Annotated in this window: 202 protein-coding genes, 1 tRNA gene, 3 rRNA genes, 5 pseudogenes and 1 riboswitch (1 of these 212 cut by a window edge); of the genes and pseudogenes, 113 read left to right on the plus strand and 98 right to left on the minus strand. The window is 60.5% G+C overall.

Annotation, left to right across the window (positions count from 1 at the left end; translation table 11 throughout):
- Window positions 1-116: 116 nt before the first annotated feature.
- From U367_RS0127970 to mrdA, 4 genes are all read left to right on the plus strand, one after another.
- A 16S ribosomal RNA gene (locus tag U367_RS0127970) occupies window positions 117-1653 on the plus strand.
- Between the two features lie 278 nt (window positions 1654-1931).
- A 23S ribosomal RNA gene (locus U367_RS0127975) occupies window positions 1932-4823 on the plus strand.
- A gap of 370 nt (window positions 4824-5193) precedes the next feature.
- Window positions 5194-5309, plus strand: a 5S ribosomal RNA gene (gene rrf / locus U367_RS0127985).
- The 16S, 23S and 5S rRNA genes sit together here, the layout of an rRNA operon.
- Before the next feature lie 259 nt (window positions 5310-5568).
- The gene (gene mrdA, locus U367_RS0127990; protein WP_028619507.1) at window positions 5569-7461 is read left to right on the plus strand and encodes a penicillin-binding protein 2; all 1893 of its coding nucleotides are present in this window, start codon (window positions 5569-5571) and stop codon (window positions 7459-7461) included.
- 1 nt (window position 7462) lies between these two features.
- On the opposite strand, the gene U367_RS0127995 is transcribed toward mrdA, so the two are convergent.
- On the minus strand, window positions 7463-7864 hold the full coding sequence (locus U367_RS0127995; RefSeq protein ID WP_028619508.1) for a GFA family protein: 402 nt from the start codon (window positions 7862-7864) through the stop codon (window positions 7463-7465).
- Here U367_RS0127995 and U367_RS0128000 point away from each other — a divergent pair.
- On the plus strand, window positions 7847-8212 hold the full coding sequence (locus U367_RS0128000; protein WP_236639993.1) for a TonB-dependent receptor: 366 nt from the start codon (window positions 7847-7849) through the stop codon (window positions 8210-8212). The two genes, U367_RS0127995 and U367_RS0128000, sit on opposite strands and share 18 nt — an antisense overlap.
- A gap of 79 nt (window positions 8213-8291) precedes the next feature.
- Window positions 8292-8744, plus strand: a complete 453-nt coding sequence (locus U367_RS0128005; RefSeq protein WP_028619510.1) for an SRPBCC family protein — start codon at window positions 8292-8294, stop codon at window positions 8742-8744.
- A gap of 56 nt (window positions 8745-8800) precedes the next feature.
- Here U367_RS0128005 and U367_RS0128010 read toward each other — a convergent pair whose 3' ends face one another.
- Both U367_RS0128010 and U367_RS0128015 read right to left on the minus strand, forming a co-directional pair.
- The gene (locus U367_RS0128010; RefSeq protein WP_028619511.1) at window positions 8801-8989 is read right to left on the minus strand and encodes a hypothetical protein; all 189 of its coding nucleotides are present in this window, start codon (window positions 8987-8989) and stop codon (window positions 8801-8803) included.
- An 87-nt stretch (window positions 8990-9076) separates the two neighbouring features.
- Window positions 9077-11308 (minus strand): TonB-dependent receptor, encoded by a 2232-nt coding sequence (locus U367_RS0128015; RefSeq protein ID WP_028619512.1) that lies wholly within the window; start codon window positions 11306-11308, stop codon window positions 9077-9079.
- A gap of 197 nt (window positions 11309-11505) precedes the next feature.
- On the opposite strand from U367_RS0128015, the gene U367_RS0128020 reads away from it, so the two are divergent.
- The 7 genes from U367_RS0128020 to U367_RS0128050 all read left to right on the plus strand — a co-directional run bounded on the left by U367_RS0128020 (window position 11506) and on the right by U367_RS0128050 (window position 20000).
- Complete coding sequence (locus U367_RS0128020; RefSeq protein WP_028619513.1) at window positions 11506-13863, plus strand: DNA polymerase II; 2358 nt, start codon at window positions 11506-11508, stop codon at window positions 13861-13863.
- 71 nt (window positions 13864-13934) lie between these two features.
- Window positions 13935-14513, plus strand: a complete 579-nt coding sequence (locus tag U367_RS0128025; RefSeq protein WP_028619514.1) for a GNAT family N-acetyltransferase — start codon at window positions 13935-13937, stop codon at window positions 14511-14513.
- Between the two features lie 12 nt (window positions 14514-14525).
- Entirely contained in the window at window positions 14526-15158 is a 633-nt protein-coding gene (locus U367_RS0128030; protein WP_028619515.1) for a glutathione S-transferase N-terminal domain-containing protein, read from the plus strand.
- 164 nt (window positions 15159-15322) lie between these two features.
- Window positions 15323-15910, plus strand: coding sequence for a DUF4174 domain-containing protein (locus tag U367_RS0128035; protein WP_028619516.1), 588 nt, complete (start codon window positions 15323-15325; stop codon window positions 15908-15910).
- A 112-nt stretch (window positions 15911-16022) separates the two neighbouring features.
- Window positions 16023-16538 (plus strand): sigma-70 family RNA polymerase sigma factor, encoded by a 516-nt coding sequence (locus tag U367_RS0128040; RefSeq protein ID WP_028619517.1) that lies wholly within the window; start codon window positions 16023-16025, stop codon window positions 16536-16538.
- Entirely contained in the window at window positions 16508-17494 is a 987-nt protein-coding gene (locus tag U367_RS0128045) for a FecR domain-containing protein (RefSeq protein ID WP_236639994.1), read from the plus strand. The genes U367_RS0128040 and U367_RS0128045 overlap by 31 nt, the downstream gene beginning before the upstream one ends.
- Before the next feature lie 142 nt (window positions 17495-17636).
- Window positions 17637-20000 carry a TonB-dependent siderophore receptor gene (locus U367_RS0128050; RefSeq protein ID WP_032864589.1) on the plus strand — a complete coding sequence of 788 codons (2364 nt, stop codon included), beginning with the start codon at window positions 17637-17639 and terminating at the stop codon, window positions 19998-20000.
- A 21-nt stretch (window positions 20001-20021) separates the two neighbouring features.
- Here the strand turns inward: U367_RS0128050 and U367_RS0128055 are convergent, their stop codons facing one another.
- From U367_RS0128055 to U367_RS0128125, 15 genes are all read right to left on the minus strand, one after another.
- Window positions 20022-21077 (minus strand): acyltransferase family protein, encoded by a 1056-nt coding sequence (locus U367_RS0128055; protein ID WP_028619520.1) that lies wholly within the window; start codon window positions 21075-21077, stop codon window positions 20022-20024.
- A gap of 22 nt (window positions 21078-21099) precedes the next feature.
- On the minus strand, window positions 21100-22509 hold the full coding sequence (gene murJ / locus U367_RS0128060) for a murein biosynthesis integral membrane protein MurJ (RefSeq protein WP_028619521.1): 1410 nt from the start codon (window positions 22507-22509) through the stop codon (window positions 21100-21102).
- Window positions 22509-23936 (minus strand): O-antigen ligase family protein, encoded by a 1428-nt coding sequence (locus tag U367_RS0128065; protein WP_028619522.1) that lies wholly within the window; start codon window positions 23934-23936, stop codon window positions 22509-22511. Before U367_RS0128065 ends, murJ begins: the two co-directional genes overlap by 1 nt.
- A gap of 2 nt (window positions 23937-23938) precedes the next feature.
- Window positions 23939-25042 carry a glycosyltransferase family 4 protein gene (locus tag U367_RS0128070; protein WP_028619523.1) on the minus strand — a complete coding sequence of 368 codons (1104 nt, stop codon included), beginning with the start codon at window positions 25040-25042 and terminating at the stop codon, window positions 23939-23941.
- Window positions 25033-26250, minus strand: a complete 1218-nt coding sequence (locus U367_RS0128075; protein ID WP_028619524.1) for a glycosyltransferase family 4 protein — start codon at window positions 26248-26250, stop codon at window positions 25033-25035. Before U367_RS0128075 ends, U367_RS0128070 begins: the two co-directional genes overlap by 10 nt.
- Window positions 26251-26258: 8 nt before the next feature.
- Window positions 26259-27587, minus strand: coding sequence for a GH39 family glycosyl hydrolase (locus U367_RS0128080; protein WP_028619525.1), 1329 nt, complete (start codon window positions 27585-27587; stop codon window positions 26259-26261).
- Window positions 27577-28767 (minus strand): glycosyltransferase, encoded by a 1191-nt coding sequence (locus U367_RS0128085; protein WP_028619526.1) that lies wholly within the window; start codon window positions 28765-28767, stop codon window positions 27577-27579. The genes U367_RS0128080 and U367_RS0128085 overlap by 11 nt, the downstream gene beginning before the upstream one ends.
- A complete protein-coding gene (locus tag U367_RS0128090) occupies window positions 28767-30758 on the minus strand; it encodes a GumC family protein (protein WP_028619527.1) in 1992 nt (663 codons plus the stop codon). Before U367_RS0128090 ends, U367_RS0128085 begins: the two co-directional genes overlap by 1 nt.
- Window positions 30759-30772: 14 nt before the next feature.
- Complete coding sequence (locus U367_RS0128095; protein WP_028619528.1) at window positions 30773-31549, minus strand: polysaccharide biosynthesis/export family protein; 777 nt, start codon at window positions 31547-31549, stop codon at window positions 30773-30775.
- 29 nt (window positions 31550-31578) lie between these two features.
- Window positions 31579-32490 carry a glycosyltransferase family 2 protein gene (locus tag U367_RS0128100; RefSeq protein ID WP_028619529.1) on the minus strand — a complete coding sequence of 304 codons (912 nt, stop codon included), beginning with the start codon at window positions 32488-32490 and terminating at the stop codon, window positions 31579-31581.
- A gap of 1 nt (window position 32491) precedes the next feature.
- Window positions 32492-33952 (minus strand): mannose-1-phosphate guanylyltransferase/mannose-6-phosphate isomerase, encoded by a 1461-nt coding sequence (locus tag U367_RS0128105; protein ID WP_028619530.1) that lies wholly within the window; start codon window positions 33950-33952, stop codon window positions 32492-32494.
- Complete coding sequence (locus U367_RS0128110) at window positions 33952-35391, minus strand: undecaprenyl-phosphate glucose phosphotransferase (RefSeq protein WP_028619531.1); 1440 nt, start codon at window positions 35389-35391, stop codon at window positions 33952-33954. Before U367_RS0128110 ends, U367_RS0128105 begins: the two co-directional genes overlap by 1 nt.
- A 432-nt stretch (window positions 35392-35823) precedes the next feature.
- A complete protein-coding gene (locus U367_RS0128115) occupies window positions 35824-38307 on the minus strand; it encodes a TonB-dependent siderophore receptor (RefSeq protein WP_028619532.1) in 2484 nt (827 codons plus the stop codon).
- A gap of 106 nt (window positions 38308-38413) precedes the next feature.
- On the minus strand, window positions 38414-39364 hold the full coding sequence (locus U367_RS0128120; RefSeq protein WP_028619533.1) for a FecR domain-containing protein: 951 nt from the start codon (window positions 39362-39364) through the stop codon (window positions 38414-38416).
- Window positions 39351-39866, minus strand: a complete 516-nt coding sequence (locus U367_RS0128125; RefSeq protein ID WP_028619534.1) for a sigma-70 family RNA polymerase sigma factor — start codon at window positions 39864-39866, stop codon at window positions 39351-39353. The genes U367_RS0128120 and U367_RS0128125 overlap by 14 nt, the downstream gene beginning before the upstream one ends.
- Before the next feature lie 159 nt (window positions 39867-40025).
- Between U367_RS0128125 and U367_RS0128130 the strand changes: the two genes are divergently transcribed.
- Complete coding sequence (locus U367_RS0128130) at window positions 40026-40655, plus strand: LysE family translocator (RefSeq protein ID WP_028619535.1); 630 nt, start codon at window positions 40026-40028, stop codon at window positions 40653-40655.
- An 85-nt stretch (window positions 40656-40740) separates the two neighbouring features.
- On the opposite strand, the gene inhA is transcribed toward U367_RS0128130, so the two are convergent.
- Window positions 40741-41421 (minus strand): isonitrile hydratase, encoded by a 681-nt coding sequence (gene inhA / locus U367_RS0128135; protein WP_028619536.1) that lies wholly within the window; start codon window positions 41419-41421, stop codon window positions 40741-40743.
- A gap of 90 nt (window positions 41422-41511) precedes the next feature.
- Between inhA and U367_RS0128140 the strand changes: the two genes are divergently transcribed.
- Window positions 41512-42516 (plus strand): GlxA family transcriptional regulator, encoded by a 1005-nt coding sequence (locus tag U367_RS0128140; RefSeq protein WP_032864592.1) that lies wholly within the window; start codon window positions 41512-41514, stop codon window positions 42514-42516.
- On the opposite strand, the gene U367_RS0128145 is transcribed toward U367_RS0128140, so the two are convergent.
- From U367_RS0128145 to U367_RS0128160, 4 genes are all read right to left on the minus strand, one after another.
- Entirely contained in the window at window positions 42450-43364 is a 915-nt protein-coding gene (locus U367_RS0128145) for an alpha/beta fold hydrolase (RefSeq protein WP_028619538.1), read from the minus strand. The genes U367_RS0128140 and U367_RS0128145 overlap by 67 nt on opposite strands.
- 74 nt (window positions 43365-43438) lie before the next feature.
- The gene (locus tag U367_RS0128150) at window positions 43439-43912 is read right to left on the minus strand and encodes an isochorismatase family protein (protein ID WP_028619539.1); all 474 of its coding nucleotides are present in this window, start codon (window positions 43910-43912) and stop codon (window positions 43439-43441) included.
- A 48-nt stretch (window positions 43913-43960) separates the two neighbouring features.
- The gene (locus U367_RS0128155) at window positions 43961-45787 is read right to left on the minus strand and encodes a glycoside hydrolase family 15 protein (protein WP_028619540.1); all 1827 of its coding nucleotides are present in this window, start codon (window positions 45785-45787) and stop codon (window positions 43961-43963) included.
- Window positions 45780-46580 carry a glucose 1-dehydrogenase gene (locus U367_RS0128160; protein ID WP_028619541.1) on the minus strand — a complete coding sequence of 267 codons (801 nt, stop codon included), beginning with the start codon at window positions 46578-46580 and terminating at the stop codon, window positions 45780-45782. The genes U367_RS0128155 and U367_RS0128160 overlap by 8 nt, the downstream gene beginning before the upstream one ends.
- Before the next feature lie 253 nt (window positions 46581-46833).
- On the opposite strand from U367_RS0128160, the gene U367_RS0128165 reads away from it, so the two are divergent.
- The 14 genes from U367_RS0128165 to U367_RS01000000130380 all read left to right on the plus strand — a co-directional run bounded on the left by U367_RS0128165 (window position 46834) and on the right by U367_RS01000000130380 (window position 61519).
- The gene (locus U367_RS0128165; protein WP_028619542.1) at window positions 46834-47538 is read left to right on the plus strand and encodes an HAD family hydrolase; all 705 of its coding nucleotides are present in this window, start codon (window positions 46834-46836) and stop codon (window positions 47536-47538) included.
- 17 nt (window positions 47539-47555) lie between these two features.
- Window positions 47556-48779: a transaldolase family protein gene (locus U367_RS0128170; RefSeq protein ID WP_028619543.1), complete on the plus strand. Its 1224-nt coding sequence runs from the start codon at window positions 47556-47558 to the stop codon at window positions 48777-48779.
- Window positions 48776-49504, plus strand: coding sequence for a sulfotransferase-like domain-containing protein (locus U367_RS0128175; protein ID WP_028619544.1), 729 nt, complete (start codon window positions 48776-48778; stop codon window positions 49502-49504). Before U367_RS0128170 ends, U367_RS0128175 begins: the two co-directional genes overlap by 4 nt.
- A gap of 10 nt (window positions 49505-49514) precedes the next feature.
- Window positions 49515-50240 carry an SDR family oxidoreductase gene (locus U367_RS0128180; protein WP_028619545.1) on the plus strand — a complete coding sequence of 242 codons (726 nt, stop codon included), beginning with the start codon at window positions 49515-49517 and terminating at the stop codon, window positions 50238-50240.
- Window positions 50237-51373 (plus strand): Rossmann-fold NAD(P)-binding domain-containing protein, encoded by a 1137-nt coding sequence (locus tag U367_RS0128185; RefSeq protein WP_028619546.1) that lies wholly within the window; start codon window positions 50237-50239, stop codon window positions 51371-51373. The genes U367_RS0128180 and U367_RS0128185 overlap by 4 nt, the downstream gene beginning before the upstream one ends.
- A gap of 7 nt (window positions 51374-51380) precedes the next feature.
- Window positions 51381-52151, plus strand: coding sequence for a class I SAM-dependent methyltransferase (locus tag U367_RS0128190; RefSeq protein WP_028619547.1), 771 nt, complete (start codon window positions 51381-51383; stop codon window positions 52149-52151).
- 10 nt (window positions 52152-52161) lie between these two features.
- Entirely contained in the window at window positions 52162-53391 is a 1230-nt protein-coding gene (locus U367_RS0128195) for an MFS transporter (protein WP_032864593.1), read from the plus strand.
- Window positions 53388-53990, plus strand: a complete 603-nt coding sequence (cysC, locus tag U367_RS0128200) for an adenylyl-sulfate kinase (RefSeq protein WP_028619549.1) — start codon at window positions 53388-53390, stop codon at window positions 53988-53990. Before U367_RS0128195 ends, cysC begins: the two co-directional genes overlap by 4 nt.
- Window positions 53991-54086: 96 nt before the next feature.
- A complete protein-coding gene (locus tag U367_RS0128205) occupies window positions 54087-54731 on the plus strand; it encodes a CGNR zinc finger domain-containing protein (RefSeq protein WP_028619550.1) in 645 nt (214 codons plus the stop codon).
- 83 nt (window positions 54732-54814) lie between these two features.
- Window positions 54815-55315 (plus strand): sigma-70 family RNA polymerase sigma factor, encoded by a 501-nt coding sequence (locus U367_RS0128210; protein ID WP_028619551.1) that lies wholly within the window; start codon window positions 54815-54817, stop codon window positions 55313-55315.
- A gap of 26 nt (window positions 55316-55341) precedes the next feature.
- On the plus strand, window positions 55342-56295 hold the full coding sequence (locus tag U367_RS0128215) for a FecR family protein (protein ID WP_028619552.1): 954 nt from the start codon (window positions 55342-55344) through the stop codon (window positions 56293-56295).
- Window positions 56296-56392: 97 nt separating this feature from the next.
- Window positions 56393-58798, plus strand: coding sequence for a TonB-dependent siderophore receptor (locus U367_RS0128220; RefSeq protein WP_028619553.1), 2406 nt, complete (start codon window positions 56393-56395; stop codon window positions 58796-58798).
- Between the two features lie 224 nt (window positions 58799-59022).
- The gene (locus tag U367_RS1000000132500) at window positions 59023-59955 is read left to right on the plus strand and encodes a hypothetical protein (protein WP_236639995.1); all 933 of its coding nucleotides are present in this window, start codon (window positions 59023-59025) and stop codon (window positions 59953-59955) included.
- Window positions 59956-60607: 652 nt separating this feature from the next.
- On the plus strand, window positions 60608-61519 hold the full coding sequence (locus tag U367_RS01000000130380) for a hypothetical protein (protein WP_028619554.1): 912 nt from the start codon (window positions 60608-60610) through the stop codon (window positions 61517-61519).
- 58 nt (window positions 61520-61577) lie between these two features.
- On the opposite strand, the gene U367_RS0128235 is transcribed toward U367_RS01000000130380, so the two are convergent.
- The gene (locus U367_RS0128235; protein ID WP_028619555.1) at window positions 61578-62729 is read right to left on the minus strand and encodes an MFS transporter; all 1152 of its coding nucleotides are present in this window, start codon (window positions 62727-62729) and stop codon (window positions 61578-61580) included.
- Window positions 62730-63252: 523 nt separating this feature from the next.
- On the opposite strand from U367_RS0128235, the gene U367_RS0128240 reads away from it, so the two are divergent.
- The 5 genes from U367_RS0128240 (at window position 63253) to U367_RS0128260 (ending at window position 70321) form a co-directional block, all read left to right on the plus strand.
- On the plus strand, window positions 63253-64227 hold the full coding sequence (locus U367_RS0128240) for a diaminopimelate epimerase (RefSeq protein WP_028619556.1): 975 nt from the start codon (window positions 63253-63255) through the stop codon (window positions 64225-64227).
- Window positions 64228-64532: 305 nt separating this feature from the next.
- Window positions 64533-66551 carry a type VI secretion system tip protein TssI/VgrG gene (gene tssI / locus U367_RS0128245; protein WP_028619557.1) on the plus strand — a complete coding sequence of 673 codons (2019 nt, stop codon included), beginning with the start codon at window positions 64533-64535 and terminating at the stop codon, window positions 66549-66551.
- Window positions 66551-67387, plus strand: a complete 837-nt coding sequence (locus tag U367_RS0128250; protein ID WP_028619558.1) for a DUF4123 domain-containing protein — start codon at window positions 66551-66553, stop codon at window positions 67385-67387. Before tssI ends, U367_RS0128250 begins: the two co-directional genes overlap by 1 nt.
- Entirely contained in the window at window positions 67380-68156 is a 777-nt protein-coding gene (locus U367_RS0128255; protein ID WP_028619559.1) for a hypothetical protein, read from the plus strand. The genes U367_RS0128250 and U367_RS0128255 overlap by 8 nt, the downstream gene beginning before the upstream one ends.
- Before the next feature lie 14 nt (window positions 68157-68170).
- A complete protein-coding gene (locus U367_RS0128260; protein ID WP_028619560.1) occupies window positions 68171-70321 on the plus strand; it encodes a lipase family protein in 2151 nt (716 codons plus the stop codon).
- A gap of 9 nt (window positions 70322-70330) precedes the next feature.
- On the opposite strand, the gene codA is transcribed toward U367_RS0128260, so the two are convergent.
- The 7 genes from codA to U367_RS0128295 form a co-directional block, all read right to left on the minus strand.
- Complete coding sequence (gene codA, locus U367_RS0128265; protein WP_028619561.1) at window positions 70331-71566, minus strand: cytosine deaminase; 1236 nt, start codon at window positions 71564-71566, stop codon at window positions 70331-70333.
- A 27-nt stretch (window positions 71567-71593) separates the two neighbouring features.
- Window positions 71594-72799, minus strand: a complete 1206-nt coding sequence (locus U367_RS0128270) for a PucR family transcriptional regulator (protein ID WP_028619562.1) — start codon at window positions 72797-72799, stop codon at window positions 71594-71596.
- Entirely contained in the window at window positions 72796-74064 is a 1269-nt protein-coding gene (gene codB / locus U367_RS0128275) for a cytosine permease (RefSeq protein ID WP_028619563.1), read from the minus strand. The genes U367_RS0128270 and codB overlap by 4 nt, the downstream gene beginning before the upstream one ends.
- A 191-nt stretch (window positions 74065-74255) precedes the next feature.
- Window positions 74256-74879: an NUDIX hydrolase gene (locus U367_RS0128280; protein WP_028619564.1), complete on the minus strand. Its 624-nt coding sequence runs from the start codon at window positions 74877-74879 to the stop codon at window positions 74256-74258.
- Between the two features lie 3 nt (window positions 74880-74882).
- Window positions 74883-75329: a GNAT family N-acetyltransferase gene (locus U367_RS0128285; RefSeq protein ID WP_028619565.1), complete on the minus strand. Its 447-nt coding sequence runs from the start codon at window positions 75327-75329 to the stop codon at window positions 74883-74885.
- Window positions 75330-75421: 92 nt separating this feature from the next.
- Complete coding sequence (queD, locus tag U367_RS0128290; protein WP_003190259.1) at window positions 75422-75778, minus strand: 6-carboxytetrahydropterin synthase QueD; 357 nt, start codon at window positions 75776-75778, stop codon at window positions 75422-75424.
- Between the two features lie 590 nt (window positions 75779-76368).
- Window positions 76369-77448 (minus strand): patatin-like phospholipase domain-containing protein, encoded by a 1080-nt coding sequence (locus U367_RS0128295; protein WP_028619567.1) that lies wholly within the window; start codon window positions 77446-77448, stop codon window positions 76369-76371.
- Between the two features lie 157 nt (window positions 77449-77605).
- On the opposite strand from U367_RS0128295, the gene U367_RS0128300 reads away from it, so the two are divergent.
- Genes U367_RS0128300 through U367_RS0128315 form a run of 4 tightly spaced genes read left to right on the plus strand, consistent with a single transcriptional unit; the run spans window position 77606 to window position 80203 of the window.
- Complete coding sequence (locus tag U367_RS0128300) at window positions 77606-77908, plus strand: PepSY domain-containing protein (protein WP_028619568.1); 303 nt, start codon at window positions 77606-77608, stop codon at window positions 77906-77908.
- Entirely contained in the window at window positions 77908-78219 is a 312-nt protein-coding gene (locus tag U367_RS0128305; RefSeq protein ID WP_028619569.1) for a PepSY domain-containing protein, read from the plus strand. The genes U367_RS0128300 and U367_RS0128305 overlap by 1 nt, the downstream gene beginning before the upstream one ends.
- A complete protein-coding gene (locus U367_RS0128310) occupies window positions 78219-78887 on the plus strand; it encodes a response regulator transcription factor (protein WP_028619570.1) in 669 nt (222 codons plus the stop codon). The genes U367_RS0128305 and U367_RS0128310 overlap by 1 nt, the downstream gene beginning before the upstream one ends.
- Window positions 78884-80203, plus strand: a complete 1320-nt coding sequence (locus U367_RS0128315; RefSeq protein ID WP_028619571.1) for a sensor histidine kinase — start codon at window positions 78884-78886, stop codon at window positions 80201-80203. The genes U367_RS0128310 and U367_RS0128315 overlap by 4 nt, the downstream gene beginning before the upstream one ends.
- Window positions 80204-80228: 25 nt before the next feature.
- On the opposite strand, the gene U367_RS1000000132830 is transcribed toward U367_RS0128315, so the two are convergent.
- A complete protein-coding gene (locus tag U367_RS1000000132830; RefSeq protein ID WP_372514803.1) occupies window positions 80229-80984 on the minus strand; it encodes a methyl-accepting chemotaxis protein in 756 nt (251 codons plus the stop codon).
- Between the two features lie 102 nt (window positions 80985-81086).
- A pseudogene (locus tag U367_RS1000000132835) lies at window positions 81087-82376 on the minus strand (HAMP domain-containing protein); the annotation flags it as partial.
- A gap of 349 nt (window positions 82377-82725) precedes the next feature.
- Here U367_RS1000000132835 and U367_RS0128325 point away from each other — a divergent pair.
- The 3 genes and pseudogenes from U367_RS0128325 (at window position 82726) to U367_RS1000000132845 (ending at window position 85860) form a co-directional block, all read left to right on the plus strand.
- Entirely contained in the window at window positions 82726-84045 is a 1320-nt protein-coding gene (locus U367_RS0128325; protein ID WP_161634139.1) for a Na+/H+ antiporter family protein, read from the plus strand.
- A gap of 135 nt (window positions 84046-84180) precedes the next feature.
- Window positions 84181-85002, plus strand: a pseudogene (locus tag U367_RS1000000132840) (cache domain-containing protein); the annotation flags it as partial.
- A gap of 102 nt (window positions 85003-85104) precedes the next feature.
- The gene (locus U367_RS1000000132845; RefSeq protein ID WP_370468638.1) at window positions 85105-85860 is read left to right on the plus strand and encodes a methyl-accepting chemotaxis protein; all 756 of its coding nucleotides are present in this window, start codon (window positions 85105-85107) and stop codon (window positions 85858-85860) included.
- Between the two features lie 120 nt (window positions 85861-85980).
- Here the strand turns inward: U367_RS1000000132845 and trhP are convergent, their stop codons facing one another.
- A complete protein-coding gene (trhP, locus tag U367_RS0128335) occupies window positions 85981-87294 on the minus strand; it encodes a prephenate-dependent tRNA uridine(34) hydroxylase TrhP (RefSeq protein WP_028619574.1) in 1314 nt (437 codons plus the stop codon).
- 224 nt (window positions 87295-87518) lie between these two features.
- Between trhP and U367_RS0128340 the strand changes: the two genes are divergently transcribed.
- The 4 genes from U367_RS0128340 to U367_RS0128355 all read left to right on the plus strand — a co-directional run bounded on the left by U367_RS0128340 (window position 87519) and on the right by U367_RS0128355 (window position 90448).
- Entirely contained in the window at window positions 87519-87782 is a 264-nt protein-coding gene (locus tag U367_RS0128340; protein WP_028619575.1) for a DUF2790 domain-containing protein, read from the plus strand.
- 42 nt (window positions 87783-87824) lie between these two features.
- The gene (locus U367_RS0128345) at window positions 87825-88037 is read left to right on the plus strand and encodes a hypothetical protein (RefSeq protein WP_028619576.1); all 213 of its coding nucleotides are present in this window, start codon (window positions 87825-87827) and stop codon (window positions 88035-88037) included.
- Window positions 88038-88068: 31 nt separating this feature from the next.
- Window positions 88069-89277, plus strand: a complete 1209-nt coding sequence (locus U367_RS0128350; protein WP_028619577.1) for a cytochrome c biogenesis protein DipZ — start codon at window positions 88069-88071, stop codon at window positions 89275-89277.
- Window positions 89278-89380: 103 nt separating this feature from the next.
- The gene (locus U367_RS0128355; protein ID WP_028619578.1) at window positions 89381-90448 is read left to right on the plus strand and encodes an AI-2E family transporter; all 1068 of its coding nucleotides are present in this window, start codon (window positions 89381-89383) and stop codon (window positions 90446-90448) included.
- Window positions 90449-90457: 9 nt separating this feature from the next.
- Here the strand turns inward: U367_RS0128355 and U367_RS1000000132130 are convergent, their stop codons facing one another.
- The 3 genes from U367_RS1000000132130 to U367_RS0128370 form a co-directional block, all read right to left on the minus strand.
- Window positions 90458-90622 carry a hypothetical protein gene (locus U367_RS1000000132130; RefSeq protein ID WP_028619579.1) on the minus strand — a complete coding sequence of 55 codons (165 nt, stop codon included), beginning with the start codon at window positions 90620-90622 and terminating at the stop codon, window positions 90458-90460.
- 91 nt (window positions 90623-90713) lie between these two features.
- Window positions 90714-90908, minus strand: coding sequence for a hypothetical protein (locus U367_RS0128365; RefSeq protein WP_010211349.1), 195 nt, complete (start codon window positions 90906-90908; stop codon window positions 90714-90716).
- Window positions 90909-91133: 225 nt separating this feature from the next.
- On the minus strand, window positions 91134-91508 hold the full coding sequence (locus U367_RS0128370; RefSeq protein WP_028619580.1) for a hypothetical protein: 375 nt from the start codon (window positions 91506-91508) through the stop codon (window positions 91134-91136).
- A 156-nt stretch (window positions 91509-91664) separates the two neighbouring features.
- Between U367_RS0128370 and U367_RS0128375 the strand changes: the two genes are divergently transcribed.
- On the plus strand, window positions 91665-92483 hold the full coding sequence (locus U367_RS0128375) for a shikimate 5-dehydrogenase (RefSeq protein WP_028619581.1): 819 nt from the start codon (window positions 91665-91667) through the stop codon (window positions 92481-92483).
- 115 nt (window positions 92484-92598) lie between these two features.
- Here U367_RS0128375 and U367_RS0128385 read toward each other — a convergent pair whose 3' ends face one another.
- Entirely contained in the window at window positions 92599-93243 is a 645-nt protein-coding gene (locus tag U367_RS0128385; RefSeq protein WP_028619582.1) for a YceH family protein, read from the minus strand.
- A gap of 116 nt (window positions 93244-93359) precedes the next feature.
- Between U367_RS0128385 and U367_RS0128390 the strand changes: the two genes are divergently transcribed.
- Window positions 93360-93869: a DUF1993 domain-containing protein gene (locus U367_RS0128390; RefSeq protein WP_028619583.1), complete on the plus strand. Its 510-nt coding sequence runs from the start codon at window positions 93360-93362 to the stop codon at window positions 93867-93869.
- A 69-nt stretch (window positions 93870-93938) separates the two neighbouring features.
- On the opposite strand, the gene sstT is transcribed toward U367_RS0128390, so the two are convergent.
- A complete protein-coding gene (gene sstT / locus U367_RS0128395; protein ID WP_028619584.1) occupies window positions 93939-95159 on the minus strand; it encodes a serine/threonine transporter SstT in 1221 nt (406 codons plus the stop codon).
- 228 nt (window positions 95160-95387) lie between these two features.
- On the opposite strand from sstT, the gene U367_RS0128400 reads away from it, so the two are divergent.
- On the plus strand, window positions 95388-96545 hold the full coding sequence (locus tag U367_RS0128400) for an MFS transporter (RefSeq protein ID WP_028619585.1): 1158 nt from the start codon (window positions 95388-95390) through the stop codon (window positions 96543-96545).
- 4 nt (window positions 96546-96549) lie between these two features.
- Here the strand turns inward: U367_RS0128400 and nhaR are convergent, their stop codons facing one another.
- The gene (gene nhaR / locus U367_RS0128405; RefSeq protein WP_028619586.1) at window positions 96550-97452 is read right to left on the minus strand and encodes a transcriptional activator NhaR; all 903 of its coding nucleotides are present in this window, start codon (window positions 97450-97452) and stop codon (window positions 96550-96552) included.
- A 134-nt stretch (window positions 97453-97586) separates the two neighbouring features.
- On the opposite strand from nhaR, the gene U367_RS0128410 reads away from it, so the two are divergent.
- The 4 genes from U367_RS0128410 (at window position 97587) to mnmH (ending at window position 100865) form a co-directional block, all read left to right on the plus strand.
- Window positions 97587-97838, plus strand: a complete 252-nt coding sequence (locus U367_RS0128410) for a hypothetical protein (RefSeq protein WP_028619587.1) — start codon at window positions 97587-97589, stop codon at window positions 97836-97838.
- A gap of 42 nt (window positions 97839-97880) precedes the next feature.
- Entirely contained in the window at window positions 97881-98633 is a 753-nt protein-coding gene (locus U367_RS0128415) for a TerC family protein (RefSeq protein WP_010211333.1), read from the plus strand.
- Between the two features lie 94 nt (window positions 98634-98727).
- On the plus strand, window positions 98728-99762 hold the full coding sequence (selD, locus tag U367_RS0128420) for a selenide, water dikinase SelD (RefSeq protein WP_028619588.1): 1035 nt from the start codon (window positions 98728-98730) through the stop codon (window positions 99760-99762).
- Window positions 99762-100865 (plus strand): tRNA 2-selenouridine(34) synthase MnmH, encoded by a 1104-nt coding sequence (gene mnmH, locus U367_RS0128425; RefSeq protein ID WP_028619589.1) that lies wholly within the window; start codon window positions 99762-99764, stop codon window positions 100863-100865. The genes selD and mnmH overlap by 1 nt, the downstream gene beginning before the upstream one ends.
- On the opposite strand, the gene U367_RS0128430 is transcribed toward mnmH, so the two are convergent.
- Entirely contained in the window at window positions 100855-101910 is a 1056-nt protein-coding gene (locus U367_RS0128430; RefSeq protein ID WP_028619590.1) for a permease, read from the minus strand. The genes mnmH and U367_RS0128430 overlap by 11 nt on opposite strands.
- Before the next feature lie 44 nt (window positions 101911-101954).
- On the minus strand, window positions 101955-102656 hold the full coding sequence (locus U367_RS0128435) for a hypothetical protein (protein ID WP_028619591.1): 702 nt from the start codon (window positions 102654-102656) through the stop codon (window positions 101955-101957).
- Window positions 102657-102905: 249 nt separating this feature from the next.
- Here U367_RS0128435 and U367_RS0128440 point away from each other — a divergent pair, with 249 nt between their 5' ends.
- From U367_RS0128440 to hemB, 3 genes are all read left to right on the plus strand, one after another.
- The gene (locus U367_RS0128440; protein WP_028619592.1) at window positions 102906-103604 is read left to right on the plus strand and encodes a glutathione S-transferase N-terminal domain-containing protein; all 699 of its coding nucleotides are present in this window, start codon (window positions 102906-102908) and stop codon (window positions 103602-103604) included.
- Between the two features lie 3 nt (window positions 103605-103607).
- Complete coding sequence (locus tag U367_RS0128445; RefSeq protein WP_028619593.1) at window positions 103608-104450, plus strand: PhzF family phenazine biosynthesis protein; 843 nt, start codon at window positions 103608-103610, stop codon at window positions 104448-104450.
- A gap of 138 nt (window positions 104451-104588) precedes the next feature.
- Window positions 104589-105563: a porphobilinogen synthase gene (hemB, locus tag U367_RS0128450; protein ID WP_028619594.1), complete on the plus strand. Its 975-nt coding sequence runs from the start codon at window positions 104589-104591 to the stop codon at window positions 105561-105563.
- 112 nt (window positions 105564-105675) lie between these two features.
- On the opposite strand, the gene U367_RS0128455 is transcribed toward hemB, so the two are convergent.
- Window positions 105676-106290: a LysE family translocator gene (locus tag U367_RS0128455; RefSeq protein ID WP_028619595.1), complete on the minus strand. Its 615-nt coding sequence runs from the start codon at window positions 106288-106290 to the stop codon at window positions 105676-105678.
- A gap of 148 nt (window positions 106291-106438) precedes the next feature.
- On the opposite strand from U367_RS0128455, the gene U367_RS0128460 reads away from it, so the two are divergent.
- Window positions 106439-107524 (plus strand): DUF1615 domain-containing protein, encoded by a 1086-nt coding sequence (locus U367_RS0128460; protein WP_028619596.1) that lies wholly within the window; start codon window positions 106439-106441, stop codon window positions 107522-107524.
- Between the two features lie 72 nt (window positions 107525-107596).
- On the opposite strand, the gene U367_RS0128465 is transcribed toward U367_RS0128460, so the two are convergent.
- Window positions 107597-108460, minus strand: coding sequence for a DUF4349 domain-containing protein (locus U367_RS0128465; protein WP_028619597.1), 864 nt, complete (start codon window positions 108458-108460; stop codon window positions 107597-107599).
- 149 nt (window positions 108461-108609) lie between these two features.
- Here U367_RS0128465 and U367_RS0128470 point away from each other — a divergent pair, with 149 nt between their 5' ends.
- Entirely contained in the window at window positions 108610-109032 is a 423-nt protein-coding gene (locus tag U367_RS0128470) for a PaaI family thioesterase (protein WP_028619598.1), read from the plus strand.
- Between the two features lie 120 nt (window positions 109033-109152).
- On the opposite strand, the gene U367_RS0128475 is transcribed toward U367_RS0128470, so the two are convergent.
- From U367_RS0128475 to U367_RS0128485, 3 genes are read right to left on the minus strand one after another with little or no spacing between them, the layout of a single operon-like run.
- Window positions 109153-110334, minus strand: coding sequence for an acetyl-CoA C-acetyltransferase (locus U367_RS0128475; RefSeq protein WP_028619599.1), 1182 nt, complete (start codon window positions 110332-110334; stop codon window positions 109153-109155).
- 11 nt (window positions 110335-110345) lie between these two features.
- The gene (locus U367_RS0128480; RefSeq protein WP_003211625.1) at window positions 110346-111005 is read right to left on the minus strand and encodes a CoA transferase subunit B; all 660 of its coding nucleotides are present in this window, start codon (window positions 111003-111005) and stop codon (window positions 110346-110348) included.
- Window positions 111006-111040: 35 nt separating this feature from the next.
- Window positions 111041-111739, minus strand: a complete 699-nt coding sequence (locus tag U367_RS0128485) for a CoA transferase subunit A (protein WP_010211319.1) — start codon at window positions 111737-111739, stop codon at window positions 111041-111043.
- Window positions 111740-111872: 133 nt separating this feature from the next.
- Between U367_RS0128485 and U367_RS0128490 the strand changes: the two genes are divergently transcribed.
- The gene (locus U367_RS0128490) at window positions 111873-112772 is read left to right on the plus strand and encodes a LysR family transcriptional regulator (RefSeq protein ID WP_028619600.1); all 900 of its coding nucleotides are present in this window, start codon (window positions 111873-111875) and stop codon (window positions 112770-112772) included.
- Between the two features lie 156 nt (window positions 112773-112928).
- On the opposite strand, the gene U367_RS0128495 is transcribed toward U367_RS0128490, so the two are convergent.
- The 6 genes and pseudogenes from U367_RS0128495 to U367_RS0128520 form a co-directional block, all read right to left on the minus strand.
- Window positions 112929-113258, minus strand: a complete 330-nt coding sequence (locus U367_RS0128495) for a hypothetical protein (RefSeq protein WP_016977362.1) — start codon at window positions 113256-113258, stop codon at window positions 112929-112931.
- Window positions 113259-113729: 471 nt separating this feature from the next.
- Window positions 113730-114575 carry an NAD-dependent protein deacetylase gene (locus U367_RS0128500; RefSeq protein ID WP_028619601.1) on the minus strand — a complete coding sequence of 282 codons (846 nt, stop codon included), beginning with the start codon at window positions 114573-114575 and terminating at the stop codon, window positions 113730-113732.
- An 8-nt stretch (window positions 114576-114583) separates the two neighbouring features.
- A complete protein-coding gene (locus tag U367_RS0128505) occupies window positions 114584-115024 on the minus strand; it encodes a CBS domain-containing protein (protein WP_028619602.1) in 441 nt (146 codons plus the stop codon).
- A 129-nt stretch (window positions 115025-115153) separates the two neighbouring features.
- A pseudogene (locus U367_RS01000000130385) lies at window positions 115154-117107 on the minus strand (DNA topoisomerase III).
- Window positions 117108-117240: 133 nt separating this feature from the next.
- Entirely contained in the window at window positions 117241-118866 is a 1626-nt protein-coding gene (locus U367_RS0128515; protein WP_028619603.1) for an MFS transporter, read from the minus strand.
- 65 nt (window positions 118867-118931) lie between these two features.
- Window positions 118932-120578 carry a GMC family oxidoreductase gene (locus U367_RS0128520; protein WP_028619604.1) on the minus strand — a complete coding sequence of 549 codons (1647 nt, stop codon included), beginning with the start codon at window positions 120576-120578 and terminating at the stop codon, window positions 118932-118934.
- Window positions 120579-120886: 308 nt separating this feature from the next.
- On the opposite strand from U367_RS0128520, the gene U367_RS0128525 reads away from it, so the two are divergent.
- Window positions 120887-121777 (plus strand): LysR family transcriptional regulator, encoded by an 891-nt coding sequence (locus U367_RS0128525; protein ID WP_028619605.1) that lies wholly within the window; start codon window positions 120887-120889, stop codon window positions 121775-121777.
- Window positions 121778-121801: 24 nt separating this feature from the next.
- Here U367_RS0128525 and U367_RS0128530 read toward each other — a convergent pair whose 3' ends face one another.
- The 4 genes from U367_RS0128530 to U367_RS0128545 all read right to left on the minus strand — a co-directional run bounded on the left by U367_RS0128530 (window position 121802) and on the right by U367_RS0128545 (window position 126859).
- Window positions 121802-123661, minus strand: coding sequence for a DUF3857 domain-containing transglutaminase family protein (locus U367_RS0128530; protein ID WP_028619606.1), 1860 nt, complete (start codon window positions 123659-123661; stop codon window positions 121802-121804).
- Window positions 123662-123808: 147 nt separating this feature from the next.
- The gene (locus tag U367_RS0128535) at window positions 123809-124909 is read right to left on the minus strand and encodes a DNA alkylation repair protein (RefSeq protein WP_028619607.1); all 1101 of its coding nucleotides are present in this window, start codon (window positions 124907-124909) and stop codon (window positions 123809-123811) included.
- A 34-nt stretch (window positions 124910-124943) separates the two neighbouring features.
- A complete protein-coding gene (locus U367_RS0128540) occupies window positions 124944-126290 on the minus strand; it encodes a glutamine synthetase family protein (protein ID WP_028619608.1) in 1347 nt (448 codons plus the stop codon).
- Between the two features lie 11 nt (window positions 126291-126301).
- On the minus strand, window positions 126302-126859 hold the full coding sequence (locus U367_RS0128545) for a helix-turn-helix domain-containing protein (RefSeq protein ID WP_010211306.1): 558 nt from the start codon (window positions 126857-126859) through the stop codon (window positions 126302-126304).
- On the opposite strand from U367_RS0128545, the gene U367_RS0128550 reads away from it, so the two are divergent.
- The 3 genes from U367_RS0128550 to U367_RS0128560 all read left to right on the plus strand — a co-directional run bounded on the left by U367_RS0128550 (window position 126858) and on the right by U367_RS0128560 (window position 128993).
- Window positions 126858-127274 (plus strand): nuclear transport factor 2 family protein, encoded by a 417-nt coding sequence (locus U367_RS0128550; protein WP_236639997.1) that lies wholly within the window; start codon window positions 126858-126860, stop codon window positions 127272-127274. The genes U367_RS0128545 and U367_RS0128550 overlap by 2 nt on opposite strands.
- Window positions 127275-127414: 140 nt before the next feature.
- Window positions 127415-127723 carry an RcnB family protein gene (locus U367_RS0128555; RefSeq protein ID WP_028619610.1) on the plus strand — a complete coding sequence of 103 codons (309 nt, stop codon included), beginning with the start codon at window positions 127415-127417 and terminating at the stop codon, window positions 127721-127723.
- A 76-nt stretch (window positions 127724-127799) separates the two neighbouring features.
- Complete coding sequence (locus U367_RS0128560) at window positions 127800-128993, plus strand: MFS transporter (protein WP_028619611.1); 1194 nt, start codon at window positions 127800-127802, stop codon at window positions 128991-128993.
- Here the strand turns inward: U367_RS0128560 and U367_RS0128565 are convergent.
- Both U367_RS0128565 and U367_RS0128570 read right to left on the minus strand, forming a co-directional pair.
- On the minus strand, window positions 128956-129228 hold the full coding sequence (locus tag U367_RS0128565; protein ID WP_028619612.1) for a DUF1652 domain-containing protein: 273 nt from the start codon (window positions 129226-129228) through the stop codon (window positions 128956-128958). The two genes, U367_RS0128560 and U367_RS0128565, sit on opposite strands and share 38 nt — an antisense overlap.
- A 107-nt stretch (window positions 129229-129335) precedes the next feature.
- Window positions 129336-130826 carry a PAS domain S-box protein gene (locus U367_RS0128570; protein WP_028619613.1) on the minus strand — a complete coding sequence of 497 codons (1491 nt, stop codon included), beginning with the start codon at window positions 130824-130826 and terminating at the stop codon, window positions 129336-129338.
- Window positions 130827-130999: 173 nt separating this feature from the next.
- Between U367_RS0128570 and U367_RS0128575 the strand changes: the two genes are divergently transcribed.
- The 8 genes from U367_RS0128575 (at window position 131000) to U367_RS0128610 (ending at window position 138145) form a co-directional block, all read left to right on the plus strand.
- The gene (locus U367_RS0128575) at window positions 131000-131968 is read left to right on the plus strand and encodes a hypothetical protein (RefSeq protein ID WP_028619614.1); all 969 of its coding nucleotides are present in this window, start codon (window positions 131000-131002) and stop codon (window positions 131966-131968) included.
- 85 nt (window positions 131969-132053) lie between these two features.
- Window positions 132054-132857: an AraC family transcriptional regulator gene (locus tag U367_RS0128580; protein WP_028619615.1), complete on the plus strand. Its 804-nt coding sequence runs from the start codon at window positions 132054-132056 to the stop codon at window positions 132855-132857.
- A 613-nt stretch (window positions 132858-133470) separates the two neighbouring features.
- On the plus strand, window positions 133471-134289 hold the full coding sequence (locus tag U367_RS0128585) for an ABC transporter ATP-binding protein (RefSeq protein ID WP_028619616.1): 819 nt from the start codon (window positions 133471-133473) through the stop codon (window positions 134287-134289).
- The gene (locus U367_RS0128590) at window positions 134286-135050 is read left to right on the plus strand and encodes an ABC transporter permease (protein ID WP_028619617.1); all 765 of its coding nucleotides are present in this window, start codon (window positions 134286-134288) and stop codon (window positions 135048-135050) included. Before U367_RS0128585 ends, U367_RS0128590 begins: the two co-directional genes overlap by 4 nt.
- A 24-nt stretch (window positions 135051-135074) precedes the next feature.
- Window positions 135075-136115 (plus strand): ABC transporter substrate-binding protein, encoded by a 1041-nt coding sequence (locus U367_RS0128595; RefSeq protein WP_028619618.1) that lies wholly within the window; start codon window positions 135075-135077, stop codon window positions 136113-136115.
- On the plus strand, window positions 136112-136996 hold the full coding sequence (locus U367_RS0128600) for a PhzF family phenazine biosynthesis protein (protein ID WP_028619619.1): 885 nt from the start codon (window positions 136112-136114) through the stop codon (window positions 136994-136996). Before U367_RS0128595 ends, U367_RS0128600 begins: the two co-directional genes overlap by 4 nt.
- Complete coding sequence (locus tag U367_RS0128605) at window positions 136993-137454, plus strand: RidA family protein (protein ID WP_028619620.1); 462 nt, start codon at window positions 136993-136995, stop codon at window positions 137452-137454. Before U367_RS0128600 ends, U367_RS0128605 begins: the two co-directional genes overlap by 4 nt.
- A gap of 70 nt (window positions 137455-137524) precedes the next feature.
- A complete protein-coding gene (locus U367_RS0128610) occupies window positions 137525-138145 on the plus strand; it encodes a transglycosylase SLT domain-containing protein (RefSeq protein WP_028619621.1) in 621 nt (206 codons plus the stop codon).
- Between the two features lie 51 nt (window positions 138146-138196).
- On the opposite strand, the gene U367_RS0128615 is transcribed toward U367_RS0128610, so the two are convergent.
- The 4 genes from U367_RS0128615 to U367_RS0128630 all read right to left on the minus strand — a co-directional run bounded on the left by U367_RS0128615 (window position 138197) and on the right by U367_RS0128630 (window position 142750).
- On the minus strand, window positions 138197-139369 hold the full coding sequence (locus U367_RS0128615) for a hypothetical protein (protein WP_028619622.1): 1173 nt from the start codon (window positions 139367-139369) through the stop codon (window positions 138197-138199).
- A gap of 14 nt (window positions 139370-139383) precedes the next feature.
- A complete protein-coding gene (locus tag U367_RS0128620) occupies window positions 139384-140271 on the minus strand; it encodes a nitrilase family protein (RefSeq protein ID WP_028619623.1) in 888 nt (295 codons plus the stop codon).
- Window positions 140272-140383: 112 nt separating this feature from the next.
- Window positions 140384-142333 carry a flavin monoamine oxidase family protein gene (locus tag U367_RS0128625; protein ID WP_028619624.1) on the minus strand — a complete coding sequence of 650 codons (1950 nt, stop codon included), beginning with the start codon at window positions 142331-142333 and terminating at the stop codon, window positions 140384-140386.
- A 171-nt stretch (window positions 142334-142504) separates the two neighbouring features.
- The gene (locus tag U367_RS0128630) at window positions 142505-142750 is read right to left on the minus strand and encodes a DUF6124 family protein (RefSeq protein WP_016976709.1); all 246 of its coding nucleotides are present in this window, start codon (window positions 142748-142750) and stop codon (window positions 142505-142507) included.
- Between the two features lie 435 nt (window positions 142751-143185).
- Here U367_RS0128630 and U367_RS01000000130390 point away from each other — a divergent pair.
- From U367_RS01000000130390 to U367_RS0128670, 8 genes and pseudogenes are all read left to right on the plus strand, one after another.
- Window positions 143186-143482 (plus strand): annotated as a pseudogene (locus U367_RS01000000130390) (type II toxin-antitoxin system HicB family antitoxin); the annotation flags it as partial.
- An 11-nt stretch (window positions 143483-143493) separates the two neighbouring features.
- The gene (locus tag U367_RS0128640; protein WP_028619625.1) at window positions 143494-143838 is read left to right on the plus strand and encodes an FKBP-type peptidyl-prolyl cis-trans isomerase; all 345 of its coding nucleotides are present in this window, start codon (window positions 143494-143496) and stop codon (window positions 143836-143838) included.
- An 11-nt stretch (window positions 143839-143849) separates the two neighbouring features.
- Window positions 143850-144452, plus strand: a complete 603-nt coding sequence (locus U367_RS0128645) for a GNAT family N-acetyltransferase (RefSeq protein WP_028619626.1) — start codon at window positions 143850-143852, stop codon at window positions 144450-144452.
- Between the two features lie 420 nt (window positions 144453-144872).
- Window positions 144873-147578, plus strand: a complete 2706-nt coding sequence (gene mgtA / locus U367_RS0128650) for a magnesium-translocating P-type ATPase (RefSeq protein ID WP_028619627.1) — start codon at window positions 144873-144875, stop codon at window positions 147576-147578.
- Window positions 147579-147594: 16 nt separating this feature from the next.
- On the plus strand, window positions 147595-148311 hold the full coding sequence (locus tag U367_RS0128655) for an MgtC/SapB family protein (RefSeq protein WP_010211291.1): 717 nt from the start codon (window positions 147595-147597) through the stop codon (window positions 148309-148311).
- A 299-nt stretch (window positions 148312-148610) separates the two neighbouring features.
- Window positions 148611-149237 carry a response regulator transcription factor gene (locus U367_RS0128660; protein ID WP_028619628.1) on the plus strand — a complete coding sequence of 209 codons (627 nt, stop codon included), beginning with the start codon at window positions 148611-148613 and terminating at the stop codon, window positions 149235-149237.
- A 1-nt stretch (window position 149238) separates the two neighbouring features.
- Complete coding sequence (locus tag U367_RS0128665; RefSeq protein ID WP_028619629.1) at window positions 149239-152850, plus strand: transporter substrate-binding domain-containing protein; 3612 nt, start codon at window positions 149239-149241, stop codon at window positions 152848-152850.
- A gap of 134 nt (window positions 152851-152984) precedes the next feature.
- Window positions 152985-153404, plus strand: coding sequence for an ANTAR domain-containing protein (locus U367_RS0128670; protein ID WP_028619630.1), 420 nt, complete (start codon window positions 152985-152987; stop codon window positions 153402-153404).
- Here U367_RS0128670 and dkgB read toward each other — a convergent pair.
- The 4 genes from dkgB to U367_RS0128690 form a co-directional block, all read right to left on the minus strand.
- Window positions 153401-154219 carry a 2,5-didehydrogluconate reductase DkgB gene (gene dkgB, locus U367_RS0128675; RefSeq protein WP_028619631.1) on the minus strand — a complete coding sequence of 273 codons (819 nt, stop codon included), beginning with the start codon at window positions 154217-154219 and terminating at the stop codon, window positions 153401-153403. The two genes, U367_RS0128670 and dkgB, sit on opposite strands and share 4 nt — an antisense overlap.
- An 87-nt stretch (window positions 154220-154306) precedes the next feature.
- Window positions 154307-155239: an ABC transporter substrate-binding protein gene (locus U367_RS0128680; protein ID WP_028619632.1), complete on the minus strand. Its 933-nt coding sequence runs from the start codon at window positions 155237-155239 to the stop codon at window positions 154307-154309.
- The gene (locus tag U367_RS0128685) at window positions 155236-155595 is read right to left on the minus strand and encodes a (2Fe-2S) ferredoxin domain-containing protein (protein WP_028619633.1); all 360 of its coding nucleotides are present in this window, start codon (window positions 155593-155595) and stop codon (window positions 155236-155238) included. The genes U367_RS0128680 and U367_RS0128685 overlap by 4 nt, the downstream gene beginning before the upstream one ends.
- Window positions 155595-157523 carry a TonB-dependent receptor plug domain-containing protein gene (locus U367_RS0128690; RefSeq protein WP_028619634.1) on the minus strand — a complete coding sequence of 643 codons (1929 nt, stop codon included), beginning with the start codon at window positions 157521-157523 and terminating at the stop codon, window positions 155595-155597. Before U367_RS0128690 ends, U367_RS0128685 begins: the two co-directional genes overlap by 1 nt.
- A gap of 91 nt (window positions 157524-157614) precedes the next feature.
- Window positions 157615-157818: riboswitch (cobalamin riboswitch) on the minus strand.
- Window positions 157819-157872: 54 nt separating this feature from the next.
- Between U367_RS0128690 and U367_RS01000000130395 the strand changes: the two genes are divergently transcribed.
- A complete protein-coding gene (locus U367_RS01000000130395; protein WP_236639998.1) occupies window positions 157873-158322 on the plus strand; it encodes an outer membrane protein in 450 nt (149 codons plus the stop codon).
- Between the two features lie 10 nt (window positions 158323-158332).
- On the opposite strand, the gene U367_RS0128700 is transcribed toward U367_RS01000000130395, so the two are convergent.
- The 4 genes from U367_RS0128700 to U367_RS0128715 all read right to left on the minus strand — a co-directional run bounded on the left by U367_RS0128700 (window position 158333) and on the right by U367_RS0128715 (window position 161991).
- Window positions 158333-159160, minus strand: coding sequence for a hypothetical protein (locus tag U367_RS0128700; protein WP_028619635.1), 828 nt, complete (start codon window positions 159158-159160; stop codon window positions 158333-158335).
- On the minus strand, window positions 159148-159348 hold the full coding sequence (locus U367_RS0128705) for a hypothetical protein (protein WP_028619636.1): 201 nt from the start codon (window positions 159346-159348) through the stop codon (window positions 159148-159150). Before U367_RS0128705 ends, U367_RS0128700 begins: the two co-directional genes overlap by 13 nt.
- A gap of 121 nt (window positions 159349-159469) precedes the next feature.
- Window positions 159470-160048, minus strand: a complete 579-nt coding sequence (locus U367_RS0128710; protein WP_016977386.1) for a helix-turn-helix domain-containing protein — start codon at window positions 160046-160048, stop codon at window positions 159470-159472.
- Complete coding sequence (locus U367_RS0128715; RefSeq protein ID WP_028619637.1) at window positions 160036-161991, minus strand: oxidoreductase; 1956 nt, start codon at window positions 161989-161991, stop codon at window positions 160036-160038. Before U367_RS0128715 ends, U367_RS0128710 begins: the two co-directional genes overlap by 13 nt.
- Window positions 161992-162123: 132 nt before the next feature.
- Between U367_RS0128715 and U367_RS0128720 the strand changes: the two genes are divergently transcribed.
- From U367_RS0128720 to U367_RS0128770, 11 genes are all read left to right on the plus strand, one after another.
- A complete protein-coding gene (locus U367_RS0128720; protein WP_028619638.1) occupies window positions 162124-162882 on the plus strand; it encodes a class II aldolase/adducin family protein in 759 nt (252 codons plus the stop codon).
- Window positions 162883-162923: 41 nt separating this feature from the next.
- The gene (gene betI / locus U367_RS0128725; protein ID WP_028619639.1) at window positions 162924-163562 is read left to right on the plus strand and encodes a transcriptional regulator BetI; all 639 of its coding nucleotides are present in this window, start codon (window positions 162924-162926) and stop codon (window positions 163560-163562) included.
- Window positions 163563-163713: 151 nt separating this feature from the next.
- Window positions 163714-164505 (plus strand): enoyl-CoA hydratase/isomerase family protein, encoded by a 792-nt coding sequence (locus tag U367_RS0128730; RefSeq protein WP_028619640.1) that lies wholly within the window; start codon window positions 163714-163716, stop codon window positions 164503-164505.
- Window positions 164506-164531: 26 nt separating this feature from the next.
- Window positions 164532-165692 carry an acyl-CoA dehydrogenase family protein gene (locus tag U367_RS0128735; protein ID WP_028619641.1) on the plus strand — a complete coding sequence of 387 codons (1161 nt, stop codon included), beginning with the start codon at window positions 164532-164534 and terminating at the stop codon, window positions 165690-165692.
- Window positions 165693-165708: 16 nt separating this feature from the next.
- Window positions 165709-167817: an acetate--CoA ligase family protein gene (locus U367_RS0128740; RefSeq protein ID WP_028619642.1), complete on the plus strand. Its 2109-nt coding sequence runs from the start codon at window positions 165709-165711 to the stop codon at window positions 167815-167817.
- Window positions 167807-169414, plus strand: a complete 1608-nt coding sequence (locus U367_RS0128745; RefSeq protein WP_028619643.1) for a 5-guanidino-2-oxopentanoate decarboxylase — start codon at window positions 167807-167809, stop codon at window positions 169412-169414. Before U367_RS0128740 ends, U367_RS0128745 begins: the two co-directional genes overlap by 11 nt.
- A 19-nt stretch (window positions 169415-169433) precedes the next feature.
- Window positions 169434-171020, plus strand: a complete 1587-nt coding sequence (locus tag U367_RS0128750; RefSeq protein ID WP_028619644.1) for an ABC transporter substrate-binding protein — start codon at window positions 169434-169436, stop codon at window positions 171018-171020.
- A 136-nt stretch (window positions 171021-171156) separates the two neighbouring features.
- Entirely contained in the window at window positions 171157-172116 is a 960-nt protein-coding gene (locus U367_RS0128755) for an ABC transporter permease (RefSeq protein WP_028619645.1), read from the plus strand.
- Window positions 172117-172119: 3 nt separating this feature from the next.
- The gene (locus U367_RS0128760) at window positions 172120-172947 is read left to right on the plus strand and encodes an ABC transporter permease (protein ID WP_028619646.1); all 828 of its coding nucleotides are present in this window, start codon (window positions 172120-172122) and stop codon (window positions 172945-172947) included.
- Window positions 172948-172950: 3 nt separating this feature from the next.
- Window positions 172951-174570 (plus strand): ABC transporter ATP-binding protein, encoded by a 1620-nt coding sequence (locus tag U367_RS0128765; protein WP_028619647.1) that lies wholly within the window; start codon window positions 172951-172953, stop codon window positions 174568-174570.
- 9 nt (window positions 174571-174579) lie between these two features.
- Window positions 174580-175281 (plus strand): NAD(P)H-dependent oxidoreductase, encoded by a 702-nt coding sequence (locus U367_RS0128770; RefSeq protein ID WP_028619648.1) that lies wholly within the window; start codon window positions 174580-174582, stop codon window positions 175279-175281.
- A gap of 123 nt (window positions 175282-175404) precedes the next feature.
- Here U367_RS0128770 and U367_RS0128775 read toward each other — a convergent pair whose 3' ends face one another.
- Complete coding sequence (locus U367_RS0128775) at window positions 175405-176472, minus strand: 3-deoxy-7-phosphoheptulonate synthase (RefSeq protein WP_028619649.1); 1068 nt, start codon at window positions 176470-176472, stop codon at window positions 175405-175407.
- 613 nt (window positions 176473-177085) lie between these two features.
- On the opposite strand from U367_RS0128775, the gene U367_RS0128780 reads away from it, so the two are divergent.
- From U367_RS0128780 to U367_RS0128810, 7 genes and pseudogenes are all read left to right on the plus strand, one after another.
- Window positions 177086-177835 carry a carbon-nitrogen hydrolase family protein gene (locus U367_RS0128780; protein WP_028619650.1) on the plus strand — a complete coding sequence of 250 codons (750 nt, stop codon included), beginning with the start codon at window positions 177086-177088 and terminating at the stop codon, window positions 177833-177835.
- A gap of 1 nt (window position 177836) precedes the next feature.
- Window positions 177837-178268, plus strand: coding sequence for a GNAT family N-acetyltransferase (locus U367_RS0128785; RefSeq protein ID WP_028619651.1), 432 nt, complete (start codon window positions 177837-177839; stop codon window positions 178266-178268).
- A 134-nt stretch (window positions 178269-178402) separates the two neighbouring features.
- Window positions 178403-178772 (plus strand): annotated as a pseudogene (locus U367_RS0128790) (helix-turn-helix domain-containing protein).
- A gap of 151 nt (window positions 178773-178923) precedes the next feature.
- Entirely contained in the window at window positions 178924-179565 is a 642-nt protein-coding gene (gacA, locus tag U367_RS0128795) for a response regulator transcription factor GacA (protein WP_016977368.1), read from the plus strand.
- A 1-nt stretch (window position 179566) separates the two neighbouring features.
- On the plus strand, window positions 179567-181390 hold the full coding sequence (gene uvrC / locus U367_RS0128800; protein WP_028619653.1) for an excinuclease ABC subunit UvrC: 1824 nt from the start codon (window positions 179567-179569) through the stop codon (window positions 181388-181390).
- A gap of 32 nt (window positions 181391-181422) precedes the next feature.
- A complete protein-coding gene (gene pgsA / locus U367_RS0128805) occupies window positions 181423-181983 on the plus strand; it encodes a CDP-diacylglycerol--glycerol-3-phosphate 3-phosphatidyltransferase (protein WP_003232771.1) in 561 nt (186 codons plus the stop codon).
- A gap of 63 nt (window positions 181984-182046) precedes the next feature.
- A tRNA-Gly gene (locus tag U367_RS0128810) sits at window positions 182047-182122 on the plus strand.
- A 140-nt stretch (window positions 182123-182262) separates the two neighbouring features.
- On the opposite strand, the gene U367_RS0128815 is transcribed toward U367_RS0128810, so the two are convergent.
- A complete protein-coding gene (locus U367_RS0128815) occupies window positions 182263-183174 on the minus strand; it encodes a LysR family transcriptional regulator (protein ID WP_028619654.1) in 912 nt (303 codons plus the stop codon).
- 112 nt (window positions 183175-183286) lie between these two features.
- Between U367_RS0128815 and U367_RS0128820 the strand changes: the two genes are divergently transcribed.
- From U367_RS0128820 to U367_RS0128855, 8 genes are all read left to right on the plus strand, one after another.
- Window positions 183287-184477, plus strand: a complete 1191-nt coding sequence (locus tag U367_RS0128820) for a CaiB/BaiF CoA transferase family protein (protein ID WP_028619655.1) — start codon at window positions 183287-183289, stop codon at window positions 184475-184477.
- 16 nt (window positions 184478-184493) lie between these two features.
- A complete protein-coding gene (locus tag U367_RS0128825; protein ID WP_028619656.1) occupies window positions 184494-185444 on the plus strand; it encodes a hydroxymethylglutaryl-CoA lyase in 951 nt (316 codons plus the stop codon).
- Window positions 185437-185820 carry a VOC family protein gene (locus U367_RS0128830; protein WP_028619657.1) on the plus strand — a complete coding sequence of 128 codons (384 nt, stop codon included), beginning with the start codon at window positions 185437-185439 and terminating at the stop codon, window positions 185818-185820. The genes U367_RS0128825 and U367_RS0128830 overlap by 8 nt, the downstream gene beginning before the upstream one ends.
- Window positions 185817-186758: a D-2-hydroxyacid dehydrogenase gene (locus U367_RS0128835; RefSeq protein ID WP_028619658.1), complete on the plus strand. Its 942-nt coding sequence runs from the start codon at window positions 185817-185819 to the stop codon at window positions 186756-186758. Before U367_RS0128830 ends, U367_RS0128835 begins: the two co-directional genes overlap by 4 nt.
- A 40-nt stretch (window positions 186759-186798) precedes the next feature.
- Window positions 186799-188085: a C4-dicarboxylate transporter DctA gene (gene dctA, locus U367_RS0128840; RefSeq protein ID WP_028619659.1), complete on the plus strand. Its 1287-nt coding sequence runs from the start codon at window positions 186799-186801 to the stop codon at window positions 188083-188085.
- Between the two features lie 380 nt (window positions 188086-188465).
- The gene (locus U367_RS0128845) at window positions 188466-189236 is read left to right on the plus strand and encodes an APH(3') family aminoglycoside O-phosphotransferase (RefSeq protein ID WP_028619660.1); all 771 of its coding nucleotides are present in this window, start codon (window positions 188466-188468) and stop codon (window positions 189234-189236) included.
- Between the two features lie 62 nt (window positions 189237-189298).
- On the plus strand, window positions 189299-190366 hold the full coding sequence (locus U367_RS0128850; protein ID WP_028619661.1) for an alpha/beta hydrolase family protein: 1068 nt from the start codon (window positions 189299-189301) through the stop codon (window positions 190364-190366).
- Window positions 190367-190452: 86 nt separating this feature from the next.
- Window positions 190453-191124, plus strand: coding sequence for a TetR/AcrR family transcriptional regulator (locus tag U367_RS0128855; protein ID WP_028619662.1), 672 nt, complete (start codon window positions 190453-190455; stop codon window positions 191122-191124).
- Here U367_RS0128855 and U367_RS0128860 read toward each other — a convergent pair.
- Window positions 191121-193157: an NADH:flavin oxidoreductase gene (locus tag U367_RS0128860; protein WP_028619663.1), complete on the minus strand. Its 2037-nt coding sequence runs from the start codon at window positions 193155-193157 to the stop codon at window positions 191121-191123. The two genes, U367_RS0128855 and U367_RS0128860, sit on opposite strands and share 4 nt — an antisense overlap.
- 156 nt (window positions 193158-193313) lie before the next feature.
- Here U367_RS0128860 and U367_RS0128865 point away from each other — a divergent pair, with 156 nt between their 5' ends.
- Complete coding sequence (locus U367_RS0128865) at window positions 193314-194207, plus strand: glycine betaine ABC transporter substrate-binding protein (RefSeq protein ID WP_028619664.1); 894 nt, start codon at window positions 193314-193316, stop codon at window positions 194205-194207.
- 84 nt (window positions 194208-194291) lie between these two features.
- On the opposite strand, the gene U367_RS0128870 is transcribed toward U367_RS0128865, so the two are convergent.
- From U367_RS0128870 to U367_RS0128900, 6 genes are all read right to left on the minus strand, one after another.
- Complete coding sequence (locus tag U367_RS0128870; RefSeq protein WP_028619665.1) at window positions 194292-194600, minus strand: hypothetical protein; 309 nt, start codon at window positions 194598-194600, stop codon at window positions 194292-194294.
- A 220-nt stretch (window positions 194601-194820) separates the two neighbouring features.
- A complete protein-coding gene (locus U367_RS0128875; protein WP_028619666.1) occupies window positions 194821-195882 on the minus strand; it encodes an ATP-binding protein in 1062 nt (353 codons plus the stop codon).
- Window positions 195879-196628 (minus strand): response regulator, encoded by a 750-nt coding sequence (locus tag U367_RS0128880; RefSeq protein ID WP_028619667.1) that lies wholly within the window; start codon window positions 196626-196628, stop codon window positions 195879-195881. Before U367_RS0128880 ends, U367_RS0128875 begins: the two co-directional genes overlap by 4 nt.
- 64 nt (window positions 196629-196692) lie before the next feature.
- Window positions 196693-197478: a flagellar basal-body rod protein FlgG gene (flgG, locus tag U367_RS0128885; RefSeq protein ID WP_028619668.1), complete on the minus strand. Its 786-nt coding sequence runs from the start codon at window positions 197476-197478 to the stop codon at window positions 196693-196695.
- 70 nt (window positions 197479-197548) lie between these two features.
- Window positions 197549-198706 (minus strand): serine hydrolase domain-containing protein, encoded by a 1158-nt coding sequence (locus U367_RS0128890; RefSeq protein ID WP_028619669.1) that lies wholly within the window; start codon window positions 198704-198706, stop codon window positions 197549-197551.
- Between the two features lie 110 nt (window positions 198707-198816).
- A complete protein-coding gene (locus tag U367_RS0128900) occupies window positions 198817-199272 on the minus strand; it encodes a GNAT family N-acetyltransferase (RefSeq protein WP_028619670.1) in 456 nt (151 codons plus the stop codon).
- A gap of 259 nt (window positions 199273-199531) precedes the next feature.
- On the opposite strand from U367_RS0128900, the gene gabP reads away from it, so the two are divergent.
- Entirely contained in the window at window positions 199532-200941 is a 1410-nt protein-coding gene (gene gabP / locus U367_RS0128905) for a GABA permease (RefSeq protein WP_028619671.1), read from the plus strand.
- Window positions 200938-202014: a choline metabolism transcriptional regulator GbdR gene (gbdR, locus tag U367_RS0128910; protein WP_016978374.1), complete on the plus strand. Its 1077-nt coding sequence runs from the start codon at window positions 200938-200940 to the stop codon at window positions 202012-202014. Before gabP ends, gbdR begins: the two co-directional genes overlap by 4 nt.
- 2 nt (window positions 202015-202016) lie before the next feature.
- Here the strand turns inward: gbdR and U367_RS0128915 are convergent, their stop codons facing one another.
- From U367_RS0128915 to U367_RS0128960, 10 genes are all read right to left on the minus strand, one after another.
- Window positions 202017-203360 (minus strand): c-type cytochrome, encoded by a 1344-nt coding sequence (locus U367_RS0128915; protein ID WP_028619672.1) that lies wholly within the window; start codon window positions 203358-203360, stop codon window positions 202017-202019.
- Between the two features lie 16 nt (window positions 203361-203376).
- On the minus strand, window positions 203377-205596 hold the full coding sequence (locus U367_RS0128920; protein ID WP_028619673.1) for a xanthine dehydrogenase family protein molybdopterin-binding subunit: 2220 nt from the start codon (window positions 205594-205596) through the stop codon (window positions 203377-203379).
- Window positions 205596-206051, minus strand: a complete 456-nt coding sequence (locus tag U367_RS0128925; protein ID WP_028619674.1) for a (2Fe-2S)-binding protein — start codon at window positions 206049-206051, stop codon at window positions 205596-205598. Before U367_RS0128925 ends, U367_RS0128920 begins: the two co-directional genes overlap by 1 nt.
- A 151-nt stretch (window positions 206052-206202) precedes the next feature.
- Window positions 206203-206958: an ABC transporter ATP-binding protein gene (locus tag U367_RS0128930; RefSeq protein WP_028619675.1), complete on the minus strand. Its 756-nt coding sequence runs from the start codon at window positions 206956-206958 to the stop codon at window positions 206203-206205.
- Window positions 206952-207980 (minus strand): FecCD family ABC transporter permease, encoded by a 1029-nt coding sequence (locus U367_RS0128935; RefSeq protein WP_028619676.1) that lies wholly within the window; start codon window positions 207978-207980, stop codon window positions 206952-206954. The genes U367_RS0128930 and U367_RS0128935 overlap by 7 nt, the downstream gene beginning before the upstream one ends.
- Window positions 207977-209110 (minus strand): ABC transporter substrate-binding protein, encoded by a 1134-nt coding sequence (locus U367_RS0128940; RefSeq protein WP_028619677.1) that lies wholly within the window; start codon window positions 209108-209110, stop codon window positions 207977-207979. The genes U367_RS0128935 and U367_RS0128940 overlap by 4 nt, the downstream gene beginning before the upstream one ends.
- A gap of 20 nt (window positions 209111-209130) precedes the next feature.
- Complete coding sequence (locus U367_RS0128945) at window positions 209131-211485, minus strand: TonB-dependent receptor (RefSeq protein ID WP_028619678.1); 2355 nt, start codon at window positions 211483-211485, stop codon at window positions 209131-209133.
- Between the two features lie 102 nt (window positions 211486-211587).
- Window positions 211588-212556 (minus strand): FecR domain-containing protein, encoded by a 969-nt coding sequence (locus U367_RS0128950; protein ID WP_028619679.1) that lies wholly within the window; start codon window positions 212554-212556, stop codon window positions 211588-211590.
- Complete coding sequence (locus tag U367_RS0128955; protein WP_028619680.1) at window positions 212557-213072, minus strand: sigma-70 family RNA polymerase sigma factor; 516 nt, start codon at window positions 213070-213072, stop codon at window positions 212557-212559.
- A 36-nt stretch (window positions 213073-213108) separates the two neighbouring features.
- A complete protein-coding gene (locus U367_RS0128960; RefSeq protein WP_028619681.1) occupies window positions 213109-214281 on the minus strand; it encodes an MFS transporter in 1173 nt (390 codons plus the stop codon).
- A 104-nt stretch (window positions 214282-214385) separates the two neighbouring features.
- Here U367_RS0128960 and U367_RS0128965 point away from each other — a divergent pair, with 104 nt between their 5' ends.
- Window positions 214386-216551, plus strand: a complete 2166-nt coding sequence (locus tag U367_RS0128965; RefSeq protein WP_028619682.1) for a TonB-dependent receptor — start codon at window positions 214386-214388, stop codon at window positions 216549-216551.
- A 4-nt stretch (window positions 216552-216555) separates the two neighbouring features.
- Here the strand turns inward: U367_RS0128965 and U367_RS0128970 are convergent, their stop codons facing one another.
- On the minus strand, window positions 216556-218238 hold the full coding sequence (locus U367_RS0128970) for an AMP-binding protein (RefSeq protein WP_028619683.1): 1683 nt from the start codon (window positions 218236-218238) through the stop codon (window positions 216556-216558).
- 260 nt (window positions 218239-218498) lie between these two features.
- Here U367_RS0128970 and U367_RS0128975 point away from each other — a divergent pair, with 260 nt between their 5' ends.
- A complete protein-coding gene (locus U367_RS0128975; protein ID WP_028619684.1) occupies window positions 218499-219275 on the plus strand; it encodes an ABC transporter substrate-binding protein in 777 nt (258 codons plus the stop codon).
- A 121-nt stretch (window positions 219276-219396) separates the two neighbouring features.
- On the opposite strand, the gene U367_RS0128980 is transcribed toward U367_RS0128975, so the two are convergent.
- The 5 genes from U367_RS0128980 to U367_RS0129000 all read right to left on the minus strand — a co-directional run bounded on the left by U367_RS0128980 (window position 219397) and on the right by U367_RS0129000 (window position 223520).
- Window positions 219397-220023: a helix-turn-helix transcriptional regulator gene (locus tag U367_RS0128980; protein ID WP_010211240.1), complete on the minus strand. Its 627-nt coding sequence runs from the start codon at window positions 220021-220023 to the stop codon at window positions 219397-219399.
- Window positions 220023-221156: an NAD(P)/FAD-dependent oxidoreductase gene (locus U367_RS0128985; protein WP_028619685.1), complete on the minus strand. Its 1134-nt coding sequence runs from the start codon at window positions 221154-221156 to the stop codon at window positions 220023-220025. Before U367_RS0128985 ends, U367_RS0128980 begins: the two co-directional genes overlap by 1 nt.
- The gene (locus U367_RS0128990; protein ID WP_028619686.1) at window positions 221153-222097 is read right to left on the minus strand and encodes an ornithine cyclodeaminase family protein; all 945 of its coding nucleotides are present in this window, start codon (window positions 222095-222097) and stop codon (window positions 221153-221155) included. The genes U367_RS0128985 and U367_RS0128990 overlap by 4 nt, the downstream gene beginning before the upstream one ends.
- An 84-nt stretch (window positions 222098-222181) precedes the next feature.
- Complete coding sequence (locus tag U367_RS0128995) at window positions 222182-222445, minus strand: hypothetical protein (RefSeq protein ID WP_032864608.1); 264 nt, start codon at window positions 222443-222445, stop codon at window positions 222182-222184.
- 133 nt (window positions 222446-222578) lie between these two features.
- A complete protein-coding gene (locus U367_RS0129000; RefSeq protein WP_028619688.1) occupies window positions 222579-223520 on the minus strand; it encodes a LysR family transcriptional regulator in 942 nt (313 codons plus the stop codon).
- 109 nt (window positions 223521-223629) lie between these two features.
- Between U367_RS0129000 and U367_RS0129005 the strand changes: the two genes are divergently transcribed.
- The 3 genes from U367_RS0129005 (at window position 223630) to U367_RS0129015 (ending at window position 227810) form a co-directional block, all read left to right on the plus strand.
- Window positions 223630-225129 carry a CoA-acylating methylmalonate-semialdehyde dehydrogenase gene (locus U367_RS0129005; RefSeq protein WP_028619689.1) on the plus strand — a complete coding sequence of 500 codons (1500 nt, stop codon included), beginning with the start codon at window positions 223630-223632 and terminating at the stop codon, window positions 225127-225129.
- A 240-nt stretch (window positions 225130-225369) separates the two neighbouring features.
- Window positions 225370-226308 carry a pectate lyase family protein gene (locus U367_RS0129010; RefSeq protein WP_028619690.1) on the plus strand — a complete coding sequence of 313 codons (939 nt, stop codon included), beginning with the start codon at window positions 225370-225372 and terminating at the stop codon, window positions 226306-226308.
- Window positions 226309-226559: 251 nt separating this feature from the next.
- Window positions 226560-227810: a glycoside hydrolase family 68 protein gene (locus tag U367_RS0129015; protein WP_028619691.1), complete on the plus strand. Its 1251-nt coding sequence runs from the start codon at window positions 226560-226562 to the stop codon at window positions 227808-227810.
- A gap of 250 nt (window positions 227811-228060) precedes the next feature.
- Here U367_RS0129015 and U367_RS0129020 read toward each other — a convergent pair whose 3' ends face one another.
- Together U367_RS0129020 and xylG are read right to left on the minus strand one after the other, a co-directional pair.
- Window positions 228061-229197 carry a sugar ABC transporter permease gene (locus U367_RS0129020; RefSeq protein WP_028619692.1) on the minus strand — a complete coding sequence of 379 codons (1137 nt, stop codon included), beginning with the start codon at window positions 229195-229197 and terminating at the stop codon, window positions 228061-228063.
- A protein-coding gene (gene xylG / locus U367_RS0129025) for a D-xylose ABC transporter ATP-binding protein (RefSeq protein ID WP_174890981.1) crosses the window boundary here: on the minus strand, window positions 229198-230686 show its 3' portion. 56 nt of this gene lie beyond the right edge of the window; 1489 of the gene's 1545 nt are visible here — the last part of the coding sequence; the start codon falls outside the window, past its right edge; it ends in the stop codon at window positions 229198-229200. It abuts the gene before it with no gap.

Raw genomic sequence — 230686 nt, forward strand, 5'->3', positions numbered from 1 at the left:
GTCAGACTGATAGTCAACAAGATTATCAGCATCACAAGTTACTCCGCGAGAAATCAAAGATGTAACCAACGATTGCTGAGCCAAGTTTAGGGTTTCTTAAAAACCCAAAGATGTTTGAACTGAAGAGTTTGATCATGGCTCAGATTGAACGCTGGCGGCAGGCCTAACACATGCAAGTCGAGCGGTAGAGAGAAGCTTGCTTCTCTTGAGAGCGGCGGACGGGTGAGTAATGCCTAGGAATCTGCCTGGTAGTGGGGGATAACGTTCGGAAACGAACGCTAATACCGCATACGTCCTACGGGAGAAAGCAGGGGACCTTCGGGCCTTGCGCTATCAGATGAGCCTAGGTCGGATTAGCTAGTTGGTGAGGTAATGGCTCACCAAGGCGACGATCCGTAACTGGTCTGAGAGGATGATCAGTCACACTGGAACTGAGACACGGTCCAGACTCCTACGGGAGGCAGCAGTGGGGAATATTGGACAATGGGCGAAAGCCTGATCCAGCCATGCCGCGTGTGTGAAGAAGGTCTTCGGATTGTAAAGCACTTTAAGTTGGGAGGAAGGGCATTAACCTAATACGTTAGTGTTTTGACGTTACCGACAGAATAAGCACCGGCTAACTCTGTGCCAGCAGCCGCGGTAATACAGAGGGTGCAAGCGTTAATCGGAATTACTGGGCGTAAAGCGCGCGTAGGTGGTTTGTTAAGTTGGATGTGAAATCCCCGGGCTCAACCTGGGAACTGCATTCAAAACTGACTGACTAGAGTATGGTAGAGGGTGGTGGAATTTCCTGTGTAGCGGTGAAATGCGTAGATATAGGAAGGAACACCAGTGGCGAAGGCGACCACCTGGACTAATACTGACACTGAGGTGCGAAAGCGTGGGGAGCAAACAGGATTAGATACCCTGGTAGTCCACGCCGTAAACGATGTCAACTAGCCGTTGGAAGCCTTGAGCTTTTAGTGGCGCAGCTAACGCATTAAGTTGACCGCCTGGGGAGTACGGCCGCAAGGTTAAAACTCAAATGAATTGACGGGGGCCCGCACAAGCGGTGGAGCATGTGGTTTAATTCGAAGCAACGCGAAGAACCTTACCAGGCCTTGACATCCAATGAACTTTCTAGAGATAGATTGGTGCCTTCGGGAACATTGAGACAGGTGCTGCATGGCTGTCGTCAGCTCGTGTCGTGAGATGTTGGGTTAAGTCCCGTAACGAGCGCAACCCTTGTCCTTAGTTACCAGCACGTAATGGTGGGCACTCTAAGGAGACTGCCGGTGACAAACCGGAGGAAGGTGGGGATGACGTCAAGTCATCATGGCCCTTACGGCCTGGGCTACACACGTGCTACAATGGTCGGTACAGAGGGTTGCCAAGCCGCGAGGTGGAGCTAATCCCATAAAACCGATCGTAGTCCGGATCGCAGTCTGCAACTCGACTGCGTGAAGTCGGAATCGCTAGTAATCGCGAATCAGAATGTCGCGGTGAATACGTTCCCGGGCCTTGTACACACCGCCCGTCACACCATGGGAGTGGGTTGCACCAGAAGTAGCTAGTCTAACCTTCGGGAGGACGGTTACCACGGTGTGATTCATGACTGGGGTGAAGTCGTAACAAGGTAGCCGTAGGGGAACCTGCGGCTGGATCACCTCCTTAATCGACGACATCAGCTGCTCCATAAGTTCCCACACGAATTGCTTGATTCATGCGTTTGTAAAAGTGCAGAGCTAACTATTCGAATCGAATAATTAGCTCTGATCTTTTTCAGAACCGTTCTTTAAAAATTTGGGTATGTGATAGAAAGATAGACTGAACGTTACTTTCACTGGTAACGGATCAGGCTAAGGTAAAATTTGTGAGTTCTCTTAACTGAGAAATTCGAATTTTCGGCGAATGTCGTCTTCACAGTATAACCAGATTGCTTGGGGTTATATGGTCAAGTGAAGAAGCGCATACGGTGGATGCCTTGGCAGTCAGAGGCGATGAAAGACGTGGTAGCCTGCGAAAAGCTTCGGGGAGTCGGCAAACAGACTTTGATCCGGAGATGTCTGAATGGGGGAACCCAGCCATCATAAGATGGTTATCTTGTACTGAATACATAGGTGCAAGAGGCGAACCAGGGGAACTGAAACATCTAAGTACCCTGAGGAAAAGAAATCAACCGAGATTCCCTTAGTAGTGGCGAGCGAACGGGGACTAGCCCTTAAGTGGCTTTGAGATTAGCGGAACGCTCTGGAAAGTGCGGCCATAGTGGGTGATAGCCCTGTACGCGAAAATCTCTTAGTCATGAAATCGAGTAGGACGGAGCACGAGAAACTTTGTCTGAATATGGGGGGACCATCCTCCAAGGCTAAATACTACTGACTGACCGATAGTGAACTAGTACCGTGAGGGAAAGGCGAAAAGAACCCCGGAGAGGGGAGTGAAATAGATCCTGAAACCGTATGCGTACAAGCAGTGGGAGCCCACTTTGTTGGGTGACTGCGTACCTTTTGTATAATGGGTCAGCGACTTATTTTCAGTGGCGAGCTTAACCGAATAGGGGAGGCGTAGCGAAAGCGAGTCTTAATAGGGCGTCTAGTCGCTGGGAATAGACCCGAAACCGGGCGATCTATCCATGGGCAGGTTGAAGGTTGGGTAACACTAACTGGAGGACCGAACCGACTACCGTTGAAAAGTTAGCGGATGACCTGTGGATCGGAGTGAAAGGCTAATCAAGCTCGGAGATAGCTGGTTCTCCTCGAAAGCTATTTAGGTAGCGCCTCATGTATCACTGTAGGGGGTAGAGCACTGTTTCGGCTAGGGGGTCATCCCGACTTACCAAACCGATGCAAACTCCGAATACCTACAAGTGCCGAGCATGGGAGACACACGGCGGGTGCTAACGTCCGTCGTGAAAAGGGAAACAACCCAGACCGTCAGCTAAGGTCCCAAAGTTATGGTTAAGTGGGAAACGATGTGGGAAGGCTTAGACAGCTAGGAGGTTGGCTTAGAAGCAGCCACCCTTTAAAGAAAGCGTAATAGCTCACTAGTCGAGTCGGCCTGCGCGGAAGATGTAACGGGGCTCAAACCATACACCGAAGCTACGGGTATCACGTAAGTGATGCGGTAGAGGAGCGTTCTGTAAGCCTGTGAAGGTGAGTTGAGAAGCTTGCTGGAGGTATCAGAAGTGCGAATGCTGACATGAGTAACGACAATGGGTGTGAAAAACACCCACGCCGAAAGACCAAGGTTTCCTGCGCAACGTTAATCGACGCAGGGTTAGTCGGTCCCTAAGGCGAGGCTGAAAAGCGTAGTCGATGGAAAACAGGTTAATATTCCTGTACTTCTGGTTATTGCGATGGAGGGACGGAGAAGGCTAGGCCAGCTTGGCGTTGGTTGTCCAAGTTTAAGGTGGTAGGCTGGAATCTTAGGTAAATCCGGGATTCTAAGGCCGAGAGCTGATGACGAGTTAACTTTTAGTTAACGAAGTGGTTGATGCCATGCTTCCAAGAAAAGCTTCTAAGCTTCAGGTAACCAGGAACCGTACCCCAAACCGACACAGGTGGTTGGGTAGAGAATACCAAGGCGCTTGAGAGAACTCGGGTGAAGGAACTAGGCAAAATGGCACCGTAACTTCGGGAGAAGGTGCGCCGGTGAGGGTGAAGGACTTGCTCCGTAAGCTCATGCCGGTCGAAGATACCAGGCCGCTGCGACTGTTTATTAAAAACACAGCACTCTGCAAACACGAAAGTGGACGTATAGGGTGTGACGCCTGCCCGGTGCCGGAAGGTTAATTGATGGGGTTAGCTAACGCGAAGCTCTTGATCGAAGCCCCGGTAAACGGCGGCCGTAACTATAACGGTCCTAAGGTAGCGAAATTCCTTGTCGGGTAAGTTCCGACCTGCACGAATGGCGTAACGATGGCGGCGCTGTCTCCACCCGAGACTCAGTGAAATTGAAATCGCTGTGAAGATGCAGTGTATCCGCGGCTAGACGGAAAGACCCCGTGAACCTTTACTATAGCTTTGCACTGGACTTTGAATTTGCTTGTGTAGGATAGGTGGGAGGCTTTGAAGCGTGGACGCCAGTCTGCGTGGAGCCAACCTTGAAATACCACCCTGGCAACTTTGAGGTTCTAACTCAGGTCCGTTATCCGGATCGAGGACAGTGTATGGTGGGTAGTTTGACTGGGGCGGTCTCCTCCTAAAGAGTAACGGAGGAGTACGAAGGTGCGCTCAGACCGGTCGGAAATCGGTCGTAGAGTATAAAGGCAAAAGCGCGCTTGACTGCGAGACAGACACGTCGAGCAGGTACGAAAGTAGGTCTTAGTGATCCGGTGGTTCTGTATGGAAGGGCCATCGCTCAACGGATAAAAGGTACTCCGGGGATAACAGGCTGATACCGCCCAAGAGTTCATATCGACGGCGGTGTTTGGCACCTCGATGTCGGCTCATCACATCCTGGGGCTGAAGCCGGTCCCAAGGGTATGGCTGTTCGCCATTTAAAGTGGTACGCGAGCTGGGTTTAGAACGTCGTGAGACAGTTCGGTCCCTATCTGCCGTGGACGTTTGAGATTTGAGAGGGGCTGCTCCTAGTACGAGAGGACCGGAGTGGACGAACCTCTGGTGTTCCGGTTGTCACGCCAGTGGCATTGCCGGGTAGCTATGTTCGGAATAGATAACCGCTGAAAGCATCTAAGCGGGAAACTAGCCTCAAGATGAGATCTCACTGGAACCTTGAGTTCCCTGAAGGGCCGTCGAAGACTACGACGTTGATAGGTTGGGTGTGTAAGCGCTGTGAGGCGTTGAGCTAACCAATACTAATTGCCCGTGAGGCTTGACCATATAACACCCAAGCAATTTGACTACTCTAACGAGCATCAGATTGCGGTGTGTGAAGACGAAAATGAACCGAAAGTTCGACGCTCACAAAACACCGAAAGCTGTCACATACCCAATTTGCTGAAGCGAGGCATAAGCCACGATTCAGTACCCGAATTTCTTGACGACCATAGAGCATTGGAACCACCTGATCCCATCCCGAACTCAGNTTGACCATATAACACCCAAGCAATTTGACTACTCTAACGAGCATCAGATTGCGGTGTGTGAAGACGAAAATGAACCGAAAGTTCGACGCTCACAAAACACCGAAAGCTGTCACATACCCAATTTGCTGAAGCGAGGCATAAGCCACGACTCAGTACCCGAATTTCTTGACGACCATAGAGCATTGGAACCACCTGATCCCATCCCGAACTCAGTAGTGAAACGATGCATCGCCGATGGTAGTGTGGGGTTTCCCCATGTGAGAGTAGGTCATCGTCAAGATTAAATTCCGAAACCCCATTTGCGAAAGCAGATGGGGTTTTGTTTTGGGCGGTCGAAAAGTCAGTCATCGCAAATCAATTCGACAACCCTGTGACTCCTCTGCGCAATTCCTCTCATAAAAACGGCTCATCAGCATGCCGTTCGGGAATTCGATACAAAGTGTTTCCGCATTTTTGGTATGGTGCAGCACATTTTCACAGGGATTGATCTTTCATCCGCAGGACGCGGCGTCGACCTTATTCAACGAGATGCTGTAGAAATGCCTGAACCCATACCGATCAAAGATCACGAAAAAGAGAACCGCCTAGTCAACAAGCGCCTGCTCGCCTGCGCGCTGTTGGTGATCGGCATCACCTGCGCGCTAGTGGGGCGCATGTACTTCCTGCAGGTCGTACAGTTCGACTATCACTCCACGATTTCCGAGAACAACCGTGTCCACGTATTGCCGATCACCCCGACGCGTGGGTTGATCTATGACCGTAACGGCGTGGTACTGGCCGACAACCGCCCCAGCTACAACCTGACCATCACCCGCGAACGCACTACCGACCTCAAGGGGGAGTTGGACGCTATCGTCAGCTTGCTGCACCTGCCTACCGAAGACCGCGCTGTCTTCGACAAGGCGCTGAAACAGGCGCGCCATCCTTTCGTCCCTGTGACCTTGTTTTACGAACTGACCGAAGAGCAGATCGCGCTGCTGGCCGTGAACGAGTTCCGCCTCCCAGGCGTAGACGTAGAACCGCAGTTCGTCCGCCATTACCCGTTGGGCGCTCACTTTGCGCACTCTATCGGTTACGTAGGCCGGATCAACGAGAAGGAATCCAAAGCCCTCGACTCCGTGGAGTACCGCGGTACGCAGTCCATCGGCAAGACCGGTATCGAGCGCTTCTACGAATCCGAGTTGCATGGCCACGTCGGCTATGAAGAGGTCGAGACCAATGCTCAGGGCCGCGTACTGCGCGTACTCAAGCACACCGACCCGATCCCCGGCAAAAACATCGTGCTGAGCCTCGACGTGCACCTTCAGGAAGCGGCAGAAGAAGCCTTGGGTGATCGCCGTGGTTCGGTGGTTGCACTGGACCCGCAAACCGGTGAAGTACTGGCCATGGTCAGCAAGCCAAGTTTCGATCCGAACTTGTTTGTTACCGGTATCAGCTTCAAGGAATACGCCGCGCTGCACGACTCCATCGACCGTCCGCTGTTCAACCGTGTATTACGCGGGCTCTACGCGCCAGGTTCGACCATCAAGCCGGAAGTCGCCATCGCCGGCCTGGACAGTGGTGTTGTCACTGCTCAAACCCGAGTATTCGATCCTGGCTACTACCAGTTGCCGGACTTTGACCACAAATACCGCAACTGGAACCACAGCGGCGACGGTTGGGTGGACATGGACGCGGCCATCATGCGTTCCAACGACACCTACTTTTACGACTTGGCCCACAAGCTGGGCATCGATCGCCTGCACGACTACCTGGCTGAGTTCGGCCTGGGCCAGAAAGTCTCATTGGACATGTTCGAAGAGTCCGCCGGCCTGATGCCTTCCCAGGCCTGGAAGCGCGCCACGCGCCGGCAACCCTGGTTCCCGGGCGAAACCGTGATCCTCGGCATTGGTCAGGGCTACATGCAGGTCACGCCACTGCAACTGGCCCAGGCTACCGCACTGATCGCCAATAAAGGCGTGTGGCACCGACCGCACCTGGCCAAGACCATTAATGGTGTGCCACCCGTGGATGAAAACCCCATGCCCAACGTGGTCCTCAAGGACCCGCGTGACTGGGAACAGGTCAATCACGGCATGCAACTGGTGATGCACGATCCGCGTGGCATCGCCCGCGCTGCCGCACAAGGCGCGCAATACCGCATTGCCGGCAAGAGTGGTACGGCGCAAGTGGTGGCGATCAAGCAAGGTGAGCGCTACAACCGGGAGAAGACCCTGGAACGCCATCGCGACAACGCCCTGTTCGTTGGCTTCGCGCCGGCCGAACACCCGAAGATCGTGATTTCGGTGATGATCGAAAACGGCGAGGCCGGTGGCCGCGTGGCAGGCCCGGTGGTGCGCCAAATCATGGACGCCTGGCTGCTCGACCAGGAAGGCCATCTGAAACCGCAATATGCGACTCCGGCAAAAGCGCCCGGCGACCCCAAGGTGTGATTCAGGCTTTCCACTCGTCCCATTGGTCTACGTCTTCGTAGACCAGCCAAGGCACATCATGGGCGGTCCAGATGTGCGCGGTGGGCCTGACGCCCGGATCGTCATCCAGCGTCGCCACCCGCACAATGACGTGGGGTTGATGCCCTCGCTCCGCCATCAGGTGTGAACCACAGCGCGAGCAGAAATGCCGCAGTTTACCCGGCGACGATTCGAAGGACGCCAGCAACTCCTGGCCCTGTGTCCAGCGAAAGTGTTCACGCATCACGCCTGCCGTCGCCACAAATGCCGCCGCATGCACCTTGCGGCAGCTGTCGCAATGGCAGTGGCTGATGGGCATATCCAGGCTGTCGAGTTGATAGTGCACGGCCTTGCAGAAGCAACTTCCATGGAGCTGTTGAGTCATCGTGATCACCTCGAGGGGAGGGGGACAATTTACCTTTCGCCGACACGCTGCGCATCCGAGATTTCCGGTGAAGTGGCTGCCGGTTGGAACGTATTCGGCGGCTACACCTACCGCGAGTCGTATGCCACCACGCAGATCAACTACACCGGGCCGTGCTACAAGGCGGTCCAGGATTCCTTCGCTGTGGCGGGCCTGTTGGCGAACTACCAGGTGGATGAGCACTTGTCCGTAGGACTGAACGTCAACAATCTGTTCGACAAGAAGTATTACGACGGCATGGGCACGTTCAACTCAGGTTCCTACGGCGAGCTGCGTAACGCGATGGTCAACGCCAAGTGGAAGTTCTGAAGTAAGTCGCAACACCAATGCGTGGCCGAAAGGCTGCGCATTGTTCGATGTCGCCTACTGTCAATGGAGGAGGTGACTTATGCACGTATTGGATCGAATCGAACGAAAAGCCCTGCTCAACGCGTCACGTAGGCAGGTCTGGGAGGCCATCACCGATGCCGAGCAATTCGGCCAATGGTTTGGTATCGCCCTTACAGGCAAAACCTTCGTTGCCGGGCAAAGAATCGAGGCGCCGATCACTTATCCGGGCTACGAACATGTGATCTGGAAGGCCAGGATCGAACGCATCCTGCCGCAAACACTGTTTTCTTTCTGGTGGCATCCCTATGCGGTAGATGAGGATGTCGACTACTACCAGGAAACCCCAACGTTGGTGGAATTCACGATTGAGGATCGGGCGCCGGGTATTCTGCTGCGGGTGGTCGAATCCGGGTTTGATGCCGTGCCTGAGGCACGACGGCAGAAGGCCTTCAAAATGAATTCCCGTGGCTGGGACGAACAGATGGGCAATATCGAAAACTACCTGAGCTAGGCCCGCCAGGCTTGAGGGTAACGGGCATCCTCAATGATGCCCGTCTTTGATTAGTCTCAGCCTTCGTGAGCGGTGGTGATCTCCAGGGTGTCGGTGTAAGTCACCACCACACTCTGCCCGACCTTGAGGTCTTTGAGGCCGGCACGGATTTCCGGTGTCTCAACGTTCAACACCTTCGTCGCACCGGCTGGATTCTGCAGGGTGGCCAGGGCGATTGCCTGGCGCAGGGAACGAGATAACTTCATTCTCAGGACTTCCGTGTGAGAGAAGCCCTGAGTCTAGTGGTGAGCCGGCGATGCGCAAATCTGCCGGCTCACGTTGTTGCCGCCCTGTTAGAAGTCCACGCTGGCCGACAGCTTGGCAACACGTGGATCGCCTTGGCTCAGGAAACCGCCCTGCGCCGATTCCCAGTACTTTTCGTTGGCGACGTTTTCCACGGTGGCGCCGAGGGTGACGTCACGCTGGGCCACCTTGAAGTTGTAGCGCGCGCCTACGTCGAAGCGGTTCCATGCCGGCAGACTCAGGTTGTTCGCGGCGTCGGCGTACTGCCCACCGGTGCGCAACATGCGGCCGTTGAGGGTCACGCCTTGCAGGCCAGGCACATCCCAATCCACGCCGGCATTGAGCTGGAACGAAGGCACGCCGATTGCGCGGTTACCGTCGTTGGCGCCGTTTTGCGTGTCCTTGAGTTCGGTCTTCATGACGGTCACGCCGCCCAGCAAGCGCAGGCCGCTGATCGGTTCGCCGAAGACGTTCAGTTCCACGCCTTTGTTGATTTGCAGGCCTTCGCGGACATAACGCGCTGTCGTTGCATCGATGACTTGAACGTAACCAGCCCCAGGTTGTTCGATACGGTAAACGCCCAGTGTTGCCCCATAGGTGCCCATATCAACCTTGACGCCTGCTTCGATTTGCTTGGAGCGGGCCGGTGCAAAGGGTTGGCCGCCGCCAATCACCGTCCTGCCCCCGGAGTTGACAGGCGACGTCGGGCCTTGGGCCAAACCTTCGATGCGGTTGGCATAGAAGGACACATGCTCCCAAGGCTTGAAGACCAGGCCGTAGACCGGCGTGGTGATCGATTCGTCATAGTTGGCGGTACGCGTGCCGCTCATGTAGTTGTAACCCTGCACCACGATTTGCTGGCGGCGTGCACCGACCGTCACCAACAGGCGGTCATCGAAGAACCCCAGCGTGTCGGACACCGCCGTACTGCGCACAAAGGTCTTGGCGGTGATGGTCGGGTCGCTGAAGTCGGTGCCCGGTGTATTGCGTGGGTTGTTCAGGGCCGGTGGGGCACCGGTCACCGGGTTGTAGATATTGGTTGGGGTGCGTGGGCTGGCGAACACATAAGCGTTGCGCGCCTGGGTCCAGATGCCGGCCAAGCCGAAGTTGAGTCGATGGCTTACAGGGCCGGTCTGGAACTTGCCGTTCAGGCCGCCCATGACGCTGCTGTTGTCTTCTTCATGGGCGATGGTCGAACCGCTGGCGGTGGCATTGCCCAGGTTATCGGTCAGGGTCACCGACGAGTAGCGCCCCATTTCGCGGGTGTGCTTGGCGCCTGCCGCCGCATAGGCCGTCCAGTTATCGTTCAAGTCATACTCGGCGCGCAGCATTCCCAGGGTGTCTTCAAGGTTGGTGCTGCTCCAGCTCGGCGCGTAGTTGGTGTCGGCCGACGGTGCATCCGGGACATGGGTGGCGGTGCCCAGGAAGACCGAATTGCGCCCGCCGTTGATACGCTGCTTCTGGTACACAAAGTCACTCGACAAGCGCAACGCATCGCCACGGTAGTCCAGGCCGACGGCAAACAGCTTCGAGCGCTGGCTTTCATCATCGATACCGGTGTCGCCTTCGCGCTGGGACAGGTTCACCCGTGCGCCAAAACGGTTGTCTTCACCGAAACGCTGGCCAATATCCAAGTGTTCGCCCACCCGCCCATCACTGCTGATATCAGTGCTGAATCGACGCAACGGCACATCATCGGCCCGCTTGGGTTGCAGGTTCACACCGCCGCCGATCCCCGAGCCGCCGGGCGTCACGCCGTTGATGAAGGCATTGGGGCCCTTGAACACTTCCACGCGCTCCAAGGCGTCAGTGGAGATGATCTGTCGCGGCAGGATGCCGTACAAGCCGTTGAAGGAAATGTCGTCGCCATTCAGTGGCAGGCCACGGATCATGAAGGTCTGCGCCTGATTGGCAAACCCCGACGCCTGGCGCACGGACGAGTCGTTGAGTAGCACATCACCGACGGTCTCGGCCTGCTGGTCGCGAATCAGTTTCTCGGTGTAGGAGGCCATGCTGAATGGCACGTCCATGATGTCCTGGTTGCCCAACACACCCAATTGACCTCCGCGTGCCACTTGGCCGCCGGCGTACACCGGGGGTAGGGCGCTTGGTGCGGGGGCGTCGGCATTGATGTTGGTAGCGCCCAGTTCCAGCGTGTTGCCCTCCTGACCGGTGTTCGCATCCTGCGGGGTGGCTGGGGTGGCAGCATGAGCGCTGAGGCTCAGGGAGCAGCACAGGGCGAGCAGGGTCGGGCGAAACGGCACGGCGAATGGGGCGGGCATGGGCGATCCTGACGGCTAACCGTCATGTGTGAGGAAAAGGGCAACGGCGTTGCGCGTCCTCACTGCGCGGATACGACTCCGGTGCAAATGATAGTAATTATTATTAGCGCGATGCAACAAATTTTTACCAACACGGTCTGCGCGCGCGGATGCCGAGTAGAATCACGCCCTGAAAGCGATTCCTGAGGTGCGGTACGGTGGATTTACAGCAGGGTTTTGTCCTGACCCGGCATTGGCGCGATACCCCGGCGGGCACGGAGGTCAGCTTCTGGCTGGCCACCGACCAGGGCCCGAGGTTTATCCGCCTACCCGTGCAGACCTCGGTGATGTTCATCCCCGAGGCCCATCGCAAGCCGCTGGATTGGCTGCTCAAGGGCGAGCGCGATATCGAGTTGCGCCCGTTGCAGCTGTGCGATTTCCATCACCGCCCCGTCCTTGGCCTGTATACCCGCCAGCACCGCCAGGCGATGGATGTGGAAAAACGTCTGCGCGCGGCGGGTGTCGACGTCTACGAAGGCGACGTGCGCCCGCCCGAGCGCTACATGATGGAGCGTTTCATCACGGCGCCGGTGTGGTTTGGCGGCACACCCGACGCCAGCGGTGTGCTCTGCGACGCGCAGATGAAACCCGCGCCCGACTACCGTCCGCCGCTGAAACTGGTGTCCCTCGACATCGAAACCACTGCCCAGGGCGATCTCTACTCTATCGCCCTCGAAGGCTGCGGCGAGCGCCAGGTGTACATGCTTGGCCCGCCGAACAACACCGACGCGGTGGACTTCAAGCTCGACTACTGCGATACCCGTGCCCAACTGCTCGAACGCCTCAACCAATGGCTGGCGCTGCACGACCCCGATGCGATCATCGGCTGGAACGTGGTGCAGTTCGACCTGCGCGTGCTCCACGAACATGCCCAGCGCCTCAACGTGCCGCTCATGCTTGGCCGTGGTGAAGAACCGATGGCCTGGCGCGAACACGGCAGCCGCAACCATTACTTCGCGGCGGCGGCGGGGCGCTTGATCATCGATGGCATCGAAGCCCTGCGTTCGGCCACCTGGAATTTCGAATCCTTCAGCCTGGAAAATGTCGCGCAAACCTTGCTGGGTGAAGGTAAGGACATCTCCACGCCGTACCAGCGCATGGACGAGATCAACCGTATGTTCGCCGAGGACAAGCCCGCCCTGGCGCGCTACAACCTCAAGGACTGCGAGTTGGTCACGCGGATTTTCGAGAAGACCGAACTGCTCAAGTTCCTGCTGGAGCGCGCCAGCGTCACTGGGCTGCCGGCTGACCGCAAAGGTGGCTCCGTCGCCGCGTTCACCCATTTGTACATGCCGCTGATGCACCGCCAGGGCTTCGTCGCGCCGAACCTGGGCGACAAGCCGCCCCAGGCCAGCCCCGGCGGATTTGTCATGGACTCGCGCCCTGGCCTTTACGAATCGGTGTTGGTGCTCGACTACAAAAGCCTCTACCCGTCGATCATCCGCAGTTTCCTGATCGACCCGGTTGGCTTGATCGAAGGCCTCAAACATCCTAACGACAGTGATTCGGTGGAAGGCTTTCGTGGCGCACGGTTTTCCCGCACCCGGCATTGTCTGCCATCCATCGTCGCACGGGTTTCCGAAGGCCGCGAAGTGGCCAAGCGCGAACATAACGCGCCGCTGTCCCAGGCGCTGAAAATCATCATGAACGCCTTCTACGGCGTACTCGGCTCCAGCGGCTGCCGCTTCTTCGATACACGCCTGGCCTCGTCGATCACGATGCGTGGCCACCAGATCATGCGCCAGACCCGCGAACTGGTCGAAGCCCAAGGCTATGAGGTGATCTACGGCGACACCGACTCGACCTTCGTGTGGCTCGGCAGTGCGCATTCCCAAGAGGACGCCAGTCGTATCGGCCAAGCCTTGGTGCAGCACGTCAACGATTGGTGGCGCGAGCACCTGCTCACCGCGCTCGGCCTGCAAAGCGCCCTGGAATTGCAGTACGAAACCCACTTCACCCGCTTCCTCATGCCGACCATCCGTGGTGCGGAAGAGGGCAGCAAGAAGCGCTACGCCGGCCTGGTGGTACGCAGCGATGGCAGCGAGGAAATGGTCTACAAAGGCCTGGAAACCGTGCGCAGCGACTGGTCGCCCCTGGCTCGCAGGTTCCAGCAGGAACTCTACCAGCGCATCTTCCATCGCCAGCCCCACCAGGACTACATCCGCGACTACGTGCGCCGTACCCTCAGCGGCGAGTTCGATGAGTTGCTGATCTACCGCAAACGCCTGCGCCGCCGACTGGACGATTACGAACGCAACGTGCCGCCCCATGTGCGCGCCGCGCGCCTGGCCGATGAGTACAACGATCGCCTGAACCGCCCGCGCCAATACCAGCGCGGCGGCTGGATCAGCTACGTGATCAGCGTCAACGGCCCGGAACCCTTGGAAGTGCGGCAGGCGCCCATCGACTACGACCACTACGTCACCCGGCAATTGCAGCCGGTCGCCGATGCGATCCTGCCGTTCGTGAATGACGATTTCAGCACCCTGGTCGGTGGGCAAATGGGCCTGTTTTAAAACGCTTGATTCGTCAGGGCGCGAGCCTGCACTCTCTGTCTCTGATGACCACCCAGACGGCGCAGCCCCTCATGACCCAACTTACCCTGACCGGCACGACGGTCGAACTCCTGCCCCTGCAAAGGGAACACAAGGCCGCCTTGCTCGAGGCCGCGGCCGATGGCGAACTGTGGAACCTCAAGGTCACCAACGTACCGGGCCCGGACACTGTTGATAAATACATCGACACCGCCCTGGCGGGGCGCGACGCCGGCAGCGTGATCCCCTTCACCCTGGTGCGCCGCGATACCGGCCAAGTGGTCGGCAGCACGCGGTTCTGGAAGGTCGACCGGGTCAATCGCAAGCTGGAGATCGGCCATACCTGGCTGGCGCTGTCCACGCAGAAAAGCGGCATCAATACCGAAGCCAAGCTGCTGTTGCTGACCTACGCTTTCGAAGTGCTCGACTGCGTGCGCGTGCAATTCACCACCGACGAACTCAACGAAAAATCCCGCGCGGCGATCCTGCGGCTCGGCGCCGTGCAGGAAGGCATCGTGCGCCACGAACGCATCATGCCCGATGGCCGCAAGCGCAACTCGGTGCGCTTCAGCATCATCGATTCGGAATGGCCGCAAGTGAAGGCCACCTTGCAGGCCAAACTGCAACGCTAGGAGGAAAAGCCCATGTACACGCTCTATGGCATCGACGAATCCGGCTCCTGCATGATCGAAATTGCCCTGCAGCGCTGTGGGGTGCCGTGGCGACGGGTAGACGCAGCCTCCTGGGCGGAGGGCGAGGGCAGTGACGAATTGGCCCGCATCAACCCGCTCAAACAGGTGCCCACCCTGGTGACCCCGGACGGCCAGGTGCTGACGGAAAGCGCTGCGATCCTGATCCACCTGGGCCTGGAATTTCCCGCCTCCCAGCTCTTGGGCGGCAACCGCGCGCAGATCATTCGCGGGCTGGTGTACATCGCCGCCAATTGCTACTCGGCCATCGGCATCATCGACTACCCGCAACGCTGGCTCGGTAACGTCAACGAAACCGTGCAGGCGCAGCTTGTCACTGGCACCCGCCGCTACCTGCACCAGGCCTGGGTGGTGTTTGCCGATCAGTTTGCCGACCAGTTGTTTGCCGCCAACAATACGCCTAACGCGCTGGGCTTGATGGCGGCTGCAGTGTCGCGCTGGGACGAGGCACGGGAGGCGTTGAACGGCCTGGCGCCGGGCTTTTCCCAGTCACTGGCGCACGTGGATGCCGACCCCCTTGTGGCACCCGTATTTGCTCGGCATTGGCCGCAGTGGAAGGTCTCATGATGTTTCCGCAATCAGTGGAAACAATGACAGTCGCGGCCACCAAACCCTTGCGTAGCGGGCGTCCTGACCTACGCTTTCTTAAAGTGGTGTAGGAATCATCCTTGAATTTGACTGTCGCAGACATGAAACTCAAGAACCCTGCATGGAATTCAAAGGAGGTGCGCATGCTCATCCGGTCGCTGACCCTGGCTACCTTGATGGCTTTTACGGGGCCGCTGTTGGCTGCTGATGATATCAACCCGCTCAAGCAGGACTTGGGCAAGGCCCGGCCGCTGGTGGTGGTGGAGCTTGATGCCGGCAACGACACCTTGGCCAAGGTCAAAAATCAGCTGGACGAGCCTGCGACCAAGCAGTCCTTTGAAGAACGCAGCATGGTGTTCTACACCGTGAAGTTCGGCAGCATCGGTGCTGAAGGCGAGAAATTCGCCAAGGACCCCAAGGACAGCAGGAAACTCACCCCGCCGGAAACCAACGCGCTGATCCGTGCCCTCAAGCTGGGCGCCGGCAGCGGCACCAAAGTGATCCTGGTGGGCAAGGACGGCGAGAAAAAACTCGAGAAGACCGTACCGCCGGATACCCTCGACCTGAAGGCATTCTTCAGCGCCATCGACCAGATGCCGATGGCCGAGAAAGAAGCCGCTGCACCGGCCGAGCCTGAACCCGCTGCCGCACCAGCGGAGAAGCAGGGTGCCAAGGCTGGCGCCAAACCTGGCAAGCCCGCCAAGCATGCAGCGCAGCCATTGGATGACTGACCCTGTACGGGAGCCGGGCAGCCGGCTCCCGTAGCAGAAACTTGCAGTAACAGCTCTGCGAAGAATATGATAACCGTTATCATTTACGCCTTATTCTTCGCGCGCGGCCTCCATGTCTTCGACTCCTGCGGTAAGCCCCACTGAACTGGCCACCTTGTACCGCCAGCAACACCGTTGGTTGCAGCAATGGCTGTGGCGTCGCTTGAACTGCCCGCAGAGCGCCGCCGACCTGGCCCAGGACACATTCCTGCGGCTGCTGGCGAAGAACCAGCCCCTTGAAATCCACGCGCCGCGCAGCTTCCTGGCGAAAGTGGCGCAAAGCGTGCTGTCCAACCACTTCCGTCGGCAGAAACTCGAAAAAGCCTACTTGCAGGCCTTGGCCCTGTTGCCGGAAGACGCCGCGCCCAACGCCGAAACCCAGTGGATCCTCCTCGAAACCCTGATGGCCCTCGATGAAGTGCTCAGCCGCCTGGCCTTGCCCGTGCGCCAGGCGTTCCTGTGGTCGCAGCTCGATGGCCTGAGCCACGGCGAGATCGCCGAGCGCCTCGGTACCAGCATCACCACGGTCAAACGCTACATCGTCAAGGCGGGTGCACAATGCATCTTGCTGGACAGCCAGCGGTCATGAATCCGGTGCCGTTATCGATCGAGGTCGCCGAGCAAGCGATGCACTGGCAACTGGAGCTGCAGGTGCCGAACGTCAGCGAGCAGACCCGCGCCGAATGGCAGCGCTGGCGTGAGCAGGACCCGGCCCATGAACAGGCCTGGCAACATTCCCAGCGATTTTTCCAGCGTTTGCAGGATGTGCGCACACCGACCCATCAAGCCTTGGCCCGCGCGACGCTGTTGCCGGCGTTGTCACGTCGCCAGGTCGTCAAGCACCTCGCCGTGTTGCTGGCGTCAGGCACCGCCGCTTGGAGCATCAAAGACGCGGCGCTGCTGCAACACTGGACCAGCGACTTCAGCACCACCGTCGGCGAGCAGTGGCGCATCGGTTTGGCGGACAACACCCAAGTGCAGCTCAATACCGACACCGCCATCGACGTCAAATACACCGCGGATGTACGCCAGATCCATGTGCTGCGTGGTGAAATCCTGGTGGACCCCAACCCCACGGATATCCGCCCGCTGTGGGTGAAAACCGCCGAAGGCCTGACCCGTGCGGTCAGTGGTCGCTTCAGTGTGCGCCAGCGCGATGGCTTTACCCAATTGGGCGCAGACCAGGGCGCGCTGTCGGCACAGATCCCGTCGCGCAGCCTGCTGCTGCAGGCGGGCGAACTCATCAGTTTTGATGCCCACACCTTGCTCGCCCGGCGCCCGCAACGGGACGGTGAACTGGCGTGGAGTCGTGGAATGATCGTCGCTCAGGGCATGCGCCTGGAGGACTTCCTCGAAGAGCTGAGCCGCTACCGTCGCGGGCGCCTGGCGTGTGATCCCGCGGTGCGCGGCTTGCGCGTATCCGGCACCTATCCGCTGTCCGACACCGACCGGATTATCGCGGCGCTGGCGCAAACCCTGAAGCTGGACGTGCAGCATTTCACCCGTTTCTGGGTCGCCCTCAAGCCGCGCCAGAAGCTTGTGTGAATTTATTTCGCGCTTGGGTGGTCCGTTTGCGAATCTCACGAGACTTGTATCCCCAGACACTACCTTCACTGGGGAATAGGGCATGCAGCCGCACACACCGAAGAAAAACATACGCTTGAAGACATCATTGGCCCTTGCCGTCATGCAGGGCATTGCCAGCGTCACTGTGGTCACGCCGCTGTTGCTGGCGTCGGCCTGGGTGCACGCAGCACCGCAAGTGGAATTCGACATCCCGCCAGGTTCGCTGGCGGAGGCGCTCAACCAGTTCGGCCAGGCCAGCCAGATCCTGCTGTCCTATCCGGCCGCGCTCACCGACGGCCAGACCAGCCCAGGCCTGCGCGGGCGGCATGACCTGGATACCGGCCTGGCGATCCTGCTCAGTACCAGCAACTTGCAAGCCGTGCATGGCAGCGGCAACACTTACTCACTGGCGCGGCGCCCGAGCGATGGCGCATTGCAGCTGGGCACCGTGTCCATTTCGGGCAAGGCACCCGGCTCGACCACCGAGGGCACTGGCTCTTACACCACGCAGTCCTCCAGCAGTTCGACGCGCCTGAACCTGACGCCTCGGGAAACCCCGCAGTCGCTCACCGTAATGACCCGCCAGCGCCTGGATGACCAACGTCTCACCAATCTCAGTGACACCCTCGATGCCACTCCCGGCATCATCGTGTTGCGCGATGGCCTTGGGGCGGAGAGTGACGGTTATTTCTCGCGCGGCTTCCAGATCCAGAACTTCGAAATCGACGGCGTGCCCACCGCCACACGCATGGACAACTACACCCAGAGCATGGCCATGTATGACCGCGTTGAAATCGTACGCGGCGCCACCGGCCTTATCAGCGGCATGGGCAACCCGGCGGCGACCATCAACTTGATTCGCAAGCGCCCGACGACCGAGACGCGCGCCAGTGTCACGGCGGAAGGCGGCACCTGGGACCGCTATGGCACCGGCCTGGACGTCTCCGGCCCGCTGACCGAAACCGGCAATGTGCGCGGGCGCCTGGTCGCGGACTACAAGACCGAACACGCCTGGATCGATCGCTACAAGCAGGAAACGCAGCTGCTTTATGGCATCACCGAGTTCGACCTCAGCGAAGACACGCTGCTGACACTGGGCTTCAGCTACCTGCGCACCGACGTCGATTCGCCGGCGCGTTCCGGTTTGCCCACACGCTTTACCGACGATTCGCGCAGTAACCTTAGCCGCTCGCTAAACACCGCGCCGGCGTGGTCCTACAACGATCATGAGCAGACGAGCTTTTTCACCGCCATTGAGCAGACGTTCGACAGCGGCTGGAGCGCCAAGGCCGAATTCACCCACACTGAAAACCAGTTCGATGAAGTCTTCAACTACGTCAACGGTTCGCTCAACGCGAACGGCAGTGGTACCACTCAATTGCCGGTGCGTTTCTCCGGTACGCCGCGCCAGGACAACATCGACCTCTACGCCACCGGCCCCTTTGACCTGCTCGGGCGTGAGCACGAGCTGATCGCGGGCGTCACCTTGTCCAAATACAATGAAAGCGTGCCGAGTTACGGCGGCTGGCATTACGACTATTCCGGCTCGCCGGCCGGTGCCATCGACAACCTGTTCAATTGGGGTGGCCAGTCGGTCAAGCCCGCGTTCAATGTCACCGGTAAATCCTCGGTGGATGAGAGCCAATATGCTGCTTACTTGAGCACGCGACTGCGAGTGACCGATGACTTGAGCGTGATCCTCGGCAGCCGGGTGATCGACTGGAAGCGCGAGACCGAAGATCGACCCTACGGCGGCACGGCGACCCGCACTGACGAATCGGAAACTGGCGTCTACATCCCTTACGCCGGCGTGGTATATGACCTCACCGACAACTGGTCGGCCTACGCCAGCTACACCAAGATCTTCAATCCCCAGGCCAGTTGGGTGCGCGACATCAATAACAAGGCGCTGCCGCCGATGGAGGGCAAAGGGTATGAGGTCGGCCTCAAAGGCAGCTTCTTCGACGAGCGGCTGAACACCAGCTTGGCGCTGTTCAAGCTGGAGCAGGACAACCTGGCCATCTGGATCGACACCCCGGGCGGCAACACCTATCGCAACGAGCAAGGCACCACCACCGAAGGCGTGGAGCTGGAGCTCAACGGCGAACTGGCTGACGGCTGGCAAGCCTCCGCTGGCTATGCCTATGCGGTGAGCACCGATGCCGACGACAAACGCATCGTCACGACGTTGCCGCGCCAGAGCCTGAAGACCTTCACTTCCTACCGTTTGCCCGGCGCGTTCAACAAGCTTACCGTGGGCGGCGGAGTGAACTGGCAGAGCAAGGTCGGCGAAGACCTGCACACCTTCAGCCAGGGCAGCTACGCCATCACCAACTTGCTGGTGCGCTATGACCTGACGTCCAAGCTGAGCGCCTCGGTCAACGTCAATAACCTGTTCGATCGCGAGTACTTCAGCTACGCCGGCAACCACGGCATGTACGGAGCGCCGCGCAACCTGATGACCAGTGTCAAATACGCTTTCTGACGCAATGATTGAACGGCGCCCTCAAGGCGCCGTTTTTGCGACAGGCGCCTTGCGCACCGGAAACGGAAAGTAGAAAAACCGCAGGAACGCCACCCGCTTGATCACTTCCCCGATCAACAACGGCACCACCACCGCCACCACAAACCCCACGCAGGCCGCGACAAACGCGGGCAGCCCCAGGCGCTCCAGCAGGTCGACCGTCTTGTGCTGGATCTCGCCGTGGAAGATCAGCAGGATCAAGGTGTTCTGACCGATATAGGTCATGGCCCGCGTGACCCAGGTCGACACCATTAATACGCGCGCCAGCGCCCAGCAGGCGTACACGCCGATCACGGCCGGCAGGGTGGTCCAGAACCAGTGGTCGTAGCGTCGCTGCGCCAGGTCCATGGTGTCCCAGGTGAAGGTGAATACCACAACGAACAATGCAATCGAAATCAACAGGGTCAGCCAGGAGCCCGCGTGGGTGCGCAGCCAATCACGCAGCAGGTAGCCGACAATGAAATAAGTGCTGCTGATCAAGGTGATATCCAGGCTGAACGGCAGGCCCGGCAGCACCCAGGTATGCCCGCCGAACGCGACTGGCAACTGCCAGAACCACGGCAGCATCCAGACGCCCACAATCAACTGCAGCGTTACCAGCGCGCAACTGAGCAACAGTGACAGCTTCAGGCGCTGGATCAGGCGCAGCATCACCCAACTGAACAGGATCGCCACCCAGAAATGCGGCAGGAACCACAGCGCCTGCCACGGAATGGTATCCACCGAGGCGTACAGCACACCGCCGATATCCGGCAAAAGCGGCTGGCCACGCAGAATGCTGCGCACGATCACATAGGTGAGCATGGTGAAGAAAAACGGTTTGAGCAGGCCATCGGCCTTGCGTATCGCCATCTCCACGAACGGCTGCTCGGGCTTGAAGAACACGCCCGACAGAAAAAAGAACAGCGGCAAGATGAACGACGCCAGCACCGGGTACAGCAAGTCCGGCGAAGTGGCGACGAACCAACTGTGGGCAAACACGATCACCAGGATGCCGATGCCTTTGGCGATATCCATTTGAATCCAGCGATGTTTCATATGAGTTGTCCTGATCGATCATTCATGCCTTGCGCCACGGTCTCAGCCAGAGTGCCATGCCCAGCAATACCACCGCGCCAGCCAGGGTGCTTAGCCCCAGTTGCAGCCACATGCCTTCAATCCGAAACAGCGCCAACGCCGCCACGCCCATCAGCACCGCGCTGAGCAGCCAGCTCCGAGCCCAGGGCAGGGCGCCGAGCAAGGCCTGGCGTTGCATCAACAACAACGCGGTGCAGAGCACGCCGGCCAGCGCAGCCAGCGGAATCCCGGCCAGGCCGAACACAAACGGCAGCACGCCCAGCAACAGCACATTGGCCAGGCTACCGAGCAGTTCACAACGCAATGGCTGGCGCGTATCGCCTGCAGCGTAGGCGTAGCGCGCGAGCAGGGCGTTCCAGGCGCCGAACACCAGTGGTACGGCAAACCAGGCGAGCAGCAGCGGCAACGGCGAGTCCAGCGATTGCTTGGGCAGCAGCAACGCCACCAGGCTCGGCGCCGCCGCCACCAGGCCGACTCCGGCGGGCAGGGTCAGCACGCTGGCGGTTTCCAGGCCACGCTTGAGCAGGGCCAGGCGCGCGTCGCCCTGGCGCCGACTCATCATGCCCAGCAACACCTGGTTGAGGCTCATCAGCGCAATCAGCGGCAGGTTCATCAGCTTGCGCGCCAGGTTGACCCAGGTCACCGCACCTTCGCCCAGCAAGGACGCCACCAGCCGTTCGATCAAGGCCAGGCCCTGGCTGGCGCCGTTGCTCAACAGCAGCGGGCCGATGCGTTGGCCCAGCTCCCGCAGTGGTGCCCACGACCGCTGCCAATGCCACGGCCGCCAGCCCTGGCGCCACATCGACGGCAGCAACGCCAACGGCATCAACAGGCTGCCGGCCAGGCAGGCCAGGGCCAATGAGTGAGGTTGAGTGGCGGTGCCGGCGAAGGCGAGGTAGGCCACGGGGGGCAGGTTGAACAGCAACGAGCCCAGGCCCGCCAGTACAAAGCGCTCGCTGGCTTGTAACGGAATGCTGAACAGCGCATGCAGCATCAGCCCCGGCACACACCAGGCGACAATCTGCAAGTTGCTGCTGGCGAGCGCCGTGGCACTGGCCGCCAGGCCGGGCCCGAGCAGTTGCACCAGCCACGGCGCCAATACAGTCAGCAGCAGGCTGGTGACCAGCGCGATCGACAGCAACGCCGGGAACAACACCGCCAGCCAGCCCAGCCGCTCGTCGTCCTGGCGCGCCAGGTACAGCGGCAGCGCCGCGGCACTCAGCACGCCGCCGGCCAGTGACATGCGCAGCGCTTCCGGCAAAAACAGCGCGATCAGGAATGCGTCACTGCGCTCGCCTGCGCCCCAGGCCGCCACCAGCAGCCATTCGCGGGCAAAACCCAGGCACAGGCCCAGCAGTGTCGCCAGCGTCAGCCAGACGGCGGAGCCCAGCATCAGGGCTTGGCGCCATCAAGCACGGGTTTGCGAAAGACCACCGGTTTCACCTGCGGCAGGCGTGCCGGAAATAGCCGGCGTGCCTCCAACACGTTGATGCCGACCATCAGCCAGAACAGCGCGACCATCACCACCGCAAAGCTGAAGTAGTGGTCGAACAGGCCACTGACCAGTGCCGAGAGAATCCCCGCCGTGGTACCCAACCAAATGGCGTTGTCCTTGGTCAGGCGGATCGGACCGTTTTCCGGCCGCGCTTCACGCCACCAGCGTACGGTCACCGCGATAAAGAACAGCATGCCGACGATGCCGGTTTTGTAGATGTAGTTCAGCCACAGGTTGGAGATGCCCAGCAAGTGAGTGTCCGGCACCGGTGGATCGACCTTGAAGCCGATGCCGAACGGGTACGACGCTACCGCCTGCGGGAACATGCGGTATTCGTCGAAACGTACTTCGGTACTGGCGTTGCTCGAAGAAAAGATCGTCGCCAGGCGTTCCTGCAACGGTGGATAGGCCATCACCAACACGACGGTCAGCGCCGCGCCGATCATCAGCAGGCGGCCGGTATACGGCACCCGGCGCGTGGCCATCCACAGCAGCACCAACGCGAGGCTGACCATCGCGCCACGGCTACTCGCCAACAGCAAGGCCGCCGCGCCCAGGCATGCCACGACCAGGCCCAGCGCGCGTTTCCAGCCTTGCTCGGTCATACCGAAACAGAAGGCCAGGGGCAGCAACAGCGCCATGATCCCGCCGATGGCATTCGGGTGCATCCACGGCGAGCCCATGCGTGAAGACATGGCTTCCAGGCCGAATTTGAGCATGTCGAAGTTGCCGTAGTTGAACAGTGCTAGCACCGGCGCAATGCCGGCCCCGGAGCGCGTGCGCACGAACACCGCAATCGACAGCACCAGCATGGCCAGGCTGCCCAGCAGCAGGGCGATCACCAGGGATTCGCGGTGCTTGTGGTCCACCAGCAACTTGGCGCAGAGGAACACCCCCGACAAGTTCAGCAACCAACGCAGCCAGTTGGCCACGCCGCTGCTGTCGGCGTGGATGGTGACTTGGCCGACAATGAAGGGAAACACGCTGAACACCATCAGCCACAACAGCATTTGGTCGGTCGGGCGTCGAGTGAGGCTCGGTGTATCCGGCCAGCGTGCCAGGAAGCTGTTCCACAGCACCGCGCCCCAGGTCAGCGCCAAGATGGCTTCGCTGACGGTACTGCGAATGCCCAGGTTGATCGTGGAATACGGCATGAACGTAGCCACCAGGGCGAACAGCAACAGGCCCCAGAATGGAAAGCGCAGGATGGTCACCGCACCGGCCACGCCGACCACGGCGAGGAACGCCTTGGCCGGCGACAGCAGCAGGGCGACGGCGCCAAACAACAGGCCTAGGAGGATGGCGACGAGGCTGGGCAGGTTCACTCTCACTTCAATTCCTCGATCAATTCGGCCAGGCGTCGGCGGTAGGCGTGATGGTTGAAGCGTTGTGCCCATTGCCGGTTTTGCTCGGGTGATTCGTCTTCAGTGCGCTCGCCGAGGCTGAGCATCAACTGCGTCAATGCCGGGCCGTCGGTGGGCGAAAAACGCGGCGCCGATGGCGGGGTGATTTCATCCAGCGAGGTGCCGCTGGCTACCGCCACGGGGGTGCCGACGCTCAAGGCTTCGATCACCGGCAGGCCGAAACCTTCGGCATAGGACGGCTGCCACAGGCGCGAGGCCTGGCGGTACAGCGCGTGCAATTCGGCGTCCGACACGCCACTGAGCGCACGAATCCCTGGCAGGGTACGCTGAACCTCGGGTAAATGCTCAAGGCTGCCCACCAGCACCAACTCCGGCACGGCGGGGGATTGCTGTCGCGCCTGCCGCCAGGCGTCGACCAGGAACGGCACGTTCTTGCGCAGCTCACGCGTGCCCACCAGCAGCCAATAGCGCTTTGGCAATTGGCGCGCACTGAGGTCCGCCGCCAGTTCGCAAAAGCCATCGACCTGATTGGGCAGTACGCGAATCTTGCCGGCAGCCTTGGGAAACAACCGCGCGGTTTCATCGGCGCTGTAGTGCGACGGCGTCCACACCCGGTCAGCGCTGTGCACCGCGTAGGCAATCGACAGGCGATCGCTGGTCTTGTAGATCAGCGCCTTCAGACGGTTGGCGTGGTAGTTGTTCAGCGTGATTTGAAACAGATCATGCAACAGCACGACCGTGCGCAGTCCCTTCGGCTTGGGCGGCAATGGCAGGCCCATATTGAAGGTGCTGATGTACAGGTCGATCTGCTGTTCACGCAATGCGCGCGGCAGAAAACCGGCCTCGAACCGCAGGCGATTCTGCGGCTGGTGCATCGCGGTCTTGGCGCAGCCCCACACCGGGCAATGGGCCTGCAAACGGGTTTCATCGCCCAGGGGCGCCACGGTAAATCGCTCAAGCTCGATGCCCGGCAGACCGTGCAGGGCGCTTTCCAGCGCATACACCTGGCGGCTGATGCCCGATTGCGGCGAGGTGCCGACGGTGCGGTAATCCAGGCCTACACGCATGCGGGCTCCTTTTGATTCACGGGCGAAAGGTTGGCGTACACCTTTTCCAACTGGCTGGCGGCGACGCTCCAGTCATGGGCGCGCCGCACATAGGCCCGGCCGGCTTCGCCCATGGGCGCGGCGGCGTCGGGAAATTGCAGCAGGCGCACCACGGCGTCGGCCAGGCTCGCGGCGGTCTGCCCGCCGAGGTAGTCCAGGCCTTCCACCAGGTCCAACCCCGACACGCCTTGCTCGGTACTTGCCAACGGCAGGCCGGCAGCCAGTGCTTCCAGCACCTTGAGCTTGGAACCGCCGCCGTGACGCAATGGCGCCAGAAACACCGAACAGCTCGACTGCAGTTTCAGCAGGTTGGGTACGAACCCTTGCCACTCGATACGCGGGTCCGGCCAGCGTTCACGCCAACTGTCCGGCATGCCGAAGCCGCACACACTCATGCGCGCATCCGGGCAACGCTCCCAGACCTTGGGCAGGATTTCATCCAGGGCCCACTCGATGGCGTCGACGTTGGGCGCGTATTCATAGTTGCCCAGGAACAGCACGCGGCGGGTCGACGGGTCGGGTCGGGCGGCGGCGAAGTGATCGCAATCCACGCCATTGACCACCACCGACACGGGTTTGCCGGCGATTTTTTCCAGGGTCTTGGCATCGCTGTCGGTGACCGCCACCACGTGCGTGGCCTGGCGCATCACCCGGCGTTCCCAGCGGGTATAGCGCCATTGGTCATAGCGAATGAAGGGCAGCGACCAACCTGGCAAGCGGTCATAAGTGGCCGCACCAAGGGCTGATTCGACATTGTGTTCGGTCAGCACGAACGGCTGGGATTTACGCGCCAGTGCCTCTTCATAGGGTTGAAAACTGTAGCTGTGTTCGATCTGCACCACATCCCAATGTTCACCCAGTAACCAGTTGAAGGTGTCCTGCAATCCACCCGACAGGCCATTCACACTGGCGAGCAACGGGTAAGGCGCGAACAGCCCGGCGAGCAGCGTCGTGACGCTGCGCAACGGGCGACGCGGCAGGATGATCAACTGTTCGAGAAAGGCCTCCAGCACCTGGCGGTCGGTAAGCGACACCGGGTGTTTGTCATGCAGCAGCAAGGTGATCCGGTGCCCACGCGCGGCCAGGCTGCGCAGCAGGTGGAACTGGCGCGTCTTGCCACCGCTGGTGGCGGGCCAGGGCGAGTAGGGCAGGATCCATAAAATGCGCATGGCAGGCCTCACTCCCATAACAGAATTTGCAGGTTCGACTTGACCGGAACGGTCAGGCCATCGGTGCCGCTCACCGGGGTTTGTGTGCCGCGCAGCGGGTCGTACAGAGTGGCGCTGGCCAAGCCCGGCAAGTGCGCGTTGCCGCCTAGGGCCGACCAGAAAAACCACAGCTTGCGCCCGTCGGTGCGGGTCCAGCCAATGCTGAACAAGCCGTCGGGCAGCGCGTCGGCGGCTGGCGGATCGCCCGGTGTGAGCTTCGGTCCGCTGATATCGAGGAAGTTCTTCAGCGCGGTGTAGACCGGCTTGGGATTGGTGTCGATGTCCAGCAAGCCATAGGAGCGATCACGCACGCTGGCGCGCTGGTCGAGGTCGCTCAGGGTGAACAGGAAAATCTTGTCGTAATCCATCGCGCTCATCAGCGCCAGGCGGCGCACCACGTAGTCGGCCTGCGCCTGTGGCGTGATGATGTCCTGGGCGTCTTTGGGCCCCTTGTAGGTCGACCAGCCCCACTCGGTACTCCACAAGGTTTGCACGCCGCCGTTGCGCAGGGCCTGGTTGAGCTGGGTGGTCTTGGCGATGAAATCCAGGTTGGCCGGGTCGTTGCCTTCGGGCAGTTGGGTGTAGGGGTGGTAGGAGATGATCGTGTTCAGGCTGGCCAAACCCAGTGCGCCCAAGGCGTCAAACATGGTCTGGCCGTTGGGCATTTCACTGAAGAACGCCATGCCGGCGGCGACCACTGGTTTGTTCGGGTTCACGGCACGCAAGGCGTTGGTGGTGACGGTCAACAGATTCGCGTAGCCGGCCGGGTCCGCCACCGGACGCCAGAAGCCGATCAGATTCGGTTCGTTCCAGACTTGCCAGGCATCGACGCTGGGGTAGCGCTGGGAGAGCAGCGCCATGCGGTTGGCGAACACGTTGGGGTCTTTTGGTGGGTACTGGTCCGGGTACAGCGACAGCGGTGGCGCGCTGGTGATAAAGCGTGCCGAACCCACCAGGTAAAACACTGACTTGATCTGGTTCTGTTGCAGCTTGCCCACCAGTTCATCGAGGGTGGCGAGCTTGTATTGGTTTTGCGCGGTTTCCAACTGGTCCCAGTGCAAATCCAGTCGCACCCACTCCAGTCCCAGTGCCTTGAGGCGGTCGATCTGCTTTTGATAACGCTCGGGGCTGAACCACAGGAACTGCGCATTCACCCCCAGAAAATCCTTCCACACCACTTCTTTGGAGCCCTTGAGCACATGGCTTTCGGCATCCGCCTGGCGCCCCCATAAGAATGCGGTCAGGCCCAGGGCGGCAACCAGCGCAAAGGTGGCGAGATAGGTGCGTTTACGCGCCATAAGGGGCTCCGCTGATGGCTTGCTCGAAGAGCTGTTTGAATTTTTGCGCGGTCAACGGCCACAGGCGCTCGCGGCCGATTTCCCCGGCGCGTTCGGCCCAATCCCGCGCCAGCGATGGCGTGCGGGCCAGGCGCAGCAGTTGTTCGCCCAGCGCGGCGACATCCCCTTCGGGGTAGATCGCGCCGTTGCCGCTGGCGACTTCCTCGGCGAATGCGCGCGCGTCGGAAGTGATCGCGCCGCGCCCGCAGGCGGCGGCCCAGGATAACGCGCCACTGGTGCCGCGCTGGCGCCCGAGCAGGCCGAGTTTTTTCGATTCACGGTAGGGCAGCACCATTACATGGTGGGCCTGGATGGTCTGGGCGATCTGATCGGCCGGCAGGTTCAGTTGCCAGTCGATGGCGTCGGTCAGGCCCAATGCCGCGATCTGCGCGTTCAGCTGTTCCAGGTAGTTGCCGCCCGCGCCAAACGCCATTTCGGCGGCGGTGCCGCCGGCCAGGGTCAAGCGCACGCGGTCGCGCAATTCGGGGGCTTGCTTGAAGACATCCGCCAAGGCTTGCACCAGGTCTTCGATGCCTTTGCCCCGGTAGATAAAGCCGAAATACAGCAGCCGCAGGGTATCCAGCGACGGCAATGCAGCCGGTGCAATCGCCAGGTTGGCGTGGTTGATCACTGCGACTTTGCTGGCCGGCAGTTGCATGCGCTGGGTCAAGCAGTCGGCACCCAGGCGGGTGAGGGTCACCAGCCGGGTCAGCCCCTTGGCGACCTGGCGTTCTTCGCGCAGGGTCAGCGGGTCGGCCAGCACCACCGCCGCTTGGGGCAATGGGCTGGGTAGGCGTTCCAACAGATTCAAGGGGAAGGGCAGGTGCTCACGCCGCCACACGATGCGCTCCGGGTCATGCACGGTGGCAGTCAACGGCAACTGCGGATAAGCCTTGCGCAGTTCACGCAAGGCCAGGAATTCCCCGAGCCGCCCGCCGCCCAGTTCGGCGTGCACCACATCGACGCTTTGCCAGTCGAAACCGCCGATGGCTTGCTTGATCGCCTCGCAATTGCCCGCCACGCCGGCCAACGGTGTCAGCACCGTCACACCGAGTTGTTCCAGTGCCGTACGGAAATGCTTCGCGTAGTCGGCGATCCCGTTCTTTTCCGGCGGCAAGGGCGCGAGCAAGGCAATGCGCATCAGAATGCACCCCGGTATTTGCCGATGGTGTGCAGCACTTTGCTTGGCACTTCGAACTTGCGACGGTTGATGATGATGCCGTCCACCTTGCCAAACGCGGTGTTGAGGATCGACAGCGCGTGCTCCACCACCGGCACGGTACTTTTGCGCGCTTCCACCACCAGGCCGATCAGGTCGGCGCGGCGCAGGTTGACGAACGCTTCGCGGTTGTCCAGCAGTGCCGAGGCGTCGAGCAGCACCACTTCGCCCGGCGCGGCGGTTTCCAGCCCACCGACCCGCACGTTGATGCCGTTCTCATGCAGCAATTGGCGCAGTTGCTCCACCACGAAGGTCACCCCTTCGCCATGGCGCGCCGAGGTCAGGCCCAGGGTCAGGCCTTGCTCGGCAATGCGGTCGGGCTGCAGCAGGCTGTACAAACGGTAGATGCTCGCATTGAACGCGTTGGTACTTTGCGCGGTGGAGGTGTCCAGCTCCGGCAGGGTGGTCCACAGGGGCAGGCCGAACTTGCGCTCCACCAGGCCGCCGTCGTGAATGCGCTGGTCGAGCAGGTAGCACAGGTAGATCACCAGCAGGCCGACCACGATGGCAAACGGGATCGCCAACACCAGCATCACCAGGGTTTTCGGGAAAATGCGGCCCGGGTTCAGGGTGGCTTCTTCAATCACGGCGATGTTGCTTATCTGGCTGTTGTCCAGCTCACGGTCGATGCGCGATTTTTCCAGGTTATCCACGTACAGCGCGTAGTTGCGCTCGGTGGTGTTCAGCTCCCGGGAGAGGCGGGCCAGCTCCGGTTCAATCTCCAGGGCCTCCTTGCGCTGCGCTTCCAGGTTCACCAGTTGTTTCTGCTGTTGAACCAGTTGGGTGCGCAGCGCCAGGTTGTTGCTGGTTTCATCCAGCAACACGCGCTGCAAGTGGATTTCCAAGGTGTTTGGCGCACGGTTTTCCGAGGCTTGCACCGTGTTGCTCTCGTTGTTGACCTGCACCTGCATGGCCCGAATTGACGCGTCCAGGGCTTTGACCGGCGGCGCGTTGTCGGTGTAGGTGCGCATCATGTCGGCCTTTTCCAGCAGCTTCTGGTTGAGTAGGCGACGCAAATCCTGCTGCTGCGGGTTCAGTGCGATCTGGCGCACCGTGGTGACTTCCTTGGGCTGGCCCTTGAGCTGGGTGCGCGTGCTCGCAATGGCACTATCGGAGGACGCGATCAGCCGCGTGGTATTGAAGGTCTCGCCGCGCAGTACGTTGATGCGCTCGGACAGATCCTCCAGACGGTCGGTGATGCTCGCCGCGCCGATCTGGTTCAGGTGCGTGAGGATCTGCTCCTTATAGCTCTTGATCTCGGTCGCGCTGTTGGCCACCTGGCCTTCATAGAAGGCATACAGGCTCTTGCGGCCCAAGGCCTCGGTGCGCTCGTTGATGTAGGTCTCGACCCAATCCTTGACCACCGCCTGGGCGATTTCCGGGTCGCTCCACTTGAACGTGATGTCCATCACCGTGGAGCCGGCGGCGTGGCTCACCTCGAAGTTCTTCTCCAGGCTGGCGGCCAGGCGTTCGACTGCCGTGGTTTTTTCGACGATGCCCACGGTTTCCATGACCACGCGCACGCCGTCGAACACCGCCCCCACGCCGCTCTTGACGTAGTACTTGGTGCGTTTCCAGAAACCTTCCGGAGGTGGTGCGTTTTCGATCACTTCCAGGTAATGCTCGGCCACCGCACGCACGATGGGCCGGCCGGTGAGCAGGCGCTCCTCGTCGACAATCGGGTCACGCTGGGTGCTGGGCATCACCAGCGCCTGGCGGTTGCTGATCTCGATGGGCAAGGTCGAATCACGCCCCGGCTTCACCAACAGCCGCGCGGTGGATTCGTACTTGGCCGGCAGCAGGAACGCCCCCAGCAGGATGATCACCAGCGCGGCAATCGCCGCCAGTTTGAACTCGTGCCGGAAGATGAAGAACAAGCGCAGAAGATCACGAAAAGAACGGATCTCGATCATGGGATGTCGCTCCTTTAGTTATTGCCGCCGCTGGTTCGGGTGTAGTTGTAGCCCACCCCAATGGACTTGGTGAATGGGATCAGTTGGTTCATGTAGGTATCCACCCCTTGGATGCGCTCGCCCACGTTGGATTTGGGCACGAACACCACATCGCCGCGTTGCAGATGCACGGGTTTGCGGCCGTTGGGGCCGGTCTTGAGTAACTGGCTGAAGTCCAGGAAGTACGCGCGATACGCGCCCTGGGCGTCTTCGCGCAGCAGGGCGACCATGCTCGCGTTACCCGCCGGGCTGACGCCGCCGGCACCGATAATGGCTTGTTCCAGGGTGTTGGCCGTGCCGAGCTGCACCGCCGTCGGGTTGTTCACCGCGCCGCCGACGATGATCGAGCTGCCCGGCGCCTGGTTGATGTTTACCGTTACGCGCGGTTCGCGGTAAATGGGCGCCAGTTTGGTAGTCAACTCCGTGGCCAGCTCCGAAGGCGGGCGACCGGCGACCTGCACCGGGCCCAGGAACGGGTAGTTGATCTTGCCGTCGGTCTGCACCGTGTACAGCGTCAGCTCATAAATGGTGCTGACGTTGAACGCCGACAGTGTCGGCATTTCGCCGGCATCGCGCACGATGCGCAACTGGTCGCCGATGCGGATGCGTTCCACCGCCGGCGGCAGTTGGGCAAGCTGGTCGAGGGCGCGTTTGCCTTCCTCGACCGTATCGCCGTCGGGCGGGACGATGCGTGCCGGCGTATTGCAGGCGGCCAGGGCCAACATGGCCACGACGAGCAGGGTTCGTTTCATCAAGGGGGACTTCCTGTGGGTCATGATGCTCACCTCCAATAACCGGGAAACATGCTGATGCGCCGCTTGAGGGCGAGGGGGAGGCGACGCTCCAGATGGCCCAGCCGGTAGCCGAGCAGTTTGAACGCACTGCGCACCAGCACTTCGGGGGCGCGGTGCAAGGCTCCGGCTTTGCGCAAGGCCGCGAGTTCGGCCAGCACATAGCGCTTGCCTTCGCCACCCGCGTCGCCAAAGGCCTGTTTGATCCACGGTTCGCGACCGTAGAACACGCCGATATCGAAGTAGCGGTGAAATTCATCCAAGAGTTTGTAATCGTGGGAATGATGCACCAGCGCCGTGGCGGCGTAGCGCACTTTGTAGCCTTCGAGCAGCATGCGCGCCGCGACATAGGCGTCTTCGCTGCCGATCACATCCGCCGGAAAACCGCCCACCGCTTCCAGCACACTGCGCCGGTACACGGAAAACGAGTCGGAACTGAAGCAGGTCTTGATGCCCAGCTCCGGCGCATCGGCCAGGCTCTTGCTGCGGCTCTGCTCGGGGTAATTGAAGTGCCGCGATTGCGCACCCAGCACACCCGCATCCGGATGCGGCAGCTGGCGGCCGTAGGCCACGCCGTAGAGCGGGTCCTGCTGCAATTCGGCGAGCAGGTTGGCGAAGGTCTCCGGGGTGGCGGGGATCGCGTCCTGGGTCATCACGATCAGCGCGTCGCCGGCCACTTGTTCGCTGGCCCAGCGCCGCGTGCCGCCGTGGTTGAAGTCGCGTGCGTCGATCACTTCGACCCGTGCGCCGAATGCGCGAAAGCGCGCCACGGTGTCATCACTGGAGGCGCTGTCCACCACCAGCATCTCGTCAGGTTGCAGGGTCTGCATCTTCAGTGCCGGCAACAGGCGCGCCAGGTGGCTGGAAGCGTTACGGGTCGGGATGATCAGTGACGTACGCATATCATTTTTTCACTTCAGCCGGGGCGCGCCCGTAGATGTCGTCGAAGCGCACGATGTCGTCCTCGCCCAGGTACTCGCCGCTCTGCACCTCGATCATCACCAGGTCGATGATGCCGGGGTTGGTCAGGCGGTGTTTGTGCCCGGCGGGGATGTAGGTGGACTCGTTGGCGTTGATCAGGAACTCGCGCTCGCCGTTGGTGATCTGCGCCGCGCCGCTAACCACTACCCAGTGCTCGCTGCGGTGGTGGTGCATCTGTAACGACAGCGACGCTTGCGGCTTGACCACGATGCGCTTGATCTTGAAGCGGCTGCTTTCTTCCAGCACGGTGTAGGTACCCCACGGCCGGGTGACCGTGCGGTGCAGGCTGTACGCCGGATGGTTCTGGCGCTTGAGCTCGGCGACGATGTAGCGCACATCCTGGCTGCGGTGGGCGTCGGCGATCAGCAGGGCATCCGGGGTGTCGACGATGATCAGGTCACGCACACCCACGGCGCCAAGGATGCGCTTGGGCGAGTCGATGTAGCAGTTGTGCACGTCATGCAGAATCGCCTCGCCATTGACCTGGTTGCCATGAGCGTCGCTGGGGGTGAGTTGGCGCAGGGCTTCCCAGGAACCGATATCGCTCCAGCCGATGTCGCAGGGCACCACGGCGACTTGCTTGGACTTCTCCAGCAGCGCCACGTCGATGGAAATATCCGGCGCACGGCCGAAGGCGTCCGAGTCCAGTTCGCGCTGGTGCGAGGTCTTGTTTTGCAGGCTCATGCTGTGCTCGAGCGCGGCGCGCGCCGCTTCCAGCACGTCAGGGGCATGGGTGGCGAGCTCGTCCACCAAGGTGCTGGCCTTGAAGCAGAACATGCCGCCGTTCCACAGGTGCTTGCCGCCGTCGAGGTAGGCTTGGGCGGTGGCCTGGTCGGGCTTTTCGACAAAGCGTTTGACCCGATGGCCTGTGCTTAACGGCTCGCCTTGTTCGATGTAGCCAAAGCCGGTTTCCGGGTGGTCTGGCTGGATGCCGAAGGTCACCAGGTAGCCGGCTTCGGCCAGCTCGCGGGCCCGGGTCACGGCTTCGGCGAACGCCACTTCATCGAGGATCAAATGGTCGGCGGGCATCACCAGCAACTGCGCGTCGCCGCCGTAGTGTTCCTGCACATGCAGCGCCGCCACGGCGATCGCGGCCGCCGTGTTGCGGCCAAACGGCTCCAACAACAGGTCGAGGGGCAGGTGGGCTTTGTTGACCGGGCGATAATCATCCAGGGTGCGGAACAGCAGGTCGCGGTTGGTCACCGTCAATACGCTTTCTACGCCGGGCAATTTGGCGGCGCGCTGGAAGGTTTTTTGCAGCAGGCTCTGGCCGTCGCGCATGCGCATGAACGGCTTGGGCATGTTCTGCCGAGACACCGGCCACAGCCGCGTGCCCGAACCACCGGAAATGATGCAGGGAATTAATCCGTTGAGTGTGTTCATCAATAGACTTCCTTGGTGGAAAGGACGGCCGGGACCGTCATGAAGACGATGTACAAATCAAACCACACCGACCACTTGGAGATGTACTCCAGGTCGTACTCGACCCGTTTCTGGATCTTGAACAGGGTGTCGGTCTCCCCCCGGTAACCGTTGATCTGCGCCCAGCCGGTGATGCCCGGCTTCACCCGATGCCGCGAGCTGTATTCGCTCACCGCCACTTCGAAGGGAACGCCCGCCGCTTTGGTTGCCGTGGCATGCGGGCGCGGGCCGACCATGGACATGTTGCCCAGCAGCACGTTGAACAGTTGCGGCAGCTCGTCGATGCTGGTCTTGCGGATGATGCGGCCCACACGGGTGATGCGCGGGTCTTCGCGGGTGGTCTGGCGTTCGGCAGTGAAGTCGCTCTGATCGGTGAACATCGAGCGGAACTTGAACACGCGGATTTCATTGTCGTTGTAGCCGTAGCGGTTCTGGCGAAACAGCACCGGGCCTTTGGAGTCGAGCTTGATCGCAATCGCCGTTGCCAGCATCACCGGCGACAGGCACACCAGCGCGAGGCTGGCCAGCAGGAAGTCCTCACAGCGCTTGATCACCGGCGACCAGCCGCGCAATGGCAATTGCGAGGTGTTGAACATCAGGATGCCGCCCACATCGGTGATCTTGCTGTGGCCGTAGCGCAGGGCGGCCATGTCCGGCACCAGCATCACGTTCACCGATAACTGCCGCAGGCGGTTGACCAAGCCGTGGATGCGCTGCTCGGCGGCCCAGGGCAGGCAGATCATCACTTGGTTGACCTGCTCGGCGCGGATCAGTTTTTCCAGGTCGCGGGTGTTGCCCAGCAGGGGCAGGTTGCTTAGCTCCTTGGGAATGCGCTCGGTGCGGTCGTCGATGAAACCGATCAGGCCGGAACGGATATCTCCGTTGCGCTGCAGGTGATCGGCGACGTGCACGGCGGTGTCGGTAAAACCCAGGATCACCGTGCGTTGCAGGTATTTTCCGGCACGCATCAGCCGACGGTACAGCCGCAGCATCACCAAGCGCTCTAAGCAGAACAACGCCAGGCTGGCCACGTACCATGTCACCAGATTGCGTGGGGTCAATTGCGGGAACATCTGCAGGATCTGGTACATGAACAACAGGAAACAGAAGGCCGCCGACCAGGCCTTGATCTTGGTTTTCAGGCGCAGCCGGTTGCTGAACAATTCTTCGGAATAGATGCCCAGAGCCTGGAACAGAATGATGGTCAGTACCGCGAAAAACACCAGCAGGCCCAGGAAGTGGGCACGCATCTCTGGGTCCATCGGGTCCAGGAACAGCACCAGGACCAGTGGGGGCAAAATGGCCGTCAGGCCATGGATCAATTTGACGAAAACAACAAAAAACTCAACAAACCCGGCGCGCGTTAAAAACAAACTGTCGACGGACGACTTCTCTCGCATAAAAACATCCCTCATTGCACTCCAGGCTTCGCTGTTTGATTGTTTGTTCAATAAAGCAGCAGGCTGCTTTAGAGCGCTGGTCAAACTGGCTACTCTGGGTAATACGCAACTTTCCATCCAAAATGTAGCTATCCATTTGAAGGGGGTTTGCGGGGGTAGTGACTAAAGGAGTGTTCCCTTACTGTGCTCAGTCAATGAATTGACTATGGTGCGGAGGTGGCATGCTAGACAGGTTAATGAGTCTTTTATTCGGCATTTTATTGACGTTCCTTGTCTGGACACTCGGTCATCAGGGCTGATTTTGAGTGTAGGAACAAATGTGAGATTTTTCCTGCTTAATGGAAAAACCTTTTTCGAAGCGACGTAGGAAAGGGGGACAAAGAGGGAGTTGCAGGGCGCACTAAGCGCCCTGCTTGCGGGGCTTTCGCCGGATCAGAAGTCGCCTTTCAAACTCACGGTGAAATTACGCGGTTCACCGTAGAAGTTGCCCCAGGAGGCTGTGCCGACGGTGTTGAAGTAGCTTTTATCAAACAAGTTATTTCCGTTGAGTGCGACGGTCCAAGTGTCGTCGATACGGTACGCCACGCGGGCGTTCCAGGTCGCATAACCGGCCTGTTCGAGCTTGATGCCCTGCACGCGGTAGTTGCTGCTTTGCGCATTGACTCCGGTGCCTACGCTCCATTTCGACAACGCACCGTCGAGGTGATAGTCACCCCACAGCCGTAGCATGTGCCGAGGCACGTAGGTGTTGGATACGCCACCTTCTTTACGGGTGTCGATGTTGTTCAGGGACTTGGTCTGGGTGTAGGTGTAGCCGCCGAATACCTGCAGGCGCTCGAGCACTTCACCGCTGATTTCGGCCTCTACGCCCTGGGCGCGCACCTTGCCTTTGTCGGTGTAGCAATAGCCATCGGCGGAGGTCGGGCAGAAACTGGCGTAGTCGGTTTCGGCACCATTTTTCTCGATGGAGCGGAACAGGGCCAGGGAGCTGTTGAGGCGACCGTCGAACCATTCGCCCTTGATGCCCAGCTCATAGTTGTCACCGATCTTGGGCTTGAGCGCTGCGCCGTCGGCGGTGGCGTAGGAACTTTGCGGCTGGAAGATATCCGCGTAGCTGGCGTACACCGACAGGTGCTCGTCAAGGTCGTAGATCAGTGCGGCAAACGGCGTGACTTCGCCGGTTTCCTTGGTTCGTGCGTCCTGCACAGCCCATTCGCCCCAGGCCAGGTTGTTGGACTGGCGACGGTTTTCGTACCAGCTCACACGGCTGCCGACGATAAACATCAAGGGCTCGGCCAGGCGCAGGCGCAAGGTGGCGTAGGTGCCGTATTGCGTGGCGGTTTCCTTGACCGTGCCGCCACGGTACATGTTCGGCCAGAAGGTGTTGTCGGCCGGTTCCGGGAAGTGGTGGTCGGGCTGGTAGATGCTCTGGCGCTTGGGCAGGTTCTGGATCGCGTATACGTCGTCCTGGGTGCCACGGCTGCCGTTGGCGCCGAGGATCAGTTCGTGTTGCAGGCCGAAGGCTTCGAACTTGCCGTCTATATAGGCGTCGAGGCCGTAGTCCTTGTGGTCGTAGTCCATCAACGCCGCATAGGAGTTGGCCGTGGGCGCCGGGTCACCGTAGTTGATGGTGCCTTCGCTGGCGGCATATTTTGTGTCTTGCAGGTTGCGGCTGTGTACCGCCGCGACCTTGAGTTTCCAATCATCGTTGAAGTGGTGGGTCACGTCAGCGAAGAACGTGGTGCGCCGGCTTTGCCAGTCGTTCCAGGATTGGCCGAGGCAGGTCGAGCGGCTCAGGTTGGCGCTTTTGCCGTCGGCGTAGCGCGGCAGCCCGCCCCAGCACGGGGTGGCGTCGACATCTTCGTAGCTCGCGCCGACACCCAGGGTTGTGTCTGGCGTGATGTCGAAATCCAGCGCGCCGTAGAACGCCTGGTCCTGGCGCTTGGCGATGTCCATGTAGGAGCCGCGAGTCTGTTGGCTCACCGCCGCACGACCACGCAGGGTGCCGCTGTCATTCAGCGGGCCGCCGGTGTCGACATCGGCGCGGTAGTTGTCCCAGGTGCCGGCGGACAACGACAGGCTGGTGGTGGGCTTGGCCTGGGGCCGCTTGCGCACGAAGTTCACCGCACCGCTGGCGGTGCCGGCCCCCTTGAGCATGCCGGCGGCGCCCTTGAGCACTTCCACACGGTCGTAGATCGCCATGTTCGCACTGAAACTGTCGGCCTGGACGTAGTCCTTGCCCATGTCCAGGGGCACGCCGTCGTATTGGTATTGGCCGAGCATTTTGAAGCCTCGGGAGTAGAAATACTTGCCGCCCATGGGTGATTCGTAGGAGGTGATGCCGGGCGTGCGTTCCATCACGTCATCGATGGTGGTGACGTTCTGGTCGTCCATGAATTGGCGGGTCATCACACTCACCGATTGCGGGGTTTCCCGCAGGCTGTGTTCGCCCTTGCCGATGGTGACCGCGCCGGTAGTGTAGGAACCGGTGCCGTCGGTGGTGGCGCCCAAACGTTCGCCGTTGATCAATGTGGCGCCCAGGTTCAGTGTGCTGGCATCGCCTGCTTGCGGCAGCAGCATCCAGGTGCTGTTGCCTTGGCGTTGGGCTTGCAGGCCCTGGCCGCGCAGCAGTTGTTCGAGCGCTTGCTGAGGATCAAAGCGTCCATTGAGGCCCGAGCTGGTTTTGCCGGCGACGCTGGTGGCGTCGTACGACAGGCTGATGCCGGCCTGACGGGCGAACTGGTCCAGCGCACTGGCCAGGGCGCCGGAGGCGATATTCCAGTCGCGGGCCTGGGTGTCGTTGGCCGGTGTTTCGGCCATCACGGCCAGTGGCAGGGCGCCGCTCAGGCAGACGCCAAGCAAGGCGGCCTGGACCGCGCGCTTGAGGGGGGAACGTGGGGAGGGGAACGCTTGCATGACCGCGGGATGCTCCTGAAGGAAGTGGACAGAACCGGCCTGTTGATCGGCCTTTCCTTACAGGTCGAGCGGCAATGAGAATTCACCTCATTTATTTTTTGAAAAATTACACGCGCGGTGAAACGGTCACCCAATAGCGGCTGCGGTAAGTGACATCGAGCTTGAGCGATTGCGCCACCAGGCCCAGCACCTGGTCGGTGTCGTCCAACTGATAAGTCCCCGACACCCGCAGCCCGGCCACTGCCTCACTGCAGCGCAACACGCCGTTGCGATAGCGGCCCAGCTCGGTGAGAAAGTCGTCCAGGCGCATATTGTGGGCGCTGATTACCCCGTCGCTCCAGGCCCAGGGATCAAGTCCGTTGGCGACCGCCGGGCGAATGCCGCTGCGGTTGAACACCATGGGGTCGCCGGGCGTGAGGACCTGGCGTGCGCTGGCCGCCTGGCTGTTGGCAAACACCGCCAGCGTGCCTTGCTGCACGACAAGCAGGGTGCCTTGGGCTTCTTCGCGCACCAGGAATCGCGTGCCGAGGGCGCGCAGGTAACCGTCGCGGGTCTGGACCCAGAACGGGCGGTTGTCGGTCCCGGTATTCACCACGATTTCCCCTTGGCGCAACTGCACCAGGCGCCGCTCTGCGTTGAACGACGCATCGATCGCGCTGGCGCTGTTGAGTTGGATCCGGCTGCCGTCGTTCAATGCTACCCAGCGCCGTTCGCCGGTGGCGGTACGGTAGTCCGCCATCAAGGCGGGCAGGGGCGTGTAGTCGCGACCGAGCCAGGTCAAACCGGCGGCGCCGGCCACCAGGCCCAGCAGTTTCAAGCCTTCACGGCGGCTGATGCGTTGGCGCGCCCCACGCAGGGCATGCCGACCGACTTGGGCCGGCAGTTGGGTGAAATCGTCATTCATCGTCACCACCCGCTGCCACACCCGCTGGTGTTCGGCGCTGGTGTGCAGCCAGCGTTCGAACGCGGCCGTGGCGGCGTCGTCGGCGACATTGAAGCGCAGGGTGATCATCCACTGGATGGCCTGGTCGACCAGTTGCGCGTCAGCCTTCGACATAACGCAACCGGTAACACGCGTGCAGGGCCTTGGACAGGTCACGCTCCACCGTGGCCTTCGACACACCCAGGCGCAGGGCGATCTGCGCACAGGTCAGGCCGTCCAGTTGCGCCAGCAAAAAGGCCTCGCGCACGCGCGGCTTGAGCTGGTCGAGCAGGCGGTCGATGCGCTCCAGGCTATCGAGGATCAACAGGCGGGTTTCTTCCGATGGCACCTCGACTTGCGGGAAATGCGCGAGGCTTTCGAGGTAGGCGCGTTCCAGTTCACGGCGCCGGTATTGGTCGATCATCAGGCTGCGGGCGATGCTGCTCAAGTACGCGCGCGGTTGTTGCAAGGTTTGCTGGCGGCGCGCATTGAGCAGGCGCACGAAGGTTTCCTGGGCCAGGTCGGCGGCGTGTTCACGGCAGCCGGTGCGGCGGCTCAACCAGCCGCGCAGCCAGGCATGATGGGCATGGTAAAGCTGGCCGATGGCGGCATGGTCCAGTGGGTGATCGCTCGACATGGGCATCCTGGCGCAGCTGTCTTAATTGATAATGTTTCGCATTCTAGACGTTGGTCGTAGCGATTCGCAATTACTGGAGAAGAATGTATCCAGCACAATTTTTTGTTCGCTTAACGTGCACGGACTAATCTGCGGGCTTTCCCGGTGGAGGGCTTGAGCATGATCGACCTTGCGACCCTGGCGGTATTTTCCGGTGCTGTGCTGTTGTTGCTGTTGTCGCCGGGGCCGAACATGGCCTTTGTGATCAGCCATGGCGTGACCCATGGTTGGCGCGGTGGGATGGCGTCGGCCCTCGGCATCGGCGTGGCGGACCTGCTGCTGACCGCCTTGACCGCCACTGGGGTGACGGCGCTGGTTGCCAGTTGGCCGCCGTCCTTTGACCTGATTCGGTATGCGGGGGTGGTTTACCTGTTGTGGTTGGTGTTCAAGACGTTGCAGAAAAATGCTGGAGGCGACGCCGTGCATGTCAGTCGTGTGCCCTTGGGGCGGGTGTTCCTGCAAGCCATGCTCAACAGTTTGCTCAATCCCAAGGCTTTGCTGTTTTTTCTGGTGTTCTTGCCGCAGTTTGTACGGCCGGAGGTGGGGTCTATTGCGGTGCAGTTGATGGTGCTGGGGGGCGTGCTGACTTTGATTGCAGCGGTGTTTCATGTGCTGCTGGGGGTGTTTGGTGGAGTGCTCAGTCGGTTTTTTGCCAGGCGCTCGAAGGGTGCCTGGCTGCAGAAGTGGGGGTTGGCGACGGTGCTGACGGTGCTGGCTGTGCGTTTGGCGGTGATGTCTCGGCCAGGCTGAGTACATATCCGTTGTTTGGGTAACGGATATGTCCCCCGCCCGACCCAAACATCGCTTTTGCAGTATCCCCAGAAGCTATGCAGAATCACCCCAACCGAGCCGCCGCCCGCGCAACGATCTCCCCACGCACCCTGCGCGATTCAGCCGTGCGTTTGTTGGCTTCCTCCAACACATGCTTGGGCGCCGTATCCGGACGCCCGGATTCAAACGGCGGTGCCGGCGCATATTCAATCTGCAATTGCACCAGTTGCGCCGCCGCTTCGCTGTACAACTCGGCAGCCAACGTCAGCGCGAAGTCAATGCCGGCAGTGATGCCGCCACCGGTCAGCAGGTTGCCGTCACGCACCACGCGTTCTTGCACTGCAATTGCACCGAGCGGGGCGAGCAGGTCGTGGTAGGCCCAGTGTGTGGTCGCCTTGCGCCCGCGCAACAAACCGGCGGCACCGAGCACTAGCGAGCCGGTGCACACCGACGTCACGTAGCGGGCGGTCTGAGCTTGGACCTTGAGGAAGTCCAGGGTCTGCAGGTCTTCCATCAACGCGCCAACACCGGAGCCGCCAGGCACGCAAATCACATCCAGGCGCGGGCAGTCGGTATAGGTCATGGTCGGTGTGAACACCAGGCCAGTGCTGGAAGTGATCGGTTCCAGGTCTTTCCACACCAAGTGCAACTGCACATCCGGCAGCGAACCCAGTACGTCATAAGGACCGGTGAGGTCCAGTTGCTGGATACCGGGGAACAATACAAAGCCAATCTGCAGGGTCATTAATAGCGCTCCGTCAAAGGGGTGGACGGCTTCACTCTAGAGGCCTAGGCTTTGGCGAATACGCCATTGATCCCACGAATCACGCCAATCATGTCCAGAATCGTCCACGTCCTCGCTTTCGATAACGCGCAGGTGCTTGATGTCACCGGACCGTTGCAGGTGTTCGCCTCCACCAATGACCTGGCGCGTCAGCGCGGCCTGCCGTTGCCTTACGCCGTGTCGGTGATTGCTGCCCAAGCGGAGCCGGTGATGACGTCGGCTGGCTTGGCACTGCTGGCCGAGCCGCTGCCCGCCGTCGATGCGCCGTGCGATACGTTGGTGATTGCCGGCGGCTGGGGCGTATACGGCGCCGCCGAAGACCCGGCGCTGGTGGAGTGGGTGCGCGAGAAAGCCCGTCACACCCGGCGCATGACGTCAGTGTGCACCGGCGCGTTCCTGCTCGCCGCCAGTGGCATGCTCGATGGCTGTCGCGTGGCCACCCATTGGACACGTTGCGAAGAATTGGCGCGCAAATTCCCGGCGTTGACGGTGGAGTCCAACCCGATCTTCATCCAGCAAGGCGCCGTATGGACGTCCGCCGGCGTCACTGCTGGCATCGACTTGTGTCTGGCGCTGGTGGAAGAAGACCTGGGCCGCGCTGTGGCCCTGGAAGTGGCGCGGCACCTGGTGGTGTTCCTCAAGCGCCCCGGCGGCCAGTCCCAATTCAGCGTGACCCTGTCCCTGCAAAAAGACGACAGCCGCTTCGCCGAACTTCACGCCTGGATCGCCGAAAACCTCACCTTGGACCTGAACATCGCCACCCTGGCCGTCCAAGCCGGCATGAGCGAACGCAGCTTTGTACGCCACTACCGCGCCGAAACCGGTCAGACCCCGGCACGTGCCGTCGAATTGATCCGCGTCGAATCCGCGCGTCGGCAATTGGCTGACAGCGCGGCGTCGATCAAACGCATCGCCGTGCAGTGTGGTTTTGGCTGTGAAGAAACCCTGCGCCGCAGCTTCCTTCGCGCCTTGTCGGTGACGCCCCAGGCTTACCGCGAACGCTTTTCGCCCAGCAACTCCAGCAGCGCATCCAGCGTGGCTTGCGGTGCTTCCTGAGGGATGTTGTGACCCACGCCGGGCAGCACCTGACGCCGGTAAAACCCGCTGAAATGCTCGACATCATCATCCACTTCAGGCGGTGGCCCCACTCCATCATCGGCGCCGCACAGCGAAATGCTCGGCACCGAGATCGGCGGCTGCAAAGTCAGCGCCTGCTCGATGGTTTCCAACGTCGGGTCGCCGGGCGCATACATGAAGCGGTGGCGATAGGAGTGAATCACCACCTCGACAAAATCCGGGTTATCGAACGACGGCGCGGTCTGCTCATACAGCCCCGGCCCCTCGGCCCAGGACGGCGACCATAACGACCACAGCAACTTGCACAGTTCGCCACGGTTGGCGGTCAAGCCGTCCACACCGCGCTGGGTGTGAAAGTAGAACTGATACCACAAGCGATGCTCCGTCACCGGCGCCCTGGGCTTCAGTGACTTGGCGATGTCCTGGATGTTGTAGCCATCGCCGGTCACCAACCCGCGCACGCGCTGTGGCCACAACGCCGCGACGATACACGCGGCTCGCCCACCCCAGTCGTACCCGGCGAGGGTGGCTTGCGGGATCGCCAGCGCATCCATGAAGTCCAGTAGGTCCTTGGCCAATGCGGCCTGCTGCCCGGAACGCATCACCTGCTCGTTGATAAACCGCGTCGGGCCGTAACCGCGCAGGTACGGCACCAGTACCCGGTAGCCACGCTCGGCCAGTACCGGCGCAATCGCGTCATAGCCGCGCGGGTCATAGGGAAAACCGTGTAGCAGGATCACCGGCTCACCGTCGAGGGGGCCGTGGGCTTCGTAGGCGATATCGAGCATGGGCGTGCGTGCGTACAGCAGCGAGGTGGCGATCGTCATCGGAGGCTCCTGTTAGATGCTGGAACTCTAGTCCAAAGGTATGACGCAATGGCGTGCAGATAAACGCAGTGGTGTTACTTGTCTAGACTCAGCTCGGTGCTGTTCAGCACATGCTTGAAATGATGCCGCCACAGATCCACCCCCAACTGCCCCGACCGATCCAGCGACGAACCCACCGTCAGGTCGCTGATCAAGGTCGGCTGCAATCCCGCGTCGAACAGCGCGAACCCCGCCGCCAGCACGCAGGTGTCGGTCTGGATACCACACACCAGTACACGTTGCGGCGCGAGGCTTTTCAGGTAGGAAACGGTCTCGGGGGTTGGCGCATAGCCGTGTTTGATAAAGATGCGATCAGCGGCCACCAGGCTTTGGTCGTTCGGCGCCGGTTGCCAGCCGAGTTGCCGGGCGAAGGGCGTGACGCTCTCGTCGTGGCGCTCCACGGTGGCGACTGACGGCATGCGCCCCAGCAGGGTGTTGATGCCGTCCACCAGCCACGTGGGCGGGTTGAAGGAAGGTTGCACGTCGATGATCAGCAGTACCTGGCGCATGGCGTTCCTGTCCGTGGTCGAGTGGCCGCCCATTGTGCACAGGCCACTTCAGGGTTGCCAGGTGGTTTTCTCCCCGCTGAGCTTGCGATCCAGGAACGTCGCCGCGCTGATCAACGCCAGGTGGCTCAAGGCCTGGGGTGTATTGCCTAGGTGGCGGGCCTGGGTGTCGAACTCTTCGGCGTACAGGCCCAGCGGGTTGGCGTAGCGCAGCAATTGCTCGAATTCCAGGTGGGCCTTTTCAACTTGCCCGGCGCGGGCCAGGCATTCGACGTACCAGAACGAGCAGGCCGCAAACGCGCCTTCAGTGCCTTGCAGGCCGTCGATCTGGCTGTCGTCGTTACGATAGCGGTAGACCATGCCGTCGCGCACCAGGCTTTTCTGGATAGCTTCCAGGGTCGAGAGCCAGCGTGGATCGGTGGCCGCGACAAACCTCACCAACGGCATCAATAACATCGAACCGTCGAGCGCGGTGGTGTCGGTATGCTGCACGAAATGCCCGCGCTCTTCGTTCCAGAAATTGCTCCAGATGTCGGCGTAGATCGCCTGGCGGGTCTGGTCCCAGCGTGCAAACGGCGCCGGCAACGAACGCTTGGAGGCCAGACGGATGGCGCGGTCCAGCGCTACCCAGCACATGAGTCGTGAGTGCAGGAAGTGATGCTGCTCGCCGCGCATTTCCCAGATGCCCACGTCTTTGGTGTTCCAGATTTCACAGACCTGGTCGGCAACTTCTACTGTATGTTTCCAGCCCTCATGGGAGATGGCTTCGCCGTACTTGTTGACCAGATACACCGCGTCCATCAGCTCGCCATAAATGTCCAGCTGGATCTGGTCAAACGCCTCGTTGCCGATACGCACCGGTTTGGCGCCGCCGTGGCCTTGGAAGTGCTCAAGCTCGGCCTCGGGTAATTCCTGGCGACCGTCGATGCCATACAAAATGTTGATCTTGGTCGGCTGGTCGCAGCAGTCGCTCACGCGGCCTTTGAGCCAGCGCATATAAGCGTTGGCTTCCTCGACAAACCCCAGGCGCATGAAAGCATACACGGTGAACGATGCGTCGCGGATCCAGGTGTAGCGATAGTCCCAGTTGCGTTCGCCGCCGGGGGTTTCCGGCAGGCCGAAGGTGGCGGCGGCGATGATCGCGCCGTGTTTACGCGAGGTCAGCAGTTTGAGCGCCAGGGCCGAACGGTTGACCATTTCGCGCCAGCGCCCACGGTAGTTCGATTGCGCGATCCAGCCGCGCCAGAACTGCAAGGTATGGGCCAATGCCAGGTCCGTGCAGCTGTTGCCCACCCGTTCATCCTCCTGGCCGCCAAGGACGAATTCGGCACCTTCTTCCTGGCCCAGGGTAAAGCTGGCCACGGCGGCGCCGTCTTTGATCTGCAACGGGTGGCTGCCGGACAAACGCAGGCCGGGTTGGCCTTCGGCGCTGAAGCACACCGTGCCGTTGTCAAGGGTGGCTTGGGTGAGCGTGCGCGCGTAGTCATGGCGCACCGCACAGCGCAGATGAATGTCGGCCTTGCCGCTGACCACACGTACGCGGCGGATCAGCAGCGGCAGGTCATCGATTTCTTCGCTGATGGCCAGCAGGTCGGTGATCTCCACTACGGCCTCATCGCTGAGCCAGCGGGTTTGTAGCACGTTGGTGTCGGGCAGGTAGATCTGTTCGCGGCGCGCGTTGGGCAGGTCCGGGGTGAGCTGGAAAATGCCGGCATCGGGGCTGTCCAGCAGCGAGCAGAAGATCGACGGGCTGTCGAACTCCGGCCAGCAGAAGAAGTCGATGCTGCCTCTATCGTTCACCAATGCGGCACTGCGCATATCGCCGATGATGCCGTGGGCATCGATGGCGCTCTGTTGTTCGTTCTTCAAATCAACCATTGCCACGGAACTCCGGATATAGGCTCATGCCGCCGTCAATAAAAAGCGTGCTGCCAACGACATAGTCGGACGCATCACTGGCCAGCCACACAACGGCGTTGGCCACATCTTCCACATCGCCGATCCGCCCATAGGGAATCAACTTGAGCAATTCTTGTGCTGCCGCGCCTTCGGTGGCGGCTCGATTGATCGCGGTACGGATCGCCCCCGGCGCAATCCCGTTGATGCGGATGCGCTGTTCACTGACTTCCTGGGCGAGGGTGCGCATCAACATCTCCACGCCACCCTTGGACGCTGCGTAGTTCACATGCCCGGCCCACGGGATCAGTTGGTGCACCGAACTCATGTGGATGATTTTGCCCGCCGCCCGCGACACGCCTTCGCGTACGCCCTGGCGGTTGAAGATGCGCACCGCTGCGCGGGCACACAGGAACTGGCCGGTAAGGTTGACGCCGATCACCGCATTCCAGTCATCCAGGCTCATGTCCACCAGGTTGGCGTCCTTCTGCATCCCGGAGTTGGCCACCAGGATGTCCAGGTGGCCGAAGGCATCGAGGGTCTGGGCAAAAAGCCTTTCCACCTCTTCTTCTATAGAAACGTTGGCGCCGATGGCAATCGCCCGGCCGCCCTCGGCATTGATCTGCTCTGCCAGTGCCTTGGCCGGTGCGGCCTGGCTGTTGTAGTTCAGCACCACGGCTGCTCCGGCTTGCGCCAGAGCCTTGGCCGCGCCGGCGCCGATTCCGGAACTGGCACCGGTCACCAGCGCCACTTGTTGCTCCAACGAGATATGCATTGCTCACCGACCTTAAATTCGTGAGTTCAAGTAGCTGACTGATCGCGCGCAAGGGAAGTTCACCCGTGTGAAATTAGCGACTACAACCATGGTGAAAAATGGAATAACAGAACTATAAAAAATAACCATAAGATACTAAAAAACCGCTCAAAAGCGTTTGACAGGCTTTTTCGCCCCGTGTCTTATAGGCACACATCAACCCGCTCCGTTGGTAGTTCGGAAGTCATCGCGGGGCCACCTATAAGAGATTTCTATGTGCCTTTCGGCCGATATAGGGGAACTACCAGTTCAGGTAAAAGCAGCGGCCTTAGTTGGCGTGCCTAAGTTAGTTATCTTCGATTGCGACGGTGTTCTCGTCCAAAGTGAAGAAATAACCCTGTCTGTATTGATCTCCATGCTTAATGCCCTTGTTCAGGGCGACCCGCTGCTTGATGTCACCTGTTTTATCGAGCGCTTCCGTGGGCGGAAGATTGCCGAGTGTTTGCGCGAAGCTGAGCAGATATTAAATGTCAGTTTGGATGCGGAGTTTGAACAGCACTTTCGCGAGCGAGCGCTGCAAGCACTGACCCTCAGTTTGAAAGCCTCGGATGGGGTGCTGGAAGTATTACAAAAGTTGGAAGTTCCTTATTGCGTAGCCTCAAGTGCACCCCGCAGCAAGATAGAGCATTGCTTACGCCTGGCAGGGCTGTTTTCTTATTTTGAAGGGCGAATATTCAGTTGTTACGAGTTGGGTAGTTGGAAGCCTGATCCCCTGGTATTTCTGACGGCCTGCCGAACTTACCGCATCGACGTGAGTGATGCGCTGGTGGTGGAAGACAGTGTGACGGGTATCCAGGCGGCTGTAGCGGCCAATATAAAAGTGTTGGGCTTTGGTCCCGCGCATCGGCATGCGCAATTGGCCGCGGCCGGAGCATTGCCGATTGCTGACATGCGTGAAGTATTGACCATTTTTAATTGACTCAGGGAGGAGGCGTCGTGAACACACTTGGTTACCTGGAACGGCTCAAACGCAACGATCAATCTTCAGAAGTGTGGTGGGACTCATCGCCTGCCGTATACCTACCGTATAAAAAACACCTGCTGGAAAAATACCCAGCCGCTGTGACTTATATAGAAGCGTTGATGCCGGATGAATTCTCCCAGCCCTGGGGCTTGTGCAGTGCGACCACCAACCCTCGGTTAGTGACGGCCGTCATCCTCGAAAAGCGCGAGTATTGGTCCTCACGTTTCAACTTGGGCAAGCTGTCTCCCAGCGAGTTGCGCAAGCAGCTGTACAACGAAGTCATCGTCGAAGGGGCCGCCACGCTCAAGCCGCGTTGGATTCAGTCGGCGCAGGCCGAAGGGTGGATTTCCGCCCAGGTCGACCCGGTTGACGTGCGCTGCACTGAACGCATGAGCGCCCGGGGATTGGAACTGCAGCGCCTGGCGCCGAACGTGATGGTCAAGGTGCCGGGTAGCCTGGAAGGGCTGGTAACGGTTGAACACCTGGTGGCCCAGGGCGGCTCGGTGAATATCACGTTCTGCTTCACGGTTGCGCAATTCCAGGCCGGTATCCAGGCCATCGAGCGCGGTAGGGCGACTGCCCGCAGCAAGGGTATCGACACTGCCCGCTGCAAGTACGTCATTACGTTCATGATCGGGCGTTTCGCCTGCCAGCCCGAGTTTACGCTGCAGGCCGCCGAGCGTGGTCTGGCGTTGAGTGCCGAGGAGCTGCGCTGGGCTGAGTTGATGATCTACGAGCAGATCCAGGCGCTGGTGGCGTCCTCGAAGACGCCGGTCAAGACCCTGCTGTCCAGCATAAAGGTCGATGTGGACGAGCGTGGCAACAAACATTGCTGGCACCTGGAGAAGACCGGGCATACGGCGACCTGCTACACGCTGACACCGGAGGTGGTGGAGTTCCTGATCGAGCGCGAAAGCCATGGCAAACCCGTCGTGCCTGCGCTGGAACCTCAGAAACCGCCGGCGTCGACCTTCGCAAAGCTGATCCGCATTCCGTATTTCTACGAAGCCTACTTTGTCGACAGCATCGAACCCTACGACTTCGGTAACCATGAAGCCTTCATCAACGCCTGCAATGAAGCCAACAGCGCGCATCGGCGCCTGGCGGATTACTGCGTTCGGCTCTGCCCAGTGACGACGCCGTTCAAGCGCGCGCTCAACGCGTTGCTCGCCGCTGAATTTGGGGTGATCGCATGAACAGGATGATCGGGTTGTGGGCACACCCACGTTCGCGCTCCACGGTGCTCGAACGTGTGTTTATCGAGCGGGGCGATTTCGAGGTTTTCCATGAGCCGTTTGCGCATATGGCGTTTTCCGAGGACTCGGCGATTCCCTCGGATGAGTGGGATCACAGTTTGCCCACCACTTACCCAGGCATAAAAGAGCATCTGCTTAATGCCCGTGAGCGTGCGAACGTTTTTCATAAAGACATGTGTTATCACTGTTTGGATGACTTGAAAGTGGATGTTGGCTTTCTCGCGCAACAGGACAATATCTTTCTTATTCGTGAACCCGCCAGCAGCATTATTTCCCATCATCGGGTGCATCCCGATATGCCATTACAGGCTATTGGGCATAAAGCGCTATACGACATATTTTGCGTGGTCACCAAGCTGACCGGCAAAGTGCCTTATGTGATCAATGCGGATGACCTGGCCGCAGAGCCGGAACGGGTGATCCGTAAACTCTGTGATCATTTGAATATAGAGTTTATGCCACACGCGATGACGTGGAAGCGTGAGTGCCCACAACAATGGAAAACGTGGCGACGTTGGCATGTCGACGCGGAAAACAGTGAGCGGATTGTTTCTCCAGATACTCCGCACGTTGATATCAACGCATTTGATCAATATCCGAATTTAAAGGCGATGTACGAATATCACCGTACGTTTTACGCGCGCATGAATGAATTTTGCCAATAGGGATTGTTGCATGAAGAAGTTGATTATTACCGGAGCGGCCAACGGGATTGGCCGGGCCACTGTGGAACTGGCGATTCTACAGGGTTATTTTGTTATCGGCGCGGATAAGGATGCCGAGGGCTTGAAAGTACTGCAAGGTCTCTATGGCGCTGATGTGTTCGAGGCGCACATTGCCGACTTTTCGGATATGACCGTTATCAAGGGGTTCATTCCACGACTCTATGAGCGCCATGCAAGTATTTATGGTTTGGTGAATAACGCCGGTATTTATCACGGTAAAAGTGTCTATGCCTACTCCGATGAGCAGATAGACGAGATCCTCACCGTCAACCTCAAGGCGCTGGTCTATCTCTCCAAAGACTTCGCCGAACGGGAAATGCCGCACGAAGCCCAGCGCAGCATTGTCAACATCGCTTCGGTGGCCGGTGAAGTGGGCAGTTGCGACGCGCTCTACGGCGCCACGAAGGCGGCAGTGATCGGCCTGAGCAAGGCCAACGCCTGGAACTTCGCGCCGTTCGTGCGGGTAAATGTGGTGTCCCCGGCGCTGATCCATGAAACCGCCATCTACGGCACCATCCCCGAATACCGACGTGCCGAGTACGCCCGCCAGGAAGTCCTCAAGGACCCCATCCTGCCTGGTGGCGTGGCTGAGGTTATCTTGCTGTTGTTGGGCGATGCGATGCGTCACATCACCGGAAGGGTCATCCCGGTGGACAACGGAGCCTACCCGCGATGAGTCTTCCGGTGCGCAAGAAAAAGCTGTTGCTGGTGGGCGCCGGCAACCTGTGCCTGCAGATACTCAAGATTCTGGGACCGAAAAACGCGTTCGACTTTGTGGTGCTGGGGCGCAATGAAGAAGCCACGATCCGCTTGTGCAATCTGGTGGCGTTGTCGTGTGCGCAGTTGGGCCAGTTTATCGACATCAAGCCCGTCGTTGCCGACCTGACGGATGTCGGCAAGGTCACGCAGCTGCTGCGTGAAGAAGCCCCGGATATGCTGGTGAACTGTGCGTCGCTGCAGTCATGGCGGGTGATCACCGGGCTGCCCAAGCTGTCGTTCGAAAAGCTCGACCAGGCCCAGTTCGGCCCCTGGCTGCCCATGCACCTGACGTTGATGCATTGCCTGATGCAGGCGGTAAAAGCCTCCGGCATCAGCACCAAAACCGTGAATGCGGCGTTCCCCGATGCGGTCAACCCGATCCTGGCGCGCATCGGCCTGGCGCCGGACATTGGCGTCGGTAATGTGGCCAACCTGATTCCGGCTGTACGTTTTTCCATTGCACGGTTGCTCGAATGTGCACCCGCTGATGTGCACGTGCAGCTGTATGCCCAGCATTACTTCAGCCACTACGTGCCGCGCGGTGGTTTACCGCCGCGTGCCAATTACCGCTTGTTGTATGAAGTGCGCGATCGACCGGAAGTGGGGCGCCTGCCGGCCGAGGCGATTTTCTCGACGGTGAAATCCGAGTTCCGTCGCCTGGGCGGGGTGGATGGGCAGTTCCTCACCGCGTGCTCTGCGGTCACAGTCATCGAAGGGCTGTTTTCGCCCGTGCCGGTCCTGGTGCATGCGCCGGGGCCTCTTGGGCTTCCGGGCGGGTATCCGGTGTGGCTGCACGATGGGCGGATCCAGGTGCAGTTCTCCAACGCGTGCCCACAGGACGAGGCGGTACGCATCAATAGCATCTGCCAAAGCCAGGATGGCATTGATGAAATCCATTGCGATGGTTCGGTCACTTACAACCCGCAGTGCATGGCCGTCATGCAATCGATGCTGGGGTATTCCAAGAACACCATGGCCATCGAGCAGTCCGCCGAATTTGCCCGCGAGCTGGCGAGCAAATACCTGTCCTTCAAGAATTCAACCTGGTAGGTGTGTGATGAATCAAGTTTTCAGAAACAAGCACAGCGAAGTTGCCAGTTATGCCACGCAGTACTCTCCGGATTTCGTCGAGCGTTGGGATGAGTTGATCGATTGGAATAAACGCAAGGCCGGGGAGGACGGGTTCTTCGAAAACCTGCTGCGTAGCCACGGTGTGCACTCGGTGATCGACGTGTCGACGGGCAGCGGTTTCCATGCCGTCCAGCTTAAGCAGGCGGGGTTCGAAGTGGTGGCCACGGACGGCAGTAGCACCATGTTGACCAAGGCGCGGGCGAACTTTCGCAAGCATGGCCTGGACATTCAGTCCCATTACCGAGACTGGCATTCACTGGACTCCCAGGAGCTTGGCCAGTTCGATGCTGTGGTGTGCCTGGGCAGCTCGTTGTGTCATGTCTTTGCCGCCCACGATCGGTTGCGGGTGCTGGCGAAATTCCGCTCCTTGCTCAAGCCGGGTGGCTTGCTGATTGTGGATCAGCGTAATTTTTTCGCCATTCGTGCCGGCAAGTACAAGGCCAGCGGAAATTACTACTACTGCGGTACGAATGCGTCGGTCAGTCTGGGGGAGGTCAATGAGCGTCTGTGTGAGTTCATCTATTCCTTTGATAACGCAGAACAGTACCGGTTGCAGGTCTATCCCCTGTTGCCGGGTGAATTGAAGGGAGAAGTGCTCAAGTCCGGGTTCACTGACCATGAGAGTTACGGCGACTTCAAGGATGACTACGACATGATGGATTGTGATTTCGTCATCCACACGGCGCGCGCCGAATAAGGAGGGCTTGATGAGCACACTCGTACAGAGCAATGCCCGGCCCTTGGACAGCGTCGTATTGGCGGTGGTCCTTACCGGGTTCGTGGCCAGCACTTATGGCTTTGGCGTCTACCTGTTCGCCAACCTGGTGGTGGACATGCGCCGCGACATCGGTTTCGACTACACCACGGTGGGCCTGATCACCGGCGGCGCGCAGATTGGCTTCCTGCTGTTTTCATCGGTTACAAGCTATATCAGCCGGTTTTTCGAGGGCTGGAAGATCAGCCTGGTATCGACGGTGATGACGTCCCTGGCACTGCTGGGGTTGAGCGTCAGTCACAGCGTCTGGTTGTCGGGGGCGTTGTTGATCCTGCTCGGTGGCTGTTCCGCCTCGGTGTACATCCCGTTGGCGGAGATCGTCACCAAAGGCTTCAGCCCGGGAAATCGCTCCCGCGTCATGGGGCTGATTTCCAGCGGCACCAGCTACGGCGTATTCATCAACGGTTTGCTGGTGTCGTTCCTGACATTGAATGGTGGCTGGCGCTCGATCTGGCTCACCGCGGGCCTGATCTCGGTGGTCCTGTGCGTGGTGGCCTGGTTTCTGTTACGCAACCTCGCAGCGAGCCAGGACACCGGGTTTTCCGGGGAGCGCGCCACCGCCTTCGACAGTCGGCAGCCCTGGCTCAGTCGTTCGTTGTACCTGACCTGGGCCATCGCCTTTCTCAATGGCATGGCGTTGTTGCCGTTCCAGACTTACCTGGCGCCGTTCCTGCGTGATGAGTTGGGTGTGTCGGTACAGGACACCGGGTTTATCTGGACCACCATCGGTGCGGTGGGCATGGCGTCGGGCTTCCTGGTGGGGTGGATTGCCGACAAGGTGGGCGTACGTGCGTCGTTGGCGATGTGTTTCCTGAGCGCGGGGCTGGCTGCCACCTTGGTGTTCAGTTTCAACAGCCTGCCGTTGTTCTACCTGGCGGCGTTTCTGTTTGCGCTGGCGTTTTATCCTATCTTCGGGCTCGTCCCCAGTTACATCGGGCAAATCGTGCCTGTCAGCCGCCTGACCCAGGCCTTCGGTATTGCCAACGTGCTGATCGGCTTGGGCGGCGTGTGCGGTAATTTCCTGGGCGGGTTCTCCAAGGATTTGACCGGGTCCTTCTCGACGGTCTACTGGGTGGTGGCACTGTTGCTGTTCGTGCAATGCGTGATGGTGTTCCTGTTGGGTAAACAGCCTGTTTCGGTGAAGGAGAGCGAGCAGCCATGAGTTATTTTCCAGACACGCCGCACCGGAACCTGCACGCGTTTGCGTTCAGTCACCGCTCTGGCATGAAACACAACCCCGTGGTCATCTGGATGACCGGGCTCTCCGCGTCCGGCAAGTCGACCATTGCCGATGCGTTGGACAATGCCCTGCAGGAACAGGGCCGGATCACTGCGATCATCGACGGCGACTCGGTACGTGGCGGGCTGTGCCGAGACCTGGGTTTTACCGACAGCGACCGCGACGAGAATATCCGGCGTGTCGCCGAGGTGGCGCGGCTGATGCTGGAGGCGGGGCTGATCGTGATCGTGGCGCTGATTTCACCCTCGTCGGCGAGCCGGCACTACGCGCGCTCGATCATCGGCAATGAGTGCTTTGTTGAAGTGCATGTGGACGCGCCGTTGGAAACCGCCGAGCAACGTGATCCAAAGGGCCTTTATAAAAAAGCCCGAGCGGGCTTGATCAAGAACTTTACCGGTATCGACTCCAATTACGATGTACCGGTATTTCCGGAAGTGCACTTGGACACCCAGGCGCTTTCAGTGGAACAGTCGGTTGCGACGATTCTTGATTGGCTTGCGCATAACGACGTTCGCACTTAGCCGTCTGTCTTTGCGCGGGGATGACACGCTTTGCACGCTGAAAAAACAAGGTAATCTGCGCCATCGCAGGGAGAACGCGTTTTTTCAGGAGTAGGCATGACACATTTCACGGGCACTGCAAAATCGATCCGTCTGATTGGTGGAGCCTGTGTGTTGGACTTTATCAATACCACCAATGGGCGTCGCCCTGGCACTTCGCTCAAGGTCATAGAGGAGCGACTCACCAGCTTTCAGTTCTTCTTCGAGTGGGCATTACATGCGTCGTTGATCTCGGCCCGAGAGTTTGACGACTATAAACCGATGGTGTTTGCGTCATCCATGGCCTACCAGCCGGACCTGGACGCGATCATTGCATTCAGGGAGTGCCTGTACGCGGTGTTTTATCCCTTGTCGTTACAGGAGCCCGCGCCCGATGACGCTTTGCAGCATGTAAACCAGATGTTCCAGCAGGGCGTTGCCTGGCGGGTGCTCCGTTCCGTGGAGGGCAAACCTGCCTGGGCGTGGAAACCCTGCACCACGGCGCAGGAGCTGACCGCCATGGTGCTCGGGCGCTTGGCCATCGAGGCCACGCAGTTACTGGTCTCTGGTGATCTGCACGCATTGCGCATTTGCGGCGCAGCTGACTGCGATTGGGTGTTCTTCGATATCTCCAAGAACAAGCAGCGCAAATGGTGCCAGATGAGCGTGTGCGGCAGTCGAGAAAAGCTCAGCCGACTCAAGCAGGTGACCAGCACTCATTAGTTCGAGGTCATCCGGCGGGTAGCAATTGCCCCGCTTAATAGGAAGCATTACTATTCACGCCCCGCCTCTCCAGTGCACCCGCGATGATCCCTCAGCCGCCCCGCAGAACAGGCTTTTTCGAACATTACGAAGAGTTGATCGGAACCTGGACGCGCCGCCTGAGAAACCGTCAGCAGGCCGAAGACCTGGCCCATGACACCTTTTTGCGGGTGCTGGAGTCAACCTCCTCCGAGGTTGAGCAACCGCGCGCCTATCTGCATCAGACTGCGCGCAATATCGCAGTGGATGCCTATCGACGCGAAGACCGTCGCGAGGCCATCACGCTGGAAGCCTTTGATCAGCGCTCGCCCCACAGCGGCGACCCGGAGCATTTCATGCACGCGATCCAGTTGGCGGACTCAATCGAGCGGGCCTTGGCTGAGCTGCCGCTCAACTGCCGCAATATTTTCATCTGGCAAAAGATCGAAGGCCTGACGCAGCAGGAAATCGCCGAACGCCTGGGGCTGTCTAAAAACATGGTGGAAAAGTATATGATCCGCACCCTGCGGCATCTGCGCGACCGCCTGGACGCGATGGCGCCATGACTGCCCGCTTTGAAACAGGATCTTCCATGATGGATAACCGTGCCCGAGACGAAGCCGCGCAATGGTTTGTGCGCCTGCAAGACGCCCAATTGAGCGCTGCCGATCGCCAACGCTTTGATGCATGGTGCAACGAGCATCCCGATCACCGTTATGAATTCGATGTGTTGCAAGGCCTGTGGAGCGCCACCGACTTGCTACCCAAGGCGCGTTTGCAGGCGTTGTGTGAGACCCCGGTGGAGCGGCCCAAGCGCCGCGCCGTGTTGCGTTATGCGGTCGCCGCCAGTGTGGTCGCCGTCGCTGTGGGTTTGGGCCTGTTCAGCGGGCTCGATCATCCCAAACCCTACAGTGCCGAGTTCAGCACGCGCCTGGGTGAACATCGCCAGGTGGCCTTGCCCGACGGTTCGGTGATGGACCTCAACAGCCGCAGCGTGGTCGCGGTGCATTTTGAAAAAGGCCGGCGTGGCGTGGAACTCAAGCAGGGCGAGGCGATGTTCAGCGTCGAGCATGACACCAGTCGACCCTTTGTGGTGGCCGCCGGGGCAGGGCAGGTGACGGTGACCGGCACGCGCTTTGATGTGCGTCGTGATGAAGACCAGACTCGCGTGATGGTCGAGGCCGGGACCGTAAAGGTGCAAGGGCACTCAGCGGACACGGTGGTGACGCTGACGGCAGGCCTGGGTACCCACGTCGACAACAAAGGGTCGGTGGCAGCGGCCTACGCCGTGAACACCGAGGAATTGACCGCCTGGCGCACGGGCAAGCTGGTCTTCAACAACGCTTCGCTTGGCGAAGTGGCGCGCGAGGTTTCGCGTTATCGCGAGCAACCGCTGCGGGTCAGTACGCCTGCGGTGGGTAGCCTGCGCCTGACCAGCGTGTTCAAGGCCAACGACACCGACGCCTTGCTCAAGGCCTTGCCGCATATACTGCCGGTGGCCTTGCGTACCTTGCCGGACGGCAGCCAGGAAATTATTTCACGCTGACATTCAGGTTATTTTCGAGTTCTTCGTCTTCTCCTGCATCTGCAACTGGTTTGCATTAACAGCCGCATACTCTTGCGATCACAGGACTAGGTTCGACGTGAAAAAACTCGCCGTTAACAACAATAAAATCTCCCGCTGGGCGCCGCTGGCCCTGGCGCTCGCGGTCAGTGCCGCGCTCCCTACGGCCTATGCGGCCGACGCCATTCATATCCAGGCCCAGCCCCTCGGCGCGGCGCTGAGCCAGTTGGGCCAGCAGACTTCCTTGCAAGTGTTCTTCAGCCCCGAGCTGGTCGCGGGCAAGCAGGCGCCGGCAGTAGACGGCAACCTTTCCCCTGAACAAGCCCTGCGCCAGTTGCTGCAAGGCAGCGGCCTGGACTACCAGATCGACGCCGGTTCCGTCACCTTGCGCCCGCTGAACAGCGGCACCGGTGAAGCCGGCTCGCCCCTCGAGCTGGGCGCAACCGACATCAAGGTGGTCGGCGACTGGCTCGGCGACGCCAACGCTGAAGTCGTACAGAACCATCCCGGCGCCCGCACGGTGATTCGCCGCGAAGCCATGGCAGAGCAGGGCGCAATGAATGTCGGCGACGTGTTGCGTCGTGTGCCAGGCGTGCAGGTGCAGGAATCCAACGGCACCGGCGGCAGTGATATTTCCCTCAACGTCGGCGTACGTGGTCTGACGTCGCGCCTGTCGCCACGTTCTACCGTTCTGATCGACGGCGTGCCAGCCGCATTTGCACCTTATGGCCAGCCGCAATTGTCGATGGCGCCGATTTCAGCGGGTAACCTAGACAGCATCGACGTGGTGCGCGGTGCCGGTTCCGTGCGTTATGGGCCACAAAACGTCGGCGGCGTGATCAACTTCGTGACCCGTGCCATTCCCGAGAAATTCTCCGGCGAAGTCGGCACCACCCTGCAAACCTCCGCCCACGGCGGCTGGAAGCACGTGGACAACGCTTTTATCGGCGGCACCGCCGACAACGGTATCGGCGCCGCTTTGCTGTACTCCGGGGTCAATGGCAACGGTTACCGCAATAGCAACAATTCCAACGACATCGACGACGTGATCTTCAAGACCCATTGGGCGCCGACCGATCAAGACGACTTCTCGCTGAACTTCCACTACTACGACGCCAGCGCCGACATGCCCGGCGGCCTGACCCAGAAGCAGTTCGATGCCAACCCGTACCAATCGGTGCGTGACTGGGACAACTTCAGCGGTCGCCGCAAGGACGTGTCCTTCAAGTACATCCGACAGATCGACGACCGCACTCAGGCCGAAGTGCTGACTTACTATTCCGACAGTTTCCGCGGCAGCAACATCGCCAACCGCGACCTCAAGACGATCGGCTCCTACCCGCGCACCTACTACACCTTTGGCATCGAGCCGCGGGTGTCCCATGTGTTCGACGTGGGCCCGAGTACCCAGGAAGTCAGCCTGGGCTATCGCTACCTCAAGGAAGGTATGCATGAGCAGGCCACCAGCCTGAACCTGGTCAACAATGTGCCGACGCCGGGTGGGCAGAGCGATGGTCACGTCTACCAGGACCGCACCGGGGGGACCGAGGCCAACGCGTTCTATATCGATAACAAAGTCGATATCGGCAAGTGGACCATTACGCCCGGTATCCGCTTCGAGGACATCCGTACCGAATGGCACGACCGCCCGGTGGTTGCCTTGAACGGCACGCGTACCCAGGAAAAACGCCGTGAAGTCCACAACAACGAACCGCTGCCGGCCTTGAGCGTGATGTACCACGTCTCCGACGCCTGGAAACTGTTCGCCAACTACGAGACTTCGTTTGGCAGCCTGCAATACTTCCAACTGGGCCAGGGCGGCACAGGCGATCAGACTGCCAATGGCCTGAACCCGGAAAAGGCCAAGACCTACGAAGTGGGTACGCGTTACAACGACAATGTGTGGGGCGGCGAACTGACGTTCTTCTACATCGACTTCTCGGATGAGCTGCAATACGTCAGTAACGACGTGGGCTGGACCAACCTCGGTGCGACCAAGCACACCGGCATCGAAGCCTCGGCCCATTACGACTTGTCGAACCTGGACCCACGCCTGGATGGCCTGACTGCGAATGCCGGCTTCACCTACACCAAGGCCACCTCGGAGGGCGACGTACCGTTCAAGGGCCGTGACCTGCCGTTGTATTCACGTGAAGTGGCCACCTTGGGCCTGCGCTACGACGTCAACCGCTGGACCCATAACCTGGATGTGTACGCCCAGTCCGGCCAGCGCGCACCAGGCACGACAAGCACCTACGTCACTCAGGGCACAGCTGACGGTCAGTACGGTGATATCCCCGGTTACGTCTCAGTCAACGTACGCAGCGGTTATGACTTTGGCGAGCAGTTGTCCAACCTGAAGCTGGGTGTGGGCGTAAAAAATGTCTTCGATCAACAGCACTACACCCGTTCCAGCGACAACAATGCCGGGTTGTACCTGGGCGAGCCGCGTACGTTCTTCGTACAGGCCAGCGTCGGGTTCTGATTGAAAAAGTGCCGCTCTTCCTGATCCAGGAGAGCGGCAAGTCCTGCCGATAGAGTGGGTTGTCTCTCACTCGTCCAGATGCTCTTCCTACTTCAATTCTGGAAAATTTCAGCGCTCTCAGGAACCGGCTCCTACCGTTCTGCCACTCAGCAAATGCCTGCCTTCGCTGGCTTCCTTGGCGATTCAAGGTCAGGCACTTGAATACACCGAACTGGAGAACTGGAATGTCGGTATCAGCATACAATCAGAGCGTCGCTCCTAATTTTGATAAAACTTCCCCCGGAGCGGAAAAACCCAGTAACGAACGGTCTGCCACCGCAACACGTGCTCAGGTCTCGGCAGGCATCCATTTCACCTCGCATTCCAGTCATTGCGGCCCGATATTCGGCGGCCCACCGCTGCGCCCACTCCCAGAAAATGTGCGCCCGAACCCCGGCCCACCGCCGCGCCCACTCCCAGAAAATGTGCGCCCGAACCCCGGCCCACCGCCGCGCCCACTCCCAGAAAATGTGCGCCCGAACCCCGGCCCACCGCCGCGCCCACTCCCAGAAAATGTACGCCCGAACCCCGGCCCACCTCCGCGTCCGACCCCGGTGTTGCCGGACCCTCATTATTCAAAGCAGAGCAACGAGCAATTGGCCCAGGCGCTTTTGAACAATTATGACGCGTTCAGGGGGCGCTGGCCTTCGCGCTCCGTCACGCAACAGAGTTTGGAAAAAATGGCCAATCGACCGTTGACCGGTAACCCTTCAACGGACGCGAATATTCGGCTGGCGAACGAACTGCTGCGTCGTCCTGGGCTGCTGCAATCGCTCGATCGAAATGGCAGCACCGGTGGACTGGACGGGCGTTTGTCCAAGGGCGATATCAGGAGCTTTATTCAGTCAGACAACCCGTTGAAGTCGAAAGACGACAAGCAACTCGTTCAGGAAATGCTGAATCATTTCAATGAATTGAAAGGTGGATTCTGCAGCGGCACGATCAAGCTTCGTGACCTCCATGCGCTTGCGATGCGCCATCCATGCAGCGATCATCTCGTCCAGTTGGCGCGGGAGGTCATGGCGCGTTCGAACCTGATGTCGGCTATGGACAACGTTCACAGTTGGCAGCGCGATGGAAAGATCTCTCGACAGGAATTGGACGCACTGCTTCGTTAGACCTGGGGCCCCCTGCTGTGCACTACACGGCAGGGGGGCGGCAAGCGCTTGGCGCAGCCATACCCTCCAATCAGGTGGAGCTGGTTGCAAAGAGCTACCACCAAGAAAATATCCACCGGTTATTGAATGCCGATGGGGGCCTTCATCTACCGGATTAGGTCTGGACCATGAACTCGACAACATTTGAATCCCGATACTCTCAGTACAACGCCCCGAACTTGGCTGCACTTGCACAAGAGGTAAAAAATCCAAGAGAGCCAAAGGGGCTCAACCTCACATCCTCGCCGAAGTTCAGCTTCAAGGCGCCCACCGCCGAAGATTTTGACAAAGGTTCTCGGGTGTTGACGGAGGAGTCGGCGCCCAGTTCTGTAATTTCCATGTTAGCCAGTTTTTGGAGCAAGTTGTCCCGGCGCTAGATGTCGTTGTTTTTGAGCAGTGGGATTTTCCAGGGTGGGGATGCGCGGCAGGGGATCTGGTTACAAGCGCTTAACATTCCCTGAGGCATATCCAGTGTTTTGGATGACTGTCTTCGGAACCGTTGTTTTCTGGGGACCACTCAATCGCTGCTTGTGCCATCTTGATTTCGATGCCTTTTCGAAGATCAGGCAATCAAGGCCCAGGCTACGAAATCTAGATAGGGTGGAGGTGAATCATGATTGGTCGTGTCAATAATCTGAGCTATACGCAAACGGCTGGGTCCAACACACCTGGGCCAACGGGGAGCGGTCAGTCTCGCTTTGAGGTCGATGCGCGTGCGCTGGGTAAGCCGCTGCCGGCGGCGCAGCCATTCAACACCCGTTTCGCGAACGGCGCCGACCGGCACTTCGACGGCCAGAATATGTATGGAGGCATGACAAAAGTTGGCAACCCCTTCGTCAGCTCGGATGACCATCTGCTGGCGACTGATTTGAAGAACAACCTGCCATTGCTGGACGCCTTCAAGAAAGATGGCCGGCTGACCCAGAACTCCTTACAAGAGATAGCCAAAGAGGAGCCCAGCAGCAGCAAGGTCTCAGAGCGCACCATTATGTTGGCGCGAGAGATACTTAACCGGCCCCGATTGAACGATGCGATTACTGCCAAGGGTGGCGAAATCACTCATGACAGCCTGACCAAGGCTGGCGACTCACAGATCGGCAATACCAACCCCAATACACAAAGCGCGGACCCGTTCCATGCGAAAACCGACGCTCAGGTCGTCCAGGCATTCAGAGGTATGTTTGATGATTTCAGGGATAAGTCCGAAGACCGCACATTCTTTTTCGAAAAACACCGGTACGTCAAAAAAGACACACTCATCGAGATCAGCAAGGATCCGAACCAGACTGATAAGAACGGCGAGCCTTTACGCGATGTGCGCACCGGGTTTCCCTTGAAAATGTACAGCGAACAACAGGTCTACCTGGCCAAGAATTTGATGGAACGACCAGGATTGATAGCCTCTCTGGACAGTCATAAAGCCAACGGCTACAACATCTTCGGCAGTCATAACGACGATGGTTGGTTGAAGAACTACAGCATTGACCGCTGGCTGGAGAACGACAAGGCAGAGAAGGGGAAGTAAGGTATGCAGGCGCGCATCTGCGGCTTGAAAGCCTCAAGCCGACGATGCCGCCCTACGTTCAGACCCGCAAGACTTTTCCACTGACAGCCACCGCCACAAGTAACCCTCCAATTAACAGGAAGGCGGTGGCCAGGCTGCTGCCATGGGCGATGAATCCGATTACCGCCGGCCCAGCCAATATCCCTGCATAGCCCAGGGTGGTGATGGCCGGCACGGCGATATGTTCTGGCATGACGGTCTGCTTGCCAACAGCGGTATAGAGCACCGGCACGATATTGGAGCAACCGGCACCTATCAGTGCATAACCCAGCAAGGCCATTTCCCAGGCCGGAGACAATGTGGCAAGGAATGTACCTGCCGCCGCCAGTGCGCCGCCGGCTACGATCACCCGCGTAGCGCCCAGTCGGCGCACGATGGCATCGCCGGTCAATCGCCCGGCCGTCATGGTCAAGGCAAAGGCCGCGTAACCCAAACCTGCATAGGCTTCGTCCACGCCGCGTTCGGCACTGAGGAACACTGCGCTCCAGTCGAGTACCGCACCCTCGGCCAGGAACACGATAAAACACAGGCAACCGATGAACAGCACCACGCCGTGGGGCACGGCAAACGCCGGGCCCGAACTCTCGCTGCCGTAGGGCAGCAAGTGCGGCGCGGCCTTGAGCAGTGCCGCCAGCGTGATGACGATCACTACCAGGGTCGCCTGCAGTGGCGACAGTCCTAGCCCCAGTAACGCCGAAACGCCCGCCGCACCGACAATCCCACCCAGGCTGAACAGCCCGTGAAAGCCCGACATCATGGTCTTGCCGCTGGCTCTCTCGACGATCACCGCCTGCAGGTTGACCGTGGAGTCCACGGTGCCGAGGCCGGCACCGAACAGGAACAGCCCCGCCATCAATAACGGAATTGAGCTGACCGTCGCCAGCATCGGCAATGCCAGGCAGATCATGATCGTCCCGGCGCTGAGCACGCGACGGCAGCCAAAACGCGATGCCAACGCACCGGCGGCCGGCATGGCAATGATCGAGCCGACACCCAGGCACAGCAACAACAGGCCCAGTGTGCCTTCGCTCAAATCCGCACGGGCCTTGGCATAGGGCACCAGCGGCGCCCAGGCTGCGATGCCGAATCCGGCAATGAAGAAAGCGATACGGGTCGACATTTGCTCCAGCCGTCCGGGAACCACGGGCGCTGAGGTGGGGATGGCAGTCATGAAAAATCCTTGGTTTTGCGTTCTACGAACGATGTCCGGCGTGACATCCTTGCACATCAGGCCGTGGCACGCGAGCCGGGTTCCCTTGGGATTGCGGCGGTCGGGAATTTTATTTTTACACATCTGGAACGTCAGTACGGCTCGCCGCCACACAAGCAGCATTGAGTGTGTAGGAGGCGGTCTGGAAGGTGCGTAATCCCTGCGGGGGCTTTTGAACCCCAGGGTTCTCTCGGTGGATTACCACCTTCCAGGCCGCCTTCGGCACCTGGTCAGGCAGACGTTGGCCCATAGACGTTGACCTCAACCACCTCGGCGCTACCCTTGTAACTCTCGATCACTACCCTATCCGCCGCTGTGGCGTGCAGTGACAGGCGGCGAGGATGGCGCAGGAGTTTGCGGGCATCGGCCTGATGAAAACGTCCATCCAGGGGAACTGAGCGTGTAGTGCTTGCAGGATGGTGTATAGCGTCGAGATCCCACACAATCTGCTCCTCCTTCAGCACATGCCCAAGTGGACGACCTCATGGCACTGTTCTACGACGCCCGCGGCAATATCTACGGCGTGGTCAGCCCGGCCTCATTGAGAGACGCGGGCATTGCTGTACCCGAGAGCGCTGCGCGGGCTGCGCGTACCCGCAGCAACTGGACATCGTCGGCTATCGCCGCCGAATGCAGTTGGGGCTCGCTACCACGTCCGGCCGGTGCCAAGGCTCATCGCTGTGATGGCTTGCTGGTCGGGCCGTTCCAGGCCGAGCCGCCGTTTGACCTGCTGATCGTCAACACCGACGGCTCCCTGGCCGAACGCAGTGGCAACGGCTTGACGATTTTCGCCCAGGCACTCACCGACCAGGCCCTGATGAGTGAGGCCTGTGAGTTGCGGGTGCACCACGACAAATCGGACGCGGCATCACCCGTGTCGACACGGGTTGAACCGGCAATCCTTGAACAGGTGGCGGGGTTCTGGCTTGAGTTGGGGAGGCCGGGTTTCGGGCCCGAGGCGGTGGGCGCGCAGAGGGATGTGGATGAAACTGGACTGAGTCATGTGAGCGAGTTGGCGGCGATCGACCCACAGTGGGCAACCAGCCAATTTGTGCGGGTGGGTAACCCCCATTGCGTGACGCTGGTCGAGCAGGTGTCGGCGTTGCCGGACAACACACAGATGCGGCAACCCGCCCTGTTCGAACCCTTGAAGGCCATTGCGTTTGCACCGCCTGCGGGTAGTGGCCGGCCCTGTGCGGCAGGGGTGAACCTGCAATGGGCGGCGCGCCAGCCCGGCAATCGAGTCATCGCACGGGTATTCGAGCGGGGAGAGGGGCCCACCGCGTCTTCCGGAACCAGCGCCAGTGCGGTGGCGTGTGCCGCCTGGCGGGCGGGCTGGGTCGAGAGTGGCGAGGTGTCGGTGGTGATGCCAGGTGGCATTGCGCCGGTTCGCTTGCTCACTCAGGGCGAGACGTTGCTGAGCGTCAGTCTGTTCGGCACTGCGCTGCTGCAGGCATGAAGTTTTTTAACGGCTGACGCTGTAAATCAGTGTCGGCCGTTTCTATGTTAGTTAGTTATGCTGGTGCAAGTTTGCGTAGGACATTTCTTGTTGTTAAGGGATGGCACGCTGGCTCGTTTTATTATTTTGTAAAAGATACTTCCAACTTCGCCGTACGAAACTTCTTTTTTATTTTTAAGCGGCCGATTCCTGTCTGAAATGACTAAGCTTTGGGGCGTTCCAGCACTTTTTCTCGGCCACTAATTTCACATTTGGCACGAGGGAATATCTCAGGGTTTTCATTCATTAACGACGGGTAACAACGGATGGTTAACGCGTTTGTTTCTTCACGTTTCAATCTGGTTCTTCCACCCATCAACATCGATTCGCAAGTCCTGGCATTTAAAGGCAGTGAAACCCTCGATCAACCGTATTTCATCCACATACAGGTGGTCAGCGAAAACCCTTGTCTTGATCTGGAGGCGCTGCTCCACCAACCCGCCTACCTGGATTTCGGCGAAACAAACGGGGGCCTGCACGGGTTGATCTACGCCATTGGCCGTGATGACCCCGGTCGGCGCACCACGCGCTACCACCTGACCCTGGCACCCCGGCTGGCTTACCTTGCGCACCGACGTGACCAGAGGATTTTCCAGCAGCGCAGCGTGCCACAGATCATCGCAGAGGTCCTTGAGCAACATGGCATCCTGGCGGACGCATACGTTTTCGAGCTTGGCCCCGTGGTTTATCCGCCGCGCGAGTTCTGTGTGCAGTACGCAGAGTGTGATCTTCACTTCATCCAGCGGTTGTGTGAAGAGGAGGGAATTCACTACCATTTTCGTCACAGCGTGGACACTCATCTGCTGGTGTTTGGCGATGACCAGACCGTGTTTCGGCGTTTACCCGTGCAACGCTATAGCGCTCCTGGCGGGCCACAAGCAGATGCGCCGGTTATCCAGCGTTTCGACGTACGCCTGGGCATTCGCAGCCAAAAAACGGTGCTTCGTGATTACGACTTCGAACATCCCTCCTTGCATCTGCACGACAGCGCGGGTGTAGCGTCGACACTCCCCCTTGAGGACTATCAGTATCCCGCGGGATTCACCGGTCATACCCGTGGCAAGCAATTGGCATGTCGGAGCCTGGAGCGTCACCAGCGCGACCGGCATCGGGCATTGGGCAAGAGTGATCAGCCAATTCTGCGCAGCGGGCACTTCCTTGAGATACGAGACCACCCCGACCCATCCTGCAACGACCTGTGGTTGATTACGTCAGTGCGTCATGAGGGTTATCAACCCCAGGTGCTGGAGGAAGCAACGCCCACAACCGACCTGTTCCAGGGCTATCGCAATCGTTTTACCGCAACGCCTTGGCAGGCTGTGCATCGACCGCCCCTCAGGCATCCCAAGTCGACCATCAATGGCAGCCAGACCGCAACCGTGACCGGGCCTGCCGGTGAGGACGTGCATTGCGATGCCCATGGTCGGGTGAAGGTGCGCTTTCACTGGGACCGCCTAGACAACACGGATGATAAAAGCAGTTGTTGGGTGCGCGTGGCGTCCGGGTGGGCCGGTGACGGGTTTGGTGCAACGATGATCCCGCGGGTCGGTATGGAAGTGCTGGTGACCTTCCTGGACGGGGATCCCGACCGCCCTTTGATCAACGGCTGCCTGCCGAATGCGTTGCACCGGCCGGCCTATTCCTTGCCGCAGCACAAGACCCGCAGCGTTTTGCGTAGCCGCAGTTCCCGTGGTGGTGAAGGTGCCAACGAGGTGTACCTGGAAGACCGTCGTGGCGAGGAGCTTGTCTACCTGCGTGCGCAGCGGGACCTGGAGCAACGGGTCGGTCATGACAGCCGGTTGGAGGTCGTGGGAGAGCGGCGAGAAGTCATCCATGGGCTAAGCACGGTTTACTTGGAAAGCGAAGAGCATCGTCAGGTCACCGGCGATCGCAAAGTGCTGCTCAAGGCGAGCGACTACCTTGATGTGCAGGGCGATAGCCGGACCCACGTGGCGCAGACCTTGGTCATTGAGGCTGGTCAGCAACTCCACCTTAAATCCGGTGCCAGCCTGGTAATCGATGCCGGGGCGCAACTGAGCCTCAAGGCAGGTGGAGAGCATCTGGTCATCCAGGCGGGAGGCATCTTCAGCAGTCGTCCCATCGCCCTTGGCGGTTTACCGTCTGCGACCCAATTGGCGAGCGCCTTGAGTGTGGCCGATGCGCCAGAGGTCTCCAAGGTACAAGGCGCGATCATGACCCTGGCCAGGCAATTGGGGGCGGACTACTGCCCGGTGTGCGAGCGCTGCCGTGAAGGCCTGTGTGATTTGCCGGGGAGGGCTGCCTGATGCAGGACATGCCAGGCCACTGGATGGCCCAACAACAGCAGGTCGGGCGGCACCTGTGTTTGATTCTCGACGGGCAGAGCGCCGCGCGCGCGCCGCTGCTGGCGGTGCGCAGCTTGTCGGACTATTGCAGCGTCTATGGTGAGACGGTACTGGCGGAACTCGCGATGGAAGGCCCTGTGATCCTGCGGCTGAAGCAGATGAACGAGCCTGCATTAAGAGACCTCCTGCAACAGCCCGAGAGTAACTGGGGTTGGCTGGGCAGCTTGCCGAGCGATGACCTGACGGCCGTGACTCGACATTGGCGCGATCGTTTGCTGACGGGACCGGAAGAAGCGCAATCGCTGTACCGCTTTCACGACAACCGCACCCTGGCGCGTGCGCTGGCCTATATGTCCGCAGAGCACTGGCCGGCATTCCTCGGCCCGTTGATCAGCGTCTGTTATTGGCACCAAGACCGCTGGCGCATCGCTGACAACTCGGCCCCTGGCGAGAACTCGCTGCCCGACCCGGTCCCTTGGCTGAACACACCCAACCCAAACGCCGAAGCCATCCTGCACGCCAATATCCTGCGTTACCTGTTGGCCGAACACAGCGAAGACCTGGTTGCATTGGTGGAATTCCAAGACCCGAGAATCTGGCTGAGCCAGGTGTTGGAGCAGGCGCGCGTCTGGCAATGGCGGGGGGCCGAGCGATTGGAGTTTCTGGTGGTGCGACGGTTGGAGGAGGCCATACGGGAGAGTGTTATTCGGTGGCAACCGCTGGCTGGGGAGGCACCGGCGGATCACTTTGAGCGGGTAGTGGAGCAGTGGAGACTGATGGGGAAAAAAGATGAGTAGGCGAAGGCTAGGTGTGTGGGGTGTGGTGGGGATGCTGGGGCTGACAGGGTGTGCGGGCAAGCCGGTTGATAGCTTTACGCTGGAGGTGGATCTGCCGCCGGAGTTTGAGCTTAAAACGGCCGCAAATTATTTGCCCGCTACGGGTGAATTCTGCACTTTGCCGCGACGTCGAGGAAAGAGGCCTGAGCGGAAAGTCTTTTTTACGGACTACAAACCTCTGGCAAGTCGGGTGAGTTATGAGTTGCCGCTGAACGAAAAAATCGAGGGCTGCCCTTCGGTACTGCGAAGTCTGGAGTTTGAGTTTTATGCGAAGTGGGGAAAGCGTGATACGGACGTAGGTGGAGATCGTGCAGGCATCGCCATACGAGATAGCGGGGATGATCAATCTGGAATGCCTGAGTCGGGTGTCCAGGAAATGGTTGGGCAATGTCATTGGCGGTTCAGGACGGTGGGGCCGTTTCATGCGATCAGGAAGCTTCTGCAATGTCGCTCGATAAATGAACAGGGACAGTTGCAGAAGTCTGTGGCGGGTGGTGTTGCTCACCGTGATCAATTAGCGGGAAAAACGCTCAGGTTGACGTTGACCGTCACTGATAAGGAAGAACCGGCTGTTGGTGATAACTGGGTAGTCGTTCCGGGCGGCTGGAAGCGTTGTAGAGGTAAAAGCTTTGAAGATATGGATGCGTTTTGTAACGGCAATACCACCGACTTTAAGCCTATAAAAATGCCGGATGGTCGCGTTTGTGATGTCTATCCGTCATGCAATTAACAAGGAGTAAGTCCATGATGCAGGATGCACAGAGGCAATCATTTTTCAATGAAAGCAAGCCGGCCTGTCCAGTGCGCGGACACTGGGTGAGCTTTAGTCTGGTCAATGAGTTGGGCGAGGGCACGGCGTACGGTGGACTGCCTTACACCGTCTACGATAGCGCTGGGCAGGAGTACAAAGGCAGGTTGAATGCAGAGGGGGTTGCCAAGCTACACAATCTTTTTTGCGGGCCTGTGGTGCTTGTTTTCGACGATATGTACTCAGGAACAGAACAGCCGTATCAGCGGCTCATGTTGCGCTCCACCTACAAGCTCCCTATCACTGAGCTTCAAGTTCGGGCTGAGCAGACTCGCTTTACTGTCGCTGATGGTCGGCGCTCCGAAAGTAATCCTGCTCAGCAAAAGGCCAACCGGTTCTACCAGGTCGAAGTGCGTGATTTAGTCCGCCATGTCGCCCACTTGCCACCGATTGCGCAGCGGAGTCATCAACCCCAGCGGCATGCATTAAAAATGATGGGCGACTTGGGGTTTGGACCGCCCCAATCAAACTTGGCAGGAGTCGTGTTGTTTCCCAACAACCACACTGCTTTGGAGGTCCGGCCACTGCGAGCCTTCCGTCCGATGCTTTCAATCGAAGACGATTTCTGCGCCTTGAACCTTTATCAGTTGGCATTGATGGCCACCTTGAGTTATTGCAACTTCGGCCAAGAGCCACCTAAAAAACCCCAGGACCAAGTGCGGTTCCCCCTTAATCCCAGCGTCGGACATCTGTTCGCCGAACAGCTTTCGGGTTTCCACGAGGCGTGGCGTTTCGATGCAGAACAAGTGCAGCGTTTTTACCCCCTTTACGAAGAGGTCCCTTACTCCCAGCGCTTTGAGATCCTTCCCTTCGATCCTGAACTGTATCCACAAAACCAACCCGAGCTGGGGGATAAACAGGAACATCCGGCGAATCTGCATTTCTTCGATGATGAAAAGCTCGGTACGGATACCCAGGCGTTTATCACCCATCACGATGAGGTAATCCTGATCGCGGTGCGTGGAACCGCCAGCGCCGCAGATGGGATGCGTGATGCAAACGCCCATCAGGTAGCTTTTGTGGAAGGTGTCGGCAAGGCACATGAAGGTTTCTACCAAGCGTACTGCGCAATGCGCAATTTCGTGCTGCGCTACCTCGACCAATTCTACACAGGCCAACGAATTATCATCTGCGGCCACAGCCTGGGCGGCGCAATCGCGTTGCTCCTGGCGGAAGGATTACGCCGAGCGCCCGAGGGCAACTACAACATCCTACTCTACACCTACGGCTCCCCCCGCGCCGCCGACGCCGAGTTCACTGAGGGCGCTTCAACCCTGGTCCACCACCGCATCGTCAATCACAACGACCCGGTCCCCAGCGTGCCGGCACCGTGGATGAACACCACCGCCAAACTCTGGATCCCTGGCGCCATCACACTGTTCAGCGCCCCTGCGCCGGGCGGCCTGTTGTTCGCCGCCGGTTTGGTGCGTTTGGGTGGAAACCCTTACCGACACCACGGCGAACAACACCATTTCATGCCGATCATGTTGCCGGACGGCACGCAGTCTTCGGTGTTGTGGAAGCCCGGTTGTGAGTCCATCCAGGAGGCCGGTTGCAACCGAGCCTTGCAACTCCATGGCGACATGCCCGAGCGGGATAACTTGCTGAAACAGCTGTTCCAGGCCAACCAGCACTTCATGACCGCCAGCTACATTCCGGCGGCGTGGGCGACGCTGCGTCGCTGGCAACAAACCCAGGAAAACAACGGCCCGCTGATCACACCAAGAGAGTTCGAGTTACTCGACCTGGCGCTTGAGACCATGCGCCAGCAACTGCGCAACAAGCGCCGGGAACTGGCGCGTCTAAGGCCTGCCAACGACCGAAGTTATGAACACAGCGAAGCTCTGAATACCGAAATAGACCGCTTGCACATTAGTCGAGAGCGCCTTGCGACCCTGCGCTGGCGACGCCTGGAGGCCCGTGATGTCTACGGCAGTCAAGCCCATAGCGCCCACTTGCAACCCAGCCTCAAGCGCTGGTTCAGCCACCGTGAAAACCATGAGCTGTCGCAGGTCGCCCGCATTCCTCCTGTGCTTCATCACGAATGGGGGAGGGCGCAAACACTGGATATCGATTCGATCGTCTGAGCCAGGCGTTCACGCAAACTCAACCTGCGCCGGCTGGCGCTTCATCAACACCTTGCCGTTGCGAATCGAGTAAAGCGGCAAGCCTTGGCTGCGGATGACCTCGTAGTCGCTGTCCGCCGAAAGGATCAACACGTTGGCTGGCCGTCCGGGCTCCAGGCCGTAGCGGTCACCGAGGGCCATCGCCTTGGCGCTGTTGTCAGTGACCAGGTCCAGGGCGGTTTGCAGGTTGCGGTAGCCGAGCATGTGGCAAATGTGCAAACCCGCTTCCAGTACCCGCAGGATGTTGCCGTTGCCCAGGGGATACCAGGGATCGACGATGGAGTCTTGGCCGAAACACACGTTCATGCCGGCCTCCAGCAGCTCATTGACCCGGGTGACGCCGCGACGTTTCGGGAAGCTGTCGAAGCGGCCTTGCAGGTGGATACTCTCGGTTGGGCAAGAGACGAAGCTGATTCCCGAGTGCCCCAGCAGGCGGAAGAGCTTGGCGCAGTAAGCGTTGTCGTAGGAACCCATGGCCGTGGTGTGGCTGGCAGTGACGCGGGCACCCATGTCGCGGCTGCGGGCTTCTTCGGCCAGCACTTCGAGAAAGCGTGAGTGCGGGTCGTCGGTTTCGTCGCAGTGTACGTCCACCAGGCAGCCGGTACGTTCAGCCAGGTCCATGAGGAACTTCACCGAACTCACGCCCTGGTCGCGGGTGTATTCAAAGTGCGGGATACCCCCGATCACGTCGGCGCCCATTCGGATGGCTTCTTCCATCAACTCGCGGCCATTGCGATAAGACTCGATGCCTTCCTGGGGGAAAGCGACGATCTGCAGGTCGATCAGGTGTGTGCTTTCCTGGCGCACTTCCAACATGGCCTTTAGCGCCGTGAGGTCCGGGTCGGTGACGTCGACGTGGGTACGCACATGCTGGATCCCGTGGGCAGCGAGGGCCTGGATTGTCTTTTTGGCGCGGGTCTTGGTGTCTTCCTGGGTGATGGTAGCTTTACGCTCACCCCAGCACTCGATGCCTTCGAACAGGGTACCGCTCATGTTCCAGCGCGGTTCGCCGGCCGTCAGGGTGGCGTCGAGGTGGATATGCGGCTCGACGAAGGGGGGAATCACCAGGTTGCCGGCGGCGTCCAGGTCGTCGGCCGCCGCAGTCGGTGTCCCCGATTGCCGCGTGATACTGGCGATCCGGCCATGTTCCAGGTGCAGATCATGCAGGCCTTCACGGTTGCGCAGGCGGGCGTTGATGATGTGCATGGGCAAGTTCCTCTTGGCTAAAAACAATCAGGCAGACAGCCGCCAGATCATCAGCGCAATGCCGATGTCCAGGCGATCATAAGCATTATCCAGCGTCAGGCCGCACAGGGCTTCGATGCGCTGGACGCGGTGCGTCAGGGTGTTGCGATGCACGGCCAGCCGCTGAGCGGCGGCTACAAGGTTACCATTCTCGTGGAACCAGGCTTCCAGGGTGGGCATCAGGCTGGGGCCATGGTGCAGGTCATGGCGCAGTAGCGGGCCCAGGCGCTCATTGAGGAACTGGTCGAGCAGGGCGCGATCACGTACGCCGCTGAGCAACTTGAGTACGCCCAGTTCGTCGTACACGCACAACCCGGCGCGCTCGCTGAAGCGTCGCGCAGCGGCCAGCGCCTGGCGGGCTTCATCCTGCGCCTGGGCCAGGTGTGCCGGTGGGTGAGCGGCGGCGCTCAGGCCGATAAACAGTTTGAGTGGTGCCAGGCGCAGGTTCAGCGGCTTGAGCCAGTTGGCCAATTGCTGGCGGTTAGCCAATGCTGCGACAGCATCCGGAGCAGGGAGCAGCATCGTCCATTGCCCGGCACGGCCCAATACCGGCAAGCCGGCCGAGAGTTGACGCAATCGACGGCTGATTCTGTCATGTTGGCGAGCCAGCTGCGCCTCCACAGAAGCCGCATCACCTTGGGCAAAGAGCAACTCACTGCCTTCCAGTTGCAATTGAACCACCTGCCAATGCCCGGCCACTGCCATGCCCAGTTGTGAGGCCCGGTGCAACAAAAGATCCAGGGATTGGTAATCGCCTGTCAGCAATCGCTCCATTACATCATGCCGCGAGCGCCCCAACTGCTCGGACTGGATCAGTGCTGAACCAATGGCCTGGGTCACCAACACCATTTTCAGTGAGTAAGGCTGTTCGATCAGCGGCATGCCCGCGGCTTCGGCGGCGTCGAGCAAACGCGGGGGAATCGCCTGGATATATGCGGGCCCCGTCAGGACCACCAGTCCGGCCACCTGACGTTCGCAGGCTTCCTCTAGTAGTTGCAGCAGGTTGGCCTCGTCGCGTGGGTGATTGATCCCGGTCACGAACACCAGTTCGCCGCCCAATACCCATTCGGCGATCCCGCTGTTTTCCGCCACATACGGCCAACGCACGGCATTATCCAGGCCGGCCGCGCCGGCGCGCAGGCGCATGGGTTCGAGGCCCGGCAACGCCAGCACGTCGGCAATAGTCAGGCTCATGCCTGGACGTCAACCAAAGGCGCACGCACGCGTAGTACGGCGGTAAGCACGATGTAGGTCAACGACGCGGCGACGATACCCACCAACGGTGCGACCCAAGGCGAGTTGAACGCCAGCACGGTACCCATCCCATAGGCCACCAGCCCCGGCCAGTTGAATGCCGGCAGACGCGCATCTGCCAAGCGCGGGTACTGGCCGCGATAGCGATAGAAGAAGTCCGCCATGATCACCCCGCCAATCGGCGGGATCACCGTGCCCAGCAGAATCAAGTACGGCACCAGCATGTCGTACATGCCGAGCAACGCCAGCAGCGTGCCGATCACCGCGCCTGCCAGTGTCACGGTCTTGCGACGCTGGGTGCGCAGCAGATTGCAGCCGGCCACCGCGAAGTTGTAGATGGTGTTGTCTTGGGTGCTCCAGATGTTGAGCAGCAACATGGCCATTGCTGCCATGGCAAAACCTTGCAGCAGCAACACTTCGACCACATCCGGTTGTTGATAGACGATGGCACCGTAGGCGCCGATCAGCACCATCAAGCCGTTACCGATAAAGAAACCGATCAGGCTGGCCAGCACCGCCACCCTGGCCGAGCGCGAAAAACGTGTCCAGTTGGTGGCCTGGGTCGCACCGCTGACAAAGGTGCCGAACACCAGGGTGATCGCCGTGGACAAGTCCAGTTCACCGGTCGGCACCACCGCCAATAGCCCATCCAGCCCGCCGACTTTGGCCGTGGCCACCCACATCGACAGAAACAACAGGATGCCCATCGCCGGTACTGCGATGTAGGACAGAATCTCCAGCCCGCGATAACCAACGTACGCCGTGGCGCAGAACACCAGGCCGAACAGCACCATCAACGCCAGCACGCTGCCCTGGTTCAGTTCGAAATACTTGCCCAGCACCACGGCGGCCGTGGCGGTGCCCCAGGCATACCAGCCGATCTGGGTGAAGCCGAGGATCAAGTCACTGAGCTTGCTGCCCACTTCGCCAAAGCAGAAGCGCCCCATCAACACCGAATTCAGCCCGCTCTTGAAGGCGATGTAACCCAGACCTGCGGCGTAGATACCCAGCAGCAGGTTACCCAGGGCCACGACGCCGAGCATCTCGGTAAAGCTGAACGCCACCCCCAGCTTGCCGCCAGCAAACATGGTCGCGGTAAAAAAGGTAAAGCCCAGCAGCACCATGGCGGTAGACGCCAGGCCTTTGCGCGCATGCATCGGGACTTCGCTGAGGGGGTAATCGTTGCCCGGTTCTTGCTGCGTCATGTGCTTTGCTCCCTGAATGAGTGACGCAGGCCTATTGCACCGCGCGTGCCAAACCGGCAGCAGTGACGAGCGCACGACGGGTGCTGTGCACCGTGCACAGTATTTATAGCTAAACAGGGGGACAACGCAGGCAGGAATGTTCGCCGTGCCCAATTGGGCACGAAAGCGGTGCAGCAGTGATACAAATTGGATCAGTCGAACAGCGTCTGGGTGGTCTCGCCACGGTGGAAGGCGAATGCGGCCTCCAGATCACTTTCAATAGTGCGCCCCCGTGACAGCGGTGGCAGCTCGTCCAGACGGAAAAAGCCCACTTCGGTGGTCTCGAACCCCGCCATCGGTGCCGACTGATCCACCGGTTCACACAGGAAGTACAGTTTGTAGAAGTCGCGCACATCCGGTCGATACAGACCCTTGGCCTTGTGCGTCACGCTGTACAGGGCCCGCGCCGTTACCGTCAGCCCGGCTTCCTCGCGAATCTCCTTGACGATGTTTTCCGCCGCCGACAAACCGATATCCGCATAACCGCCCGGTAACGCCCAGCAGCCATCGGTCAATTCGCGAACCAGCAGAATCCGCTCGCCTTGGATGACCGCCCCGCGCACGTCGATCATCGGCGTCGAGTAGCGTTTGGCAAAATCCGTGACCAACCCGGTGATGCGCTCCAAGGGCACATTGCCCAATTGCGCGAGCATGTTGTGGGCAATCTCGGCGATTTCTTCCAGGCGCTCGCGCTCGAAATCATCGGTGCAAAAGTGCAGCCCGGTGGACGCCAACGCCTGCAAGCGTTTGGCCTGGGCCAGCCAAGTGTTTTCCATGGGTTACTCCCGGAGTTGCTTGGTCATGTACACACGCCGCAGGCCATGTTCTTCGGCCCGGTGGGTCTCGACATAGCCCCGACGGGTGTACAGCGTGATGTTCTCGTTCATGGCTTCGTTGGTGTACAGGCGGATGGCGGCGCAGTTAGCGCCGAGCGCCTGTTGTTCGGCGAAATCCATCAGCAACCGCCCGAAGCCCAGGCCCTGGGCGTCCGGGGAGACGGCGAGGTTATCCAGCAACAGCGCGCCGTCTGTGTCCCGCAGGACAATAACCCCCCGGACCCGCCCGGCATGCTCCAGCACATGCACGCCACCGGCTTCCACTTGCTGGTGATAATCCTCCAGCATCGGCCCGGGCTTGCGGCCGATCCGTTCGATGTATGGCGCGTAGGCTGCCTGGACGATAGCCTCGATAGCAGCGACATCATGACTCGTTGCGGGGCGCATCATTGCAGCGGGCTCCTTGTGGGTAGGGAGCCATGACTGTAAGGGAGCCAGGCACAAAAAAACCACCGCAAGGGTGGTTTTTTCATCGCGCCGGCTTATTCGCCGCGATAGATGCAACCGCTGGTGCAGGTCTCGTGGATACGAATCGCACTGAGCTCAGGCAGCAGGGGTTTCAATTCATTCCAGATCCACTTGGCCAGCACTTCGCTGGTGGGGTTTTCCAGGCCTGGGATGTCATTGAGGTAGTTGTGGTCGAGACGTTCATAGAGCGGCTTGAAAATCGCCTTGATCTCCGAGAAGTCGCGAATCCAGCCGGTATGGGGGTCCAGGTCGCCGCTCAGGTGGATCGCCACCTTGAACGAATGCCCATGCAGGCGCCCGCATTTGTGGCCTTCCGGTACGTGGGGCAGGCGGTGGGCGGATTCGAAGGTAAATTCTTTGAAGATTTCCACAGTGTTTTCAGCTCGGTCGATGTCTGGCAGGCGGCGAGTTTAACAGCTTGATTCGTTGCTGCGCATACCGTCCCTCTGTAGGGGGCGGCTTGCGGGTGAAATGTTGATGGCAGGTGGCGAGGGGGCTTGCTGCCGCTGGCGGTTTGACAGCCGACCACACTCTAACTGTCACCCCGCGATCCAACTGTAGGAGCTGGCTTGCCAGCGATGGCGGCCTGACAGCTGACCTGGATGTTGGATCTGACCGGGTACATATCCGTTATTTAGGTAACGGCTGCTATGGGTTCCGCCCTTACGGCGGCTCACTTTTGAAAAGCCCAAAAGTAAGCAAAAGGCTCTTGCCCCAACACTCGGCACCTCGCTTAGGCTCGGTGTGCCCGTAATCCGACAGGTATTTGGGGGGCCGCCGCCACGCGCCATCCATGGCGCGGGGCGGCTAAACCGGCATCCCTGCCGGTTTACCCCCCCAAATCCCTGTCGAATTCCGGCCAGCGTGTTTGACGGGGCACCTGAGATCAAAAGCGAGATCAAGATCAAAAGCTAGATCACGAGCGGCTCGCTTCGCATCGTGGTTAGTGGGGAGGTGGCGGCTACAGGGGCTGTAGGCGCTCGCCCAAGCGGCCGTTATCGGCCAATGCCAGGAATTCGTCTCCCAGCCGTTGGCTTTCGCTCATCGCGGTCTGCCAGTATTTGTTGCGGCTGGGGTCGTCGCCCATGAAGCGCTTGAAGTCGCTGCGGTCTGGGAGTTTGCCGTGAGGCAGGCGGGCCAGGTAGTCCTTGGACGGCGCCAGCAGTAACACGTCCTGCAGGCCCTGTTGGTTGCTGCGCCGCCACGGCAGGCCTTTGTCGAACCAGCCGGGGATGACTCGGTCGGTGAAGTGGGGGTACAGCACGATGTCATCGCCGTGGTAGGGCAGGTCGAGGTGGTAATCCAGCAGGCCGCCATCGCGGTAGGTACCGGCACCGGCGCCCGGCAGGTCGCGCACGCCTTGCATGACCATGGGGATCGAGCCCGAGGCCAGCAGGGCCTGGCGCAGGTTGCCCAATTCCAGGGCCAGGAAGCGCGACGGGAAGTCCTTCAGTGGATGTACCGGTGGCGCCTGGCGGGGGTCGTGGATGATCAGGCGTTCGAAATGCCGCGACAGCCGCGCGCGGCCTCGCAGGTTGTCGGCGATCACCGACGACAGGCCCAGCCCGAGGCGTCCACGGTGGTCATCGGCAAGCAGGCCATGACTCTTGACCACCATGATATTGAGGCGGTAGTCCGGGTTGTCCAGCACCCGTGCATCGCGGCCGGCCAGCAGGTCGTCGAGCATGCGCTGGCAACTCTGGCTGACCTCGGCCATGGTCACGCCTTTGGCAAAGCGTTGCTCATTGTACAGGCGACCGAGGTCCAGCAGGCCTTGCACCGGGTCGGGCAGGCACGCGCTGGCAAACCGCCAGGAGCCGATGGATGCACCGACCAATGCCCGCTCCCGTGGCGAGCGGGGTAACCAGTCGCCGAACAGCGCCAGGTCCAATCCCTGGATACCCAGTGCCTTGGGGCCGCCGGCTGCGCCGGGCAGGATGCCGACGTCGGCCGGCGTGAGGCCTTGCTCGCGAATGCGGGCAAAGGCGCGTTTGCCGGCCTTGAGCGTCAGCGCGGGAAACTTGATGTGGATGGCTGTCATACCGGTCTCTGTTCGAGCGAGCGGGGCATTATAGAAAATCTCGCGGAATGTGTGAAAAGGCCTTGCAGGGAATTGCCATGGTGGCAATTCAGTTTCAGTTAAGTTGCAGCGCGTACGGTGACCGGCGTAGGAAAACATCCTGTAACGGAGACTTATCATGAAGCGCCTCACCGCGCTGTTTGCTGCCGGTATCATCGCCCTCACGGCGACCCAGGCCCAAGCCGTGGACCCCGACAAGCCACTGAAAGTGCCGGCCACTGTTACTATTGTCGCCTTCGATCAACTGGAAGCCACGGCCCTGGCCCTGCACCCCGGTTCGACACTGCTGGACACCGACCTGGACGAGGCCTACGGCAAGTACGTCTACGAGGTCGAATTGGAAGATGCCCATGGCATCGAATGGGACGTTGAATTGGACGCGCTCACCGGGCGGGTTCTCAAGAATCATCAGGATACGTAATGAAGGTAAATCTATGCGCCAGCAGTCGTGTCGCGCTGGTGCTCATGGCATTCTGCTCCAGCCTGGCGGCCCGCGACCTCAATCAGGATGAGGCCTTGGCGCTGCGTCAGCAGGGGGTGATCCTGCCGCTGGAGCAACTGTTGCAGCAGGCCATGGCGCGCTACCCCGGCTCACGCCTGCTGGAGGCTGAGCTGGAAAAGAAACACGGCCAATATGCCTATGAAGTGGAGCTGGTGACCACCGAAGGCGTGGTGCGCGAGATCAAGCTGGACGCCAGCACCGGTGTGCTGATCAAAGACGAGGAAGACTGATGCGCCTGCTGTTGGTAGAAGACAACGTGCCTCTGGTCGATGAACTGCTGGCCGGCCTGCAACGCCAGGGTTATGCCGTCGACTGGCTGGCGGACGGGCGTGATGCGGTGTACCAGGGCCGAAGCGAGCCCTACGACCTGATCATTCTTGACCTCGGCCTGCCGGGCCTGCCAGGCCTTGAGGTGCTGGCGCAATGGCGCGCTGCTGCGCTGACCACGCCGGTCCTGGTGCTTACCGCCCGCGACTCCTGGGCTGAGCGCATCGAAGGACTCAAGGCGGGCGCCGATGATTACCTGAGCAAACCCTTTCACCCCGAGGAACTGCACCTGCGCATTCAGGCGCTGTTGCGCCGCTCCCATGGCCAGGCCAACCAACCCACCCTGCAAGCGGCTGGCCTGCACCTGGACGAAGGCCGTCAGTGCGTGCTGCGCGATGGCGCGGAGATCCAACTGACCGCCGCCGAGTTTCGCCTGTTGCGCTACTTCATGCTGCACCCCGAACAGATCCTGTCCAAAAGCCACTTGGCCGAACATTTGTACGACGGTGAGACCGAGCGCGACTCCAATGTGCTGGAAGTTCACGTCAACCACCTGCGCCGCAAATTGGGCCGCAGCGTGATTGAAACCCGGCGCGGCCAGGGTTACCGGTTTGGCGCCAGCCCTGCATGAAGTCCATCCAACGACGCCTGAGCCTGGGGCTGATCAGTGTGATGGTGATCGTCGGCGTGGTGCTGGCACAAACCAGCTTGTGGTTGTTTGAAGCCGGTTTGCAGCGTTACCTGGAGGCCGGCTTGCGCAACGACGCCGAAAACCTGTTGGTGGCGCTGGTGCGTGGACCGAACGGCGTTCAGCTGGATGAACAACGCCTGTCGCCAGCCTACCAGCGTCCGTTTTCCGGGCATTACTTCCGCATCGACTTTGCCGATACCCACTGGCGCTCGCGCTCGCTGTGGGATCAGGAACTGCCGCGCCTGCCCGAAGCCGGGATCAAGGGCAATCTGCAACTAGGGCCGGAAGGCCAGCAACTGCTGGTGCTGCGTTCGGACTACAAACGCTTCGGCCAGTCGATTTCCATCAGCGTGGCCCAGGACTACACCCCGGTGCGGGAAAGCTTCCGTCTCATGCGTCAGATCGGTCTGGTGCTCGGGCTGGCGGCGCTGCTACTGGTGCTGATCCTGCAACGGGTCACCGTGCGCCGGGCCTTGCGTCCGCTGGAAACCGCACGCAACCAGATCGCCCAACTGCAACAGGGCCAGCGTTCACAGCTCGACACCCAGGTGCCGCTGGAACTGGAGCCGTTGGTGGCGCAGATCAACCACCTGCTGGCGCACACCGAAGACAGCCTCAAGCGTTCACGCAATGCCTTGGGCAACCTCGGCCATGCCCTCAAGACTCCGCTGGCGGTACTGTTGAGCGCCGCATCGAGCGAGGCGCTGAAGGATCGTCCCGAACTGAGCAAGCTGTTGCGCGATCAGTTGGAGCAGGTGCAACAACGCCTCAACCGTGAGCTCAACCGTGCGCGCCTGGCTGGGGAAACCCTGCCGGGCGCGCTGTTTGATTGCGAAAAAGAACTGCCCGGCCTGCTCGCCACCCTCAACATGATCCACGGCGAACACCTGGACCTGAGCTACCACGCTGCGTCAGGCCTGCAACTGCCTTGGGACCGTGAAGACCTGTTGGAGCTGCTCGGCAATCTCTTGGATAACGCCTGCAAATGGGCGGATGCGGAGGTGCGCTTGACCGTCACCGAGGCTGAGCACAGCTACCGGTTGGCGGTGGAAGATGATGGTCCCGGTATTCCTGAAACCCAACGCGACCAGGTGTTCAGTCGAGGCACGCGCCTGGATGAACAGATCGATGGCCATGGCCTGGGGTTGGGGATCGTGCGGGACATCGTTGATGTGTGGGGTGGGGTGCTGCAGTTGCAGGAAAGCGAGTTGGGCGGGCTGAAAGTGCTGATCGAATTGCCGAAGCGTCAGGGATAAGCCTGTCGCTTCGACAAGGGTCTGATCAGACCCTGAACTGATCCATCAACCCCTGCTGCTGATTCGCCAGGCTGTTCAGCGCCTGGCTCACCCTTGCCGATTCATTCGCCTGTTCCGACAGCGACTCAGTCACATCGCGAATCGTCGCCACATTGCTGTTGATCTCCTCGGCCACGGCGCTTTGTTCTTCGGCGGCGCTGGCGATTTGCAGGTTCATGTCGCTGATCACCGTCACGGCGTCGCCAATCTGGCGCAAGGCCGTCACGGCTTGCCCAACCTGCTCGACACTGCCCTGGGCCTGGCGATAGCTGTTGCCCATGGCGCCGACCACCTCTTCGGTGCCGCTTTGCAGGTGCTCGATGACCACGCGGGTTTCTTCAACCGATTCCTGAGTGCGCTGCGCCAGGTTGCGCACTTCGTCCGCCACCACCGCAAAGCCACGGCCGGCCTCACCGGCGCGGGCGGCTTCGATGGCGGCGTTAAGGGCTAGCAAGTTGGTCTGCTCGGCAATGCCGCGAATCACTTCGAGCACCGAACCGATTTTTTCGCTATTGGCGGCCAGGCCTTCGACCTGGGTCATGGCCGTGCTCATGTCCGCCGCCAACTCCCCGATATTACGCGTGGTGTGGTCGATCACCTTCAAGCCATCACGGGTGGCCTGGTCGGCGTCGCGGGCGGCTTGTGCCGCCTGGGCAGCGCTGCGCGCCACGTCTTGGGCCGTGGCACTCATCTCATGGGACGCGGTGGCCACCTGGTCGACCTGGCGGTATTGCTGTTCCATGCCGGCGCTGGTTTCAGTGGCAATCGCAGCGGATTGATCCGCAGTGCCACGGGCGTCCTGCACCGAGCGTTTTACCTCGGCAATGATCGGTTGCAGCTTGTCGAGGAAACGATTGAACCAGCCGGCCAACTGGCCCAGCTCGTCCTGTTTGTCGTAGGCCAGGCGGCGGGTGAGGTCGCCTTCACCGCTGGCGATGTCTTCCAGCATGCGGGCCACGCCGAGGATCGGGCGGGTCACGCTGCGTGCCATCAACCACACCAGGATCAAGCCGACCACCGCAGCCAGCAGGCCCAGGCCCAGTTCCAGCAAGGTGCCACGGGTGTTATCGGCGTCCATCTGTGCTTTCAGCGCTTCAGCAGGGCCGACCAGGACTTTCTCCGGCACATCGAGCAACACGCCCCAGGACTTGCCGTCCGGGATTGGCGCGAACGGTGCCAGTACCTTCAGTTGGTGGTCAGTCCGCAGGCTACGGATTTGCGTGCTGCTGGCCAGGGCGCCGATCAGTTGCGCACCGTTGGCGGTATCGACCTGGTCCAAGCGTTGGCTGAGTTTACTCGCGTCCGGGCTGTAGCCGGCGAGCAACCCGGTGGGGCTGAGGATGCTCACCTGGGTCTGGCCGTCGTACAGCTTGTGGCTGGCCTGTTGGCTCACGGCCTGCAGGCTGTTGAGGTTGATGTCCACCGACAGCGAGGCGATGACTTTGCCGTTGACCATCAACGGGAAGACGATGCTGGTCATCAGCACGTTTTGCCCGTTGATTCTGTAGAAATACGGTTCGATCACGCACGGCTTGAGCGTGGTGCGTGGGCAGGTGAACCAGGCGTTGGCCTTTTCACCGCTGGGACCGACGCTGGTGTCGGACATGTCGCTTTCCGGCAGCGCCATCGACTCTAGCTTGCCGGGTGTAGGCTGCGACCAGTAGAGGGCGAAGCGGCCTTTGTCGTTACTGCCCAACTCGGCCTGGCCGGCGAACAGCTCATCCTTGCCGTCCAGGGCGTTGGCTTCGAACACCAGAGACAGACCGAGCAAATCCGGGTTGGCCTGCAACGCAGCCTTGACCTGGCGGGTCAGGTCTTCACGGGTGTCGAAAGCGTCGAGAAAGCGCTTTTCGGCCTGCTCACGCAAGAACAGCACCTGGCGGGAAAAACCATGGCCGTATTGATAGGCGTCCATGAATTGGCGACGAATGCCCAATGCCTGCACTTCGCCTTGGGCCTCGATGCGCGCCTGGGCGGCCTCATCCAGCATCTGCATGCTGGATGCCTTGACCTGCTGCGAACTCTGCTCCATGCGATACAACGACAGACCCACCAGCAGGGTCACGATTCCCAGCAGGCAGAGGCCGGCGAGCAGGGTGATTTTCCATTGAATGGAGAGCTGTCTAAGCGACATCGGTACATCCTTACCTGAAAACACATAGAGGCTCTATATCGGCGGTTTTGGAGTTTTCTTTATTCAAACAGTCAATTTAAACCTGCTTTTGTGGAGAGGGCGTTTATGTGGTGAGCGAGCTTGCTCGCGCTGGAGTGCGTAGCGCTCCCGCCCTTTTTGTTTGGGGCCGCTGCGCAGCCCAGCGCGAGCAAGCTCGCTCACCACAGGTTTTTGACATGAGCGTCCGCCTGCTGCAAAGTGCGCGCCCTCTAATAAGACCTCCTTCAAGCCTGCACGCTGGCTGCCACGCTATGGCCGCCTGGGCGCGGGCATGCCTGTTTTTTAAGTTTTTCTGCTTGAGGTAACCATGATTAACGCAGTCATTGCCGCGGTCGGCACCATGCTGGTGCTCAGTTTGTCTCGCGTGCATGTGGTCATCGCCATCATCGTCGGCGCCCTGGTGGGTGGCTTGACCGGTGGCCTGGGCATCGACGCCACGCTCAAGGCCTTCAACGGCGGCTTGGGCGGTGGTGCAACCGTGGCATTGTCCTACGCCTTGCTCGGCGCTTTCGCCGTGGCGATTGCCAAATCCGGCCTGGCCCACGCCTTGGCTGACAAGGCGCTGCTGCTGGTGGACCGCCAGGAAGCCAACGGCGGTAGCCATGTCAAATGGCTGCTAATCGGCCTGTTGTGGGTGGTGGCGATTGCGTCGCAGAACATCCTGCCGATTCATATCGCGTTTATTCCGCTGCTGGTGCCGCCCTTGTTGTACGTGCTGACCAAGCTGCAACTGGACCGCCGCCTGATCGCCTGCGTGATGACCTTCGGCCTGATCACGCCCTACATGTTCTTGCCGGTGGGCTTTGGCAATATCTTCCTCAACCAAATCCTGCTGGCCAACGTGGCCAAGAGCGGTGTGGACATCAGCCAGGTCAACGTTACCCACGCCATGAGTTTGCCGGCGCTGGGCATGGTGGTGGGCCTGCTGGTGGCGGTGTTTATCAGTTACCGCAAGAAGCGCGTGTACGACCTGGAAAAAATCGAGCGGGTCGAGCAGGTGGCGGTGCACTACAACCCGCTGACCCTGCTGGTGGCCGGCCTGGCGATTGCCTCGGCGTTCATTATCCAACTGTGGCTGGACTCGATGATCATCGGCGCCCTGGCCGGCTTCCTGATCTTCTCGGTGTCGGGCATCGTGCGCTGGCGCGATACCGACGACCTGTTCACCGAAGGCATGAAGATGATGGCGATGATCGGCTTCATCATGATCGCCTCGTCAGGCTTTGCCGAAGTACTCAAGGCCACCGGCGACGTGCGCTCGTTGGTGGAAACTTCGGCGGCATTCATCGGCCACAACCGTGGTGTCGGCGCGTTGTTGATGTTGCTGGTGGGCCTGCTGGTGACCATGGGCATCGGTTCGTCGTTTTCCACGGTGCCGATCCTGGCCGCGATCTTTGTGCCGCTGTGCGTGCAACTGGGCTTCAGCCCGGTGGCCATCGTGTGCATCGTCGGCACGGCCGGTGCACTGGGTGATGCCGGTTCGCCCGCTTCGGATTCCACCCTCGGTCCGACCTCCGGCCTGAATGTCGACGGTCAGCACCACCATATCTGGGACACGGTGGTGCCGACGTTTCTGCACTACAACATTCCGTTGCTGGCGTTCGGCTGGCTGGCCGCCATGACCCTCTGACACCCCCCAACCTGTAGGAGCCGGCTTGCCGGCGATGGCGTCCGCGAGACCGCTATCGCCGGCAAGCCGGCTTCTACAGGTATTTCGCAACCGGCCGATAAACTCTCAAGTCGCCACGAATAAGAGAGAAAAGCCATGCGTCTGAGCCTCAAGGCCAAAGTCCTGTCCCTCGCCATAGTGCCGGTGTTGCTGTTTGCCGTGGTCATCAGCCTGACCACCGTGTGGATCCTGCAGGGGCAGGCGCGCAACGAGGTGGATGAAACCCGCCAGCGCCTGCTCAACGACGCCAAGGCCACGCTGCAAAGTTATGTCGAAGTGGCCATGACCACGATCAAACCGCTCTACGACGCGGCGGCCCCCGGCGATACCGCCGCCCGTGCCCAAGTGGTCAAGCTCCTGTCGAACACCCGCTACGGCAAGGACGGTTACTTCTTCGGCTACGACTCCGAGACCATCCGCCTGTTCAAGGGCAACAGCCCCGACGGCGTGGGCAAGAGCTTCAAGGACAACCGCGACCCCAATGGCGTGTACGTCAACCGTGACCTGGTCAAGGTCGGCAAGGACGGCACCCACTACCTGCAATACAGCTCGACCCAGCCGGGCCAGACCGAACTGGTGCCCAAGCTCGGCTACACCGAATACCTGCCGAAATGGGACATGGTCATCGGTACGTCGGTGAACCTGGACGGCATTGAGGCCCAGGTCGCGGTGGTCGAAGCCAAGGTGCACAAGCGCATGGAGGGCGTGCTGCTGAGCATTCTCGGCGTGGCTGTGGTGGTGTTGTTGGTGATCGCTGCCGTGGGCATGCTGCTGGCCAACACCATCCTGCGCCCGCTGAACCTGATGAAAGCCAACCTCGACGACATCGCGGCCGGCGAAGGCGACTTGACCCGCCGCCTGGCCATCACCAGCCAGGACGAACTGGGCGACCTGGCGGGCGCGTTCAACCGGTTTGTCGACAAGATCCACGGCCTGGTTCGCCAGATCACTGAGATGACCAGCCAACTCACTGGCCTGGTCAGCCAAGTCTCTGATCAGGCCCAGCGCTCCGAACAGGCCATGGAACGCCAGCGCCACGAGACCGATCAGGTCGCCACTGCGATCAACCAGATGTCTTCGGCTGCGCAAGAAGTGGCGCGCAGTGCCCAGGGCGCCTCGGTCGCGGCCCAGCAGACCGATGCCGAAGGTCAGGCCGCCAAGCGTGTGGTGGACGGCAGCATTGCGCAGATCCACGCGCTGGTGAGCGATATCCGCACCAGCGGCGTGTCCCTCGACAGCCTGCAGCAGGACGTGTCCTCCATCGTCAGCGTGCTCAGCGTGATCCGCTCCATCGCCGAACAAACCAACCTGCTGGCGCTCAACGCCGCCATCGAAGCAGCGCGGGCAGGGGAGGCCGGACGTGGTTTTGCGGTAGTCGCCGACGAAGTACGCGCCCTGGCCAGCCGCACCCAGACCAGCACCCAGGAAATCCAGGGCATGATCGACCGCCTGCAAAAAGGCACCGAGGCCGCGGTGGAGGCCATGCGCCGCTCCAGCGATGCCGGCGACGGCACCTCGGCACAGGCCAACGAGGCCGGGGCGTCTTTGGACACCATGGCCCAGTTGATCGGCACCATCAATTCGATGAACGCCCAGATTGCCAGCGCCGCCGAAGAGCAGACCGCCGTGGCCGAAGAGATCAACCGCAGTGTGCATCAGATTGCCGTGGCGGTGGACAGCGTCGCCGATGAGACTCAGCTGGGCGCCCAGACGTCCCGCAGCCTGGCGGAGCTGGGCCAGCGGTTGGGGCAGTTGGTCGGTCAGTTCAGGATCTGAGGCCTGTGGCGAGGGCGCTTGTCGAACCGTCCCGTTCGACAGCGCAGATGGCGCCGGCTTTTAGGGCCGCTTCGCGCCCCAGCGGGAGCGAGCGCCCTCGCCACAAAGGTTGGGCAACATTTAAACATCACGCATCAGCAAGCCGAAGCGCACATCCATCTCCGCCGGGACCGGCACATACACCGTGTGCCCATCCCCCGGCGCGACCTCGACAGCCTCGCCCTGGCTGTTGTGCATCCTCTCCAGGTCAAAGTGGAAGTTGCCGGCGGGGGTCATCAATTCCAGGTGATTGCCCACAGCGAAGTGGTTCTTCACCTTGACCTCGGCCAGCTCGCCCCGGCGTTCGCCGGTCAGCTCGCCGACGAACTGCTGGCGTTCCGACACGGAGCTACCGTTCTGGTAATTCTGGTATTCATCGTGCACATGGCGACGCAGGAAACCTTCGGTGTAGCCGCGCTGTGCCAGGGATTCGAGGTCGGTCATCAGGGTGCGGTCGAAGGCGCGACCGGCCACCGCATCATCGATGGCCTGGCGATACACCTGAGTGGTGCGCGCGCAGTAGAAGTGCGACTTGGTGCGGCCTTCGATCTTCAGTGAGTGCACGCCCATCCGGGTCAGGCGCTCCACGTGCTGCACGGCGCGCAGGTCCTTGGCGTTCATGATGTAGGTGCCGTGCTCGTCTTCGAAGGCGGGCATCTGTTCATCGGGGCGATTGGCTTCCTGGAGCAGGAACACCTGGTCGGTGGGCGCGCCAATGCCCAGGGTGGGCTGATATTGCTGGACGATATCCCCCGTGGCGTTTTCCACCGCGGGGGTGGCCTGGTATTTCCAGCGACAAGCATTGGTGCAGGTGCCCTGGTTGGCGTCGCGCTTGTTCATGTAACCCGAGAGCAGGCAGCGCCCGGAATAGGCCATGCACAAGGCACCGTGCACAAACACTTCCAGCTCCATGGCCGGTACCTGCTGGCGGATCTCATCGATCTCTTCCAGCGACAATTCCCGCGACAGGATGACCCGGCCGATTCCTTGCTGCTGCCAGAACTCCACGCTGGCCCAGTTCACCGTGTTGGCTTGCACCGACAAGTGGATCGGCATCTGTGGAAAGTGCCGGCGCACCAGCATGATCAGCCCAGGGTCGGACATGATCAGCGCGTCCGGGCCCATGGCGATCACCGGGGCCAGGTCCTTGAGGAAGGTCTTCAACTTGGCGTTGTGCGGCGCGATGTTCACCACCACGTAGAAACGCTTGCCCAGGGTGTGCGCTTCCTGGATGCCGAGGGCCAGGTTGGCGTGGTCGAACTCGTTGTTGCGCACCCGCAGGCTGTAGCGCGGCTGGCCGGCGTAGACCGCATCGGCGCCGTAGGCAAAGGCGTAGCGCATGTTTTTCAGGGTGCCGGCGGGGGCGAGCAGTTCGGGAGCGAGGATGGGAGGCATGGGCACGGGTCGCAAAAGGTCGCGAAGGTAGCCGAGCGGTGAGGGCGGTTTATTGATCCAGGTCGTCCTTTGGGCTTTTTGTATCGCTGTGTATCGGCAGGGGCTGTGGATACGTATCGATTTATCCGCGCGGTTTTCCGACACAGGCGCGATACCTCAGGGGCTTTTAATTGATTCCAACGAGGCACACCGCCTCCAACCCTGAGAACCTGGAGTCAACCACCATGAACACTAAAGCCATCTACGCCGCCTGCCTGTTTGCCGCCCTGAACATCTGCACCTTGTCGGCCCGCGCCGAAGCCGCCGTTACCGCTCAGACCTACAACTACGGCACGCACCTGGACATCAAGCAAGTGGTATCGATGAGCCAGGACTCCAAGCCCACCTGCGGCGTGGTGAATGCGCGCATGACCTACCTGGACTCCCACGACAAGACCCAGGTGCTGGATTACCTCAAGTTCGGCGACGGTTGCGTCGGCGATAACTGAGTCCCGCTGTCCCCTCCCATTGTTTACCACAGGAAGACCGCCATGAACCCGCTGACCCGCTTTTTGACCGCCACCGCCTTTGCCTTTGCCGGCACTGCCGTGCACGCCAACGCCGCCGTGGAGAAAAGCAGCTGCGCCGCCAGCACCTGCTTCCAACTGACGCCGGTGCAACACGCCGCCCGCCATGACCTGCTGGTAGAGGACGGCAGCCGCCGCACACCGCTCGGCCAGGCGCTGGACCACCAGACAGCGTGACGCCGTCTCCCCACTCGATAAGGTGAACACCATGCTACTCATCGCATTCCTGGGCGGTATCCTGACCGTCCTCAGCCCCTGTATCCTGCCGGTGGTGCCGTTTCTGTTCGCCGGCGTCGACCGCACCCGCCGTTCGATCCTGTTGACCCTCGGCGGCATGGTCCTGACCTTCGCGCTGGTGTCCAGCCTGGCGGTGGTCAGCACGGAGTGGGTGATACAGGCCAATAACACCGGCCGTTACGTGGCGCTGATCGTGATGGGGCTGTTTGCGCTTTCGCTGATCTCGGCGCGGGTCGGTGGCTGGCTGGCGCGCCCCTTCGTGTTGTTGGGCAACCGTATCGATCCTGACAGCCGCACGCTGTCCGGTCCGCTGAAGTCAGTGATGATCGGCGTCGCCACAGGCCTGCTGTGGGCGCCCTGCGCCGGGCCGATCCTGGGTGTGATCCTGACCAGCGCAATGCTGCAAGGCGCCAATGCGCAGACCAGCCTGTTGCTGGTGGCCTACGGCCTGGGCAGCGCCTTGTCCCTGGGTGCGCTGATTTTTGCCGGGCGTGGCCTGGTCAATCGACTCAAGGCCTCTATTCCAGTGACCGGTTGGCTGCGCCGTGGTGCCGGGGTGGCGGTACTGGCGGCGGCGGTGGTGATTTCCACCGGAGCGGACAAGACCCTGCTCGCCGGCACATCGTCCGAAGGGGTCAGCAGCCTGGAAAAAGGCGTGCTGGAAAACGTGCCCAAAGTGGTGGATTACGTGGTGAGCAAGGTCAAGGCCGACCCGGCGCGGGACAATACCAAGGGCACCATGCCATCGCTGGCCGGTGCGGTCGAGTGGCTCAACTCACCCGAACTCACCCGCGAATCCTTGAAAGGTAAAGTGGTGCTGGTGGATTTTTGGACCTACGACTGCATCAACTGTCAGCACACCCTGCCGTATGTGAAGCAATGGGTGAAGAAATACGAGAAGGACGGTTTGGTGGTGATCGGCGTCCACACCCCGGAATACGGTTATGAGCGCATCATCGGCAACGTCAAGGACCAGGTGCGCAAGCTGGGTATCACCTACCCGGTGGCCATCGACAACAACTATGCGATCTGGCGCAATTTCGACAACCAGTACTGGCCCGCCCATTACCTGATCGACGCCAAGGGGCAGGTGCGTTACACCCATTTTGGCGAAGGTCGTTATGACGCGCAGGAGCAGATGATCCAGACGCTGTTGAACGAGGCGAAGGGGATTCAGTGAGGCGGTCTATGCTTGTTCAATAACCGAGGGCACTCCCAGGTTTCGCTGCGGACTAAGCAACAGGGCCTACATGGGCCCTCTGCTTTTCTGACATGGACCGGACATGAATCAAACCAACCTGCAATTCAAAACCCTGCTGTTGCTGCTGGGCCTGGTGACCGTCGCCTTTATCTGGATACTGCTGCCGTTCTATGGCGCGGTGTTCTGGGCGGTGATCCTCGGCATCATCTTTGCCCCGATGCAGCGTCGCCTGCAGCTGCGCTTTGGCTGGAACCGCAACTTCACCTCCCTGGCCACCTTGAGCGCCTGCCTGGTCATTGCGATCCTGCCGGTGATCATCACCAGCGCCTTGCTGGTGCAAGAGGGCGCGACGCTTTATAAGAACGTGGAAAGCGGCAAGCTGGACGTGGCGGGGTATATCGAGCAGTTCAAGAATGTGTTGCCGCCGTACTTCCAGCACCTGCTGGACCGCTTTGGCATGGGCAACCTGGAAGGTTTGCGCGAGAAAATCGTCAAGAGCGCGATGCAGGGCAGCCAGTTCTTTGCAACCCAGGCGTTCAGCTTCGGGCAGGGCACGTTTGATTTCCTGGTGAGCTTTTTCATCATGCTGTATTTGCTGTTCTTCTTGCTGCGCGATGGCCCGGAACTGGTGCGCAAGGTGCGCACGGCGGTGCCGTTGGCCGAGCCGCAGAAGCGCCGGTTGCAGCTCAAGTTCAACCGGGTGGTGCGTGCCACGGTCAAGGGCAATGTGCTGGTGGCCGTGACCCAGGGTGCGCTCGGCGGGCTTATCTTCTGGTTCCTGGATATTCCCAGTGCATTGCTCTGGGCGGTACTGATGGCGTTTCTGTCGCTGTTGCCGGCGGTGGGCGCGGGGATTGTGTGGGGGCCGGTGGCTGCCTACTTCCTGTTGAGCGGCGCCATCTGGCAAGGCGTGGTGCTGGCGTTGTTTGGCGTATTCGTGATCGGCCTGGTAGACAACGTGCTGCGTCCGATCCTGGTGGGCAAGGACACCAAGATGCCGGATTACCTGATCCTGATCTCGACCCTGGGCGGTTTGTCGGTGTTTGGCTTGAACGGCTTTGTGATCGGGCCGCTGGTGGCGGCGTTGTTCATGTCCAGCTGGGCGTTGTTTGTGGAAAGCAAGCCGCGAGTCAAGCTGCCATTGCCCTAAAAAGCAGCTTCAAGCTTCAAGCTTCAAGCTTGCAGCTGCTTCCACGCTGCTTTTAAAAGGACCGCTGATGGCTTCGCCGTCGCGTACCAGGTACCAGCAGGCAAGCAAACCCAGCTTGCGAAGCGGGGCGGGGACGGCGCTGCCGATGACGGACATGATCTGAATAGTGGGCATAAGGACCTCCAATCGCTATGGGGGTCACTTTACGGGGCAGGCTGGCGTAGCAAAAATCAACCGTCTCGATAGTCGACATCGACGTGAGGCGTCAGTCCACCACTTGATCAAGCATGTTCACTACTTCCTGCTCGCTGAGCAAACCCTTGCGCACCAGGTTTTCTGCCAGCAGCGCGAGGAATTTGGCGCTGCGGTGGCCTTCCAGGTGCTTGAGTTCGGTGAGGGCGCTGTAGACCTTGCTGGACGTACACAGGCCAGCGGTGCGGTGCGGGTTTTGCGTGGGCATGGTCAGTCGTCCTTGTTGTTATTGGGTGGACAGGATGGATAGTGGAAGTAAGTTGTGACACAAACATGACAGCGCGAGGCCCGATTGGGCAAGTAAACATTGGCTTCGATGATGTGCGATTTCGCGCCGGGCATTGTCCTCAGAGCGACCTTGACGCCCTGAATCCGGACTTTTCACACAAAAAAAGGCCCCGCAATCCTGCGAGGCCTGTTTCAGACGGTTCGGTTACCAGCCGCGGCCGTAGTAGCCGTGAGGAGGGCCGTAGTAGCCGCGCGGTGGACCGTAATAACCACGCGGAGGGCCGTAGTAGACCGGTGCCGGGCGATAATAAACCTGCTGTTGCACATACACCGGTGGCGGCGGTGCGTAGTAGACCGGCGGCGGCGGGGCATACACCGGCTGCGGTTGCACATACACCGGCTGCTGCACATAGACCTCACGCGGCTGGCTGGCAACCACGGAGCCCACGACTGCGGCGCCGACTAAAGCACCCAATACGGCCGGGCCACCCCAACCACCACCGTGGGCTGAGGCTTGGCCTGCCATAGCGAGTGCGCCAACAAGCAAGGCGATCTTGGGGATTGTACGAATCATGGTCATTCCTCGGTTAGCCCCAGCGCTTGTGGTCTGTCATCAATAGACTCAAGTAATGTCGCGGGGATACTTTTAAGACAACGTATTTCTGAAAAACAGCACAGCCGCTAGGTAAAGGTTGTGTAAGGTCTGTACCCATTTGCTTACTCAAAGGAGTTACCCATGCAGATGCACCCCAACAAGGACACCCAACTGTGCATGTCTCTGTCGGCGCGCCCCGGGAATTTCGGCCTGCGGTTTCATAACCACCTGTACGAACAGCTGGGTCTGAATTTCTACTATAAAGCCTTCAGCAGCCAGGACTTGCCCGGCGCGATCGGTGGTATCCGCGCGCTGGGCGTCCGTGGTTGCGGGGTTTCCATGCCGTTCAAGGAAGCTGCCATTGCCTTAGTGGACGAACTCGACGATTCGGTTCAAGCCATCGACTCCCTCAACACCATCGTCAACACCGACGGGCACCTCAAGGCCTATAACACCGACTACATCGCCATCGAACAGTTGCTGAAAAAGCACGCGGTGCCCAAGGAATCGACCTTCGCCCTGCGTGGCAGCGGCGGCATGGCCAAGGCGGTGGCCAGTGCCTTGCGTGACGGTGGTTACGCCAATGGCGTGATCGTCGCCCGCAATGAAGTAGCAGGCCGGGCGCTGGCGCAGAACCTGGGGTATGACTGGCTGGCCGAGTTGGGTGACCTGCGCCCGCAGATGCTGATCAACGTGACACCCATCGGCATGACCGGCGGCGCTGAGGCAGACGCGTTGGCGTTTGACGTCGAGGCGGTGGACGTTGCAGAAACTGTGTTCGATGTGGTGGCGATCCCCGCCGAAACGCCGTTGATTGTGCGTGGAAGGGCTCAAGGCAAGCGAGTGATTACCGGACTGGAAGTGATCGCGATCCAGGCGTTGGAGCAGTTTGTGCTTTATACCGGGGTGCGACCGACGCACGAACAGTTTGAAAAAGCCGTGGCATTCGCCCGAACCTGACTCAAAAACGCCGCTCCTCCTGTAGGAGCTGCTTGCCAGCGAAAAACGCCCAGACGCTGCATGCATCCACAATGCCCGCGTCACCGTTAACGACCATCGCCGGCAAGCCGGGCTCCTACAGGTTAGCCAGCCGTTCTTCCAGCGCCGCAATCCGCGCTTCCAGCTCCTCGATGCGCTCGACCGATACGCCGCTGACAGCCCCGCGTTCTACCGGGCTTCCCCGCGCGGCCATAATCACTTCGATATCCGCCGGATCACCCAGTGCATGGGTATACCGGTCTTCGCGCTGCCCCGCCTGGCGCGGCACGAGCAACGCCAGACCTCGGGCAATCAGGCGTTCCAGCTGATGGACCACCTGCTCGGCATCTTCGAAATCATGCATACGCCCGCTGCGGGTCAGCAGCTCATTGACGGTCTGCGGCCCGCGCAAAAACAGCAGCCCGATCAGGATCACCTGGGCCGGCACCAACTCCAGCGCCTTGTCCACGCGGTGTTCCCAACGGTCGGCACGGCTGCCCATCACCAGGCGGGTGAAGCCTTGGCCTTCCAGCGTGCGCAGGCTCTGGCCGACCTGGCCCTGGCTGAGGTTCATGACCGGTTCACGGCTGGTCTTCTGGTTACAGGCGAGTACCAGAGCATTGAGGGTCAGGGGATAGGTTTCCGGGTTGGTCGCCTGTTTTTCGATCAGGCAGCCCAGGAGCCGGATTTCCGTGCTGTTCAGGCGCGGCTCAGGGGTCTCGGTGTCGTGCTCGGCGGTCATCGCGCTTTCCCTATGCAGTGAAGGCCCTTAGCCTAATCCTGAAAAAATAAAAGACAAGCGATAGGCATGGCTATAATCGCCGCTGGTTCAAACCGTGACATTACCCAGAGACTGCCATGACTATTTCCCTGTACGCCGCTTCCATTCCTGTCTTCAAGCAAATGCTCACCGCCCTGAGCGGCGTGTTGACCAAGGCCGAAGCCCACGCCACCGCCAAGAACATCGAGCCGAACGCCTTGCTGCAAGCGCGTCTGTTCCCGGACATGTTCCAACTGGTGCGCCAGGTGCAGATCGCCGTCGACTTCGCCAAGGGTGTTTCCGCACGCCTGGCTGAGATCGAAGTGCCGAAATACGAAGATACCGAAGTCACCTTCGCCGACCTGCAAGCGCTGATCGCCAAGGTGTTGGCCTTTGTCGACACCATCAAGCCCGAGCAGATCGACGGCAAGGAAGGCATCGAGATCGTCACTCGCCCAGGCACGCCGAAAGAGAAGCGCTTCAGCGGCCAATCCTACCTGCTGACCTACGGCCTGCCGCAGTTCTTCTTCCACGTCACCACCGCTTACGCTTTGCTGCGCCACAACGGCGTAGAAGTGGGCAAGCGTGATTACATGGGCGCGTTCTAAGCATCCAGCCACAAAAAAGCCCGGGGTCGTTCACTGAAGAACGACCCCGGGCTTTTTTGTGGCCGGCGGTCAAGCCGGCTGTTCTTCCTTGCCCAGGCAGGCGGCGGCGGTGAACAGTACGTCGGTGGACGAATTCAGCGCGGTTTCCGCCGAATCCTGCAGCACCCCGATGATGAACCCCACAGCAACGACTTGCATGGCAATCTCGCTGGGAATGCCAAACAGGCTGCACGCCAGCGGGATCAGCAGCAGCGAACCGCCCGCCACGCCGGAAGCTCCGCAGGCGCAGACGGCCGCGACCACGCTGAGCAGCACGGCGGTGGGCAGGTCGACGGCGATGCCCAGGGTGTGCACGGCGGCCAGGGTCAGCACGGTGATGGTGATCGCGGCGCCGGCCATGTTGATGGTGGCACCGAGCGGGATCGACACCGAGTACGTGTCTTCATGCAGGCCCAGGCGTTTGCTCAACGCCAGGTTGACCGGGATGTTCGCCGCCGAACTGCGGGTGAAGAACGCGGTGATCCCGCTTTCCCGCAGGCACAACAGCACCAACGGGTAAGGATTGCGACGCAGTTTCCAGAAGACGATGGCCGGGTTGACCACCAGCGCCACGAACAGCATGCAGCCGATCAGCACCACCAGCAGGTGGGCGTAGCCGAGCAGGGCGCCGAAGCCGGAAGTGGCCAGGGTCGAGGCCACCAGGCCGAAAATACCCAGCGGCGCAAAGCGGATCACCACCCGCACGATCAGTGTGACGCCATTGGACAGGTCGTCGAGCACGGTGCGGGTGGTCTCGCCGGCATGGCGAATGGCTACGCCCATGCCGATAGCCCAGGCCAGGATGCCGATGAAGTTGGCATTCATCAGTGCGCTGACCGGGTTGTCCACCACGCTCAACAACAGGCTTTGCAGCACTTCACCGATGCCGCCGGGCGCGGTCACGGTTGCGTCGTGGGTTGCCAGCACTAGCGAGGAGGGGAACCACATGCTCGCAATCACCGCGACCACGGCGGCGGCAAAGGTGCCCAGCAGGTAGAGGAACAGGATCGGTTTTATATGGGTTTCTTGGCCGTGCTTATGGTTGGCGATCGACGCCATCACCAGCACAAACACCAGGATCGGTGCCACGGCCTTGAGCGCCGCGACGAATACTTTGCCGATGAATCCGGTGGCCTTGGCTGCCTCGGGCAACAGTAAGGCCAGCAGGATGCCGGCGATCAGGCCGATGACGATTTGCGTGACCAGGCTGACGCGCGCCAGTCGTTGCAGGAGGGAAGGGGCAGCAGTCATAAACACTTGTCTCTAGTTTTTGGAGGCACGGCGGCACAGGCAGAAAAGGCTGTAGGACGCGGATCGCGAAGTCTAGCATGCTGTAGGAAATGTCCCCGTCGGTGCGGCATTGCGTCACCCGCCCGCCCCAGCCTTTGCAAAACCCTGTTAAGATTCCGTCCTCTCATCTTTCCTATCCTTCAGCGCGCCCTTCGGGCTGTCGTTGATGTCGTCGTTTCTGGAGTTTTCATGTTGTTTCCCATCCTGCTGCTGTCGGCCGCCGGCTTTACCGTGCTGACCACGGAATTCGTCATCGTCGGCCTGCTGCCCTCCATCGCCCGGGACCTGAATGTGAGTGTGTCCCAAGCCGGGCTGCTGGTGACCTTGTTTGCGTTTACCGTGGCGGCCTTTGGGCCGTTTCTGACGGCCTACTGCGCGCGTTTCCCACGCAAGCGGCTGTTTATCAGCATTCTGATCCTGTTCGGCGTGGCCAATACCGTGGCGGCGCTGGCACCGAATATCTGGGTGATGGCAGTGGCGCGGCTGATCCCGGCACTGGGTTTGCCGGTGTTCTGGGCGTTGGCCAGCGAAACGGCGGTGGACATCGTCGGCCCCGAATTCGCCGGGCGCGCTATTGAGAAGATCGGCTTCGGCATCGTCTGCGCCACGGTGTTCGGCATTCCGGTGGGCACGCTGATTTCCGATATGTTCGGCTGGCGCAGCGCGTTTGCCATCCTTGCGGTGGTGGCATTGGCCAAGGCCTTGTTGCTGTTTATCTACCTGCCGGTGACCCAGCCGAAGAACGATCAAGTGACGCTGCGCTCGCAGTTCAAGATCCTGCGTAACCCGCTGATGCAGGGCCATATCCTGCTGTCGATCCTGGTGTTCAGCGGCATGTTCACGGCGTACACCTATTTGGCGGATATTCTCGAGCGACTGGCCGGTTTCGACGGTACGTTGGTGGGCTGGTGCCTGATGGGCTTCGGTGCGGTCGGGCTGATTGGCAATTCGTTGGGCGGGCGTGCGGTGGATCGCCACCCGTTGATCGCGTCGATGGTGTTCTGCGGCTTCATGATTGCGGGCATGGTGGCGTTGGTACCGGCGATCCATTCCACCATTGGCCTGGCGGCGGCGATGGCCGTGTGGGGCGTGACCCAGGCGGCGATGTTTCTGGTCAGCCATGTGCGCTTGATGAAAGCCGCGCCCCATGCGCCGGCATTTGGCGCGTCGCTGAACATCGCCGGGGCCAACCTGGGCATCGGCCTGGGCGCCCTGGTAGGTGGCCATGTGATCGACACCCTCGGCCTGGGCAGCCTGGGCTTTGCTGCGTCCGGGTTTATCCTGGTGTCGATCCTGCTGGCGTTGTGGTTGATGACTGCCAAGCACCCGGTCGCCTCCCAGGCTTGAACCGTCAGGGCAGGGTGGTAAACAACTCCCGTCGAGCGCCTTCGGTAATCGCCACGATGCCGGGGTGCTTGACCTTGCGTTCCACCGAGATCGCGTAGAACGACTCGGTCACCGCCACAGTCTGGCCAATCAGCGCCACGCCGTACTGGCGCACCACCTCATCGGCAATCACGCTGGGGGCGATAAAAATCCCGCTGCCGGATTGGCCGAAGGCCTGCATCAAGGCGCTGTCATCGAACTCACCGATGATCTTCGGCTGGATCTGCTGTTCGGCGAACCAGCGCTGCAAACGGCTGCGGACCACGGTTTCCGCCCCTGGGATCAATAGCGGCGCGCCGTGCAGGCACTGCGGGAAATCCCCGCCATATGCGTCGGCCAGCGCTTGGGTGGCGAAAAAGCTGATACCGCATTCTCCCAACTTCTGGCTGTAGCCCCTGATGTCCAGGTGCGTTGGCATGGGGCTGTCAGAAATCACCAGGTCCAGGCGCTGGATGGCCAGGTCTGCCAGCAGGCGTTCGAGCTTGTCTTCGCGGCAGGTGATGCGGATCGGTTCGCTCAACTCCATGGTCGGTGCGATCAGTCGGTAAACGATGGATTTGGGCACCACATCCGCCACGCCGACACGGAACAGAATCTGCTGTTCATCGGGCTGCGCGCGCAGCATGGCCTCCAATTCATTGCCGGTCTGGAACATCTGCTCGGCGTAGGGCAGGGCCTGGCGCCCGGCTTCAGTCAACTCCAACTGACGGCCGACACGCTGAAACAGCGCGATACCAAAGGTTTGCTCCAACAGGCTGATCTGCCCGCTGATGGTCTGGGGCGTGAGGTTAAGCTGCTCACACGCACGCACGATGCTGCCAGTCTTGGCCACCACCCAGAAGTAGTGCAGTTGTCGGTAATTGAGCATGACGACCATAACTTCGTAAAAGCCGAAGTATACTCGAGAAAAATACGAATTTTCCTGAACTGTTCACCTGCATAGAATGCCTCGCTATCGCGGGGCCACTATTTGGACCCAATGGTTCTAACGAGGAAGACATCATGAAACTCAATTCCCTGGGCAAGGCATCGTTGCTTGCGCTTACATTGGTAGTGATCAGCGGCTGCGATCAGGTCGAGAAAAGCGCGCAGCAGGTGCTGGGCAAGGCCACCGAATCGGCCAAGCAAGCCATCGATGACACGCACAAGGCGGCCGAGCAGGCATTGAGTGAAGCGACAAACGGCCTGATCAACCCGCAGAACAAGGATGATCAGGAAGACAAAGAAAGCGAATCGAACAGCAAAGAAGCCTAATTTCCCGCCCTTTATATTTACGAAGAACGTCAGGACTGACCTATGGATTACCTTTTACAACTGGCCGCCAGCCCCACCGCCTGGGTTGCCCTGGCGACCTTGATCGTCATGGAGATCGTGCTGGGCATCGATAACCTGATCTTCATTTCGATCCTCACCAACAAGCTGCCGGAGCAGCATCGGGCCAAGGCACGACGCATCGGTATCAGCATGGCGTTGGTGTTGCGTCTGGGCCTGCTGAGCACCATCGCGTTCATCGTGCAGTTGACCGCACCGGTATTCGAAGTGTTTGGCCAGGCGTTTTCGTGGAAGGACATGATCCTGATCGCCGGTGGTCTGTTCCTGGTGTGGAAGGCAACCACCGAGATCCATCACAGCATGGACCCGGAGCCGGAAGAGAAGGAAACCAGCGCCGGCAACGTCGTGGCCATCGGTTTTGCCGCGGCCATCGGCCAGATCCTGTTGCTTGACCTAGTGTTCTCCATCGACAGCATCATCACCGCTGTGGGCATGACTGAGCACTTGCCGATCATGATCATTGCCGTAGTGACTTCGGTGATCGTGATGCTGGTGGCGGCCGAACCGCTGGCCAAGTTCATCAACGACAACCCGACCGTGGTGATGTTGGCCCTGGGCTTCCTGATCATGATCGGCATGACGTTGATCGCCGAAGGCTTCGGCGCCCATGTGCCTAAAGGCTACGTGTATGCGGCCATGGCGTTCTCGGCGGCGATCGAATGTTTGAACATTGCCCGTCGTAACCGTCACAAGCGTTTGCTTGCTGCCCGGCAATAACGGCTGAAACCAAAAGGCCGGCTGTGCTCACAAGAGTCCAGCCGGCCTTTTGCTGTCTGTTAGAATTCGCGCACTTGATAGCGTGAGGTCCTACATGAACGAGCCGATTCGTCTTACCCAGTACAGTCACGGCGCGGGGTGTGGCTGCAAGATATCGCCCCAGGTATTGGAGGTGATCCTTGCCGGTAGCGGCGCACAGCACCTCGACCCCAAGCTGTGGGTGGGCAACGCTTCACGCGACGATGCGGCGGTGTACGCCATTGACGATGAGCGCGGCGTGGTCTCCACCACCGACTTTTTCATGCCGATTGTCGATGACCCCTTCGATTTCGGCCGGATTGCCGCCACCAACGCCATCAGTGACATCTACGCCATGGGCGGCGATCCGTTGATGGCCATCGCCATTCTGGGTTGGCCGGTGAATGTGCTGGCGCCGGAGATTGCCCGCGAGGTGATCCGTGGCGGCCGTTCCGTGTGCGACGAAGCCGGTATTCCCCTGGCGGGCGGCCACTCGATCGATGCCCCGGAGCCCATCTTCGGGCTGGCAGTGACCGGCCTCGTGCAAAAGCGCCATATGAAGCGCAACGACACGGCCAGCGCCGGTTGCCGGCTGTACCTGACCAAGCCTCTGGGCATCGGCATCCTCACAACCGCCGAGAAGAAGGGCAAATTGCGCGAAGCAGATATCGGCCTGGCCCGGGACTGGATGTGCACCCTGAACAAGCCCGGCAGTCGTTTCGGCAAGTTGGCGGGGGTGACGGCGATGACCGATGTCACCGGTTTCGGGCTGTTGGGCCACTTGGTGGAAATGGCCGATGGCAGCGGCCTGACGGCGCGCATCGAGTACAACAATGTCCCTCGCTTAGCCGGGATCGAAGATTATCTGGATCAGGGCTGCATGCCCGGCGGTACGTTGCGCAACTTCGACAGCTATTCAAGCAAACTCGGACGTCTTCAGGAGCTGCACAAGCGTGTGCTGTGCGACCCGCAGACCAGCGGCGGCCTGTTGATCGCCGTCACGCCCGAGGGCGATGCCGAATTCCACACTGTGGCGGCTGAACTGGGCCTGGTCCTGAAACCTATCGGCGAACTGGTCGAGCGACAGACCCACGCGGTTGAGGTGATTTGATGGCGACTGATATCACCGACTACCGCGACATCTTTCTCAACGACCGGCCGATGATGGATACCCGCGCGCCGGTCGAGTTCGTCAAAGGCGCCTTTCCAGGTGTAGTCAATCTACCGCTGATGACCGATGACGAGCGCCAGCGGGTCGGCACCTGCTACAAACAGCAAGGCCAGCAGGCGGCCATCGTGCTCGGACATGAACTGGTGTCCGGCGCAATCAAGGCCGAGCGCATCGAACACTGGGCGCGTTTCGCCCAGGCCAACCCCGATGGCTACCTCTACTGTTTCCGTGGAGGGCTGCGTTCGCAGATCGTGCAGCAGTGGCTAAAGACCGAGGCGGGTATCGAGTACCCGCGTGTGGGCGGTGGCTATAAGGCCATGCGCAGCTTTTTGCTGGAGACCGTTGAGCAGGCTGCGGCCCAGTGTGATTTTGTATTGCTGGGCGGCATGACCGGCACCGGCAAGACCGAGGTGCTCGGTCAATTGCGCAATGCCCTGGACCTGGAAGGCCACGCCAACCATCGTGGTTCCAGCTTCGGCAAGCGCGCCACGGCGCAGCCGTCCAACATCGATTTCGAAAACCGCCTGGCGGTGGACCTGCTGAAGAAACGCGCCGCCGGTATCGAGCAGTTTGTGGTCGAGGACGAAAGCCGCATGATCGGCAGTTGCGCGTTGCCACTGCCGTTGCACAAGGGTATGCAGTCGTTCCCGATGGTGTGGTTGGAAGACAGCGTGGCAGGCCGGGTCGAACGGATCCTGCAAGCTTACGTCGTGGACTTGTGTGCGGAATTCGTCGAGGTGTTTGGCGAGCGCGGCCAGGCGTTGTTCGCCGAGCGCCTGACCCAGAGCCTGGCCAATATCCACAAGCGCCTGGGCGGTGAGCGTTACCAGCGGTTGCAGGCGATCCTGCAGGACGCCCTGGTAGAACAGGCCCACAGCGGCGCCGTAGACCTGCACCGGGCCTGGATCGAAGGGCTTTTGCGGGAATATTACGACCCGATGTACGCCTTCCAACGTGAAAGCAAAGGCGCACGTATCGAGTTTGCCGGCGAGCAGGGCGCCGTGGTGGCGTATCTGCGCGAGCGCGCCCAGGCTAAAGGATAGCGGCGCCGATCAAGCCGCAGGCCACCCCCACCAGGATTGTCAGCCCGGCCACCGTCACCAGCACCCGCGTATCGAAATCCTTGCGCAGCATCAGCAGTGACGGCAGGCTCACGCTGGGTAAGGTCATCAGCAGCGCCACCGCTGGGCCAGTGCCCATGCCCAGGGCCATCATGGTTTGTACGATAGGGATCTCTGCGGCGGTGGGAATCACGAACAACGTGCCGACAATCGCCAGCGGCACCAGCCACACCAGGCTGTTGGTCATGGCGCCGTCCACATGGGGAAACAGCCAGACCCGCGCCGCGCCCAGTATCAATACCGCCAGGATGTAGATCGGAATCGTGCTCCAGAACAGCTGCCACAAAGTGCGCAGCCAACGACTCAAGAACGGCTGCGACTCGCCAATGCTGGCTTCGGCCACCGCATCCAGCGCCGCTTCCGGTACCTGCTCCGGACCGGCAATACGCTGTGCCACCAGCGACACTCCGACGACAAGCACAATGCCCGCCACCAGCCTGAGTGCGGTGAAGCCCCAGCCCAGCACAAAGCCCATGAACACCAGGGTCGCCGGATTCAGTACCGGGTTGGCGATCCAGAACGCCAACGCCGCGCCCACCGATACCCGCTGGCGGCGCATGCCCGCCGCGACCGGTGCCGCGCAGCAGCTGCACATCATGCCCGGCAACGCGAACAGCCCGCCGCGCAACGTCGAGGCAAGCCCGGCACGTCCAAACAGACGCAGCAGCCAATCCCGTGGAATCAGCACTTGCAGGAGCGAGCCGAGGATCACCGCCAGCACGGCGGCTTTCCAGATCGCCAGGAAATACACCTGGGCGTAGGCGAGTGCCGCTGCCAAAGGCGCGCTTTGTTGATCGTTGAGGATCGAGGTGCCGATACTGTGGTTGTCGGCGGCAACGAAAGCCTTGAGGTAGTAGGGCGACCACTTCACATAGTAAAGGCCGACGCAGGCAACCAGCAGGAACAGCGCAGGTTTCCACCAGAAGGACCAGCCCCGATTGGGTTGGGAGGACGTGAGGTCAGGCATGGTGATGATCCGCAGGTGAGTCGATAGCGGCGCATCATACGCTGTCAGCTATCGGCACTCACCTGCGTCGGTTCGGGGCAGCTTTTGTCGCCGTCGTTCAAGCCTTGCTTGTAGTTGCGGCTCAGCAGCGAGGCCTTGCCGTTATGCCAGGTCAGGGTCAGCACGTAGAGCGTGTCGTAGTCGCTGCCGGACCAGTCATCGGTGATGGTGTGCTTTTCGCCCGACGCTTCGCTCGCCACCCTGTTGATCAGCTCCGGCAGATAGCCGTGGGACCAGGCGGTGTAGATGATGGAGTTGTGGTACTTGTCCTCCACCAACTCGTCAGCGAGGTCGTGGGTATCGTTCGCCGAAAACTTGATGTTCACCGGCAGGCCCAATTTGATGGCGCTGGGGGTGATGGTCATCAACGGGCGAATGTAGCTGTAGGAATTGTCCAGTTCGCCTTCTTCCACATTCCGTGTCGGGTTGGCGGCGAACACGAAGTTGGCCTTGCCGAATTTTTCCGGGAGCAGGGTGGCCAGGTTCATCGCTCGGTTGAGGCCCTGGCAGTTGAGCTGGCCCAAGCCGCCGGCGGGTTTTTCGCCATGGCGCAGGAACACCAGGGTTTGTACGCCGTCCACCGGCTCGGCGCTGCTGACGCGCGACTCCAGGGTCAGGCCGATAGCACCGCCTACGAGCAGCAGCGGCAACATGATGTATGAATATCGTTTCAGGCGTAGCGCAAGGCACAGAGGCTTGATAATCATTAGTGTCGAGTCTTCAGTGCATCGGATTAAGGCGGACAAGCCCGGCCCAGTGACGCATCCAGCGTCCTGCGGTGTTCCCTGTCAATAAAACGTGTTGCCTCCATTCACCGTTTGAGTGCACTTAAGAGTGCCCTCGGGCCTATTGGTTCGCCCATGCGGGATAATAGCCAGCGGTTGTTGCGTATTGATGACCCATGCAGGGCACCGTAGTGATAGCTATGATGGGGACTTTCTGAACAGGGACTTACGATGAACCCACTCGCCGCTTTCCCGATCAACAGCAAATGGCCCGCGCAGCACCCCGAACGCTTGCAGCTTTACTCGCTGCCGACGCCCAATGGGGTAAAAGTCTCGATCATGCTCGAAGAGCTGGGGCTGCCCTATGAAGCCCACAAAGTCAGCTTCGAGACCCAGGACCAGTTGTCGCCCGAGTTCCTGTCCCTGAATCCCAACAACAAGATCCCCGCGATCATCGACCCCAATGGCCCTGGCGGTTCGCCACTGGCGCTGTTCGAGTCCGGCGCGATCCTGATCTATCTGGCGGAGAAAACCAGCCAGTTGCTCTCCGAAGATCCGGCCACCCGCTATGAAACGATCCAGTGGCTGATGTTCCAGATGGGCGGCATCGGGCCGATGTTTGGCCAGTTGGGGTTCTTCAATAAATTCGCCGGCAAGGCCTACGAAGACAAGCGTCCCCGTGACCGCTACGCCGCCGAATCCCGGCGCTTGCTCGACGTGCTGGAGAAACGCCTGCTGGGCCGCACATGGATCATGGGCGACGAGTACAGCATCGCCGACATCGCGACCTTCCCGTGGATCCGCAACCTGATCGGCTTCTACGAGTCCGGTGACCTGGTGGGCATCGCCGACTTCCCTAATGTGCTGCGCGCGCTGGACGGTTTCGTCGCCCGGCCGGCAGTGATCCGTGGCCTTAATATTCCGAGTTGAAGCATGCCGACTTTTGATTTCAAGCAACTGGACGTCTTCAGCAGCGTGCCGCTTAAAGGCAACCCGCTGGCGGTGGTGTTCGGTGCTGACAGCCTGACGGATCAGCAGATGGCGGACTTCGCCAACTGGACCAACCTCAGCGAAACCACGTTTTTGCTGACGCCGCGTGATCCCAGGGCCGACTACCGGGTGCGAATCTTTACCACCTTGACGGAGCTGCCGTTCGCCGGGCACCCGACGCTGGGCAGTTGCCACGCGTGGCTGAAGGCCGGCGGGATTGCGCAAGGCGAGGAGATCATCCAGGAGTGCGAAATCGGCCTGGTGCGTATCCGTCGCCAGGGCGATGAGCTGGCATTTATCGCGCCGCCGTTATTGCGCTCCGGGCCGGTGGAGGCCTTGTTGATCGAGCGCGTGCGTCTGGCGCTGGGTTTGGCGCCTGAAGCCATTGTGCGCAGCCAATGGGTCGACAACGGCGCGGGCTGGCTGGCAGTGATGCTGTCGGATCGCAATCAAGTGCTGGCTCTACAACCGGACTATTCGCAACTGCTGGGTTTGGCGGTGGGCGTGATCGCCCCCTGCGATCCCACGCAGGATGATGTGGACGCACAGTTTGAAGTCCGCGCCTTCATCGCGGGCGATGGCGCCCAAGAAGACCCGGCCACCGGCAGCCTGAACGCTGGCGTTGCCCAATGGCTGCTGGCCGAAGGCCTGGCGCCTGAGTGCTATGTGGTTAGCCAGGGCACGGCCATCGGACGGGCAGGGCGGATTCGTGTTGAGCGTGAGGGCGATGAAATCTGGGTCGGTGGCGCTGTTGCGGTGTGTATCGAAGGGCGATTGCAGCTCTAGATCAATGCATTGTTACGGGCGGCGCAATACACTATTGGCCCCTTGGCGTTTGTGCTGCCGGGGCCAAGGGGCATAAGCTTTCGCCCCAAAGATTTCTGCCTTCTGCCCCAAAGATTTCTGCCTTCTGATAGGAAAGCCATGACCAGCCAGTTCCCCCAAACCCGCCCACGCCGCCTGCGCCGCTCCCCGGAGCTGCGTGGTTTGTTCCAGGAAAGCGAATTCACCCTCAACGATCTGGTACTGCCGATCTTCGTCGAAGAAGAAATCGACGATTTCGTGCCCATCACCAGCATGCCCGGTGTGTTGCGTATCCCTGAGAAGAAACTGGCCGGCGAGATCGAGCGCTATGCCCGCGCCGGCATCAAGTCGGTGATGACTTTTGGCGTGTCCCACCACTTGGACGCCAGCGGTAGCGACACTTGGAAGGAACGTGGCCTGGTCTCGCGCATGTCCTCGATCATCAAGGACGCCGTGCCGGAAATGATCGTGATGTCCGACACCTGCTTCTGCGAATACACCGATCATGGCCACTGTGGCGTGATGCACGGTGCCCATGTCGACAACGACGCGACCCTGGTCAACCTCGGCAAGCAAGCCGTGGCCGCTGCCCGAGCGGGTGCCGATGTCATCGCACCCTCGGCGGCGATGGACGGCCAGGTTCAGGCGATTCGCCGCGCCCTGGATGATGCCGGTTTCACTCATATCCCGATCATGGCGTACTCGACCAAATTCGCCTCGGCCCTCTACGGCCCGTTCCGTGAAGCCGGCGGCAGCGCGCTCAAGGGCGACCGTAAAAGCTACCAGATGAACCCGATGAACCGCCGCGAAGCGGTGCGCGAATCGTTGCTGGACGAACAGGAAGGCGCGGATGCGCTGATGGTCAAGCCTGCCGGTGCCTACCTCGACATCATCCGCGACATCCGCGAAGCCTCGCGCCTGCCGGTGGCGGCGTACCAGGTCAGCGGCGAATACGCGATGATCAAATTCGGTGCCCAGGCGGGTGCGATTGATGAGGACCGTGTGGTGCGCGAGGCATTGGGCTCGATCAAGCGCGCGGGGGCGGACTTGATCTTCACCTACTTTGCGATGGATTTGGCGTTGGCTGGGATCTAAACCTGCCTCCACTGGAGGAGCTGGCTTGCCGGCGATACAGGCACCTCGGTCTTTCAGTAAAACCGAGGTGATGCTATCGCTGGCAAGCCAGCTCCTACAGTTTTGTGTGGTGTCAGCGTTGCGCAAACGCCAGGTTCAACCCCAGCCCCGCAAAGGCTGCCGCAAAGCTGCGGCGCAGCCAGTTCTGTACCCGTGGTGATTCGATCACCGCGCGGCGAAATACGTTGGCCAGCAGGCCATACACCACGAACACCGCAAATGTCATTGCCATGAATACAGCGCTCAGCACCAGCATTTGCAGGGCTGGCGCCGTGCTACCAGGCGTGACGAACTGGGGCAGGAAGGCCAGGAAGAAAATGGTCAGCTTCGGGTTGAGAATGTTCATCAACAAGCCGCGCGACATCAGGGTCCATGCGCTGGAGAGCGTCGGTGTTTCGCTGACCGCAAAGGCCGAACGATCGCGCCAGGTGGCATACGCTACGTACAGCAGGTAGGCGACGCCTGCGTACTTGAGCATGTCGAATGCCAATGCGCTGGTGTGAAGCAGGGCGGACAGGCCGAGAACAGACGCCAGCAAATGCGGGATGATCCCGGCGGTACAGCCCAACGCTGCGAATACACTGGCGCGCTTGCCGGCGGTGAGGCCGGTGGACACCGTGAATATCACGCCGGTGCCGGGAATCAATACGACAATCAGGCAGGTAATCAGGAAGTTCAGGCTGAGCATGGCATTCAAACTCCGTGTACGAATGGTCGATGACCGATCCTGTCACATTTTTCGGGTCACTGGCGAGCGCGCAAGGTGGGCGAACCCTGGTTAGACTTACCGGTCGATATCTGCAATGCCCCGGCCCGCCGCCACCCAAGGAAGCTCCATGTACCCAAGCCGCCTGATCCTGTGCTTTACCACTTTACTGGTACTGGCCGGTTGCTCCACCACACGCAACCCGCAACAGCCGGAGCGCGGCGAAGCCGAGGTGAAGGCGCAGATCGTGCAGTTGCTACCGGCCCAGGTGTCTGATCGCAAGGGGTGGGCCCAGGACATCTACACCGCCTTCGATACCCAGAAAATCTACCCCAGCACGGAAAACATCTGCGCGGTGCTGGCGGTGACCGAGCAGGAGTCCACTTACCAAGTGGACCCACCCGTGCCGAACATGGGCAAGATCGCCCAGGATGAAATCCTGCGGCGCGCCGGAAAAGTCCATGTGCCGGCGTTTGTGGTCCGCAGCGCACTGCAACTGCGTTCGCCCACCGGCAAGACTTACGCCGATCGCCTGGGCGCTGCACGTACGGAGAAAGACCTGAGTGGCATCTTCGATGACTTCATCAGCATGGTGCCCCTAGGCAAGACCCTGTTTGGTGGCTTCAACCCGGTGCATACCGCAGGGCCGATGCAGGTGAGTATCGACTTTGCGCAGAAACAAGCGCGAGGTTATCCCTACACGGTGGACGGCAGCATTCGCCGCGAAGTGTTCACCCGCCGGGGCGGCATGTACTTCGGTATCGCGCATTTGCTCGGTTATCCGGTTAACTATGACCAGCCGTTGTACCGGTTTGCCGACTTCAATGCCGGCTGGTACGCCAGCCGCAATGCCGCGTTCCAGGCTGCCGTCAGCCGTGCCTCGGGCACCGACCTGGCCTTGGATGGAGATCTGATTCGCTACGGTTCACTGCTGCCGGGCACTACCGAGCTGGCGGTGCGGTCATTGGGTGCGAAGCTGGACATGCGCAACCCCAGCATCCGCAGCCAGTTGGAGCAAGGCGAGCAACTGGACTTTGAAGACACCACCCTCTACAAGCGCGTGTTTGCCCTGGCCGACAAGGCCGCGGGCAAACCGATGCCACGGGCGATCCTGCCGGGCATCGTGCTCAAGAGCCCCAAAATCACCCGCAATCTCACTACCGCCTGGTTCGCCAAGCGGGTGAATGAACGTTATCAGCGGTGCATGAAGCGCTGATCAGCTTTGTGGTGAGCGGGCTTGTCCCGCGCTGGGGTGCGTAGCAGCCCCAATCAAAGACACTGAGGACTTTCAGGTGTCACTCTGCGGCTCATTCTGGGGGTGCTTCGCACCTAAGCGCGGGACAAGCCCGCTCACCACAGGGCGGCTCTTCACAACAAAGCGGCGCCACAGCCACACCCACAACCACACCACCGGAAACGCCAGGATCACGAACGGCAGTACATAGGCCGACCGCTCCAGGGCGTCGGCAGTGCCGTCCACCAGGTTGTCGCCCAAGCTGCTGAGCATGCGGCTGAACCTCGACTGCTGGTTTGCACCGTCGGAGGAGCGGAAGTTCAGGGTCACACGGTTGGTATCGACGCGGCGTTGCTGGCCGGCGGCAACCTGTGCCAGTTCCTGCAGCTCGTTTTCAATGCCCGCCTGTTCCTTGCTTAAGGCAATCAGGTCACTGACGGTGATGTCCTTGCGTTTGGCCAGTTCGTCGAGGCGTAGCTGCTGGGCTTGCAGACGGTCCTGGCGACGGCGCACATCGGCAACGGCATCGGCCAGGTCTTCAGCGGTGGTGATGCGCTGGCCGAGTTTGCCACCTTCAGCAGCCATCGTGACCATCGGTTCCACGCCGGTCGGCGCGATGCGCAGGATGATCTGGCCGCCGCTGTCGTTTTCGGTGATGCCGAGGATATTGCAGGCGCCAAAACGCGCGGTTTCGCAGGCTTCGCGAGTGGCCTGCATGCGCGGTGAAAGCAAAGCGCCGGGAAGGGCCAGACTCAGTTCGTGTTCGTAGGCCAATTGCGCGCCGGCACGGCTTTGTTCGCCGTTGATCACCCGTGCGCGCGAGTGGTCACTGGGCGAGCAGCCAACCAGGGCCAAGCCGGCGAGCAGTGTCAAAAGAGGGGCACGAAGTGCGAGGGATTTGCCGTCCGGGTGGCGCATTGCAGTTCCTTGAGGGAGTGGATGCGGCGATTAAAGCGGGTCTGGTGGATTAACGCAAAGCATCGCGGGGGATTTGCGCGGTAGATGGTAATGGCCGCTGCTTGCGGCCAGGCGTACATCTCAACCTTCACTCCAGGGAAGAATCCGCCATGATCACTCACGCCGTACCTGAAGGTTTTGTGTCATTGCCCCGCAGCAGTCCATTGCTGGATCTGCTCGGCCCGGCCTATTGCCGAGGGGAGGGCCTGCAACTGGAGATCGGCCTGCGTGCCGACAATCGCCACGCCAATGGACGCGGCACCGTGCATGGGGGCGTGCTGGCGACCCTGGCGGACATCGGCATGGGTTACGCGATGGCCTTTTCCAGCGAGCCGCCACTGCCGTTGATTACTGCGAGCATGACCTTGGATTACCTGGGGGCGGTGCAGGTCGGGGAGTGGATTGTGGTGCGGTTGGAGCATCACAAGCGGGGGCGGCAGATGGCGTTTGCCACGGTGAGCTTGCAGGTGGGGGAGAAGGTGGTGGCGCGGGCGAATGCGGTGTTTGCGGTGCCCCAATCCGACAGGCAATAAAGATCAAATGTGGGAGCGAGCAAGCCCGCTCCCACATTTGAACTGCGTTTTTCAGATAGAACGCATTAAGAAAAGGCCTGGTTTTCGTGGAACCAGGCCTTTTCCGTGTTGCTCTTTGAATCAGTTGCGTTCGAGCGTCAGCGCGACACCCTGGCCGCCACCGATGCACAGCGTTGCCAAACCTTTCTTGGCATCACGCTTGATCATTTCATGCAGAAGCGTCACCAGCACGCGGCAGCCTGACGCGCCGATTGGGTGGCCGATGGCGATGGCGCCGCCGTTGACGTTGACCTTCTCTGCATCCCATTCCAGCTCTTTGCCCACCGCCAGGGATTGTGCGGCGAAGGCTTCGTTGGCTTCGATCAGGTCCAGGTCGCCCAGGCTCCAGCCGGCTTTGTCCAGGCAGCGGCGGGTGGCCGAGACCGGGCCAATGCCCATGATGGCTGGGTCGACGCCCGCGTTGGCGTAGCTGGCAATACGCGCCAGTACCGGCAGCCCAAGGGCCTTGGCCTTGTCGGCGCTCATCAGCAGCACGGCGGCGGCACCGTCGTTGAGGCTGGAGGCGTTGCCGGCGGTGACGCTGCCGTCTTTCTTGAACGCCGGTTTCAGTTTGGCCAGGGACTCGGCAGTGGTGCCGGCGCGAGGCTGTTCATCTACGGCGAAGGGCACTGGATCGCCTTTACGCTGGGGAATCAGGATCGGGGTGATCTCATCGACAAAGCGGCCTGCTTCAATAGCAGCAGCGGCTTTTTGCTGAGACGCCGCAGCGAACGCGTCCTGGGCTTCACGGCTGATGCCGTACTTGTCCACCAGGTTCTCGGCGGTGATGCCCATATGGTAGTCGTTGAACGCATCCCACAAACCGTCGGTGATCATGCTGTCGATCATCTTCGCGTGGCCCATGCGCAAACCGGTGCGTGCGGCGGGCAGTACATACGGGGCCAGGCTCATGTTTTCCATGCCGCCGGCGATGATCACTTCGGCGTCGCCGCAACGGATGGCCTGGGCGCCCAGGTGCAGGGCCTTGAGGCCGGAGCCGCAGACCTTGTTCAAGGTCAGGCTGGGCACCGCGTGAGGCAGGCCGGCGAGGATCGAGGCCTGGCGCGCCGGGTTTTGGCCGCTGCCTGCGGTGAGTACCTGGCCGAGGATCACTTCATCCACTTGGGCCGGGTCGAGGCCAGTCTGTTCCAACAGGCGACGGATCACGGCAGCGCCCAGTTCCGGTGCCGGAATGTTCGCCAGCGAACCCTGGAAGCTGCCCACGGCGGTGCGGGTGGCAGCAACAATCACGACGTCTTGCATGGAATCTGTCCTCACTGGAAGTGCATTTCTGGAACGTGGTCCGGGACGATCAGTTTACCGGCGGTCTTGCTCACAATCTCCTCAACGCTGACGCCAGGTGCGCGTTCCTTGAGGACAAAAGCGCCATTTTCGATTTCCAGGTAGGCCAGGTCGGTCAATACACGCTTGATGCAGTTGGCGCCGGTCAGCGGCAGGCTGCACTGGCTGAGCAACTTGGACTCACCGTCCTTGGACGCGTGGGTCATGATCACGATGATGTTTTCCGCACCGGCCACCAGGTCCATGGCGCCGCCCATGCCTTTGACCAGCTTGCCGGGGATCATCCATGAGGCGATATTGCCTTGTACGTCCACCTCAAACGCGCCAAGCACGGTGAGGTCGACGTGGCCGCCACGGATCATCGCGAAGGACTCGGCGGAGGAGAAGATCGACGCGCCGATGCGCGCGGTGACTGTTTGTTTGCCGGCGTTGATCATGTCGGCATCAATGGTTTCTTCGGTAGGAAAAGGGCCCATGCCCAGCAGGCCGTTTTCCGATTGCAGCATCACTTCCATGCCTTCGGGGATGTAGTTGGCCACCAGGGTCGGAATGCCGATGCCGAGGTTGACGTAGAAGCCGTCCTGCATTTCGCGGGCGACGCGTTGAGCCATTTGTTCGCGGGTAAGAGCCATTTTTATGTGTCCTTATTGTTCGGGCTGGGGGCGGATTATTTGCGCACGGTGCGCTGTTCGATGCGCTTCTCGAACGTGCCGCAGATGATCCGGTCGACGTAGATGCCAGGGGTGTGGATCTGCGCCGGGTCCAGCTCGCCCGGTTCGACGATTTCTTCCACTTCGACCACGGTAATCTTGCCGGCGGTGGCGGCCAACGGGTTGAAGTTCTGGGCGGTGTGGCGATAGATGACGTTGCCGAAGTGGTCGGCTTTCCAGCCTTTGACGATGGCGAAGTCGCCGGTGATGGATTCTTCCATCAGGTACGGACGACCGTTGAATTCGCGGGTTTCCTTGCCTTCGGCCACCGGGGTGCCGACGCCGGTCGCGGTGAAGAACGCAGGGATGCCGGCGCCGCCAGCGCGCATTTTTTCGGCCAGGGTGCCTTGAGGGGTCAGCACCACTTCGATTTCGCCGCTGAGCAATTGCTTCTCGAACAGGGCGTTTTCACCGACGTAGGAAGCGATTACCTTGCTGATCTGTTTTTCTTCCAGCAACACGCCCAGGCCGAAACCGTCGACGCCACAGTTGTTGGAAACCACGGTCAGGTCGCGGGTGCCTTTGCGCTTGATCTCGGCGATGAGGTTTTCCGGAATGCCGCACAGGCCAAAACCGCCGGAGAGTACGGTCATGCCGTCTTCCAGGCCTGCCAGTGCTTCCTCGTAGGACGCCACGCGTTTATCGAAACCTGCCATATGCACCTCTTTTATTGTTTGTGGGCCAGCCAATGAGTCGAGTGTTGCTCCGGCTGATTGATTTGTTAAGTTGTTTTTTAAGGTTGATTGATTTAAAAAACAGCATAGTCGCCCGGCCATTTGGAGTAGCGTCATGACAGTTAAACAGATGCGCGCGTTTCTCGCCGTGGCCCAGAGCCTGAGTTTTGCCGCCGCCTGCGAGCGCCTGCACCTTTCCCAATCGGCGCTGAGCCTGACCATAAAGGGGCTGGAGGAAGGCCTGGGTGGGCGCCTGTTCAGCCGCAATACACGCAACGTTGCCCTGACGCCTGAGGGCGAATCCCTGCTGCCCCTGGCGCGCCGGCTGATTGCCGACTGGGACAACGCCGAAGACGAACTGCGCCAGCGTTTCACCCTGCAACGCGGGCGAGTCACGGTCGCGGCGATGCCATCGTTTGCGGGCAATTTGCTGCCACCGATCCTGAAGATATTCCGCGCGCGTTACCCGCAGGTGAATGTGACCGTGCATGACTTGATCAATGAGCAAGTGCTGGAGATGGTGCGCGACCGGCAGGTGGAGCTGGGCGTGGCGTTTGAGCCTGCTGAAGGCTCATCACTGGCGTTTACGCCGTTGTACCTCGATCGCTTCATCGCCGTGGTGCCGGGTGATTCGCCCTTGGCTGCCTGCGCCGAAATCGATTGGATAACCTTGCTGGAGCAGCCGTTTATCACGTTGCAACGGCCGTCGACGGTACGGGTGATGCTGGAAGAACACTTGGGCGCTTTACAGATGAAGTTGCCGGTCGCCCTGGAAAGCCATCAACTGGCGACAGTGGGCAAGATGGTCGCGAGTGGTTTGGGTGTCAGCGCGGTGCCAGCGTTGTGCGCACGGCAAATGGAGGAGGCGGGCGCCCATTGCATTACCTTGAGCGATCCGGTGATCGAACGGCCGATTGGTGTGCTGACCAAGCCAGGACATGAGCTCTCGGCAGCGGCGCAAGTATTGTTTGATATTTTCCGGGATGAAGCGGCAAAAGGCCGCTTCCCACGTTGACCCTGTAGGAACCGGCTTGCCGACGATAGCGGTCTTGGGCACGGCGGTGTCCTAAGGAATGCGTCGCCGGCAAATTTGCGTCGATAAAAAAGAATAATGGCAATAAAAAAGCCCGCTCGGCTAACCGAGCGGACTTAATAAGCTAATTAGTATTTATCAGCAGTATCTATCAATCACTTTAACGTGCGATTGGCCTTTGAGGTTCTGCCATTCGGTATTAAGTGTGTGGAAGACCTGCTCGATAAAGTTGCGATCGGCCGCCGCTTTCTTGCCGACATAACCCTGGCCGCGACGGTACATCTTCAGGCGCGCCGCCAATTCACGGTTATTGCGGTCGAACTCGGCTTCTTCGGTGTGGGGCGCCAGGCAGTCGATTTGGACTTCGCCCGATTTGCCAATCCACAGGATATGGTCGTCGAGTGTGTCTTTCTGCGCTGCGAACATCTCAGCCAATTCATCGATAGTTGGTTGGTTGTTCAGATTCATGTGTAAGCCCCTTGACCAGTTGGCGATCTATCAGTTAGTTCGTTAAAACATCTTTAGTTGTCTCCGGTTGCGAAAACCGGGCGTCGGCGACTGTCTGCCGAATACGGGCAGGGTCTTGAACCTGATGCATGTAGTCTTGCTGATGAACTGCTACGCAATGCTTTCATAACGAAGACAAGCCGCATTTGAGCGTCTTGTACCGAGCCCTGCGGGCCGGTCAGCTTCATCAATCCGCCTTGTGGGCAGTGCACATCCGGAAAAAACAGCTCGGCGGTCAGACGAGCTTGTTCAAAACGCTTGTTGCCAACGCTCCCGATCCGGGAGACGTCTCGATAATGCAAGGACAAAAAGGTTACGTCAACGGTTATGTAGTGATTATTTTTGATCACTACATAAATCGCCGTGGTGAAGGGAGAATGCGGGAAAACGTGACTTGGGCGTCATTTTCTGGAGGTGCAAGTCAGGCGGATATCAGGCTAATCGCTCAGCCAGCAAGGGCAACAAGCGCTCGCATTCAGCTTCGATCTTCACCTGTAACAGATCATCCCCCCGGGTCTTGCCCAAGTTGATGGCAATGACGGGTTTGCCCTGTTCGACCACGGCCTTGCACAGGCGGAACGCCGAATAAGCCATCAGCGACGAGCCCACCACCAGCAAACCCTCGGCATGCTCTACCGCAGCCATCGCCCTGGCTGCTGTTGCTGGCGCTACGTTCTCGCCAAAAAACACGACATCCGGCTTCAAGCGTTCGCCATCGCAATGGGGGCAGCGGGGGACCTGGAAGTGTTCTTCCAAAGCAGGGTCGAGCAACGTGTCGCCATCCGGCGCCTGCACCGCGTGGACCTGCGCCAAATAGGGGTTGTCGATTTCCATCTGTCGCTGGATTGCGTCACGCTGGCTGCGCAATTGGCAATCCAGGCACAGCACCCGGTGCAGGCTGCCGTGCAGTTCGATCACGTCATGGCTGCCGGCCTGATCATGCAGGGTGTCGACGTTCTGGGTGATCAACCCACTGATGCGCTCGCGCTGTTGTAGCGTCGCCAGGGCCAGGTGCGCCTTGTTCGGTTGTGCAATGCGGACCCTTGGCCACCCCAGCATCGCCCGCGCCCAATAACGGCGCCGCGCTTGCGGGGTGGCGAGGAATTCCTGGTACATCATTGGCGCCTTGCCCCGACGCACGCCTTCGCTGTCGCGATAATCGGGAATGCCCGACGACGTGCTGATCCCGGCACCGGTCAACACCAGAAAACGCCGGTCTGCCATGGCCCGGTACAGGGTGTCGAGGTGGTCCTCTTGATGTTCCAGCATGTCGAGCATGGGTTCCCCTATTCGCCGCGGATGTACTGCTCCAGCTGTTTGATCAGGTCAGCCTGGTCGGCAATGGCTTCTTTTACCAAGTCACCGATGGAGAGCAGGCCCAACAGTTTGCCGTCTTCGACCACCGGCAGGTGGCGCAGGTGACTGTCGGTCATGATGTTCATGCACTCATCCACCTTTTTATGGGTGTCGACGGTGATCACCGGAGAGCTCATCACCTCATGCACCTTTGTGGTGACCGACGATAGCCCCTTGAGCATGATTTTGCGGGCGTAATCACGCTCGCTGATGATGCCTACCACCACGTCATCCTGGACGACCGGCAAGGCCCCGACGTTTTTCTCCGACATCCTGACCAGTGCTTCAAACACGGTGTGGTCGTGTTTGATGACATGGACTTCCTGGTTTTTCTTGTCCTTGGCTTTGAGCACTTCTGCAACGGTTTTCATGGCGGCCACTCCGGTTTTTGTTGGTTAGTCAGGCTCCCCTTACAGAATCCTAGACGGCCCGCGCGGCGGCAAGGTCCAAAGCGGCGTTAAACCCGTCGAAAAACGTCATTCGCCGGTTTTTTTCGCGATTTACCCCGCAGTTGTCGGCTTTTTCGTCCGTTTAGGGCTGGCTGCAGTCTTGCGTGGCGCGCTCTTGCGTTTCTTTTTCCACGGCGCGGCGCCTCGGCCTGCCTGCCGGGCTGGCCGGGCCGGTGATGGTCATGCGCATGCCATTGCAACGTGCCACTTGCTTGCTCATCCAGGCCGCCTGTTTGGCCACGAATTCCTCCAGGCTCATTTCACCGCTTTGCACCATATCCAGCGCCTGCTCCCAGATTGCCGTGGTGCCGGGGTCTGCGATAGCGCGAGGCACGGCGTCGATCAGGCTGAACGCTGCCGGGGTGGCCGACAGCGCCTTACCGTTCTTCACCAGGTAGCCACGGTCCAACAGGCCCTGGATGATGCCGGCGCGGGTGGCTTCGGTGCCGATGCCGGTGGTGTCCTTGAGCTTTTGCTTGAGCAGCGGGTCTTCCACCAGCTTGGCGACGTTTTTCATCGCCTTGATCAGGTCGCCTTCGGTAAAGGGCTTGGGCGGTTGGGTCCACAGGTCCTTGAGGTTGACCTTGGCCACGGCATAGTCCTGGTCCTGTACCAATGCCGGCAACGCTTGTGGGGCTGGCGCTTCACGCCCTTTGGCTGGCACCAAGGCTTCGGGCAAGGCGCGTTTCCAGCCCGGGTCGATCACCACTTTGCCCACCGTGCGCAACGCTTGCCCCGCGCAGTCGAAATCCGCCTGGGTGCGGTCGTATTCATGGTTGGGCAGGAACTGCGCCAGGTAGCGTGCACGAATCAAGGTGTAGACCGCACGGTGCTTGCCGGTGAGTTGCCCGACATCCTTGCCGGCGCCGGTCGGGATGATGCCGTGGTGGGCGCTGACCTTGGCATCGTTCCACGCCCGTGAGCGGCGTTGCGGGTCGATATGTGGCATCAGCTCGTTTACGGCTGCATCAGCGCGCCCCAGCGCAGCAAGAATCTTCGGCGCGTCACTGTGCTGGCTCAGTGGCAGGTAGCCGCAATCGCTGCGCGGGTAGGTGATGGCTTTGTGGGTTTCATACAGCGATTGGGCGATATCCAGGGTTTCCTGCGCGCCGAGCCCCAGTTTCTTCGAGCAGATTTCCTGCAGGGTGCCCAGGTCAAAGGGCAGGGGAGCGACTTCGCGCATGCGCTCGGTACGCAGTTTCACCAGCCGTGCGATGGCGGCATTGGCCATGGCATCGGCTGCGTCTCGTGCCAGTTGCGGGTTGAGGCACCGGCCCTGGTCATCACAGGCATCCTCGGCCGCACGCCACTGGGCGGTGAACGTCATGCGTTCGTGGCGCAGATCGACATCGATCGCCCAGTACGCCACCGGCACAAAATCGGCAATGCTGCGGTCGCGGTCCACCACCAGGCGCAAGGTCGGCGTTTGCACCCGTCCCACGGGCAAGACGCCTTGGTAACCGGATTGGCGCCCCAACAAGGTAAACAAACGACTCATGTTCATGCCGATAAGCCAGTCGGCGCGGGAACGGCCCAGGGCCGAGTGGTACAGGCTGAAGGTCTCGGCGCCGGGCTTGAGTGCCGCCAGGGCCTTGCGAATGGAGGCATCGTCGAGGGCCGACAGCCACAGACGCTGGATCGGCCCGCGATAGCGGCAATGTTCCACCAGCTCGCGGGCGATCATCTCGCCTTCGCGATCGGCGTCGGTGGCGATCACCAGTTCTTGGGCTTCTCCCAGCAAACGCTTGACCGCCTTGAACTGGCTGGCGGTCTTGGGCTTGACGCGCATCTTCCATTTTTCCGGGACGATGGGCAGGTCGGCCAGCACCCAGCGTTTGTACTTGGCGTCGTAGGCGTCGGGTGGGGCGGTTTCGAGCAGATGGCCGATGCACCAGGTGACCGTGACCCCATTGCCCAGCCAGCACCCGTCGCCACGGCGGCTGGCGCCGAGCACGGCCGCGATATCTTTGGCCTGGGAGGGTTTTTCACAGAGGTACAGCCGCATGCTCAGCCCGTTCGTTACGCTATTGAATGAAGAGCAGAATGGGCAAAAGAAGGGATTTGATCAACTATTATGTGTATGGATATACAGCAATTTGTGTGCGCCCCCGTCCGGCAAGGGAAAGGGGCGCCTTCAGTCAGTTGTTATCAATATCCACGTGCCGTGTTTCTTTCAGGCAGAACAGCCCCACGATCAGGCTCACCCCGGTCACCACCACCGGATACCACAGGCCGTAGAAGATATCGCCGGTGTACACCACCAGCGCGAACGACACGGTCGGCAAGAACCCGCCAAACCAGCCGTTACCGATGTGGTAGGGCAGGGACATCGAGGTGTAGCGGATGCGGGTCGGGAACAACTCCACCATCAACGCAGCCAGGGGGCCATAGCACATGGCGGCAATCAGGATCAGCGCCACGATCAGCACCACCACCATGGTCTTGTTGACCTGCGCCACATCCGCCGAAGACGGGTAACCGGCCAGGGTCACGGCGCCACGCAGGGCTTTTTCGTCAAACCCGTCGATGCGTACGTCACCTACGCTCACCTGCACCGGGCTGCCGGCCGGTGCGGCGGCGCTGCTGTAGGGCAGGCCCTGCTTGACCAGGAAGGTCTTGACCTTGTCGCACGGGCTGTCGAATTTGGCCTTGCCCACCGGATCGAACTGGAAGGTGCAAGTGGCCGGGTCGGCCAGCACGGTGATCGGGGCCTGGTGACTGGCCTGGTCCATCGCCGGGTTGGTGTAGTGCGCCAGGCTCTTGAAGATCGGGAAGTACAGCGCGGTCGCCAGCAGCAGGCCGAGCATCAGCACCGGCTTGCGGCCCACCTTGTCCGACAGCCAGCCAAAGAAGATAAAGAACGGCGCGCCGATCACCACGCTGATGATCAGCAGCATGTTGGCCAGGGCCGGGTCCATTTTCAGGAACTGGGTGAGGAAGAACAGCACATAGAACTGCGCCGCGTAGAAGGTCACCGCCTGGCCGCCGTTGATGCTGAACAGGGCGATAAGCACGATCTTGAGGTTTTCCCATTTACCAAACGAATCGCGGATCGGCGACTTGCTGGACTTGCCTTCCTCTTTCATTTTCAGGAACGCCGGCGACTCATGCAGGCTCATGCGAATCCAGGTGGAAATACCCAGCAGCACGATGGAGAACAGGAACGGAATGCGCCAGCCCCACACTTCGAACTGGTCACCGGTGAAGTAACGGCAGGCCAGCACCACCAGCAGTGACAGCAGCAGGCCGAGGGTCGCGGTGGATTGAATCCAGCTGGTGTGGAAGCCGCGTTTGCCGGCGGGCGCATGTTCCGCCACGTAGGTCGCTGCGCCGCCGTATTCACCGCCCAGCGCCAGGCCTTGCAGCATGCGCAGCACGATCAGGATGATCGGTGCCGCAATGCCGATGCTGGCGTAGGTCGGCAATAGCCCGACACAGAAAGTCGCCACGCCCATCAAGATGATAGTGACGAGGAAGGTGTATTTGCGCCCGATCATGTCGCCCAAGCGTCCAAACACCAGCGCGCCGAACGGTCGCACCACAAAGCCGGCCGCAAAGGCCATCAAGGCAAAGATGAACGCCGTGGTGTCGTTGACCCCAGCAAAGAACTGCTTGCTGATCACCGCCGCGAGGGCGCCGTAGAGGAAGAAGTCATACCATTCGAACACCGTCCCCAGGGACGAGGCGAAGATGACCTTCTTTGAGTCGTTGCGGGTGATGACGGTGTTGACCGCCGAACCCAGGGGTTGAGCATGTTCTGACATCGGGTAGCCCTCACAGTGATTATTTATTGTTGTTCCACTGTCGGCGCCAGGTCTGGCGCCGCTATTCAGATTGCATGAACCAGTTCTTTCTCCGGGGCGAGACTCCTTGTATTCGGCGAAAGGATCAGCTGCGCGGCCTTCTCCGCGATCATCAGCGTAGGTGAACAGGTGTTGCCGGACGTGATGCGCGGCATGACCGATGCATCGGCAATGCGCAAGCCAGGCACGCCATGCACCCGCAGTTGCGCATCCACCACCGCGTCTTTATCGCTGCCCATGCGGCATGTGCCAACCGGATGAAAGATAGTAGTACCGATACGCGCGGCGGCTTCATGCAATTCGTCTTCGGTTTGCAGCGAATCGCCTGGCAGGTATTCCACTGGCTTGAACTGGCTCAGCGCCGGGGCGGCGACGATACGGCGTGTCAGGCGGATCGCATCAGCGGCCACCCGCAAATCTTCCGGATGGCTGAGGTAATTGGGGCGGATCAGCGGTGCATCCGCTGGGTTGGCCGAGCGAATGTCGATGCGTCCGCGACTTTGCGGGCGCAAGTCGCAGACCGATGCGGTAAACGCCGGGAATGCGTGCAGCGGTTCGCCGAAACGCTCAAGTGACAGCGGCTGCACGTGGTATTCGAGGTTGGCCGAGGTCTGTTCCGGACCCGAGCGGGCAAATGCGCCGAGCTGGCTGGGCGCCATCGACAATGGGCCGCTGCGGTCATACAGGTAGCGCAGGCCCATGCCCATCTTGCCCCATAGCGTGCCGGCGATCTGGTTGAGGGTGCGGGCGTTTTCCAGTTTGTAGATCAGCCGCAGTTGCAGGTGGTCCTGCAAGTTGCCACCAACGCCCGGCAGTTCGTGCAGTACGTCGATGCCCAGGGGGTTGAGCACACTGGATGGACCGATTCCCGAACGCTGCAAGATGCCTGGCGACCCCACGGAGCCGGCGCACAGGACGATCTCCTTGCGTGCCTTCCAACTCAGTTGCTGGCCCTGCTGGCGTCCGATTACCTGGGAGGCGCGGCCGTTTTCCAGCAGTACGCGGTCGACCTCCACTTCGGTCAATACTGTCAGGTTGGGGCGTTGACGGACCGGCTTGAGGAACGCCTTGGCCGCATTCCAGCGCACGCCGGCCTTCTGGTTGACCTGGAAGTAGCCGCAGCCTTCATTGTCGCCCTGGTTGAAGTCATTGATGTTGGCAATACCACTTTGCGCGGCCGCATCACGGAAGGCATCGAGGATCGGCCAGTGCAGGCGTTGCTGTTCGACGCGCCATTCACCGCCATCGCTGTGGAATTCCGAGCCGCCGGCAAAATGGTTTTCACTCTGCTTGAACAGCGGCAGCACGTCTTTCCAGGCCCAACCCGCATTGCCTTCTGCGGCCCAGCCGTCGTAATCCTGAGCCTGGCCGCGCATGTAGATCATGCCGTTGATGGAGGAGCAACCGCCCAGCACCTTGCCCCGTGGGTAACTCAGCGCACGGCCTTGCAGGCCTTCCTGGGCTTCGGTCTTGAAACACCAGTCGGTGCGTGGGTTGCCGATGCAGAACAGGTAGCCGACGGGAATGTGGATCCAGGGGTAGTTGTCACGGCCGCCGGCTTCAAGCAGCAGCACGCGGTGGGCAGGGTTGGCGGACAGTCGATTGGCCAGTAGGCAGCCCGCGGGGCCGGCGCCTACGACGATGTAATCGTATTCAGCAGTTGCAATGGGCATCTGAGGCCTCGCTTGTTTTTCTTATTGGCTCCATCCTAGTTGTTAGTTTTCGTCTTAAAAATGTTAGTTTTTACCCAGCTGCTGTGCGTTTTTAAACAGCATGACCCTTGGGGCTTTGCTCAATGTAGTGAGCGAGCTTGCTCGCGCTGGGGCGCGAAGCGGCCCCTCCTGCATGCAAACGCGGTTTTTCAGATGCAACGAGGCTTCCGGTTTTGGGGCTGCTGCGCAGCCCAGCGCGAGCAAGCTCGCTCACCACAGGTACCGGGTACAGCTTTAGACAGTATTTATGTCCAAGTGAGGGAGGCGTCATGTTCGACTGGAACGACCTGCGGTATTTTCTGGAGCTGCAGCGCAGCGGCCGCTTGCTCACCGCCGCGCAACGTCTGAAAACCACGCATGCCACCGTGGCCCGGCATATCGAGGCGATCGAGAAAAGCCTTGGCACCGCTCTGTTCGTGCAGCATGCCCAGGGCTACGAACTGACGCCGGCCGGCGAAGCGCTGCTCAAGCACGCCGAAGCCATGGAAAACGTCGCGCTGTTGGCCGAAGACGAACTGACCCACTCCGCCGCGCCCTTGGGCAAGATCCGCCTCGGCGTGGCCGAAGGCTTGGGCGTGATGTTCCTGGCCAGTCGGATGGGTGGGCTATTTGATCGCTACCCCGGGCTGGAAGTGGAATTGGTGGCGGTGCCACGCTTTGTCAGCATTCTCAACCGCGAAGCGGAGATCAGCATCCACCTCGAACGCCCCAGCGTCGATCAACTGGTCACCCGCAAACTCACCGACTACCGCCTGGCCCTCTACGCCAGCCGTGCCTATCTGGACCGCAACCCACCGATCGAAAAGCGCGAAGACCTCGCCGCGCACGCGTGGATCGATTACGTGGACGACTTGCTGTTCAGCCAGGAACTCAAATTCCTCAGCAGCTTCTGCCGCAACCCCAAGGTGGTGTTCCACAGCACCAGCGTGATTGCCCAGCACCAAGCCGCGCGCTCCGGGTTGGGGATCGCGGTGTTGCCGTGCTTCATGGCGGCCGGCGACCCGGAACTGGTGCCGTTGCTGCCGGGGGAGGGGATCCAGCGCAGTTACTGGATCAGCTCGCGCCGGGAGTTGCACAAATCGGTGCGGCTGCGGGTGTTGTGGGATTACGTGGTGGAGTTGTGCGCGCGGGAGCAGGGGTTGTTGTTGGGCGAGGCCTGATGCCAGGCCTGCCCAACAGAGGGGTTAGAGTTTCACCACCTGATGCACCTGCTCCGCGCAAGCCCGTGCATCCTCGATCATTTTCCCGAACGCCTTGCTGACAATCTCATCACGGCTCAACCAACGCACCTTCTGGCTCAGGCGATAGTGATAACGCAGCCCACCATTCTCCTGCGAACCCTGCAGGTCCAAGTCATACCACGGCGACCGCACCTGGCAACCCGGGATGGTTTTTTCCATCCGCCCGCCGCTCAGGGTGATGCTGTAGTCATGGGTTTGCGGGTTGCCCAGATCAAGCTCGGCCTGCTGCCCTTGGCGGCGGTAGTTGATAAAACCATCCCAACGACCCTTGAGCGATTCATCGCTATATACGTAGTCATTCGCCAGCTTTTCCAGCGCACGCTGATCAGTCATTTTGGCCGTGACGGTATAGCCGTCATGCACCACAAAGCCGGTGGCAGGGCGAGTGATCTGGCAGTCGCTGATCTCGTTGCCGAAGTTGGCGCAGATGTCCTGGTCGGTGGCGGTGCTGCCTTGCTGGCGGTCGGCGACGCTCAGCTGCATCAGCGGCAGGCGACTGAAGGTGATCGTGGCCTGGGTCGCGCCGTCGCCTTGTTTGTCGTAGTGCACCTGTTTGTCCAGGCGCAGGGTGGTTTCGGGGCGTTCCAGCGGGATATGTTCCTCGCGCACCTGACCCTGGGCGTCGTTGACCAGCACCCAGCGGTCCTGGATATCGGGCATGACCTGGCCGGGGGCGAACACCGGGTTGGTCGGGTCGAGCCACCACACCTGGCCGTCCACTTCGGCGCGCACGATGGCGTGGTTCGGCGCCTGGGTGCCGGGGATCAGTAGCGACTCGACCACATCGCCCCGGCTGACCCAGGCGGTCTCGGCCTTGATGCCACTGGCCTTGAGCAAGGCGGTCAGCAGGATTGCCAGGTCCTTGCAGTCGCCATAACCGTGTTGTTCGATTTCAGCGAGGTTGAAGGGCACGTAGCCGCGCTCTGTCGCCCGCCAATCACCCAGGTAGCGATAGTGATCGTTGATGTGCTGCATCAATGCCGCGACCTGTTCGGCCGGCGCCAAACCGCGCACGGCAACCACGGCAGCAGCACCTTGTGGCGGCAGGTTGGCACCGAGGATCTGGTTGTAGCGCTGCGCGAACGCACCGAAGTACGCTTGGCGCTCCAGGGCGCTGCCTATCTCGATACGCGGGATGCGCAGCAACGCGGCGTTGGAGGCTTCGTTGATGTAGTTGAGGTAGGTCGGGGCCTTTTGCACCACGTCCAGGGTCTTGCCATTCTGCGACGGCGTTACGCTGAAACCCTCGAACAGTTCGCTGCGCCACTGGATGGGGCGCTCGGCAGTAAAACGCGCCTTGAACCGGTCGCGCCGCGCCGGGCTGGCGCCGAATTTGAGCACGTAGTGAAACTGGGTCATCAAGGGTTTGGCGGCGTGGTGCTCGCTTACGGTGTAGCGAATCTGCGTGCCGACGCGCAGGTTGGGGAAGGCCAGCGAGGTCTGTTTGTTGCGGCTGAAGCCCTGGTCCGGATTGGGCGCGGTGCGGGTGTCGATCTGCGTCGCATCCAGCGCCACTGGCTTGGCGCCGGGCTGGGTGGACTGCGCGCTGATCACTTCAAAGGTGTCGCCTTCGGAATAATCGAAGTCGATACGCGAGAGCATTTCGCGGCCGCTCGGCTTGAGGATCGTATAGCGGTAGGTGGTGGTGCAGTCGGTACTGGCGTCGCGGTTGAAGTGGCAGTGCAGCTCGGTGTCGCTGGCCAGTGGTGCTTCGGCCAGGGGTTGCAGCGCGGCAAACACGCCAGGAGCAACAAGCCCCAGGCTGATGGCAATCAGGGGACGGTGAAACGAAAAACGGTACATGGGCGCCTCGGGTGACACATTGAAACAGCTACCCGGTGGGTAGCGAGAAGGCGCTGGATGATAATGGATCGCAACTGAGAAAGCCAGGATTGTTCGACAATTTATGTGGCTGAAAGGCCCGTTCTAGAGCCTTTTCTTTGATTTGTGTCAGTCGTTTCGCAGTTCGAAGTCGGCGCTGGCAAGCCTCTCGCCGTTGATCAACACATGGACGACATGCTTGCCGGGGTAATGCTTACGCGTGGTCAACTCGCGGATATGTTGCTCACGTCGGATGCTGTGAAGTTCGCCAGCGCCGAGAGTAAACGCCTTGAGCTTGAACACCTTTGCGGCACTGTGGCCGGCGCTTTTCACGTAGTCGATGGCGTAGTCCACCACCAGTTTCTGCGGGGTAGTGGCGGTGGACTCCAGGCTGAACGACAGGTTGATGCGGTCGCCCAGGTTGATCACCGCCGGCGTGACCTGTAGGTGGTGGATCTTCACCTCGGCCTTGGCGCCCGCACCCATGATCGTCAGCGCGCGGGTGTTGCCTTGCTTGATCAGGCTGCGCAGGGCGTGGCGGGCGATCCACGCGGTGTGCGGGTTATCCAGGTTCCAACCTTCGATCAGACTGAGCACCCATTCCGGGTGGTCCTTGGTGATGTCATTGAGGTGGTTGGCCACGGACTTGCGTACGTAGAGGCTGTTATCGGCCTTGAGGTTGTCGAGGATCGACGCACACAGCTCGGGGTTGGCCTGCACTTCGGCCAAACGGAATGACCAAGGCAGGCGCGGACGTGAACCTTCGCTGGCCAGGCGGCGCACGTGTTCGTTGTCATCCAGCGACCAGGTTTGCATCACCGCCAGCGTGCGCGGGAAGTCGTGCAGCAGAAAGTGGCGGATGGCGAATTCGGCGGAACCAAAGGTGGTGAAGTATTTAAGAGCTGCCATGGAGCGCTTGAAGTCGTGCAACCCGTAACTTGCCACGAAATGCGGCAGGAACAGGCTGACAAACGCGCTGTTCAGGCGCGGCGCCAGTGCATGCAGCAGCTTGAGGGTCTGCGGATAATCCAGCGGGATCACCGCGTGCAGGCTTTCGCTGACCCGCGCCATGCGCTGCATCACCGACAACTCGGCCAACCCGGCCTTGGCGTGCTTGAGGAAGCCCTTGGCGTCGAACGCCGGGTACACCGCTGTCATTTCATCGGCGATGTGTTGCAGGCGTTCGACGTTGAAGATTTCCTTAAGGGCCGGGGCGCTTTGGTCGGTCATCGGTGATTCCGGTGGCGGTTAGAGAAAGTGGCGGTTAGAGAAACCAGCGGTATTCCCGCGCGTTGATCTCTTGTTGGAAGGCCAGGTGGTCCTGGCGTTTGTTTTCGCAGTACACGTCGACAAATTCGGCGCCCAGCTTATCGCGCAATACCGGTTGATGCTGCATGGCACGTACCGCGTCGAGCATTTCCAGGGGGAAGTCGGTGCCGCTGCTGCGGTCCTCGTTCAGCGGGGCGATGGGTTCGCGCTTGGCTTCAAGGCCGTGTTCCAGGCCGACGAGGATCGCCGCCAGCACCAGGTACGGGTTGGCATCGGCACTGGCCAGCCGGTGCTCGATGCGCAGGTTGCGTGGGTCGGACTCGGGAATGCGCACGCACGCGTCACGGTCTTCAAAGCCCCAACTGGCACGGGTAGCGGCGTTGACCGTACCGCCCAGGCGGCGGAAGGCGTTGTGGTTGGGCGAGAAGATCGGCATGCAATGGGGCAACAATTCCAGGCAGCCGGCCACAGCGTGCCGCAGCGGTTGCTGCTGGTGCGCCGCCAGCAGGTTATTGCCAGCGCCGTCGTACAGGCTGACATGCACATGCATGCCGCTGCCGGGGTATTGCAGGTACGGCTTGGCCATGAAGCTGGCGCGGTAACCGTGCTTGAGCGCCACGCCACGGGTGCTGCGGCAGAACAGGGCGGCCCAGTCGGCGGCGCGCATGCCATCGTCGAGGTGGCCGAAGTTGATCTCGAACTGGCCGGGGCCGATCTCGGCAGTGATCACCGTGATGTCGATGCCCAGGTCCTTGGCGGTTTGCGCCATATCGTCGAGCACTTCGCCGAAGCGCGAAAGCCGTTCGATATGCAAGTTGGGCTGGTCGTCGGCGTCATCGCTCAGTGGGTCACGGGCGAATTGTGGCAGGCCGTTGTCGAGCTTTTTGTCGAACAGGTAGAACTCCAGTTCAAACGCCACCACCGGGTGGATGCCCTTGTGCTGGAGGCGCTCGAGCACCTTGGCCAGCACTTCGCGGGGTTCGAATTCGATGGGCGCTTCGGTGCCGTCCGAGGTGATCAGCATCTGGCCGAGGGGCTGCGACTCCCAGCTCACCGGCTTGAGCGTGCCTGGCACCAGACGACGGTTGGCATCCGGGTCACCGTCGTTGAAGCAGTAATCACCAATCTTGAACAACCCGCCCTGAACCCCCAGCAGCACGGCGTTCTGCGGTAGCTTCAGCGGGCTGCCGGCGGCGACTTTTTCCAGCATCTCGATGGGGTAGCGCTTGCCGTAGAAGTGCCCGGGAATGTCCAGGGCGATCAGGTCGACGTAGCGCACATCGGGATGGTTCTGGCGAAAGGTCCGTACTTCGGCCAGTAACGTGGAGGCATGGCTTTTCACGGGTGCAACTCCTAGTTGTAAACCCACAACACGCGGGCGGGCAGGTCGGTCAGGTTGGCGTAGCGGCAATGGGCGAAGCTGGCCAGGTGGAAACTGTCGCCTGGGCCGAGGGTGACCGAGTCGGCCTCACCTTCAACCCACAAAGTCAACTCGCCTTCCAGCACAAAACCGGCTTGTTCGGCGCGATCGCTCATGGTTTGTTCACCGCTGTTGGCACCAGGGGCCAACAGGCTGTCGAGCATCGAAAAGGCGCCATTCATGCTCGGTGAGACGAGGATGTCGGTGATGCCATTGGCGTAATACACCGTGCGCCGCTCGTTGGGGCGGGTGATCCAGTCCACGGCCTTGGGTTTGGGCTGGCTGTAGAAATAGGTGGTGGGCACGTCGAGGGCGTGGCTGATGGCGGTCAAATCCGCCACGGTCGGGCGGGACAAACCGCGCTCGACCTGGGACAGGAAACCCACCGAGCGCTCGATTTTTTGCGCCAACTGCGCGAGGGTGAGCTTCTTGTGCTTGCGCAGGTCGTGGATGAGTGCGGCGAGGGTGGCGAGTTCTTCTTGTGGGGTCATGAAATTTATTTCGATAAATTTCATGAAAAATTACAGGATTTATTTCATGGAGGCAATGAGCATGGATTTACACGCGCACTTGTTCGGGCTGGAACAGGCACTACAGCAAAGCGCGACCCGTTCGGATACAAGGCGGTTGGCACGATTGCTGGCCGATGATTTTGTTGAGTTCGGCGCCAGCGGCCATGTGTGGGGCAGCAAGGCCGAGGTGATCGACGGGCTGCAGGATGAGGTGTTTTCTGCGCGCAGCATGACCGAGTTCGTGGTGAAAATGCTGAGCGAGCATGTAGCGTTGGTCACCTATCGCTGTCACCGGAACGGAGTCGGGACCTCGTTGCGCAGCTCGGTATGGCGGGCAGAAGAAGGGCAGTGGCAGATGGTGTTCCATCAAGGCACACCCTTGGCAGTTGATTAGCCATTGCGGTGGCGAGGTGGCTTGTTCCCGCTGGGCCGCGAAGCGGCCCCAACCCATTGGGGCAGTGAGAGGCCCGATGGAATGATCACGCATCGCAGCGGTCCGAACCTGGGTACGCATCATTCATTGAAGGAGCACCCATGAAAGCCAAATCCCTGATTGCCAGCCTGCTGGTCGCCACAAGCTTGTCCACCGCCAGCTTTATCGTGCAGGCCGGTGACACCCCCCAGGAAACCGTGCAACCTTCGAACATCAACACCCGTGACCTGAAAGAGGGTGACCGTGCGCCGGACATGCTGATGCGCAAGGAATCGGCGGTCAGCGACTGGAAAAAGCGCGGCCTCAAGCAGCCTGAGGAAGACAGCCAATGGACGCGGGTAGGCGATAAATTCGTGCTGCTCAAGACCACCAACGGCACCATTCTCGAGATCACCCCCGTCAAGAAATGACCGTGTCGGTAGTGCCTGCCCTGGGTTAAGGTAACCGGCCATAGACGCCGCGTTACCTTCAACGATCGAGAGCAGGATGCTTGCCACAATAAGAAACTACCCCCGCACCGTAAACCTGCTGCTTTCGGCCACGCTCATGCTGACGCTGGCCAAGGCCATCACCTTTCCCTACCTGGTGATTTACCTTACCCACCGCTTTGCCCTCGACATCACCCAGGTTGGCCTGGTCATCGGCAGCTCGCTGATCGTCGGCTCGTTGCTCAGCGTGTATGGCGGTTTCCTTGTCGACCGCATCAACAGCTACCGGTTGTTGCTGGGGCTGAGTGCGCTGTTTGTACTGGGCTTTATCGGCACGGTGCTGGTGCAGCATTTCTGGGTGTTCTATGCCTGCCTGATCCTGATCAACCTCGCGTACGCGGTGATCGATATCGCCGTCAAAGCCGGCTTTGCCAGCCTGTTGCCCGAAGAGGCGCGCAGCGAAGTGTTTTCCATCAAGTACACCCTGACCAATGTCGGTTATGCCGTGGGGCCTTTTTTCGGGGCGATGATTGCCAAGTTGGATATCAGCTTGCCGTTCATCCTCTCGGCGCTGTTGGGGGTGGGCTTTTTCCTGCTGTATTGGCGCTGGGGCGACCGCACCCTGACCACCGTGGATGCCACGCAAAAGCCGGTGCCATTCCTCGCCGTCGGGCGGGTGCTCTTAAGGGATCACCGCCTGGTCTGCTTCACCCTCGGCGGCGTGCTCAGTGCGGTGGTCTTCGGCCAGTTCACCGCGTGGCTGTCGCAATACCTGGTGACCACCACCACAGCCGAATACACCTACACCGTGGTCAGCGCCGTGCTGACCACCAACGCGGTGCTGGTGATTGCCTTGCAGTACGTGATCGGGCGGCGTATTTCGCATCGCTACCTGGGCCAATGGCTGATCGCGGGGCTGGGCATGTTCATGCTGGGAATCGTCGGGTTCGCGCTGTCCACCAGCGTGTTGTGGTGGGTGCTGGCGATGGTGGTGTTCACGGTGGGGGAGATCATCGTGTTTCCGGCCGAGTACATGTTTATCGACCGCATCGCCCCGGACCACCTGCGCGGCATGTACTACGGGGCGCAGAACCTGTCCAACCTGGGTGCCGCGTTGGGGCCGGTGTTGTGTGGGCTGGTACTGGCCAGCCTGCCGGCCTACTACATGTTCTACATGCTGGGGGCGTTCATCGTCGCAGGCGGGATATTCTATTTCATTGGTGCGTCGTTGAAGGCAAGTCATCCAGCGTGAGCTTGCCCATGGTGTTGCTCTGCAGTTCGTAGCGCAATTCTTCCACCATCTTTTCGACTTCTTGCGGGGTCTGCAGTCGGTTGGTGCTGATCCCGGTCACCACCAGATCCACACGGCCGGTCTCGGCGTCGTAGACCTTGAGGGTCAGGGACGCGTCCCGGCACAGGGTGAATTCACACGTCAGCGGCGACAGGCCTTCTTCGATGCAATTTCGCAGTTGAGAGAGGGTAAACATGCGGGTTCCTTCAGGCCTAAGTTCGATGCTTGAAGGTTATGGCGTGCTGCCCGCTGCAATAAGGCGAATTCGCACTAAGTGCACTAGTGCATTTGTACTTCCACGGTCTATTTCTTGAGGCGCAATTCCCCGGCAAACAGCCCGCGTTCACGGGCCCAGACGATGGCCGCACTGCGGCTGTGCACTCCCAGTTTCGAGTACACCGTGGCCACATGGTTACGCACCGTGTTGGGCGCCAGTTTCAAGCGCGAAGCGATCTCCTTGTCAGCCAAGCCTTCGCAGATCAGCCCCAGCACATCGCGCTCCCGGGCGGTGAGGTCGGTGAAGGCGACATTGGGTTGGCTGGGGCTGTTGACGCTCTTGGCGTTGGCCAGTTTTTCGATAAGGGTCTGGCTGAACCAGGAGGCGTCCTGCATCACTTCTTCGATGGCCGCCACCAGTTCCAGCTCCGAGCGTTTGCGTTCGGTGATGTTCATCATCACCAGCAGATAGCAGGGCACATCCTGGATGATCACCGTGTCGGCGGAGACCACGCAGTCGATCACCTCGTTGCCTTTCTTGCGCACTTTGAGGTCCTGGCCGTCGAGGTTGCCGGCTTTTTCCAGGTTGGCGAACAATTGCGCGGCCGCCTGCGGGCTGTCGATAAAGTCGATGTCTTCGATGGACTTGCCGATCAGCTCCTCGCTGGTATAGCCGGTGATGCTCATGAAGGCTTCGTTGATGTCCACCACCTGGCGGTTGGCGGCGCTACACACCAGGGTTGGCACGGGCGTCAGGCGGAACGATTTGGCGAAGCGCTCCTCACTCTGGCGCAGGGCGATTTCCGCCTTTCGGCGCGGCTCCAGGTCCATGAAGGAGAACAGCATGCAGTCCTCTTCGTTCATGTCCAGCGGTTGTCCCGCGACGATCACCAGTTTGCTGCCGCCCTCAGGCAGGCGCAGCTCGGCCTGCATCTGCGGGATGGTCGCACCTTCGCCCAGGCGCTGGATGGCCAGGTCCTTGCGCTCGGCCTGTTCCAGCACGTCCAGCTCATAGACGGATTTACCGATGACCTGGTCGCGGTTGTAGCCGGTCATCTCCAGAAAGCCCTGGTTCACCTTGATGTAACGCAAGTCACTCAGGCGACAGATCACCGCCGGCGCCGGGTTGGCGTTGAAGGTTCTTTCGAAGCGTTGTTCGGCGCTGGCCCATTCGGTGGCGTCGCTGAGGATCAGCACCAGCAATTCCGGCTCACCGTGGGAGTCACTGATCACCAGGCTGCGCAGGCGATGGACCCAGGTTCTGTCGGCGTCCTCGGTGGGGGAAACTTCCACCACCACGTCACTGAACTCTTCGCCAGCGGCGACGCGGGCGAGGGGGTAGTTCTCCAACAGCACCGGGTGGTTGTTGCGATAGCGCAGGGCAAATCGTTCGGCGTAGGCCTGGGTATTGGCACCCAGTGCAGCGACGTCATCGATGCCGTGCATGTTCAGCGCAGCTTCGTTGGCCCAGAGGATGGTTTGGTCGACTTCCGCTAGGATGATGCCGTCGGATACCCCGGAGACAATCTGCTGCAGTTGGCGGCGGTTGGTTTCTTTGGCGAGGACATCCTGGGTCATGGTTTCTCCGGGTTTTAGACGCGTGGAATTACGACACCGGGGCTTCAGGATAGTGCAGACCAATTGCCTGGGGTGGGGTGCAAATGCACTATTCATCCCGGTGCATTTGCGCGGGGACGAGCGGTACTTGGCTCGCCAGACTGAGGCGGTCAATAACGCAAAAAGGATCAATCATGACCCCTGTCTATGAAACCAACCGTTCGCCGTTTCGCGTGTCCTGGAGTGCGGTACTGGCCGGGAGTGCAATTGCCCTGGTGAGTTACCTGGTGCTGAGTGTGTTGGGCACCGCCATCGGCGCCAGCGCCGTCGACCCCATGCAAGCCGGCAACCCTTTGAGTGGGTTCGGCACGGGCGCCGGGATCTGGCTGTTTGTCTCGACCCTGGTCTCTGTTGGCCTCGGCGCCTTTGTGGCCGGCCGCACGGCCCCTGATCGCGGCGGCCTGCACGGCGTACTGACCTGGACCCTCACCACGCTGCTCACCACCTGGCTGCTGGCGGGCTTGGCCGCCAGTGTCGTCGGCACCGCCGGCAATGTGGTAGGTAAAGGCCTGTCGGCTGCCGGCAGCGGCATTGCCGCGGTAGCACCGGGCATTGGCGACAGCGTCAAGCAGCAGTTGAACGAGCAGGGCATCCAACTGGACTGGAACAGCCTGCAAGGCGAGCTGGACACCTTGCTCAAGCAAAGTGGCAAGCCTGAACTGGACCCGGCCAACGTCGAACAGAAAACCGACCAGGCCGCTGCCGATGGCAAGCAGTCGGCGACCGCCGCAGCCAGCAACCCTGCCCAGGCTGGCGATGCGTTGAAGCAATGGTTCGAACGCGTCAAGGCTTCCGGTGAGCCCGCGCTGAATGCAGCGGACAAAGACGCGTTGGTCAATATCGTTGCGGCCCGCACCGGCAAGAGCAAGGAAGAAGCTACCCAGATCGTCGACAACTACGCCCAGGCCTATCAGCAGGCCATGCAGAAGGTTGATGAACTAAAGCAACAGGCCGAGCAGAAAGCCCGTGAAGCCGGCGAAGTCGCGGCCAAACAGCTCTCCCGTGCGGCCTGGAGCACCTTGGCCATGCTGTTGTTGGGCGCGGCCTTGAGCTTCCTGGTAGGGCGGATGGCCCTGACCACGCGCCGAGTGCCGTTGGCTTAACAATGCTTGCAGCAGGGACGCTGCTTTTCACTGGCATCAAACATGCTAGTGTCAGCATTTCAATACCCACCGGCAGTGCCTGGCGATGCGTGATATCTACAGCGTCTTCAATTCCAATGGCGCCTATGAAACCGGTGCCCATGCCCATGACGAGTTCATGCTCATGGTGCCCGAGCATGGCTTGCTGCGCTTCAAGGACGAAGACAGCGGGCGCAGCACCTCGGTGATCGACCGCCAGTTCGTGCTGGTGCCGCCGCAATGCAGCCATTCTTCCTCATCACTCACGGCGAGCCAGGGCCACCTGGCGTTCTACGTCGACCCTGACTACATGCGCTACGCCCTGCGTGACCTGTCCGGTGACGCCAACCGCCTGCTGCGCGTGCCCACCCTGGGCATCTGGCAAACCTCCGCGCCGCTGCACCATTTATTGCTGGCGAAAAAAGCCTTCAGCCAACCCGACCCCTACGTAGATCGCCGCCGCCAACTGGCCCAGGCCGATCACCTGTTGTTGCTCGAATGCCTGGCGATCTCCCTCAGTCAGCCGAGCCTGCAACGCTCTTCCACCGAGCGCCATGGCGCCATGTTGGTGCGCGATGTGAAAGCCTACGTGGAAGGCAATCTCGAGCATGCGCCAGGGCTGGATGACATTGCGGCAGTGTTCCATCTGTCCCGCCGACACCTGACCCGGCTGTTTGCGCAGCACACCGGTGAGACGGTGTTGGCCTATGTGCAACGGCTGCGCCTGGAACGGGCGCAGACCCTGCTTCGGCATACACGCCTGTCAGTGCTGGAGATCGCCAACAACGTCGGCTACGAATCGCCATCGCACCTGGCCCATGTGTTCCGCCGGGTGTTGGGCATCTCCCCGGATGAATGGCGCCGTAGCTGACACCAGCACAAACCACAATGCGAAGCGAGCCGTTCTTGATCGTGATCGTGATTTTGATCTGGCTTTTGATCTCAGGCGGCCCCCCAAATCCCTGTCGGATTACGGGCATACCGAGCCTAGGCGAGATACCGAGTGTTGGGGCAAGAGCCCTTTTGGTTACTTTTGGCTGGGCCGGCATTCCGGGCTCGTTTCCAAAAGTGACCCGCCGTAAGGGCGGAACCATAAGTGGCCGTTACCTAAATAACGGATATGTGCCCGATCAGATCCAACATCCAGGTCGGCTGTCAGGCCGCCTTCGCAGGCAAGCCAGCTCCCACATTTGGATTGCGGTGTGACAATTAGATTGTGGTCGGCTGTCAGGCCGCTATCGCTGGCAAGCCAGCTCCTACAGTTAGATTGCGGTGTGACAGTTAGGTAGTGGTTGTCTGGTAGGCCGCCTTCGCAGGCAAGCCAGCTCCCACATTCGAGTCGGTTCCTCCTGGCGCAACCCCAATCACCGGTGTCCCGATCCCGCGCATGATCCGGCCCGATCCCGTGCGCCACAAATCTGTCATCCCTTCATCCTCTGCTCACCAACAACAGACAAGTCCGGCGTACCGGACGAGGAGGGGCGGTGAGCGCAAAACCCTTTATCCGATTTTCAGGCGTGCAAAAAAGCTTCAACGTCGAGGGCCGCCAATTTGTGGCCGTGCGCAATGTGTCGCTGGAGGTCCAGCGCGGCGAAATCATCACCCTAGTCGGCCCGTCGGGCTGCGGCAAGTCCACCTTGCTCAACATGACCGCCGGGCTGTTCGGCCCCACGGTCGGCGAAGTGCACTACGACGGCGTTGAAGTCAAAGGCGTGAACACCCGGGTCGGCTACATGACCCAGGCCGATCACTTGCTGCCTTGGCGCACGGTGGCGGGCAACATCGCGGTGCCGCTGCAGATTCGCCGCGTGCCCAAGGCCGAGATCGAAGCACGGGTCGAAGAGCTGATGGCGCTGGTAGGCCTCACCGGTTTCGGCGAAAGCTACCCCAACCAGCTTTCCGGCGGCATGCGCAAACGCGCGGCCATGGCGCGCTTGATGGCCAGCGACCCGGAAACCCTGCTGATGGACGAGCCCTTCGGCGCCCTCGATGCGCAAATGCGTCTGACGCTGCAGACCGAACTGCTGCGCCTGTGCCGCAAGCTCAACAAGACCGTGCTGTTCGTCACCCATGACGTCGACGAAGCCATTGCGCTCGCCGACCGCTGCGTGGTGTTCGCCGGTCGCCCCGGCACCATCGACCATGTGCTCGATATCCCGCTGAGCGGTGAACGCAACCTGGTGCAACTGCGCTCGGACGCACGCTACGTGGAACTCTGCGCCGAACTGTGGAAACGCCTGGCGCCCGACGTTGCCTGCGCCGCTGACCCTTCTTCATTGGCTCACTCGCTGGAGGTCGTATGATTCGGGTTTATCGCTTGCTGTTCCTGGTGTTCCTCATGCTGTTGTGGGAAGGCGTGTCGCGCTGGTTTGGCGCGGAATTCTTCATCAGCCGCCCTTCGGCCGTGGGCCAGAGCCTGTGGAAAATCCTGCTCAATGGCGTATTTTTCTACCATGCCGGCATCACCACCCTGGAGGCGGTGCTGGGCTTTTTCATCGGCTCTCTCGCAGGTTTGATCGCAGGCCTTGTACTGGGTCGCGCCAAGTTGCTGGCCGACATCCTCGATCCGTTTTTGACGGCCTTCTACAGCCTGCCGAAAGTGGCGCTGGCGCCGCTGTTCATCCTCTGGTTCGGTATCGGTTTGCCGATGAAAGTCATCCTCACCGCCGCGGTGGTGTTCTTCCTGGTGTTCCTCAACACCTACAGCGGCGTGCGCAACGTGTCCCGCGAGCAACTGACCATCCTGCGCTTGATGGGCGCCAAGGAACGTGACCTGCTGACCATGGTGGTGATCCCCTCGGCCTTCACCTGGGTGTTCACCGGCCTGCGGTTGTCGGTGCCTTATGCGCTGATCGGCGCGCTGGTGGGCGAGATCATCGCGGCCAACCGTGGGCTGGGTTATCTGCTATCGGATGCGGCCTCGCAGTTCGACACCGCCGGCGTGTTTGCCGCTTTGGTTGGGATCATTGTTTTGGCGCTGATCCTGAACACGGCGGTGAAGGTGGCCGAAAGCAAGCTGATGCCGTGGAAAGCCAATGAAGCGGAACGTGAAGTCGCGGTTTAACCCCCTCTGGTTTGGAGCTTGATCATGCATAAGCGTCTTGTGATTGTCGGTCTGTTGTGCGCTGCCTTCCTGCCCGCCGCCCAGGCCCAGGACTTCACCAAGGTCACCCTGGCGTTCCCCAGCGAAGGCTTCCTGTATGTGCCGATCTACGTCGCGCAGAAACAGGGCTACTTCGCCGAAGAAGGCCTGAATGTTGAAGTGATCGTGTTTCAAAAAGGTGGCTCGGCGGCGTTGACGGCCGTGCTCGGTCGCGATGCCGATGCCTATGTTGGTTTGCCTGCGGTCGCAGTGCGCGCGCGGTCCAAAGGCCAGAACGTGCAGGCGTTTGCCGCCGTGCAGACCCAGTTCGGCAGCACCGTGGTGATCGACGGCGAGTCGGCGCGCAAAGCCGGTGTGTCGGCCGCGTCGCCCATCTCGGCGCGTGCCGAGGCCCTCAAGGGCTTGAAGATCGGCGTTACTGGCCCCGGCAGCACCACCGACATGTTGGTGCGCTACCTGGCCAAGGACGCCGGCCTGAACCCGGATAAGGACTTCACCATCATGCCCATCGGCGGTGCGCCGAACATGCTGGCGGCGTTTTCCCAGGGCAGCATCAACGGTTTCTCGCTGTCGCCGCCCACCGTCACCACGGCGGCGCAGCAGGGCGGGTTTGTGCTGATGGACCTGGCCAAGGGCGAATACAGACCCTTGGACGGCTTCCTGTTCACCGCGATGATCGCCCGCGAGGACTGGTTGAGCAGCAACAAGGCCACCGCCGAGAAACTGGTGCGCGCTATCTGGAAAGCCGAACACCTGATCGCCAGCGAACCGGACAAGGCCCGCGAGTCGGTGCGTCCGTACTTCGCCCACACCGATGCGGCGATCTTCGACGCCGCCTGGACGGCTTCGTTGCCGTCCTATCCGGCCACGCCGCGTATCGAAAAAGACGGCGTCGAGAAGAACATCAGTTTCATGAACGCCGTCGAGAATGACCCGGTGACACTCGACCCGCAGCAGGTCTACACCAACACCATCGTCGACGCGGTGGCGCCAACTGTTTCCACCCTCAAGGGAGAGGCGAAATGACGCCCGAGGTTCATCTGGTCAATGTCTTTCCCGCCACCGCGCGTGGCGGCAACCCGGCGCCCACCGTGGCGCTGGCCGACGGCATGAGTGATGCCGATATGCAGCAAGTCGCCCGCGATTACGGTCATGAATGCGGCTTTGTGTTTGCCGCACCGGCCGGCAGCGATTTCGATTTTGCCCTGCGTTTCTGGGTGCCCAACCATGAGATGGAAATGTGCGGCCATGCCACCGTCGGCGCCATTTGGCTGCTGGATCAATTGGGCATGCTGCACAAGGAGCGCCTGGCGCTGTGGACGTTGAGCGGGCGGGTTGATGCACGGATTACCAATGCCGGCACGCCGCACGTTCAAGTCGAAATCAGCCAACCCAAAGGGCAGGTTGAAACCTTGAGCGACCCGCAGGTGGAGGCCGAAATTCTGTCGGTGTTGGGCATCACGTCCAATGAACTGGCGCCGTTGCCGATCCAGAACGCCCGCACCAGCCGGGTCAAGACCCTGATCGCGCTGAAGAGCGTGGCCGTGCTGGACAGCCTCAAGCCGGACTTCCGCCGCATGGAGCAACTGTGCGAGCGCATTGGTTCCACGGGGTTGTATCCCTACGCGCCGTCGGACCTTGAAGGTCGCCAGTTTGATGCGCGACAGTTCCCGAAGTCTTCGGGTTACCCGGAAGACGCCGCCACCGGCATCGCCGCCGCGGCCTTGTCTTTTGGCCTGCTGGAAACTGGCTTGGTGGCCGCTGACGATCGTCCGGTGTACATCCGCCAGGGCCGCGCAATGGGCCGGCCTTCGCAGATTTCCCTGCGCTTTCGTCACGATGCGGCAGGGCAGGTGCAGGGGTGCTGGTTGGGCGGGCATGTGGCGTTTGTCGAGGAGCCCGCATGAGTATTCGCGAGCGTATCGCCGCCTTGGGCTTGCAACTGCCCGAGGCGCCAGGCCCCAAGGGTGACTATGTGCCGGTGACGATTCATGCGGGTGTGGCCTATGTGAGTGGACAAGTGTGCCGGCTGGGCGATGGCGTGATCAGCGGACCGGTGACGGACCAGACCTCGCCAGCGCGGGTGACACAGGCCGGTCAAACCTGCGCGTTGCGCACGTTGAGCGTGCTGGATCAGGTGGTAGGGTTGGAGAACGTCGAGCGCATTCTGTTTGTACGAGGGTTTGTGTTTGGCGGCGAGGGTTTCCAGCGCTTTTCCAACGTGGTCGACGGCGCTTCCCAGGTGTTGATTGATGTGTTTGGCGAGCAGGGCCGGCATGCACGTTCGGCGGTCGGCGTGGCGGGGTTGCCCAGCGGCGGAATGCTGGAATTGGAGGTCACCGCCGTTATCAAAACAACTGGATGACACATCGGCACTCACCTCAATGAACGCGTAAAATGCCGGTCTTTTTACGCGTATCTCGCAAAGGTGCCCCTTGAGCGCAGCCAAAGCCGTCGGACTTTTACTACTCACCTCCCTGTTGGCGGCGTGCGGCACCTCGCCGCCACGCACGCCCAATGACCTCTGCGGTATCTTCCGCGAAAAGGACGACTGGTACGACGCCGCCAACGTCACGCAAAAACGCTGGGGCGTGCCGATTCAGGTGCCGTTCGCCATCATGTACCAGGAGTCCGGCTTCCGCCAGGACGCCCTGGCCCCCCGCAAATACCTGCTGTGGATCATCCCCTGGGGCCGCGTTTCCACCGCCGCCGGCTACGCCCAGGCCAAGGACGAAGTGTGGAACGACTACCGCAAGAGCACCGGCCGCAGCGGCGCCAGTCGCCAGGACTTCGACGACGCCATCGACTTTGTCGGTTGGTACATGGACAAGACCTACACCGTCAACGGCGTCTACAAATACGACGCCTACGGCCAGTACCTGAACTACCACGAAGGCTGGGGCGGCTACCGCCAACGCACCTACGCCGCCAAGGCCTGGCTGCCGCCGGTGGCGAGCAAGGTGCAGGCGCGTTCACAGCTGTATGCGGCGCAGTATGCGCGGTGCAAGGATGATTTGGGGCGGGGGTTTTGGAGTCGGTTTTGGCATTGGCTGTAAGGGGGAAAAGCTGTTCCCACGCTGCATAAGGAATACAGCGTGGGGCAAGGGCTACATCTCGATCAACCAACCCACCAAAGGCACTATCATCAACGTACTCAACGCCATTGAGGTGACATTGCCAATGTACGGGTGAAAGTGTGCGGGCAAGCGGCCCGCAATCGCACAGGCTAGTGGCGGCGCGACCAGAGCCCCAAGCAGAGCACTTGAACCGATGACTGTCCAACTACCACCATGGGTTAATACAGCTGCTGGCACTGCAGAGACCAGTGGAACGTAGGTCGGAAACCATCCTCGTTTCATCCACTGTTTTCGCCAGATCACGACGCCCAGAGCCGATGTTAGCGCCTGGGCCGCGAGCAGGTGCAAAACCAGGCCAGATCCATACGCCGGGCTGATCGGGTTCAGTGCATAGGCCACCAACACACCTGCCAGCAACCCGAGACTCGCGAGTTCGTTTCCGAAAAATGGCGCTTCGGAGAAATCTGCCAACACCCGACGCAGGCCCCAGGCGATACCGTAAGTGGGCGGCTTCGCGGGTGCCGGCTTGGCGGGGGCTGTGTAATCAGAACTCACCAGCGACGGCACTCGACGACACGCTACAAATGCAATGACACTGCCGATCGCCATGCCCACCACATTGCCGATCACTACTGGAAGACCCAGTGGAACGCACACGAAGTTCACGATCAGCAGGCAAATGGGGGTCACCAGCAATGCGCCCAACACTGCACCGTTTACGGCAACTTTCCAGCCGCCGCCGAACATCAGCACCATGGCTGCTGGTAACGAGACGAATGCCGCAAACGTTGGTTGCCACGTCTGTGCGGTGACGCTCCAGCCCCACAGTAGATTGCTCAGCATTAACCCCAGCAGTGAACTGGTTACCAACCAAGGCCATAACCCTGTTCCGTAGGAAATAGAAAATCCCTGCCAGGCTTTACCGTGCTTGCTTGCCCACCATGCCAGGTAGGCGCCGCCCAACAAACCGAGCGATGCCAGTTCGTGCTTGTAGAAGGCTACTTCACTGATATCCCCGACTATCCACCGTAGCCAGGCAACAGGGTGGGGAAGGCTTGCGACCATCTCGGCGTAGCCTGGCCAGGACCATTGGTTGCTGAGCGCCACCCACAGCACCAGTAGCACACTGGCTAACCCCAGTATCAGGACGGTGAGATCTGCCCTGGACCGGTTGGACCTTGTTTCGGTAATGAGTGTTTTCATAGCACACCCTCTGATCAGCGCGGAAGGGCAGGGTGTTGGGAGTAGCCGAGCATTTGATCGTAGAGATCATTGCGTCGATCACGCTGCAGGTCATTGAGGCTGTTCCAGATCGGAGCACTGCGGGCGCTGGTGATATCAATGTCGGCGAACAGGATTTCCTGACGATTGGCTGAAGCTACCGCGCCAATCGGCCAGCCGTTGGTTCCGGCAATCAACGAGCATCCGAGGTAACGCGCTTCCCGCTCTTCGCCAATGCGGCTGGCGGCAGCGATAAACACGTTATTGACGTGGGCGGCGGTCATCGTCAGGTACGACGCCATGCATTTGCCTGCCTCATCGAACAGCGGCGGTGGCGTCCACACCCAATTGTTCAGGCTGCAAATAATATCGGCGCCCTGCTGGCTGAGGATACGTGGCACCTCCGGGAACCAGATATCCCAACAAATCAGCAGGCCAATACGGCCTATCGGGGTTTCAAATACTGGAAATCCGGTATCACCAGGTGTGAACCAGAGCTTTTCCAGGTTCCATAGATGCGCCTTGCGGTATTTGCCGATAAACCCGTCGGGGCCTAGCAGCACCGCTGTATTGAACAACTGCATACCGTCTATTTCACACAGGCCTGCCACCAGGTACACCTGGTGCTTACAGGCAAAATCTATCCACGCCTGCACACTTTCGCCGCCTGGAACCAGTTCGGCATGATCAAAGGCGTCCTGGCGACTGCTGAAGAAATACCCACAATTGGTAAGCTCGGGCAGTACGATCAGGTTCGCTCCACCGTTTGCCGCTTCTGTCGCCAGTGCAAGACTTTGACGCAGATTGTTGGCTCGGTTGTTCACGCCAACCTGAGGGTCCAGTTGGATGACGGCTACGCGTGCGGGGCTTGCTGGTTCGCTCATGGCGGTGACCTCTTATTGTTATACAACCGTGATTCGGTTGGGCGTTTATAAGAGGCGAGCAAGTGTTCAATTAAAAGTCAGGTGATTCCCGTTACGTTGTAGTCTTTTTCTTTTATGGTTCGGCTTTATAGGTTGGGTAGTCGTCCATAGTGAAACCTCCGTTGAAAGCGGCTTGCGTTCTATTACAAATGTTTATCACGGTATCGATTGCTCCCCTGAAGCAGGGCTCCGTCCAGCCCGCATCGACAGAGAAGGATTCACCACAGAGGTACAAGCCTGACTTGTGAGAAAAGTCTCGATTGTATTTCAGTAGTTTCATGGCGTCGTAATAAGTACCTGCACGATAAAGCTTTGCGCAGCCAAGCGAGTTTTTATCATTCATCCATCGTTGAACTACCGCGTGATTACGACCGATGTAGGGTGATATTTTTTCTTTGATATTGGTAGATTTCAAAAGGATTCTGTCGAGGTCTTCGATGCACCTATCAACGAGTTCTTCATCGGTGAATACCGATAGCTTTGTGGCGTCGTCTTCCCATGTGTAGCTGAGAAGAATGCAGTCGTAGGTATTGTTAGGGTTGTAGCGGTAGGTATATACATCATGAACCAAGCTATCCGTCACGATGGCTTGAGGGATTTTTTTATTGTGAGAGAGAAACGTTTTTTTAAGTGGCGCGTACACTTTGCAGCTGGTTTCCCAATGAGCTGTTTTGTAGGCGTCTATGATTTCAAAGGGGAGCATTTCCGGGTTGAAGTTTTCAATTGATATTTGCGTTTCGATCAGCCATGAAGGTAGTGTCATCACTACGGAGTCATAATCGATGAATTCTTTTTTTACGTTTTCTTTTTGTGTGATGTTCCAGTCGAAATAGACTCGTGTTTTCCCGTTTTTCTGTTTCTTGATCTTTGTTACTGCACAATGGGTCATGAGCCCGGAGTGAGTTTTTATGAGGTGCTCGTATAAAGAGTCATGTGTGTCTTCGGGCTTGATAAAGAGTATGGATTCGGCCAGGGATCCAAGTCCGATGTAGTTGGGTTTGTTAAAAGCTAGACCTCTCGAATCCAAGGGCTCGGGATGGTCTAAGTAAGGCGACACCATCGGTGTGCCGTCCGCGTTCACACGCCCGTGGATTAATTGCAGATGACTGCTGAATCCAAATATCGCCGTGCGCAGAGGGTAAAGTGAACACACGTCATAGAAGGCTCCCCAACTGCCATCACCAATGCCGATGGCGTAGAAAACCGCGGATTCCTGTGCAGTCATGCCCATGCCACCGAAGTTTCCAGGGTCACTTGATTGCCAGCTACCGATGCTTGGCATTTGGACCAAGTCGCGGAAGGAAACACTTTCGTATTTTTTGACTATTAAATTCCACATGTTCTCCCAGCCTTCAGTACCGTAATGTTCGGAGACGATCAACGTCATGCGCTCGGCGAAGGCTTTCCATTTTGCGAAAACATTGCCCAGTGTTTGACCTGGAGGCGGCGTTTTTCCATCCGTGTTTTTCCAGATAAGCATGGTGGGTTCTGCGCTGTCATCGACGCTTCCTTCTCGTAGAAATATACCTGTGGATCGCACCGCAGGGCTGCCTGGATTGGGGAAGTCTGTGTGGCGCAGTTCGAATTCGTTAGCGTAATAGGCCATGAGTGAACGCCCATCTTTAGGCGGTTCGTCTGATGTGTTGAAGAACGGCATTCTCATTGCGCCCATCTCGAAAGGCGGTCTGCCTACGGTGTTGGTATTGTGATTCCCAAGAGCGGTGAGGTGCCTGCCGCCAATACGCTTTGACTTTTCAATTAACGTAATATCTGTGAAGCCGCACCGGTGAAGTTCACGTGCCGTTGTTAAGCCCGTAATGCCAGCGCCAATAATGCATATTTTATGGTGGGGTTCAGTAGCCTGGGCAATTCCATTGACCTGCTCCACGAGCGCGCGGTAGTCGAAACATAAATCAGGTGGATTAGGGAACCTGGCTGCCCATTTGCTCTTGTTGGATCGCTTTTTTCGATGGGGGTGTTGGGCTGTGTCTGCGGGGTAATTGAAGTTGGAACCGATGGTCATTCTGATATTCCCAGTTCAGAGTAAATGGACTCGGAGCAGGATGACCGTGAGTGTTGCTAGCCAGAAATAGGCTAGCGTTGGATTTTGGCACAGTAAATTCGTATTTTTTCGTAGGGGCAGTGCAAGCGATTAAAGTGGGGAGCATGCTCCCTCACTCTGAGCGACATTGTATTAGCTCGGCTGCATACACTCCAGCGACCGATCCACCATCACACTGGCCATGTCCACCAGGTGCATGACCGACAGCACCAACGTGCGTGAAGTCCCTTCCAGTTGATCCCCGGCCGTTTGCGCCGCAACGGCGGCACAACGCAACACGCTGCTGGCATGGGCCAGGGCGTCTTCGAAGCTGAGGTCTGGGGTGGTGGTGAAGAATTGCAGTTCTGAAGCGGGTGGCGCGGGGACAGGTTTGTCCATGGGTTCAACTCCTAATCAACGTTAGAGAGCCGATACCTGCGCTACTAAACAGGGTGGCGGTCGTACGCAGGTTAGTAGACCGGTGATTAGGACCCGGCGCACCCGAAGGTGCCCTGCGCACGGCCACCATAACGCAGGGCCGAAAAAAGGCGCCTTGCATAAGGGGGCGCTTGGCGCCTAATCACATCGTGGGTTACTAAACCCGGTCACTGAATGGGCAGTGACCGACGACGACTAGCCACGTGATTTGAGCGGCGCAAGCGGTTGGGATTCTCTCGGAAACGTCCTGCGAGATAAAGGGAAATGTCACTGCTCTTTTCTTGCTTGCGCACCCACATTCTGTGCGGAGGTGATTAGCACGCTGGTAAAAAAACAGTAAGGCTCAAATAATGATTCGGCTGAATGACCCTCAAGGGCTTATCCAGAGGAGGAAAAATGAAGTTTCCTGTGGTAGTACACAAGGACGCGGACTCGGACTACGGCGTGACCATTCCTGACGTGCCGGGGTGTTTCTCTGCGGGAAGGTCTTTTTCCGAAGCGCTGCATAATGTCCGCGAGGCCTTGGCGTTGCACCTTGAAGGGGTGATTGCCGATCAAGAACAGCTTCCGCAAGTTTTAGCGATTGATGTCCACCTGAATAATCCTGATTTTTCCGGTGGATTCTGGGCGATTGTCGACTTGGATTTAATGCCCTATCTGCGAAACACAACTCAAGCAAACACTATCTATCCAACGGATTCCCCATGAGCCCCGAAGAACTCCAAATCACCGACATCCGCCCCGGCACCGGCAAAGCCGTGGTTAAAGGCGCGCTGATCACCACCCAATACACCGGCACCCTGGAAGACGGCACGGTGTTCGACTCCTCTTGGGAGCGCGGCAAGCCGTTCCAGTGTGTGATTGGCACCGGGCGTGTGATCAAGGGCTGGGATAAGGGCTTGATGGGCATGCAGGTAGGCGGTGTGCGCAGCCTGTTCGTGCCGGCGCATCTGGCCTATGGCGAGCGGTCGATGGGCGCGCATATCAAGCCCAACAGCAACCTGCGTTTTGAGATTGAGTTGCTGGAAGTGCTGACGCGGGACGATTGAGAACGATGGACATGGAAGTTGATTCACACGGGTTGCCGGCGTGTTCTGTCGTGGGCATTCAGGTCGTTGAACTGGGTAATCGCGATGAGGTCGAGTTGCAGCGGTTTTTTGAGCGGGCGCCGGATTACTTCATCGCGGTCAACGGCGAACCGGCCACTGCGACCGAAGCGCATGAGGAATTGCAGGGACAGTTGCCCGCAGGGTGGGCGTGCAGTCGGATGTATTGGCTGGGTTACCGCGATCTGGAACACCAGCTGGTGGCGGTGGTGAACATTGCGGCGGACTTGCTGGCTGTTGGTGTTTGGCACATCGGGCTGTTGCTGGTGGATGCACGCTTGCATGGCACTGGGTTGGCGCAGCGGCTGCACGCGGATCTTGAGGCTTGGGCTGCGGGCAGCGGCGCTCAATGGCTGCGTTTGACGGTAGTCATCGGCAATGCCAAGGCCGAACGTTTCTGGCCTAAGCTTGGCTATGTGCAGGTACGCACCCGCGAAGGGATCACGATGGGGCGTCAGGTGAACAGCGTATCGATTCAGGTCAAGGCCCTGGCAGGTGGGCAGGTGGGTGATTACCTGACGTTGGTGCCGCGAGATCAAGTGGATGCACCTTCCTGAACCCATCCTGAAGAATCTTCTTATTCCCCATACGGAAACTTTCCTACGGTTTACTCTCTCATCATCGGGGCGTAAGCTTCGCGCGTTTTCATCAATAGCGGAGACCCTCAGTGGGTACTTGTTCGAGTGACAGTAGTCGGCCGGTTTCGGTAACCGGCACAGGCTTGGCAAGGTAACGCGCATTTTTCCGATGCCGTTGTCTCGCCACTAAAAGCGAGAAGCGGCATCCCGGCAGCGCCAGTCCTGGCACCTGCCCGAATCCCTCTCATCGACGCTGACCAGCACCCGCCTCACCTCGGGATGCTACGGACGCGCCTGTCTTTTACGACAGGCGGGCCAAGCTGGCTGTGCCTATAAAACGGGCGCGGTGCAGACGGCGGTACCTGCACGACGGTTTTTTCCTCGCGCAGGAGTAACACCATGAACCTGACTCTGTTGAAAGAGTTCTTTGCCGGCTTCCTGCGGACCCGGCACATCGCCCGGCATTTCCGCCGCCTGGCGATGCTCGACACCGTGACCGACGCCAGCGTCAGCCGCGAAGTGCCGCCGACCCTGGCGCAAACCCTGGTGGTCTCGGCCAACAGCAGTGCGGTGCAATTGCTCGGCACCCTGGGCAGCCATTCCGAAGGTTTGACGACTCAGGAAGCCGATGCCCTGCGCGTGCAATATGGCCTCAACGAAGTCGAGCATGAGCAACCGCTGCCATGGTGGGTGCACCTGTGGCACTGCTACAAAAACCCGTTCAACCTGCTGCTGACCTTGCTGGCGGTGATCTCCTGGCTGACCGAAGACATGAAGGCCGCCACGGTGATTTTCTCCATGGTGGTGCTGTCGACGCTGCTGCGTTTCTGGCAGGAGGCCAAGTCCAACAAGGCGGCCGATGCGCTGAAAGCCATGGTGAGCAACACCGCTACGGTGCTGCGCCGCGATGAAGCCAAGCGCATCGAACTGCCAATCAAACAACTGGTGCCGGGCGACCTGATCGTACTGTCCGCTGGGGACATGATCCCCGCCGATTGCCGCGTACTCAGCGCTAAGGACCTGTTTGTCAGCCAGGCGGCAATGACCGGTGAATCGATGCCGGTGGAGAAGTTCGCCCAGCAGCAGGACGCCAAGACCCGCAACCCGCTGGACCTGGAGAACATCCTGTTCATGGGCACCAACGTGGTGTCCGGCGCGGCGACGGCGGTGATCCTGACCACCGGCAACAGCACCTATTTCGGCGCCTTGGCCCAGCGCGTGACCGCGACTGATCGCGCCACCACCTCTTTCCAGCATGGCGTCAACAAGGTCAGCTGGTTGCTGATCCGCTTCATGTTCGTGATGGCGCCGCTGGTGCTGTTCATCAACGGTTTCACCAAGGGCGACTGGACCGAGGCACTGCTGTTCGCGCTGTCGATTGCCGTGGGCCTGACCCCGGAAATGTTGCCGATGATTGTCACGTCCACCCTGGCCAAGGGCGCGGTGTTTCTGTCGCGTAAAAAAGTCATCGTCAAGCGCCTGGACGCGATCCAGAACTTCGGCGCCATGGACGTGCTGTGCACCGACAAGACCGGCACCCTGACGCAGGACAAGATTTTCCTGGCGCGTCATGTGGACGTATGGGGTGAAGAGTCCGATGACGTGCTGGAAATGGCCTACCTCAACAGCTACTACCAGACCGGCCTGAAAAACCTGCTGGACGTGGCGGTACTGGAGCATGTGGAGGTACATCGCGAGCTGAAAGTCGGCACGGCGTTCCAGAAGGTCGATGAGATCCCGTTCGACTTCAACCGCCGCCGCATGTCCGTGGTGGTCGCCGAGCAGGGCCAGCCGCACCTGTTGATCTGCAAGGGTGCCGTGGAGGAGATTCTGTCGGTGTGCAACAACGTGCGCCATGGCGACGTCAATGAAGCACTGACCGATGACCTGTTGGCACGTATCCGTCAGGTCACCGCCGCGTTCAATGAAGAAGGCCTGCGCGTGGTCGCCGTGGCCGCGCAACCGATGGCGCCGGGGCGTGACACCTACAGCCTGGCGGATGAGAATAACCTCACGCTGATCGGTTACGTCGCGTTCCTCGACCCACCCAAGGAAAGCACCGCGCCTGCGCTCAAAGCCCTCAAGGCCCATGGCGTGGCAGTGAAAGTGCTGACCGGCGACAACGAACTGGTCACCGCCAAGATCTGCCGCGAAGTGGGCCTGGAGCAACAGGGTCTGCTGATGGGCAACGACATTGAGGACATGACCGACGCCGAACTGGCCAAGGCCGTGGAAACTACCAATGTGTTCGCCAAGCTGACGCCAAGCCACAAGGAACGCATCGTGCGCTTGCTCAAGGCCAATGGGCATGTGGTCGGCTTCATGGGCGATGGTATCAACGATGCGCCGGCGCTACGGACCGCCGATATCGGTATTTCGGTAGACAGCGCGGTGGATATCGCCAAGGAAGCTGCCGACATCATCCTGCTGGAAAAGAGCCTGATGATTCTGGAGGAGGGTGTGCTGGAAGGCCGTCGCACCTTCGCCAACATGCTCAAGTACATCAAAATGACTGCCAGCTCCAACTTCGGCAACGTGTTCTCGGTGCTGGTGGCCAGCGCGTTCATTCCGTTCCTGCCGATGCTGCCAATGCATCTGCTGGTGCAAAACCTGCTGTATGACATTTCGCAGATTGCGATCCCGTTCGATAACGTCGACGACGAGATGCTGAGTAAACCCCAGCGCTGGCAGCCAGGAGATGTCGGTCGTTTCATGCTGTTTTTCGGGCCGATCAGTTCGATCTTTGACATCACCACGTTCGCACTCATGTGGTACGTCTTTGACGCCAATACTCCCGACCACCAGACCCTGTTCCAGTCTGGCTGGTTCGTGGTGGGGTTGCTGACCCAGACGCTGATCGTGCACATGATCCGCACCCCGAAAATCCCGTTCCTGCAAAGCCGTGCGGCGATGCCGTTGATGGTGATGACCGGCGTGATCATGGCCGTGGGGATTTTCCTGCCGATGGGGCCGCTGGCGCATTACTTCAAGTTGCAGGCGCTGCCGTCGCTGTACTTCGTGTTCCTGCCGGTGATTCTGCTGGCGTATATGGCGCTGACCCAGGCGGTGAAGGGCTACTACATCCGTAAGTTTGGCTGGCAATGAACAGGGAAGATTTCCTATGCAAGCAATCAACAACATCAACCTTGAATCTCTGGTCGACACTCTGGTCAGCCTCACTGCGGCCTTTGTCCTCGGCGGCTTGATCGGTTTCGAACGTCAATACCGCCAGCGTACGGCGGGCCTGCGCACCAACGTGCTGGTGGCAGTGGGCGCGGCGATTTTCGTCGACATGGCTAGCCGACTCGGCGGCGCGGAAGGCGCGGTGCGGGTGGTGGCCTATGTGGTCTCGGGCATCGGCTTTCTCGGTGCCGGTGTGATCATGCGTGAAGAGGGCAACGTGCGTGGGCTCAATACGGCGGCCACCCTCTGGGCATCGGCGGCGGTGGGCGCCTGCGCGGGGGCCGACCTAGTGCTCGAAGCGCTGCTTGGCACGCTGTTTGTGCTTGCGGCAAACACCTTGCTGCGACCGATTGTCAACAACATCAACCGTCAGCCGTTGGACGTGGTGTCGGCAGAGGTCACCAACATCTTGTATGTGATCGCCCGGCGTACCCAGCAGAAAGCCGTACTGGCTTTGCTGGAAGCGGAGCTGGCACGTTGCAACTACCCGGCCAGCGATGTGGACGTGCGTCCCTTTGGCACGGAAGAAGTGGAGATCGAAGCCACCTTGGCCGTGACGTCGGTGGACGGTGACGAACTGGACGCGCTGGTGGCGCGAATTTCGATGTCGACCCTGGTGGTGCAAGCGTTCTGGAGCCCAAGTACTACCGAGTAATCCCCGGCTGTCTGGGATTGTCCCGCGCAAAGCTGACTATGCTGTTACGAGGAAAAGTCCTACAAGCAATCGAGACTATCCCTTCATTTGATAAGCCACACCGTTGTTAAGGTTGCGCCCTTGCGCCTTAGAAACCAAGGCGCAGCTCAACGTATTGACAGTGTTCTATCAAAAGGAGGGGTCTGTCCTACCTGAAGTGTCATGCAGAGTAATCAGTACCGTTTGTCGGAACTGTTACTTTTCACAGGTAGATGGGTCCCGTGTGATATGTAAGCGTACTGATCCCTCGGGGGAGTCTTATGAGCAAAGCTTTAATTGTGGATGATCACCCTTTTATCCGTGCCACCGTGAAGTACCTGTTGAAGCAAGAAGGCTTTGGTGAAATCTATGAAGCGGGCAACGGCGCCGACGCCATGCAGTGCGCGCGTGAGCAGCGCCCGGACCTGATCATCCTCGACCTGGCCATGCCCAAGCTTGGCGGGCTGGAGGTGATCAGCCGGATCAAGGCGTTGGAGCTGCCATGCAAGATCCTTGTGCTGACCTCCTACCTGGCGGTGTTCTTCTCCACCCGCTGCATGCGCGCCGGGGCCATGGGCTTCGTGGCCAAGACGGGTGAACTGGACGAGTTGCAAAAGGCGATCAGGGCGATCCGCTCCGGCTACAGCTGCTTCCCCAGCGTGGCCAACAGTTCAGTGCGCCGTGACGATTTGCAGACCACCGAGCAAGAACTGGTCGAAGCGCTGTCGGACCGCGAATTGACGGTGCTGCAAAAGCTGGCTCTGGGCCTGAGCAATAAGGAAATCGCCGAGGATATGCTGCTGAGCCACAAAACCATCAGCACCTACAAGACGCGACTCAAGGAGAAGCTGCGTATGTCTTCGGTAGTGCACCTGTCCAAGTTCGCCCAGCGCAATCATCTGATCTGAAATGACCACCTCCCGGCTGTTGAGATTCACGGCTGTCCTGCTGATCGGGTTGTTTTCCCATGCAGCGATGGCCCTGGATGAGCCGCACTCCCTACGACTCCTCGGTCACGCCACTCTTGAGAACCCAGGCGTGGCGCTTGATGAAAGCGACTGGCGCTGGTTACGCCAGCGGCGCACGTTGGTGATGGGGGTGTCGGCGCCGGACTACGCGCCTTTCGACCTTAGCAACAACAATGATTTTGAAGGTATCACCGCTGACTACGCGTGGTTGATCAGCCTTATCTTAAGCGTGCCCATTGAAGTTCGACGCTATGACACCCGCGATGAGGTGATCGAGGCACTCAAGCTGGGAGAAGTGGATTTAGTCGGGTCGGCCAATGGCTACGAAGCCGCCGACAAGGGCCTGATACTGTCTCGTTCCTACGCCAATGATCAACCTGTGCTGGTAACCCGCGCGGGTGACAGTCATTTACTGAGCCCCGACCTGGCCGGCAAACGCGTGGCGATGCTCTACCACTACATGCAGCCTGACGCGGTGCAAGCCTATTACCCAGCGGCGCAACTGATGTTGTACGGTTCGACCCACCAAGCCATCGGCGCCGTCGCGTTTGGCCAGGCGGATGTGTACCTGGGCGACGTCATCAGTACCCGTTATCTGATCCAAAAGAATCACCTCAATAATGTGCGCGTGGCCGATTTTTCCGGGCTGGAGGTCAACCCGTTCGGGTTCGCTTTCTCCGGAGATAACATCCGCCTGCTGAATATCATCAACGCAGCGCTGGCCGTGATCCCGGCCAACCAGCAAATGAGCATCCTGCGCCGCTGGAGTGCCGGAGACAGTGGCTTCCTGGAGGCCGACCGGTTGCGCCTGAGCGACGGTGAGCAGCGTTGGCTGGAGAAGCATCCTCGGGTAAAGGTCGCGGTGCTCGACAAGTTCATGCCGCTGTCATTCCTGAATGAGCAGGGGCAATTCGCGGGGCTGAGCGATGAGGTGTTGTCGCGGATCAGCTTGCGCACGGGTTTGAAGTTCGAGATGGTCCACAGCAATTCTTTACCTCGGCAAATTGATGAGGTCAGCAGCGGGCAAGTGGACATGCTTGCGGTCATTACGCCTAGCGTCGAGCGTGCCGAAAAAGTCCGTTTCACCCGACCTTACCTGTCCAACCCCTACGTGCTGGTGGCGCGTGCCAGTGATGAACGGCTGCTCACCCTGGAAGACATGCCCGGAAAACGGCTGGCGTTCATTGGCGGCAACAGCCTCGGTGCACAGATAGCCCGGGATTATCCAGGTATCAAGTTTGTCGACGTCGAGAACCCTGAGGCCGCCATGGACCTGGTCGCCAAGGGGAGTGTCGATGCGACTATTGTTTCGTTGATCAGCGCACGCTACATGATTGCGCGCAATTATCGAGACCGTCTGCGTATCACCACCACGATCGGCACGGAACCGGCGCGCATTGCCTTCGGTGTCAACCGCAGCCAACTGGAGCTGTATTCAATTCTCGAGAAGGCGTTGTTGAGTATCACGCCTGAAGAAATGGACGAACTGACCAACCGTTGGCGCAGCGAGATCATCATCGAAGACAGCTATTGGAGCAGCCACCGCAATGTGATCATCCAGGGGTTTGGTCTGGCCGCGTTACTGCTGCTGGTGACGCTGGGTTGGGGGCTCTACCTGCGCAACCTGATACGCAAGCGCGCCCAGGCAGAGCGGGCCTTGAGCGACCAGATGCGATTCATGAGCGTGCTGATCGACGGCACACCCCATCCGATTTACGTGCGCGATCGCCAGGGCCGGTTAATGGCCTGTAACAACGCTTACCTTGATGTGTTTGGCTTCAGGTTGGAGGACGTGATCGGCAAGACTGTGGTGCAAACCGACACGGGCAACCCGCCGCAGGCCCAGTCGTTCCATGCCGATTACCTGGACCTGATGGAGCGGGGCGAGCCGCAGATCCAGGATCGCGTACTCAAGGTGCCAGGTGGTGTGTTGACCATTTACCAGTGGATGCTGCCGTACCGTGACAGTAATGGCAGCGTCGTGGGCATGATCGCCGGCTGGGTGGATGTCAGCGAGCGCCAGCGCCTGCTTGGCCAGTTGCAGGAAGCCAAGGAGGAAGCCGACGCCGCCAACCGTGCCAAGACCACCTTCCTGGCGACCATGAGCCATGAGATTCGCACACCGATGAATGCGGTGATCGGTATGCTTGAGTTGGCCTTGAAAAACGCCGAGCAGGGCCGTGTCGATCAGGACGCGCTAGAGGTGGCGTCGATGGCGTCCCGGAGCATGCTGGAGTTGATCGGCGATATCCTGGACATTGCACGGATTGAAACCGGCCACCTGTCCTTGAGCCTGGAGCAGGCCAATCTCCATGAGTTGTTGGCCTCCGTGGCGCGCGTTTTCGAGGGGTTGGCTCGGGATAAGGGGCTGCAGCTGCAAGTCGAGCTTGATCCGCTGATCGATCGAACGGTGCTGATCGACCCTTTGCGTTTCAAGCAAGTGGTGTCCAACCTGCTGGGCAATGCCATCAAGTTCACCGCCACCGGGCAGGTGCGTCTGGGCGCTCAGAGCACACCGGCATTGGTCGGTGACCACTTGAACCTCCGGTTGCTTGTGGAAGATACGGGGATTGGCATCAGTGCCGAAGATCAGCAGCGCTTGTTCAATCCGTTTTTCCAAGGCAGCAACAACGACCAATCGGCGCGCAGTGGCTCCGGCCTTGGGTTGGTGATCAGCCGCAACCTGTGCGAGATGATGGGCGGCCAATTGCATTTGAGCAGTGTGCAGGGCAAGGGGACGCGAGTGGACGTGACGTTGGCGCTGGCGTTGACCACCGAAACGGCGCTTTCTTTACCTGTTAAACCTGCGCCTGCGACACCTGCATTGAACCTCCTTGTGGTCGATGATTACCCGGCCAATCGCTTGCTGTTGACTCGACAACTGAGCTTCCTGGGACATCACATCGTCACAGCCGAGGACGGCGCTGAGGGCTTTGCCCTGTGGCAGGCCGGGCAGTTTGATGGCGTCATCACCGACTGCAATATGCCACTCAAGGATGGCTACACATTGGCACGTGATATCCGTGCCCAGGAGCGTCAGCGTGGCCTGATGCCGTGTCTGCTACTGGGGTTTACCGCCAACGCGCAACCGGAGGAGACCGAGCGCTGCCGGCAGGCGGGCATGGACGGTTGTCTCTTCAAACCGACCGGCCTGGATGATCTGCGCACGGCGTTGGCGTCGCGCACCGCGGCAGCGGTGGTGAAAGAGGGCGTGCCGGTATGTGACTTGAGTACGCTAGTCGCTCTGACAGGCGATGATACTGCCGGGCTCAATGAGTTGCTGACACCATTGCTCGGTAGCCTCGCGGTGGACCGCTTGCTGCTATCGGCGCTGCAAGAACACGCGGACTTTGGCAAGTTGCATGACCTGGCCCATCGGGTCAAAGGTGGCGCTCGCATGGTCAAGGCGGCGGCGCTGGTCGCTTGTTGTGAGGCGCTGGAGGGCGTGTGTGAAAGGGGGGACCGTGATGCATTGGCGGCTTCGGTTGAAGCCATTGGCCACGCCATTGATAGCTTGCATCATAACTTGAGCGAACGCATCAAGCAGACTTGACTGAAGTGGATGTCTATTCGGTGGGTTTGGGAGAATTCCTACATGGAGTAGGAATAAACCTGATTTTGTCTTCGGGGTATGTCTGGAAAATGGGGCTCGTTCACTGACGAGCGCTGCCTGCCCAGGGATTCGCCATGCCAAACAAAGCACTGACCATCCTGATTGCCGATGAACAACACCTGCAACGTTTGTATATCGAGAAAATGCTCAATCGGCTGGGGTACTTCCGGATCGTACCGGTGGAAACCGTTGAAGAGGCCCAGTTGCTCACCGCTATCCCGGCTCTGCCCTTTGATGTGCTGATCATCAATGCGGGGCTGACGGCTCATGCTTGCGGGTCTCAACCCCAGGCGCACCACGTGCTGGTCTACGATCATTTGGACCTGAGTACCCGCGCTGACGTAACGCCGGCGGTGCTGGTGCGGCTGCCCGGCGTGCCTGACAACGTCAACCTTGAACACTTCATGGACATCATTGACCCACCCGCAGCCACTGCCGGCCTGCGGGTGTTGCCGTGGTTGCGCGAGTTATCCCAGCCAGCAGCCGGGGGTTAATCCCATTTCGGTGCGATACCCTTGGGGCTGGTCAGGCGATGGCCGCGTTCCAGCTCGGCAATCTGTGCCATGTCGGCAGTACTCAAGGTCAGTTGCAGGGCCTTGAGGTTACTTTCCAGGTTGGTGCGCTTGGTTGACGACGGGATGACTGCGTAGCCCAATTGCATGGCCCAGGCCAGCGTCACTTGCGCTGGGGTCGCCTGATGGCGTTCGGCGATTTGCTGGATCACCGGGTCCTTGAGCACTTCGCCGTAGGCCAGCGTCATGTACGACGTGATCTGAATGCCGTTGGCGGTGGCGAAGTCCACGACCTTGCGGTTTTGCAGGTAGGGGTGCAGTTCGACCTGGTTGGTGGCGATGTTTTCGGCGCCAACGGCTGCAATCGCTTGTTTCATCAAGTCGACGGTGAAGTTGGAAATGCCGATCTGGCGGGTCAGTCCCAGGCGCTTGGCTTCCAGCAACTGGCCCATGAATTCGGCAACAGGCACCTGGTCGTCCGGCGAGGGCCAGTGGATCAGGGTCAAGTCCAGGTAGTCGGTCCTCAGTTTGCCCAGACTTTCGCGCAGGCTTGGAATCAGCTGGCCTTCGGCGAAGTTGGCGATCCAGATCTTGCTGGTGATGAACAACTGGTCACGCGGCACGCCGCTGTCGGCAATTGCCTGGCCGACGTCGGCTTCGTTCTCGTAGATCTGCGCGGTGTCGATCACACGGTAGCCCAGTTCCAGGCCGGTGCTGACGGAATCGATCACCACCTGGCCTTGCAGGCGGAAAGTGCCGAGGCCGAAGGCCGGGATACTGTGCGTTGGGATAGACATCAGTAACTCCTGAAGGGGTGTGAACAATGGAGTCGAGTATCCGCCCGTCGTTCCTTCGGAAAAACCGCCGAATCCGAAAAGGACTCTTTACCGCTGGTCACGAATTGCCAGCGCCTTGAACCGCTGTGTCAATGACAGAACCACCTGACCGCTCCCCATGTTGGGCACCACGTGGGTGAAGGGAATGTCGATCAGGCGGTTCTCGCGCACGGCACGCAGCTTCGAAAGCACCGGGTCGCTGTTCAGCAACTGCCGCTTGCGGCTGGCCGGTGACCACAGCGCGTCGGCCAGCAGGATCACGTCCGGGTCCTTGGCCAACAGAGTTTCATTGCTGACGGTCACCCGTGACAACGGGATATCGGCCAGTACATTGCGTGCACCGGAAGCTGCCAGCAAGGTGGTGACAAAACCCCGTTGACCTTCGCTATCGAGTCCCCCCACTTCATTGTCCAGGTAAAACACCGACAGCGGACGGGCATCCCCGATCAGCGCGTGGGCGTGTGCCAGGTCAGCATCCAACGCATCGCTCAGCATTTGAGCGCGCTGGTTTTTGTGCAGGAGGGCGCCGAGGGTAAACAGGTCCTGGCGGATATGTCCAAAATAATCCAGGGAGTGACCCGCGCAGGCGGACTCCAGCAGGTAGGACGCCACTCTGTTGTTTGCCATCCCGGTGCGGGAGGTGACCCCATCACCGAACGCACTGGCAAAGCCGCCCACCACCATGTCCGGACGTTGCGCATACAGCACTTCGCTGGACGGGTATTTCGTCGCGATGACCGGCACGTCAAAGTACTCGCCATGCCGGTGTGCAATGCCGTTGTCGTCCAGATACGCGACACCCACCAGCGAAGGCCCGGCATCCAGCGCTAGCAGCAGATCGGCGGCGTGCTGGTTGAGTGCCACGATGCGCGAAGGCGGTGACGGGGGCACGCTCCAATCCTGGGCGCAGTTGCGATAACTGTCTGCCAGCGCCGGTGTGCAGCAGAACAGCGCGACTGGCAATAACCAGGTTTTTCTCATGGTAGGTCCTTGATCAGCAGGTCTTGCACCACATCGCCACTCACCAGGTGCACATCCACCAGGCGCAGCACATCGGCCTTGTTGCGCACGCCATACCAGCAGCGTTCGGGATATACCGTGAGTACCGGCCCGAGGTTGCACGGGAACTGGCAATGGGTGCGCGTCAGCAGCACGCCACCGGGCACTTCGATGTGTTCATGTTCCAGCAACCGGCGGCGCAGGGTTTTCCACAGTTGCAAGGCGCCGCGCTGCGTACAGCGCGGGCCGGTGCACAGGAATACATGGCGGGCGTGGTCCGGCATGCGAGACCAGTCGGGATGGAAGTCCACCCCGTCGATTTTGGTGATCTCAGTCATCAGAAACGATACGTGTAACGCACCTGCGATGTGAACGGGCGGCCGAGGTTATCGACGTTGCTGGCGCGGCTGGTGACGTAGTCGCGGTCGAACAGGTTTTCCACCAACACGCTCAGGCGGTGCTGGTGGGCGGTGTCGAGGTAGCGATAGGCATCGGCGTCCACCACGGAGTAGTGGCCGTATTCGACTTTTTTCGAGCTGGTGATGTCGCGGATATAGCGGATCGCAGTACCTGCGCCCCATAAGCGATTTTCCGATTCGAAACCGATCCGTGAACGGGCGAAAAAGCTCGGAATGTCGTTGATAGTGACCCCGGTGCGGGACTCGGTGAGGTTGCGCGTCATGTCGGCTTGCAGGCTCCACTGGTCGTCGAGTGCAAGCTTGGCGTCGGCCTCGAAGCCGCGCATCTGGATCTGGCCCTGGCCGTTGACCCACTGCACATCGTCAAGCGTGATCAGGTCGGTGATCTTGCGTTTGAACAGCGTGACGCTGGCGCTGAAATCACGCTCGGCCAGCAACCCTTTGTAATCGATACCCAGCTCGGCGTTGCGGCTTTTCTCCGGCTTGAGGTTGCGGTTGCCGATTTCGTCGCCTGGCTCGTTGACGAACAACTGCTCGGCGTTGGGCAGTTTGTAGGCCGTACCGTATTGGCCGCGCAGGGTCCAGTGGTCGTTGAGGTCGTAGAGGGAGGTGAGCATGCCGACGGTTGCGCTGTCGCCGCCGCTCATGGCTTCATGGCGCACGCCGATGCTGGGGTGCCAATTGGGCAATGCGTCGATCTGTGGCCGCAACTGCGTATACAGCGCATGGGCCTGGGCCTTGTTGTCGTCGATCACCAGTACATCGTCCTGACCCTTGAACCACTGGTTGTCGCTGCCCACCACCAGCACATGGCCGCCTGGCAATTCAGCCTTGCCTTCGGCCTGCACGCCCCAATCGGTAAAGCCCCAGTAGTCATTGTGATTGCGCACATTGCGGCCGCCACTCGCGGTGTTGTCGATCCGTGTATAACGCGTGTCCCAATCGTTGATATGGCCCTTGACGAAGTAGCTCAAGCGCTCGTTGATCGCCTGTTCGAAAGTGGCCGTGGCGATCTGTTGCACGCGGTCGTTGGTGGTCTTGTAGTTGTTTACCGGCCGCGCGAAATCAAGGTTGGCATCGGCATATTGGTAGAACAGCTCCAGGCGCGAGTCATCGCCAAACGACTGGATGGCCTTGGTGCCTAAGGTGGTCACTTCGTACGAGCGTTTTTTGTCGCTGACGCGGCCGCTGTAGTCGCTGTTGCGAAACGGCTGGTAGCCTTCGGAGGCGTTGCGGCTGACATACGCCAGCAGGCCGAGGTCTCCCCAACCGTTGGTGAAGATCTTCTCGACCCGCGCATCGCCGGTGGTGCCGCCGAAGGTATCGACTCCCAGGTTCACTTCACCGGACGTCTCGCGGGTCTGCGGGCTGCGCGTGACGATGTTGATTACCCCCGATACCGCCTGGGTGCCGAACAGCAGGCTCTGGCCGCCCTTGAGCACTTCGATGCGCTCGATGGCGTTGGCCGGCAGCGTGTCGAGGTACAGGCCGCCATACAGGCGGTTGTTCAGGCGTACGCCGTCGAGCAGGATCAGCGTGTCATCGTTGCGCCCGCCCAGCAGGGAATAGGTGCCGTAGTCGAATGGGCCGTTTTTCGGCGCCACGTAGAGGCCGGGGATGAACATCTGCATCACCCGCGTCACGTCGGCGGCGGGGCCGGCGCGTTCGATCTGTTCGCGGGTGACGATCTCCACTTTGCTGCCGTACTGGGCCATGGCGGCGACGGTGGTGGATTCCACGGAGGGGGCGGAGACGATCTGCTGGTTGAGTACCAGGGTGTTGTCGTCGGCCAGCAACAGGGGGCTGAACAGCGAGCCGAACAAAGGGATCAGGGAACGTCGAATCATAGTCTTCTCGAAAGTATCTTCGCAGAAGCACGCAGGAGAAGGCATCGCGCACACGCCGACACCGGCCCATGCCCGCCCACCGCAGGAGTTTGCCTAACAGAAATTCCAGGCCGGTCTCCGGGCTCTCGCGTATGGATCCCTTCACCTTCCCATGGCGCGCAGGCCACAGTGGTGTGTCGAAGGGGTCACGCGAATACCGTTGCGGGGGCAGCACCGGACTGGCTCAAAGAGCGTACCGGTTTCCCGTTTCACCCCAAGCACGGCGGCAGGGGGCACCTGAAACAGGGCGGCATCTGAACATTCGCATGACCGTTCGTCAACTCCGTCATCCAGGATTCTCAGGCTTTACTTGCCAGCAAGGGGGCGGCGCGGCATCCGCACCGCCCAACTCAATACCCACCTAGCGCTGAACAACAAATTCGAATCTAAGATCAAGTACCTTGGGACCCTGCGCGGTTGCTTCGGTTATGCGTTCGACCACACCCTGGTCTACGGCACGGCTGGTCTGGCCTATGGCGAAACCAGCCAGAACGTCGACATGTTCGGCCCCACAGGCAATACCCAGTTCAGCGACGACCAGAGCCATTTCAAGATGGGTTATACGGTGGGAGCTGGTATCGAACAGGCCATCCCCAAGAACCTGTCGTTCAAGACCGAATACCTGTACTACGACCTGGGTGAAGACAAGCTGAACGTCGCGGTGATTCCGGGCATCGGTGGAGCAGGGACTGGCTATGATTCCAAGTTCAATAACGATGGGCAGATGTTTCGCGTCAGGTTGAACTGGAAGTTTGACTGACGTTGGAGCCTCAGGCGCAGAGGCTTTCAGCGTGCATCGGACGCGCGGGGCGGTGTTGATGGAACTCGCCCTGTCGCGGCTTGCGGTTTTTGCGGGTGTGGACCGCGTTCCAGATCGTGAAGTCGAACTGTGTGGCGGAAACGACATTTTCCTGGATCAGTGTGATGGGCGGCGGGGTGGCTGCATTTGAGTAGTGAGTATTCAGCGTGACCTCTAGTGTGTCCTTGTCTCGGTAACCGCTGAGTAGGGGGATTAGCGTGAAGGCATGATCGACACCTTCGGACTCGGTCGGTGTGCCGGCGAACAGTACGATTCCGACATAGACCTTGCGATCGTTCAAGCTGAACATGCACGGCCGGCACTGCGCGATGGACTCTCTCAGCAAAACTCTGAAAGGTGTACCCTCAAGGACACCCAGCGCCAGCAGCGAGTGGAGCTGGACGTCTGTTTCCAGCTGCAATATTTTCTTCTTCGCGCCCACATAGAACGCTGACCAGAAGAAAGGCATAACCAGGGCCGTCAGCCCGACCTGTATCAGGAAAACCCATAGAGTGCCGTTTTTTCCGTTGGCAATATCAAGTTGCACCAATAGCGTGCCCAAGTAGCTGCTGTAGTCTGTTGCAATGACATGACCCATGATCGGGACCGCCTGCTTTGACACTGCCAGGACGGCTGCGGTCAGGAGGGTCGAGACAATCAGGCAAGCCATCCCCATTCTGGCCACCTGCAAATAGAGCAGTTGCCCTTGGAAACGGTGCAGGCGCACATAGAAGAAGGGGTGCCTGATGCAGACCATGTATCCGCTGACCAGTAATGGGACGATGATCAGCAAGCCCATGAATGATCAGCCTCCATTTTGCGTACTTGGTGCAGGGCGTCCTTGTAACCCTGTGACTCCAAGACTTCGGCGGCATCCAAGCCGATGCCTCCGTATACGACTTTCCAGGTTTTACGGGACTTGACCTCTTTCGCACGCTCCCACTCATCCTGGGTCGGCTTCCCAAACAGCAAATGCAATAACGACATGGCTACACCCTCGAAGAGAAGTAGCCATTTTTATAGCAAGGGAAAGGGACCCTAACCATTGATGGCCGCGTTGCCACTGTCGCCAGTTCCCGTAGGAAACGTCTCCATTTGTATGAGCTGCCTAAAATGTCGGCGGTGTAATTACCCAGATCACCACGGTTTCTACCTTGCCAGGATTGCCGTATCGATGGGGCTCACGGCTGGCGAAGCTGAAACTGTCACCGGCCTGCAGCAGGAAGTGTCGCTCACTTACCCACAACTCGAACTGGCCGCTCAGTACGTATCCCGCTTCTTCGCCTTCATGGCTGTAGTTCTGCTGGCTATACGTACCCGGCGGGAAGCTTGATTGGAGCATTTCCAGTTGGTGGTTGGGCAACGGCGTCAGCAATTGGTCGACGATGCCGTCCTCGTAATGAATGCTCTGGCGGTTGCCTTTGCGCACGACATAGCCTTCGTCCTCGACAGCGGCTACGGTTTCGCTGGCGAAGAACCACTGGATGGTCACGCCCAGGCTGCGGGCAATATTGAACAATGCGGGAATCGATGGATACGCCAGGTTACGCTCCAACTGGCTGAGGTAGCCGGCCGTCAATTCGCTGGCCTGCGCCAGGGCCGTGAGGGTCAGGCCACGCGCCTTGCGCAGCCCACGAATGCGCGTGCCGAGAAACAGTTGCTGGGGATTGTCTGTCACAGGTTCCACGCCACTTTGAGTCCTTCGTAGATCGCTTCTTCGGCGGTGCGCGGGGCCAGGCAGTCGCCGATACGATCAAAGGGCACCAAGCCTTGCAGCTCCGCGCCCAGAGTGTCTACCGGCTGGTGGCCTTGGCACAACACCAGCGTGTCGATATTTTCCAACAGCATCGGCTCGCCGCTGGCGGTGTGTTGCAAGTAGACCGTGGTGTCATCGCAGCCATAGAGGCGGGCGTAAGGGATGATCGGGATGCCCAGCCGATGCAGTTCGCCCGCCAGTTGATCGCGTACATACAGCGGCAGGTTTTCCCCACAGTGGGTGCCATTGACCGCCAGTTGCACCTGATGGCCGGCGCGCATAAGGCGCTCAGCAATACCGGGGCCGATCCAGTCGCAACGCCAATCGACCACCACCACCGAGCGGCCCAACGTGAGCTGCTCGCGCAGCACCTGCCACGCGTCCACCACCTGAAGCTCGCCACCCTGTTCGAAGGCTGGCCAATAAGGCTCGGCGCCGGTGGCAATGATGACGTGATCGGGCTGTTCCTGTTCCACCCATTTACGATCAACCCGGGTATGGCGCACCACCCGTACCCCCGCCAGTTCCATTTCACGTTGCAGGTTGGTACTGGCCCCGCCGAATTCGCTGCGCCGTGGTAGCAGTTGGGCCAGCAACACTTGCCCGCCGAGTTGACCGCTGGCTTCGTACAGCGTTACCGCATGCCCGCGTTTCGCGGCGACTGCCGCTGCTTTCATGCCCGCCGGGCCACCGCCCACCACCATGATGCGTTTGGGTTTCACTGCCTGTTGCAACTCACCAAACACCAACTCGCGGCCAGTCTCGGGATGCTGGATACAGGAGATCGGCAGCCCCTTGTGAAAATGACCGATGCAGGCTTGATTGCAGGCGATGCAAGCCCGCACGTCTTCGGCACGGCCCTCAAGAGTCTTGGCCGGCATCAGCGGGTCGCAGATCAACGCACGCGTCATGCCGCAGACATCGGCCTGGCCCCGCGCCAATATCAGTTCGGCTTCCTGGGGTTGATTGATTCGCCCAGTGACGAATAGCGGAATCGACAGGCTGGCCTTGAACGTCGCCGCCTCGTTGGCGAGGTACGCGGCGGCAATCGCCATGGGCGGCACGATGTGGACTGCGCCGCCCAGGGACGCTGATGTGCCCGCGACGATATGCACGTAATCCAGCTGGGTTTGCAGGTGTTGAACGGCTTCAAGCGACTCGTTTTCAGTGAGGCCTTCGGCGTCGCGTTCATCGGCAGAAATGCGCAGCCCGATAATGAACTGTTCGTCGGTGGCGGCCCTTACGGCTTCGATGATTTCCCTCAAGAACTTCAACCGATGTTCCAGAGAACCGTTGTAATCATCGGTACGCCGGTTTACCCGAGGATTGAGAAACTGCGCCGGCAGATACCCATGGCTGGCAACCACTTCCACCCCATCGATCCCGGCCTCATGCAAGCGTCTGGCAGCCGAGGCATAACCCGCGACGATCTCGTTGATCATCGCCTGGTCCAGCGCTCGTGGCATCACGCGAAAGCGTTCATTCGGCACCCCTGACGCCGAGTACGCCACGGCCAGCAGGCCATCGGCCGACTCCATGATTTCCCGGCCCGGATGGAAGATCTGCGACAGCACCACGGTACCGTGGGCATGGCAGGTCTCGGCCAATTCGCGGTAGCTGTCAATGCAGCCGTCTTCGGTCGCCATCAGCACATGGGAGGTATAGCGCGCACTGTCATGCACCCCGGCTACCTGTAACACGATCAGCCCCACACCGCCCTCGGCGCGAGCACGGTGATAGGCGATCAACTGCGCATTGACCCGATTATCGGTAGGCATCGACGTATCGTGCCCGCTGGACATGATGCGGTTTTTCAGACGTTTGCCACGCAGCTCCAGCGGTTCGAACAGGTGGGGAAAGGTCGGGTGCGACATGGTGCGGATACTCCAGGCGCTGTTATTGTTATTTTTCTATAGGAGGTGAGCGTCAGTAAAAAATCAACTTGTTTTTTTACTATTGACTGGATTAGCGTCGCCCTCACCACCCCCCCTGCCTGGAGAATAAAAATGACTCACTCCATCGAACAGCAGCTGCGTGAACAGCTCGCCGCGTGCTATCGATTGATCGCGCACTACCGCATGAGTGATCTGATTTTCACGCATATTTCGGTGCGCATTCCTGGGCCCGAGCATCACTTCCTGATCAATCCCTACGGGCTGATGTTCGACGAAATCACCGCCTCGAGCCTGGTGAAGATCGGCCTGGACGGTCACGCCGTGGAGCCCTCGGCGTATGCGGTCAACCCGGCGGGCTTCGTGATTCACAGTGCGATTCATGGCGCCCGCGAAGACGCTCAGTGCGTGCTGCACACCCACACCCGCGCAGGCTGTGCAGTGGCGGCCTTGGAGTGCGGGTTGTTACCGGTGAACCAGATCTCCATGGAGTTCTACGGCAAGGTGGCCTACCACGATTACGAAGGTGTGGCCCTGGACATGGATGAGCAGCAGCGGCTGGTGCGGGACCTGGGCGACAAGCCGGTGCTGATGCTGCGCAACCATGGTTTGCTGACGGTGGGTGAGACGGTCAGCCAGGCGTTCCTGCGCATGTATTACCTGGAGAAGGCCTGCGATATCCAGATTGCCGCCCAGGCGTGCGGCAAGCTGGTGCTGCCGTCTGACGAGGTCTGCGCCTACACCGAACAGCAATTCAACAACCCTGGCCGTCCGCTGGAAGAGGGTGAGTTGGTCGACCTGGACGCCATGCAACTGGCCTGGGCGGCGTTGCTGCGGATGCTGGATCGGGTGTCGCCGGGCTATCGCGACTGAGGTAGAGTCGTGATGCCGACTCAATCGTAGGAATTTGCCGCATGACCCAGGAATCCCGTTTTTCCCGGATGGACCCGGAAGTGCGCAAGGCCAATCTGGTCCAGGCCACGCTCACGTGTCTCAAGCGTGATGGTTTCCAGGGGGCGTCGATCCGCAAGATCAGCGCCGAGGCCGGGGTGTCAGTGGGGTTGATCAGCCATCACTATTCGGGCAAGGATGAGCTGGTGGCGGAGGCCTACCGCACCATCACCGACCAGGTCATGAGCCTGCTGCGCGAAACCATGGCGAAGGCGCCGCCGAACCCTCGGGAGCGCCTGTCGGCGTTGTTCCGTGGCTCATTTTCCGCCGAATTGCTCGACCCGCACCTGCTGGACGCCTGGTTGGTGTTCTGGGGCGCGGTCAAGACCGCGCCGGCGATCAACCGGGCTCACGAACACTCCTATGGCGAATACCGCACCATCATGCGTTCGGCGCTGACCGACATGGCCAAGGAGGAGGGCTGGAAGCACTTCGACGCCGATCTGGCCGCCATCGGCCTGAGCGCACTGCTCGACGGGTTGTGGCTGGAGTCGGGGCTCAACCCCGGCACGTTCACGCCGCAGCAGGGTATCCAGATCTGCGAAGCCTGGGTCGATGGCCTGCAGGCCGGTGGCCGCCAGCGTTATCAGCTCAAACCCTGAGTCTTCTGCAGCCGCCTGAACGCAAGGTTCAGGTCGGCCATTTCCCCTTCTGAAAATATTTGCGGTTTGCCGATTGCCTTCTTACTGAACACTTGTTTAGTATCGCCTCATGTCGCACCCCTCAAGCCAACTAAAATAATTCGAGGAAGCCATGACTACCGATTCGCCCGTGCTTACTCATGTGCAAGCTGGCGTTGCCTGGATCACCCTCAACCGTGGCCCGCAGCGCAACGCCTTGGACATTCCCACCCTCAAGCACCTGCACGCCTTGCTCGACGCCTTCAACACTGACCCCGCTGTACGCGTGGTGGTATTGACCGGCAACGGACGCAGCTTTTGCGCCGGGGCCGACCTGGCCGAGTGGGCTGATGCCGAAGCCCGTGGCGCCCTCGAAACCTATGGCTGGACCGAAACCGCCCACGCCTTGATGACTCGCCTGCACACCCTCGACAAACCCACGATTGCCGCCATCAACGGCACCGCCGTCGGGGCGGGCATGGACCTGACCCTGTGTTGCGACTTGCGCGTCGCCGCCCAATCGGCGCGCTTCAAAGCCGGCTACACAGGCATGGCCTACTCGCCCGACGCCGGTGCCAGTTGGCACTTGCCGCGCCTGATCGGCAGCGAACAAGCCAAGCGCCTGCTGTTCCTTGACGAACTGTGGAGCGCCGACCGCGCCCTGGCCGCCGGCCTTGTCGCAGAGGTGGTTGCGGATGATCAACTGCACGCCCACACCACCGAACTCGCCACGCGCCTGGCCAACGGTCCGACCTTCGCGTTCGCCCAGACCAAGACCCTGATCCGTGAAGGCGCCGACCGCAGCCTGCCCGAGCAACTGCAGGCCGAACTGGCCGCTGGCTTGTTGTGCGGACGCAGTGCCGATGGCGCCGAAGCCTTGCGCGCCTCCCTGGAAAAACGCCTCCCGAATTTCTCCGGCAAATAACAACAACACCCCGAACAGGTAGCGCCATGAATTTCCAACTCAGCCAAGAACAAGACATGTTGGTGGACGCTGTACGCAGTTTTGTTGCCAAGGAATTGTTGCCCCATGAAGAGGCGGTGGACCGTGCCGATGAGGTCTCGTCCGAGTTGGCTGCGCAGATTCGCGATAAGGCGATTGCCGCTGGGTTCTATGCCTTCAACATGCCGGAAGAAGTGGGCGGCGGTGGCCTGGACTACCTGTCCCAGGCGCTGATCGAGCGGGAGTTGTCCAAAGTCTCGTGGGCGCTGCATGTGTTTGTCGCGCGGCCGTCCAAGATCCTGATGGCGTGCACCGGCTCGCAGATTGGCGACTACCTGTTGCCCTGCGTGCAAGGCAAGAAAATCGACTGTTTTGCCTTGACCGAACCCGGCGCCGGTTCCGACGCCAATGCCATCAAGACCCGCGCCGTGCGCAGTGGCGATGACTTCGTGATCAACGGCAGCAAACACTTCATCAGCCACGCCGGGCACGCCGATTTCGCCATCGTGTTTGCGGTCACTGATACCTACGAACACAACGGTCGACAGCGCAACGCGGTGACTTCGTTCCTGGTGGATCGGGGGACGCCTGGCATGACCATCCGCCGTGGCCCCAAGTGCGTGAGCAACCGGGGTTATCACACCTACGAAATGTTCTTTGACGACTGCCGCGTACCGGCGTCCAAGGTACTGGGCGAAGTGGGCAAAGGCTGGGAAGTGGCCAACGCCTGGCTCACCGCTGGCCGTGTGATGGTGGCCGCCAACTGCGTCGGCCAGGCGCAGCGCGCGCTGGATGTGTCGTTGCGATGGGCGGCGGACCGCAAACAGTTCGGCCAGCCGATCGGCAGCTACCAAGGCGTGAGTTTCAAGTTGGCCGACATGGCCACGCAGATTCGCGCGGCTGAACTGCTGACCCTGCACACCGCCTGGAAAATGGACCAAGGCAACATGACCGATGGCGAGGCTGGCATGGCCAAGCTGTTTGCCAGTGAAACCCTGGGCAAGGTCGCTGACGAAGCCGTGCAGATTTTCGGCGGCATGGGCTTGATGGATGAAGGGCCGGTCGAGCGCATCTGGCGCAACGCACGGATCGAGCGGATCTGGGAAGGCACATCGGAAATCCAGCGCCATATCATCGCCCGTGAACTGTTGCGGCCACTGTTGCGTTAAGCGGCGAGGAGAGCGTATGTCCCAGGCTATTCGCGACAACCTCAAGCGTCTGCTGGCGCCCCGGCACCTGGCATTCGTTGGCGGACGCAGCATGGCGCGCGCGCTCAAGCGCTGTGCCGACGGTGGTTTTACCGGTCCGATGTGGCTGGTCAACCCGCAATATGACAGCCTCGATGGCATCCCCTGTGTGCGTCGCGTGGCCGATTTACCGTGTGGGCCGGATGCGGTGTTTATCGCCACCAACCGTGAATTGACGCTGACCTGCGTCGCTGAACTGGCCGCTATGGGCACCGGTGGCGCGATTTGCTACGCCTCCGGTTTTGCCGAAACCGGTGCCAGCGGCGCCGCCATGCAGCAGCAGCTCTTAAAGGCGGCGGGCGACATGGCCTTGCTTGGCCCCAACTGCTACGGCTTGCTGGATTACCTGCACAGCTCGGCGCTGTGGCCGGTGGCCCACGGCGGCAAGTCGGTGGAGAAGGGCGTGGCGGTGCTCACCCAGAGTGGCAACTTCGCCTACAACCTGTCGATGAGCGACCGTTCGCTGCCGGTGGCCTACATGGCCTCGGTCGGTAACCAGGCGCAACTGGGCGTTGCCGAACTGATGGATGTGTTGCTTGATGAACCACGCGTCACCGCCATCGGCCTGCACCTGGAAGGCTTGAAGAATGTGCCGGGGTTTGCCCGAGCAGCGCATAAGGCCCTGGAGAAAGGCATTCCGATCATCGCGCTGAAAACCGGCGTGTCGCAGATCGGTGCCGAGCTGGCCTTGAGTCACACCAGTTCGTTGTCTGGCTCCGACGCGCTGTACGACAGCCTGTTTGCGCGACTGGGCGTGATTCGCGTCAGCGGGCCAGTGAGTTTTGTCGAAACCCTCAAAGCTGCGGCGTGCGGCAATCTGCCGGCGGGCAATCGCTTGATTGCATTGGCCTGTTCGGGTGGCGATGCGGGCTTGATTGCCGATTATGCCGAACGCAATCATCTGGCCTTGCCGAAACTGGACGAAGAGCAACGCGTTGAACTGGCCCAGGTGCTGCCCAGCTACGCGAACCTGGTCAACCCGCTGGATTTCACCACCGCCATCTGGGGCGACCGTGAAGCCCTCAACGCCATGCTCGACACCGCCCTGCGAACCGATGCCGATGCGGCCATGCTGGTGCTGGATTACCCGGCTGAATTCACCGGCGAGCGCAAGGAGTGCGACTTGCTGCTAACGCTGTTCTGCGCCGCGCTCGGCCGGCATGGCAAGACCGGATTTGTCACCTCGGCGTTTCCCGAACTCTTGCCGGCCCATGCCCGCGAGCGCCTGCATGCTCAGGGAATCGCTGCGCTGCAAGGCGTAGAGGATGCATTGGCGGCTTGGGGGCGGATTGCCGATTACCAGAACAACCGTCGCGTGTTGCTGGAGCGAGGCGAGTCGATCCTCGAGCCCTTGTGCCCAAAAGCCCTGGACGACAGCGGCGGGGCCCTGGACGAGTGGGCCTCCAAGCAAGCCCTGCGTGCATTCGGCCTGACCACACCGGCCGGCGTGCTGAGTACGCCGGGAAGGGCGCTCAACGATGCAGAGTTGCTGGGCTATCCCTTGGTGCTCAAGGCGGTCAGCGCACAGTTGCCGCATAAGACCGAGGCCGGTGCCGTGGTGTTGAACCTGCAAAACGGCATGGCCCTGACCAGCGCACTTGAGCAGATGCGCGAGCATATTTGGACTTATGCGCCGCATGTCGTCTTCGATCAATTGCTGCTGGAGTCCATGGCTACACCGCCATTGGCCGAGTTGATCGTGGGCATCAAGCGCGAAAACGACTTCGGCCTGGCCCTGGTCATCGGCGCCGGCGGGATCCTGGTGGAACTGCTCAAGGACAGCCGCAGCCTGTTGTTGCCGACCACCGACAGCGCGATCCGCAACGCCTTGCTCAGCCTGCGCAGCGCAGCATTGCTGCAAGGTTTTCGCGGGCGGGAAGTGGCGAATATGGATGCACTGGTCGCCGCGATCCGTGCCGTGGCGGACTACGCCTGCGCCAACGCCGGGCAGTTGCTGGAGCTGGATGTGAACCCATTATTGGTCAATGCCCAGGGCGCCACGGCGGTCGATGCAATGATCCGTCTAGGAGATGAACATGCACGATAAAACCCTGACCGGCGGGCAGGCCCTGGTGCGGTTGCTGGCCAATTATGGCGTCGACACGGTGTTCGGTATCCCCGGTGTGCACACCCTGGAGCTGTATCGCGGCCTGCCCGGCAGCGGTATTCGCCATGTGCTCACACGGCATGAGCAAGGTGCCGGCTTTATGGCTGACGGCTACGCGCGAGTCAGCGGCAAGCCGGGGGTGTGTTTTGTGATCACCGGTCCCGGCGTGACCAATGCCGCCACCGCTATTGGCCAGGCGTACGCTGATTCGATTCCGATGCTGGTGATTTCGAGCGTCAACAGTACCGCCAGCCTCGGCAAAGGTTGGGGCATCCTGCATGAGACCCAGGACCAGCGCGCCATCACGGCGCCGATCACCGCGTTTTCGGCGGTGGCACTGAGCACCGAGGATTTGCCTGAATTGGTCGCCCGCGCCTACGCGGTGTTCGACAGCGAGCGACCCCGTCCGGTGCATATCTCGGTGCCGCTGGACGTGTTGGCCGCGCCGATCCAGCGGGACTGGAGCAGCGAGGTAGTGCGCCGCCCTGGTCGCGGCTTGCCGTCGGCTGAAGCCTTGGAGCAGGCCGTGGCCAAACTCGCGTCAGCCAAGCGGCCCATGATCATTGCCGGTGGCGGTGCATTGGCGGCGGGCGAGGCTTTGCAACGGTTGAGCGCCCAGTTGGCGGCGCCGTGCTTCACCAGCGTGGCCGGCAAGGGTTTGTTGCCCATCAACGACCCGCTGAATGCCGGTTCCACCCTCTGCGTCGAACCTGGCTGGCAACTGATCAGCGAAGCGGATGTGGTGCTGGCGGTGGGCACGGAAATGGCCGACACCGACTATTGGCGTGAGCGTTTGCCCCTCAACGGCGAGCTGTTGCGGGTGGATATCGACGTGCGCAAGTTCAATGACTTCTATCCCTGTGCCGTGGCACTTAAAGGCGATGCACAGCAGACCGTGCTGGCCTTGCTGGAGCGCCTCCCGGCCACATCCCGCAACGCTGACGCCGCCATCGCGTCAGTGGCGGCATTGCTGCAGGCGGTCGAGTTGGGACACGGGCCGTTGCAGTCCATCCACCAAGCCATTCTCGACCGTATCGAAGCCGAACTTCCGGCTAATGCGTTCATCAGCAGCGACATGACCCAACTGGCCTACACCGGTAATTACGTCTACCGCAGCCGTGCGCCGCGCAGCTGGTTGCATCCCACCGGCTACGGCACCTTGGGTTACGGCTTGCCCGCAGGCATCGGCGCCAAGTTCGGCGCGCCACAACGGCCGGGTTTGGTGCTGGTGGGCGACGGTGGTTTCCTCTACACCGCCCAGGAACTGGCCACTGCCGTCGAAGAGCTGGACAGCCCGTTGGTGGTGCTGTTGTGGAACAACGACGCCCTCGGTCAAATCCGCGATGACATGCTCAACCTTGACATTGAACCCATCGGCGTGTTGCCGCGCAACCCGGATTTCGCGCTGTTCGCCCAGGCGTTCGGTTGCGCCGTGAACCAGCCCCGCAACCTGGATGAATTGCAGACGGACCTGCGCAACGCTTTCAAACGCAATGGCGTGACCTTGATCGAGTTGAAACATGCCTGTGCCTGTTGACCTTTAGAGAGACAAGACCATGAGCGAAAACAACAACAAAATGACTCAAGCGATGCACCGCCGCGACTTCCTCAAACACAGCGCCGTGGCTGGCGCGGTGGCCGCGGCGTTTTCCATGGGCTTGCCGTTGCAGGCGTTTGCCGCAGACGCCACGCCCAGACCCGGCGGCGTGCTGCGCCTGGGCCTGGCCGGTGGCAGCACCACCGATTCCCGCGATCCGGGGTCCTGGGTCGATACCTTCACCTTTGTCGGTTTCTCGGCGGTGTACAACACCCTTACGGAAATCGCGGTGGACGGCAGCGCGATTCCCGAACTGGCCGAGCGCTTTGAGTCCACGCCGGATGCTCGGGTGTGGACCTTCCACCTGCGCCCTGGCGTAACCTTTCATAACGGTAAAAGTCTGACCGCCGAAGACGTGGTGGCCTCGATCAACCATCACCTGGACGCCAAGTCCACCTCGGCCGCCAAGACCGTGCTGGGTGATGTCGCCAGTGTGAGCGCCAAGGGCAGCGATGCGGTGGTGTTCGAACTGCATTCAGGCAATGCCGACTTCGCCTACGTTGTCGCCGATTACCACCTGGTGATCATGCCCGCCAAGGACGGCGTGGCTGACTGGCAAGCCGGCGTGGGCACCAGTGGCTATCGCCTGAAAAGCTTCGAACCCGGCGTGCGGATGGACCTTGAACGCAACCCCGACTACTGGAAACCCGACCGCGCGCACTTCGCCAGTGCCGAATTGCTTGCCATCGCCGACGGCGCCGCGCGGGTCAATGCGCTGGTCACCGGCCAGGTGGATGTGATCAACAAGGTCGACCTGAAGACCGTGGCCTTGCTCAAGCGCAATCCAGCGCTGGTGATCGAGGAAACCAAAGGCGCCCAGCACTACACCTTCCCGATGCTGTGCGACAGCAACGAGTTCAAGAACAACGACATCCGCATGGCCATGAAGCACGCGATCAACCGTGAGACGCTGTTGGCTTCGGTACTGCACGGCTACGGCCTGGTGGGCAACGACCACCCGATCCAGCCCGGCAGTCGTTTTATCAACGCGGCACTGGAGCAGCGCGCCTACGACCCGGACAAGTCGCGCTTCTACCTGCGCAAGGCCGGTGTGGAGTCGCTCAAGGTGCGCCTGCAAGCTTCTGACGCGGCCTACACCGGTGCGGTGGACGCCTCGGTATTGTTCAAGGAGCAGGCACGCCAAGCGGGTATCGACATCGATGTGGTGCGTGAACCGGCCGATGGGTTCTTCTCCAACGTCTGGATGAAGCAGCCGTTCACCACTTCGTTCTGGTACAGCAGCCTGACCGCCGACCGCATGTTCAGCATCGGCTACGCCAAAGGCGCGGCGTGGAATGAAACCCACTGGGACAACCCGCGCTTCAACCAACTGCTCAACGCCGCCCGTGGCGAGATGAACGCGCCGTTGCGCCAGGAGATGTACAACGAAATGCAGGCTCTGTGCCGGGATGACGGTGGCGCGATTGTGCCGCTGTTTGCCAGCTCCGTGGCGGCGCGTTCGAACAAGGTCAACCACGGGCCGCTGACCGCGCCCTATGGTGAGTTGGATGGGCTGCGGTTGATCGAGCGGTGGTGGCAGGCCTGACCCTTGTAGGAGCCGGCTTGCCGGCGATGGCGGACCGGAGGCTGGCGGTGATGCCGCTGGCCGCATCGCTGGCAAGCCAGCTCCTACATTAGGGCGGTGATGTCTTTGAACGCGTGCCCAGTCAAGGAATCGCACGATGAATAGCTTGTTGAAGTTGGTCCTGCAACGCCTGGCCCTGGGTGTGCTGTCGTTGTTCGCCGTGTCGGTGATCATCTTTCTCGCCGTGGGCATGCTGCCGGGGGATATTGCCCAGGCCATGCTCGGTCAGTCCGCCACGCCGGAAACCGTGGCGGCGTTTCGCGCGCAGCTGGGCCTGGATCTGCCGCCGTTCACGCGCTTTGCGCACTGGTTGCTGCGCCTGCTGCACGGTGACCTGGGGGCGTCGCTGGCCAATCAACGGCCCATCGCCGAGCTGATCGGCGCGCGATTGGGCAACACCCTGAGCCTGGCTGCATTGGCGGCGTTGGTCTCGGTGCCCACGGCGCTGGTGCTGGGCATGCTGGCGGCGCTGTACCGCAACAGCTGGTTCGATCGGCTGCTCAATACCTCGGCGTTGAGCGCCGTGTCGTTTCCGGAGTTCTTCGTCGCCTACCTGCTAATCCTGGTGTTCTCGGTGAAACTCGGCTGGTTCCCCAGCCTGTCCAACCTGGCGCCGGATGCCACCTTTGGCACGCTCCTGGAACGCTCGGTACTGCCGGTGGCGACCCTGAGCCTGGTGGTGATCGCGCAGATGATGCGCATGACCCGCGCGTCCCTGATCAACCTGCTTGCCAGCCCCTATATCGAAATGGCTCGCCTGAAGGGCATCCGTCAGTCGCGGATTATCTGGCGGCATGCGCTGCCCAACGCGCTGGCGCCGATCGTCAACGTGATCGCGCTGAACCTGGCCTATCTGGTGGTGGGGGTGGTGGTGGTCGAAGTGGTGTTCGTCTATCCGGGCCTGGGCCAGTTGCTGGTGGACTCGGTATCCAAGCGCGACATCCCGGTGGTGCAGGCGTGCAGCCTGATCTTTGCCGCCACTTACATCTTGCTCAATACCGGGGCGGACGTGTTGTCCATCGCCAGCAACCCACGCCTGATGCATCCCAAGGGGTAGCCCATGAACCTGCTGAGCCAAGTGGCCCGTGCGCCGTTGAGCGCCAAGTTCGGCTTGCTGATTATTCTGTTGTACATCGCGGTGGCTGTGTTCGCGCCGTTGCTGGCGCCCTATGGCGAAACCCAGGTAGTGGGCGAGGGCTTTGCGCCCTGGAGCGGCCAGTTCCTGCTGGGCACCGATAACCTGGGGCGCGATATGTTCAGCCGTTTGGTGTACGGCGCGCGCAACACGCTGGGCATTGCTTTCCTGACGACTACGCTAGCGTTTTTGCTGGGTGGCTTGAGCGGCTTGGTGGCGGCCATCAAGGGTGGCTGGATCGACCAGGGTTTGTCGCGGGTGGTGGATGTGCTGATGGCGATCCCGCAACTGATCTTCGCCTTGCTGATCCTCAGCGTGGTGGGCACCAACGCCACGTCACTGGTGCTGGTGATTGCATTGCTGGATTCGACACGGGTGTTTCGCCTGTCCCGTGCGGTGGCAATGACCGTGGTGGTGCAGGACTTTGTCGAAGCCGCCCGCCTGCGCGGCGAAGGTCTGTGGTGGCTGGTCACCCGTGAAGTGTTGCCCAACGCTGCCGCGCCGCTGATTGCCGAATTCGGCCTGCGCTTCTGTTTTGTGTTCTTGTTTATCAGCGCGTTGTCGTTTCTTGGCCTGGGCATTCAGCCGCCCACTGCCGACTGGGGGAGCATGGTGCGTGACAACGCGGTGTTGATCACTTTCGGCGACATCAGCCCGTTGCTGCCGGCCCTGGCGGTGGCGTTGATCACCGTCAGCGTGAATTTTGTCGTCGACTGGATGCTGCACAAATCCAGCGGCCTGAAGGAGTGTTGAAGGATGGACAAGCCATTGCTGGAAATCCGCAACCTGCAGATCGAAGGGCATTACGAAGACGCCTGGCACCCGCTGATCAAGGGCATCGACCTGACCTTGCAACGCGGTGAAGTGCTGGGTTTGATCGGCGAGTCGGGGGCGGGCAAATCCACCCTGGGGCTGGCGGCGATGGGGTATGCGCGGGACGGTTGCCGCATCATTGGCGGCTCGGTGTGTTTTGATGGCATCCAATTGCTGCAGGCCAAGCCCGAGGCGCTGCGCAAGCTGCGTGGCCTGCGCATTGCCTATGTAGCGCAGAGCGCGGCGGCGTCGTTCAACCCGGCGCATCGCCTGATCGATCAGCATGTGGAAACGGCGGTGATCAACGGCGGTATCGATCGCGCCCAGGCCGAGCGTGAGGCGGTGGAGTTGTATCGCGTGCTGCGCCTGCCCAACCCGGAAACCATTGGCCAGCGTTATCCTCATCAAGTCTCCGGCGGGCAGTTGCAGCGTGTCATGACCGCGATGGCCATGGCTTGCCACCCGGACCTGATCATCTTTGACGAGCCCACCACGGCCCTCGACGTGACCACCCAGATAGAAGTGCTGGCGGCGATCCGCGATGCGGTGAAAACCTACGGCAGTGCCGCGCTGTACATCAGCCACGACCTGGCGGTGGTGGCGCAGATGGCCGACCGTATCATGGTGCTGCGCCACGGTAAGTTGGTAGAAGAGGCCGACACCCGCAGCATGCTCAGCCAGCCGCAGCAGGACTACACCAAATCCCTGTGGGCGGTGCGCAGTTTTCGCACCGAGCCCAAGGCCTGTTCGACGCAGGAACGACCACTGCTGGAGGTGTGCCAAGTGAGCGCCAGTTATGGGCATCAGCCGGTGCTGCATGACGTGTCGATGAAGCTCTATCGCGGCCAGACCCTGGCGGTGATCGGCGAGTCGGGCAGCGGCAAGAGCTCCACGGCGCGGTTGATTACCGGACTGTTGCCGGCCACGGCGGGGCAAGTGCTGTACGACGGCGAGGCGTTGCCGGTCGACTTTCGTCAGCGCAGCAAGGAGCAATTGCGGCGGATCCAGATGATCTACCAGATCCCCGACACCGCGCTGAACCCGCGCCAGCGCATCGTCGACATCATTGGCCGGCCGCTGACGTTTTACCTGGGGCTCAAGGGCAAGGCGATGCGCGCTCGTGTCGCCGAGTTGCTGGAGATGATCGAGTTGGATCCGGCGGTGTTCATGGAGCGCCAACCGAGGGAACTGTCCGGTGGCCAGAAACAGCGTATCTGCATTGCCCGCGCCTTGGCAGCTGACCCGCAACTGATCATCTGTGATGAAGTCACATCGGCCCTCGATCAACTGGTGGCGGAGGGCGTGCTGAAGTTGCTCAACCGCCTCCAGCAGCAACTGGGCGTGGGCTACTTGTTTATCACCCATGACGTCGCCACCGTGCGCGCCATCGCCGACGAAGTGGTGGTGATGCAGCGGGGCAGGGTGGTGGACCAGGGCACTCGCAGCGCGATTTTTACCCCGCCGTACCAGGACTACACCGGCCTGCTGTTTTCATCGGAGCCCGAGATGGACCCCGACTGGCTCGATCATTTGCTGGCCCAACGGGCGGCGCACACCGTTTGAGGAGTTTGTATGAAGGTTTTGATTGTTCACGCGCACCCCGAGCCGCAGTCATTCACCGCTGCCTTGCGCGATCAGGCGGTGGCCACGCTGGAAGGCCAGGGGCATGAGGTAAAGGTCAGCGATTTGTACGCCATGCAGTGGAACCCGGTGGCGTCGGCGGCGGACTTTTCATCGCGGGAAAATCCCGAGTACCTGGTGTATGCCCTGGAGCAGCGGCTGGGGGTGAAGAAGCAGTCGATCGCCGCGGATATCCAGGGCGAGTTGGACAAGCTGTTGTGGGCAGATCTGCTGATCCTCAACTTTCCGATCTTCTGGTTCTCCGCACCGGCCATGCTCAAGGGCTGGATTGACCGGGTGCTGGTGTCGGGCGTGTGTTACGGCGGCAAGCGCTTTTACGATCAAGGCGGCCTGGCGGGCAAGCGGGCGATGGTCACGGTGACCCTGGGCGGGCGCGAGCATATGTTTGGCGAGGGCGCGATTCATGGACCGCTGGAGGACATGTTGCGGCCAATTCTGCGCGGCACGCTGGCGTATGTGGGGTATGACGTGCTGGCGCCGTTTGTGGCGTGGCATGTGCCATACATCAGCGCCGAGGCCCGGCAGGATTTCCTGGTGGGGTATGCGCAACGGCTGCAAGGGCTGGCGGATGAGCAGCCCTTGGTGTTTCCGAAGCTTGAGCAGTTTGATGAGGCGCTTTATCCGCTTCGCTGAGCTCAACAACGTCCAACTGTAGGAGCCGGCTTGCCGGCGATAGCGGTGTGTCAGGCAACAAATTTGTAGCTGATGCACCGCTATCGCTGGCAAGCCAGCTCCTACAAAGGTCAGCACCAGAGGTCAGCGTGCGCGGAGACGCTCGGCAGCACGGCGCAGCAGTTGCTCGGTGCCATCCCAACCCAGGCAACCATCGGTCACTGACACGCCGTACTTCATCGACGCACTCAACGGCTGGCAGCCTTCGAACAGGTGGCTTTCGAGCATCATGCCGATCAGCGAGGTGTCGCCCTGCAACCGCTGTTCCAGCACCTCGTTGAACACCGCCGGTTGGCGCAATGGGTCTTTGCCGCTGTTGGCGTGGCTGCAATCGACCATGATCCGCGCCGCTACCTTGGACTTGGCCAGGTCGTGCTTCACCTGCGCCACGCTTTGCGCATCGTAGTTCGGCCCACGGTGCCCGCCGCGCAGCACCAAGTGCGTGTCGGGGTTGCCTGGGGTCTGGATGATCGCCGGGTGGCCCTGGCTGTCGACGCCGAAGTGACGGTGCGGGTAGGATGCCGAGCGCATCGCGTCACAGGCAATCGCGACGCCGCCGTCGGTGCCGTTCTTGAAGCCCACGGGCATGCCCAGGCCGCTGGCCATTTCGCGGTGGATCTGCGATTCGGTGGTGCGCGCGCCAATCGCGACCCAACTGAGCAGGTCATCGAAGTAGCCGGCTGCCATAGGTTGCAGCAGCTCAGTGGCGACCGGCAGGCCGAGGCGCAGCATTTCGCGCATCAGTTCGCGGGACAGGGTGAGGCCGGCGGCCATGTCATCGCTGCCGTCCAAATGAGGATCGTAGGCCAGGCCTTTCCAGCCGATGGTGGTGCGCGGTTTTTCGACGTAGGCGCGGATCACCAGCAGCATCTGGTCGCTGACTTCCAGCGCGAGTTTCTTCAGGTTGCGTGCGTATTCCATGGCCGACTCAGGGTCGTGAATCGAGCACGGGCCGACAATCACCAGCAAGCGGGAATCTCCGCCATTGAGGATGGCGCGCACGGCTTGGCGATGGGCGTGGACTTGTTCGTTGAGGAACGGGCTGAGAGGCAGTTGGTGCTTGAGCTCAAGGGCGCTGGGCAGGCGCTGGGTCAGGGCTTCATTGGCGCTGGTCAGTGCAGAAATCGGCAGAGCGGCGGTGGCAGAATTCATGTTCAAGGCTTCCTGGGCATGCGGCGGGCTGTTCCCGCGCGCTCTGCCCTACTGGGGTGTTCGACAATTGGCCGTATTGGCTACGTGTGTTGGCTTGCCACCAAGAGGTGACCGATCGGAGGCGGCAGGCTGTCCCGAGCGGAGCTGGCTAAATCGCCATGCAGTGGAAGTGTCGTAGCGGTAATAGGTGGCGTAGTTCATGTCGTGTGTCCTTTAAGTGTTCTTCAAAAAGTTTTAGAGGCTGAAAAAACAAAACCCCCGGTCGGGGAGCCGACCGGGGGTTAGATTTCTCTGGTAGGCGACCCCTTGAGTAGTGGGCGCCGATTTCAGGTATCAGGCGCGCCAGTGGCTAAACCAATACCCAAAATAAAAGCTGACCAGTGCGCTCGAACCGTTCACACGGGTAGCCGACACCGAGCGCGGGGCGCTGGCAGCAGAGCAAACCTGAATGTGGGTGAGTTGCAACATGGTGTGTCTCCAAATGATGGGCAGAGCTTACTCGACGCGCACGGGTGGTTTCAATCAGAAATTTCTATCGTCGTGGGGGACTTACGGCTATGGGAGAGTGCCGATATGCTGGTCACACTCTGACAATGATTGCTGGAACGCGACCATGACCGCCTTGACCATTGCTGCTGCACAATCCGTTTCTATCGCGGGCAATCTGCCGGCCAATATTGAGCGGCACCTGGTGTTCATGCGTGCGGCGGCCAAGCAGGGTGTGCAGTTGCTGGTGTTTCCAGAGCTTTCGTTGACAGGTTATGAACCGTCCCTGGCGGCCGGGTTAGCGATTGAGCCAGGCGACAGGGGCTTGAAGCCGCTGCGCGAAATGGCGCAGGAGCTGCGGTTGACGGCGGTGGTGGGCATGCCTATCCGCCTGGCGCCTGGCTTGGGCGTGTTGATCGGCGCACTGGTGCTAGGGGGGGATGGCTCGCTGGCGATCTACACCAAACAGCACCTGCACCCTGGCGAAGAGGTTGCGTTTGTCCCAGGGCAGGGCGGTTCGGCCTTGGAGTGGGGGGATGATCGGATAGCTTTGGCGGTATGCGCGGACTTCTCCCATGCCAGCCATCCACGTCGGGCGGCTGAGGCGGGTGCTACGATTTATGCCGCGGGTGTGCTGATCAGCGAGGGCGGCTACGCGACCGATAGCACATTGCTCCAAGGCTATGCGGCCGAACATGGGCTGCTGGTGTTGATGGCCAACCATGGTGGTCCATCCGGTGGCTATGTCTGCGCTGGTCGCAGCGCTATCTGGGCGGCTGATGGCGGTTTAGTCGCCGCCGCCTCCGGTGTCGGCGACTCGCTGGTGATTGCCCGTCGTGAGGGTGGGCAGTGGGCTGGGCAAGTGGTGGCTGTCTAACATGGCGTTCCAACTGCGCGCGGCAACTGATCGGGACCTGCCATTCGCCAGAAGCCTGACCTTCGAGGCCATGAGCCGCTACTACCAGCAATACGACCTGATGTGGTCCAACGATGGCTTCGACGTCGCTTGGGGCGGCCGTGAAAACTGGCTGATCTGCAATGACGATGTAGTGATGGGCTTTGTCAGCCTGAGCCGCGATAGCCGCGCGCTCTATATTCGCGAGCTGCACATGCTCCAGGCCTGCCGCGGACTTGGCGCAGGCAGCTGGGTGTTGGAGCAGATGGCGTCCAAGGCGCAGGCGTTGGGTCTGTTGCGTTTGACCGTATTCAAGACCAATCCGGCCAGAAGGCTTTATCAGCGCAGGGGCTTGAGCATTGTCGGTGAGGAGGATTGCTTCTGGCGCATGGAACGTGCCTGCCCATCCAGCTAATTTCTGTGGCCCATTCCAATCAGCGCATATTGGTCAAGGAGGCGACCTTCCTACGTCGTTTCAACGTCATGTTCATGGGCGTACGCTGGAACTAACTACCTGTATGAGTGTGAAAAATTTGGAAAGGCATTCAAATGAGTGGAATAGGCTCGCGCTTGAGGCAAGAAAGAGAACGGCTTGGCCTGTCGCAAAGGGTTTTTGGTGAAATAGGTGGTGTTGAAGCCAATGCACAAGTGAAATACGAAAGTGGGGGACGGGCACCTAGGGCGGACTACTTGTCTCTTGTGGCACAAATAGGTGTGGATGTGTTGTACGTGTTGACGGGTACGGCAACCCCGATTCAATTGGAAAGTCTGAGCCAGATTGAAGAGAAAGTCCTGGCGGACTACCGCGCCATGTTCAAGGAGGACCAAGACGCTATCCGCCGTTTGACCTCGACCCTGGCCGAGCATTCTTTCTTTTGCGCATAATGGAAAAACCAAGCCGCAGCCCCAGGATTCCTGACCCGCTGCCCAGTAAATAGAGCCGTCCACTTCTCGGTGGGCGGCTACTGTGTGTTCAAACACTATATATATGACGCTTGCAGCTAGGTCTGCGCCTTGGTTTTTTGCTAAGGTGTTCAGCAACCTATAAGACCATATCGCGAGGTGTCTGCTTGATTAGGGTGCTAGTAGTCGATGACCATGATCTCGTTCGTACAGGCATTACACGAATGCTGGCTGACATCGATGGCCTGCAAGTAGTCGGCCAGGCCGAGTCCGGGGAAGAGTCCCTGATCAAGGCTCGGGAGTTGAAACCCGATGTGGTGCTGATGGACGTCAAGATGCCCGGTATAGGCGGTCTTGGTGCCACGACCAAATTGTTGCGCAGCCATCCGGACATCAAAGTCGTGGTGGTCACTGTGTGTGAAGAAGACCCGTTCCCGACGCGCTTGTTGCAGGCAGGGGCGGCGGGTTACCTGACCAAGGGCGCAGGCCTGGCGGAGATGGTGCAAGCCATTCGCCTGGTGTTTGCCGGCCAGCGTTACATCAGCCCGCAGATTGCCCAGCAATTGGCCATCAAATCCTTCCAGCCCGTCAGCGACTCACCGTTCGATGCGTTGTCGGAGCGGGAAATCCAGATTGCCTTGATGATCGTCGGCTGCCAGAAGGTGCAGAGCATCTCTGACAAACTGTGCCTGTCGCCCAAGACCGTCAACACCTACCGCTATCGCATTTTCGAGAAGCTCGCCATCAGCAGTGATGTTGAATTGACCCTGCTCGCGGTGCGCCACGGCATGGTGGACGCCAGCGCCTGACATGACCACGCCGTTTGATCCCAGTGCCTTTCTCTCGACCTGCAGCGGCCGCCCCGGCGTGTACCGCATGTTCGACAGCGAGGCGCGCCTGCTGTATGTCGGCAAAGCCAAGAACCTGAAGAACCGTCTGGCGAGCTACTTTCGCAAGACCGGTCTCGCGCCGAAAACCGCTGCGCTGGTGGCGCGTATCGCTCAGGTCGAAACCACCATCACCGCCAATGAGACCGAAGCGCTGCTGCTTGAGCAGACGCTGATCAAGGAGTGGCGGCCGCCCTACAACATCCTGCTGCGAGACGATAAATCCTACCCCTATGTGTTTTTATCCGACGGCAACTTCCCGCGGCTGAGCATTCACCGTGGCGCGAAGAAGCAGAAGGGCAAGTATTTCGGACCCTATCCCAGTGCGGGCGCGATCCGCGAAAGCCTGAGCCTGCTGCAAAAGACATTTTTTGTGCGCCAGTGCGAAGACAGTTTCTACAAGAACCGCACACGGCCTTGCCTGCAATACCAGATCAAGCGTTGCAAGGCGCCTTGTGTGGGCCTGGTCGAACCGGCGGAGTACGCCGAGGATGTACGCCATTCGGTGATGTTCCTTGAAGGCCGCAGCAATGCCTTGACCGATGAGCTCTCCGGCGCCATGGAGCAGGCCGCCAGCACCCTGGACTTCGAGCGCGCCGCCGAGCTGCGTGACCAGATTTCGCTGCTGCGCCGCGTGCAGGACCAGCAGAGCATGGAAGGCGGCACCGGCGACGTCGACGTGATTGCGGCCTTCGTCAACCCGGGCGGCGCCTGTGTGCACCTGATCAGCGTGCGTGGCGGGCGGGTGTTGGGCAGCAAGAACTTCTTCCCGCAGACAGGTATAGATGAGGAAGTGGCCGAAGTCATGGCAGCTTTCCTTGGCCAGTACTACGTCAGCAGTCCCGAACGCGATTTGCCGTCGGAGCTGATCGTCAACGTGGTGCATGAAGATTTCCCCACGCTGATCGAGGCGATCCACGAACTGCGCGGCCGCGAGTTGGATATCAGCCACCGTGTACGCGGCACCCGCGCGCGCTGGCAACAACTGGCCGTGACCAATGCCGAACAGGCTCTGGGTGCGCGCCTGGCCAATCGACAGCACGTCGCCGCGCGCTTCGATGCCCTGGCCGAAGTCCTCAACCTGGACGAGCCGCCGCAGCGCCTGGAGTGCTATGACATCAGCCACTCCAGCGGCGAAGCCACCGTGGCGTCCTGTGTGGTGTTCGGGCCGGAAGGGCCGATCAAATCCGATTATCGGCGCTATAACATCGAAGGCGTCACCGCCGGCGATGACTATGCCGCCATGCACCAGGCCCTGACACGGCGCTTCAGCAAACTGAAGGACGGCGAGGGCAAACTGCCGGATATCCTGTTGGTGGACGGCGGCAAGGGGCAGTTGTCCATGGCCCGCGACGTGCTCAACGAGCTGGCGGTGCCGGATCTGATCCTGCTCGGCGTGGCCAAGGGCGCCACGCGCAAGGCCGGTTTCGAGACGTTGTACTTGAATGATGCCGCCCATGAGTTCACCTTGAAGGGCGACTCACCTGCGCTGCACCTGATCCAACAGATCCGTGACGAAGCCCACCGTTTCGCCATTACCGGCCACCGTGCCCGGCGTGGCAAAACCCGACGAACCTCAACCCTGGAAGGGGTGGCGGGGGTCGGGCCGACACGACGACGCGACTTGCTTAAACATTTTGGTGGCTTGCAAGAGCTATCCCGTGCCAGCATTGACGAAATAGCCAAAGCACCCGGTATCAGTAAAAAGCTCGCTGAGTTGATTTATGCGAATCTGCACAGCGAATAGAATGCCTTTCCACCTCGTAGCCAGTTGTGCCGATGAATATCCCTAATCTGATCACCGTTCTACGCGTCCTGCTTATCCCGATTTTCATTCTGTTGTTCTATTTGCCGTACGAATGGAGCTATGCGGCCTCCAGTTCCGTGTTCGCCTTCGCGGCCGCCACCGACTGGCTCGACGGCTACCTGGCCCGTCGCCTGGAGCAGAGCACGCCGTTCGGCGCGTTCCTGGACCCGGTGGCCGACAAGCTCATGGTGGCCGTCGCGTTGGTTCTACTGGTGCAAGAACACGGCAACCTGTGGCTGACATTGCCAGCCGCCGTGATCATCGGTCGCGAGATCGTCGTCTCGGCCCTGCGTGAATGGATGGCCGAAATCGGCGCCCGCGCTCACGTAGCCGTGTCCAACATGGGCAAGTGGAAAACCGCCGCGCAAATGCTTGCGCTGGTTATCCTGCTGGCCAACCCGTCGGACTTCTCCTTCTGGGTCCTGACTGGCTACGCCTTGCTGCTGATCGCCGCTGGCCTGACCTTGTGGTCCATGCTCCAGTATTTACGCGCTGCCTGGCCGCATCTGCGCACTACCGTTGAAAAGAAATAAAACTTTTTTGAATCAAAGGGTTGACGGGTTCCGATAATTCTATAGAATGCGCATCACCAAGACGCGGGAATAGCTCAGTTGGTAGAGCACGACCTTGCCAAGGTCGGGGTCGCGAGTTCGAGTCTCGTTTCCCGCTCCAAACACAAAGAAAAAGCCACTCTAACGAGTGGCTTTTTTTTGCCTGCGATTCAGCAAATGAGGCCTTGAAGTGCCTTCGTCTACACAATTGGCAACCTATCCTCACCGCTATTGACCTGCCGTCACCGCCAATCAAGGCTTCTACGCGAGTGCAACCTCCAGATTGCTCAAATAGCGATACAGGTTCGCCGCCTCTGGCGACAGGCGCGTCGCGTCCGCCACGCCGACATACAAGGTCCGCGACGCCCACTCTCCTTCAAGCGGTATCGCCCGCAGCTTGGACGCCAGCAACTCGGAATGCACCGACCCCAGCGGCAGTATGCCGATCCCCAGCCCCGCTTCAATCATCCGGCAAATCCCATCAAAGCTGCTGACCTGGATACGCACCTTGAGGCGCTTGCCAGTGCTGGCGGCGGCATCGTTGATACGCCTCAGCAGCGAGCTGCCTTGGTTCAAGGCGACATAGTCAAAGTCCAGGGTGTCGGCCAGCGTTACGCTTGAACGCTGTGCCAATAGATGGGTTTGCGGCACCAGCACCACCAGCCGGTCACGTCGATAGGGCTGCGTGTGCAAGCCGGGAGCGGGCACGTTGTCGGCAAAGATGCCGATCTCGGCCTCGCCGTTTTCCACGGCGTGAATGGTGCGATCGCTGAGTGCTTCTTCCAATTCGATACGCACGTGCGGGTTGGCGGCCAGGAAACTCGCCAGGTCCGCCGGCAGGAACTGGATCACCGCCGATGTATTGGCAAACAACCGCACGTGGCCGCGCACACCCTTGGCGTAGTCGTTGGCGTCATGGGCCATTTGCTGGGCCACGTCCAGCAGGGTGCGCGCATGTTCGGCCAGGCCACGTCCTGCCGGGGTCAATTGCAGGCCACGGGGGACGCGGGTGAACAGGGTGCAGTGGGTGACGCGTTCGAGTTCGGCCAACCGTTTGCTCGCGGCGGAAACGGTCATGTGTGCGCTGTTGGCGGCCTGGGTGAGATTTTCTGTTTTGGCGGCCAGCACCAGCAGGCGTAGGGAGGCCAGATCCAATTGCAGTAGATTGATCACTTCCATCTCCGTGTTTCCCATCAGGAAAGAGTAGTGGAAATCTTTGACATTCTCACGGCCTGTTTTTGGAGGGATTATCCGGCCATCACCTCCAACAAGAACGGACAACGTCATGAGCCTACCCCTGGAAGGCATCAAGGTGGTCGAAATGGGCCAACTGATTGCCGGACCTTTCGCCGCCAAGATCCTCGCCGAGTTCGGCGCCGAAGTGATCAAGATCGAACCCCCCATCACCGGCGATCCTCTGCGTAAATGGCGTTTGCTGCACGACGGTACGTCGGTGTGGTGGGCCGCACAGTCGCGCAACAAGCAGTCTGTCACCCTTGACCTGCGCCAGGTCGAAGCCCGCGAGGTGGTCAAGCGACTGGTCAAGGACGCCGATATCCTGATTGAAAACTTCCGCCCTGGAACCCTTGAGAAATGGGGCCTTGGCTGGGATGAGCTGTCATCAATCAACCCTGGTCTGGTGATGCTGCGGGTCTCCGGCTACGGCCAGACCGGGCCTTATCGCGACTTGCCAGGCTTTGGTGTAATCGGTGAAGCCATGGGCGGCCTGCGCCATCTCTCCGGTGAACCGGGGCGCACGCCGGTGCGGGTGGGAGTGTCGATAGGCGACTCGCTTTCCGCACTGCACGGCGTGATCGGTGTGCTGCTTGCCTTGCGTCATCGCGAGCAGAATCGCGGTGCTGGCCAGCAGGTGGATGTGGCCTTGTATGAGTCGGTTTTCAACATGATGGAAAGCCTGATTCCCGAGTACTCGGTGTTCGGCAGCGTGCGCGAACCGGCCGGTAGCAGCCTGCCAGGCATCGCGCCGACCAATGCCTATCGTTGCAAGGATGGAAAGTACGCCTTGATTGCAGGCAACGGTGACAGCATCTTCCGGCGCCTGATGGAAAAGATCGAGCGTCTGGACCTGGCCGACGACCCGGAACTGACGCAGAACGATGGTCGTGTGCGCCATGTGGCGCGCATCGATGCAGCGATTTCCACCTGGACCGCCGAAAGAAACCTCGATGCGGTGCTGGCCGCGCTGCAGGACGCGAACATCCCCTCCGGCAAGATCTACGACGCCGCGGACATTGCCGCCGACCCCCATTACCAGGCCCGCGACATGCTGCTCGCCAGCCAGTTGGACGACGGCACCGCCGTCATCTTACCCGGCATCGTGCCCAAGTTGACGGCGACACCCGGTCGCGTGCACTCGCGCGCGCCCACCCTTGGGCAGCACACCGATGCGGTGCTCGACGGCATCGGTATCGACGCGCCGACCCGTGAAGCCTGGCGCACTCGCGGCCTGATCTGAATCAAGGAGTAACGCTATGAAACGCCTGTACCTGCAGGAGGTCGCGACCCGTGACGGCTTCCAGAACGAAAAGACTTTTATCGACACCGAACAGAAAATCGCGTTGATCGACGAACTGAGCCAGTGCGGCTACGCCAAGATCGAAGTGACTTCGTTTACCTCACCCAAGGCCATCCCTGCGTTGCGCGATGCCGAGGCCGTGATGGCCGGGATCCATCGTCAAAAGGGCGTGGAGTACACGGTGCTGGTGCCCAACGTGCGCGGTGCCGAACGGGCGCTGGGTTGTGGCATCGATGAGGCCAACCTGGTGATGTCGGTGAGCGAGCCGCATAACCGCTCCAACCTGCGCATGACCCGCGAGCAGTCGTTCGCTCAGCTTCGGGACGTGGTGGGAGTGATTGGGCGCGGGCCGGTGGCGGTCAATGTGTCGTTGTCCACGGTGTTTGGCTGCCCGATGCAGGGTGATGTGCCGGCAGACGATGTGCTGGGATGGGTCGAACGTTTTGCCAGGCTGGGCGTGCGCGGCATCACGCTGTGCGACACCACCGGCATGGCCTATCCCACACAGGTGGAAGCGCTGTCGCGGCAGGTGCGCGAGCGCTTTCCCGAGCTGCAACTGACCTTGCATTTCCACAACACCCGAGGCATGGCCCTGGCCAATACGCTGGCGGCGTTGCAGGCCGGAATCGACCGTTTCGACGCTTCGCTTGGCGGCCTCGGTGGTTGCCCCTATGCACCCGGCGCCAGCGGCAACGTGTGCATGGAAGACCTGGTGCACATGCTCGACTTGATGGGTTATGACACCGGCCTGCAGCTGGACCGCGTACTGGCCGCCTCTGCCCGGTTACCCGGTCTGATCGGCCATGCCACCCCCAGCCAGATCCTCAAGGCCGGCAAACGCCTGGACCTGCACCCCATTCCCGAACACGTACACACCCTGACCCAACCGGTAGCCCATCATGATTGATCATCTCGACCACCTGGTCCTTACCACTATCGACCTGACCGCCTGCAAAGACTTCTACACCCGCGTCATGGGCATGCGCCTGGAGACCTTTGGCAATGGCCGCGTCGCCTTGCGTTTTGGCAGTCAGAAAATCAACGTGCATGAGCGTGGGCATGAGTTCGAGCCCAAGGCCCACCTGCCAGTGCCTGGGGCGCTGGACCTGTGCTTTATCGCTAGCATTCCCCTGGAAGCAGTGATCGCCCATTTGAAGGCTGAAACCTGGCCGATCATCGAAGGCCCGGTGCTGCGTACCGGTGCAACCGGTCCGATTCGCTCGGTGTATGTGCGTGACCCCGATCTGAACCTCATCGAAATTTCCCAGCAGGTAGCTGCATGAATATCGTGTTTCTCGACGGCGCGAGCCTGCCGTCCCCGTTGGCGCGTCCCGTCCAAGCCAGCCACTGGACCGAGCGTGAACACACCAGCCCCGATCACGTACTCGAAGCCCTGGCAGACGCCGACGTTGCGATCACCAACAAGGTACGCCTGGACCGCGTCACCCTGGAGCAATTGCCCCGCCTGAAGCTGATCTGCGTGGCGGCGACCGGCTACGATTGCGTGGACCTCGTCGCCTGCCGTGATCAGGGCGTGACGGTGTGCAACGTGCCGGCCTACAGCGCGGTCAGCGTGGCGGAGTCGGTGATCGGTTCGCTGTTTGCGCTGCGTCGTCACTTGATGGCGTACCGCGCTGCCTCGGCGCTTCTGTGGCCACAGTCTTCGCACTTCTGCGTACACGGCGCACCGATCCAGGACCTGCAAGGCTCGACCCTGGGCATCGTCGGTCGCGGCGATATCGGCAGTCGCGTCGCGCGCCTGGCCAAGGCCTTGGACATCAGTGTGATGTTTGCCGAACACCGTGGCGCGCAGCAGGTGAGGGCGGGTTACGTGGCGTTCGAGGAGGTGCTGGCCAAGGCCGATGCACTGACCCTGCATTGCCCGCTGACACCCCAGACCCGTTATCTGATCGGCACCGTCGAAATCGCGCGGATGAAACCCGGCGCCTTGTTGATCAATACCGCACGCGGTGCATTGGTGGACGAAAACGCCGTCCTCGCCGGTCTCGCCAGCGGCCAATTGGGCGGCGCTGCACTGGATGTGCTGCACGTGGAACCGCCGCAACCCGACCACCCGTTGCTGCACTGTGATCACCCCAATTTGCTGATCACCCCCCACGTCGCCTGGGCCAGTCAAAGCAGCGTCGCGCGCCTCAAGGCGGTGCTGCTGGCCAACATCGAGGCATTCGCCGCCAACAAACCGATCAACGTGGTGACCTGAAACGCCAGCGACGCCCCTCACATAATCCATAGGCAGAGCCATGACAAAAACAATCAGCTCGTCGATCCAAGCGCTGCCACAGCGCACACCGTTCTACCGGCACCTGTATGTGCAAGTCCTCGCGGCCATTGTGCTGGGGGTGATCCTCGGCCATTTCAGCCCAAACCTGGGCGAACAGATGAAGCCTTTGGGCGACACCTTCATCAAGCTGATCAAGATGCTGATCGCGCCGATCATCTTCTGCACGGTGGTCAGCGGCATCGCCGGCATGCAGGACCTCAAGCGCATCGGCCGCATCGGCTTCAAATCCCTGGTCTACTTTGAAGTGCTGACGACCATTGCGCTGGTTGTCGGCCTGATGGGTGTCAACCTGCTCAAGCCGGGCGCGGGCATGCATATCGATCCGGCAAGCCTGGATGCATCGGCTATTGCCGGTTACACCAAGGCGGCCCACGATCAGAGCGTGGTCGGGTTCCTCACGCATATCGTGCCCAGTACGGTGTTCGGCGCGTTTACCGACGGCGACATCCTCCAGGTGCTGTTCATCTCGGTGTTGTTTGCGTTCGGTCTGCAGCTACTAGGCGATACCGGTAAACCCTTGCTGAACACCATCGATCTGGTGGCCAAGGCGTTCTTCCGCATGCTCAAGATCGTTATGTACCTGGCGCCGCTGGGAGCGTTTGGTGGCATGGCATTCACCGTCGGCAAATACGGCGTGCAGTCGCTGGGGGCGTACGTCAACCTGCTGGTGTGCTACTACCTCACTGGGTTGGTGTTTGTGTTCGTGGTGTTGAACGTGGTCGCGCGATTGGCCGGTTTCAGCCTGTGGAAGTTCCTCAAGTACATCCGTGAAGAACTGGTGTTGGTGCTGGGCACCTCATCCTCGGAATCCGCCTTGCCGCGCCTGATGGGCAAGCTGGAAAAACTCGGTTGTGAGAAGTCCACTGTCGGCCTGGTCGTGCCGTCCGGTTATTGCTTCAACCTGGACGGCAGCTGCATCAACATGACGGTGCTGGCGATCTTCATTGCCCAGGCTCTGGACATCGATGTGTCGCTGTATCACCAAGTGACCTTGCTGTTGATCCTGCTGCTGACCTCCAAAGGCGCGGCGAGTGTGACCGGCGGCGCGTTCATCACCCTGGCCGCCACCCTCGGTTCGATCGATGTAATTCCTGCGGCGGGGTTGGTGCTGGTGTTGGGCGTTTACCGATTTATCTCGGAAGGCGGCGCGCTGATCAACGTGATCGGCAACGGCGTTGCCACGCTGTTTATTGCACGCTGGGATGGGGCGTTGGATCGAGAGCAGCTCAGGCGTGAGTTGGGGTAGGGCGTGCAGCGACGCTAAAGGACAATTGAAGGTCAGTAGCATGATTCGGCAGTGAGCCTGCTTGCTCCCGATACGCGTGCGGCTCCACGCGGGATGTGAAACCGAGGGGAACTCTTTCACAACTCTTTACCTTTAGCGTGTGGATTATCCAAAAAACAAAGTGCTAATTTGCGTTTTCTTTAGAACAGCAAACCGGGTGCTGCCGTCTGCCTCATACCGGGTACGCTTTTCTTCAACCCCATCACTTACCACCTGGAGTCGGCCCATGAGCCGATACCTGAATTCCTGTCTTATCGATGCTGGTGAAGAATGTTGTCTCGCAAGGAAGGGGGGCTGGTAATGACGATGGCTGCTTTTGTTGATAAGAGAGTAAAGCGCTGATGAACTTTCCTTCCCAGTGGTCCCGGCAGTTCGGTGGGGCGACGATCGAGCGTCAAACGGTTGGCGAATCCGGGGCCGAGGTTTTTCGCGTTCGCGGTGCCGGTGCGCAGGACCTGTTCGTTAAGTCCGAGCCTATTGGCGTACACAGCGAGCTGCCGCAAGAGATTGAGCGACTGGGTTGGATGAACGGGCTGAACTTGCCTGGGCCGACAGTGCTTGATGCCACGACGGAACGTGATCGGCATTGGTTGCTGATGACGGCTGTTCCCGGAAAGGATCTGTCCGATTGCGCCAGCGTGTCTCCATCCGAGCTCATCAGCATCCTCGCAACAGCCTTGCGCGCGCTGCATCAGGTGCCTGTTGAGCTATGTCCCTTTGATCACTCGTTGGAGCAGCGCATAGCCATCGCCAGGAGCCGAATGCTTGCTGGCCTCGTTGACGAGGACGATTTTGACGATGATCGAACAGGCCGGACTGCTGCCGAAGCCTTTGCAGAATTGTTGGCGTCACGTCCCAAGGTCCAAGATCTTGCGGTCACCCACGGCGATGCCTGCCTGCCCAACTTCATGATGGAAGGCAGCCGTTTTACCGGCTACATCGACTGCGGTCGGCTCGGTATCAGTGACATCTATCAGGATCTTGCGCTGGCCGCCCGAAGTATTGAGCGTAACTGTGGGGCCGCCTGGGTCGCTCCGTTTTTCAGGGCCTATGGCGTGGAGCCGGATCATCGACGCATAGCGTTCTACTGTTTGCTGGATGAGTTTTATTGACCGCATGACGAGCAGGGGCGCATGCCCCTGTGGCTCGGCCGACAGACAGGGTAGCGATCAGGATGCATAAGAAGGTTGTGATGTTTGGCGTCGCGGGTATCTGCGCAGTGCTGCTGGGCTTGACTGTTTTCGTTCTGCAGAATCTGTCCGATATGGCGTTCAGCAATGCCCGGGTTTCGACGCTGACGTTTCGCTCAGGAGGGGCGCAGTTGGTTGGGACGCTGGCATTGCCTCCCGATGTGCAAGCGGGGCCCATCGTCCTGATCATTCATGGGGATGGGCCCATGGACCGTTTTGCGTCCGACGGCTATTTCCCGCTCATCAACAGTTTGCTCGACGCTGGAATAGGCGTTTTCACGTGGGACAAACAGGGGGTCGGGCAGAGCACGGGGAATTGGCTCAACCAGTCGATGTCGGACCGCGCCACGGAAGCCCTGGCTGCACTTGCCCTGGTGCGTGAGCAAAAGGGCGTTGTAGCCGATAAGGTCGGGTTTCTGGGTTTTTCCCAAGGCGGCTGGGTGATTCCACGCGCCGCCAGTGAAGGAGACCCCGGTTTTTCGGTGATTGTCGGCGCAGCCGTGAACTGGCGCCGACAAGGCATGTACTACACGCGGGTACGAATGGCAGATGAAGGGCGGACCCAGGATGAAATCGACGCAGCCGTGAAGGTCGAATATGCGAAGAACGACCGGGTTTTCGGCGCGTCGGATCAAACCTACAACCCTGACCTTTTTCCCCACATGGACGCGGCCCATTTCAACTTCGTCCAGAAAAACTACAACGAAGATGTGACGGCGGCATTGAAGACCATGAAGGGGCCGGTCTTGGCGATCTGGGGGGCGCTGGACTTGAACGTCGATACTTCCGAGGACTCGCGTCTCTACCGGGATCTATTTGCAGGCATCAGGCAAAGACAAACGGTAGTGATCCCCAACGCAACTCACAGCTTGTTAAGGGCTAGCCTGTTCAATTATCAATTGGTAACGCAGTGGCCCGTATGGAAAGAGTATCTGTTCGCAGGGCTGGGGCGTCATGCTTATGCGCCCGGCTCCCTGGCATTGATCACCCGCTGGATCAAGTCTTCATCCGCAGCCGAGTTGAGTGGCGTTGAGCGCGGTGGCCAAGGGTAAAATGTACGTCGCTGTACACTCTCTGTGCGCTGTCCTGCTTGGGCGTGTAGAGTGACCGGCAATTCCCAGGTAAAGGTGACCCAAGGATGTCGCAACCCGCAAAACCGCGAGGCAAGAACCAGGACACAGGCTGGCGCGGCTCGGTCGATGTGTGGCTGGACGCAGCCTACGCGGCCCTGAAAGAGTCCGGTATCGACGCCGTGCGCGTGATGCCCCTGGCCAAGCAGCTTGGCTTGTCACGCACCAGTTTCTATTGGTTTTTCGAAGATCGGGAGCAACTGCTTGCTGCGTTGTTGACCCGATGGCGCGACAAGAACACCGGCAACCTGGTGCACCAGTGCGACCGCTATGCCGAGAGTATTTCCGAGGCTATTCTCAACGTCTTCGAATGCTGGCTGAACCCGGAGCTGTTCGACTCACAATTCGAATTTGCCGTACGCAGTTGGGCGATGCAATCGGCGGAAGTCGCGGCAGAAATCGCGCAGGCTGACGACACCCGCATCAATGCCCTGACCGGGATGTTCCGACGTTTTGGCTACGATGAAGAGGCGGCTGATGTGCGTGCCCGGACCATCTACCTGACGCAGATCGGCTATATCTCGATGAACACCGCCGAAGAGGTGGTGGTGCGGTTCCGGCGTATTCCCCAGTATGTCAGCGTGTTCACCGGCAAGGCCTTGAAGCGGCGCGAACTGGACCGCTTCTATGGGGCGTTTGGCTATGCCGAAACCACACCGGGGGTGTTTGAGCGTTTTTAAAGGTCCTTGACCAACCGCAACGCATCGTAGATCGCCGCATGGGTGTTGCGTGCGGCCACTGCATCGCCGATCCGGAACAGTTGGAAGCAACCTTCAGGGTTGGTCACGATGTTCTGCGCGTTCCCTGCAATCAAATCCTGCTGCTCAACCGCGCCGCCATTACTGGAATGCTTGCGCAAGTCGAAGTACAGGTCATCCAGGGGAATCGTGCCATGGTTGACCACCACCTGGTCGACTACCCGTTGCTTGTGCACCGCGCCGTAGTCACTGCCAAAGCGGGCGAGCAAGCGACCGTCGCGTTTCTCCACCGACTCGACCCGATAGGTCACGGTAAAGGTCACATCCAGGTCCTGCAGGCTGCGCATGTAGGGCACCAGGTTCATGGCCATGACTTCCGGGGCGAACGCACGGTCCGGGGTGACGATTTCGACGCTGGCGCCACTTTGCGCAATCACCTCGGCGGCTTGCAGCGCGGCATGGTCGCCGGCATCGTCGAAGATCAACACATGGCGCCCCGGTTTGACGTCGCCGGAAATAATGTCCCAGGTCGACACCACCCATTCATTGCCCTGAGCCAGCACCTCTGTGTGCGGCATGCCGCCGGTAGCGACGATCACCACGTCCGGCTCATGGGCCAGCACCGTCTCGGCCTCGGCCCAGGTGTTGAAGTGGAATTTCACGCCAAGGCGTTCGCACTGGGCCATGCGCCAGTCGATGATGCCGATCATCTCGCGACGCCGCTCACTCAGGGCGGTCAGGCGGATTTGCCCGCCGGGCCGGTCCGCCGCTTCCAGTACTGTCACATCATGCCCGCGCTCGCCGGCAACCCTGCCCGCTTCCAGCCCGGCAGGGCCCGTGCCGATGATCAGCACTTTGCGCTTCACCGCTGCCTTGGGAATGTCATGGGGCATGCTGGTTTCACGGCCGGTGGCCGCGTTGTGGATACAGTAGGCGGCGCCGCCCTGGTAGATGCGGTCCAGGCAGTAGTTGGCGCCGACGCAGGGGCGAATGTCTTCTTCACGGCGCTCGATGATCTTGCGCACGATATGCGGGTCGGTCATATGAGCGCGGGTCATGCCGACCATGTCCACCTTGCCCGACGCAATGGCGTAGCGTGCGGTGGCGACGTCCGGGATTTTCGCCGCATGGAAGGTGGGGAAGCCGGTGGACGCACGGATTTCGCCGGCGAAATCCAGGTGCGGCGAGTTGCGCATGCCCTGGATCGGAATCACGTCGGTCAGCCCTGCATCGGTATCGATATGCCCACGTACCACGTTGAGAAAGTCCACCAGCCCACTGTCCTTGAGCATGTGCGAAACCTGCAGGCCTTCGCTGGCGGTGAATCCACCCGGCACGGTTTCGTCGCCGGTGTAGCGCACGCCTAGCAGGAATTCTTCACCGACGCGCTGGCGAATGCCGCGCAGGACGTCGAAGGTAAAGCGCATGCGGTTTTCCAACGAACCACCGTAAGGGCCGTCCAGCTCGTTGGTCAGCGGTGACCAGAACTGATCCATCAAATGGCCGTAGGCTTGCAGTTCCAGGCCATCCAACCCGGCGGCTTTCATGCGCTCGGCGGCGTCGACGTAGTCCTTGATGATCCGCTCGATGTCCCAGTCTTCCATCTTCTTCGGGAAGGAGCGGTGTGACGCTTCACGACGGTGTGACGGCGAGACCACGGGCAGCCAGTCGGCCTTGTCCCAGCGTGTGCGTCGGCCCAGGTGCGTCAGCTGGATCATCACTGCGGCGCCGTGTTCGTGGCACTCATCGGTCAGGTCTTTCAACCAGCCGACCACTTCATCTTTGTACGCCAGCACATTATTGAACACCGGCGGGCTGTCCCGCGATACGGCGGCGGAGCCTGCAGTCATGGTCAAGGCCACGCCGGCCTTGGCGCGTTCGACGTGGTAGGCGCGGTACAACGCCTGCGGCATGCCGTCCACCGGATAGGCCGGTTCGTGGGCCGTGGTCATGATGCGATTGCGCAGGGTCAGGTGCTTGATTTTGTAGGGCTGCAGCAGGGGATCGCTGGACATTATTCGGTGCTCCGTAGTGGGCATCATCAGGCTCGGCGATCTGAAACTAGGATAAATGTACATGGGTGTCAATAATGCTCTACAGGCATGTACATTTTTATTGCGATGCGCTGCAGTCGTCGCTAAGATCGGCCTAATCCCTTAGGAGAACGTCTGATGAATGCTCGTGTGCACTATCGGAAAAAAGCCTGTGCCTACCTGCTAGGCCTCGCGCTGGGCGCCAGTGCGGCGGTGACCCACGCAGAGGAGATACCACCGGTCCGCATCGGTTGGGTGAACTGGTCCGACACGGAAATCACCGTCAAGCTCGCCAGTACGGCCTTGCAGGAACATCTCAAGCAACCGGTCAAGCTGGTGATGGCCGACATCGGCATCCAGTTCCAGGCGCTGGCCAACGGCAATATCGACCTGATCCCGATGGTCTGGCTGCCCAGCACTCACAAGGCGTTCTACGACAAGTACAAGGACCGGCTTGAAGACCTTGGCGTGCTGTATGAAGGGCGAATCGGCATGGCTGTACCCACTTCGGTGCCGGTGGCGGAAGTCTCCAGCGTGGAAGACCTGAACAAACCCGGGATCCGCGAGAAGTTCGACGGCAAGATCTTTACCTCCGAAGTCGGCAACGGCCAGTACAAGCTCACCGTCAAGGCGATTGAGGATTACAAGCTGAGGGGCTACAAACTGGTGGGGTCTTCGGAAAGCGGCATGCTCAACGAGCTGGACCGCAACCTCAAGCGCGACAAGTGGTCATTGGTCAACGCCTGGAGCCCGCATTGGATGTTCTCCAAATGGTCGCTGCGCTATCTGGATGATCCCAAGCAGGTTTTCGGCGGCGCGGAGCAGATCCACGCCATGGCCCGTAAAGGCTTCAGCCAGCAACACCCCGAGGTGGCGTACTTCTTTGCGCATTTCTCCGTCCCTCAGGCCGACCTCGAAGCGCTGATGATGCAGGCGCGGGAGAGTACGGCAGACAAGGCGGTGGCGGCGTATTACGCGGCGAACAAGGTGCGTTTTGAGGGGATGTTCAATCCGGGATTGGTTTCCCGGTAGGCATAGCCTTCTGCTCAAGGTTTCCGAGCAATTGTGGTGAGCGGGCTTGTTGTGGTGAGCGGGGCAAGCCCGTTCACCACGATATCAGGCATATGAATAGCCGCCACGCGCTGCGCGCAGCGAATCGCGAACGGCATCGGTGCGCAACTGAAGTGTCATCTGCGCCTCGTCGATCACGATTTCTGCGACGATCAACACGCAGATCAGCGGCGCGGTCACGAACCAATGGCACCAGCATTGCGTCGCCAGTGACACGAAAACGCCGATGATCCACAGCGCCAGCACCCACTTTGGCGCGCGCTGTTGCAGCGGCACCCAGAACCTTTGCAGTCGTTTCAGGCGGGCCGTGTGCAGTCGCAGCGACTCTTCGAGGAGTGATAGGGAAGGGCTCATGTTCACACTCGTTAAGATATCCGGGCACGGCTGGGGACGGGATGCCCCAGCCACGACAGGTTGATACGTTCAACTTCTATCCAATGCCCGTTTCGAGGCGTTGCAACGCAGCTTTTGAACGCAATGCAAACATGCTCGGCGTTCAATAAGACAAAGCATCGATAGCGTTGGTTTTTTTTGAACATCATGGACAAGATGCACATGGCGGGGCCTGGTTTACTCAAAGGTTCCAGCTGAGTTCAAACAGCGTTCCGCCGTTTTCCATTTTTCGACACGTCACCGCGCCGCCGTGGGCAATGGCAATCGCACGCACCACCGCCAGGCCCAAGCCACTGCCACCCTGGGCGCGTGAGCGAGAGTTTTCGCCGCGTTGAAAGGCTTCGAAAAGGTGCGTTGCAAAGTCCTCATCAATGCCTGGGCCGTCGTCGCGTACCCTCAGGTAATGAACGCCATCACGCGTGCTCAGGTGCACGTTGACGTTGCCCGGTGTCGCGTGCCGACGCACGTTGTCCAGCAGGGCCAGCAAGGCCTGGCGGATACGCGCGGGATCGCAGCGCAGAATGCGGCGTTGCAGGTCCAGTTGCAGGGTAAAACCAGCAGCGGCCAGGCTCGGTTCGAACAGCCGCACATCGTCCTCAACCCCTGCGGCGAGGTCGGCCTCTTGCACGTTGACTTCGAGGTAGCCGCTGTCACCCAGACCCACCACGCGCAGGTCCTCGATCATCCGCGCCAGCCCTTCGACCTGCCCGAGCAGGCTGTAGAACTGCGCTGTGTCCGGCTCGAATACGCCCTCGGCCAAACCTTGCAGGCGCCCCCGCAAGATGGTCAGCGGCGTGCGCAGTTCGTGGGCAATCGCCGCGTTCCAGAACGCCTGCTCCTGCGCCATGCGTTTCAAACGTTGGGCCATGCTGTTGAAGTCATTCACCAAAATAGCCGCCTCACCGATGGACTCGTCGCCGGCCACGGCTTGCACATCGAGGTCGCCGTCCGCCAGTTTGCGCAGGTTTTCGGCCACCGAGTTCAAGGGCATCAGGATGCGACGGGATAACTTGGTGGCCACGAGTGCGCCCACCGCCAGGCTGACGCAGGTGGTCAAGCCCATCCACGCCCATTCGGCATTGGCCGGCATCCATTCATCGACCTGCTCGTCCGTAAGTGGCCAGTAGGTCCAGAGCAGGGCGTAGAACACATAGGAGCCGATCACCGCCAAGGCGATCACGCACAGCACCACGACCGACATGGACAAGATGATCTGGCGGCTCAAGCCATTGAATAGTTTCACGCGCCACTCCCGAACCGATAACCCACCCCGCGAATGCTCGCCGGCACGCCTTGCAGCCCGAGGTCTTCGATCTTGCGGCGCAACTTACTGATATGGCTGTCGACCGTGCGTTCCAGGCTGTCGCTCTCCGGCGAGCACAGCGACAACAATTCTGCGCGGCTGAACACGCGTTTCGGCGCTCGGGCCAACTGCGCCAGCAATCTGAACTCGGTGACGGTCAGCAGCAGCGGCAACGTGGTGCCTTCGATGTTCACCGTGACCTGATGGCTTTCGATATCGATTTCAAACCCATCCACGCGCAACACGCTGGCGCCGACACCGGATTTGTAGTTGACGGAGCGCCGCAGAACCGCCTGGGTACGTGCCACCACCTCGGCCGGGTTGAATGGCTTGACGATGTAGTCATCGGCACCGATACGCAAACCCATCAACTTGTCCATGTCCTGGTCCTGCGCGGTCAGCATGATCACTGGAGTGTTGCCGCGATGGCGCACTTCGGCCAGGACTTGCCAGCCATCGACATGGGGCATCAGCACATCCAGCAGCATCAGGTCTGGCTTGAGGCTCAGGTGCAGTTCCAGCGCGTGCCGGCCATCAAGGGCGTGGGCGGTGCGAAAGCCGCTGCGCTTGAGATAGGCGATCAGGATATCCGCAATCTCGGGCTCGTCTTCCGCGATCAGCACCAAGGCCTGGTTCTCTCGGATGCTGTTGGGCCGGGATGTTGATGCGACGGGGTAATCGTTCATAGTCTGCTCGGTGAATAGGCCTTGTCGTGATTGCCGCTCCATGGCCCACGCTGTCATGTGTTGATCATAGCTTCTGGGTGAGTGCGCCCAACATCTGGTTGGCGGTGGCCATCACTTTGGAATTCATCTCATAGGCCCGTTGCGTGGTGATCATGTTGACCATCTCTTCAACCGTGCTCACGTTCGAAGTCTCCAGGGAGCGTTGCAACGTGGTGCCAAAGCCGTTGAGCCCCGGCATGCCGACTTGGGGCGCTCCACTGGACGCGGTTTCCAGGAACAGGTTGTTGCCGATTGCCTGCAAACCCGCCGGGTTGATGAAGTCGGCGGTCTGCAGGTTGCCGATGACTTGCGTCGCGGGGTTGCCGGCCACAGTGATGGACACCGTGCCGTCCTGGCCGACGGTGAAGGTCTTGGCGTTGTCCGGCACCACAACGGCCGGCTCCAGGGCGAACCCGCTGGCGGTGACCACCTGGCCATTGGCGTTCAGATGAAAGGTGCCGTCACGGGTATAGCCGAGGGTGCCGTCCGGTTGCAGCACCTGGAAAAACCCCCGGCCATTCACGGCCAGGTCCAGCGGTTGCCCGGTGGTCTGCAGGCTGCCGGCGCTGAAGTTCTTCTGGGTGCCGACGATCTGCACGCCGGTGCCGAGTTGCAGGCCCGACGGAAACGCACTGTCTTGCGTCGATTGCGCGCCCGGCTGGCGCTTGATTTGATAGAGCAAATCCTGGAACTCGGCACGATCGCGTTTGAAACCGGTGGTCGAGACGTTCGCCAGGTTATTGGAAATGGTCGTCAGCTGGGTGTCCTGGGCCGACAAGCCGGTTTTTGCGACGTACAGGGCTGGAATCATTGGGCTCTCCGCGTGACCCGTTCGATGGGGCACTGTGATGAACCTGATTGTGCACAGCCAACGTGCGCATTCATGGGAGGTTTTGTGGAGGAATGATGGAGAGGGACGTTTTTTTCCGGCCATGCTCATTTAGGCCAGGCTCGATCAAACCCGCCACGTCACGCCCGATGACTTCCGGGTAGCTGTGCTCGGCATCCAGGTTGGTCAGTACCACCACCGTCAGCCTGTCGTCGAGGTAGCGCGAGATAGACGAGGTAAAGCCTTGCCAGGAGCCGCCGTGCTCGACCACGGGGTGCCCGTTGATCGTGCGAATTTCCCAACCGAAACCATAGCCTTGCGCACGCTGTTTGCCGGCGTAGGGGTAGGGCGTCCACATTTTTCTCAATGAGGCTTTTTTCAGCAGAGTTTCATCGTAAAGGGCACGGTCCCAGCGCTCCAGGTCGCGCACGCTGAAGTAGAGCGTGCCGTCTGCGGTGGCGTTGAACGTCGGCGAGACCCATTCCTGGTTCCTCAACACACCGTCCACCTTTTCGTAACCCGAGACACGGTTGGGCACAAGGTCGAGGTCTGAGATGACGCGCGACGAGGTCATGCCCAACGGTGTGAAAATACGTTGCTGGAGAAACTCGCCATAGGGCTGCCCGCTGACGCGATGGATCAGGATGCCGAGCAATACGAAGTTGGTGTTTTCGTACGCCCAGCCTTCGCCCGCCTTGAAGTTGATCGGCAGTTTGGCAATGGCCACCGTCAGTTGGGCGTCGGTAAAGTCCTGGCGGATATCCAGCGGTGCGCCGGGTTTTTGCAGCGCAGGCGTGTCATAGGCCGACAGCCCGGACGTGTGGGACAGCAGGTTGGCTACTGTAATTGGCGCCCAACTGGCCGGCGCTTCGGGAAAATACTGCCGGATGCTGTCATCCAGGCCAACCCTGCCTTGTTCCACCAGCATCATGACGGCCGTTGCGGTAAAGGACTTGCCCACCGAGCCGGATTGCAAAACGCTGTCCGCGCTCATGGGCACGTTGAGTTCCACATTCGCCAGTCCATAGCCTTTGGCGAATACGGTGTGGCCGTTTCGATACACACCGAGGGCAAGCCCCGGCAACTGCTGTCGGGCCATTTGCGAGGTTACATAACGGTCGATGGCCGAAAGCTGTTCTGCCGTGAGCGGCGTTGCAATCGCCGTGGGCGCCGACATCAGCAGGAGGCTAGTCGCAAGAATTCGGAGCATGGAGACCTCTAAAACGTTATCGCTGTTTTGGGAGGCGCCAGTGTGCACAAGGGGGGTGGAGTTTTACGGGAGGTTCGATGGAGAGGGCGTGGAGCCGATGGGGAACGCAATCACAGGGGGTGGATGAATTTCACATACACCTGCTCAGCGTCGTGGTCGTCCAGGTTGTCGATCTGCCCGCTCGGCGCGAATCCAGCCTTTGCAAACAGCGCCTGGGCTGCGGTGTTTGACGCATTGGTCGAAGCAAACAGCTTGGGCGTCTTGCATGCCGCCTGCGCCGCCGCCAGCAACCGCAGCGCCACACCTTGACGCTGATGCGCCGGCGACACGACGACCAGCGCCACAAAGCCATGATCGAAAAAGTCATGGGTCAGCACCAGGTAACCGGCGCATCGGCCAGCGGTGTCGACGGCAACCAGGCATTGTTGGCGAACCACGGCATCATGGATGAACACGCGGCGATGGGTGTGGGCGGTTGCGTAGGTGTCCAGTTGGATCAGGGCACGCACGTCGTCGGGTGTGGCTTGGCGAATGGGATCTTTCGCGTAGTTGCTGTCGTTAGGCATTGCAAGCGTCCTGCCAATGTTGGAGTACTGCTTTGACAGAGCCTACTCCATGGGTTGCTGACCTGGAAACACCATTCCTTTCCAACGTTGCCTTCTGGTTTTTGCCCAGCCTAATGTCGATATCAGACCAACTCCCGCCGCTCCCAGGCTATTTTTGATGAACTCAGGCCGCGTAAGGTGACCCATCATTAAGAAATGATGATCGCCTGACTCTTCAGTCAGTACACCTTGACGTCGATCACCGAGAACAACAAAAACAATGAATAGCCTGAATTCCAACGATTCCAACGGCCAGTTGGCGCAAGGCTTCAAGCCGCGTCATGTGACCATGCTTTCCATTGCAGGCATTATCGGCGCGGGGTTGTTTGTCGGTTCCGGGCATGCGATTGCGGCGGCGGGGCCGGCGGTGCTGCTGGCTTATCTGTTCTCTGGCACGCTGGTGGTGCTGGTCATGCGCATGCTCGGGGAGATGGCGGTGGCCAACCCCGATACCGGGTCTTTCTCGACCTATGCCGACCAGGCCATCGGGCGCTGGGCCGGCTTCACCATCGGTTGGTTGTACTGGTGGTTCTGGGTGCTGGTGATCCCCATCGAGGCCCTGGCCGCCGGGCATATTCTCAACCAGTGGTTCCCGCAGATCGACGCTTGGCTGTTTGCCTTGTTGTCGATCTTTTTGTTGGTGGTCACCAATCTGTTCAGCGTGTCCAAGTACGGCGAGTTCGAGTTCTGGTTCGCCATGGCCAAGGTGATCGCGATCATCGGCTTCATCGGCTTGGGCTTTGCGGTGCTGATGGGTTGGATTCCCGAGCGCGAGGTCAGTGGGTTGAGCCGGTTGATGGAGGAACACGGCGGTTTCGCGCCCAACGGACTGTCGGCGGTGGTTGGGGCCTTTATCACCATCATGTTCAGTTTTATCGGCACCGAGGCGGTCACCATCGCGGCGGCTGAGTCCAGTAACCCGGCGCAGAACATCGCCCGGGCCACGCGCTCGGTGATGTGGCGCATTGGTGTGTTCTACCTGTTGTCGATCTTCGTGGTGATTTCCGTAGTGCCGTGGAATGACCCGTTACTCGCCTCGGTAGGCTCCTATCAGCGCGCCCTGGAGCTGATGAACATTCCCCACGCCAAGCTGCTGGTTGATGGGGTGGTGTTGATCGCTGTGGCCAGTTGCATGAACTCCTCCATCTACATTGCCTCGCGCATGCTGTTTTCCCTGGGCAAGCGCGGGGATGCCCCCACGTTGATGAAGAAGACCTCGGCGGCCAGCGTGCCGAGGGCCGCGGTGATTGCCAGCACCATCCTGGGCGCAGGCGTGACCCTGTTCAGTTACTTCGCGCCGGCCGGGTTGTTCCAGTTTCTGCTGGCCAGTTCGGGCGCCATTGCCTTGCTGGTGTACCTGGTGATCGCCGTGTCGCAGTTGCGCATGCGCAAGATCCTGCGACAGCGCAACGTCACGCTGACTTTCCAGATGTGGCTGTTTCCCTGGCTGACCTGGCTGGTCATTGCGTTCATCTGTGCCGCATTGACGGTGATGCTGGTCACGCCTGAACACCGTTTTGAAGTGTCATCGACCATCGGCCTGGCCCTGATGATTTCCCTGGTCGGCTTGCTCACCGCGCGGCAGCCCGAACGCACGCAAAAACCAGTGGCCGCAGCCTCACCGCCATGAGTGGCCGCCCCGTAAGCAGCATCGTGTTCTTGCTGCTGGACCAGTTCACCCTGATGTCACTGGCCTCGGCGGTCGAGCCCTTGCGCATGGCCAACCAGCTCTCGGGCCAGGAACTCTACAAATGGCACACCGCGAGCCCGGACGGCAATCCCGTGTGGGCCAGTGACGGCGTGCCCATCACGCCGGACGGTTCGATTCTCAGCGTGCCGTCCGCCGACATTGTGATTGTCTGCGGTGGCATCGGCATCCAGGGCACCGTGACGGGTGAGCTGGTCAAGTGGTTGCGCAGCCAGGCGCGTTACGCCAAGCGACTGGGCGGTATCTGTACCGGTAGCTTTGTGTTGGCGCGCGCCGGTTTGCTGGATGGCTATGAATGCAGCGTGCACTGGGAATGGTTGGCGGCCATGCAGGAGGCGTTTCCACGGGTGACGGTCAGTTCCAGCCTGTTCAGCCTCGACCGCGACCGTCTCACCAGCTCGGGCGGCACGGCGCCTCTGGACATGATGTTGCACCTGATCGGCCGTGATCACGGGCATGAGCTGTCGGCGGCCATCTCCGACATGTTTGTGTACGAGCGCATCCGCAACGAGCAGGACCATCAGCGCGTGCCACTCAAGCACATGCTCGGCACCCAGCAGCCCAAGCTGCAGGAAATCGTCGCGTTGATGGAGGCCAACCTGGAGGAACCGATCAACCTGGATGAGCTGGCTGCGTATGTCGCGTTGTCGCGTCGCCAGCTTGAGCGCATGTTCCAGAAATACCTGCACTGTTCGCCATCGCGCTACTACCTCAGGCTGCGGCTGATCCGGGCGCGGCAGTTGCTCAAGCAGACGCCCATTTCCATCGTGGAACTGGCCGTGCTCTGCGGCTTTGTGTCCACGCCGCACTTCTCCAAGTGCTACCGCGAATACTTCGGTGTGCCGCCCAGCGACGAGCGCTCCGTCACCGACAGCGAGCGATCCATCGTGCTCAAGCCGGTGATGCATGCGTTGCCTACGCCCGCGCCCATGAACGTATTGGAGCAGGCGCGGGGAGAGGCAACGTTTGCCAGCGTGAAAAACCTGAAGCCCTGAACTCAGCGCATGTGCAGGATGATCGGGCTGCTGCTCGCCGGATCAGTGTGCCCGCGCAACTTGCCCACCGCGTTGGCATCCACCGTGCCACCGTTATTGCCCCAGGTGCTGCGCACGTAAGTCAGTACATCGGCGATTTCCGCGTCGGACAATTGCTCACGGAAGGCCGGCATACGGTAGGCATCCGGCACGCCGGCCGCTACCACGCGTTGCGAGCCGTTGAGGGTGATGTTGATCGCCGAGGCGCTTTCTTTCGCCAGTGCTGACGTGGCGCCGGCCAGGGGCGGCATCCACTCGGGCTGGCCCTTGCCGTCGAGACCATGGCAAGAGGCGCAACGGGTGGCGTAAGTGTGGGCGCCGGGGGCGTCTTGAACCGCCGCCACCGCCTGATACTGCCAGGGTGCGCCGTCGCGCTGCGGGTCGCCGGGCAATGACTTGAGATAGCGGGCGATGGCCGCCAGGTCCTCGTCCTGCATGAACTGCGTGGAGTTGTTGAAAGCCTCGGTCATCGAACCGTAGACCACCGCATGGGCGTTGCGTCCGGTCTTGAGGAACTGCACGATCTGCGGCTCAGTCCAGCGGCCCAATCCGGTGTTGGGGTCCTGGCGCAGACTCGGCGCATACCAGCCGTCGAGCAGCGCGCCGGCAAGGAACGGTGCGCCGGATTCATCCAGGGCTTTTTCATTGAAGGCCAGGCCGCGGGGCGTGTGGCAACTGCCGCAGTGGCCGGGGCCTTGGACGATGTAGGCACCACGGTTCCACAGGGCGTCCTGATTGGGCTTGGCCGCGTAAGTCGCGGTGGGCGCGAACACGCCGTTCCACAGGGCGATGGGCCAGCGCATGTTCAGCGGCCAGGGAATATCACTGGGAATGTTCGGTTGGTTGGCCGGTTTTATGCCCTGCATGAAAAACGCGTACAGCGCTTTGATGTCGTCATCGCTGAGTTTCACGTAGGACGGGTAGGGCATGGCCGGGTACAACCGGCGGCCACCCGGTGCCACACCATGGCGCACCGCACGGTCGAAATCGGCCAGGCTGTAAGTGCCGATGCCTGTCTGTTTGTCCGGTGTGATGTTGGTGGCGTGGATCGCTCCCAGCGGTGTAGCCATTTCCAGGCCCCCGGCGAACGGCGCCTTGCCCGCCAGACTGTGGCAGGCCACGCAATCGCTGAGGCGGGCGACATACTCGCCACGGCTGACCAAGGCGGGCTCGAAGCGGGCTCCGGCCTGTTCCTGTTCGAACGGCGTAGCCGGTTCACGGGTGACGTACCAGGCCAGCAGGCCTGCGGCGACCAGGCAGGGCAGCGCCAGCCAGCCTGCGGTTCTTGCGAATCGACGGTTGTTCATGGGCGTTTCCTGAAGGTCAGCTAAAAGTGTGTCGGCTCAAGGGCAGGCTGCGCACGCGCTGGCCTGTCAATTGCGCCACCGCGTTGGCCACGGCCGGAGCCACGGCGGGCAACGGCGGCTCGCCGATACCGCCCATCTTTTCGCCACTCTCGACTATCCGTACATGCACCCGTGCCATCTGCGCGGGCCCCAGGATCGGATACAAGTCGTAGTTGCGCGCCCGTGGCTTGCCGTCCACGTACACCGCTTCCTCCAGCAAGGTCTGGGACAAGCCCAACGCCACGGCGCCATTGACCTGGGCCTCGACAATCGCCGGGTTGACGATGCTGCCGGGGTCGATGGCTTGCCAGATATCGTGCACCTTGACCTTGCCGTTCTCGATGGACACCTCAGCGATCGCCGCCGTGTGGGAACCGAATGGCGAGGCCATGGCCACGCCACGTGCGCGTCGAGTGCCATCCTCGGCAGTGAAGGGGCCGCGCTTCCAGCCACCGGACAGTTCACCCGCCGCTTGCAGCAAGGTGGTCAGCCGTGGGTTGTCGCGCAGCAGGTGCAGGCGCAGCTCATAGGGATCATGCCCGCCCTTGTCCGCCAGCTCATCCAGGAACGACTCGTAGAAAAAGTCGTTGAGCGAATTGCCCACCGAGCGCCAGTAACCGAGCATGGGCGCGCCTTTGACATAGATCTGCGCGATGCGTTTGTTGGGGATGGCGTAGGACTTGCCCGATAACCCTTCAACCGCCGTGGGGTCGATTTTATCGCCCTGTTTGCCAGCGAGGGCTTCGGTCGGGCCTTCGGTCGCACTGACGGCTTCAATGGCGACCGGCAAGCCTTTGTCATCCAGCGCGGCGCGGAACTTGACCACTGCCACTGGGCGCAGCACATCGCGCAAGAATTCTTCTTCGCGACTCCAGATCAGCTTGACCGGACGGCCCACCGCCTTGGCCAATGCAATGGCCTGCGGGTAGGGGTTGGCCGAGTCATACAGGAAGTGCCGGCCGAAAAAGCCACCGAGCAGCGGCGAGTGCAGGTTGATTTGCGCAGGGTCGAGGCCGGTGCGCTTGGCGATGTCGGCGCGGAACATGTCCGGCGCCTGGTTGGGCAGCCAGATGTCCAGGCTGCCATCCGGGTTGAAGCGCGCCAGGGCTGACGGCGGCTCCAGTTGGCCGTGGTTGAGGTATTGGTTGTGATACGTCGCCTCGAGCTGGGTCTTGCCACCTTTCAGCGCGGCGGCGACGTCTCCTTCGTTCTCGTCGTCGCGGACCGGGCCTTGCTGGGCAGCGAGAAAGTCGAAGTGCTTGTCGCTGGAAAAGTCCGCTGGCATGACGCGCAATGTCGAGTCGGCGGCCGCTTCCTGCCAGTCGACCTGGATCGCTTCAACCGCACGCTTGGCGTGCCACCAACGTTCAGCCACCACCGCCACCGCGCCAGGCAACACGTGCACCGAATGTACGCCTTTCATGCCTTCGACCTGAGGCTGGTTGCGCAGGCTGCCGACGGTCATGCCCAGGCGTGGCGCATGTTGTACCGCCGCGTGGAGCATGTCATCGACTTTCAGGTCGATGCTGTAGAGCGCCTTGCCGGTGGATTTGTCGTAAGCATCCAGGCGCTTGACCGGCTTGCCGATCCAGCGGAACTGGCTCGGGTCGCGCAGGGTGATGCTGGCGGGATCTGGTACGGGCATGTCGAGCGCGCTGCTGGCCAGTTCGCCATAACCCAGCGAACGTCCGGACGCCGCATGCACCACGCGGCCGGGCTGGGTGGTCAGTTCGCCAACCGGCACGCCCAATTGTTTAGCGCCAGCCTGCAGCAGCATCGCCCGGGCCAGGGCACCAAGGCGACGCATGGTCGGGTAGCTCATGCGCACCGACATGCTGCCGCCGGTGATGCGCATACCGTTCTCCATCACCACATAGGCCTCGCCGGGCGGGGCGGCTTCGACGATGAAAGTGGCGGGGTCGGCATCCAGTTCTTCGCCGACGATCTGCGCCATGGCGGTGTGGGTGCCTTGTCCGCCTTCCATGAACGGGCTGAGCAGGCGCACTGTGCCGTCGGGGCGAATCTCCAGGAACGCCGGCACCTGGGTGCCGCGTTCAGCGGCGGTGGCGGCTTGCACCCGGCCCGAGCCCAGTGGCAGGCCAAAACCAATGACCAGTGCACCCACGGCCGTGCTCGCCAGAAAACGGCGGCGCGACAGGTTGACCGGTGCATCCAGCAGTTCGTTGAGGATGCTCATCAAGCGCCCTCCTGTTTGGCCAGGGCGTCGACGGCCGCGTGTATGGCGTTATAGGTGCCGCAGCGGCACAGGTTGATCATCGCCGCCTCGATCTGCGCCTTGCTGGGCGCGGGGGTGTGCTTGAGCAGCGCAGTGGCCGCCATCACCTGCCCGGACTGGCAATAGCCGCATTGCGCGACCTGATGCTCGACCCAGGTCGCGACCACACGCTTGCCCACTTCATCGCTTTCAATTGCCTCGATGGTGGTGATCTCACGCCCGACCAAGGCGGCCACTGGCGTGACACAGGAGCGCACCACATTGCCATCCACCAGCACCGAACAGGCGCCGCACTGGGCCAGGCCGCAGCCGTACTTGGTGCCGGTCAGGCCCAGGTCATCGCGGATCACCCACAGCAATGGCGTGTCCGCGTCGGCATCGACCTGATAGGCCTTTTGGTTGATTCGTAATTCCATGGCTCACCTGCTGATCAACGGTAGGTGCGGCCTTTTTGATAGTCAATGCACTGGCCGCTTATCGACGAACTCTAGACCAGTGCACAAGGGCTATCTATCCGTTAGTCGATAAGTCGGAGGATCAGGCAAGTATTCAAGAGAAATGGGCCAGTCAGACGATGTCGTCGATCAAAATGTGAGGCTGGCCCCGACTGCATCGCTCGATGCGCGCCTCGACCTTGTACACCTCGCGCAGCATCCGCGCATTGATCACCTGATGGCACGGCCCGCTTCCCTGGGCGGTGCCGTCGGCGATCACCAGCACCTGGTCGGCAAAACGCAGCGCCTGGTTGAGGTCATGCAGGGCGATAAACACGATCACCTGGCGCTTGCGTGCCAGGGCCTGCATGAAGTTCAGCACCTGCACCTGCCGATGCATGTCGAGGGCACTGGTGGGCTCGTCCATCAGCAGCACGTCGGGTTCGCGTACCAGCGTCTGGGCGATGGACACTAACTGTTGCTGGCCGCCACTGAGTTCGCCGAGGTTGCGCATGGACAATCCGGTGATGCCCAGGGCTGCCAGCATTTCCTCGACCAGTGCCAGTTCGTCATCCTGCACGGCCCAGGCGGGGGACAGTTGCTTGCGTGCCAGCAACACCGATTCGTACACGGTCAACCGCGCACTGGCATTCAGGCCCTGGGGCATGTAGCTGATGGCTTGGGAGCCCTTTGTCGAACCTTGGAGGATCACCTGGCCCGGCCCGTCGATCAACCCGGCGATGCGCTTGAACAAGGTGGACTTGCCCGCCGCGTTGGGCCCGACCACCGCCACCACCTGGCCGCCGACAAAGCGGGCCGTGGACACGCCGCTGATGATGCTGCGTTGGCCGTAGCTGGCGCCGAGATCCTGCAACTGAATGCTTACCATGAGTTTTTCTTCCCGCTCAGGATCAGGGAGATAAAGAACGGCACGCCGATCAGTGAGGTGACCACACCAATCGGGAAAATCGCACCGGGGATCAGGGTTTTGCTGACCACCGAACTGGCCGACAGAATCAACGCGCCGGTGAGCAGCGAGGCGGGCAGGAAGAAGCGTTGGTCTTCGCCAATCAGCATGCGGGCGATGTGCGGGCCGACCAAGCCGATAAAGCCGATGGTGCCGACAAAGGCCACCGGGAACGAGGCGAGCAGGCTGACCATGATCAGCGTCTGGAAACGCAGGCTGCGCACGTTGATACCGAAACTGGCGGCCTTGTCGTCGCCCAGGCGCAGGGCGGTCAGGGCCCAGGCACGTTTGGCGAAGATCGGCAGGGTGATCAGGATCACCAGGCAGATCACGCCCAACTTAGGCCAGGTGGCCTTGGTCAGGCTGCCCATGGTCCAGAACACCACGGCCGCCACGGCTTGCTCGGTGGCGAAAAACTGCACCAGCGCCAACAGCGCGTTGAAGGTAAAGACCAGGGCAATGCCGAGCAGCACGATGGTTTCGGCGGTGACGCCACGGCGCAGGCTCAGGAAGTGGATCAGCAGTGCGCACAGCATCGCCATGATGAACGCGTTGACCGGCACCATGTACTGCGCCGCCAGCGGAAACAGTGCCACGCCAAAGGCCAATCCCATGGCCGCGCCAAAGCTGGCGGCGGCGGAAAGCCCCAGGGTGAACGGGCTGGCCAACGGGTTGTTGAGGATCGTCTGCATCTGCGCCCCGGCCAGGGATAACGCCGCGCCGACCGCCACAGCCATCAGCGCGACCGGCAGGCGGATATCCCACATCACCACGCGCACCTGGGGCGCCGCGCTGTCCGGCGACAGCAGGGCGCCGAGCACTTCACTGAGGCTGTAGCGCGCCGGGCCGAGGGCCAAATCCAGCAACACACTGCACAGCAACAGCAGGGTCAGGATGGCCAGGATCAGGCGTTTGCGCAGCACCAGTTGACGGTAGGCGGTCATGGCTTGAGGCTCACGAAGTAACCAGGCGCGTAGGGCACCGGCAGGAATCGTTCATGCAACTCGCGAAACGCGGCTTCCGGGTCGAGGTCGGCAAACAGCGTCGGGTGAAACCATTTGGCCAATTGCTGGATCGCCACGAACTGATACGGGCTGTTGTAGAACTGATGCCAGATCGCGTGGAAGGCCTGGGTCTGCTGGGCCTTGATCCCGGCGTAGGCCGGGCGTTGGGTGTACCACGCCAGCTTATGCCGGGCTTGGTCCATGTCTGCGCCAGGGCCGACGCCGACCCAATGGCCGCCCGGCGCGAAAGCCTCCCAGTTGGCGCTGGTGACGACCACCTGGTCCGGATTGGCCACGATCACCTGCTCAGGATTCAGTTGCCCGAAAGTGCTGGGGATGATGGTTTTGGCGATGTTGTTACCGCCGGCCATCTCGACAAAAAGCCCGAAGTTCTCATCGCCGAAACTCAGGCAACAATCGTCGGTGTAGCCGCCGATGCGCTCGATGAACACGTCGGGGCGCTTGGGCTGCTGCGCGGCAATCACCTCGGTCACACGGCGGATCTGCTGGTTGCGGAACGTGATAAACGCCTCGGCCCGGTCTTCTTTGCCGAACAACTGGCCGAACAGGCGCATGGTCGGTTCGGTATTAGTCATGGGCTGGTTGCGAAAGTCCACGTACACCACCGGAATGCTCAGGGCGTCGAGCTTCTCGATGTAGCGCGCGTCATCGGTGGCGTGTTGCGCCTCGATATTGAGGATGATCACGTCGGGCCGCAGGGAAATCGCTTGTTCGATGTCGAAGGTGCCGTCTTCAAAACCGCCGAAGGTGGGGATGTTGGCGATCTCGGGGAATTTGCGCAGGTAGGCGTTGTAGGTGTCCGGGTCGGACTGGATCAGGTCCTTGCGCCAGCCGACGATGCGCTCGATGGGGTTTTGCGTATCCAGCGCCGCCACCAGGTACAACTGGCGGCCTTCGCCCAGAATCACCCGCTGCACCGGCAGATTGACCTTGACCTGGCGCCCGAGCAAATCGGTGACGGTGGTGGGCGCCGCCAGCGCAGGCGTGCCCAGCAACCCGGTGAACAACAGCGCCGCCAAAACGTGGCCGCATCGAACAATCGAACGCATCATGTGAGCCCTTGCAGGTATCAGAAGTCGACCGTGGCCGACAGGAGGAGGGTGCGTGGCGAACCCTGGGAAAACGCGCCGTAGGAGGCCACACCGGACCAGTATTCGCGGTCGAACAGGTTCTGCACCGTGGCGCGGAAGGTGGTCGGACGCTCGGCGATGCGCGTGCTGTAGCGCGCGCCGACATCGAAGCGGGTCCAGGCATCCAGCTGTTGGGTGTTGGCCTGGTTGACGTACTGGCTGGCGGTATAGATCGCGCCGCTGGTCAACGTCAGCCCTTCGACCCACGGGGTGTCCCATTCGGCCCAGAGGTTGGCTTGCACTTCGGGCACGCCCACCGGGGTGTTGCCCTGGTTGGCGGCGATGCTGGTTTTGGTGAGCTGTGCATCCAGCAGGGTCACGCCACCGAGCAGGCGCGTGCCTGGGGCGACTTCGCCAAACAGGCTCAGTTCCAGGCCGCGATTGCGTTGTTCGCCTTGCACCGAGAAGCGTCCCAGGGCCAGTTCACCCGTGGGTTTCTGGATCTGGAACAGCGCCAGCGTCGACATGAAGGTGCCGTAATCGAGCTTCACCCCGACTTCATGCTGCCTGGAAACGTAAGGCGCGAAGATCTCCCCAGCGTTGGCCGCATTGGACGGTGCCACATCGCCCTTGCTCAGGCCCTCGAGGTAGTTGTAGTAGAACGCCACATGCTCCCAGGGCTTGACCACCGCGCCGAACAGCGGCGTGGTCTTGCTCGCGTCGTAGGCCGTGGTCACGGCACCGGCGGCGTTGTAGTTATGGGACTGGATGTTCTGTTTGCGCAAGCCCACGGTGACCTGCACGCGTTGGTCGAGTATCGACAGGGTGTCAGCAATGGCCGCGCCGGATAACTCGGTGGCGGAGACTTTCGGCGCGTCCGGCTTGGCGATGGAGGGTTTGGGGCGCTCGACCGGGTGGTAGATATTCGACAGCACCGGCGCGCCGGAGATTATCCCGCGTGACAGCTCATCGCGATAGCGGGTGACTTGCAGGGTACCGCTGTGGCTGATCGGCCCCGTGTCGAAGCGCAGGCGCGCACCGGCATCCACCGTGTAGCGCTGCACTTCGAAGCGGTAATAACCGGGGATCGATGAGGTGTCGCCGGCCGTGTTGACAATGCTTGGCGTCTGGTCGGACAGGCGCGCCACCGCCGATTTGCCGCCACCGGCATGGGCAAACACCGTCAAGTTGTCGGTGAGGTCGTACTCGCCACTGAGCAGGGCGGATTTGTCCCGGGTGCGCGACCAGCCCCAGTCCTGGCTGACGTTGGTACGGCCATTGGCGGCGTCGGGAATCTTTACGCCGGAGGCGATCAGGAACGGTCGGGACGCGGCGTCGAAGGTTTCTTCCTGGGAAATCAGGTCCAGGCTGGTCCGCAGGCTGTCGCCCTGGTAATCCAGGGACAGCGCACCGATGCCGACTTCACGGGATTGCTTGTCGATCACCGTGTCGCCTTGTTGCACGCCGCCGTTGAGACGCATACCAAAGCGGCGTTCCCCGCCAAAACGGCGGCTGATGTCGATCCGGTTACCGACGTGCGCATCCTGGGCATAGCTGGCGGTGTAGCGGGTCAGGTCTTCCTCGAGCGAGCGCTTGGGCACCACGTTGATCACTCCGCCCACCGCGCTGTTGGGTGACATGCCGTAGAGCAGCGCGCCGGGGCCTTTCACCACTTCGATACGTTCGGCGTATTCGGTGAACACCCGGTAGTTGGAGGCCACGCCGTACACGCCGTCGAACGCCAATTCGCCGAGGTTGCCTTCGCCCACCGGAAACCCACGGATGAAAAACGAGTCGACAATGCCGCCGGTCTGCCCGGTGGAACGCACCGAGGAGTCGCGTTCCAGCAGATCGCCCACGGTGGTGGCTTGCTGGTCCTTGATCAACGAGGCGGTGTAGGTGCTGACGCTGAACGGTGCGTCCATCACATCCGCATTACCGAGCATGCCCAGTCGCCCGCCGACGGCCACTTGGCCGCCTGAATACAACGGTGGCAGGCTATTGGCGCGTAGCTCGACGCCACTGACCGTGGTGTCCGAGAGGGTGACTTGGCGCTGCACCAGCGTGTAGGTGCCGTCGCTGCGCAACACCATGTCCAGGCCGCTGCCGGCCAACAGGCGGGTGACGGCTTCCTGGGTTGAGTAAGTACCGGACAGCCCAGGGCTGGTCAGGCCTTCGGTGAGGGCCGGGACAAACGACAGGGCGATGCCCGCGTCCACGGCAAAGCTCGACAGCGTGGCGCCGAGCGGGCCTGGCGCGATCTGGTAGGCACGGACCGCGACCGCATCCAACTGCGCGGCCATGGCGGCGCTGGCCAGGGCCAGGCTGAGCAGCGCGCTGCGAATCACAAGTATCAAAGGGAGCCCTGTGGACGAGAGGAAAAGGGGGGTTCCTGTGTGTGCCAGTCGAGATCGGAAAAAGTATCACCCGAGCGGTGTTTTATTTTTCGCGCCCGCTCAGGCGGGCGACAGGGTGACCCAATAGCCGTTCAAGTGGCCGCTGACGAGCACTGGGTAGGTCTGCACCAGCATGTTCAAGGTGCGTTGGGTATCGCTGATGGGGAAGGCGCCGGAAATGCGCAGCTCGGCAATCGTCGGGTCATAGCGCACGAAGCCTCGGCGATAGCGGGTCAGCTCGGCGACGAAATCCGCCAGGCGCATCTTGTCGGCCATCAGCATGCCTTGGGTCCAGGCCCCAACATTGCGGTCGGTGGGGGTGAGCGAGCCAAAGGTCTGCGCGGAAAAATCCATGCGTTGCCCGGCGTTGACCACCAACGGCGCCACCTGGCGGTTGTCGGCCAGCATTACTTTGACGGCGCCTTCGAGCACGGCCAGGTGGGTACGTGAGTTCAATTCGCGCACGGTAAAACGCGTGCCCAGGGCTTGCATGCGGCCCTGGCCGGTGCTGACAAGGAACGGGCGGGATGCATCCTGGGCGGTCTGCACCAGGATTTCACCTTCGCGCAAGTGCACTAGGCGTTGCTGGCTGTCGAACAGCACGTCGATGGCGGAGTCGGTATTGAGGGTGATGCGCGAGCCGTCGGCCAGGACCCATTCGCGACGCTCGCCCACGCGGGTGCGGTAGTCGGCGGTCCACTGCTGGGTGTGCGCCAGTTTCCAACTGCCCCAGCCGACCGGCATCATCGCCAGCAGCAGGGCCAGCTTGCCCAGGGCTGCACGGCGTTCCGGGTGGCTCGGCCGATCCAGTGCCGACATGGCCAGGGCCGGCGGCAGGCCGTCCAACTTGCTTTGCAGCAACTGCGCACGGGCCCAGGCGCGATCACGCTCGGGGCTGCTGGCTTTCCAGCGCTCCCATTCGGCGCGTTCGTGGTCGCTGAGGCCGCCTTCGCTCAAGCGCATCAGCCACTCGGCGGCTTCTTCGAGGACTTCGGGGGCTAACGGGGGTTGCTTGCGCAGGCTGAGCACTTATTCCACCAGCATCAGGCACTGCACAAAAGCCTGTTTCATGTAGCGTTTGACGGTGATCAGCGATACGCCCAGTTGCTCGGCGATGTCCTGGTATTTGAGGCCGTTGAGTTGCGACAGCAGGAACGCCCGCTTGGCCAGTGACGGCAGGGCGTCGAGCATCGCGTCGATCTCGTGCAGGGTCTCCAGCACCACAAAATGCGCTTCCGGCGAAGGCACTTCATGGGGCGGCACGCTGGCGAGCGCCTCCAGGTAAGCGCGTTCCAACGCCTTGCGCTGATACCAGTTGACCAGGATGCCCTTGGCCACACAGCTCAGGTACGCCCGTGGCTGGTCGATCACCGTGACCTGGGAGGCGAGGATGCGCGTGAAGGTGTCCTGGGCCAGGTCGGCCGCGTCCATGGCGTTGCCGAGTTTGCGCTTGAGCGTGGCGTACAGCCAACCGTGATGGCCGCTGTATAGGGCCTCGATCGCGCGCAGGTGCTGCTGGTTATCGGCGGTAAGGATTTCGCTCATGGCGCGGATCCGTGCAATTGAGAAGTATTCCCAATGCTAAGGGACAACCCTGTGGGAACGCAACGCGAGAATCGCAACCCAGGCCAACGCGTACGCCAGGCACACGAACAGGTAGGTGTACGCCAGGCCATACACCTGGCTGAGCAACCCGCCGAGGCAGATGCCGGCAATCGAGGCGAACTGCGCGGTGCCTTGGGCGAGGCCCAGCACATGGCCCTGACGGGAGCTATCGACGGTCTTGGAGATCAGCGCCGTCAGCACCGGGGTGGTCGCGCCCAACAGCACGCCCCAGATGAAGTAGGTGCACACAAACACCACAGGTTCGCGGGTGACCCCGGCCAGGCCGGTGAGGGCAATGCAACCGAGCACCACGTAAGCGATGCGCCGTAGCGTGTCGGCTTGCGTACGGCCCTCGAAATGCCGCGACCAAGCCGTGGCCGACAGGATAAACCCCAGCGCCAGCAAGCCGTAGCACAGGCCCACCACCGCGTTGCTCACGGCGAAGGTGCTGCTCACATAAAGCGAGAACGAAGTCTGCGGCAGCATTCGCGCGAGCAGCAGAATGCCCATCACGCTCAGCAGCGGCAGTAACGCAGACCCTTGCCACACACCACCCTTGTCAGCGGACGCGGTTTTCTTGACCGGCGCAACATCCGGCAAAGTCACCGCCGCCACCAGCGTGCACACCGCGCAGAGTGCGGCGGCGCTGAGGTTGATCCAGAAGAACGTCGCATGGTCGAGGATCAAGCCGCCCACCACCGCGCCCAGCAATGAGCCGACATTGGTGGAAATCTGCAAAAGCGCAAACAGCCGCGCCCGCCGCGAATGCGCCTCTATGCTCACCCCATACGCCTGCGCCGGGGCGATGTACCCGGCGCATGCACCCTGCAGGAAGCGCAGGATCAGGATGGTCCAAAGGTCGCTGAACAGCGCGAGTCCCAGTTGGGTCAAGGTGAGCCCGACCAGTGCGCGGATCATCATCAGCTTGTGGCCGTAGCGATCACCGATACGGCCCCAGAACGCACTGGTCAGCAGGATGCCAAGCATCGGCCCCACGTACACCGCGATGCTGGCGAAGCTGAACAGGGTGTCGGAATCGGTCAGCCCGCGCAGGTGCAAGGGCCAGAATGGGCCGCTCATTTCCATGGCGCCCATCGACACAAGTTGGATCGTGAACAGCAGGTAAATCAGGACACGGGTGGTTGGCATGAGTCGGTCTCGGTAAAAAAACGTGCGGGACGCTGATACTTTTTCCCGCGTCGGCTGGCATCAGGGGTAATGCTCATTTCTCACGATGAAAGGACCCTGATGCCATGCCCGTTGCCAGCCGGTTAACCCTCGCTGTCCGTACTGCCCTGATGCTCGCCGCCGCTAGCACCAACGCCTGGGCTGCCACCCAGGCGTCGACCGACGACAGCGCGCAAAGCCTGACCCTTGACGCGACGAACGTCAACGCCGTTTACCACGGCCCCACCGACTTGCCGGAGGTACTCGCCGGTGGCCAGGTCGCCCGTGGCGCGCGTTTGGGCATGCTGGGCAACAAGGACGTGATGGACACGCCGTTCAGCGTCACCAGCTACACCGCCAAGACCCTGGCCGACCTGCAAACGGTGACCGTGGCCGATGCGTTGGAGCGGGATCCTTCGGTGCGCTCAACCGGCCAGACTGGCGGTATTGTCGATTCGTTTTTCATCCGGGGCTTTGCCATCGGCGAGGGCAACCTGGGCGAGTTGGCCTACGACGGTGTGTACGGCGTGGCGCCCAACTACCGGGCGTTTACCGAGTACGCTGAGCGCGTCGAAGTGCTCAAGGGACCGGGCGCGTTGATGTACGGGATTTCACCGAACAGCGGCGTGGGCGGGGTGATCAACATCGTGCCCAAGCGCCCGCTGGACCAGGATTTGACGCGCTTCACCGGCAGCTACGCTTCGGACTCCCAAGTGGGCGGTCACCTGGATATCAGCCGACGCTTCGGTGACGAAAACCAGTTTGGCGTGCGCTTCAACGGCAGCCTGCAGGGCGGCGATACCGCCGTGGACAACCAGAACCGCGACGTCGGTATCGGCGCCATTGCCCTGGATTATCGCGGTGAGCGCCTGCGCCTGAACCTCGACTACATCAGCCAGAAGGAAAGCTGGGAGGGCGCCTCGCGGCCCTTCACCATTGCGCCAGGAGTAGAAGTTCCGTCCGCGCCGAATGGCCGCACCAGCCTGCCGCAGAAATGGGGTTGGTCCGATACCAAGGAGCAATCGGCCTTGCTCGGCGGCGAATACGACCTCAACGACAACCTGACCGTGTTCGTCCATGCCGGTGGCGGCAAGTCGGATGTGAAACGCATGTCCGACCAGGTGCCGCGCATCCTCAATGACGCCGGCGACACCAGCAATATCCCGGGCTACTATAAATTCAACGTCGACCGCTCGACCGCTGACGTGGGCCTGCGCGGGCTGTTCGCCACGGGGCCGGTCACCCACACCACCACATTGATGGCGACCCGTTACCAAGATGAACTGTCGCGGGGCATCACCAACGGCACGGAGATCCGCTCCAACATCTACCATCCGGTCGACACGCCCAAGCAATCGATCAACACGCCGAAGGTGCTGCGCATTTCCGAATCGGAACTGTCCGGCGTGGCGCTGACCGACACCTTGGGGATTCTGGATGACCGCATTCAGCTGACGTTGGGCGTGCGCCGCCAGGACATCGAGTCGCGCAACTACAGCGCCACCGGTGTGGTCAGCTCGCGCTACAAAGACAACGCCACCACGCCGTTGGTGGGGGTGGTGCTCAAGCCCTGGGAGGATGTGTCGCTCTACTACAACTATGTTGAAGGCCTAAGCAAAGGTGATATCGCCCCCGGTACCGCTGCCAATGCCGGCGAGACGTTTGCACCTTACGAGTCCAAGCAGCACGAACTTGGCGTGAAGTATGAGCACGGCACCTTCGTGACCACCGTGGCGCTGTTCCAGATTGAAAAGCCCAGCGGCGAATTGGGCGCCAACGGTGTGTATTCAGTACAGGCCGAACAGCGTAACCGAGGCCTCGAACTGAGCATGTTCGGCGAAGTGGCGCCCGGCACTCGCTTGATGGGCGGCGTGACCTTCCTCGATGGCGAGCTGACCCGGTCCGCGACTGCCGCCAACCGTGGCAATAAACCGGTAGGCGTGCCGGATATCCAGGCCAACCTCTGGGCCGAGTGGGACACGCCGTGGCTGGAAGGCTTCACCCTCACCGGCGGTGCGATCTACACCGATAGCCAGTACGTCAGCCAGGCCAATACCCAGGAACTGGATTCATGGACGCGCATCGATGCCGGCGCGCGTTATGCGACCAAGATCGAAGGCCGGCCAACGACCTTCCGCGCGACCGTACAGAACGTGTTTGACCGTGAGTACTGGTCGGGCGTGGCCTCGTACGGCGCCTTCTCGCCGGGTTACCCGCGCACCTTGCAGCTGTCGGCCACGGTGGACTTCTGACCGGTCAGGCAAAGTCCTCTTCGAAATACTCCTGTTCACCGCGTGTGTCGCTTTGGCGCCGCACCACCTCCATCTGCCGCAGCTCCACGCGGCGGATTTTTCCGGAGATGGTCTTGGGCAGCTCGCTGACAAACTCGATGCGTCGCACCCGCTTGTAAGGGGCGAGATTTTCGCGGGCGAAGGCGAGGATGTGCCGGGCCAGTTCCTGGCTGCCCGCTGCGTCGTGGGCCAGGATCAGGAACGCCTTCGGCACCGCCAGGCGCAACGGATCGGGGCTCGGCACCACGGCCACTTCCATGACCGCCGGGTGTTCAATCAAGGCGCTTTCCAGTTCGAATGGGCTGATGCGGTAGTCGGAGGCCTTGAACACATCGTCGGCGCGACCGACGAAGGTGATGTAGCCGTCGGCGTCGATCTGCGCGGTGTCGCCGGTGCGGTAGTAGCCGTCACGCATGACCTCGGCGGTTTTCTCCGGGCTGTCCTCATAACAGAGCATCAGGCCGAGCGGACGAGCGTCCAGGGGCAGGGCGACTTCGCCTTCAGTACCAGGATTGCCATCCGGGTCGAGCAGCGCAACCTGATAGCCCGGCAACGGGCGGCCCATGGAACCGGGCTTGAGCACCTGGCCGGGCGTGTTGCCCACCAGGGCAGTGGTTTCCGATTGGCCGAAGCCATCACGCAACGGCAGGCCCCAGGCATGCTGGATCTGTTCGATGATTTCCGGGTTCAGCGGCTCACCGGCGCCTACCAGTTCGCGCAGGCTCAAGCGTGATTTGTAGCTGGCGAGATCCTCTTGGATCAGCATGCGCCATACCGTGGGCGGCGCACACAGGCTGGTCACGCCGTAGCGTTCCAACGCACTGAGCAAGGCCGGCGCGCTGAACCGCGCGACGTTATGGATAAAGATGCACGCGCCGGCATTCCACGGGGCGAACAGGCAACTCCATGCGTGCTTGGCCCAACCCGGTGATGAGATATTCAGGTGCAGGTCGCCCGGTTGCAGGCCGATCCAGTACATGGTCGACAGGTGGCCGACGGGGTAGCTCTGGTGGCTGTGCAGCACCATCTTCGGCTTGGACGTGGTGCCGGACGTGAAATACAGCAGCATCGGATCGGTGGCCAGGGTGCGGCCTTCGGCCTCGAACTGCTCGGGGTATTCAAAGGCCGCGTTGTGCGCGACCCAACCGGCAGGGGCAGACCCCACACAGACGCGGCTGCAACCGTCCGCCAGCCCGGCGAACTTGTGCACATGTGCTTCACCCACCACCAGGTGACGAACCTGCCCGCGCTCGATGCGGTCGCGCAGGTCATCGGGGTTCAACAACGCTGTGGCCGGGATGACCACCGCGCCGAGCTTGAATGCGGCAAGCATGGTGTCCCACAACGCCACATCATTGCCGAGCATCAACAACACACGATCACCCCGGCGCACGCCGAGGGCGCGCAGGTGGTTGGCCACCTGGTTGGAGCGCGTAGCCAGTTGCTGGAAGCTGTAGCGCTGCCCGCTGTTGTCTTCCTCTACGATCCACAGCGCATCCGCCGCATTACCCTCAGCCATGGCGTCGAAATAGTCCAGGGCCCAGTTGAATTCGCCCAGTTGCGGCCAACGGAAATCCCGTACGGCGGTGGCGTAGTCGGTGCGGTGAGCGAGCAGAAAATCCCGAGCGGCCAGGAAGGGCTGGGTCATGGTGGCTGTCCTTAATTATTGTTGTGGGACTTTGCCTCGGCTGAACCGAGAAGCTGGACCGAGTATAGGCACGCAGAAATCAGAGCAGAACGCTCAAAAACACCGTTGCGTTGTGCAAAAAAGTCATGGGTGTTGAACCGCCAAGCAGGGTGATTGACGATAAAGACGTAAAAGTCCAATATGGAATTATAAGTACAAAAAACTGGCTTCATCTCTTTCTTCAGGCTTGCCAAACCAACAACAACTTGCGAGAACACTCCATGAAGAAGCGCCCCTTTATCACCGCATTGGCCCTAGGCTTACTTGCCTCCAGCCATTTGATGGCCGCCGAGAAAACCCTGCGCATCGGCATTGAGGCGGCTTACCCGCCGTTCGCGTCCAAGACGGAAGAAGGCAAGATCGTCGGCTTCGACTACGACATCGGTAATGCGCTGTGCGCGCAGATGAAGGTCAAGTGTGTATGGGTTGAAGGCGAGTTCGACGGCCTGATTCCTTCGCTCAAGGTGAAGAAAATCGACATGGCGTTGTCGTCCATGACCATCAATGAAGACCGTAAGAAGTCGGTGGATTTCACCCACAAGTATTACTTCACCTCATCGCGGCTGGTGATGAAGGAAGGCGCCGTGGTAGATGACCAATATGCCAGCCTCAAGGGCAAGACCATCGGCGTACAGCGCGCCACCACCACCGACCGGTATGCCACCGAGGTGTTCGAGCCCAAGGGCATCAACGTCAAGCGCTACAGCAATAACGAAGAGATCTACATGGACCTGGCGGCCGGGCGGCTGGATGCGATCTTTGCCGACACCATCCCCCTGAACGACTTTTTGCAAATGCCACGGGGCAAGGGCTACGCGTTTGTCGGTCCGGAACTCAAGGACCCGAAATACGTGGGCGAGGGTGCAGGGATTGCGGTGCGCAAGGGTAATACCGAGTTGGTCAGCGAGTTGAACGAGGCCATCGATGGCATTCGTGCCAGTGGTGAGTACCAGAAGATCTCGCAGCAGTACTTCAAGTCCGACATCTACGGCGATTGATTGCCCCCTGTAGGAGCGAGCTTGCTCGCGAAAAACGCTAACGATAACGCGTTCATTATGGCTTAACGCGTCGTCAGTGACTTTTTCGCGAGCAAGCTCGCTCCTACAAGGGGTAAGTCGATCAGCCCTTCAACTCTTTCAGGTGTTTGTAGACCGTCGCCCGCCCCATGCCCAGCACATTGGCCACATAGTTCGAGGCGCTCTTGCCCTTGAACGCCCCTTCGGCGTGCAGCGCCAGCACCAGCTCACGCTTGTGGTCACGGGTCAGCAGGTTCAGGCTCAACTGACGCTCGCGCATCCACGCATGCAGAAATGTGTTGATGCGCTCCTGCCAGTCATCGCGAAACAGCGAGTCCGGTTGCGGGATCAGTTTGCTCGGCGACAGGAACAGGTCCAGCGCCGCCTTGGCATTTTCAAACAGTGAGATATTCAGGTTGATGCACAGCACCGCCAGCCGACGACCTTTGTGGTCATGCAGCACGGTACTCAGGCTGCGGATTTTCTGACCGTCCCAGTTGAGCTTTTCGTACGGGCCTATGTTCACATCGCTGACGTCATCACTGAGCATGTCCTCCAGCGCCGAGTCATCACCGATGCTGCGCTTGGACAGATTGTTGGCGATGTAATCGACTTTTTGCGAGCGCAGGTCATGCAACACCGCTTCAGCGTGGGGGAAGAACAGGGTGGCGATGGCGTCAGCCATCGCACGGAAGTTCTGCATGACCTTGTCTTGTTCAGCGGTGTTCATCAATGGGGCTCCAGGCGGGCAGGGGAGAGCATACCAGCGTCGAGGCCGAACTGCGTCAGAGCCTCCGGCAGCGGCGCGCCACGCACCAATGCAGCACTGGCCTGGCCCATGGCCGGCGAGGTCTGGATGCCATAGCCGCCTTGTGCCGCTACCCAAAACAGGCCCGGTATCATCGGGTCGAAACCCGAGAGCAGATCACCGTCGTGCACAAAGCTGCGCAGGCCGGCCCAGGTACGGGTCGGGCGGCGGATGGTCAGGGTGGTGGCTTCTTCGATCTGGTAGATGCCCATGGCGATGTCCAGTTCTTCGGGCTGGATATCCTGGGGTTCCACGGGATCGGCATTGGCCGGTGAGCCGAGGAACATGCCAGCGTCGGGTTTCATGTAGAAGGATTCGTCCAGTGCCACCAGCATTGGCCAATGGTGGCTGTCGATGCCTTCGGGACCGGCGAAGATGAACGCCGAGCGCCGCTTGGGCTGCAAGCCGATAGATGCGGCGCCGGCGAGCCCGCCGATATGGTCGGCCCAGGCCCCGGCAGCGTTGATGATGACGTGCGCGGTATGGGTTGTATCTTGGGTTTGCACGTGCCAGATGCCGTCGGCGTCGCGGCTCAAACCGAGCACATGACTGCCGGTGCGCACTTCGCCGCCGTTGCGGCGGATGCCACGCAGATAGCCCTGGTGCAGGGCGTCGGTATCGATGTCGCTGGCGGTGGGGTCATACAGCGCCCCGTGGACTTTTTCGCGGCGCAGGATCGGCAATTTTCCACAGGCTTCGTCGGCGCTGAGCAATTGCACCTGCGACACGGTGGCCTTGGCGCTCAAGTACTGGGCGTTCAACTCGGCCGCATCGCCAATGAAATCCACGGTCATTTCGCCCCGTGGCGTCAGCAGCGGGTGTTCACAGAAACCGGCGGGCGGGTTGTCGAAAAAATCTCGGCTGGCCAGGGTCAACGCGCGTACCTGCGGGGTGCCATAGGCGGCGGTGTACAGCGCGGCTGAGCGCCCGGTGGAGTGATAGGCCGGGTGGTTTTCGCGCTCCAGCACCAACACCTTGCCGTGCTGCGACAACCAGAACCCCGTGGACGCGCCGGCAATGCCGCCGCCGATGATGATGAAGTCTGCGTGGCTCATAACTGTCTCCAGAGTGCATTGGCCAGGGCGATGTCTTCCAGGCCCAGGCCTATGGAACGGAAGAATACGTGGCAGTCGTAGGACGGACGCTGCACCTGTTCGCTGAGTAATTCGGGTAGGTCACCAGCCACGGTGCGCGGGTCCCAGCCGTGTTGTTCAGCGGCGATCAGCATTTCACCCGCCGCGCCTGGGGTAGTACGGCGATAGTCGCAGAATACCTGCATCGCGCCGAGACTTTGCGGCGAGACCTCATGGGCACGCGGAGCGTTGGTGCTGATCGACGTGATCAGCGCCGGTTTGCTCAGGCACGCCGGATCGAGCACCGGCGTGGCCGACGACGTGCACAGCAGGATCACGTCTGCATCGGCCACCGCCGCCTCGCAGCTGTGAGTGATGTTTACCCGTGGGTCCAGATGCTTGATGTGTGCGATAGCATCGGCGGATGCATTGACCAGGCTTGGCGAAAACACACTGATACTCTGCCAATCCCTGAAGCCTTTCACATAGTGCAGGTGCGCCTGGGCCACCTTGCCACTGCCGATGATCGCCAATCGTCGCGCTGCCAAAGGCGCCAATGCATCCACCGCCAGTGCAGTCGTTGCCGCAGTACGTGCCGTAGTCAGTTCGCCCGCATCGCACAACAGCAATGGTTGGCCGGTCTGCATCGACATCAGCAAGGTCCAGGCCGTCACCAGCGGGCCTTGTTCACGCACGATGTAGGGCGAAGTCTTGACACCGTACACCCCATCCTCGGCCAGTACGCCCAGGTAGTTGATGAAGTCGCCCGCCGCTTGCGGGAACTCCACGAGTTGTTGCGCCGGCTGCACCGCTTGCCCGGTTGCCAGGTCACGGAACAGTTTGCGCAGGATCTGCGGTACATCGATTTGACCGAGCAACTCGCGGGCTTGGGCCTGATGGATCACATGGGGTGTGCTGGACATCGGTGTCTCCACGGATAAACTAATTTGTCCATTATGGACTTTTAGTTCTGCCGAGCAATATCCTGCGAGAAAAAAGCTGACGCCTTACTTACCCAGGTTCTGATTCATCAGATTGCCCAGCACCGGTCCGCGGCTGGCTGCTTGCCACTCATGGAAATTCTGGCAGCCCTGCACATTTGCCTCGGCGAGGTTGCTGCGCGGGTCGCAGATCATCGACCAGCGTTGCTGCAACGACGGGTACTTGATGAAGTCAGCCCGCGTGGGTGGCTGGCAGCCGAGCAGGGCAATGGCGGACATCACCGCAGCGGTGGTTTGAAAGGCGGTGGAGGGGACGATGTTCCAGTTCATGATGATCAATACTCCCCGCACGGGAGCCCTTGAGATGGAGCTGCAACGGCCTGGAGTGTTGTGGCCGCAAGAGAATCCTACGGGCCAATTGGTTCCTTAAAAAGATCCACTTAAAGTTGATTTGACCAGGCCATTAGTGGGTTTTGTATTGAAACCCGCCGGACAATTTCCCCTTCAAGTAACTGACCAGCTCACTCACCGCCTTCGGCACATGCGGCGAGTACGGTCGGATCAAATAGATCTCATCGGCAAACGCCCCCTTGAGCGTCCAGCCCTTGAGCACCTGCACCAACTTGCCGCTGGATAGGGCGGCATGGGCGCTGAAGTCCGGCAGCAGGGCGATGCCCAGGTGGTTGAGCGCCGAATCGCGCAGGGCTTCACTGTTATTGGTGGCGAAGCTGCCGGCGATGGGCACGGTGAGGCGTTCGACGTGTTTAGTGCCGCGTTCGAAGGTCCAGGCAGGCTGATCGGTGCCTCGTGGGTAGAACAGACAGTTGTGGGTGGACAGCTCACCGGGTTCGCGCGGTTCGCCGTGGCGCTGCAGGTAATCCTGGGTGGCGACCAGCACCGAGCCGGTGTCGCACAGCTTCCAGGCCACATGGGTTTCCGGCACCTGGAAACCGTGGCGCACGGCCAGGTCGTACCCTTCGGCGGCCAGAGAACTCAGGGCGTCCGACACATCCAGTTGGATGCGCACCTGCGGGTACTGTTGCAAAAACTCCGACAGATGCGGCACCAATTGCTGACGGGCAAACGCCACGGGCGCCGTCAGCCGCACCAGCCCGCGAATCTCTCCGACCGAGTCGCGCACAGACGAGAAGCTGCGGGCGATTTGCTTGTAGGCGCTGCGCACTTCACGGGTCAGCGACAACCCCGCATCGGTCAGCCTGACGCTGCGTGTGGTCCGCGTTACCAACCGCGTCCCGGTGGCTTTTTCCAGGTCAGAAATGCGCTGGCTCACGGCGGACTTACTGACGCCCAGACGCGCGGCAGCGGCGGTGTAGGTGCCTTGTTCTTCCAGCACCGACAGCCAGTGAATATGGGTCCACAGCCCTTCGATCTCAGTTTTTTCCATAATTGTATTGTTCGCATTAATGGACAATAAGTTCTGGATTCTGCTCTGGTTTGGAACAAATCGGAAGCCTATGGTGTGTCCCAACGCTACCCACCTGGGATTTACTGCCATGACAACCACAATCGAGCACTACATCAACGACCAGCGCGTGAGCCGCGATGATCGCTATCAGGACGTCTACAACCCGGCCACCGGCGAAAAGACTGGCCGCGTCGCCCTGGCCAGCCGCCAAACTGTCTCCGAAGCCGTGGCCGCTGCCCAGGCTGCCTTCGCCGACTGGGCCGACACTCCACCCATCCGCCGCGCCCGCGTGTTGTTCGAATACCTGCACCTGCTGCGTGCACGCAAGGATGACCTGGCGCGCATCATCGTCGCCGAGCACGGCAAGGTCTTTACCGACGCCCAGGGTGAAGTCGACCGTGGCATCGACATTCTCGAATTTGCCTGCGGCATTCCCAACCTGCTCAAGGGCGAACACTCCGACCAGGTTTCCCGTGGCATGGACAACTGGACGATGCGCCAACCGCTCGGCGTTGTGGCCGGTGTTACACCGTTCAACTTCCCGGTGATGGTGCCAATGTGGATGTACCCGATCGCCATCGCGGCGGGCAATACCTTCATCCTCAAGCCAAGCCCGACCGACCCAAGCGCGTCGCTTTTCATGGCCGAACTGCTGCGCGAAGCCGGCTTGCCCAAAGGCGTGTTCAACGTGGTGCAGGGCGACAAGGAATCGGTTGATGCGCTGATCGAACACCCGGACGTCAAGGCCGTGAGCTTCGTTGGCTCTACCCCGATTGCCCAATACATCTACGAGACCGGCGCGCGCAATGGCAAGCGCGTGCAAGGCCTGGGCGGCGCCAAAAACCACATGGTGGTGATGCCCGACGCGGATATCGAAAAAACCGTCGACGCCCTGATGGGCGCCGCCTACGGCAGTGCCGGCGAACGCTGCATGGCCATCTCCGTCGCCGTGCTGGTGGGCGATGTGGGTGACAGAGTCATCGCCGCCTTGACCGAGCGTGCCAAGCAACTGCGCATCACCGACGGCCGCGACCTTAAGGCCGAAATGGGCCCGATCGTATCCCGCGCGGCGCTGGAGCGTATCAGCGGCTACATCGAACAAGGCGTACAGGCCGGCGCGCAACTGCTGCTCGACGGGCGCGACTACGTGCCCACCGAAGCGGGCCTGGAAAACGGCTTCTGGCTTGGCGCGACTTTGTTTGATCACGTGACCAAAGAGATGAGCATCTACCGCGAAGAAATCTTCGGCCCGGTGCTGGCCTGCGTGCGCGTGAATGACTTCGGCGAAGCGATCAAGCTGGTCAACGACCACGAATTCGGCAATGGCGTGAGCTGCTTCACCCGCGACGGCAATATCGCCCGCGAGTTTGCACGACGGATTGAAGTGGGCATGGTCGGCATCAACGTACCGATCCCGGTGCCGATGGCATGGCACGGGTTCGGCGGCTGGAAGAAGAGTCTGTTCGGCGACATGCATGCCTACGGCACTGAGGGCGTGCGCTTCTACACCAAGCAGAAGTCGATCATGCAGCGCTGGTCGGAGAGCATCGAGCAGGGCGCGGAGTTTGCGATGCCTGTGTCCAAGTAACGGCCAAAAGAACACAGCAGGGTAAATGTGGGAGGGGGCTTGCCCCCTCCCACATTTTTTGGCTGCGTAAGGGTTGACGATCCGGTGAATCGAGAATACTGTACATAAACACAGTGTTTAAGCGCTGATCGACCAACACCCGGCAACCTCAGTCCTGCCAAACACTGTGTGCAAGTTAACGGATTAACTTGATGCACAGGCTCGTCTTACCGAGCCATTTTATTGATAGAGAGGGAACTCATGTCCTATCCAGAAAGCAAACTCACCGGTTTGACCGGTTTCGCCCAAGCGGCAAAAGTGACAGGTGGCTGGTCCGGCCCTGTGGTCAGTATCACCACACTCGATCAACTCAAGGCTAATATCGGCGATACCACCCCACGGGTACTGGTGATCAACAGTAATATCTCGGCGTCGAGCCTGACTAAAGTCAACATGGGCGCCAACAAGACCCTGATTGGCTCGTTCCAGAACCGCACCCTGGAGAATATTCACCTGCGTGCAACGGCGCAGTCGCAGAACATTATTCTGCAGAATCTTATCTTCAAGCATTCGGCAAATATCAAGGCCAATGACGATATTCAGGTCTACTTGAACTACGGCAGCAAGTATTGGATTGACCATTGCTCTTTCGTCGGGCACAGCTGGTCCACCACTGACGGCAGTGAAGATAAACTGCTGTATATCGGTGAAAAGGCCGATTATGCCACCATCAGCAACTGTTTCTTTGGCAGCCACAAGTATGGCCTGATCTTCGGCCACCCGGCGGATGATAATAAAGCAGAGTTTAATGGTTATCCGCGCCTGACGCTGTGCCATAACCGCTTCGACAACATGGAAGTGCGTGCGCCTGGCTTGATGCGTTACGGTTATTTTCATGTGTACAACAACTACATCAATAACTTCCACCTCGGTTTTACCCTGGCACAAAACGCCAATATCCTTTCTGAAAGTAACTACTTTGGCGAAGGCAGCCAAAATAAAGGCATGTTGGACGACAAAGGCACTGGCACGTTCACCGATACCAACAGTGTCCCGCCGATCACCAATCAGAAGTCGCCTAAAGCGCAATGGACGGCCCTTTCCAACTATGGCTATACCTTGAAGACCGCCGCACAAGCCAAGGACTTTACCCAGAAGAATGCCGGCGCCCAGTCGGTAGCCCTGATCTTTGGTAGTTGATTAGCTAGCTTTCTACTTAGCGATCATTTAATACGGGTGCCATTGTATTTATATCAAGGATATAAATACAGTGATGGCCTTTGTAATCTAAATAATTCTTCATGTTGCGACAGGTAGGTTTCCATGTTAAACCTTATTTCGCACTTGCAGAGCCAACTATCTCTTGCTCTTTCAGCCACTATTAAGTTGTTGGCTGTCATGTGCTATTTAATCTTCGCTTGTCACTTAAGCGTCAGCAAAAGGACATCATCATGAAACACGCGAATCACACACCCACTCGCTGGACACGGGCCGATGCGCTGAAAGTTAATGAGAATGACCCGACGACAACACAGCCGTTAGTGAGTCCTGACTTTCCTGTCATGAGTGACACGGTCTTTATCTGGGACACCATGCCCTTGCGTGAACTGGATGGCACAGTGGTATCGGTCAATGGCTGGTCGGTGATCTTCACCCTGACCGCCGACCGTCGTCCCCATGACCCACAATTCATCAACGCCGATGGCCGCTACGACATCAAGCGCGATTGGGAAGACCGCCATGGCCATGCGCGTATCTGCTATTGGTACTCGCGCACCGGCAAGGACTGGATCTTCGGCGGCCGGGTCATGGCCGAAGGGGTTTCGCCGACCACGCGTGAATGGGCAGGCACACCGATCCTGCTGAATAACAACGGTGATATCGACCTGTACTACACCTGCGTCACACCGGGCGCCACCATTGCCAAAGTCAGGGGCCAAGTGGTTACGTCGGATACCGGCGTTACCCTGCAGGGCTTTGATCAGGTCAAATCACTGTTTGATGCCGACGGCATCTATTACCAAACCGAAGCGCAAAATTCGACCTGGAACTTTCGCGATCCCAGCCCCTTTATCGATCCCAAAGATGGCAAGTTGTACATGGTGTTTGAAGGCAACGTTGCCGGCGAGCGCGGGACTCACGAAGTGGGCCCGAATGAAATAGGCCTGGTGCCGCCAGGGCATGAAGATGTCGGCGGGGCACGTTATCAGGTTGGCTGCATCGGCATCGCCGTGGCCAAAGACCTTAACGGTGACGAGTGGGAAATTCTGCCGCCCCTGGTCACTGCCGTGGGGGTCAACGACCAGACCGAGCGTCCGCACTATGTGTTCCAGGACGACAAGTATTACCTGTTCACCATCAGCCACAAATTCACTTACGCGGACGGCGTGACCGGCCCGGATGGCGTTTATGGGTTTGTCAGTGATCACCTGTTTGGTCCCTATACGCTGATGAACGCTTCCGGTCTGGTGCTTGGCAATCCGCCTTCGCAGCCATTCCAGACGTATTCCCATTGCGTGATGCCCAATGGCCTGGTGACCTCGTTTATCGACAGCGTGCCCACCAGCGGCGATGACTACCGCATCGGCGGCACCGAAGCACCCACCGTGAGGATTGTATTGAAAGGCGATCGCTCGTTTGTGCAGGAGGCTTACGACTACGGTTACATCCCGGCGATGCGCGATGTTGTGTTGAGCCAGTAACTCACTAAAAAGCCACTCTTCGGAGTGGCTTTTTTACGCCTGTTTTTTATGCCTGCGCTGTTGATGGCTTCAGGCGCGCGAGGGTGGATCGCAGGCTCGCCATTGATTCCTGCAGGCACAAGGCGACAAAGATTGTCTAGGAAACGTCCTGCAATTAAACGCGACACGCCTTGCTGGCGCTTCTCAAACCATGACCAAATGCCGCTAACGCCACCTCTCAATGTGGGAGCTTCGGTGTTTTTCCGGACCGTTACCGACGACCTGTCCGCGTACTCACATCCACCCACACCGCCAACACCAGAATGCTGCCCTTCACAATCATCTGCCAGTAACTGTCCACATCCAGCATCGACATGCCATTGTCCAGGCTGGTAATCACCAGCGCGCCCAACAACGCGCCGTACACCGTGCCCGAGCCGCCACGCATGGACGTGCCGCCGATAAAACACGCAGCGATGGCATCCAGCTCGCCCATATTCCCCGCCGACGGCGAACCGGCAGCGAGGCGGGCGGTGTTGACCAGGCCGGCGAGGGCGCACATCACGCCCATGATGCCGAAGATCCACAGCTTCACCGCCTGCACGTTGATGCCCGACAGGCGCGTGGCTTCCATGTTGCTGCCCACCGCGTAGACGCGGCGGCCGAACACGGTCTGGCTGGTGACGTAGCTGAATACGCCCAGAAGCACGAGTAGAAGCAAGACGGGGACGGGAATGCCGTCGTAACTGTTGAGCGTGGTGACGAACCCGGCCAGCACGGCGCCGATAAGTACCACGCGGACCAGATCACGCACGAGGGAATGTGCCGCAAGACCATGCAGCGCGCGATTGCGTCGTTGTTTCCATGTGAGGAACAGCGTCAGTGCAAACAACAAGACGCCGAGCCCAATACCCACCGAATGCGGCAGATACCCCTGGCCCACATACACCAGCGACGGCGAAACCGGCGCGATGGTGGTACCGCCCGTGATCCCCAGCAGAATCCCGCGAAATGCCAGCATTCCACCCAAGCCAACGATAAACGAAGGAATCCGCAGGTACGCGGTCATGTATCCGTTGGCCACGCCGATCATCAGCCCACACAACGCCACCAGGCTCAGGTTGGCCAGCAGCGGCACGTGATAAACCACATCAAGGATCGCCGCCAACCCGCCCAGCAACCCGAGCAATGACCCCACTGACAAATCAATCTCGCCGCTGATGATCACCAGTACCATGCCGCACGCCAATATCCCGGTGATCGACATCTGCCGCAGCAGGTTGGACAGGTTACGTGGTGTGAGAAACCCGCCCTCGGTCTGCCAGCTGAAAAACAGCCAGATCACCGCTACGGCGATCACCAGGGCGAGCATTTTGTAGCGGGTAAACAGCTGTTTGAGCTGATTCATCTACGCGGTCTTCCGATCATTATTGTTATGGCTGAGCGCAGCCGCGAGCACCTGTTCCTGGGTGAGGCCGTTGTTGACGAAATCACCGCGCAGCAGGCCTTCGCCGATCACCAGCACGCGGTCGGAGACCCCGAGTACTTCGGCCAGCTCCGAGGACACCATGATGATTGACACCCCTTCGGCCGCCAGGGCGTTCATCAACTTGTAGATCTCATATTTGGCGCCCACGTCCACGCCGCGCGTGGGTTCGTCGAGGATCAACACCTTGGGCTTGGCCATCAGCATTTTCGCCAGCACGGCCTTTTGCTGATTACCCCCGGACAGGCTGGTGATCGGCAAAAACGGGCTGGAGGTCTTCAGGTGCATGCGTGCGATCTGCTGGTCGATGCTGCCCAGTTCGGCTTCGGCATCGATACGCGTCATGTGCGCATAGGTATCGAGCACCGCCAGGGTGATGTTCTGGCCCACGCCCAGATCGGGAATGATGCCCTGGCGCTTGCGGTCCTCGGGCACCATGCACAGCCCGGCGCGGATGGATTTGAGCGGCGTGCGTGTGTCGATCACCTGGCCGTCCAACCACACCTCGGCGCTGTAGCGCCCTGGGTAGGCGCCGAACAGTGCCGACACCAGTTCCGTACGCCCGGCGCCCACCAACCCGGCAATGCCGAGGATTTCCCCGCGTTTGAGCACGAAGGAAATGTCGTCCACACGCTTGCGCTTGGGGTTGTCGACGTCATAGCAGGTGACGTTGCGCGCCTCGAAAATCACCTCGCCTACGTCATGCGGCTCGGTGGGGTAGAGGTTGCTCATCTCGCGGCCGACCATCTGGGTGATGATCTGCGCGATGTCCATGTCGGCCATGGCCGTGGTCGCGATGTGCTTGCCATCGCGGATCACCGCAATGGTGTCGCACACCGCCGCCACTTCATCGAGCTTGTGGGAGATGTACACGCAGGCCACGCCCTTGGCCTTGAGGCCGCGGATGATGTCCAGCAGTACTTCGATTTCAGAGCGCGTCAGGGCCGAGGAGGGCTCATCGAGAATCAACAGGCGCGCCTGTTTATTCAGGGCCTTGGCGATTTCCACCAATTGCTGGTAGCCGCCGCCGTACTGCGACACCGGCAGCGCGACGTTCATGTCCGGTACCTTGAGCTCGCGCATCAAGGCTTCGGCGCGGTGGATCATCGCCGGGTAGTTCATGCGCCCACCCGGCAAGGTCAGTTCGTGGCCCATGAAGATGTTTTCGGCCACCGACAAGTCAGGCACCAGGGTCAGTTCCTGGTGAATGATCACGATCCCCGCCGCCTCGGTCTCGCTGATCGACTGAGCCTCGAGCGGCTGCCCGTCCCAGAGGATTTCACCGTCCCAGGTGCCGTACGGATAAACCGCCGACAGCACCTTCATCAGGGTTGATTTACCGGCGCCGTTCTCGCCGCACAGGCCGACGCATTCCCCCGGCCGTACCTTGATGTCGATGCCGTTGAGGGCG

It is taken from the genome of Pseudomonas canadensis, assembly GCF_000503215.1.
GTDB lineage: Bacteria > Pseudomonadota > Gammaproteobacteria > Pseudomonadales > Pseudomonadaceae > Aquipseudomonas > Aquipseudomonas canadensis.

Bases quoted from the DNA above. Each gene is read 5' to 3' on its own strand.
- mrdA (WP_028619507.1), top strand. From the start codon at position 5,569: ATGCCTGAACCCATACCGATCAAAGATCACGAAAAAGAGAACCGCCTA.
- U367_RS0128000 (WP_236639993.1), top strand. From the start codon at position 7,847: ATGGAGCTGTTGAGTCATCGTGATCACCTCGAGGGGAGGGGGACAATT.
- U367_RS0127995 (WP_028619508.1), bottom strand. From the start codon at position 7,864: ATGACTCAACAGCTCCATGGAAGTTGCTTCTGCAAGGCCGTGCACTAT.
- U367_RS0128005 (WP_028619510.1), top strand. From the start codon at position 8,292: ATGCACGTATTGGATCGAATCGAACGAAAAGCCCTGCTCAACGCGTCA.
- U367_RS0128010 (WP_028619511.1), bottom strand. From the start codon at position 8,989: ATGAAGTTATCTCGTTCCCTGCGCCAGGCAATCGCCCTGGCCACCCTG.
- U367_RS0128015 (WP_028619512.1), bottom strand. From the start codon at position 11,308: ATGCCCGCCCCATTCGCCGTGCCGTTTCGCCCGACCCTGCTCGCCCTG.
- U367_RS0128025 (WP_028619514.1), top strand. From the start codon at position 13,935: ATGACCCAACTTACCCTGACCGGCACGACGGTCGAACTCCTGCCCCTG.
- U367_RS0128030 (WP_028619515.1), top strand. From the start codon at position 14,526: ATGTACACGCTCTATGGCATCGACGAATCCGGCTCCTGCATGATCGAA.
- U367_RS0128035 (WP_028619516.1), top strand. From the start codon at position 15,323: ATGCTCATCCGGTCGCTGACCCTGGCTACCTTGATGGCTTTTACGGGG.
- U367_RS0128040 (WP_028619517.1), top strand. From the start codon at position 16,023: ATGTCTTCGACTCCTGCGGTAAGCCCCACTGAACTGGCCACCTTGTAC.
- U367_RS0128045 (WP_236639994.1), top strand. From the start codon at position 16,508: ATGCATCTTGCTGGACAGCCAGCGGTCATGAATCCGGTGCCGTTATCG.
- U367_RS0128050 (WP_032864589.1), top strand. From the start codon at position 17,637: ATGCAGGGCATTGCCAGCGTCACTGTGGTCACGCCGCTGTTGCTGGCG.
- U367_RS0128055 (WP_028619520.1), bottom strand. From the start codon at position 21,077: ATGAAACATCGCTGGATTCAAATGGATATCGCCAAAGGCATCGGCATC.
- murJ (WP_028619521.1), bottom strand. From the start codon at position 22,509: ATGCTGGGCTCCGCCGTCTGGCTGACGCTGGCGACACTGCTGGGCCTG.
- U367_RS0128070 (WP_028619523.1), bottom strand. From the start codon at position 25,042: ATGCGTGTAGGCCTGGATTACCGCACCGTCGGCACCTCGCCGCAATCG.
- U367_RS0128075 (WP_028619524.1), bottom strand. From the start codon at position 26,250: ATGCGCATTTTATGGATCCTGCCCTACTCGCCCTGGCCCGCCACCAGC.
- U367_RS0128080 (WP_028619525.1), bottom strand. From the start codon at position 27,587: ATGGCGCGTAAACGCACCTATCTCGCCACCTTTGCGCTGGTTGCCGCC.
- U367_RS0128085 (WP_028619526.1), bottom strand. From the start codon at position 28,767: ATGCGCATTGCCTTGCTCGCGCCCTTGCCGCCGGAAAAGAACGGGATC.
- U367_RS0128090 (WP_028619527.1), bottom strand. From the start codon at position 30,758: ATGATCGAGATCCGTTCTTTTCGTGATCTTCTGCGCTTGTTCTTCATC.
- U367_RS0128095 (WP_028619528.1), bottom strand. From the start codon at position 31,549: ATGAAACGAACCCTGCTCGTCGTGGCCATGTTGGCCCTGGCCGCCTGC.
- U367_RS0128100 (WP_028619529.1), bottom strand. From the start codon at position 32,490: ATGCGTACGTCACTGATCATCCCGACCCGTAACGCTTCCAGCCACCTG.
- U367_RS0128105 (WP_028619530.1), bottom strand. From the start codon at position 33,952: ATGAACACACTCAACGGATTAATTCCCTGCATCATTTCCGGTGGTTCG.
- U367_RS0128110 (WP_028619531.1), bottom strand. From the start codon at position 35,391: ATGCGAGAGAAGTCGTCCGTCGACAGTTTGTTTTTAACGCGCGCCGGG.
- U367_RS0128115 (WP_028619532.1), bottom strand. From the start codon at position 38,307: ATGCAAGCGTTCCCCTCCCCACGTTCCCCCCTCAAGCGCGCGGTCCAG.
- U367_RS0128120 (WP_028619533.1), bottom strand. From the start codon at position 39,364: ATGTCGAAGGCTGACGCGCAACTGGTCGACCAGGCCATCCAGTGGATG.
- U367_RS0128125 (WP_028619534.1), bottom strand. From the start codon at position 39,866: ATGTCGAGCGATCACCCACTGGACCATGCCGCCATCGGCCAGCTTTAC.
- U367_RS0128130 (WP_028619535.1), top strand. From the start codon at position 40,026: ATGATCGACCTTGCGACCCTGGCGGTATTTTCCGGTGCTGTGCTGTTG.
- inhA (WP_028619536.1), bottom strand. From the start codon at position 41,421: ATGACCCTGCAGATTGGCTTTGTATTGTTCCCCGGTATCCAGCAACTG.
- U367_RS0128140 (WP_032864592.1), top strand. From the start codon at position 41,512: ATGTCCAGAATCGTCCACGTCCTCGCTTTCGATAACGCGCAGGTGCTT.
- U367_RS0128145 (WP_028619538.1), bottom strand. From the start codon at position 43,364: ATGACGATCGCCACCTCGCTGCTGTACGCACGCACGCCCATGCTCGAT.
- U367_RS0128150 (WP_028619539.1), bottom strand. From the start codon at position 43,912: ATGCGCCAGGTACTGCTGATCATCGACGTGCAACCTTCCTTCAACCCG.
- U367_RS0128155 (WP_028619540.1), bottom strand. From the start codon at position 45,787: ATGGTTGATTTGAAGAACGAACAACAGAGCGCCATCGATGCCCACGGC.
- U367_RS0128160 (WP_028619541.1), bottom strand. From the start codon at position 46,580: ATGCATATCTCGTTGGAGCAACAAGTGGCGCTGGTGACCGGTGCCAGT.
- U367_RS0128165 (WP_028619542.1), top strand. From the start codon at position 46,834: ATGTGCCTTTCGGCCGATATAGGGGAACTACCAGTTCAGGTAAAAGCA.
- U367_RS0128175 (WP_028619544.1), top strand. From the start codon at position 48,776: ATGAACAGGATGATCGGGTTGTGGGCACACCCACGTTCGCGCTCCACG.
- U367_RS0128180 (WP_028619545.1), top strand. From the start codon at position 49,515: ATGAAGAAGTTGATTATTACCGGAGCGGCCAACGGGATTGGCCGGGCC.
- U367_RS0128185 (WP_028619546.1), top strand. From the start codon at position 50,237: ATGAGTCTTCCGGTGCGCAAGAAAAAGCTGTTGCTGGTGGGCGCCGGC.
- U367_RS0128190 (WP_028619547.1), top strand. From the start codon at position 51,381: ATGAATCAAGTTTTCAGAAACAAGCACAGCGAAGTTGCCAGTTATGCC.
- U367_RS0128195 (WP_032864593.1), top strand. From the start codon at position 52,162: ATGAGCACACTCGTACAGAGCAATGCCCGGCCCTTGGACAGCGTCGTA.
- cysC (WP_028619549.1), top strand. From the start codon at position 53,388: ATGAGTTATTTTCCAGACACGCCGCACCGGAACCTGCACGCGTTTGCG.
- U367_RS0128205 (WP_028619550.1), top strand. From the start codon at position 54,087: ATGACACATTTCACGGGCACTGCAAAATCGATCCGTCTGATTGGTGGA.
- U367_RS0128210 (WP_028619551.1), top strand. From the start codon at position 54,815: ATGATCCCTCAGCCGCCCCGCAGAACAGGCTTTTTCGAACATTACGAA.
- U367_RS0128215 (WP_028619552.1), top strand. From the start codon at position 55,342: ATGATGGATAACCGTGCCCGAGACGAAGCCGCGCAATGGTTTGTGCGC.
- U367_RS1000000132500 (WP_236639995.1), top strand. From the start codon at position 59,023: ATGTCGGTATCAGCATACAATCAGAGCGTCGCTCCTAATTTTGATAAA.
- U367_RS01000000130380 (WP_028619554.1), top strand. From the start codon at position 60,608: ATGATTGGTCGTGTCAATAATCTGAGCTATACGCAAACGGCTGGGTCC.
- U367_RS0128235 (WP_028619555.1), bottom strand. From the start codon at position 62,729: ATGACTGCCATCCCCACCTCAGCGCCCGTGGTTCCCGGACGGCTGGAG.
- U367_RS0128240 (WP_028619556.1), top strand. From the start codon at position 63,253: ATGGCACTGTTCTACGACGCCCGCGGCAATATCTACGGCGTGGTCAGC.
- tssI (WP_028619557.1), top strand. From the start codon at position 64,533: ATGGTTAACGCGTTTGTTTCTTCACGTTTCAATCTGGTTCTTCCACCC.
- U367_RS0128250 (WP_028619558.1), top strand. From the start codon at position 66,551: ATGCAGGACATGCCAGGCCACTGGATGGCCCAACAACAGCAGGTCGGG.
- U367_RS0128255 (WP_028619559.1), top strand. From the start codon at position 67,380: ATGAGTAGGCGAAGGCTAGGTGTGTGGGGTGTGGTGGGGATGCTGGGG.
- U367_RS0128260 (WP_028619560.1), top strand. From the start codon at position 68,171: ATGATGCAGGATGCACAGAGGCAATCATTTTTCAATGAAAGCAAGCCG.
- codA (WP_028619561.1), bottom strand. From the start codon at position 71,566: ATGCACATCATCAACGCCCGCCTGCGCAACCGTGAAGGCCTGCATGAT.
- U367_RS0128270 (WP_028619562.1), bottom strand. From the start codon at position 72,799: ATGAGCCTGACTATTGCCGACGTGCTGGCGTTGCCGGGCCTCGAACCC.
- codB (WP_028619563.1), bottom strand. From the start codon at position 74,064: ATGACGCAGCAAGAACCGGGCAACGATTACCCCCTCAGCGAAGTCCCG.
- U367_RS0128280 (WP_028619564.1), bottom strand. From the start codon at position 74,879: ATGGAAAACACTTGGCTGGCCCAGGCCAAACGCTTGCAGGCGTTGGCG.
- U367_RS0128285 (WP_028619565.1), bottom strand. From the start codon at position 75,329: ATGATGCGCCCCGCAACGAGTCATGATGTCGCTGCTATCGAGGCTATC.
- U367_RS0128295 (WP_028619567.1), bottom strand. From the start codon at position 77,448: ATGACAGCCATCCACATCAAGTTTCCCGCGCTGACGCTCAAGGCCGGC.
- U367_RS0128300 (WP_028619568.1), top strand. From the start codon at position 77,606: ATGAAGCGCCTCACCGCGCTGTTTGCTGCCGGTATCATCGCCCTCACG.
- U367_RS0128305 (WP_028619569.1), top strand. From the start codon at position 77,908: ATGAAGGTAAATCTATGCGCCAGCAGTCGTGTCGCGCTGGTGCTCATG.
- U367_RS0128310 (WP_028619570.1), top strand. From the start codon at position 78,219: ATGCGCCTGCTGTTGGTAGAAGACAACGTGCCTCTGGTCGATGAACTG.
- U367_RS0128315 (WP_028619571.1), top strand. From the start codon at position 78,884: ATGAAGTCCATCCAACGACGCCTGAGCCTGGGGCTGATCAGTGTGATG.
- U367_RS1000000132830 (WP_372514803.1), bottom strand. From the start codon at position 80,984: ATGGAACAGCAATACCGCCAGGTCGACCAGGTGGCCACCGCGTCCCAT.
- U367_RS1000000132845 (WP_370468638.1), top strand. From the start codon at position 85,105: ATGGAACGCCAGCGCCACGAGACCGATCAGGTCGCCACTGCGATCAAC.
- trhP (WP_028619574.1), bottom strand. From the start codon at position 87,294: ATGCCTCCCATCCTCGCTCCCGAACTGCTCGCCCCCGCCGGCACCCTG.
- U367_RS0128340 (WP_028619575.1), top strand. From the start codon at position 87,519: ATGAACACTAAAGCCATCTACGCCGCCTGCCTGTTTGCCGCCCTGAAC.
- U367_RS0128345 (WP_028619576.1), top strand. From the start codon at position 87,825: ATGAACCCGCTGACCCGCTTTTTGACCGCCACCGCCTTTGCCTTTGCC.
- U367_RS0128350 (WP_028619577.1), top strand. From the start codon at position 88,069: ATGCTACTCATCGCATTCCTGGGCGGTATCCTGACCGTCCTCAGCCCC.
- U367_RS0128355 (WP_028619578.1), top strand. From the start codon at position 89,381: ATGAATCAAACCAACCTGCAATTCAAAACCCTGCTGTTGCTGCTGGGC.
- U367_RS1000000132130 (WP_028619579.1), bottom strand. From the start codon at position 90,622: ATGCCCACTATTCAGATCATGTCCGTCATCGGCAGCGCCGTCCCCGCC.
- U367_RS0128365 (WP_010211349.1), bottom strand. From the start codon at position 90,908: ATGCCCACGCAAAACCCGCACCGCACCGCTGGCCTGTGTACGTCCAGC.
- U367_RS0128370 (WP_028619580.1), bottom strand. From the start codon at position 91,508: ATGACCATGATTCGTACAATCCCCAAGATCGCCTTGCTTGTTGGCGCA.
- U367_RS0128375 (WP_028619581.1), top strand. From the start codon at position 91,665: ATGCAGATGCACCCCAACAAGGACACCCAACTGTGCATGTCTCTGTCG.
- U367_RS0128385 (WP_028619582.1), bottom strand. From the start codon at position 93,243: ATGACCGCCGAGCACGACACCGAGACCCCTGAGCCGCGCCTGAACAGC.
- U367_RS0128390 (WP_028619583.1), top strand. From the start codon at position 93,360: ATGACTATTTCCCTGTACGCCGCTTCCATTCCTGTCTTCAAGCAAATG.
- sstT (WP_028619584.1), bottom strand. From the start codon at position 95,159: ATGACTGCTGCCCCTTCCCTCCTGCAACGACTGGCGCGCGTCAGCCTG.
- U367_RS0128400 (WP_028619585.1), top strand. From the start codon at position 95,388: ATGTTGTTTCCCATCCTGCTGCTGTCGGCCGCCGGCTTTACCGTGCTG.
- nhaR (WP_028619586.1), bottom strand. From the start codon at position 97,452: ATGCTCAATTACCGACAACTGCACTACTTCTGGGTGGTGGCCAAGACT.
- U367_RS0128410 (WP_028619587.1), top strand. From the start codon at position 97,587: ATGAAACTCAATTCCCTGGGCAAGGCATCGTTGCTTGCGCTTACATTG.
- U367_RS0128415 (WP_010211333.1), top strand. From the start codon at position 97,881: ATGGATTACCTTTTACAACTGGCCGCCAGCCCCACCGCCTGGGTTGCC.
- selD (WP_028619588.1), top strand. From the start codon at position 98,728: ATGAACGAGCCGATTCGTCTTACCCAGTACAGTCACGGCGCGGGGTGT.
- mnmH (WP_028619589.1), top strand. From the start codon at position 99,762: ATGGCGACTGATATCACCGACTACCGCGACATCTTTCTCAACGACCGG.
- U367_RS0128430 (WP_028619590.1), bottom strand. From the start codon at position 101,910: ATGCCTGACCTCACGTCCTCCCAACCCAATCGGGGCTGGTCCTTCTGG.
- U367_RS0128435 (WP_028619591.1), bottom strand. From the start codon at position 102,656: ATGATTATCAAGCCTCTGTGCCTTGCGCTACGCCTGAAACGATATTCA.
- U367_RS0128440 (WP_028619592.1), top strand. From the start codon at position 102,906: ATGAACCCACTCGCCGCTTTCCCGATCAACAGCAAATGGCCCGCGCAG.
- U367_RS0128445 (WP_028619593.1), top strand. From the start codon at position 103,608: ATGCCGACTTTTGATTTCAAGCAACTGGACGTCTTCAGCAGCGTGCCG.
- hemB (WP_028619594.1), top strand. From the start codon at position 104,589: ATGACCAGCCAGTTCCCCCAAACCCGCCCACGCCGCCTGCGCCGCTCC.
- U367_RS0128455 (WP_028619595.1), bottom strand. From the start codon at position 106,290: ATGCTCAGCCTGAACTTCCTGATTACCTGCCTGATTGTCGTATTGATT.
- U367_RS0128460 (WP_028619596.1), top strand. From the start codon at position 106,439: ATGTACCCAAGCCGCCTGATCCTGTGCTTTACCACTTTACTGGTACTG.
- U367_RS0128465 (WP_028619597.1), bottom strand. From the start codon at position 108,460: ATGCGCCACCCGGACGGCAAATCCCTCGCACTTCGTGCCCCTCTTTTG.
- U367_RS0128470 (WP_028619598.1), top strand. From the start codon at position 108,610: ATGATCACTCACGCCGTACCTGAAGGTTTTGTGTCATTGCCCCGCAGC.
- U367_RS0128475 (WP_028619599.1), bottom strand. From the start codon at position 110,334: ATGCAAGACGTCGTGATTGTTGCTGCCACCCGCACCGCCGTGGGCAGC.
- U367_RS0128480 (WP_003211625.1), bottom strand. From the start codon at position 111,005: ATGGCTCTTACCCGCGAACAAATGGCTCAACGCGTCGCCCGCGAAATG.
- U367_RS0128485 (WP_010211319.1), bottom strand. From the start codon at position 111,739: ATGGCAGGTTTCGATAAACGCGTGGCGTCCTACGAGGAAGCACTGGCA.
- U367_RS0128490 (WP_028619600.1), top strand. From the start codon at position 111,873: ATGACAGTTAAACAGATGCGCGCGTTTCTCGCCGTGGCCCAGAGCCTG.
- U367_RS0128495 (WP_016977362.1), bottom strand. From the start codon at position 113,258: ATGAATCTGAACAACCAACCAACTATCGATGAATTGGCTGAGATGTTC.
- U367_RS0128500 (WP_028619601.1), bottom strand. From the start codon at position 114,575: ATGCTCGACATGCTGGAACATCAAGAGGACCACCTCGACACCCTGTAC.
- U367_RS0128505 (WP_028619602.1), bottom strand. From the start codon at position 115,024: ATGAAAACCGTTGCAGAAGTGCTCAAAGCCAAGGACAAGAAAAACCAG.
- U367_RS0128515 (WP_028619603.1), bottom strand. From the start codon at position 118,866: ATGTCAGAACATGCTCAACCCCTGGGTTCGGCGGTCAACACCGTCATC.
- U367_RS0128520 (WP_028619604.1), bottom strand. From the start codon at position 120,578: ATGCCCATTGCAACTGCTGAATACGATTACATCGTCGTAGGCGCCGGC.
- U367_RS0128525 (WP_028619605.1), top strand. From the start codon at position 120,887: ATGTTCGACTGGAACGACCTGCGGTATTTTCTGGAGCTGCAGCGCAGC.
- U367_RS0128530 (WP_028619606.1), bottom strand. From the start codon at position 123,661: ATGTACCGTTTTTCGTTTCACCGTCCCCTGATTGCCATCAGCCTGGGG.
- U367_RS0128535 (WP_028619607.1), bottom strand. From the start codon at position 124,909: ATGACCGACCAAAGCGCCCCGGCCCTTAAGGAAATCTTCAACGTCGAA.
- U367_RS0128550 (WP_236639997.1), top strand. From the start codon at position 126,858: ATGAAATTTATTTCGATAAATTTCATGAAAAATTACAGGATTTATTTC.
- U367_RS0128545 (WP_010211306.1), bottom strand. From the start codon at position 126,859: ATGACCCCACAAGAAGAACTCGCCACCCTCGCCGCACTCATCCACGAC.
- U367_RS0128555 (WP_028619610.1), top strand. From the start codon at position 127,415: ATGAAAGCCAAATCCCTGATTGCCAGCCTGCTGGTCGCCACAAGCTTG.
- U367_RS0128560 (WP_028619611.1), top strand. From the start codon at position 127,800: ATGCTTGCCACAATAAGAAACTACCCCCGCACCGTAAACCTGCTGCTT.
- U367_RS0128565 (WP_028619612.1), bottom strand. From the start codon at position 129,228: ATGTTTACCCTCTCTCAACTGCGAAATTGCATCGAAGAAGGCCTGTCG.
- U367_RS0128570 (WP_028619613.1), bottom strand. From the start codon at position 130,826: ATGACCCAGGATGTCCTCGCCAAAGAAACCAACCGCCGCCAACTGCAG.
- U367_RS0128575 (WP_028619614.1), top strand. From the start codon at position 131,000: ATGACCCCTGTCTATGAAACCAACCGTTCGCCGTTTCGCGTGTCCTGG.
- U367_RS0128580 (WP_028619615.1), top strand. From the start codon at position 132,054: ATGCGTGATATCTACAGCGTCTTCAATTCCAATGGCGCCTATGAAACC.
- U367_RS0128590 (WP_028619617.1), top strand. From the start codon at position 134,286: ATGATTCGGGTTTATCGCTTGCTGTTCCTGGTGTTCCTCATGCTGTTG.
- U367_RS0128595 (WP_028619618.1), top strand. From the start codon at position 135,075: ATGCATAAGCGTCTTGTGATTGTCGGTCTGTTGTGCGCTGCCTTCCTG.
- U367_RS0128600 (WP_028619619.1), top strand. From the start codon at position 136,112: ATGACGCCCGAGGTTCATCTGGTCAATGTCTTTCCCGCCACCGCGCGT.
- U367_RS0128605 (WP_028619620.1), top strand. From the start codon at position 136,993: ATGAGTATTCGCGAGCGTATCGCCGCCTTGGGCTTGCAACTGCCCGAG.
- U367_RS0128615 (WP_028619622.1), bottom strand. From the start codon at position 139,369: ATGAAAACACTCATTACCGAAACAAGGTCCAACCGGTCCAGGGCAGAT.
- U367_RS0128620 (WP_028619623.1), bottom strand. From the start codon at position 140,271: ATGAGCGAACCAGCAAGCCCCGCACGCGTAGCCGTCATCCAACTGGAC.
- U367_RS0128625 (WP_028619624.1), bottom strand. From the start codon at position 142,333: ATGACCATCGGTTCCAACTTCAATTACCCCGCAGACACAGCCCAACAC.
- U367_RS0128630 (WP_016976709.1), bottom strand. From the start codon at position 142,750: ATGGACAAACCTGTCCCCGCGCCACCCGCTTCAGAACTGCAATTCTTC.
- U367_RS0128640 (WP_028619625.1), top strand. From the start codon at position 143,494: ATGAGCCCCGAAGAACTCCAAATCACCGACATCCGCCCCGGCACCGGC.
- U367_RS0128645 (WP_028619626.1), top strand. From the start codon at position 143,850: ATGGAAGTTGATTCACACGGGTTGCCGGCGTGTTCTGTCGTGGGCATT.
- mgtA (WP_028619627.1), top strand. From the start codon at position 144,873: ATGAACCTGACTCTGTTGAAAGAGTTCTTTGCCGGCTTCCTGCGGACC.
- U367_RS0128655 (WP_010211291.1), top strand. From the start codon at position 147,595: ATGCAAGCAATCAACAACATCAACCTTGAATCTCTGGTCGACACTCTG.
- U367_RS0128660 (WP_028619628.1), top strand. From the start codon at position 148,611: ATGAGCAAAGCTTTAATTGTGGATGATCACCCTTTTATCCGTGCCACC.
- U367_RS0128665 (WP_028619629.1), top strand. From the start codon at position 149,239: ATGACCACCTCCCGGCTGTTGAGATTCACGGCTGTCCTGCTGATCGGG.
- U367_RS0128670 (WP_028619630.1), top strand. From the start codon at position 152,985: ATGCCAAACAAAGCACTGACCATCCTGATTGCCGATGAACAACACCTG.
- dkgB (WP_028619631.1), bottom strand. From the start codon at position 154,219: ATGTCTATCCCAACGCACAGTATCCCGGCCTTCGGCCTCGGCACTTTC.
- U367_RS0128680 (WP_028619632.1), bottom strand. From the start codon at position 155,239: ATGAGAAAAACCTGGTTATTGCCAGTCGCGCTGTTCTGCTGCACACCG.
- U367_RS0128685 (WP_028619633.1), bottom strand. From the start codon at position 155,595: ATGACTGAGATCACCAAAATCGACGGGGTGGACTTCCATCCCGACTGG.
- U367_RS0128690 (WP_028619634.1), bottom strand. From the start codon at position 157,523: ATGATTCGACGTTCCCTGATCCCTTTGTTCGGCTCGCTGTTCAGCCCC.
- U367_RS0128700 (WP_028619635.1), bottom strand. From the start codon at position 159,160: ATGGGCTTGCTGATCATCGTCCCATTACTGGTCAGCGGATACATGGTC.
- U367_RS0128705 (WP_028619636.1), bottom strand. From the start codon at position 159,348: ATGTCGTTATTGCATTTGCTGTTTGGGAAGCCGACCCAGGATGAGTGG.
- U367_RS0128715 (WP_028619637.1), bottom strand. From the start codon at position 161,991: ATGTCGCACCCGACCTTTCCCCACCTGTTCGAACCGCTGGAGCTGCGT.
- U367_RS0128720 (WP_028619638.1), top strand. From the start codon at position 162,124: ATGACTCACTCCATCGAACAGCAGCTGCGTGAACAGCTCGCCGCGTGC.
- betI (WP_028619639.1), top strand. From the start codon at position 162,924: ATGACCCAGGAATCCCGTTTTTCCCGGATGGACCCGGAAGTGCGCAAG.
- U367_RS0128730 (WP_028619640.1), top strand. From the start codon at position 163,714: ATGACTACCGATTCGCCCGTGCTTACTCATGTGCAAGCTGGCGTTGCC.
- U367_RS0128735 (WP_028619641.1), top strand. From the start codon at position 164,532: ATGAATTTCCAACTCAGCCAAGAACAAGACATGTTGGTGGACGCTGTA.
- U367_RS0128740 (WP_028619642.1), top strand. From the start codon at position 165,709: ATGTCCCAGGCTATTCGCGACAACCTCAAGCGTCTGCTGGCGCCCCGG.
- U367_RS0128745 (WP_028619643.1), top strand. From the start codon at position 167,807: ATGCACGATAAAACCCTGACCGGCGGGCAGGCCCTGGTGCGGTTGCTG.
- U367_RS0128750 (WP_028619644.1), top strand. From the start codon at position 169,434: ATGAGCGAAAACAACAACAAAATGACTCAAGCGATGCACCGCCGCGAC.
- U367_RS0128755 (WP_028619645.1), top strand. From the start codon at position 171,157: ATGAATAGCTTGTTGAAGTTGGTCCTGCAACGCCTGGCCCTGGGTGTG.
- U367_RS0128760 (WP_028619646.1), top strand. From the start codon at position 172,120: ATGAACCTGCTGAGCCAAGTGGCCCGTGCGCCGTTGAGCGCCAAGTTC.
- U367_RS0128765 (WP_028619647.1), top strand. From the start codon at position 172,951: ATGGACAAGCCATTGCTGGAAATCCGCAACCTGCAGATCGAAGGGCAT.
- U367_RS0128770 (WP_028619648.1), top strand. From the start codon at position 174,580: ATGAAGGTTTTGATTGTTCACGCGCACCCCGAGCCGCAGTCATTCACC.
- U367_RS0128775 (WP_028619649.1), bottom strand. From the start codon at position 176,472: ATGAATTCTGCCACCGCCGCTCTGCCGATTTCTGCACTGACCAGCGCC.
- U367_RS0128780 (WP_028619650.1), top strand. From the start codon at position 177,086: ATGACCGCCTTGACCATTGCTGCTGCACAATCCGTTTCTATCGCGGGC.
- U367_RS0128785 (WP_028619651.1), top strand. From the start codon at position 177,837: ATGGCGTTCCAACTGCGCGCGGCAACTGATCGGGACCTGCCATTCGCC.
- uvrC (WP_028619653.1), top strand. From the start codon at position 179,567: ATGACCACGCCGTTTGATCCCAGTGCCTTTCTCTCGACCTGCAGCGGC.
- pgsA (WP_003232771.1), top strand. From the start codon at position 181,423: ATGAATATCCCTAATCTGATCACCGTTCTACGCGTCCTGCTTATCCCG.
- U367_RS0128820 (WP_028619655.1), top strand. From the start codon at position 183,287: ATGAGCCTACCCCTGGAAGGCATCAAGGTGGTCGAAATGGGCCAACTG.
- U367_RS0128825 (WP_028619656.1), top strand. From the start codon at position 184,494: ATGAAACGCCTGTACCTGCAGGAGGTCGCGACCCGTGACGGCTTCCAG.
- U367_RS0128830 (WP_028619657.1), top strand. From the start codon at position 185,437: ATGATTGATCATCTCGACCACCTGGTCCTTACCACTATCGACCTGACC.
- U367_RS0128835 (WP_028619658.1), top strand. From the start codon at position 185,817: ATGAATATCGTGTTTCTCGACGGCGCGAGCCTGCCGTCCCCGTTGGCG.
- dctA (WP_028619659.1), top strand. From the start codon at position 186,799: ATGACAAAAACAATCAGCTCGTCGATCCAAGCGCTGCCACAGCGCACA.
- U367_RS0128845 (WP_028619660.1), top strand. From the start codon at position 188,466: ATGAACTTTCCTTCCCAGTGGTCCCGGCAGTTCGGTGGGGCGACGATC.
- U367_RS0128850 (WP_028619661.1), top strand. From the start codon at position 189,299: ATGCATAAGAAGGTTGTGATGTTTGGCGTCGCGGGTATCTGCGCAGTG.
- U367_RS0128855 (WP_028619662.1), top strand. From the start codon at position 190,453: ATGTCGCAACCCGCAAAACCGCGAGGCAAGAACCAGGACACAGGCTGG.
- U367_RS0128860 (WP_028619663.1), bottom strand. From the start codon at position 193,157: ATGTCCAGCGATCCCCTGCTGCAGCCCTACAAAATCAAGCACCTGACC.
- U367_RS0128865 (WP_028619664.1), top strand. From the start codon at position 193,314: ATGAATGCTCGTGTGCACTATCGGAAAAAAGCCTGTGCCTACCTGCTA.
- U367_RS0128870 (WP_028619665.1), bottom strand. From the start codon at position 194,600: ATGAGCCCTTCCCTATCACTCCTCGAAGAGTCGCTGCGACTGCACACG.
- U367_RS0128880 (WP_028619667.1), bottom strand. From the start codon at position 196,628: ATGAACGATTACCCCGTCGCATCAACATCCCGGCCCAACAGCATCCGA.
- flgG (WP_028619668.1), bottom strand. From the start codon at position 197,478: ATGATTCCAGCCCTGTACGTCGCAAAAACCGGCTTGTCGGCCCAGGAC.
- U367_RS0128890 (WP_028619669.1), bottom strand. From the start codon at position 198,706: ATGCTCCGAATTCTTGCGACTAGCCTCCTGCTGATGTCGGCGCCCACG.
- U367_RS0128900 (WP_028619670.1), bottom strand. From the start codon at position 199,272: ATGCCTAACGACAGCAACTACGCGAAAGATCCCATTCGCCAAGCCACA.
- gabP (WP_028619671.1), top strand. From the start codon at position 199,532: ATGAATAGCCTGAATTCCAACGATTCCAACGGCCAGTTGGCGCAAGGC.
- gbdR (WP_016978374.1), top strand. From the start codon at position 200,938: ATGAGTGGCCGCCCCGTAAGCAGCATCGTGTTCTTGCTGCTGGACCAG.
- U367_RS0128915 (WP_028619672.1), bottom strand. From the start codon at position 203,360: ATGAACAACCGTCGATTCGCAAGAACCGCAGGCTGGCTGGCGCTGCCC.
- U367_RS0128920 (WP_028619673.1), bottom strand. From the start codon at position 205,596: ATGAGCATCCTCAACGAACTGCTGGATGCACCGGTCAACCTGTCGCGC.
- U367_RS0128925 (WP_028619674.1), bottom strand. From the start codon at position 206,051: ATGGAATTACGAATCAACCAAAAGGCCTATCAGGTCGATGCCGACGCG.
- U367_RS0128930 (WP_028619675.1), bottom strand. From the start codon at position 206,958: ATGGTAAGCATTCAGTTGCAGGATCTCGGCGCCAGCTACGGCCAACGC.
- U367_RS0128935 (WP_028619676.1), bottom strand. From the start codon at position 207,980: ATGACCGCCTACCGTCAACTGGTGCTGCGCAAACGCCTGATCCTGGCC.
- U367_RS0128940 (WP_028619677.1), bottom strand. From the start codon at position 209,110: ATGCGTTCGATTGTTCGATGCGGCCACGTTTTGGCGGCGCTGTTGTTC.
- U367_RS0128955 (WP_028619680.1), bottom strand. From the start codon at position 213,072: ATGAGCGAAATCCTTACCGCCGATAACCAGCAGCACCTGCGCGCGATC.
- U367_RS0128960 (WP_028619681.1), bottom strand. From the start codon at position 214,281: ATGCCAACCACCCGTGTCCTGATTTACCTGCTGTTCACGATCCAACTT.
- U367_RS0128965 (WP_028619682.1), top strand. From the start codon at position 214,386: ATGCCCGTTGCCAGCCGGTTAACCCTCGCTGTCCGTACTGCCCTGATG.
- U367_RS0128970 (WP_028619683.1), bottom strand. From the start codon at position 218,238: ATGACCCAGCCCTTCCTGGCCGCTCGGGATTTTCTGCTCGCTCACCGC.
- U367_RS0128975 (WP_028619684.1), top strand. From the start codon at position 218,499: ATGAAGAAGCGCCCCTTTATCACCGCATTGGCCCTAGGCTTACTTGCC.
- U367_RS0128980 (WP_010211240.1), bottom strand. From the start codon at position 220,023: ATGAACACCGCTGAACAAGACAAGGTCATGCAGAACTTCCGTGCGATG.
- U367_RS0128985 (WP_028619685.1), bottom strand. From the start codon at position 221,156: ATGAGCCACGCAGACTTCATCATCATCGGCGGCGGCATTGCCGGCGCG.
- U367_RS0128990 (WP_028619686.1), bottom strand. From the start codon at position 222,097: ATGTCCAGCACACCCCATGTGATCCATCAGGCCCAAGCCCGCGAGTTG.
- U367_RS0128995 (WP_032864608.1), bottom strand. From the start codon at position 222,445: ATGAACTGGAACATCGTCCCCTCCACCGCCTTTCAAACCACCGCTGCG.
- U367_RS0129000 (WP_028619688.1), bottom strand. From the start codon at position 223,520: ATGGAAAAAACTGAGATCGAAGGGCTGTGGACCCATATTCACTGGCTG.
- U367_RS0129005 (WP_028619689.1), top strand. From the start codon at position 223,630: ATGACAACCACAATCGAGCACTACATCAACGACCAGCGCGTGAGCCGC.
- U367_RS0129010 (WP_028619690.1), top strand. From the start codon at position 225,370: ATGTCCTATCCAGAAAGCAAACTCACCGGTTTGACCGGTTTCGCCCAA.
- U367_RS0129015 (WP_028619691.1), top strand. From the start codon at position 226,560: ATGAAACACGCGAATCACACACCCACTCGCTGGACACGGGCCGATGCG.
- U367_RS0129020 (WP_028619692.1), bottom strand. From the start codon at position 229,197: ATGAATCAGCTCAAACAGCTGTTTACCCGCTACAAAATGCTCGCCCTG.